Origin of the sequence: Thermobifida alba, from assembly GCF_023208015.1 — a bacterium.
Classification (GTDB): Bacteria; Actinomycetota; Actinomycetes; order Streptosporangiales; family Streptosporangiaceae; genus Thermobifida; species Thermobifida alba.
The window spans coordinates 2,966,784-3,197,469 of the sequence record NZ_CP051627.1 but is presented as its reverse complement, the minus strand read 5'-3'; the positions used below and the strand labels follow the sequence as shown (position 1 = coordinate 3,197,469).

Sequence of the window (230,686 nt, the reverse complement as noted above, 5' to 3'; positions counted from 1 at the left end):
CAGGCGTCGTAGACGGAGCGGTAGTTGGCGTTCTCCTGCCGGTCCCGGACGGCGGTGTGGGGCGGGCTGGTCACCACCACGTGGTAGCTGTCCCGGCCCAGCAGGTCCACCCGCCGGACGTGGTCGTGGACGTCCTCGGTGGTGTAGGTGAACACCCGCCGGTCGGCGGGGGACAGGTCGTCGGTGGCGGTCTGGGCGTCCCGGCCGTGCAGCAGCGAGTCGCCCACCGCGACGTGGACGGGGAAGTCCGGGGCCTGGTCCAGGCGGCGCGCGCCGGTCTCCCGCAGGACGGCGACGAGCAGGCGGAACCGGGCGATACTGGCCGCGAACGGGTTCTTGTCGCAGCCGTGCACCGAGTTCAGGGCCTTGCGGACGAGTTCCCAGCGGTCGGCGTCGGGCCCCGCGCAGGCGCGGTGCCGGGCGAGGAGGCGGGTGAACAACCCGAGGAGGAACTCGCCGCTGCCGCAGGCGGGATCGACGGTCCGCAGTCCCCTGTGGCGCCAGACGACCTCGCCCGAGCCGGTGCGCACCTCCAGGTCGGGCTCCAGACCGAACTCCTCGACCGCCGGCTCCAGGGTGAGGTCGAGCAGGAGGTCCACGACGAAGTCCGGGGTGTGCAGCAGGGCGTAGGCCTTGCGGGCGGGCTCGCTCACCTCCTGGTACAGGTCGGCGAGGAAGCGGGTGTCCAGGTCGGGGTCGGTGAGGTCGTACGCCGGCGCCCCGTCGGGGCCGCGGCGCCAGAACTCCAGCAGGGCCCTGGCCGCCTCGGCGCCGGGGGTGAGCCGCCACAGCGGGTTGTAGGAGCGGTTGAACAGCCCTTCGGTGGTGCGGTGGCACTTGGCGAGGTGGACGAAGGCGGAGACCAGCCAGTCGCGGTCGTCGAGATTGGGCGTGGTGGCGAAGAAGGCCCGCTGCCGGGCCTCCGCCGTCTGCAGCCGGTCTCCGGGACCGGCGATCCAGGGCTGCTCGATCAGCCCGTTGTCCTCGCAGAACCGGACGAACAGCGTGCCCAGCACCCAGGCCGCCGCCGCCTGGGTGACCCGCTCCTCCCGCCAGGTCCGGTAGGCGGCGGCGGTGCGCTGCGCCTCGCGGGCCTCGCGGTACTCCGCCTCCAGGGCGGCTGCGAACTCGTCCTCCTCGCTACGGGCGCGGAGGTCCTCCTCCAGCAGCGTGACCTGTCGACGCAGTCCCGCCAGTAGCTCACCTCGGTCTTTGTGGCCGGCCACCGCGCCTCCTCAATCCGCTCCGGCTCTCCGGGGCTCACGCGTCTCTCATCCTGCCAGGAGCCGACCCGTCATCAGGGCCAGAATGCGAGATCCGGCCCCAGGTGACGCTACTGTCGACCAGAGTGGGGCAGCCGGGGGCGAATCCGGCCGCCGGAAGGCCCGCGGACCCGGGGCGAAGGTGGGCGGTGCGGGGAAAATCGCGAATCGACCCACGCTTCCGTCTCGGCGGAGTAACATTCTGAAGCAAGGCACTCACCGAGCGTTGACTGTGCTGCTCATGGACCTGTGTTCGGGGGCGCGGAGCGTTCGGCGGCGGCGGCCGTCCCCTGCGGCTGCGGCGGTCGTGTGGGTGCCCCCGGACTCGGGTGGGCGGGCGTCCCCGGCACGTCCCGTCCACCCGTTGCAGACGGGCCGCGTCCCGGCGTACCAGGGGGAGATGGAAAAAAGGGGGGCACGTCGGGACGCGGCCTCCACCGGCGCCAGCCGGTGCCCGTCAGGGAGGGGCGGCGGCTGTTTCCACAACGGCGCACCGTTGCGGAAACAGCCGCCGCCCGCCCCGGGAGCCGCTTCAGCCCAGCGGCAGTTCCCGCCCGCTCACCACGATCCCGTCCTCGTCGCTGTACAGCCAGGCGCCCGGGGTGAACACCACCTGGCCGAAGGCGACCGGACCGTCCACCACTCCCGCGCCCGCCTTGGCGGACTTGCGGGGGTTGGAGCCCAGCGCCTTGACCCCCAGCGACAGCGCGGCCAGCTCGGCGACGTCGCGCACCGCGCCGTTGATCACCACGCCCGCCCAGCCGTTGCGTTCCGCGGCCCCGGCGATCATGTCGCCCATCAGCGCCGACCGCAGCGAGCCGCCGCCGTCCACCACCAGGACCCGGCCCTCCCCGGGCTGGTTGAGGACTTCCTTGACCAGGGCGTTGTCCTCGTGGCACTTGACGGTCCGGATCCGGCCGAAGAAGGTCCGGACTCCGCCGAACTGACGGAACTGGGTCTCACAGCTGGCGAGTTCGTCGCCGTGGGCGTCGATCAGGTCGGCGGTGGTGAAGGTCTCGGACATCGCGGTCCCTTCCGTGGTCGTCGGTGTGGGCGGCCGGGCCCCGTGCGGAGGAAGCCCGGGAAGCGCGGACGCGCCCCAAGTTACCCACCGGTTCACCGCGTCCGGCGAACCGGGCGGCGCCATCGGACCGCGGCCCGGGAACAGGAGCGGGCCGACGGCTGACAGACTGAAGGGGTGGCTACTCATCAGACATCGCATGAGCTGTTCGAACGTGCCCGAGCCGTGATCCCCGGCGGGGTGAACTCCCCGGTCCGGGCGTTCCAGGCGGTCGGCGGCACACCTCCGTTCATGGTGTCGGGCAAGGGCGCCTACCTCACCGACGCCGACGGGAACACCTACGTGGACCTCATCTGCTCGTGGGGGCCGCTGATCCTGGGACACGCGCACCCGGCCGTCGTCGAGGCACTGGCCCAGACGGCCTCCCGGGGGACCTCCTACGGTGCGCCGACCGCCGCCGAGGTGGAGCTGGCCGAGGAGATCGTGGCGCGCACCCCGGTGGAGAAGGTGCGGCTGGTCAACTCCGGCACCGAGGCCACCATGTCCGCGATCCGGCTGGCCCGCGGCGCCACCGGCCGCGCCAAGGTGGTCAAGTTCGCGGGCAACTACCACGGTCACGTAGACGCGCTGCTGGCCGCCGCCGGATCGGGGGTGGCCACGTTCGCCCTGCCCAACTCGCCGGGAGTCACCGGGGCCAGCGCCGCCGACACGATCGTGCTGCCCTACAACGACATCGCCGCCGTCGAGGCGGCCTTCGCCGAGTCCGGGGACGAGATCGCCTGCGTCATCGCCGAAGCCTGCCCCGCCAACATGGGCGTGGTACCGCCGCGGGACGGGTTCAACGCCGCGCTGCGCGAGATCACCGCGCGGCACGGCGCGCTGCTCATCCTCGACGAGGTCCTCACCGGTTTCCGGGTGAGCCCGTCGGGCTGGTTCGGTCTGGAGGGCGTCACCCCCGACCTGATGACCTTCGGCAAGGTCATGGGCGGCGGGCTGCCCGCGGCCGCGTTCGGCGGCCGGGCCGACATCATGGACCAGCTCAGCCCCAGCGGCCCCGTCTACCAGGCGGGCACGCTGTCGGGCAACCCGCTGGCCACCGCCGCCGGGCTGGCCACGCTGCGCAACGCCACGCCGGAGGTCTACGCGCACATCGACGCCGCCGCCGCGCGGGTCTCCGCGGCCGTGAGCGAGGCGCTGACCGCCGAGGGGGTGCCGCACCGCATCCAACACGGCGGCAACCTGTTCACGGTCTTCTTCACCGACGCCGAGGTCGTCGACTTCGACGGCGCCCGCGCGCAGAACACCGCGCAGTTCGCGGCGTTCTTCACCGCGATGCTGGAGCAGGGCGTCTACCTGCCGCCCGCGGCGTTCGAGGCGTGGTTCTTCTCGGCCGCGCACGACGACGCCGCGCTGGACCGGGTCGTCTCCGCCCTGCCCGCCGCGGCCAAGGCGGCCGCCCAGGCGGCCTAGACCGCCGGCGACCACGCCGCGGCGGCCCGCAGGGACTCCGCTTCCGGGACCGCCGCGGCGACACGGACGCTCCCGGCCTGCCGGTGCAGAGCCCGTTCGTGACGGAGCGGCGCCCGATCCTGCCCGGGGAGGAGCGCGCCACGCGACCGCCGGGCACGGACCGGTGGGCGCGTGGCGCGCCGGCGCAGGCCGCCGGGGCCGTCGTGCCGCGGTGCCGCCGAGGCGCGGCGGGGGTACCCTTCACCCGGGGGTGGCGGCGGTTCCGGTGCGGCCCCGCCAGGTACGGCGCCTCTCCACCGGGCGGCGCCGCGAGTCGCGCCGCCGTCCCACGGCGCGGGCCGTGGCAGGGGGCCCTGCAGAGGGCGGCCGATACGGTGGGGGCACGCGGACGGTCCACCTCCGCCCCGGTTCCGTCACGGTGCGGACCGGGCCAGGAACGAGCGAGAAGGAAGCGGTCCGGCGCCATGTCCACGACCACCGTCATCCACCTGCTGCGACACGGCGAGGTGCACAACCCCGAGGGCATCCTCTACGGGCGGCTGCCCGACTTCCACCTCAGCGAGCGGGGACGCCGGATGGCCGAACTCGCGGCGGAGTGGTTCTCCGGACGCGACATCGCGGTGCTGTACTCCTCGCCGCTGGAGCGGGCGCAGGAGACCGCGGAACCGGTCGCCGCCGGCTTCGGCCTCCAGATCAACCTGGACGAGCGGCTGGTGGAGGCGGCCAACCACTTCCAGGGCCGGCCCTTCACCTCCCGCTCGATCGCCGACCCGCGCACCTGGAGCAAGCTGTACAACCCGTTCATGCCCTCCTGGGGCGAGCCGTACCGCGCGATCGTGCGGCGCATGAGCGAGGTGATCCGCCACGTGCGCAAGGAGGCGTGGGGGCGGGAGGCCGTGTGCGTCAGCCACCAGCTTCCGATCTGGATCACCCGGCGCGCCGCCGAACGGCAGCGCCTGTGGCACCGGCCGGACCGGCGCCAGTGCAACCTGGCCAGCGTCACCTCGCTGACCTTCGAGGAGGAGCAGCTCGTCGCCGTCTCCTACGCGGAACCGGCCGCCTCCCTGTACCCCGGCAGCTCCTCGGTGCCGGGAGCCTGAACGGTGCGGCGGCACCGCGCGTGACGTCGCCGCGTTCGTTCCGCGGGGGGAGAGGGTACGCTAGCTTTTTGTGCACCGCCTCGGTCGGGGCGGCTCACCCGGTGTCAGGCCGCACGTCACGTGCCGCCGCACCCGCCCGGACGGCGGACCGGTCCCCTGTCCCGCGTCGCGCCGCCCTGTCTTCGCTGTTCCGTGAAACCGAGGTGATCCCGTGGGTTCGGTCGTCAAGAAGCGCCGCAAGCGCATGGCCAAGAAGAAGCACCGCAAACTGCTGAAGAAGACCCGTATCGCACGCCGTAACAAGAAGTAGGCCCGCCTCTCCGCGGACGTCGTGCGCATCCGACCGTCCCGGAAGGGCGTGGTGGGGGTGGGCGATGCGGAGGAGAGTCTCTCCGCCGCCATCCCAGCCCGTCGAAGGAGTGTCGATATGGCCCGCGTCGTGCTTGTCACCGGGGTCTCCGGTTATCTGGGGGCCCGGGTCGCCGCGGCTCTGCAGGACCATCCCGAGGTCGAACGGGTCGTCGGCGTCGATTCGGTGACGCCCGAGCACTCACTGGGGCGGGCCGAGTTCGTCCGGGTCGGACTGCACGACGACAGCGTCGCCGCGGCCGTCCAGGACTCGGGAGCCGACACCGTCCTGCATCTCCGGTTGACCGTCGCGCCGGCGGCGGGCGGCCGGGGGCGGGGCGCGGGGAACAGCGTCCTGGGCACCATGCAGGTGCTGACGGCCTGCCAGCGGTCCGATACCGTGCGCAGGCTCGTCGTGCGTTCCACGACCGCGGTCCGCGACTGCGCCCACGAGGCGGGGCAGGCGGCCCGGGAGGCGGCCGGGGCCCGGGAACGGAAGGCGGCGCGGGCCCACCTGAGGGAGGCCGCCGAGGCCGCCAAGGCGGAGCGCTACGTGCGCGGCCTCGCCCGCCGCCGGCCCGACCTGTCCATCGCCGTGCTGCGCTTCGCCGATCTCGTGGGGCCGTCGGTGGACTCCCCGTTGACCCGGTACCTGGGACGGCGGCTGGTGCCGGTGCTCCGCGGTCACGACCCCCGGATGCAGTTCCTCCACGAGGACGACGGGGTCGAGGTCATCCGGCGGATGGCGCTCGTCGACCGGGACGGCGTCTTCGACGTGGCCGCCCCCGGGGCGGTCCCGCTGTCGCACTGCCTGCGCCGGGCCGGGCGGTCCGTGGTGCTGCCGGTGCCCGCGCCGGGGCTGCGGGTGCTCGGCAGCCTGGTCGGCCGCGGAAGGGCCGGCTACTCCCCGGAACTGCTGCGGCAGTGGGGGGCGTCCCGGCTGCTGGACTGCAACGAGGTGCAGCGGGTGCTCGACTGGGCGCCGACCTACACCTCCCAGGAGGCCTTCGACAGCTACGTGGCCGGATACGCGCCGCGTGCGGTCTCCCGGGCGCGCCGACGGCGTCGCCCCCTGCGCAGCGCCTGAGCGCCGAGTCCCGAGAACGGCGCCGGGACGGGCCGCTGCCGCGGTTCTCCGCTCAGCCGTGCCTGCGGCGCCGGAGCAGCCCCACCAGGGCGCCGCCCGCCACCGCGCCGATCATGGCGGAGGGCAGCCCGACGGTCAGTGCGGTGCGGTGCCTGCGGAAGTCGTGGACCGGCCAGCCGTGCGCGTGGGCGTGCCGTTGCAGGTTGTCGTCGGGGTTGACCGCGTTGGGGTGGCCCACCAGGGACAGCAGCGGCAGGTCGTTGTAGGAGTCGCTGTAGGCGGTGCAGCGGGCGAGGTCGAGCCCCTCCAGTTCGGCGAGTGCGCGGACCGCCTCGGCCTTGGCGGGGCCGTGCAGCAGGTCGCCCACCAGGCGCCCGGTGTACACCCCGTCCACGGATTCGGCGACCGTGCCCAGCGCGCCGGTGAGTCCGAGACGGCGTTTGATGATGTCGGCGAGTTCCACCGGGGTCGCGGTGACCAGCCAGACCCGCTGTCCGGAGTCGAGGTGGCGGTGCACCAGTCGCCGGGCCCCCTCCCAGATCCGGTCGGCCATGGTCTCGTCGTAGATCTCCTCGCACAGGGAGACCAGGTCGGCGACCTTGTGTCCGGCCACGAACGCCAGGGCCGCCTCGCGTGCGGCGTTGATGTGGTGGCGGCGCTCCGAGCCGCTGATCCGGAAGACCAGCTGCCCCCAGCCGAAGCGGAGGAGGTCGCGGGTGGTGAACAGGTTGCGCGCGGCCAGGCCGCGGGCGAAGTGGTAGATCGACGCGCCGCGCATGAGTGTGTTGTCCACGTCGAAGAAGGCGGCGGTGCTGCGGGGGTCGGTGCGCCCGTCGGGGGCGTGCACGTCCAGCGTGCGGGGGGAGAGGCTGGTGGCTGCCGTGGCGGAGGCCGCTCCGGTGGGTGCGGTACGGCCGTGGCCACGGTCTCGGAGACGGCTCCACATGGAACCGAGCCTACGGCCCGGGATGCCGTGTGGGTCACGTGCAGGGAGTACGAAGCCAGGGCTAGTGAGGTAAGTCACACATACCTGTCAAAAATGACCGATATGCCAGAATGACCCCGTTCCTGGGTTGGTTTGTTCCGGGAGCGAATGCGCGTTCCGTCCGGAAAGTGCAGCATCATTGTCGAGATGGTCGAGGTAGGACTTGCATTCGTCTGCGCCCTGGTGGCCTGGAGTGCCACCGCGGCGCTCAGCGTGCGCGCGTACCGGCGCCCGGGCATCGCCGTCACCGCCTGGGTGGTGGCCGCGACAGCGACCGCGATCGCGCTCAGCGCGGCCTTCCCCGCGGCACTGCTGGACTTCTCCAACGCGACCTTCCGGCTGCTCCAGATCGGCATCGGCCTGCTGGGGCCGCTGTTCCTGGGCTGGGGCGCCGTCGAGTACGCGGTGGAGTCGCCGAGAGGGCGCTTCGGAACCCGCCTGGTGGTCACCACGCTGACCATCGTCCCGCTGGTGGTCCTCACCATGGACCGGCTGCGCGGCCGCTACGACACCGGCTATCCGGCCGCCTCCGAGCACTACGACGTCGTCCCGATGGCCGTCCTGGCCCTCGTGCACCTGTTCGTCCTGGCGGCACTGGTCGCCGCAGCGGTCGCGGCGGCGCGGCGCCTGTCTGGGGCCCCGGAACGGGGGCAGCGCGAACTGGGCGTCCTGGGACTGGTGGCGCTGGCGGCGCTGCTGGAGATCCTGGTCAGCAGGTTCGGCCTGGGAATCCTCGGCCAGCTCATGATGCTCGGCGCGGTGGCCGCGCTGTGGGGCGCGGTGCTCCGGGCGGGCGCGCCGCCGCGACGCGGCGGGCGTCGTCGGGGCGGGAACCGCGACGAGGACGACTTCTTCGAGGACGACCTCGACGACCTCGATGATCTCGACGAGCTCGACGAGGAAGAAGAGGAGGAACCGGTGCGGCGCAGGCGACGCAGGGCCGACCACGACGACTTCGACGAGGCTCCGGTGCGGGGCAGACGGCGCAGGGCCGCCCCCGACGACTTCGACGACCCGGAACCCGAACCGCGTCCCAGAGCCTCCCGGCTCCAGGGCGTCATCACCATCTACACGGTCAAGGAGGGCCACGAGGACCTCTTCGACGACTGCGTGGACGAGGCGGTCGACGAGGTCGCCCGGCAGGAGCCCGACACCCTCCTGTACGCCTGCCACACCGTGCCCAGCTCCCCGCAGCAGCGCATCGTCTACGCCATCTACCGCGACCGGCTGGCCTACGAGGAGCACGAACAGCAGCCGCACGTGATCGACTTCGTACGGCGCTCCGCCCGGCACATCGTGGCCACCAACGTCATCGAACTCTCCCTGTCCGGGGCGGCGGCCGCGGACAGCCTGCCCGACATGCTGATGCCGCGGTGAGGCGGCCCGGACGCGGCGTCCAGGCCCCGGTCCTGTGGGGTTCCTCAAAGTTCACTGGGATACTCCACCGCAGACTGAGGCCAATCGGACGATTGCAGTAATCTCCTAGCGATACCCGCGTCCGGTGCGCTCGAAGCGCGGCGCGGCTCGCCGAATCTACGGAGTGTGCTGGAAGCCCGATGAGAAAGTTCCTCGTCCTCCTGATTTTCCTGCTGGTTCTGCTGGCAGCCGCCGACAGGGGGGCGCACTACGCGGCGGAGAGCGAGATCGCCAAGCGGATCTCCCAGCAGTACGAGATGGCAGCCGAACCGGAGGTCACCATCGGGGGCTTTCCGTTCCTCAACCAGGCCATCGGCGGGGAGTACCAGGAGATCCACGTGGTCACCGGCGCGATGACCATCGAGGAGGTGCAGGTCGACCGGGTCGACGTGACGCTGACCGAGGTCAGCGCCCCCTTCGCCGACCTGCTGACGGAGCCCAGCGTGGTGGCCGGGGGAGTCGAGGGCACGGTGCTGCTCCCCTACAGCGAACTGCAGAAGCGGCTGCCCGAGGGCGTGGTGATCGAGGCCGCGAACGGAGCGCCCCGCATCTCCGGAGACCTCGCCTACCAGGGGTTCAGCGTCTCCCTCTCCAGTGACTTCCAGATCGAGGTGAACGGCGACGAGCTCACGGTCATCCCGAGCGGCATCGAACTGAGCGAGGAACTGGTGCCGGTGAGCACGGTGGAGAGCATGCTCACGCTCACCATGAAACTGCCCCGGCTGCCCTTCGACCTGCAGGTGACCGGCGTCGAACTCCTGCCCAACGGCATCCAGGCAACCGCCGTGGGCAGCGACGTGCAGATCGTCGGCTCCCCCGAGGCCTAGCCCGCCGCAGACCGGACCGCACAGGGCCGCTCCGTCCCGACGGAACGGCCCTGTTCTTCCGTCCTGTGAAACAGGACACCCGTGACAATCGGATGCCGAGCACGTAACATCGTCTCCGTGACTCTCCTGACAGATGCGCTCCTGACGAAGCGACGCGCCGTCGACTTCTGCCGTGTCGCCACGGCGCTCTGTCACGCTGCCCGTTAGAGCGAGACCGCTCACGGCCGTGCGGCCGTTCCCCGCCGCTCCCTTCCCCTCTTCGCCACGCACGGAGACGACTGCCCCGACCGGGGCCCCGTCCCGATGCCCGTGCCACGCACCCGCTCCGACACGACGGAAAGCACCTGCCACGAGTGCGCCCCGGACGACGACGTTCCGTCCCGGCAGATTCGCACGCTGTGCCAGAACGGTAGAACACACAACAAGGAGGTTCCCCATGAGCCGCTCCGACGTCCTCGTGGACGCCGACTGGGTGGAGGCTCACCTGGATGACCCTGAGGTCGTGATCGTCGAGGTCGACGAGGACACCTCGGCCTACGACAAGGGACACATCCGCAACGCGATCAAGATCGACTGGAAGAAGGACCTCCAGGACCCGGTCCGGCGCGACTTCGTGGACAAGGCCGGCTTCGAGGCGCTGCTGTCCGAGCGCGGCATCGCCAACGACCACACCGTGGTGCTCTACGGCGGCAACAACAACTGGTTCGCCGCCTACGCCTACTGGTACTTCAAGCTCTACGGCCACGAGAAGGTGCGCCTGCTCGACGGCGGCCGCAAGAAGTGGGAGCTGGACTCCCGCGAGCTGGTCACGGAGGTCCCGCAGCGGCCGCGGACCACCTACACCGCCAAGGAGCAGGACACCTCCATCCGCGCCTTCCGCGACGAGGTCGTCGCGGCGATCGGCAACAAGGCCCTCGTCGACGTCCGCTCCCCCGACGAGTTCACCGGCAAGCTGCTGGCCCCCGCGCACCTGCCGCAGGAGGTCTCCCAGGTCCCCGGCCACATCCCGACCGCGCGCAACATCCCGTGGGCCAAGGTCGCCAACGAGGACGGCACCTTCAAGTCCGACGAGGAGCTGCGCAAGCTGTACGAGGAGGCCGGGGTCGACCTGGACAAGGAGATCATCGCCTACTGCCGGATCGGTGAGCGCTCCTCCATCGCGTGGTTCGCGCTGCACGAGCTCCTCGGCATCCCGAACGTGAAGAACTACGACGGCTCCTGGACCGAGTACGGCTCGCTGATCGGCGTTCCGGTGGAACTGGGGGAGGCCAAGTGAGCACCTGCGGAGCTCCGGTCGGGGGCGTGGCCCTCGCCGACGTCGACGCGGGCAACCAGGCGGTCGTCCAGGGCACGGTGACCCGGGACGGCCAGCCGCTCGCCAGTGCCTACGTGCGTCTGCTCAGCGCCTCCGACGACTTCGTCGGAGAGGTCGTGACCGGTGAGGAGGGCACCTTCCGCTTCTTCGCCGCCGACGGCGAGTGGAAGATCCGGGTGCTGGCCTCCAAGGGCTTCACCGCCGAGTACACGGTGAACGCCGAGACCGGGAAGGTCGTCGACCTCCAGGTCCAGGCCTAGGACGCGTCCGGCCGCCGTACGCGGCCGTCCACCGGTGGCGACGGGAGCACCTCCCGTCGCCACCGGCGTCTTCGGGGACACCGGACCACCGCGGAAGAAATCGTTGTCCCCGACGGGGGCGGCGGCTCCTACCGGTGAGAGCGCGACCACGGCGCACCGGGAAGGAGCCCCGATGACCCCCGACCTCCCCCTCCGGCGGACCTCCCAGGCCGCAGCCGCCCGCAGCACCGGGAGGAAACCGACACCGCGGCGCCGCTGTCCCGATGCACGGGACTATGCCGTCAACGACAGCGGGGCTAGGCTCTTGGCCATGCGTGACGCAGACATCGTGCACGCGATCGCGAAGAACGAGCGGGACGGGCTGAGCGCGGCGTACCGGGCCTACGCCGACCGCCTCTACGACTACAGCCTGAGGATGCTTGACGACGCCGAGGCCGCCGCCGACACGGTGCACGACGTCTTCCTCATCGCGCGTGAGCGGATCACCCAGTTGCGCAACCCCGACGCGTTGCGTCCCTGGCTGTACGCGATCGCGCGCTCCCAGTGCCACCGCGTGCTCCGCAGCCGCCACCGGTACGCCTCCCTCGACGAGGCGGCGGAGCTGAGCGACGAGACCCTCGGCCCTCCCGAGGCCGGTGTCCACCGGGAGGAGACGCGCGTCCTCGTCCACGAGGCCATGAGCGGGCTCAACCCGCGTGAGCGGGAGGTCATCCACCTCACCCTGCGCCACCAGCTCGACGGGCCCGGACTGGCCGCGGTCCTGGGAGTCAGCGTTCGACAGGCCAACGCGGTGGCGGCCACCGCGCGCGCCCAACTCGAACGCTCCATCGGCGCGCTGCTGGTGGCCCGTGCCCGGGGACGGGAGTGCGCGGCGCTGCGCACCCTGCTCCGGGACTGGGACGGCCGGCTCAGCCCGCTGTGGCGCAAACGGATCAACCGGCACCTGGCCACGTGCGAGAACTGCGCGCGGGAACGCGCCGCCCTGGTGGCTCCCGCGTCGCTGCTGAGCCTCCTGCCCGTCGCCGCGGCACCGGCCTTCCTGCACGACCAACTGCTGGCCAACGCCTTCGACCCGGAACTCGTCGCCCACCACGCCGAGTTCGCGGACCGGGCCGGCCCCTACCGCGCCGACGGATTCCCGAAGCGCAGCGACGGCGACGCCGCCGGCTCCCCCGGTTCCCGGCCGCGGCTCTCCACGGCGGTGACGCTGGCCGCCGCACTGCTGGCCCTGGCCGTGGCCGGATGGGCCGCGCTGCCGCTGCTGTCGGAGGTGGTGGCGGGAGGCAACGAGGTCGATGCGGCCCCCGTGGTCTCCCTGGAACCCGTCGCCCCCCGGCCCAGCGGCTCCGCCCCGCAGGGCACGGCCGGAACCGGGACGCCTCCCGCGGACGCCCCCTCCCCCGGCGGGACCGGAACCGCCGCGCCGAGTCCCACGCCCCCCGGCCCTGCCGACACCCCGGAGGCAGAGCAGCCCGACGCGGACGGCAGCGAGCCGTCCACGGCTCCGCTGGCCCTCTCCGCCCACGCACAGGACGTCACCGCCGAGGAGTGTCCCCCCGTCTGGACGCTGGCGGTCACCGCCCGGGTCCAGGGGGAGGCGACCGCGGTGACCCTGGACGTCACCGGGCCCTCCGGCACCCAGCAGACCGCCATGTCCCCCGGCAACACCCCGGGGGAGTGGTACGCCAGCGTCAGCGGTCTTCCCCCGGACACCTCGGTGGCCTGGACGGTCACGGCCGGTGCGGCCGACGGCTCCACCGCGGTCAGCAGCGGAAAGGCCTACCGTGCGGGATGCGGGGAGACGCCGGGCTGACCCCGGCGGCCGAGTCGGCGGGAGGTTTTGAGCAAACTCGTGACACCGGGGCCACGAATTGGCCACAATCGTGTCTATCGCCCGAGGACTGACCGGTCTGTCCCCTCGTGGCCGGTGGGAGGTTTGAGCGGTGCCCGACGACCGATCGGAACGCAAACGGCCGGGCAGGCCCTTTCTCGGCTGGCGTTACGAGACCCTGGTCCCCCCGCCGGGACCGCCGCCGCGCCGTCCCACCCCTGACGAGCGCGTCGACCCCGACGAACAGTGGGAGCAGGCCAAACTCCGGTCGGAGGCGGAGACCAACCGGCCGCTGCTGTTCGGACTGTGCCTGCTCGTCCTCATCGGCACGGTCCTGCTCCTGCTGACCATGCTCGGGGTGATGCCGCTGCTGCTCGCCGTCCTCGGCTGCCTGGCCTGTCTGGTCGTGGCGTTCCCGGTGCTGCTCATCCTCGTGCAGAGCCGCAGCGACATGGGGGAGATGCTGGCCCGGGAACGCACCCGACGGGTCTCGGAGCAGGAGCGGAGGGAGCGGGAGCTCCGGGAGCGGCAGGAGGAGCACGCCGCCCGGTACACCGAGTGGCAGCACCGCAAACGCGTCTACGAGGCCCAGCCCCGGTGGCACGCCGTGGAGATCCCCGAGGACGTCCACCGGGTCACCGTCGTGGGCGGAACCGAGGCGGGCTGGTCCGCGCTGCTCACCACGCTCGGGGCCGCCCTGATCAAGGACGGCGGCGACCTCACCGTCGTGGACCTGTCGGGACGCGCGGCCGCCGGGCAGTTCGTCGCGCTCACCCAGCGCTGCGGGCTCATCCCCCGGGTGTGGGTGCTGCCCGCGGACCTGCCCCGGGTGAAGATCGGCGCCAACCTCAACACCCGGCGCCGCGCCGCGATCCTCGCCGCCACGGCCCAGGCGGTCGAGTCCGGCGGGGACGCCGACGCCGACCGGGCCGTCCTGGAGCGGATCTTCACGGTGCTGGGCGGCGACACCGAGATCGTGCGGGTCGTCGCCGCCCTCGGCCTGGTCGGTCTGCCGGGGGAGGACGACGCCCGGGGCGATCCGGCCCTGCTCCTGCTGACCCGCGGGGAGCGCGAGAAGCTGCGCGAGGTGTTCGCCGACGACCCCGCCGCCGTGGCACGGGCCGCCGCGCTGCGGCGTGCGCTGCTGCCCTTCGAGGGCCTGGGCAGCCGGGCCGAACGGGAACCCTACGCCCAGGTGAAGATCATCGCCACCGACCGCAGCGCCGGGGAGTTCGCCGAACGCGCCTACGGCACCTACACCGTCGAGGCGCTCAGCACCCTGCTGGACCTGCGGGCCGCGCGGAACGGACCGGGGCGGCCGTGGGCGCGCATGATCGTGCTGTGCGGTGCCGACGCGCTGCCGGAGTGGGCGGTGCGCCGCCTGACCGAGGCGGCCGCGCGCCTGGCCACCGGGGTGGTGCTGCTGTACCGGAGGGCGGGGGAGAACGCCCTGGCCCAACTGCGTTGCGAGGGGACCCTCCCCGTCATCATGCGCCAGCCCGACGCCGACTCGGCCGAGGCCGCAGCGGGCTTCCTCGGCGCCGTCCGACCGGGGCGCATGCACCCGCTCACCGAGATCGTCGGTGCGGCGCTGGACGGCACCACCGCCGACAGCTACGCCACCGACACCTCCGAACAGGTCACCGCGGCCGCTCCGGTCCGCTACGCCGCCAAGTCGATCGCGCCGCTCACCCTGGTCCGGCACATCCGTGCGGCCACGGCCTGGGGGAAGGCCACCAGTCAGGCGGCCGAACAGGACACGCTGTCGGCCGACGACCACACGGACCGGCTCAGCACCCAGAAGTTCGACGTCTACGGTCTGCAGCGGCTGCCGCACACCGCCGTGGTCGTCCCCGGGGCGGGGGAGGCGCCGATGGTCGCCGACGCCAATCCCGGCATCCTCGCCCTGCCCACCGCGACCCTGCAGACCGCCGCGGAGGCGGAGCCCCCGGCCGCGGAGGCGGAGTCCCCGGCCGCGGAGGTGGAAGCCAACATCGGCCCGCCCCCCGAGCGACTGGACTGGCGGCGGCCGGTGGGGTGAGCCGGGCGCCGCCGGCGTCCGTGCGCGGCAGCGGTCCGCGGTGGACAGGGACCCGACCACGTGAACAGCGTGATGTCGGGCAAATGGGGACAGAAAGAGTGAATTCTGTATCCGGTCGTTGTGGCGGCGGTGGGGCACAAGCGCGTGTTAACCGGGTGCTCCGGAAATATGAAGAAGGCGAGACCCGAGGCGTCGTGACGGTTTACGCCCCCGGCGGGGCAATAGGCTTGGGTCACCGCCTGCAACGAAGGCGTCGTGCACTCTCTTCCATCGAACGTTGTGGGGATCAATGAGCGAACTTCCCTTGCGTGCCCAGCTCGCTGCCGCGCTGGGTAGGGGCGCGGCCTCGTTGTCCCGGGCCACCGGGCGCGGCGACGGCTCGGTCATCGGGGGGCGAATCGCGCTCAAGGTCGAACCGAACCTGCTCGCCGAACTCGCCCGCGGACGCCGGATCGCCCTGGTCAGCGCCACCAACGGAAAAACCACCACGACCAGACTGATCTCCTCGGCACTGCGTGAGATCGGCGAGATCGCCACCAACGAGCACGGTGCGAACATGCCGACCGGCCACATCACCGCACTGTCCAACAACCCCAGGGCGCGCATCGGCGTCCTGGAGACCGACGAGAAGTACCTGCCGCAGGTGCTCCGTGAGACCAACGCCGTCGTGGTCGTGCTGATGAACCTGAGCCGCGACCAGATGGACCGCGCCTCCGAGATCAACCTGCTGGCCAAGAAGTGGCGGGAGGCCCTGGCCGCCAGCCAGGCGCACGTCGTCGCCAACGCCGACGACCCGCTGGTCGCCTGGGCCGGGCTCGGCGCGCCCCACGCGACCTGGGTGGCGGCCGGTCAGCGGTGGAAGGAGGACTCGTGGTGCTGCCCCGAGTGCGGCGGCCACCTCAAACGGGACCCCGACCCGCACTGGGAGTGCCCCGAATGCGGGCTGAGCCGGCCGCACACCACCTGGTCGCTGGACAACGCCACCGACACGGTCACCGACCCCGAGGGGAAGGAGCACAGGCTCCAGCTGCGGCTGCCGGGGGACGCCAACCGGTCCAACGCAGTGATCGCCCTGGCCACGGCCGCCGCCTACGGGCTCCGTCCCGAGCAGGTGCTGCCCCGCCTGCAGGAGATCGAGTCGGTCGCCGGACGCTACACCTCGATCGTCACCCAGGGGATCGAGGTCAGGCTGCTGCTGGCGAAGAACCCCGCCGGATGGCTGGAGTCGTTCGCGGTCCTGGACCCGCCCCGGGTGCCGGTCATCCTCTCGGTGAACGCGCAGATCCCCGACGGCCGCGACACCTCCTGGCTGTGGGACGTGGACTACACGGTGCTGCGGGGGCGCCGCGTGTTCGTGATGGGGGAGCGCCGCACCGACCTCGCGCTGCGCCTGGAGACCGACGAGGTGGACTTCGAGGTCGCCGACAGCGTCGACCAGGTCCTCACCCGCCTCAAGGCGGAGCGGCCCGACATCACCAAGGTCGACGTGATCTCCAACTACACCGCTTTCCAGCAGATCCGCGCGGCCTACGGACGAGTCCAGTAGAGGGGGACCCCATGAGTGACACCAGCAGCACCCTGCGGATCGTGTGGATCTACCCCGACCTGCTCAGCACCTACGGAGACCGGGGCAACGTGCTGATCCTGCGGCGCCGCGCGGAACTGCGCGGCATCCCCACCGAGGTCGTGCACGTCCACTCCAGCGACCCGGTTCCCGCGGAGGGCGACATCTACCTGCTCGGCGGCGGCGAGGACCGGCCGCAGATCCTCGCGGCGCAGCGGCTGCGCGCCGACGGCGGACTCAAGCAGGCGGCCGAGCGGGGAGCCGCGGTCTTCGCGGTCTGCGCCGGCTACCAGATCATCGGTGAGACCTACGGCGACGACGCGGCCAACCCGCTGCCCGGCGTCGGCATCCTCGACGTGCGCAGCAGCCGGGGCCCGAGCCGGGCGGTCGGGGAGATCGTCGCGGACGTCGACCCGGCGCTGGGCGTGGGACGGATCACCGGCTTCGAGAACCATCAGGGCCGCACCGCGATCGGTCCCTCGGCCAAGCCCCTGTCGACCGCGGTCCGGGGCGTCGGCAACGACGGCGTCACCGAGGGGGCCTACCAGGGGCAGGTGCTCGGCACCTACCTGCACGGTCCGGCCCTGCCGCGCAACCCGGCCCTCGCCGACCTGCTGCTGCGCTGGCGGGTGGGCGACATCCCGCCGCTGCCGCCGTCCTGGGGGGAGCGGCTGCACGAGGAGCGCCTGGCCGCCGTGCTGTGACCGACACGGGGGGGGGCCGTGCCGCCGCGGCCGCGGCGGCACGGCCCCCCCGTCGTGTGGGCTCAGCGGACGTGTCAGGCCGGCGGCACACCCCAGACCAGCGTGCCGCCGAGGAAGGCGGTCACCGCCGGATTGGCGGCCCAGTCGGTGTTGTCGCCACGGCTGTAGTCGTCGCTCTCGTCGAAGTTCGCCCAGGTCGACGCGTGGATGCGGCCCTGGATCTCGGTGGTCGCGCCGGGCGCCAGGCTGCCGGCGAGGGTGAGCGCCAGGTAGGTGTCGGCGCCCGGGGCCGACAGCGAACCGAAGGAGGCGCTGACGTTGGAGCAGTCCACCTGGGCCCAGTCGCAGGCGTACTGCGGGGCGCCGCCGGACTCGTTGCTGAAGTAGTACCGGATCTCCACGTCGGACAGGTCGACGGTGCTGCTTCCGGTGTTGACCAGCCGCAGTCCGGGAGCGATCTGGCTGTCGGTGGCGGAGGCGCTGTTGTTGCGGTAGTGGACCTCGACCTCACCCGCGGGCGGGTCGGCCGGGTCGGTCGGATCCGTGGGCGGGTCGGTGGGGTCCGTGGGCGGGTCGGTGGGGTCGCCGGAGCCGCCGCCGTAGTACTGGTTCAGCGACAGGCCGGTGGTGGAGCCCGCGCCGCCCAGCGGGACCTCGTGGTCCAGGCCGATGAACCGGCCGTTGCCGTCCTGCCACAGCGCGGCCTCAAGGAACGCGTACTTCTCCTCGTCCCAGGTCACCCAGTCGTATCCGAGCAGGCCGCCGGTGTCGCCGGAGTTGGGGTTGAGCGCCCAGAAGGTGTGGTGCAGCCGCTCCTCGATGATGAGGGAGCGCAGCGCCTCCATCCACTTCTCGTTGTCGCCCCCGTCGAGGAAGCCGCCCCACTCGCCGATGAGCAGCGGCGCGGTGCCGTCCTCGTGGATGTAGAGCCAGTTGGGCCGCCAGACGTCCGTGGTCAGGGTCTGCTTGTTCCACTCGCCCTCGAACCAGTCCTGCTGGAACACGGCGGGCCCGTAGTCGTGCGGCGAGTAGACCAGCTGGTCCTGGTGGGCGCCCAGGTCGACGGGGTGGTCGGCGACACCGCGCAGGTTGCCGCCCCACCAGGTGGAGTGGTAGTCCCGGCCGTCGGTGGAGGACCAGTCCTGCCCGTCCTTGGGGTAGATCTCGATGCCCTCGCACAGGATGAGCATGTTCGGGTTGATGGCGAGGATGCGGTTGCCCGCCGTTTCGCAGACGTGCTTGAAGTTGTCGACGTCGGTGGAGTCGTCCCACTTGGCCCGGGGGCTCTCGTCGGCCTTGCCGTGGGGTTCGTTCTTGATGTCGGCGGCGACGATGGTGTCGTTGTTCTTGTAGCGCTCGGTGACCCACTCCCAGGCGGCGTAGAAGTCCTCGGAGGTGATGTCGCCCTTGTACCAGACCGGGTAGAAGTGGCCGGAGTTGTCGGCCTCCGCGCTGTGCACGTCGAGCATGACCTTGAGGCCGTACTCCTCGCACAACTGCAGCCAGTAGTCGAAGACTTCGAGGTTGCTCATCCCCGTCAGTTCGGGGTTGACGTACTCGTTGACTCCGCTCGGCGCCTCCTGGCCGTCCCGCCACTCCAGGAGCAGCTGGGTGCTGATGGGGACGCGCACGATGTTGATGCCGCGCTCGGCCATCGCCCGGGTGACGTCCTCGATGTTGGCGGCCCACAGCCCGTGGAAGACCCGCTCGCTGGTGTTGAAGCCGAACCAGTTGGCTCCGGTGAGCCACACCTCGTTGCCGGCGGCGTCCACGATCCTGTTGCCGTCGGTGTGCAGCCAGTCGCCGCCGGCGGCGAGGGCGGCTGGGGAGGAGGTCAGGGGGATGAGCGCGGTCGCTCCGAGCGCGACCGCGGCCGCGCCGGCGCGCAGCCGGCTCATCAGGGGGGTCAGTCTGCCCACTGCCGGTGTCCTTTCGGGGGAACACGCCCGGACGGGCGTGGTTGGGGACCAGAGGGGCCTGGGAACGCTCCCAAGCAAGGGGCCGGAACGGTGACAGGAGAAGATCGGGATGCTCGTTCATCGGTCGCCACACCTGTGGCGCGGATCACCATAAAACACGGAAAACGCACAAGTCAAAGATCAGTCACCCAGAGTGACCGAAGTGGGGTGGGGCGGCGGAAGCCGCCGAGCGGCTCCCCCGGTGGGACGGAAGCGGTCCGTGCACCGCCGTCCGGTCAGCGGCGCAGCTCGGGGAAAGCGGTGAGCAGCGCCTGTCCCAGGTCGGAGACGCCCACGGTGCTGATGCCCTCCACCTGGACCGGATCGTCGGCGTCGGCGGGCACGATCGCGGTGGTGAACCCCAGCCGCTGCGCTTCCAGGAGCCGCCGCTGCAGGCCGCTGACCACGCGCACGTCGCCGGCCAGCCCCACCTCGCCGATGGCGACCATCCCCCGGGGCAGCGCCAGGTCGGTGTGCGACCCCGCCAGCGCCAGGGCCAGCGCCAGGTCCACCGACGGCTCCACCAGCCGGACCCCGCCGACCGTGGAGGTGTAGACGTCGGCCGCGCCCATCCGCAGGTTGACCCGCTTCTCCAGCACCGCCAGCACCATCGCGACCCGGGCCGAGTCCAGCCCCGAGGTGGCACGGCGCGGCTGCGGCAGCGCGGTCGGCGCCACCAGCGCCTGCACCTCGGCGATCAGGGGACGCCGTCCCTCGACGGTGACCGTGACGCAGGTCCCCGGGACCGGCTCGGTGCGGCGGGTGAGGAACAGGCCGCTCGGATCGGGCAGGCCCACGATGCCGGAGTCGGTGAGCTCGAAGCAGCCGATCTCGTCGGTGGGGCCGTACCGGTTCTTCACCGCGCGCAGCATGCGCAACTGCGAGTGCCGGTCCCCCTCGAACTGCAGTACCACGTCCACCAGGTGCTCCAGCACCCGCGGCCCCGCGATGGAGCCGTCCTTGGTGACGTGTCCGACCAGGACGGTGGCGATGTTGCGCTCCTTGGCCAACCGGATCAGACCGGCGGCGACCTCGCGCACCTGGGTGACTCCCCCCGGGACGCCCGGGACGTCGGGCGCGCTCATGGTCTGCACCGAGTCGACGACCAGCAGCCGGGGCGCCACCTCGTCGACGTGCCCGGCCAGCGCGGCCAGCGAGGTCTCCGCCGCCAGGTAGAGCTTGGGCGCCAGCGCGCCCACCCGCTCGGCCCGCAGCCGCACCTGCCCCGCCGACTCCTCGCCCGTCACGTACAGCACCGGACCCAGCGCGGCGTAGCGCGCGGCCACCTCCAGCAGCAGGGTGGACTTGCCCACCCCGGGCTCGCCGGCGAGCAGCAGGACCCCGCCGGGCACCACCCCGCCGCCCAGCACCCGGTCGAGCTCCGCCAGGCCGGTCGGCGACGCCTGCGCGGCCTCCACGTCGATCTCGGCGATGGGGCGCGCGGGCGTCCCCGACCGGACCGGGGTCACCCCGCCCGCCACCGGTGCCGAGACCTCTTCCACGGTGCCCCACGACTGGCAGTCGCCGCAGCGGCCCACCCACTTCGGAGCGGTCCACCCGCACTCGGTACACCGGAACGTCCGCTTCGCTGCCCTCGCCATACCTGCACGCTAGCGCCTGCCGGGGACAGCCGGGACGGACGGGGCGGGACCGCGGGAGAACAGGGAGCGATTTTCCGGCGGCGGACCGGAACCAGACGGCGGTGTGCGCTGTCGCATAGAGACGAGAACACGATTCGGGAGAGTCCAGCCTCCGCCCCCGGAGGAAACACCGTACCCCCACCGCACCACGAGTCCTGCACACCGGCGCCTACGGGACCCTCACGTTCCTGTGGCGCTCCTGACGGAGGAGGTGGCCGTGCCCCGGTCAGTACCCCCGCCACCAGAGGTTCACCGCGTGGTCGACCTCCGGGCCCCGGTGCCCGTCGACGATCCCCCGGGCCGGGCCCGGGGGGAACTCGATGCGCGCCACGGCCTCGAAGTCCGCGCGGCTCTCGAACCACCGGCCCGTGTCCACCGACCGCCGGGTGAACCCGCGACCGCTCCGGAAGCGCTCGACCGCCGACGGGCCGTGGGACGGCAGCGACCGGCGGAACCAGCCGCCGAAGGCGCTGCGGGCGGCGCCGTTGTCGATGACGAACGCCGCTCCGCCGCGCCGCATCACCCGGTCCGCTTCGACCAGCCCCGGCTCGCAGCCGGGACCGAAGAAGGACGCCCACCGCGCGTGCGTCACGTCCACCGAGGCGTCGGCGGCCGGAAGCCGCTGCGCCACCCCGGTGTGTACGGTGGCGTCGGGCAGCGTCCGCACGCGCGCCCGAGCCGCCTCGGCGAGCCGCTGCGGCTCCACCCCGGTCACCCACCGCGCCTCGACGGCGAAGCGCGGCAGGTGGAAACCGGTACCGCAGCCGGTGTCCAGGACGTGCGCCCCGGTCCGGGGCCGGATCCCGCGCATCGCCTCCTCGATCCGGCCCCCGGGGGCGGCGGCGCGGTTCTCCGCCTCGTAGGTGCACGGAGCGCTCCAGACGTCGGGGCCGGGAATCGCCCCGGTGAGCTTTTTGTTCCCCGGAATGACCCTCACGACGACGCGGGGACGCCCGCCTCGGTCTGGCGAGCACGGCGCGCCGCCCCCCACGGGCCACTCGTGCGGCAGGGAATTTCGTCACGACAGCACGTATGGTGGTTCAAGTGAACGCTATCCAGGTTCCAGACGCCCCCGTCGTCCTCTCGACGGCGTCGGTGTACCCGGAGAAGACCCCGGCGGCCTTCGAGATCGCCGCCAAACTCGGCTACGACGGCATCGAGGTCATGGTCACCTCGGACCCGGTCAGCCAGGACGTCGACATGCTCCGCCGCCTGTCGGACTACCACCAGGTCCCCATCACCGCGATCCACTCCCCGTGCCTGATCTTCACCCAGCGGGTGTGGGGCCGCGATCCCTGGGTCAAGCTCGTCAAGTCCAAGGAGATGGCCGAAGCGCTGGGCGCCACGACCGTCGTGGTGCACCCTGCCTTCAAGTGGCAGCGCGAGTACGCCAAGGACTTCGAGAAGGGCATCCAGCGGATGCAGGACGAGACCGACGTCGTCTTCGCCGTCGAGAACATGTACCAGGTGCGCATGCGGGGCAGGGAGGTCGTCCCCTACGCACCCAGCTGGAACCCGCTGGACCGCGACTACCCCGACGTCACCCTGGACCTCTCGCACACCGCCATGTCGCAGTCGGACGCCATGGACATGGCGCGTCGGCTCGGCGACCGCCTCTCCCACGTGCACCTCGCGGACGGCGTCGGCGGGGGCAACCTCGACGAGCACCTGATCCCCGGCCGGGGCAACCAGCCCTGCGCGGAACTCCTGGAGTACCTCGCCGACCGCGACTACCGGGGCCAGATCGTGCTGGAGGTCAACACCCGCAAGTCCGACCGCGAGGGACGGCTGACCGAACTGGCCGAGGCGCTGGCGTTCACCCGGCTGCACTTCGCGCGGAGCGCGCGGCACACGGCCGAGCCGGAACGCGAGCGGATCGTGGTGCACTCGGCGGCCTCCGCCGCCCCCCGGGTGTTCTCGGTCGGCGGCGACGGCACGGTCAGCGGCACGGACTGACGGACACGGGAACGACAACGGACAGGACGGGACGGGGTGGCTCGGACCGGACGGCGCCCGGGAGCGACGCGCACCCGCGAGGAGATCCTGCGGGCGGCGCGCCTGGACTTCGCCGAGAAGGGGTACGACGGCGCCTCGGTGCGCGGCATCGCCCGGCGCGCCGGGGTGGACCCCGCCCTGGTGCACCACTACTTCGGCACCAAGGACCAGGTGTTCGTCGCGGCGATGGAGATCCCCTACGACCCCGGCGAACTGCTGGAGCGGATCATGCTCGACCCGGAGCACGACCCCGCCGAGGCGGTGGTCCGCACCTTCCTGCGGGTCTGGGACGACGAGCACGGCCGGGCGCCCTTCGTCGCCCTGCTCCGCTCGGCCATGACCAGCGAGCGGGCCGCGGACGTCCTGCGCGGCTTCATGACCGACGTCCTCGCCCGGCAGATCGCGCCCAAGATCGGGGTGGAGCCGCTGCGGGCCGGCCTGATCGCCTCCCAGCTGTTCGGCATGGTCCTGGTGCGCAGCGTGATCCGCGCCGAACCGCTGGCCTCGGCCGACCCGGAGCAGGTCGTGGCCCACTACGCCCCGGCCGTCCGCCTGGTCATGGGAGAACGGCGGTGATCCGGACGGCGGGGTGGGAGCACCGGCCGCGTCCCGCTACCGTCGGGACCGTCGGAGCAGACGTCGGAAGGGTGTGACCGCATGATCGCGATCATCGGGGCGGGCCGGATGGGCGAGGCCCTGCTCGCCGGAATCCTCAACACCGGGCAGGACCCGGCCGGGGTCCTCGTCAGCGAGGCGCGCCGGGAACGCGCGGAGGAGCTGCGCGACCGCTACGGGGTCGCCGCCGTGTCCGCGGTCGAGGCCGCCTCCCGCGCCGAGACGCTGCTCCTCGCGATCAAACCGCAGGACATGGTCGAGGCGCTGAACGAGATCGCCGCGGCGCTGCCGCCCGGACGCCTGGTCGTCTCCGTCGCGGCCGGGATCACCACGGCCGTGCTGGAGAAGCACCTCCCCCCCGAGACCGCCGTGGTGCGGGCCATGCCCAACACCCCCGCCCTGGTCGGCCAGGGGATGACCGCGCTCGCCGCCGGAGCGCGCGCCTCCGAGGAGCACCTGGCGCGCGCCGAGGCCCTGCTCCGCTCGGTCGGCGAGGTGCTGCGCGTCCCGGAGCGGCACCTGGACGCCGTCACCGCGCTGTCCGGCAGCGGACCGGCCTACTTCTACCTCGTCGCCGAGGCGATGATCGAGGCCGGTGTGCTCATGGGGCTGCCGCGGCCGACCGCCGAGCGGCTGGTCGCGCAGACCGCGGCGGGCTCCGCGGCGATGCTGCGCGACTCCGGCGAGCACCCCGTCCTGCTGCGCGAGGCCGTCACCTCGCCCGGCGGGACCACCGCCGCCGCGCTGCGGGAGCTGGAACGCCACGGGGTGCGCAGCGCCCTGACCGACGCGGTCGAGGCCGCGCGCAGACGGAGCGCCGAACTGTCCGAGGGCTGAGCCGGCCCGGGCGGACGGGGCGATCCCCGCGAACCCGGGCGTTTCCCGTCAACTAATGTGGTGTGGAACACCGCCACTGACGGGAGGGCGTATGGCCTGTTCGCTGCGTATCGCATGGGACGACGGGCTGGTCGGCTACAACTTCGGGCCGCAGCACCCGCTCGCGCCCGTCCGGGTCGAGCTGACGATGGACCTCTGCCGCCGGCTCGGGGTCTTCGACGCGCCCGGCGTCTCCTTCGCGCCGGTCGAGCCGGCTGACGAGGCGCTGCTGGAACTCGTCCACGACCGCGACTACATCGCCGCCGTCAAGCGGGCCGGACAGACCCTCCAACCCGACGAGACCTACTCCCTGGGGACCCTCGACAACCCGGTCTTCGCCAACATGCACGAGGCGTCCGCGCTGATCGCGGGCGCCTCCGTGGCGGCGGCGCGCGCGGTGTGGACCGGGGAGGCCGAGCACGGGGCGAACATCGCGGGCGGCCTGCACCACGCCATGCCCAAGAAGGCGTGGGGCTTCTGCGTGTACAACGACGCGGCGGTGGCCATCGCCTGGCTGCTGGAGCAGGGCGCCAAGCGGGTCGCCTACGTCGACGTGGACGTCCACCACGGCGACGGGGTGCAGGAGATGTTCTACAACGACCCCCGGGTGCTGACCATCAGCCTGCACGAGTCCCCGCTGACGCTGTTTCCCGGCACCGGCTACCCGGAGGAGATCGGCGGCCCCGACGCCGAGGGGTACGCGGTCAACGTGGCGCTGCCCGCGGGCACCAACGACGCCATGTGGCTGCGTGCCTTCCACGCCGTCGTGCCGCCGCTGCTGCGCGAGTTCCAGCCGGAGGTGCTGGTCACCCAGCAGGGCTGCGACACCCACACGCTCGACCCGCTGGCCAACCTGACGCTCAGCCTGGACGGGCAGCGCCGCACCTACGAGGCCCTGCACGAACTGGCCAAGGAGACCGCCGCGGGGCGCTGGGTGCTGCTCGGCGGCGGCGGATACGAACTCGTGCAGGTGGTGCCGCGGGCCTGGAGCCACCTGCTGGCGCAGGCGGCGGGCCGTCCGATCGACCCCGACAGCCGCACCCCCGACGAGTGGCACGAGTTCGTCAAGCAGCGCACCGGCGAGGTCGCCCCCCTGCACATGACCGACGGGCGGAAGGCCGACTACACCCCGTTCGAGGCGGGCTTCGACCCGGCGGACGCGGTGGACCGCGCGATTCGGGCCACCCGCACGGCGGTGTTCCCCTGCCACGGCATCGACCCGATGCTGTGACGGGCCCCGCCAGCGGACGTCGGGCCGGGGAAGAGTTCGCCACCGTGTGAACGGGGTACGACATCGCCGGGATGATCCGCAATTGTCGGAATACTGGCATTGGTGAGAAACAAGGGGGTCCTACCCGTGACGCCGCCCTCCCGCGCGGAGCTCATCGACCACCTCGTGCGCACCGGCATCGCCGGTCAGGTCAACACCCCGAGACAGAACAACCTCAAGCACTACCGGCGGCTGGTCCAGGGAGACCCCTACCACCAGTTCGGACTGACCTTCTCCCGGGAGTGGACGTTCTCCGACGTCCTCGCGCTCATGTCCAAACGCTGCGGCGTCGTCGCGGACGAGAGCTACCTGTGGGGGATCGACACCATCGACCCCGACCGCACCGTGGACGCCCTGGAGACGGTGGCCGACCGGCTGGCCAGGGCCGCGCGCGACCGTGAGCGCGTCATGGTCGCCACGGGGCACCCCAAGAACCTGGGCGAGCTCTACCGGACCTGGAAGGACCTGCTCGCCGGGCACGGGTGCGAGGTGGTCACCGCCGCCGCCGGATACTCCTACGACGTCTCCGGGGAGTACCCCCCGACCCGCCGCATCCTGGTCTGGCGCGACGAGGTGGGCATGGTGGTGGACGGCAACGACCCCAGGCACAGCCACCACCCCTTCGCGATGCGCGCGGCACTGGCCCGCCTGACGGAGGAGGGCACACCGTGGCCGCAGTTGGTCATCGCCGACCACGGCTTCGCGGGCGCGGCGGGCGAGGCCGGAGTGGCGACCGTCGGTTTCGCCGACAGTAACGATCCTGCGCTCTTCCTGGGAGAACACGAAGGAAAACTTCACGTCACGGTGCCCCTCGACGACGGATACCAACCTGACGACTACCGTCCGCTTTCGGACTACGTGATTCATCGGGCCGGACTGGTCTGAAAACCGTTTCCGGGTCCCGGCCACCGGTCCGCCGGACGAAAAACGCAGCTCACGACGGGGCCGTCCCGGTGCCTGGGCCTCGTACCCATGTCTCAAACCTCCGCCGCCGCCTGCCGTCCCGCCGCCGGGCGGCGGGCGAAAACCGCTCTTCTCATGACGTGACCCGGGATTTACTCTGAGAACAGACGGATCGGAAGTTGTCGGGTGAGACACGAGCGCGACCGGGCGCGGCGTGGGAGGCCGGTACGCGAGGCAGGCAGGGACGCGGGCGCACGTCCGGGAAAGAGAGCGTCAGGACATGAGCGGGAGCAAGGGTTCGCTGGGAGAGGTGAGGTTCCTGACCGTGGCCGAGGTGGCCGCGATCATGCGGGTCTCCAAGATGACGGTCTACCGAATGGTGCACTCCGGGACGCTGCCGGCCATCCGGGTGGGGCGCTCCTACCGGGTGCCGGAGCGGGCCGTGCACGACTACCTCCGCGAGGCGTTCGTCCAGGCGGGCTGAGCCACGGATGCTCGGGGGCGGTGCGGGGCATCGCCCCTGCGTGCTCCTGCGGACGGTACCCACGGGCCCCCGACGTGGCCTCCCGGGCGTCTACTACACTTCGTCGTTGTTGATGCTTTCTCCACCGCATCCCGCTGACGAGGTTCTTCCGCGATGCCCTTCACCAGTCCAGGCCCCCGAGTGCGCGCTGCCGTGCTGCGCGGTGTCGCCGCCGTGGCGGTTCTGGCCGCCCTGGTCGGCTGCGCCGGAAAGGTCGACACCGGAGCGGCCAGCGAGGACGACCGCTACATCTCGGGAGACGGATCCAGCACCCTGTTCCCCGCCGCGGAACGGGAACCGGCCCCCCGGGTCGAGGGCGAGACACTGGACGGCGATCCGGTCAGCCTCGCCGACTACTCCGGCGACGTCGTGGTGGTGAACTTCTGGGCCAGCTGGTGCGCGCCGTGCCGGGCCGAGACCCCGGTCCTCAACGAGGTCAGCGCCGAGCACGCGGACGAGGGGGTGCGCTTCCTCGGCGTCAACATCAAGGACAACCTCACCTCCGCGCAGGCGTTCGAACGCAACAACGAGGTCGGCTACCCGAGCCTGTACGACCAGCCGGGCGAGATCCCGCAGGCGTTCCGCGACACCGTCCCGCCGCAGGCCATCCCCAGCACGCTGGTCATCGACCGGCAGGGCCGCATCGCCGCCCGGGTCATCGGCGCCACCGACTACCGGGAGCTCACCGACCTGGTCGGCACGGTCGCCGCCGAGGACGCTGATTCCCCGTGATCGCCGAAACCGTCCTCTCCGGCTCCCTCCTCCTCGCCGTCCCGCTGGCCACGGCCGCCGGCCTGGTCTCCTTCCTGTCCCCGTGCGTGCTGCCGCTCGTGCCCGGGTACCTGTCCTACGTGACCGGACTGACCGGGGCCGACATCGCCGCGCACAGCCGCGGCGAGGTCCGCACCGACGCGGGCGACGGCACCGCGAAGGTCACCACGGTCGACGACCTCATGGTCTCCCGGCGGTGGACCATGCTCGTCGGGAGCCTGCTGTTCATCGCGGGCTTCAGCGCGGTCTTCGTGTCCGTCGGGGTGTTCGTCGGCGGCGTCGGCGGACTGCTGCTCGACCACTCCGAGGCCATCACCCGTGTCCTCGGCGCGGTGACCGTCGTGCTGGGGCTGGCGTTCATGGGGCTCGTCCCCGGCTTCAACCGCGAGTTCCGCATCCACCGGCTGCCCGGCGCCGGCCTGGCCGGGGCCCCGCTGCTGGGCGTGCTGTTCGGTCTGGGCTGGACCCCGTGCATCGGGCCGACCCTGGCGGCCGTGCAGTCCCTGGCCTTCATGGAGGGCAGCGTCGCCCGGGGGGCGCTGCTGTCGCTGAGCTACTGCCTGGGCCTGGGACTGCCGTTCGTCCTGGCCTCCCTGCTCTACCGCCGGGCCCTGGGCGCCTTCGACTGGGTCAAGCGCCACTACCGGCTCGTCACCGCCGTGGGCGGCGCGATGCTGGTCGTGGTGGGACTGCTCCTGGTCACCGGTCTGTGGACCGGTGTCACCGCCGTCATGCAGGGCTGGACCGCGAACTTCACAACGGTGATCTAGCAGTGACCTCAAGCCGACCGAGCACGGTGACCGAACCGCCCAGGACCGAGCCCTCCGCGCCCGCGCTCTCCCCTCTGGGGTGGGCGCGCTGGGCCTGGCGCGTGCTGACCTCCATGCGCACCGCGCTCGTCCTGCTGTTCCTGCTCGCCCTGGGGGCGATCCCGGGGTCGCTGCTGCCCCAGCGCGCAGTCAGCGTCGAACAGGTCCAGAACTACTACCTGGAGAACCCCGACCTCGCTCCGGTCCTGGACCGGCTCTTCCTGTTCGACGTCTACGCCTCGCCCTGGTACTCGGCGATCTACCTGCTGCTGTTCATCTCGCTGGCGGGGTGCGTGCTGCCGCGGGCCGCGGCCCACTACCGGCTGATGCGCGCCCGGCCGCCGAGGACGCCGCGCCGTCTCGACCGGATGCCGTACTCGGCGACCCTTGAGGTCGACGCCGCTCCCGAACAGGTGCTGGCCGAGGCCCGGGAGCTGCTCAAGGGGCACCGGATCGCCGACCACGGCGACTCGCTGTCGGCCGAGACCGGCTACCTGCGCGAGACCGGCAACGTCGTCTTCCACCTGTCGCTGCTGGGGCTGCTGGTGTCGCTGGCGTGCGGCTCCTTCTTCGGCTACCGGGGCAACATGCTCCTCGTCGAGGGGGACGCGTTCGCCAACACGCTGACCTCCTACGACGCCTTCCATCCGGGCACCGCGGTGGATCCGGCCGCCATCCAGCCGTTCTGGATGCGGCTCGACGACTTCGAGGCCTCCTTCGTCGAGGACGGCGGCATGACCGGCCAGGCCGAGAGCTACCGCGCCGACGTCACCTACCGGGAGAGCCCCGAGGAGCCGGAGCGGACCCACGTCCTGGCGGTCAACCACCCGCTCCGGGTGGACGGCGCGCAGGTCTACCTGCTGGGCCACGGCTACGCCCCGACCTTCCGGGTCACCGACGCCGACGGGCGGGTGGTCTTCGACCAGGCGGTGCCGTTCCTGGACCGAGGGGACGGCAACTTCACCTCCGACGGAGTGGTGAAGGTGCCCGACATCGCCCCCGAACAGCTCGGCTTCACCGGTGTGTTCCTCCCGTCGGCGGCCACCGACGACAGCGGCGACCTCGTCTCGGACTTCCCGGACGCGCGCAACCCGATGGTGGTGCTCAAGGGCTTCGTCGGCGACCTGGGCCTGGACAGCGGCAACCCCCAGTCGGTGTACCAGCTGCACACCCAGCGGATGGAGGAGGTGGGGGACTCCCCGCCGCTGGCCGTGGGCGACAGCTGGGAGCTGCCCGACGGCGCCACCATCGAGTTCACCGGCTACCGCGACTACATCAGTCTCCAGGTCACCAGTGACCCCGCCCGGCCCTACGCGCTGGCCAGCGCGGTCGCGGCGGTGCTGGGACTGCTGTGCACCCTGTTCGTGCAGCCCCGGCGGACATGGATCCGCGCCCGCCGGGGAGAGGACGGACGGACCGTGGTCGAGGTCGGAGGACTCGTCAAGACCGGGGGGACCGCACCCCTGCGGCGGTTCCACGAGCTGACCACCCAGTTGAACCGGCGACTGCGGCGGTCAGACCGCCAGGCAGACATGGAGAAGGAGTAAGCGGTGCATGTTCTCGCTGCGGACGGCGCGGTCGATCCCGCGCTGTCAGACCTCAGCGACAATCTGGTCCTCTGGATGATCGTGGTCTACGCGGTCGCCCTGTTCCTCTTCGTGTTCGAAGCGGCCTACGGGCGCCGTGAGTCCCTGAAGGGCACCCGTCTGGTCGCGGTCGGCGCGGAGGACGGGGAGAGCGGCGACGGCGTGCGGGTGAACCTGCGCGAGCGGGAGCCCGAGGCCAAGGCGTCCCGGCATTTCCTCGGCAAGGTCGGCATGGCCGTGACGGTCGTGGGCCTGCTGCTCAACCTGGCCCAGATCGTCACCCGCGGCCTGGCGGCGGACCGCTGGCCGTGGGGCAACATGTTCGAGTTCGTCATCGCGATCTGCCTGTGCGGGGTGGCGGCGTTCCTGTTCGCGGCCCTCCGCTACCGGGCCCACTACCTCGGCGCGTTCGTGCTGGTGCCGGTGCTGCTGCTGCTCGGTATCGCGGTCCGCTGGCTGTACTCGGAGAGCGGACCGGTGGTCCCGGCGCTGGACTCCTACTGGATCGCCATCCACGTCTCCGCGCTGATCCTGGCCACCGGCGCGTTCATGGTCTCGGGATCGGCGACCATCACCTACCTGGTGGCCCACCGTACCGAAGCCAGGAAGGCCCTGGGGGAGCAGGTCAGCGCCATCGCCGCCAAGCTGCCCAGCGCCGAACTGCTGGACCGGGTCGCGCACCGCATGATCGTGCTGGCCTTCCCGCTGTGGACCTTCGGTGTCATCGCCGGGGCGATCTGGGCGGACGAGGCGTGGGGCCGCTACTGGGGCTGGGACCCCAAGGAGGTGTGGTCCTTCATCACCTGGGTCGTCTACGCCGCGTACCTGCACGCCCGTGCCACGGCGGGCTGGCAGGGCAAGAAGGCCGCGTGGATCAGCCTGATCGGCTTCGGCTGCCTGCTGTTCAACTTCTTTGGGGTGAACTACCTGTTCAGCGGGCTGCACAGCTACGCCTGACCGGCGCTGCCCCGTTCCCGGCCGGGCCTCCGGACGCGTGCCGGGGCCGACCCGGGCGGATGCTGATCGGCCCGGGACGGGGTCCTGCCGGCACCGGACGGCCCCCTCCGAGGCCGCGTCGACGCCGTCGTCCCCTCCGGGCCCCGGCCCGGGGGACGCAGACACCCGTGCGGGGTGTTCGACCGGGAAGCCCCGGCCCCGAACACCCCGCACGGGCGTGAGACGGGCAGTTGACCTTCTGTGCCGCGACGCCCCCGGAATCCTCCGGCTCGGGGGGCGGGCCTGCGCTGTGCCTGCGTGCTCACTCCTCCGGGTTGATGCGCTTGTCGAGCCGCCGAAGGAACTCGGGGTCGTCGTCCGGACCGAGCGGGCGGCTGCGCCCGGACGGCCGGTGAAAGTCCGAGGGGTCCAGATGGTCGGCGGAGGAGACCGGCACCGAGGAGGAGACCGCCGTGTCGGAACGCGTGTGGGGACGTCCGAGGAAGAGCCACAGCAGCGGGCCGACCACCGCGAACAGCACGATGATGAGCAGCCAGAGCACCTTGGGAAGGGTGCGGACTTCCTCAGCGGGGCAGGTGAGCGCGTCGAAGAACGCGTACACCCAGAGCACGATTGTGAGCAGCGTAATCAGGCCACCGAGCCAAACCATGTCTTCCAGCCTATCCGGGGTGTGACCTGGATGTGCGGGTGTGGAACACCACGGAACGAGACCGGTACCGTCCGGGGAACGCCGCGGATCCGCGCAGCTCAGTGCGAGGGTTCGGGGGTCTCCCCGTGCAGCAGGGCGCGGACTTCAGACTCCCGGAAGCGGCGGTGCCCCCCGGGCGTGCGGATGCTGCTGATCCGTCCGGAGGCGGCCCACCGGGTGACCGTCTTGGGATCGACTCGGAAGAGGGAGGCCACCTCTCCCGGGGTCAGCAAGCGTTCAGTCGTTCTCTCCACCTTCACCATCCCCCTTCACACCCGACCCGGACGTGGTACAGGCGTTTGATCCCCTAGTGTGCATGAGTTGGGCTGTTTCCTCCCTAGTTTTCGGAAAGATGCGGGGCAACGTAGGCGGGCGCGGGCAGATGTGACCGGAACGTGATATCCGTCTCAGAAGACTTCCGGGCACTGTCCCGGAACGGGGCGGCGGCGACCGGTGCGCCTCTCCCGGAGGGGCCGCGCTCGCCCCGTCGAAACCGCCCCTTAGGCTGTGAAGAGGGACGATGCCCTGCCACGGGCCGTGTGCGAGCCCCGGGACCAGGCGGCTGCACGCCATGCCCGGGCCCGGTCCGCGGCATGTGCGCCACCGTCCCGGTCATCGGTCGATCCGCCCGTTGTGAGGCAGTTCCATGCGCAACTTCATCGCTTATACCGCGGCCCGCGTGTTGCTCTTCGCGATCGCTCTCGGCGTGGTGTACCTGCTCGGCGCCCGGGAGGTGCTCGCGGTCCTCCTCGCTCTGGTGATCAGCGGGCTGGTGAGTTTCGTGCTGCTGTCCAGACAGCGCGACGCGCTGTCCGCCTCACTGGTGCGCGGCGCGGGGCGGATGCGCAGCATGGGGCAGCGGCTCGACGCGGGCGCCGCCAAGGAGGACCACCTCCAGCAGGCTCCGGCCGAGGGGCCCGCGTCCGCCGAAGCGGAACGGGGCGCGGCCGAACAGCGCTCGTGACCCGGCTGCGGCCCGGGGACGGGGCGGGGCGGGCGCGGCGCACCCTCTAGGCTGTGCACCATGATCCGTGCCGAACTGGACAAGGACCCCCGGGACGTCGCCGCGATGTTCGACACCATCGCGGGCCGTTACGACCTGCTCAACAGCGTCCTCTCGTTGGGACGGGAGCGCCACTGGCGCCGGGCCGTCGTCAACGCGGTCGACGCCTACAGCGGGGAACTGGTGCTCGACCTCGCGGCCGGAACCGGGACCTCCTCGGAGTCCTTCGCCCGCCGCGGAGCGCGGGTCATCGCCTGCGACTTCTCGCTCGGCATGCTCCGGATCGGCGCCGAACGCCGGGGCGGAGCCTCCCGCAGGGGCGTCACCGTGGTGGCGGGGGACGCGCTGGCCCTGCCGTTCGCGGACGAGACCTTCGACGCCGTCACCATCTCCTTCGGGCTGCGCAACGTCAGCGACGTGGACCGGGCGCTGGCGGAGCTGCGGCGGGTCACCAAGGTCGGCGGGCGCCTGGTCATCTGTGAGTTCAGCCACCTTCCGGTGCGGACGCTGGACCGCATCCTGGGCAAAGGACTGGAGGTCGGCCTGCCGCTCGTGGCGCGCGGCCTCAGCGACAACCCCGACGCCTACGCCTACCTGTCGGAGTCCATCGGCGCCTGGCCCGACCAGCCCGCGCTCGCCCGGCGGATCCAGGCGGCCGGATGGTCCCGGGTGGCCTGGCGCAACCTCACCTTCGGGGTGGTGGCGCTGCACCGCGCCTACCGGGAGGGCTGAACCGGGCGGTGCGGACACGTCCGGCTGCCTCCGCGTCCGCAGGGGCGCGGAGGCAGCCGGGTTGGCGTCCGGGAGCGGGAGGATCGGACCGGCTGCTCTCGGTGAGGAGTTCTGGGGGCGACTGTTCCGGTTTGGGGCTGTTTGGGCGTTTTGTCGGGACCGTGGTCCCATAACAGGCAAAACGGTCAATTCTTCCTTCGTTTCCCTTCACCTGGTTTTTAAACCCCTAGGTCGCGGGGGCCGGCCCCAAACCCCGCCAAGGACGACCTGGGGTCGCTCGCGGGTCGCAGAAGGTCTAGACTTCGACTTGAAGACCTTGTGAAGCACTTCACAAGGGGGCGAGTCATATTTCCTTTTTTGGACAGCCACAACACTCGATCCCCCGTGTGGAACCACGCCGAGCAGTCAGGACCATCCGTGAGCCAGACAGCACCGATCCCAGCCGTAGCCACCACGACCCCGCAGGACGAGGCAGACGTCATCGTCGTCGGAGCGGGTCCGGCGGGGAGCACGGCCGCCTACTACCTGGCCACCGCCGGTCTCGACGTCCTGCTGCTGGAGAAGACCGCCTTCCCGCGCGAGAAGGTCTGCGGAGACGGACTCACCCCGCGTGCCGTCAAGCAGCTCGTCGCCATGGGCGTCCCGGTGGAGGAGGAGGGCTGGATCCGCAACCGCGGCCTGCGGATCATCGGCGGCGGCGTCCGGCTCGAACTGCCCTGGCCCGACCTCGCCGAGTACCCCGACTACGGCCTGGTCCGCACCCGCCGCGACTTCGACCAGACCCTGGCCCGGCACGCGGTCAAGTCCGGTGTCCGGCTGCTGGAGCGCACCAACGTCACCGCGCCCCTCATCGACGAGCGCAGCAACCGCGTCGTCGGGGTCAGCGCCAGGGACGCCGAGGGCCGCACCCGCCACTTCCGCGCCCCCCTCGTCCTGGCGGCCGACGGCAACTCCTCGCGCCTGTCGATCGCGCTGGGGATCCGCAAGCGCGACGACCGCCCGATGGGCGTGGCGGTGCGCACCTACTTCACCAGCCCCCGGCACGACGACGACTACCTGGAGTCCTGGCTGGAGCTCTGGGACAACAGCGACGGCAAGGAGGTGCTGCTCCCCGGCTACGGCTGGATCTTCGGGGTCGGCGACGGCACCAGCAACGTGGGGCTGGGCATCCTCAACTCCACTGCCTCCTTCCAGAAGGTCGACTACCGCAAACTGCTGCGGCGCTGGACCCGGAGCATGCCCGAGGAGTGGGGCTTCACCGAGGAGAACCAGCAGGGCCCGGTCCGCGGCGCCGCCCTGCCCATGGGCTTCAACCGGACCCCGCACTACGCCCGCGGCCTGATGCTGGTCGGCGACGCGGGAGGCATGGTCAACCCCTTCAACGGCGAGGGCATCGCCTACGCGATGGAGGCCGGCCGGATCGCCGCCGACGTGGCCGTCCAGGCGCTGAGCCGCCCGACCCAGCAGGCCCGCGAACGCACCCTGCTGCGCTACCCGGAGATCCTCCGGGACACCTACGGCGGCTACTACACGCTGGGGCGCTACTTCGTGAAGATGATCGGCAACCCCGCGTTCATGAAGTACGCCACCAAGTACGGACTCCCGCGGCCCCTCCTGATGCGCTTCACCCTCAAGATGCTGGCCAACCTCACCGACCCCAGCCACGGCGACGCGATGGACCGGCTGATCAACGGCCTGTCCAGAATCGCGCCGGCCGCGTGAGACAACTCAGGAGACCCATCTCGCGAGAACGGCAGGACATGAACCTCTTTCGCGTACAACCCAGAGGGAGCGGCTAGCCGATGGAGCTGTACACCCCCATCTTCGTACTCGGCGGTATCGGCGCCGCCTTCGTGATCGTCTCGATGGTCGTCGGAGCGATCGCCGGGCCCAAGCGCTACAACCGCACCAAACTCCAGGCCTACGAGTGCGGCATCGACCCCACTCCGCAGCCTGTGGGCGGCGGTCGGTTCACGGTCAAGTACTACCTGACGGCGATGCTGTTCATCGTCTTCGACATCGAGGTCATCTTCCTGGTGCCCTGGGCGGTGCACCTCGACGCGCTCGGGATCTTCGGCCTGGTCGTGATGATCCTGTTCCTCGTCAACGTCTCGATCGCCTACGTCTACGAGTGGCGTCGCGGCGGCCTCGAATGGGACTGATCCGCATGACCGACCCGCATCCGATCCCCAGTCGTCCCACTGAGATCGCAGAACCGGAAAGGGGGTTCGCCTGATGGGTCTCGAAGAGAAGCTGCCCAGTGGAGTCCTGCTCACCACGGTCGAACAGATCGTCGGTTTCGTCCGCAAGACCTCCATGTGGCCCGCGACCTTCGGTCTGGCCTGCTGCGCCATCGAGATGATGGCGGTCGGCGGCCCGCGTTACGACATCGCACGCTTCGGCATGGAGCGCTTCTCGGCCACGCCGCGCCAGGCCGACCTGATGATCGTGGCCGGACGCGTGAGCCAGAAGATGGCTCCGGTCCTGCGCACGATCTACGACCAGATGGCGGAGCCCAAGTGGGTCATCGCCATGGGCGTGTGCGCGTCCAGCGGCGGCATGTTCAACAACTACGCCATCGTCCAGGGCGTCGACCACATCGTTCCGGTGGACATCTACCTCCCCGGTTGTCCGCCGCGCCCCGAGATGCTGCTGGACGCCATCCTCAAGCTGCACGACAAGGTCCAGAACACCAAGCTCGGCGTGCACCGCGACCGTGAGATCGAGGAACTGGAGCAGCGGCGCCTGCGGGCGCTGCCGCTGATCCAGCAGACGGAGGAAGCCGCCCGATGACCTCCAACGAGCACCAAGGTAAGCCTAACCTACCAGAAAAGGACAATCTCCCCGCGGAGCAGGGGCAGCAGCGCCTCAACGCGCCGATCGCCCGCACGGGCATGTTCGGCGCCAGGACCTCGGGAGACACCTCCGGCTACGGAGGGCTGCGCGTCTACCGTCCCGCGCCCACCGCGTCCGAGCGCCCCTACAGCGACCCCGACGACCCGCGCACCGCCTACTTCGACGAGGTCGCCGACGCGCTGGAACGCTCCCTCAAGGAGGTCGGGACGTCCTACGACACCGCGATCAAGCGCGTCGTCGTGGACCGCGGCGAGATCACCTTCCACGTCCAGCGCGAGCACCTGGTCGAGGTGGCCTCCCGGCTGCGCGACGACCCGGCGCTCCGCTTCGAACTGTGCCTGGGGGTCAACGGCGTCCACTACCCCGACGACACCGGCAACGAGCTGCACGCCGTCTACGAGCTGCGCTCCATCACGCACAACCGCGAGATCCGGCTTGAGGTGACCTGCCCCGACGCCGATCCGCACATCCCCTCGATCGTGGGCGTCTACCCCACCAACAACTGGCACGAGCGGGAGGCCTGGGACTTCTTCGGAATCGTCTTCGACGGCCACCCCGCCCTCACCCGTATCCAGATGCCCGACGACTGGCACGGCCACCCCCAGCGCAAGGACTACCCGCTGGGCGGAATTCCGGTCGAGTACCGCGGGGCCACGATCCCCCCGCCGGACCAGCGGAGGTCGTACGCATGACCACTCCAACCGAGACCTACGTCGACGCCTCCGGAGGCGACTGGGACGAGGTGGTCGCCGCGGCCCGGGAGGGCCAGCCCGACCGTCTCGTCGTCAACATGGGCCCCCAGCACCCCTCCACGCACGGGGTGCTCCGGCTCATCCTCACCCTCGACGGCGAGACCGTCACCGAGGCCCGGGTCGGTATCGGCTACCTGCACACCGGCATCGAGAAGAACATGGAGTACCGGACGTGGACGCAGGGCACCACGTTCGTGACCCGCATGGACTACCTCACGCCGCTGTTCAACGAGACCGCCTACTGCCTGGCCGTCGAGAAACTGCTCGGCATCACCGACCGCATCCCCGAGCGCGCCAACGTCATCCGCGTGATGATGATGGAGCTCAACCGGATCTCCTCGCACTTCGTCGCGATGGCCACGTTCGGCATGGAGCTGGGCGCGACGACGGTCATGACCAGCGGGTTCCGGGAACGCGAGATGGTCCTGGACATCTTCGAGATGGTCACCGGCCTGCGCATGAACCACGCCTACGTCCGCCCCGGCGGCGTGGCCCAGGACCTTCCCCCGGGCACCGTCGGGAAGGTACGCGAACTGCTCACCGAGATGCCCAAGCGGCTGACGGACCTGCGCAAGCTCCTCGACGCCAACCCCGTCTACCTGGCGCGCACCCGTGACGTCGCCTACCTCGACGTCACCGGATGCCTGGCGCTGGGCGTCACCGGACCGATCCTGCGCGCCGCCGGCCTGCCCTGGGACCTGCGCAAGGCCAAGCCCTACTGCGGCTACGAGAACTACGAGTTCGACGTCCCGGTCTCCGACGGAGCCGACGTCTACGCCCGCTACCGGGTGCGCATGGCCGAGATCGAGGAGAGCCTCAAGATCATCGAACAGTGCCTGGACAAGCTCAAGCCGGGCCCGGTGATGATCGAGGACGCCAAGATCGGCTGGCCCGCCCAGCTCGCCCTCGGCCCCGACGGCCTGGGCAACGCGCCCTCCCACATCGCCCACATCATGGGCGGCGGCGGTTCCATGGAAGCCCTCATCCACCACTTCAAGCTCGTCACCGAAGGCTTCCGGGTGCCCCCGGGCCAGGCGTACGCGGCGGTGGAGAGCGCCAAGGGCGAACTCGGCTGCCACGCGGTCAGCGACGGCGGCCCCCGCCCCTACCGGGTGCACTTCCGGGACCCCTCGTTCACCAACCTCCAGGCCGTGGCGGCCATGTGCGAGGGCGGCACCGTCGCCGACGTCGTCGCCGCCGTGGCCAGCATCGACCCCGTGATGGGAGGCGTCGACCGATGAGTACGCCCCAGACTCCCGACAACCCCGGCGTCTTCACCGGGGAGAACCGCGCCCGCCTTGAGCTGGACGCCAAGGAGATCATCTCCCGCTACCCCAAGGCGCGCTCGGCGCTGCTGCCGCTGCTGCACCTGGTGCAGTCGGAGGAGGGCTACGTCAGCAACGACGGCATCGCCTTCTGCGCCGACCAGCTCGGCCTCACCGCCGCCGAGGTCACCGCGGTGGCCACGTTCTACACGATGTACAAGCGCCGCCCCGTCGGCGAGTACCACGTGGGCGTGTGCACCAACCCGCTGTGCGCGGTGATGGGCGGCGACGAGATCTTCGCCACGCTCAAGGAGCACCTGGGCGTGGAGAACGACGAGACCACCGAGGACGGCAAGATCTCCCTGGAGCACCTGGAGTGCAACGCCGCCTGCGACTTCGCTCCGGTGGTCATGGTCAACTGGGAGTTCTTCGACAACCAGACCCCCGAGTCGGCCAAGAAGCTCGTCGACGACCTGCGCCTGGGCAAGGACGTCAAGCCGACCCGCGGCCCCGACCGCCTGTGCACCTGGAAGCAGGCCTCCCGGGTGCTGGCCGGATTCGACGACGGCCGCGCCGCCGAGGGCCCGCAGGCCGGAGAAGCCTCCCTGGCCGGACTCCGGCTGGCCCGCGAACGCGGCTGGCAGGCACCCGACCCGGCGGCCTCGGCCGCCCCGGCCGACGAGGAGGGGACCAAGTGACCACGCTGACCCCGGTGCTGTCCCGCAACTGGGACCGCGCCGACTCCTTCACCCTCGCCGCCTACCGGGACGGCGGCGGGTACGAAGCCCTGCGCAAGGCCCTGACCATGCAGCCCGACGCCATCGTCGACCTCGTCAAGGCGTCCGGGCTGCGCGGCCGCGGCGGCGCGGGCTTCCCCACCGGGATGAAGTGGGGCTTCCTGCCCAAGGACAACCCCAAGCCGCGCTACCTCGTCGTCAACGCCGACGAGTCCGAGCCCGGCACCTGCAAGGACATCCCGCTGATGCTGGCCAACCCGCACGTGCTGATCGAGGGCGTCGCGATCGCCTCCTACGCGATCAACAGCAACCAGGCCTTCATCTACGTGCGCGGCGAGGTCCTGCACGTCATCCGGCGGCTGCGGCACGCCGTCGCCGAGGCCTACGAGGCCGGACTGCTCGGCAAGGACATCCTGGGCAGCGGCTTCGACCTCGACGTGGTCGTGCACGCCGGGGCGGGCGCCTACATCTGCGGCGAGGAGACCGCCCTGCTGGACTCCCTGGAGGGCTACCGGGGCCAGCCCCGCCTCAAGCCGCCGTTCCCCGCCGTGGCGGGCCTGTACGCCTCGCCGACCGTGGTCAACAACGTCGAGTCCATCGCCAGTGTGCCCAGCATCGTCGCCAACGGCGCCGACTGGTTCAGCTCCATGGGCACCGAGAAGTCCGCCGGATTCGGCTTCTTCTCCCTGTCCGGCCACGTCGAGAAGCCCGGACAGTACGAGGCCCCGCTCGGGGTGACGCTGCGCGAACTGCTCGACATGGCCGGCGGCATCCGCAACGGACACCGGCTCAAGTTCTGGACCCCCGGGGGCTCCTCCACCCCGATCTTCACCGAGGAGCACCTGGACATCCCGCTGGACTTCGAGTCCGTCGGCTCGGCCGGGTCCATGCTGGGTACCCGGGCCCTGCAGATCTTCGACGAGACCACCTCCGTGGTCCGCGTGGTGCGCGGCTGGATCGAGTTCTACGCGCACGAGTCCTGCGGCAAGTGCACGCCGTGCCGCGAGGGCAACTCCTGGATGGTCCAGGTGCTGCGCCGCATCGAGGCCGGAAAGGGCACCCAGGAGGACGTCGACACGCTGCTCGACATCTGCGACAACCTGCTCGGGCGCTCCTTCTGCGCGCTCGGGGACGGTGCGACCAGCCCGGTGACCTCGGCGATCAAGTACTTCCGGGAGGAGTTCATCGCGGGCACCCACACCCCCGCGTGGGAGCTGTTCCCGTATCAGCGCACCACTCGCTGGGCGAACGAGTCCGTGGAAGAGGACGCCTGATGACAGTCACGACCAACACCTCCGCGGGCGGGTCCCCCGCGGTGCCGCCGGAGGACCTCGTCACCGTCACCATCGACGGATTCGAGATCCAGGTCCCCAAGGGCACCCTGCTGATCCGCGCGGCCGAGCTGCTCGGCATCCAGATCCCGCGGTTCTGCGACCACCCGCTGCTCGACCCGGTCGGCGCCTGCCGCCAGTGCCTGGTGGAGATCCCCGACATGGGCAACGGGCGCGGCATGCCCAAGCCACAGGCCTCCTGCACCATCACCGTCATGGACGGCATGGTCGTCAAGACCCAGCTGACCTCGCCGGTGGCGGAGAAGGCCCAGCGCGGCATCATGGAGTTCCTGCTCGTCAACCACCCGCTGGACTGCCCGGTCTGCGACAAGGGCGGCGAGTGCCCGCTGCAGAACCAGGCGATGTCGCACGGGCAGGGCGAGAGCCGCTTCGTCGACGTCAAGCGGACCTTCCCCAAGCCGATCCCGCTGTCCACGCAGGTGCTGCTGGACCGGGAGCGCTGCATCCAGTGCGCCCGCTGCACCCGCTTCTCCGCGCAGATCGCCGGCGACCCGTTCATCGAACTGATGGAACGCGGTGCCCAGGAGCAGGTGGGCATCGCCGAGGGGCAGCCCTTCCAGTCCTACTTCTCCGGCAACACCGTGCAGATCTGCCCGGTCGGCGCGCTCACCGGAGCCGCCTACCGGTTCCGCTCCCGCCCCTTCGACCTGGTGTCCACGCCCAGCGTCTGCGAACACTGCGCCTCCGGCTGCGCGCAGCGCACCGACCACCGGCGAGGCAAGGTCACCCGGCGGCTGGCCGGCGACGACCCGCAGGTCAACGAGGAGTGGAACTGCGACAAGGGCCGGTGGGCGTTCACCTACGCCACCCAGCCCGACCGGCTCAGGCACCCGCTGGTGCGCGACGAGGACAGCCGCGCCCTGGAGGTCGCCTCCTGGCCCGAGGCGCTGTCCGTCGCGGCCCGCGGCCTGGCCGCCGCCCGCGGCCGGGTGGGCGTGCTCACCGGCGGCCGGCTCACCCTGGAGGACGCCTACGCCTACGCCAAGTTCGCCAGGATCGCGCTGCGCACCAACGACATCGACTTCCGCGCCCGCCCCCACTCCGCGGAGGAGGCCGAGTTCCTCGCCGCCCGGGTCGCCGGACACGGCATCGAGGTCTCCTACAGCGACCTGGAGAAGGCGCCCGCGGTCCTGCTCGCCGGATTCGAACCGGAGGACGAGTCGCCCATCGTCTTCCTGCGGCTGCGCAAGGCCGTCCGCAGGAACGGCACCCGGGTGTTCTCCGTCGCGCCCTACACCAGCCGGGGCCTGGCCAAGACCGACGGGACCCTGATCCCCACCGTCCCCGGCGGTGAGGCGAGCGCCCTGGCCTCGCTGGGCACCGTCGCCCCCGAGGCGCTGGAGGCGCTGCGCGACCCGGGCGCGGTCATCCTGGTCGGGGAACGCCTCGCCGAGGCCCCCGGGGCCCTGTCGGCCGCGGCCCACCTCGCCGACACCACCGGGGCCCGCCTGGCCTGGGTGCCGCGCCGCGCCGGAGACCGGGGCGCCATCGAGGCCGGAGCGCTGCCGAACCTGCTGCCGGTGGGCCGACCGGTCACCGACGCGGTGGCGCGCGCCGAGGTCGCCCGGGCCTGGTCGGTCGCGGACCTGCCCGCCGCCGAGGGCCGCGACACCGCGGGCATCCTCGCCGCGGCCGCGGCCGGACAGCTCGACGCCCTGGTCGTCGCGGGTGTCGACCTGGACGACCTGCCCGACCCACAGGCGGCGCGGGCCGCGCTGGCGAAGGTGCCGTTCATCGTCAGCCTGGAGCTGCGGGCCAGCAACGTCACCGACCGGGCCGACGTGGTGTTCCCGGTAGCCGCCGTCGCCGAGAAGTCCGGCACGTTCGTCGACTGGGAGGGCCGGGGCCGTCCCTTCGGCACCGCGCTGAAGGTGCCCGGGGCCATGTCCGACCTGCGGGTGCTGGCGGCGATCGCCGACGAGATGGACGTCCACCTGGGACTGCCCGACGCGGCCGCCGCCCGCCGCGAACTCGCCGAACTGGGCGCCTGGCGGGGAACCCCGCTGCCCACCCCGGTGGCCCGCCCCGCCGAGGCCCCCGTCCCCGAGGCCGGCCAGGCGGTCCTGGCCACCTGGGACCAGCTGCTCGGCCGGGGACGGATGCAGGACGGCGAACCCCACCTGGCCGGGACCGCCCGCCCCGCCGTCGCCCGCCTCTCGGCCGCCACCGCCGCCGAGATCGGCCTCGCCGACGGCCAGACGCTGCGGGTCGAGGGCCCGGCCGGAGCGGTGCGCGTCCCGGCCGCCGTCACCGAGATGCCGGACCGCGTGGTGTGGCTGCCGACCAACGCGGCGGGCTGCGCCGTCCGACGCGACCTCGGCGCGAGCACGGGGACCGTGGTGTCCCTGGCCGTGGACGACGGCACGCCCGTCGAGACCGCGACGAGTGCTGGGAGTGAGAAGTGACACCGACGACCGTCAGCGCGGCGGCTCTGAACGCCGAACCGGGGCTGGACGCCTTCGGCACCGATCCCTGGTGGATCATCCTGATCAAGGCCCTGGCCGTGTTCGTCTTCCTCATGCTGTGCGTGCTGATGATGATCATGGCCGACCGCAAGGTCATGGGCCGCATGCAGCAGCGCCACGGCCCCAACCGGTTCGGCCCGTGGGGCCTGCTGCAGTCCCTGGCCGACGGCGTGAAGCTGTCGCTCAAGGAAGACCTCATCCCGCGCACCGTCGACAGGGCCGTCTACATCGCGGCGCCGATGATCGCCGCGATCCCGGCCTTCATCGCCTTCTCGGTGATCCCGGTGGGCCCCGAGGTCACCATGTTCGGCGTGCAGACCCGACTGCAGCTCACCGACCTGCCGGTGGCGGTCCTGCTGGTGCTGGCCACCGCCTCCATCGGCGTCTACGGCATCGTGCTCGCCGGGTGGTCCTCGCGCTCGCCGTACCCCCTGCTGGGTGGTCTGCGCGCGTCGGCCCAGGTGATCAGCTACGAGATCGCGATGGGGCTGTCCTTCGTGGCGGTCTTCATCTACGCGGGCACGCTCAGCACCTCGGGGATCGTCGAGGCCCAGCAGAGCGTCTGGTTCGCGGTCATCCTGTTCCCGTCCTTCGTGATCTACCTGATCACGATGATCGGTGAGACCAACCGGCTGCCCTTCGACCTCGCCGAGGGCGAGGGCGAACTCGTCGGCGGGTTCATGACCGAGTACTCCTCGATGAAGTTCACCATGTTCTTCCTCGCCGAGTACGTCAACATGGTCACCGTCGCGGCGATGAGCGTCACGCTGTTCCTCGGCGGCTACCTCGCCCCGCCGCCGATCACCGCCTTCTGGCCGGGCGCCAACGAGGGCTGGTGGCCCGCGCTGTGGTGGCTCATCAAGTTCGTCTGCGTGATGTTCCTGTTCATCTGGGCGCGCGGCTCCCTGCCCCGGGTCCGCTACGACCAGCTCATGCAGCTCGGCTGGAAGATCCTCATCCCCGTGCAGCTGGTCTGGATCACCGCGGTCGCCGTCATCCGGGTGCTCAACAACGAGAACTACCCCGGCTACGTCACCGCGGCCGTCATCGTCACGTTCGGCCTGCTGATCTTCGTCGGACTGTGGGCCTGGGGCCGTGCCGCGGCCCGGGCCAGGGCACAGGAGGCGGCCGAACACGAGGCCGAACTGCGGGCCCGCCGCGAGAACCCGATGTACGGGGGCTTCCCCGTGCCGCCCATGACCGCTCCGCACTACGGCAGCAGCGTGGCCGCGGAGAACCCCCGTTTCCAGCCGACCTCGGCCCCCAAGCGTGAGGAGGTTTCCGGTGCTTGAGTGGCTCAATCCCGTCAAGGGGTTCGGCGTCACCTTCCACACGATGTTCAAGAAGGTGCCGACCGTCGAGTACCCCGAGGTCAAGGCGCCCACCATGCCCCGCTTCCACGGCCGCCACCAGCTCAACCGCTGGCCCGACGGCCTGGAGAAGTGCATCGGCTGCGAGCTGTGCGCCTGGGCCTGCCCCGCCGACGCCATCTACGTCGAAGGCGGCGACAACACCGAGGAGGAGCGCTACTCCCCGGGCGAACGCTACGGGCGCGTCTACCAGATCAACTACCTGCGCTGCATCCTGTGCGGGCTGTGCATCGAGGCGTGCCCCACCCGGGCGCTCACCATGACCAACGAGTACGAGCTCGCCGACGACAACCGCGAGAGCCTCATCTACACCAAGGAGCAGCTGCTCGCCCCGCTGCTGGAGGGGATGGAGGCGCCGCCGCACCCCATGCGGCTCGGTGAGACCGAGGAAGACTACTACCGGCTCGGACGCGACGACACCGCGGCGGCCCGCGCCGACGAGCAGAACAGCGAGGCTGTTCAGTGAACACCGTCCCGCTTCAGACAACGGCCGTCGCCGCCGCCATCGGCGGCGGCGAGGCCGCGACCTTCTACGTCCTGGGCGCCGTCGTGGTACTCGCCGCGCTCGGTGTGGTCTTCAGCCGCAGGGCCGTCTACTCCGCGGTCATGATGGCCGTGGTGATGATCGGCCTCGCCGTCTTCTACGGGATCAACGAGGCGCCGTTCCTGATGGTCGTGCAGATCGTCGTCTACACCGGCGCCGTGCTGATGCTCTTCCTGTTCGTCCTCATGCTGGTGGGCGTCAGCTCCTCCGACTCCCTGGTGGAGACGATCCGGGGACAGCGGCTGCTGACCGCGGTCATCGCGCTGTGCTTCCTGGTTCCGCTGGTCAGCGGGCTGGGCGCCATCGTGGCGGGTGAGCCCGTCGGCCTGGCCGCCGGGGTCGCCGCCGCGGGCGGCAGCATCCCGTGGATCGCCAGCGAGGTCATCTACCGCTACGTCATCGCCTTCGAGGCGACCGGGGCCCTGCTCATCACCGCGGTCCTCGGCGCCCTGGTGCTGGCCCACGCCGCCCGCACCAAGAAGCGGCGCACCCAGCGGCAGATGTCGCAGGACCGCATCCGCGGCGACCACCCGGCGCCGCTGCCCGCTCCCGGCACCTACGCCCGGCACAACGCCATCGACATGCCGGCGCTGCTGCCCGACGGCTCGGTCTCCAAACTCTCGCTCAACCCGGTGCTGGCCGCGCGCAACCCCGAGGAGCAGCGCGGTGTTCCAGAGGACATGAGGTACTCGATCGGCGCGGCGCCCGAACGGGGCGACCGGTCGGACGCACAGGACTCCGACGGTGACGGACAACGGGAGGACGAGGGCTCGTGGACCCGATGAACTACATCGTGCTCGCGGCGATCGTGTTCACCATCGGCGCCGTGGGCGTCCTGGTGCGGCGCAACGCGATCATCGTGTTCATGTGCGTCGAGCTGATGCTCAACGCCTGCAACCTCGCCTTCGTCGCCTTTGCCCGGATGCACGGCGGCATCGAGGGCCAGGTCATCGCCTTCTTCGTGATGGTGGTCGCGGCCGCCGAGGTCGTGGTGGGCCTGGCCATCATCATGCAGATCTTCCGAACCCGCAGGTCCGCGTCGATCGACGACGCCAACCTGCTCAAGAACTAGGGCGGGGGCACGACGACGATGACGTCCACGCTGGCCGCCGACGTGCACGCGGCCACCACCGCGGCCGACGGCGGCGTACTCTCCTACGCCTGGCTCATGATCGCCCTCCCCCTGCTGGGCGCGGCCGTCCTGCTGCTGGGCGGCAGGCGCACCAACGCCTGGGGGCACTGGCTCGCCATCGCGGCAGCGCTGGCCAGCTTCGTCTGGGCGGTGCTGAGCCTGGGACAGCTCCTGGGGCGCGCCCCGGAGGAGCGCAGTGTCACGGTCCAGGTCTACCAGTGGATCCAGGCCGGCGACTTCGACATCGGCCTGAGCCTGCTCGTCGATCCGCTGTCGATCACCTTCGCACTGCTCATCACCGGTGTGGGATCGCTGATCCACATCTACTCGGTGGGCTACATGGCGGACGACGAGAACCGGCGGCGCTTCTTCGCCTACCTCAACCTGTTCGTCGCGGCCATGCTGGTGCTGGTCCTCGCCGACAACTACGCGGTGCTGTTCCTCGGTTGGGAGGGCGTCGGCCTGGCCTCCTACCTGCTGATCGGCTTCTGGCAGCACAAGCCGGCGGCGGCGGTCGCGGCCAAGAAGGCGTTCCTGATCAACCGGGTCGGCGACATCGGCCTGCTGATCTCGATCATGCTGCTGTTCACGACCTTCGGCACGGTCGCCTTCCACCCCGTGTTCGGCGCGGTCGACGGGGCCGGCCAGGGGGTCATGACCGCCGTGGGCCTGCTGTTGCTGCTGGGCGCGTGCGGCAAGTCCGCGCAGCTCCCCCTCCAGGCGTGGCTGCTCGACGCGATGGAGGGCCCCACCCCGGTGTCGGCGCTCATCCACGCCGCCACCATGGTCACCGCGGGTGTCTACCTGATCGTGCGGTCCGGCCCGATCTTCGAGGCCGCGCCCACCGCGCAGCTGGTGGTCACCATCGTCGGCGCGGCCACCCTGCTCGCCGGAGCGATCATCGGGTGCGCCAAGGACGACATCAAGAAGGCGCTGGCCGGCTCCACCATGAGCCAGATCGGCTACATGACGCTGGCCGCGGGCCTGGGCCCGATCGGCTACGCCGCCGCCATCGCCCACCTGGTCACGCACGGCTTCTTCAAGGCCGGGCTGTTCCTGGGGGCCGGATCGGTCATGCACGCCATGAACGACGAGGTGGACATGCGCCGCTACGGCGGACTGCGCACGGCCATGCCGATCACCTTCGCCACCTTCGGGGTGGGCTACCTCGCCATCATCGGGGTGCCGTTCCTGTCCGGCTGGTGGACCAAGGAGGGCATCATCCAGGCGGCCTTCGACTCCGGCGGCCTCACCGGCCAGATCCTGGGCTGGGTCACCGTGCTGGGCGCCGGACTCACCGCCTTCTACATGTCGCGGATCATGTTCCTCACCTTCTTCGGTGAGAAGCGCTGGGCCGACGGCGCCCACCCGCACGAGTCCCCGACCACCATGACGGTCCCGATGATCATCCTGGCCGTCGGGTCGGCGGCGCTGGGCGCGGTCCTGGTGGTCAACTACACCCTCGGCCACTTCCTCGCCCCCGTCGTGGGCGCCCCGTCGCACGAGTTCGACCTGGTCCACATGCTGACCAGCCCGTACTCGCTGGCCGCGCTGGCGCTCATGGTCGTCGGGGTGGCGTACGCGTGGCTGCGCTACGCCCGCGGCGAGGTCCCGGTCACGGCGCCCAAGGGCAACTTCGTCACCGTCGCCGCCCGGGAGGAGCTGTACGGCAACGCCATCAACGAGGGCCTGTTCATGCGGCCCGGCCAGCAGCTCACCAAGGCCGCCGTCGCCTTCGACGACCACGCCGTGGACGGCATCGTCAACGGGGTCGCGCGCTCGGTCCGCGCAGCCTCGGAGAACCTGCGTCTGGTCCAGACCGGGTTCGCCCGCAGCTACGCGCTGACCATGCTCTTCGGCGCGGCCGTCGTCGTGGTCACCACGTTGGGAGTGAGCTTTGCGTAGGCACACCGTCTCCCACCGCCGCACACCGGACCAGCAGGTGAGGATCTGAACCAATGACCATCCCCTGGCTGACACTCGCGATCGCGCTGCCCGCCCTGGGCTCGCTGATCGTGGCACTCATCCCACGCGAGCGGGTGGAACTCGCCAAGCGGGTCACCCTGGCCTGCACGCTGGTCGTGCTCGCCGTCGTCGGCGCGATGGCGCTGAACTTCGACCCGGGCGGCGCCCGCCTGCAGTTCACCGAGGTCCACCCGTGGATCGCACGCTTCGGCGTGCACTACGCGGTGGGCGTGGACGGCATCGCGCTGACCCTGATCGTCCTGTCCGCGCTGCTCGTGCCGCTGGTCGTGCTGGCGGCCTGGAAGGAGCAGGAGGAGACCGCGGACCGCGGCAAGGGCTACTTCGCCCTCATCCTGCTGCTTGAGGCGATGATGATCGGGGTCTTCGCCGCCACCGACGTCTTCCTCTTCTACGTCCTGTTCGAGGCCATGCTGATCCCGGTCTACTTCATGATCGGGCGGTACGGCCGCGGGGAGGACCGCCGCCGCGCCGCGGTGAAGTTCCTGCTCTACAGCCTCCTGGGCGGGCTGCTCATGCTGGTCTCGGTGATCGGCGTGTACGCCTACAGCGCCCAGGCGGGCAACGGCACCTTCCTGTGGAGCGAACTGGTCGGCCCCGAGGGGCTGCTCTCCGGGGTCGACACCACCGCGGCCCGCTGGCTGTTCCTCGGGTTCTTCGTGGCCTTCGCCATCAAGGCCCCGATGTGGCCGGTGCACACCTGGCTGCCCACCGCCGCGGGAAGCTCCCGGCCCGGCACCGCCGTGCTGCTGGTGGGCGTGCTCGACAAGGTCGGCACCTACGGCATGCTGCGGTACTGCCTGGAGCTGTTCCCCGAGGCCGCCAAGTGGTTCGTCTGGCCGGTGGTGGTGCTCAGCCTGGTCAGCATCATCTACGGCGCGGTCGTGGCGATCGGGCAGAGCGACATGCTCCGCCTCATCGCCTACACCTCGGTGTCCCACTTCGGCTTCATCACGCTGGGCATCTTCGCGATGACCTCGCAGGGGCAGTCGGGCGCCGCGCTGTACATGGTCAACCACGGCTTCTCCACCGGGGCGCTCTTCCTCATCGTGGGCTTCCTCATCGCCCGCAACAACGGGTCCGCGCAGATCGCCGACTACGGCGGCCTGCAGAAGACGGCCCCGGTGCTCGCCGGGACCTTCCTGGTGGCCGGACTGTCCAGCCTGGCGCTTCCGGGACTCTCCCCGTTCGTCAGCGAGTTCCTGGTGTTCGTCGGCACCTTCACGGTCCTGCCGGTGCCCGCGGTCATCGCCACCGTCGGCGTGGTCCTGGCCGCCCTCTACATCCTGTGGATGTACCAGCGCACCATGACCGGACCGCTCCGGGAGAAGCTGGCCGGGGTCACGGACCTCTCCGGTCGCGAACTGTGGGCCGTGGGCCCGCTCGTCGCCGTGATCATCCTCTTCGGGGTCTTCCCCCAGCCGCTGCTGGACGTGATCAACCCCGCGGTGGAGCAGACCATGCAGCAGATCGACGTCAGCGACCCCGCTCCGGCGGTGGGTGTTGACCAGGCCGGCGGCCAGGAAGGAGCAGACGAATGATTCCGCTGAGCCTGTCGGAGGCCGAGGCCCCGACAGTCATCACCCGGGCCCCCGACCTCGACTACGGGCTGCTGTCACCGCTGCTGGTGGTCTTCGCGGTCGGCGTCGTCGGTGTGCTCGTCGAGGCGTTCGTGCCCGTGCGGCACCGCCGCCTCACCCAGCTGGTCCTGGCCCTGCTCGGCATCGGCGCGGCCTTCGTGCTGACCGTCCTGCAGGTGGGGATGCTGCCGGCGGACGGCGCCGGCCTCACCCTGGCCTTCGCCACGGTGGTGGTGGACCGGCCCGCCCTGTTCTTCCAGGGCGTCATCCTGGTGCTGGCACTGGCCAGCCTGCTGCTCATCGCCGAGAACCGGGACGGGGAGAGCGCCTTCACCGCGCAGGCCGCCGCGGTTCCCGGCAGCGAGGAGGAGCGCGCGCACATCCTCGCCGGGACCCAGCACACCGAGGTCTACCCGCTGGTGATGTTCGCGGTGCTGGGCATGCAGCTGTTCACCGCCGCCAACGACTTCCTCACCATGTTCATCGCCCTGGAGGTGATGAGCCTCCCGCTGTACCTGCTGTGCGGGCTGGCGCGGCGCCGCCGCCTGTTCTCCCAGGAGGCCGCGCTCAAGTACTTCCTGCTGGGCGCTTTCTCCTCGGCGTTCTTCCTGTTCGGAATCGCCATGGTGTACGGCTACGCGGGCTCGGTGAACTTCGCCGCCGTCAACCAGGCGGGCAGCACGGGAGGACTGATCGACGGCGGCGAGCCGCTGCTGCTCATCGGTATCGCGATGATCGGTGTGGGCCTGCTGTTCAAGGTGGGCACGGTGCCCTTCCACAACTGGAAGCCCGACGTGTACCAGGGGGCTCCCACTCCGATCACCGCGTTGATGGCCTCCGGCACCCTGGTCGCCGCCTTCGGCGCCCTGCTGCGGGTGTTCTACGTCGCCTTCGGCGCGTCGGTGGAGCAGTGGCGGCCGATGCTGTGGGTCGTGGCGATCCTCACCATGGTGCTCGCCGCGGTGATCGCGGTGACCCAGCGCGACATCAAGCGGCTGCTGGCCTACTCCTCGGTGGTGCACGCGGGCTTCATCCTGACCGCGGTCGTGGCGGCCAGCGCCGACGGCCTGGCCGGAGCCATGTTCTACCTGGCCGCCTACGGTTTCACCACGGTGGGCGCGTTCGCGATCGTCACCCTGGTGCGCAACGCCGAGGGCGGTGCCGAGGCGGGCGACCTGACGCAGTGGGCAGGACTGGGGCGCACCTCCCCGTTCCTCGCCGCTTCGCTCGGCCTGTTCCTGCTCGCCTTCGCCGGTATCCCGCTGACCAGTGGGTTCATCGGCAAGTTCGCCGTGTTCGAGGCGGCGGTGGCGGCCGGGGCGACCCCGCTGGTGGTCGTGGGCGTGCTCAGCAGCGCGGTGACCGCGTTCTTCTACGTGCGCATCATCGTGCTGATGTTCTTCGCCGAACCCGCCGAGAGCGCCCCCCGGGTGCTCAAGCCGGGGGCCCTCACCGGAACCGTCGTGGGAGTCGGGGTCGCGGCGACCCTGCTCCTGGGGATCGTCCCCGGCCCGGTGCTGGACCACCTGGTTCCGCAGCCGCCGACGGAGTCGACCGGTGCGGCCGGATCGGAGGGGACCGTCGCCGACGGACTCTTCGTTCGGTGATCAGGGAAAAACCGATACCCGCTTTGGCCGTTGAGACGGTGTCGGATAACTTCTGAATCAGTCTGTGTTCGTTTCGGGAGCGCGCGGTACTTCGCTTCGTGGAGTATCGCGCGCCCTGCTGACAGGTGGAGCTTCAGGTGAGCGGTGCTGTCCCGAGCGGGTTTCTGACGCTGCCGAGTATTGACGAAGCGCTCGCCCGGGAGGTCCAGGCGGAGCTGGAGCAGGTCGAGAAGGTGCTCCGCGACACGGTGGCGGAGAGCGACCCGCTGCTGAACGAGGCCGCCGCGCACCTGCTGTCGGCCGGGGGGAAGCGGTTCCGCGCCACCCTGGTACTGCTCGCCGCGCGTTTCGGCGAGGCGGGCAACCCCGACCTCGTTCCGGCCGCCGCGGTGGTCGAGCTGACCCACGTGGCCACCCTGTACCACGACGACGTGATGGACGAGGCCGAGCTGCGTCGGGGCGGCCCCAGCGCCAACCGGCGCTGGGGGAACACGATCGCGATCCTGACCGGCGACTACGTGTTCGCGCGGGCCTCGGAGATCCTGGCGGACCTGGGCACCGAGGCGGTCCGGCTGCAGGCGCAGACCTTCGGCCGCCTGGTGCGCGGGCAGATCCTGGAGACCGCCGGCCCCCGCGCGGGCGTCGACCCGATGGAGCACTACCTCACTGTCATCGCGGACAAGACGGCGTCGCTGATCGCCTCCTCGGCCCGCTTCGGCGCCCTGTTCGGCAACGCCACTCCCGAGGTGGTCGAGACGGTCACGCGGGCCGGTGACGCGCTGGGCATGGCCTTCCAGCTGTCCGACGACATCCTGGACGTGGCCAGCGAGACCGACCAGTCCGGCAAGACCCCCGGCACCGACCTGCGCGAGGGGGTGCTGACCCTGCCGATGCTGTACGCGCTGCGGGGCACCGAACCCGAGCACGCGCGGCTGCGCTCCCTGCTGGGACGTCCGCTGGACGACGACGAGACCGCGGAGGCGCTGGCCCTGCTGCGCGCCCACCCGGCCATGGAGCAGGCGCGGGCGGACCTGGACTCCTGGGCCGACCGGGCCCGGGCGGAACTGGCCACCCTGCCGGACTGCCCGGCCAGGGACGCCTTCCTCGCGCTCTGCGACTACGTGGTGGGGCGCAGCGGCTGATCCCGGCGGTTCCCCGGCCGGTCATGCCGTGCCCTTTTCTGGTTATATGTCGGGCAATAGTGCGGTCACTCCGGGGTCGTCCGGGTAGCCGACTCCCTGAACTGCCGTGATGCCGGTTCGGCAGCGCGGCGAGCAGTCGCTGAGGCGGCAGAGACCAAGGGAGTTGATTCGCATGGCACCCCGGATCGGAATCCAGGAGCTGATCGGGCACAAGCTGATCGACCAGGACGGCAACAACGTCGGCAAGATCGGACAGGTCTACCGTGACGACCAGACCCACCAGCCGACATGGGTGACGGTCCAGACCGGCCTCTTCGGCAACCAGGAAAGCTTCGTCCCGCTGGCCGGGGCTGAGATCACCGACCAGGACCTGCGTGTTCCCTTCTCCAAGAGCCTGATCAAGGACTCGCCCCGGTTCGAGGCCGGCGGCCACCTCTCCCCCGAGCAGGAAGCCCAGCTCTACCGGCACTACGGGGTGCAGCCGACGATCCCGGGACCGCGCGACGCGGCCGGGGACGTCTCCACCGAGGAGCGCGGCCGCACGGCGGAGCACGAGGCCAGGACGCAGGAACCGGGGACGATGCCCCGCGAGGGGGAAGAAGCGTCCATGACCCGCTCCGAGGAGCAGGCCAGGGTAGGCGTGGAGCGGACCGAGAGCGGACGGGCGCACGTGCGCAAGACCGTGGAGAGCGAGCCGTTCGAACAGGACGTCCCGGTCCGCAAGGAGGAGCTGCGCATCGAGCGCGAGCCAGTGACCGGGGAGGAGCGGAGCGCCGGCACGAGCCGGATCGGGGAGCAGGAGGAGGAGATCACCCTGCACGAGGAGCGTGCGGTGATCGGCAAGGAAGAGGTCCCCGTGGAGAAGGTGCGCATCTCCAAGGAGGAGGTCACCGGAACCGAGCGGGTGAGAGGGGAACTCCGCAAGGAGCGCATCGAGATCGACGAGGAGGACGAGGGCCCGGGGGAGTCCCGCCGCAACCGCTGAGACGCCCGTCGGCACGTGCTGGAGGGCGGCCTGTCCGCGGTGACCGCGGACAGGCCGCCCTCCGCGCGCCTCAGCCGGTCTCGGCCGTGGACCCGGAGACGGGGGCCGACGCCGGACGGGGCGTCCGGCGGGCCTGGCGGAGCATGTCCACGACGAACACGGTGAGCGCCGCCCACACCACGGCGAACCCGATCCACCGACCGGTCGACAGCTCCTCCTCGAAGACCAGCCACGCGATCAGGAAGTGCATCACCGGCACGGTGAACTGCAGCAGCCCGACCAGGGTGAGCGGGATGCGGTGGGCCGCCGCGCCGAACAGCATCAGCGGCACCGCGGTGGCCACCCCGCTGCCGACCAGCAGCAGCGAATGGACGGGGGAGACGGAGAGGAAGGTCCCCGAGCCCGCGGCCTCCGTGACGAGCACGCCGCCCAGCGCGGGCAGGATCATGATCGCGGTCTCGGCGGTCAGGCTCTCCACCCCGTCCAGCCGCACGAACTTCTTCAGCACGCCGTAGGCGGCGAAGGAGAAGGCCATGGCCAGTGCCAGCCAGGGCAGGGAGCCGTAGTCGACGGTCAGCACGGCCACCGCGAGCCCGCCGAGGGCGACCGCCGCCCACTGCGGGGCGCGTAGCCGCTCCCTGAAGACGAGCGTGCCCAGCGCCACGCTCACCAGCGGGTTGACGAAGTAGGCGAGCGCGGACTGCAGGGTGTGCCCGGTGGTCACCGCGACGATGAAGAACCCCCAGTTCGCGGAGATCAGCACGGCCGAGGCGGCGAGCAGCAGCAGACGCCGCGGACTGCGCAGCACCTCGCGCACCCACCGCCAGTTCCGCTGGACCAGCAGCACCGCCAGCGTCACGGCCAATGACCAGATCATCCGATGTAGGAGGACTTCGAAGGCGCTGGCGGGCGGGCTGAAAAGCGGCCAGTAGAGCGGGAGGAAACCCCATAAGAAGTACGCGCTCGCGCCGTAGAGCACGCCTCTGTTGAGATCAGACACAAAGGTCAGACTATGAGAAAAGCCGCCGATCGCGAGGGGTGTGCGGTCCTGCGGTCCCCGGCGGCCGTTGGACGGCGCGGATAGCCTGAAACCATGTTCGGCTTCATGAAGACGACGATGGTCGACCGGGACAGGGCGCTGCCCGGTCGCGACACCCCGATGCCGGTCCCCGAACGCCACGAGGTCCTGCACACCCCGCTGGCCCCGCCCTACCCCGAAGGCGCCCAGATCGCCGAGTTCGGCATGGGCTGCTTCTGGGGCGTGGAACGCACCTTCTGGCGGCTGGGCGCCGAGAACGGCATCATCACCACGGCCGTCGGCTACGCGGGCGGCTACACCCCCAACCCCACCTACGAGGAGGTCTGCAGCGGCCTCACCGGCCACACCGAGGCCGTACGGGTGGTCTTCGACCCCGACCGCATCTCCTACACCGACCTGCTCAAGGTCTTCTGGGAGGGCCACGACCCCACCCAGGGCATGCGCCAGGGCAACGACGTGGGAACCCAGTACCGCTCGATGATCCTCTACCACGACGAGGCGCAGCGCGCCGCCGCCGAGGCCAGCCGCGACGCCTTCCAGCCGGTCCTGACCCGGATGGGGTACGGCCCCATCACCACCGAGATCGCCCCGGCCACCCCGTTCTACTTCGCCGAGCCCTACCACCAGCAGTACCTGTCGGACGCCAAGAACCCCAACGGCTACTGCGGCGTGGGCGGTACCGGCGCGACCTGCCCGATCGGAGTCGCCCGCACCGGGGGATGACCCCGCGGGCCGCGGGAGCCCCGTCCGCCGCTCCATTGCCGTCGGAGGGGCCGGCGGCCGGACGTCCACAGCCGAACCGGGACGCGGGCCGGAGCCTTCCGCCCCGGCCCGCGCGCAGCAGCGGCGTGGACCGGTCCGGGAAACCGGGAGGACCGCTCAGGCGACGCGCACCGGAGTGCGGGTCACCGCCGCCCGGGCGGCGGCCAGGGCGCTGGCGACCGACACCTCACCGAGCAGCCCCGGGGCGGCCACCTGGTCCCCGGCCAGGTAGACGCCGTCGCCCCGGTCGATGGCGGGCCGGTCCCGCCAGGTGTACCCGGGCAGGTCCAGCGCGCCGCTGCGGCCCGCCATCATCTGGTCGCGCCGCCAGGTCAGGCGGTGCCGCCAGTCGGGCAGCACGGTGTCGACCAGCCGCTCCAGCCGGGCGGTGGCCGACTGGCGGGACTCCCCCGGACGCGCGGGCAGCTGCGCCTGGAACAGGGTCTCGCCGGGAGGCGCGGCGGAGGGGTCCACGGCGGAGTTCTGCTCCAGGAAACCCCCCTCGTCCAGGTCGAAGACGAGGAACGGGTCGCCCTCACGGCCGCGCAGGGCCAGGTCCACCAGCAGGGACCTGCCGCTCTCCCAGCGCAGTGAATCGTCCCCCAGCAGCGTGCGGGCCGCGTCCAGGGAGGTGGCCACGATGGTCGGCCCGCCGAAGTCGACCCGGTCGACGCGGGTCCCGGTCACGATGCGCACGCCCAGGCCGCGCGCGTGCTCGGCCATCCGGTCCACCAGCGCCTGCCACCCCCCGACGGGGTAGCCGGCGGCCGGCCGGGGAGCGGTGAGCCGGACGAAGCGTTCCCAGGCGAACGCCGCCGACAGCCGTCCCGGATCGGAGTCGAAGGTGACCACGCCCAGCATCCCGGCCACCGCGCGGACCCCCTCGACACCGAACCGTTCGGCCCCCCACGAGGCGAGGTCGCGGTCCACCGGGGCCGGCAGCCCGCGCCGGAGGACCGCCCGCAGCAGCGGCAGCGGCGGCCGCCGGGTGGACCTCCCGCCCACCCGGAACCTCGTCCGGGACAGCTCCCGCAGCCCGGGCCGGGCCAGCGGCCCGACCAGTCCCCGCTTCGCCAGCCAGGCGAAGGGCGCGCCGTCGCGGTACAGGGCGTGCGGCCCGTCGTTGGCGACGTAGGGTGCGGCGGTGGAACGCGCCCGGCCGCCCAGCGACCGGTGCGCCTCGTACAGGGTGACCTCGGCGCCGCGCTCGGCACCTGCGATGGCGGCGGTGAGCCCGGCGAGCCCGCCGCCGATGACAGTGATGGTGTTCATGTCACCGGGACGGATCGGGCAGCCGCAGATGTGACATCTTCTCCGGGTTGGTGATGAGGTAGACCGTCTGGACGCGCCCGTCCACGACGACGGGGGACACCACGGAGACCGGGCGGCCCGAGACCGTGACCACCACCGCCGGCCCGCCGTTGACCTCCGCCACCGAGACGGCGAGCGCGTCCGGGGCCGCGCCGAACGGCTCCAGCAGCCGGTGCAGGTTCCGCTCGCTGGCGACCCCGAGGAAGAACCGGGCGACCCGGTCCGCTCCGGTGATCACCCGCAGCGGGGCCTTGGCCCGGCCGCCGCTGTCGCTGACCAGGGTGACGTCGCGGGCGAGCAGCCCGGTCAGGCCCTCCAGGTCGCCGTCGAGACAGGCGGCGGCGAACCGCTCGGTGAGCTGCCGCCGCCGCGTCCGGTCCACCTCGAACCGGGGCCTGCGGTCCCGGACGTGGTCGCGGGCCCGTCGCGCCAACTGGCGGACGGCCGCCTCGGAGCGGCCCACGGCCCGCGCGATCTCCGCGTACGGCAGGGCGAACGCCTCCCGCAGCACGAACACCGCGCGTTCCAGCGGTGAGAGCGTCTCCAGCACCACCAGCAGCGCCAACTCCACCGATTCGGCGAGTTCGGCGCGTTCGGCCAGGTCTCCCTCGGTACTGACCGGTTCGGGCAGCCACGGCCCCACGTACGTCTCCCGGCGCGCCGCCGCCTGCCGCAGCCGGTCGATCGCCAGCCGGGAGACCACCCTGATCAGGTAGGCGCGGGGCTCGGCCACGTCCGCGAGCGACACTCCGGACCAGCGCAACCACGCCTCCTGCACGACGTCCTCGGCGTCGGCGGCGCTGCCCAGGATCCGGTAGGCCACCCCGGTGAGGAGGCCGCGGTGTTCTTCGAAGATCTCAGCGTTCACATCTGTCAGGACGTGTGCGGCGGCCGCGGGTGTGACACGCCGGCCCGACACGCGCGCCGCAGCCTCCCCGGCGGTGCCGGAGCCGGGTGGTTCACTCGGGGCATGAGCCGCCCGCTCCTCCCGTCCCGGTCACCGGCCCGAGAAACACCGTGCCCGGAAGGGGGCGCCCGTAACGGGGAGGGAAGCGGATGAGCGCGCTCACGCCGGGCGACCTCCCGTTCCGCCAGCGGGCGGCGGCGTTCGCCCGGGCCGCGCTGGGCGTCCTCGTCGCGGACACGGCGCTGCTGGTCGCCTACGTCGTCGTGCCGGTCGACCCGCAGCGCGGTGTGGCCGCGCCGCTGCTGCGCCTGGGCGGCATGCTCGCGGTCTTCACCGTCGTCGTGGTCTGGCAGGTGTACGCCGTCTCCCGGGCCAGGTACCCCGGGATCCGGGGCATGGCGGCGGCCGGGGTCGTGGTCCCGCTGTTCCTCATCGCCTTCGCGACCGTCTACCACCTGCAGTCCTTCGTGGCTGCCGACGCCTTCTCCGAACCGCTCAGCAGGCTCGACGCGCTGTACTTCGCCGTCACGGTGTTCACCACGGTCGGCTTCGGCGACATCGTCCCGGTGTCCCCGGTGGCCCGTGTCATCGTGACGGTGCAGATGCTGCTCAACCTGGTGGTGCTGGGCGGCGTGCTGCAGCTGCTGTTCGACACCGCCAGGAGCGCCCGGCAGGCCCGGGACGAGCGGGACACCGGGGAGCGGCCCCCGCCCGCCTGACGTGCGGGCGGAGACCGGGTCAGGACGCGGACGCGTCGAGCGCCCGCTGGACGTAGGCGATCATGTCGGGTGTGGGACCGCCGTACTGTGCGGCGATGTCCTCGCTGTGGTCCTGGTACATCCGGTACAGCGAGTCGCGGACCCCCTCGTCGCCGCCGTGGAACATGCCGACCAGCTCCATCCAGCGCCCGGCCAGCGCCCGCACCTTCGGGTCGGCCGGGTCGGTGCCGGCCTCCATCTCGGCCCGCACCTGCGCGATGAGCCGCGGCCACTCGGCCTCGACCGAGGCGATCACCTCCTCGCCGAGCTCCTGGCGGCGCCGCTCCAGGTAGGCGAGCTGCTCCTCGGAGTAGTAGTTGCGGATGGTCTCTTCCACCTTGGTCACCTCTTCCATCAGACCGAGGAGGTCGTCGGGGCGCAGCCCGCGCGCCGTGCGGGCGGTGGCCACCAGGGCGGTGAGCCGGTCCCGCAGCGAGCGGAGCGCGGCCAGCTGCCGGTCCACGTGCGACAGGTGGTCGCGCAGCAGGTCGACCAGGGCGACGTCCCCGGACAGGGCCGTGCCGACCTCTTCCAGGGACAGCCCCAGGTCACGCAGCGCCAGCACCTGGTAGAGCCGTCGCACGTCGGCCTCGTCGTAGAGCCGGTGCCCCGCCGGGCTGCGGGACGCCGGCCGCAGCACCCCCACGTGCTCGTAGTGGTGCAGCGTCCGCACGGTCAACCCGGTCAGCCGGGCCAGTTCGCCGACCTTCCAGAGCCGTCCGCCGTGCTCGCGCATCCGCTCTCCTCCTCGTAGCGCCCCGTTCGGGGGCGACGGGAACGACGCTAGGACCTGACGCGGCGTCAGGTGCAAGTCGCGGTCCACAGCAGGTCCCCTGCCCCGGTCCGCCTCCCGGCACGGGGCTAGGCTGCGGGGAGCAGATCGGTTCCGACACGGAGACGGGAATGCCGGAGAGCTACGCGGCCAACGCCGCCGCCAGGCGGATCGGACTGGGACCGGACCACGTCGAGGTCCGGTACGACAGCCCCGAACTGGTGGTGCTGCGGGAGACCCGCCTGGGCCGCACCAGAGCCGTGCCGCGGCGGCCCCTGCGGCGGCTGCCCGAGGCCGCGGCCGAACTCCTCGCGTCGGGGCCCGGGATCGTCGAGGACCCCTTCGGCACGCTCCCCGCTCCCCGGGTCGCCGGGGCCACCACGGTGCGCCTGCCGGTCATGGCCCGCTCCCCCGGAGCGGTTCCGCCCGCGCCGCGCAAGGCCGACCTGGAGATCACGCGGGTGACGGACCGGGAGGAGCTGGCGGCGGCCGAGGGCGTCATCGTGCACGGCCTCGCCCGCCCCGACCTGTGGTCCTCCGCCCCGGGACGGCTGCTCCCGCCGCACGCCCTCACCGTTCCCGGACTGCGGGTGTGGCTGGCGCGCCGACAGCGCGTCCCGGCCGCGGCCTGCTACACCTACGACGACGGCGCCACGGTGGGCGTCTACGCGGTGACCACCCTGCCCGAGCAGCGGGGGCGGGGGATCGCCGGACTGCTGCTGGCCCGGGCGCTCGCCGACCACGGCGACCGCCGCGCGGTGCTGGCCACCACGGCGGCGGGAGTCCCGGCCTGCCGGACCCTCGGCTTCACCGAGGTGTCCGAGGCCCGCTGGCACCTGTGGCGGTGACGGCTCCGCCCGTCACGCCCCCGGGCCGGTCAGGTCCAACGCCATGAGCACGTCGTCCACGTAACGCCCCTCCAGGTGGAACAGCCCCCGCAGCACGCCCTCCGTCTCGTACCCCGCCGAGCGGTACAGCGCGATCGCCCTCGGGTTGCTGGACAGCACGCGCAGGAGCAGTGTGCGGGCGCCGCGGCGGATGGCCAGGTCACGGGCTCCGTACAGCAGGGCGCGTCCCACCCCGCGCCCCTGGGCGGCCGGGGCCACGGCCAACGCCTTGAGCTCCTGCACGTGTGCGGCGCTGGACAGCGGCAGGTGGGGCGCCACCCGGGCGTAGCCCGCCACGTCGCCGTCGAGTTCGGCGACCAGTACGTCAGCGGGGCTGCACGAGGCGAAGAACGGTCGGTCGGGGGAGAACCGGGGAGCGGGGGTGACCGCGGGCGACCAGGTCTCGGCGTCGATCCGGGCGAGTGCGGGGCCGTCCTCGGCCGCCGCCGGACGCAGGACGGGGGCGGGTCCGGACACGGGGGCTCCTGCGGTCAGGGAAGGGGGCGGACACGGCGGCGTCCGCGCGGCCGGGCCCCGGCGGACTCCGGTGCAGTGGGACAGCCCGCTGCACCGCCCGCGGAGGTCACCACTGCTGCTGGCCGTAGCCGGGGTAGGGCTGCTGGCCGTAGCCCTGCTGGCCGTAGCCGGGGTAGGGCTGCTGGCCGTAGCCGGGGTAGGGCTGCTGGCCGTAGCCCTGCTGCGGGTCGTACTGCTGCCCCTGGGGGTACTGGTAGTTGGCGTACGGGTCCTGCTGCTGGTAGGGCTGCTGTTGGCCGGTGTGCGGCTGCTGCTGTCCGGTGTGCGGCTGTTCCGCCTCGGCCTTGTTCCCCTCGGACTTCTTCTCGGCCGCCTCGTCGGGGGCGGGGCGGAAGATGCACAGCTGGGCGGGTTCGCCGTTGCCGTCCTGGGTGTAGGAGATCTGCTCCAGCCGCCACCCGGCCTCCTCGATGCCCTCAAGGATGCGGGTCAGTCCCGGACGGACGCTGCTGGAGGGTTCGTCATAGGTGTTGACGCGCAGCTGGACCACGAACATGCGCCGTTTCTGCTGCGCCGCCACCTTGGCGTGCTCGACGACGGTGCTGTCCCTCACGACCTGTGTGACGCTCATCTGTAACCGTCCCCATCTGCCCTTGACGAGCGCTGTCGAACGCTGCTGTCATTCGCGCCCGCCGCGGAGAAGACCTGCGGGCCGTCTTCCCATGATGCCCTCTTCGTCCTTTGAGAGCCACCGCGGGGCGGAGGAGTTCGCGCGAAACGGCGTGTGCGTCCCCCGCCCCGCACGCCCTAGGCGCCCACGGCGGCCACCGCGTCGCGGATCGGGGTGTCCCCACCGACCAGTTCCAGGACGTGCCCGACGGTGGCGGGCGCGTCGAGCAGGGCCACGAGCACCGCCGCCACGTCGTCCCGGGGAACCGGCCCCCGCTCCACCCGGTGGGCGAGCCGGACCCTCCCCGTGCCCGGATCGTCGGTCAACCGACCCGGACGCAGGATCGTCCAGTCCAGTTGCTCGCTGCGTCCCCGCAGGTCGTCGTCTGCGGCCTTCTTCGCGTTGACGTAGGCCGCCCACACCGGGTCGGCGTCGGGGGCGGGCCCCTCGTCCACCCCGATCGCCGAGACCATGAGGAAGCGGCGCACCCCGGCCAGGGAGGCCGCGTCGGCCGTCAGGACGGCCGCGGCGCGGTCCACGGTCTCCTTGCGCGCGGCTCCGCTGCCGGGACCGGCTCCGGCGGCGAACACGACGGCGTCCGCACCCATGATCTTCTCGGTCAACTGGGTGACGGTCGTCGACTCCAGGTCGACGACCACCGGTTCGGCGCCGACCGCGCGCAGGTCGTCGGCGTGGTCGGGATTGCGGATGAGACCCACGGGCGTGTCGCCGCGTTCGGCCAGCAGCCGTTCCAGTCGCAGGGCGATCTTGCCGTGTCCTCCGGCGATGACGATACGCATGGTCGAAAGGCTAGTACCCGGCCCCGCCGCGGCGGGGCCGGGACACCCGGTGCGGCGGGGCGGGTCCGGACACGCGCGTGGGCGCGCACCCGGTGCGGTGCGCGCCCACGGCTCTGCCGGCGGTTCCGCCGCTAGTCGATGGTCCAGGTGTCGTTGCCGGCGAGGAGCGCGGCGAGGTCGCCGTCTCCCTGCCGGGCCCGGGCCTGGTCGATCTGCTCGTTCATGGCCGTGTCGTAGGTCGGCGCGTCCACGGCGCGGAACACGCCGATGGGCACGTGCTCGAACGCCGGCTCGTCCAGCCGGGACAGCGCGAACGCGTAGGACGGGTCGGCGCGGTGGGCGTCGTGCACCACCAGGCGGTCCTCGCCCGCCCCGGCGAGGTCGGTGACGGTGAGCTGACCGTAGTCGCCGAAGACCACGCCCCGGTCCTCGCCCACCTTCAGGGGCTGGCCGTGCTCCAGGCGCAGCACCCGCATGTCCCGCTCGCCGGGCTCCTTGACGGGGGCGAAGGCGTCGTCGTTGAAGATCGGGCAGTTCTGGTAGATCTCCACGAAGGAGGAGCCCGGATGGTCGGCGGCCGCCCGCAGCACCTCGGTCAGGTGCTTGCGGTCGGAGTCCACGGTACGCGCCACGAACGTCGCCCCGGCGCCCAGCGCCAGCGACACCGGGTTGAACGGGGTGTCCAGCGAGCCCATCGGCGAGGACTTCGTGATCTTGCCCGCCTCGGAGGTGGGCGAGTACTGGCCCTTGGTCAACCCGTAGATCCGGTTGTTGAACATCAGGATGTTCAGGTTGACGTTGCGGCGCAGCGCGTGGATGAGGTGGTTGCCGCCGATCGACAGCGCGTCGCCGTCCCCGGTGATCACCCACACGCTCAGGTCCGGACGCGAGGCGGCCAGCCCGGTGGCGATGGCCGGGGCGCGCCCGTGGATCGAGTGCATGCCGTAGGTGGACAGGTAGTAGGGGAACCGGGACGAGCAGCCGATACCGGAGATGACCACGATGTTCTCCCGCGGCACTCCCAGCTCGGGCAGGAACCCCTGGAAGGCCGAGAGGATGGCGTAGTCACCGCACCCGGGGCACCAACGCACCTCCTGGTCGGACTTGAAGTCCTTCATCTTGTAGGTGGTGTCGCTGCGCGGCACCAGGCTCAGACCGCGGAACGCGGCCCCGTTGTTCTCACTCGGCACGGTCGATGACCTCCTGCAACACACCCGCCAGCTCTTCGGACTTGAACGGCAGGCCACGCACCTTGGTGTAGCTGACGACGTCGACCAGGAAGCGGCCGCGCAGCAGCAGGGCCAGCTGACCCATGTTGATCTCGGGGACCACCACCCGCTCGTAGCGGCCCAGCACCTCCTCCAGGTTGGCCGGGAACGGGTTGAGGTAGCGCAGGTGGGCGTGGGCCACCTTGGCCCCGGACTGGCGGACCTGGCGCACGGCGGTGGCGATCGACCCGTAGGTGCCGCCCCAGCCCAGCGCCAGCACCCTGGCGTCGCCGGTGGGGTCGTCCACCTCCAGCGGCTCGATGTCGCGCGCGATGCCGTCGACCTTGGCCTGGCGGGTACGCACCATCAGGTCGTGGTTGGCCGGGGAGTAGGAGATCTCACCGGTCCGGTCGCTCTTCTCGATACCGCCGACGCGGTGCTCCAGCCCCGGTGTGCCCGGCACCGCCCAGGGGCGGGACAGCGTCTCGGGGTCGCGCAGGTACGGCAGGAACTTCCCGTCGTCGCCGTTGGGCTCGCGGGCGAAGTCCACCTCCAGGCTCGGCAGGTCCGAGAGGTCGGGGATCCGCCACGGCTCCGAGCCGTTGGCCAGGTAGCCGTCGGACAGCACGATGACGGGCGTCCGGTACTTGGTGGCGATCCGGGCGGCCTCGACCGCGATCATGAAGCAGTCCGAGGGCGAACGCGGCGCCAGCACCGGCAGCGGCGACTCGCCGTTGCGGCCGAACATCGCCATGAGCAGGTCGGCCTGTTCGGTCTTGGTCGGCAGGCCCGTGGACGGCCCGCCCCGCTGCACGTCGATGATCACCAGCGGCAGCTCGGTCATCACCGCCAGGCCGATCGTCTCGGCCTTCAGCGCCATGCCGGGACCCGAGGTGGTGGTCACGCCCAGCGCGCCGCCGAAGGACGCGCCCAGCGCGGCGCCCACGCCGGCGATCTCGTCCTCGGCCTGGAACGTGCGCACGCCGAACTGCTTGTGCTTGGACAGCTCGTGCAGGATGTCGGAGGCCGGGGTGATCGGGTAGGAGCCGAGGAACAGCGGCAGCCCGCTCAGCTTCGAGGCGGCGATCAGCCCGTAGGACAGGGCCAGGTTGCCGGTGATGTTGCGGTACCGGCCGGCGGGCAGCGGGGCCGGTTTGACCTCGTAGGAGACCGCGAAGTCCTCGGTGGTCTCACCGAAGTTCCAGCCCGCCTTGAACGCCGCGATGTTGGCGTTCATGATCTCGGGCTTCTTCGCGAACTTGGTCTGCAGGAACTTCAGGGTGCCCTCGGTGGGACGGTTGTACATCCACGACAGCAGCCCCAGGGCGAACATGTTCTTGGCGCGCTCGGCGTCCTTCTTGGTGATGTCGAAGGACTCCAGCGCCTTGACCGTCAACGAGGTCAGCGGCACCGGGCTGACCTTGTAGTCGGCCAGCGACCCGTCCTCCAACGGGTTGGCCGCGTAGCCGACCTTGGCCAGCGCGCGCTTGGTGAACTCGTCAGTGTTGACGATGATGGTCGCGCCCTTGGGCACGTCCTCCAGGTTCGCCTTCAGCGCGGCCGGGTTCATCGCGACGAGCACGTTGGGCGCGTCGCCGGGGGTCATGATGTCGTGGTCGGCGAAGTGCAGCTGGAAGCTGGACACGCCGGGCAGCGTGCCGGCCGGGGCGCGGATCTCCGCCGGGAAGTTCGGCAGCGTGGACAGGTCGTTGCCGAACGACGCGGTCTCCTGGGTGAACCGGTCGCCGGTCAGCTGCATGCCGTCGCCGGAGTCCCCGGCGAAGCGGATGATGACACGGTCGAGTTGTTGGATCTCTTTGGGCACTGAGATCGCCGACCTCCTAAAGAAGTCGCCACGCTGGAGTGGCGGCTTGGGGTTGCCTCAGTCTCACCGTGGCGAGGGGTGGCTGGTTCGTCACGGCTCAGTCGCTGTTCCGGGGTGGTGTTCACCCTGGTACGGCGGCCGGCGGTCGTGCCGTGGCCGCACTCGCCTCCAGGCTTCGTTGCAGAAGCCTACGCGTAACCCGGAACGGGGACATGTCGAAAAGGGTTGTTTGGGGGGTTGCGGGCCGGGCGGGCGACACCCTCCCGGACCGCGGTTCCGGTGTCAGAAGCGACACAGACCGCCGTTGATCCGGAGCAGGTCCACGTGCCACCGCCGGACCAGGGCGCACCCGCTGCTGGAGCGACGAGTAGTGAAGATCACAGCCAAACTATAGATGATCATAGTTTGCGTGCGCTGGGCGGGGGTGGGACGGAGAGACGTGGACTTCCCCGCCTGTCCCGGGGAACGCCGGAGCCGGGTCCGGACGTTGGTCACGGTGTACCGACCGGGCAGGTGGACAGGGCCATACGGGCATGGAGGGGAGTGGGCGTGCGGCACAACGCGTTCCGCGCGGCGGCGCTCGTGGTCGGTCTCTCCATACTTCTCATCATCCTGGGCTGGGTGTGCGGAGGGATCACCGGGGTCAAGCTGGGGCTGGTCGTCGTCACCGCCGTCAACGGCCTCATCTACCTCTTCGGCGACACCATGACCCTGCGGGCGATGCACGCCCGCCCGGTCAGCGAGATCGAACAGCCCGAGCTGTACCGGATCGTCCGGGAGCTCGCCACCGACGCGCGCCAGCCCATGCCCCGGCTGTACCTGTCGCCGACCCGGGCCCCCAACGCCTTCACCACCGGCTGGAGCCGCCGGCGCGCCGCCCTGTGCTGCACCACCGGGCTGCTCTCCCTCCTCGACGAGCGCGAACTGCGCGGCGTCATCGCGCACGAACTCACCCACCTGCGCAGGGGCGACACCGTCGTGGGCACGGTCGCCGCGATGCTCGCGCTGAGCATCACGTCCCTCACCGCGCTGTCCCTGCTGCTGCCGCTGGCCGACTCCGAGGACGAGGACGGCCAGGGCCTGCTGGAGGGGCTGCTCTTCCTCGCGGTCGGCCCCGTCGCCGCGGCGGTCGTCCGGGCCGCGGTCGGCCGCGTGCGCGAGTTCGAGGCGGACGAGGCCGCCGCCCGCCTCACCGGGGACCCCACCGGCCTGGCCAACGCCCTGCACCGGATCGAGGTCACGGCCCGCACCCACCCGCTGCCCGCCCACCGGGGGCTGCTCACCTCGGGGCACCTGATGATCGCCCATCCCTTCGCCGGCCAGCGGGCGGGCCGGCTCTTCGCCGTCCACCCGCCCACCCCGGAGCGCATCCACCGCCTCCAGGCTTTGGCGAGGCGGTGGAACCACGACTGACCGGGGGCGGGGCGCCCCGGCAGAGAAGAGCCGGAACGCCCCGCAAGCCGGCAACGGCGGGATCCCGTCCGCTCCGCACGGCGGCGCGGGGCGGACGACTAGCGGAAGTTGACGAACTGCAGCGCCACGTCCAGGTCGCTTTTCTTCAGCATGGCGATGACCGCCTGGAGGTCGTCCTTCTTCTTGGAGCTGACCCGCAGCTCGTCGCCCTGGATCTGCGCCTTGACGCCCTTGGGGAACTCGTCCCGGATCATCTTGGAGATCTTCTTGGCGGTCTCGGTGCTGATCCCCTCCTTGAGGGCGATCGGCAGGCGGTACTCCTTGCCCGACGCCTTCGGTGTGTCGGGGGCGTCCAGGACCTTCAGCGAGACACCGCGTTTGACCAGCTTGTCCTTGAACACGTCGAGCGCGGCCTTGGCGCGCTCCTCGGAGGTGGACTTGATCTCCACCGCCTGCTCACCAGCCCAGGAGATGGTCGTGCCGGTCCCCTTGAAGTCGAAACGCTGGGACAGCTCCCGGCCGGCCTGGTTGACCGCGTTGTCCACCTCCTGCCGGTCGAGTTTGGAGACGATGTCGAAGCTGGATTCGGCAGCCACGTCTGCTCGCACCCCCAAGTTCCTGGGCCGGGGACGCTTGTCCGGCCGATGGATGGCGATCGGTCCGCGGCCGGGGTGGTGGCACGCCACGGCCCCGGCCGCGGCAGTGACAGAGCTTAGCCCGCGGCCTCGGGGAACACCGTGGGACGCGGGGAGCCGATATCCGATTTCGTCTCTGGGCCGCCGTCCGCTATTCTCATTCATGCGCGAAGCCGAACGGCGGGCGCAACACCAGGCAGGTTGCCCGAGCGGCCAAAGGGAGCAGACTGTAAATCTGCCGGCTCAGCCTACGTAGGTTCGAACCCTACACCTGCCACATCGCGAGAAGCGGCCTCTCCTTCCCGGGGAGGCCGCTTCGCCGTGTTCGACCGCCGAGCGGTGCGGGGTCCGCACCCGGGACCGCGGCCCGAGGGCCCGCTCCGCCGCCGCGCCCGACCGGATCACGGGCTTCACGAAGAGATGACCCCGGTTTGGGTTACCCCTGGGCACTCCCGGACGCAGGCTGACCAGAGAGGGAACCAACAGGAACCCGACGGGAGGCAGCCGTGACTTTCCAGGAAGAACTCAGCAGCGCCATCGAACACCGCGACGTCGACGCGATCCTCTCCAGGTTCGACGACGAGGCCGACTACGTGTTCGTCGACCAGACCCGGGAGCCGGGCGAACCGTTGGCGGTGCACGGCCGCGACGCCATAGGCCGGTCCCTGCACGACGTCTTCGACCAGGGCATCCGGCACGAGGTCGAGGAGTTCGTCGTCCAGGGCGACCACGCCGCCTACGTCCAGCGGTGCACCTACCCGGACAGCTCCCAGGACCTGATCATGTCCATGCTCGACCTGCACAGCGGCAGGATCGCGCGGCAGTACAGCATCCGGATCCGGGAGGAGGCCGTGCCCGCCGCGCCGACCCGGACCCAGAAGCGCTCCTTCGCCGAGGCGGACGAGGTCCGCACCTTCGAGAAGGGCCGCGTGGAGCTGCTCCGCGTCGACGGCAGCGACGTCTCCCGAGCGGTCTTCGAACCGGGCTGGCGCTGGTCGCAGCACGTCAAGCCGATCGCCGGCACCGACCTGTGCACCTACACCCACTTCTGCTACATCCTCTCCGGCACCCTCCACGTCCGGATGGCGGACGGCAGCGAGTTCGAGGCCGCGAAGGGCGAGACGATCCGCATCGCGCCGAACCACGACGCGTGGGTGGTCGGCGACGAGGCCGTGACCCTCCTCGACTGGGAGGCTTCGGGGAACTACGCCAGGTCCCGGGGCTGACCGGGGAGCGGCGGGGTCCGGCGGCTCACCGGGCGGGCCGCGCCCCCGGAGTCCCGCCCCCGGTGAATCGGTGGATCACAATCAGGATTTCGGACAGGAGCGAGCCAGATCTCAGTGGATTCGGGAGGCAACGGGACCGGGATGTCTCTAGTCTGCTGAGGTGTGGGTGACTCAGTGATCCGGCAGTCGGCGGACCGACGTGCGGAGACGTCGCACGGCCGCGCCGCCGTGCTCAGACTGGCCTCCTGGTTCGAGCAGGCCGACGCCGCCACCGCGCACCGGCTCTACACCGCCGCGTTCGCGCTCCACCCCGCCAGGCACCTCGGCGGAAGCACCGAGGAGACCGTCGCGGCGGCGGCCAGCTGGTGGGACACCCCGGCCGCCGACACCTCGGCGGTGCGGCCCGCGCGCCGCGGTGTGCTCGCCCCGGCCGAGGACCACAGCGCACAGCAGGCACGGCTCCGCGACACTGCCGAGGCCGCGGCCCACTGGCGGCGCTCCGCCGCGGAGGAGGTCCGGTCCCTGCTGACCGACCTGACCCCCCGCACCGGCCGGCTCGCCATGTCCGAGGCCGCGCTGGGCGTGCTCATGGAGCTCCTCACCCGGGCGCTCGGCAGCGGGGACGCCACCGCCGCCCCGGTCAGCGCGGGCGACCTCGAACTCGACATTCGTCTGCACGTGCGCCACGATTCCGGTGCCGCCCTCGTCCTCGGCGAGGACGGCGGCGACCTCACCCTCACCGGACTGCGGCTGCGCGCCACCCCCTACGCCCAGACCGACCCGGACCGGGACGGCTCCGGTCAGGAGGCCGACGCCGTGGCGCCCACCGGCACGCCCCCGGAGGAGACGGCGGCCCCGGCGGCCGGGAACGCCCCGGACGGCGCCGACAGCCCCGAGGCGTAGCGGCCGCCCCGCCCGCCCCGCAAGCACGCCCAACGCACCAGTCAGGAAGGTGACGCCAGACCGTGGCCGCAAAGGAGGACATCGCGCTCACCATCGAGCGTCAGGCCGCGGCCCGCCGACTTCTGGCGGACCCGCTCATCACCGCGCACAGCCACCCCGAGGACTTCGCGCTCGTCCAGGCCCACTCCGACTGGCTCATCCGGCGGTTCCAGCGGGTCCTCGGCTACGAACTGGTCGTCGCCGACGACCACGCCAGACTGGTGAAGACCGGGCTGGTGCGCACCGTCACCACCCCGCTGCTCCGCACCAGCGGAGCGCCGTTCACCCCCCGCGCCTACACCTACCTGACCCTGACCCTGGCGGCCCTCGCCGAGACGGCCCCGCACACCACCGTCGCCGAGCTCGCCGCCGGGGTCCGCGACGCGGCCCGCGACGCCGGACTGGCCCTCGACCCCGAGGCGCGCCTGGGAGAGCGGCGGGCTTTCGTCGCCGGGCTCACCAGGCTCGTCGACTGGGGGGCGCTCACCGAGACCGACGGCAGCCTGGCCGACTACGCCGCGGACGGAACCCACCGGGTCGCCCTGGCCGTCAACCACGGAATCGCGGCGCACGTGCTCGCCCGCGCACCGCACTCCACCACGACCCCGGAGGACTTCGTCGCCCTGGCCCAGCACGACTCCGTGTCCGCCGACGAGCACGCCGTGGAGCTCACCCTGCGCCGTCTCCTCGCCGAGACCGCCGTCGTCTACCGGGCGGAGCTCGGCGACGCCCACCGCGCCCGGCTGGCCGGACACCAGTGGCGCGCCGCGGCGGAGCTCGCCGAGCTGCTCGGCTGCGAGACGGAGGTCCGGGCCGAGGGCGTGGCCCTGATCATGCCGGGCGAGACGGCGGCCGACGCCCGGGGCGTGGCCCAGCCCGCCACCTTCCCCGGCACCGGTCCGGTCGGCCAGGCCGCCCTCACCCTGCTGTCCCGTCTGGCCACCATGCTCGCCCCGTCGCAGTCCAGCCACACGGTCCCGATCCCGGCCGACCTTCTCGACGCCGAACTCGCCGCCGTCGTCGACGACGCCCGGCAGTGGTCGCGCACCGCCCTCAGCCACGTGCCCGACCCCGACGACCTCGCCGAACGCGTCCTGTTCCGGCTCCGCGACAGCCGCCTGCTGGACCGGACCGCCGCGGATGCCGCAGAGCGGCTGACCGAGGGGTGGCGGCTGCTCGCGGCCGCCGCGCGCTACCGCGACTCCGCCTTCGCCCGGAGCGGCGCCGAATGAGCGGAACGGATGAGAGCCTCCCGGACATCTCTCCCGTCCGGGACAATGGCACCACCCCGGGCACACCGACCGTCCGGCGCGGCGGGCACCAGGACGAGCGGTACGGAGCGGAGGACGGCCGATGAGACAGGACACCACCCTCCCCAAGCGCTACCGGCTCGAACGCGCCGGAATCCACAACGTCTGGCAGTACGACGACCACGTCTTCGAGTTCGCCGACGGACGCCTGCTGCTGCGCGGACGCAACGGGGCGGGCAAGTCCAAGGCGCTGGAGATGCTGCTGCCCTTCCTCCTCGACGGGGACGCCCGCCGCCTCGACACCACCGGCACCAGCCGCACCAGCCTGCGCTGGCTGATGCTGGAGGGGCGCACCACCACCGAGACCGGCGGCGCCGCCACCGCTGAGGCCGACACCTCCCTGGGCTACCTGTGGGTCGAGTTCGTCCGCCGCGGCGAGGAGGGCCGGCCGTGCCGGCGCACCCTCGGCGCCGCCGTCATCGCCGTCCCCGACCAGCCCGAGGCGCGCGCGGTGTTCTTCGTCACCGACCGCCGCGTCGGCGACGACCTCGTCCTCGTCGACGGCGGCCGTCCGCTGTCCGTGGAGCGCCTGCGCGCCGCCGTCGGCCCCGACAACTGCTACGACACCGCGCTCGGCTACCGCACCAGGGTCATGCGCGACCTGTTCGGCCTCGACGACCCCGTGCGGTACCGCAACCTCATCCACCTGCTCTACCGGCTGCGCCGTCCCACCGTCGGCGACCGCCTCGAAGCGGGGGAACTCGCCTCCGTGCTCTCCGAGGCGCTGCCGCCCATGGACGACACCGTCCTCGACGAGGTCGCCCGCAACATCACCGACCTGGAGAGCGCCCGCGCCCGCCTGGCCGCGCTGCGCACCGCACACGAGCACGCCACCGAGTTCCTCGGCCACTACCGCGGCTACCTGCACGGAGCCCTGCGCCAGCAGGCCGGGGCCGTGCGCGCCCAGATCACCGCCTTCGAGGAGCGCGACGCCGAACTCGCCCGGCTGGAGTCCGAACTCGACTCCCTGGTCTCCGCGGAGAGCAGCATCCAGGAGGAACGCGACCGCCTGCGCCGCAGCCGCGACACCGCGAAGTCCGACGCCGCGACCCTGAGCGCCAGCGCCGCGCACCCGGGGAACGGGCCCACCGAGGGGGAACGCGAGGCCCGCTACGCCGCCGTGGCGGCCTACATCCGCGCCGCCGAGGCCGCCTGGGTCGCCGGCGAGTACGCCCGCTCCGCGGAGTCCCAGGCCCACCACCGGATCGACCGCGACAGCGCGGCCATCGAACGCGGCATCGGCGGCCTGCGCCGGCTCCACCTCGGCCTGCGCGACACCGCGCGCGCCTCCGGGATCGACCCCGCCGTCCTCGGCGAGGTCCCGCAGCCGGTCCGGGTCACCCTCGCCGCGCGGGAGAACACCACCCAGGTCAACCTCGAAGGGCTGGAGCAGGCCGTCGAACGCCCGCCCGTGCTCGGCATCGAGGTCGCCGCGCTGCGCCGGCGGCTCGCCGAACTCCACGACCGCCTCGGACGCGCCGACGCGGTCGCGGCCGAACGCGAGGCCGTCGCCGAGGACCTGTACCGGCGCGCCCTGGAACTGGAGTCGGCCGAGCGCCGTGAGGCCGACCTCACCAGTGAGGCCGAGTGGGCCGACAGCCACGTCGAACGCGCCCGCGAACGCGAGCGCGCCGCCATCGAGAAGGTCCGCGAGGCCAGCGCCGACTACGCCGCCGACGTGCGCGATTGGTGCAACGCCCTGCGGGCCGCGGTGCCCGACGCCGACCTCGACGCGGCGCTGGACGCCCTGGAGCAGAGCGTGGAGCCCCCGCTCGACGACGACTTCCGCGTCCTCCCCGCGCACCTGCCCGGGACCGTGGCGCGCGACGCCCACGCCGTCGTCGAACCGCTGCTGGAACGGGTGCGCGCGGCCCGGGACGCGGCCCTGGGCGAGGAACGCGACCTCGCAGCCGAACTCGACGAACTCGCCGAACGCCGCGCGGACGAGACCGCGCCCGTCACCGCGCCCCGCCCGGCCTGGGCCACCGCGCAGCGCGACCCCGACGCCGGGGTCCCCCTCTACCTGGCGGTCGACTTCGCCGACCACCTCTCCGCGGAGGAGCGCGCCGGACTCGAAGCGGCCCTGGAGGCGTCCGGCCTCCTGTCCGGACTCATCACCCCCGAGGGCACGGTCGTCGACCACAGCACCCACGACCTGCTGCTCAGCCCGGTCGAACCGCTGAGCGGGCGCACCCTCAACGACGTCCTGGTCCCGGTCGAGACCGCCAGCTCCGCGAAGGTCGACCGGGACGCCGTCGTGGCCCTCCTCGCCTCCGTCCGCCTGCACGACGGCGAGGAGCCCCAGACGCAGTCCGAACCCTCCTGGTTCCACAGCGCCTCCGACCCCCGCGGCGGCTCGGAGAACCACGTCTCCCTCGACGGGCGCTGGCGGCTCGGCGTCGCCCAGGGCTGCCACCGCAAGGCCGCCGCCGAGTACATCGGCGAGGAGGCCCGCACCCAGGCCCTGGAACGCCACCGGGCCAAGGCGGAGCGGCGCATCGAGATGGCCGAGGCGCTGCTCGCCGAAGCCCAGGAACGCCGGGCCGGAATCGACAACCGCCACGAGAGCCTGCTGCGGATCAACCGGTCGGTGCCCTCGGGCGCCGGCCTCACCGCGGCCTGGGCCGTCCTGGACGACGCCCGCGCCTGGCTGGCCGCGGCCGTGCGCGACCACGCCGCGGCCCGCAGCGCCGCCGACGCCGCGCGCACCACCGCGCTCGCCCACCGCGCCGCCCTCGCCGAGCTGGCCCTGGAGCACCGTCTGCCCGCCCACGACAAGGAGCTCGCCCGGATCCGCGGCTCCCTGGGGGCGCTGCGCGTCCAGATCGCCGCGGCCCACCGGGACCTGGAGATCCTCGCCGGGCGCCTGGAGGACTACCGCAGGCACGTCGCCGACTGGAAGCGCGCCCGCGAGGCCCGGGTCGTGGCCGAGGACGCGGCCGGAGCCGCCATCAACGACATGATCACGGTCCGGCGCGAGACCGAGTTGACCGACCGCGCCGGCGCCGCCGACCCGGCCCAGATCGAGAGCGCCATCGAGCAGGTGCGCGGCCGTGCCCACGCGGCCGACGAGGCGCTGCCCGCCCTCGAACGGGAGGCCCAGCGCGCCCGTGACGAACGGGTCGCCGTGGAGACCCGGCACGGCGCCGCCACCGTCGAGCGGGCCGAACAGGCCCGCCGCGCACTGGCCGCCGGAGCCCGGCTGCGGGCCATGCTCGCCACCCCGGCCGGGGAGGTCGACCGGGGGCTGCTGGCCGCGGCGGGGCTCACCGACCTCGCCGCCGCGGACGGACCGGTCGCCGCCTACGACGCGGCGGAGTCCGACCCCGAGCGCAGCGACGACCTCACCAAGCGCATCCAGGTCCTCGACGCCCTGGTCACCGCGGTCGAGTCCGGGCTCGACGAGGCCGCGGCGGACGTCGACGACAGCGGGATCCTGCGCGGCCACGAGGAACTGCACCGCGGTCTGGCCGCGGCCCCCGCCGTCGGAGCCCGCACCGAACTCACCGAGCCCGCGGGGGTGAAGCGGGTCACCGTCCACGACGACCACGGCGGGCACGACATCGTCGACTACGTCGAGCGGCTGCGGGAGGAGATCGCCGCGGCAGAGGAGACCGCGGCGGTGCGGGAGGAGGAGGCCTACGAGCGGCACCTCCTCGGCGAACTCGCCGGCCACCTGTCCCGCCAGATCACCGAGGCCCGGGAGCTCATCGACGCGATGAACAGCGTCCTGGGCGAGGTCACCACCTCCCAGGGGCTGGGGGTCCGGCTGGAGTGGCGGCTCGCCCCCGACGCCGACGAGGACATCCACGCGGTGGTGCGGCTGCTGAACCGCCCCGCCGAGAAGCGCACCCGGGTCGAGACCACCCGGCTGCGCGACGCCCTGCGCCGCTGCATCGAGGCGATCCGCCGCCTCGACCCCACGGTCACCGGCGGGGCGCAGTTGCGCGCCGCGCTGGACTACCGGTCCTGGTTCGCCTTCACCGTCTACGTCACCGACGCCGCCCACCCCGAGCGTGAGCGCCGCCTCACCCACCGCACCGCCCTCAGCCAGGGGGAGCAGCGGGTCATCGCCTATCTGGTGCTGTTCGCCGCGGCGGCGGCCCAGTTCAGCGCGCTGGCGCTGGACGCGCCGCAGACTCCCCGGCTCATCCTGCTCGACGATGCCTTCGCCAAGGTCGACGAGCCCACCCACGGCCGCCTCCTCGGCATGCTCGTGGAACTGGACCTCGACTTCGTCCTCACCTCCGAGCGCGTCTGGGGATGCTTCCCGAGCGTTCCCCGGCTCAACATCTACGAATGCCTGCGCGATCCGGCCGAACCCGGGATCGCCACCCTGCACTTCACCTGGGACGGCAACCGGCGTCGTCTCAATGGAGTGTGACAAAGGCCACTTCTTCCGCAGGGCGGGGTGGCGGAGACGGGTCGAGCCGGTGCGGGGCGGACACCTTCCGCCCCCTCCGGCCGGCGCGGTCGGACTCACGGGACCGGTGTGCAATTCGCCCCATCTGTCCTAATCTGCAAAGGCGAGGCCACGAACGGAGCAGTGTTGTGACGACGGTGACGACCTCCCAGGCCGGATTCCCCGCAGAACCCTCCAAGCAGCGGTCGGGCTCCTCCCCGGCCGGAGCCCTGGGGGAGCGGTTGGCCCGGTCGCCGCTGGGGCCCGCGGCGCGCCAGTGGGTGCTCGCGGCCGTCCACAGCGAGGACGCACTGGCCGCCTGCGCCCGCGGGGAACAGGTCGACCTGCGACTCCCGGACACCGAACCGGTCCCGCCCGCGCGGCACCCCCGGCGCTGCTACCTCAGCCGGGTCCGCGTCCAGGGCTTCCGCGGCATCGGCCGCGCCGCCACCCTCGAATTCCCGCCCGGCCCCGGCCTGACCGTGATCGTCGGCCGCAACGGTTCCGGGAAGTCCAGTTTCGCCGAGGCGGTCGAGGCCGCGCTGACCGGACGCAACCTCCGCTGGGACGGAATGCCCGCGGCCTGGCGCGACGGATGGCGCAACCTCCACTTCGACGATGTGACCGAGATCACCGTAGAACTTCGGCGGACGGGGGAGGAGGGGGCCACCCGGGTCACCCGGCTCTGGACCGGCGACAGCGTCCGCTCCGCCCGGGGGGAGGTCGTCCTGCCCACGGGCGAGGTCGGCAGCCTGGCCAGCCTCGGCTGGGGCGAGGACCTCGCCCGGTACCGGCCCTTCCTCTCCTACGACGAGCTGGGACGCACGGTCACCGGGCGCTCGGCCGAGCTGTACGACACACTGACCACCCTGCTGGGCCTGAGCGAGCTCACCGAGATCGAACGCCGCCTGGCCAAGGCGTGCGACCGGCTCGCCAAGACCGCCCAACGCCCCGCCCGCGACCTGCCCTACCTGCTGGACCAGCTGCGCGCCAGCGCCGATCCGCGGGCCAGGACCGCCGTCGAACTGCTCACCGCGCCCTCCCTCGACCTCGACCGGCTCGCCGCCGTCGCCGCGGACAACGGGCCCGCCGACCCCGCCCAGCAGGTCGTGCTGCGCCGACTGCGCCGCATGGCGGTGCCCGAGCGGTCCCTCATCACCGACGTGGTCAGCGAGCTGCGCGGAGCCGCGATGGAGATCGCGATGACCGCGGGCACCAAGGGGGACCGGGCGCGCGGCGTGATCGAACTGCTGCGCCAGGCCCTCGACCACCACGAACGGCATCCCGCCGAGACCGACTGCCCCGCCTGCGGCGCCCACAACGCGCTGGGACCGGCCTGGGCGAGCCGAGCCCGCGCCGAGATCACCCGGCTGGAGCCCGTCGCCGCGAGCACCGCGGCCGCCCACCAGCGCGCCGAGGCGGCCCGTGACCAGGCGCGGTTCCTGATGGCGCCGCCCCCCTCGTGGCTGCCGCCGGACAGCGAGCTGGGGCGGATCTGGGCCGACTGGGCGGCCGGTGCGGAGATCACCGATCTGACGGAGCTGGCCGAGCACATCGAGACCGTCGGCCGGCGGCTGCGCTCGGCCGCGATCGCCGCGCGCCGGGCCGCCACCGAGCGCCTCGCCGACCCCACCGACGGCTGGGCCGGACTCGCCGAGCAGCTGGGGGCCTGGCTGGAGGACGCCCGCGAGGCGCTCACCGCGCACCGGCGGCTGGAACCGGCCCGCCAGGCTCTCGACTGGCTCTCCTCGGTGGCCCGCGAGATGCGGGCCGAACGGCTGGACCCGCTGGCCGCCCAGGCGGAGCAGGTGTGGGCCCGGCTGCGCCAGGAACGGCACATCGACCTGGCGGCGCTGCGCCTGGTCGGCAGGGGGGCGCAGCGCCGGGTCGCGGTCGACGTCAGCGTGGAGGGCGCCGACGGGCCGGACAGCGCGCCCGGGCTGCTCAGCCAGGGCGAGTTCCAGGCCCTCGCGCTCTCCATCTGCCTGCCGCGCACCCTGGTGCCCGGCAACCCGTTCGGTTTCCTGCTGCTGGACGACCCCGTCCAGGCGATGGACACCGAGACCGTGGAGGGGCTGGCCGCGGTGCTGGCCGAGGTGGGGCGCCACCGCCAGCTCGTCGTCTTCACCCACGACACCCGCCTGCCGGACGCGCTGCACCGGCTCGGCCTTCCGGCGGCCATCCGGACCATCCAGCGCGACGCCATGTCCAACGTCTGGGTGGCGGACTGAGCGGACCGGGGCCGCCCGGAGGTTTCGAGTTGGCAGAGCACCCCGGAAGGGATGTATATTCGAGTCAACGCGAAGGGCGGAACCCCGAGAGGGGGGAAGCCGGAGGAGCGTGCCCCTTTAGCTCAGTCGGCAGAGCGTCTCCATGGTAAGGAGAAGGTCTACGGTTCGATTCCGTAAAGGGGCTCCACCACTTGATTGAGATCCGATCCACTCAGGTGGTCGGTCGGCGGCAAGGTCAGCCGTCGGTCCACTCGGGTTCCGGTATCATCGCAGATGGACCGGTTTCCCGGTTCCAGGCGGAGTAGCTCAGTCGGTAGAGCAAGCGGCTCATAATCGCTGTGTCGTCGGTTCAAGTCCGGCCTCCGCTACTACCTGCGAGACTCCCTGGTACACCGGGGTTTCCGCGGGTTTTTTCAGTGTCCGTTGTTGCTCAGTGAGAAAGGCACTCCAACGTGGCTGCCACCGACGTGAGGCCGAAGATCACCCTGGCCTGCCAGGAGTGCAAGCACCGTAACTACATCACGCGCAAGAACCGTCGGAACACCCCCGACCGCCTTGAGCTGAAGAAGTACTGCCCGAACTGCCGCACGCATCGGGAGCACAAGGAAACCCGCTAGGCCGACACTCCGCAGACCGCCGGTCCCAGAGACGAGCGGAGCGGCCCGCCAGCGGTCGTGGTGGATTTCCCAGATTCCGACCGGACACGGTCTGGACTTCCCGGTAGCCCAGTGAGCACTTCCGCTCACTGGGCTACCGGTGTGTTGGGCCTGTTACGGCCGTCGCGCACGACCCGGCATGATGAGACCCACACGGTGTGGAAAGGACGTCGATGGCGATCAACCGCGACTATCTGGGACGGGTGTACGAACTTCCCGAGCCCTACGAGGTGACCCGCGTCAAGATCCGCGAGTTCGCGGACGCGATCTCGGACCCCAACCCGCTCTACCGCGATCCGGCCCGGGCCAAGGAGGCCGGATACGCCGACGTCATCGCACCCCCCACCTTCCCCATCATCCTGGGCATGGAGGGCGCGGGACAGGCCATCGCCGACCCCGAACTGGGACTGGACTTCTCCCGGGTCGTCCACGGGGACCAGCGGTTCCGCTACAGCCGCCCCCTCCAGGCCGGAGACCTGGTGACCTGCCGGACCACGATCACCGACATCAAGGCGCTGGGCGGGAACGAGCTGCTGACCCTGGACAGCGAGATCGCCACCACGGCCGGGGAGCACGTCGTCACCTCGGTCAACATGCTCGTCGTCCGCGGTACCGCACTGGCCGAGAAGTGAGTGAGGAGCAGCCCAGATGACCACTGTCCGGTACGCCGACGTCGAGGTGGGCACCGAACTGCCCGAGCAGACCTACCCGGTACGCCGCGCCGACCTGGTCCGCTACGCCGGGGCCTCCGGCGACTTCAACCCGATCCACTGGAGTGACCGGGTCGCCCGCGAAGTCGGGCTGCCCGGCGTGATCGCGCACGGCATGTTCACCATGGCCCAGGCCGGCCGGCTGATCACCGACTGGGTCGGCGATCCCGGCGCGGTCGTGGAGTACGGGGTCCGCTTCTCCGCGCCCGTGGTCGTCCCCGACGACGAGCAGGGGACCGAGATCGTGGTCGGCGGGACCGTCACCAAGAAGCTCGACGACAACCAGGTCGTCGTCGCCATCACGGCCCGCTCCGCCGGCACCAGGGTCCTGGCGCGCTCCACCGCAGTGGTGCGACTGGCCTGACCGTCCGGCTTCCCGCGCCGCCCCGCCGCCGCGGCGCGGGAGATTCCGCTCCCACACCACCGAAAGGCGCCACCGTGTCCACCGCTTTCGCCCGCAACGTGCCGCTCGCCGAGTACACCACCCTCGGGCTCGGCGGTCCCGCCACGCTCTTTCGGACCGCGACCAGCACCGAGGAACTGGTCGAGGCCGTCCGCGAGGTCGACCGCGCCGGCGGCCCGCTGCTGGTGCTGGGCGGCGGCAGCAACCTGGTCGTGGCCGACGAGGGGTTCGCGGGCACGGTCGTCTACGTGGACTCCTCCGACCTCTCCTGCGCCGACGCCGACGGCGACACCGTGCGCGTGCGGGCGGACGCCGGGGTCGAGTGGGACCCGTTCGTCGCGCGCTGCGTGGACGAGGGACTGTCCGGGATCGAGTGCCTCTCCGGCATCCCCGGCAGGGTCGGCTCCACCCCCATCCAGAACGTCGGGGCCTACGGCCAGGACGTCAGCCAGACCATCGTCGAGGTCACGGTCTACGACCGCGAGTCGGGCCGCACCAGGGTCCTGCCCGCCGCCGAGTGCGGCTTCGCCTACCGCGACAGCGTCTTCAAGGGCCGTGACCGCTACGTGGTGTGCGAGGTGGTCTTCGAACTGACCCGGTCCAAACTGAGCCGCCCGATCCGCTACGCCGAACTGGCCCGCACCCTGGGCGTGCGGCAGGGCGACTGCGTGCCGCTGGCCGACGCCCGCGAGGCCGTGCTGGCGCTGCGCCGCGGCAAGGGCATGGTCGTCGACCCGGAGGACCCGGACAGCCGCAGCGCCGGCTCCTTCTTCACCAACCCGATCCTGTCCGCCGAGGAGTTCGCCGAGTTCACCCGGCGGGCCGAGGCCCTCCTCGGCCCCGGCACGGCCCCGCCCGCCTACCCCGACGCGGACGGCCGGGTGAAGACCTCGGCGGCCTGGCTGATCGAGCACGCGGGCTTCCCCAAGGGGTACGGCAGCGGTCCGGCGCGCATCTCCACCAAGCACACCCTCGCCCTGACCAACCGGGGCGGCGCCACCACCGCCGACCTGCTGGCCCTGGCCCGTGAGGTGCGCGCGGGCGTGGCCCGGGCCTTCGGGATCACCCTGGTCAACGAACCCGTCATGGTGGGCGTCGCCCTCTGACCACGCTGCGGCCACCGGTACGCGCCGGCCGCGCCGGGGACACGGGCCCGCGCCCCCGCGGTGGGGCGCCCCGCCTCCCGGGCCGGACCGCCCGAATCCCGGCGGTCCCGGGGAGCCCGGCGCCCGCAACAAAAAAATGAGGCGCAGCGAACTTGTTTATTTGCTTCGGGGTCGCGCAGAAATAGCCATTCCAATGAATTGCCACCCCGTATTTCCTTCACTACGGTGGAAGCCGTCGAGGGGGAGTAGTCCTCAATCCGTGTGATCGACACGCTGGCCCGTGTCCAGAACGGGCCCGGTCGCACGAGCCACCGTTCACCAGGCGGACGAGACCTTCGACCCGGTGGAATTCTTCGGGTCGAAGAGCGGCGTCCGTCTTTCTTCTGCCCGAAAAAAGGAACGAAGGGCGGAAATTCGATGACCTTTCTCGGTGCTCTCGGGGTGAGTACCGGAGCCGTTTTCGTCGCCGAAATGGGAGACAAGACCCAGTTGGTGGCGATGTCGTTGGCCAGCCGCTACCGGGTGGGGACCGTCCTGCTCGGCATCGCCGTGGCCACCGTGGCCGTCCACGGCCTCAGCGTCCTGCTGGCCGAGATCCTGGGCGCGGCGCTGCCCGGGGACTGGATCTCGCTCGTCGCCGGACTGGCCTTCCTCGGATTCGGGGCCTGGACGCTGCGCGGCGACGAACTCACCGAGGCCGACGAGCGGCGCGCCGCGGTCCGCCGCGCGGGGCCGGTGTTCCTGACCGTGGCCACGGTCTTCTTCCTCGCCGAACTCGGCGACAAGACCATGCTCGCCACCGTCGCCGTCGGCGCGGACCACGCCGGGACCCCCCTGTCCTGGCTGGCGGTGTGGATCGGCTCCACCGCGGGCATGGTCGCGGCCGACGCCCTGGGGATCGCCCTGGGCATGCTGCTGGGGAAGAAGCTGCCCGAACGCGTCATCCGGATCGGTGCGGCCGCCCTGTTCTTCGTGGCCGGTCTCGTCATGGTCTGGCAGGGGCTCGGCGAACTGCTGGGGTGAGAAGCCTCCCGCGCCCGCGGACGGGCCCGTCGGCACCAGGGGTCAGACCACCGGTTCCGGGGCCGCCAGCCAGGCGTCCACCCCCGCCAGCAGCTCCTTCTTCCGGGTCTCGGGAGCCCCCGAGGCGCGGATGGACATCCGGGCCAGTTCGGCCAGTTCCGGATCGGAGAAGCCGAACACCTCGCGGGCGATCCGGTACTGCTCGGCCAGGCGGGGACCGAACAGCAGCGGGTCGTCGGCGCCCAGCGCGATCGGCACCCCCGCGTCGAACAGCCGGCGCAGCGGCACCTCGTGGAGGTCGTCGACCACCCCCAGGCCCACGTTGGAGGTCGGACACACCTCCAGGGTCACCCCCTGCGCGGCCAGCCGGTCCACCAGGGCGGGGTCCTCGACCGCGCGCACGCCGTGCCCGACGCGGTCGGCCGCCAGCAGGTCCAGGCACTCCCGGACGCTGCGCGGCCCGCTCAGCTCCCCGCCGTGCGGGGCGGACAGCAGGTCGGCGCGGCGCGCGATCCGGAACGCGCCCTCGAAGTCCAGGGCCCGCCCCCGCCGCTCGTCGTTGTTCAACCCGAACGACACGACGCCGCGCCCCGCGTACTGCACGGCCAGACGGGCCAGTGTCTTGGCGTCCAGCGGGTGCCTGGTCCGGTTGGCGGCCACCATCACGCCGATGCCCACCCCGGTGGCGGTCTCCGCCACCCGGGCGGCGTCCAGGATCAGTTCCAGCGTCGCGGTCAGACCACCGAAGCGCGACGCGTAGCCGCTGGGGTCCACCTGGATCTCCAGCCACCCCGTGCCGGCGTCACGCTCGTCCTCGGCGGTCTCCAGCAGCAGCCGGTACAGGTCCTCGGGGGTCTGCAGCACCGAACGGGCGATGTCGTAGAGCCGCTGGAACCGGAACCACCCCCGCTCGTCGGTGGCCCGCAGCCTCGGCGGCCACTCCTCGACCAGCGCGTGCGGCAGGTGCACCCCCCGCGCGGCGGCCAGCTCCACGAGCGTGGCGTGCCGCATCGAACCGGTGAAGTGCAGGTGCAGATGAGCTTTGGGAAGTCGGTCGATCGGACGTCTCATGACACAAGGGTGCCGCAAAGTGCTCCCCGACGCCGCCCGTTGGCCGGAAAGCCGTCCGGCGGGCGGCACGGGCGGTGCGGCCGGGCGCTCCGCGGTCTCCGGCCCCCGCGGAGCGCCCGGCGGAGGTCAGTTGGCCTCGCTCAGCAGCTTGGCGATGCGCCCCACGCCCTCGGCCAGGTCCGCGTCGCCCAGCGCGTAGGACAGCCGCAGGTAGCCCGGGGTGCCGAACGCCTCGCCCGGGACCACCGCCACCTCGGCGTGCTCCAGGATCAGCGCGGCCAGTTCCCCGGAGCTCTGCGGGCGCTGGCCGCGGATCTCCCTGCCGAGGAGCTCCTTGACCGACGGGTAGGCGTAGAACGCGCCCTGCGGCTCGGGGCACAGCACGCCCGGGATCTCGTTGAGCATCCGCACGATGGTCTGCCGGCGGCGGTCGAAGGCCCGCTTCATCTCCTCCACCGCCGACAGGTCGCCGGAGACGGCGGCCAGCGCCGCGGCCTGCGAGACGTTGGCCACGTTGGAGGTGGCGTGCGACTGGAGGTTGGCCGCGGCCTTGACCACGTCCGCGGGGCCGATGATCCAGCCGACCCGCCAGCCGGTCATGGCGTAGGTCTTGGCCACGCCGTTGACCACCACGGTGCGGTCGGCCAGTTCGGGGACTTCCACGGGCATCGAGGAGAACCGGGCGTCGCCGTAGACCAGGTGCTCGTAGATCTCGTCGGTGAGCACCCACAGGTCGTGCTCGGCGGCCCAGCGTCCGATCTCGCGGACCTGCTCGGGCGGGTACACCGCGCCGGTGGGGTTGGACGGCGAGACGAACACCAGCAGCTTGGTGCGCTCGGTGCGGGCCGCCTCCAACTGCTCGACGGTGGCCAGGTAGCCGGTGGACTCGTCGGTGACCACGTAGACCGGGACCCCGCCGGCGAGCTTGATCGACTCGGGGTAGGTGGTCCAGTACGGCGCGATCACGATGACCTCGTCGCCCGGGTCGAGCAGGGCGGCGAACGCCTCGTAGATCGCCTGCTTGCCGCCGTTGGTGACCAGGACCTGGTTCGGCTCCACCCGGTAGCCGGAGTCGCGCAGCGTCTTGGCCGCGATCGCCTCCTTGAGCTCGGGCAGTCCTCCGGCCGGGGTGTAGCGGTGGAAGCGGGGTTCGCGGCAGGCGGCCACCGCGGCCTCCACGATGTAGTCGGGTGTGGGGAAGTCGGGCTCCCCGGCCCCGAACCCGATGACGGGACGTCCGGCGGCCTTCATGGCCTTGGCCTTGGCGTCCACCGCCAGGGTCGCGGACTCGGAGATACCGCCGATGCGTGCGGAGATACGAGGTCGCTCAGTCATGGGTCCATCGTTCCATGAGCCCTGCGGGGGTTCCATGCGTCGGTCGACCGGTCGGAGGGGACGAAGGTCGCGGAGCGTGGCCCGCCGATACTCCGTGTTCACCAGTGACGATGCGATCCGGGTTGGATCCGGCCGCGGATTGGCATAGACTCTGGCAACCGATGGCCGGTTCGCAACGGATGACCGCGTACCGTCGTGGTCGTGCGGTTCGATCACCGGCTATCGTGTAACCAGGCACGGCCAAGGGCAGTGGCTCAATTGGTAGAGCACCGGTCTCCAAAACCGGCGGTTGGGGGTTCGAGTCCCTCCTGCCCTGCAAGCGAGACTCTGACAGCAGAGTGTCCCGATCCCTAAGGACCCGAGGTGACACAGACTGACACGGACGCCAAGCCCGAGGAGCGGAAGCGTCGTACCGGTCCGGTGACCTTCACCAAGCAGGTCGTCGCCGAACTCCGCAAGGTCCGTTGGCCAACCCAGCGCGAACTCGTCACCTACACCATCGTGGTCATCGTGTTCGTCCTGGTCATGATCGGCTACGTCTCCCTCGTGAACTTCGGCTTCGGTGAAGGCGTCACCTGGCTCTACGGCCTGGTGGGTCCCGCAGCCTGATTCGGCACACCCGAGGTCGGCACGGTCAGAAAGGTCTCATCGCCTCCGATGAGACCATAAGCTGACAGTGCTGGCCTCTTGTGTTTTCAGAAGCCAGCAGTGAGCGCTTATCCGACGAGAGAAAGAGCAGCCGTGTCCGAGTCCCCACTGACCTCTGACGACCTCCCCAACGAGGAGCGGGATCAGTCGTCGGCGGAAGAGACCGGTCCGCGTGCCGAGCAGGCGGAAGCTGCTGAGGCTGCCGACGAGGTCGAGGGCCAGGAGAGCGACGCCTCCGAGGACCAGGCTCCCGAGCTCGACCCGGTCGAGGAATTCAAAGCCGAACTCCGGTTGCTGCCCGGCGAGTGGTACGTCGTCCACACCTATGCGGGCTACGAGAACCGGGTGAAGGCCAACCTTGAGAGCCGCACGCAGTCCCTCAACATGGAGGAGTACATCTTCCAGGTCGAGGTGCCCACGCAGGAGGTCACGGAGGTCAAGAGCGGCAAGCGGCAGCAGGTCACCGAGAAGGTGCTGCCCGGCTATGTCCTGGTTCGCATGGACCTCACCGACGAGTCCTGGGCGGCCGTCCGCCACACGCCCGGCGTCACCGGCTTCGTGGGCCTGTCCAACCGCCCCGCCCCGCTGAGCCTCCAGGAGGTCGCGGAGCTGTTGGCGCCCGAGCCCGAGGTCGAGGAGGAGCAGGCCGGGAAGAAGGAGGCCGAGCCCCGCGGCGACGTCGAGTACGAGATCGGCGAGTCCGTCACCGTCATGGACGGCCCCTTCGCCACGCTGCCCGCCACGGTCAGCGAGATCAACCCCGACACCCAGAAGCTCAAGGTGCTGGTGTCGATCTTCGGCCGGGAGACCCCGGTGGAACTGGCGTTCAACCAGGTCTCCAAGATCTGAACGGCCTGACGGTCGCTTAGACTTGACGGGTCCGCCGTCGCGGACCCGTCCCGCCCCGTCCCACGGGGCCGGCGCGCGGCCGGCACGGTCCCGACGGTCGCGCACGCCCCCGCCGGCACGGGGGCGCTGCACCATCCCGGCTGTCCCCGTCACCGGGGCGGCCGTGTGCCCCGCCACACACGCGGGGCGCGGGGCCACGATCAATCGCGATTGAAGACAAGGACCCGAAATGCCTCCGAAGAAGAAGCTCGCGGCTCTGGTGAAGGTCCAGCTTCCCGCTGGCCAGGCCACCCCGGCGCCGCCCGTCGGTACCGCACTCGGTCCGCACGGCGTCAACATCATGGACTTCTGCAAGCAGTACAACGCTGCCACGGAGTCCCAGCGCGGCAACGTCATCCCCGTAGAGATCTCCATCTACGAGGACCGCACCTTCAGCTTCGTCACCAAGACGCCTCCGGCGCCCACGCTGATCCTCAAGGCCGCCGGCCTGGAGAAGGGCGCCTCCGACCCGAGCCGCAGCGTCGCCGGCTCCATCACCCGCGACCAGGTCCGCGAGATCGCGCAGACCAAGCTTCCCGACCTGAACACCGACAGCCTGGAAGCCGCCGAGAAGATCGTCGCCGGCACCGCCCGCTCCATGGGCATCGAGGTCAAGTAGTCGGGCACCGCCGTCCGGCGTTCCCTTCCCTTTTCCTTCCGTGGCAGGGTCAGGCGCTGGCCCACACCACAAACCTTTCACCAGGAGTACTCGTGAAGCGCAGCAAGGGCTACCGCAAGGCAGCCGAGCAGATCGACCGCACCCGGCTCTACACGCCGGCCGAGGCCATGAGGCTGGCCAAGGAGACCAGCAGCACCAAGTTCGACGCGACCGTCGAGGTCGCCATGCGTCTGGGCGTCGACCCGCGCAAGGCCGACCAGATGGTGCGCGGCACCGTCAACCTGCCGCACGGCACCGGTAAGACCGCCCGGGTCCTGGTCTTCGCCACCGGTGAGCGTGCCGAGCAGGCCCGGGCCGCGGGCGCCGACTACGTGGGCGACGACGACCTGGTCGAGCAGATCCAGCAGGGCTTCCTCGACTTCGACGCGGTCGTGGCCACCCCCGACCTGATGGGCAAGATCGGTCGGCTGGGCCGGGTGCTCGGTCCGCGCGGTCTCATGCCCAACCCGAAGACCGGCACGGTCACCATGGACGTGGCCAAGGCCGTCTCCGACATCAAGGGCGGCAAGATCGAGTTCCGCGTCGACCGTCACGGCAACCTCCACTTCATCGTCGGCAAGGTCTCCTTCGACGAGGACAAGCTGGTGGAGAACTACACCGCCGCCCTGGACGAGGTGCTGCGGCTCAAGCCGTCCGCCGCGAAGGGCCGCTACATCAAGAAGATCACCCTGACCACCACGATGGGCCCCGGCATCCCGGTGGACCCGAACGTCGTGCGCGCGGCCGCTCCCGCCGCCTGACGTCCAGACGCAGCACGCGCTCACGGGCGCTCCCCGGTCCCCCGGGGAGCGCCCGCCTGTTTCCGGAGGCGGTTCCCGTGCCCGGAACGGAGCCAGGAACGCTCGGAAAACGTCACTAGGGTGGGACAGAATCCTCCGAAATCGGCCGAAGAGCTGAGAACGACTGGAAAGACAGCAGATGTTGCGTGAGTTTGGCGTTGCCCTCGCCGCTGGAGCGGTGGCTTTGACGTTGACGGCCTGCGGCGGAGCGGAGGAGGCGCCGGAACCGGACACCCAGGAGGCCTCGACGGACTCCGCCGGTTCCGAGAGCATCTTCGACCGGATCCGGAACCTGGTGGAGGACACCCAGCAGGTGGACAGCTACCGGGCCAGGGTCACCGGGACCTCGGAGGGTGAGCCGCTGGACATGGAGATCGCCTACGTGTCCTCTCCCGAGCCCACCATGGAGATGGTGATGGACACCCCCGAGGGGGCGATGACCATCCTGGTCCGCGGCAGCGAGATGCTGATGGGCAGCGCAGAGGAGGGCTGGCTGCGCCTGGACGCGGGCGAGGAGGTCATTCCGCAGGGGAGCATGCAGGACCCCTTCGAGGAACTGGACCACCTGCTCGCCAGCGACGACGTCCAGGAGGAGGGGACCGAGGAGATCAACGGTGTCCCCACCACCAGGTACACCGGAACCTACAGTGTCGAGGAGGCCGGCCTCAGGGAGGTGCCCTTCACCCTGTGGGTGCGTGAGGACGGGCTGCCGCAGCGCTACCGGTTCACGGGCTTCGAGGGCGCGGAGATGACGATGGACTTCCTGGAGTTCAACTCCGAGGTCTCCGTCGAGTTCCCCTCCGATGACCAGATCCTGGACCTGTCGGACCTCGAAGCGCTCCAGGGCCTCGGAGAGCTAGCGGGCGCGGGGGCCTGACCCGGTGGCCGGGCCGGGCGGACGGTTCTCGTTCGACTCGGCCCCGGTTATCGCCTAGCATTGGCAACTGCCGAAGACCGCTGGTCGTCACCCGTCGGGTGACCTAAGGTCCCGTACATGTCGGGCGGCCCGCGCAGGTTGCTGTGAGCTTCTGGACCCGTGCCGTGTTCTGCCAGGCCCGAGGTCCTGGGCCCCGTGCGCTTGCGCCGGGGCTTTTTCTGTCGCAACCGCGCTGCCCGCCGCACGGGGACCTCGACCGGTGTTCACCGTTGGAAGGAGTCCCATGCCGAGGCCGGATAAGGCAGCGGCGGTCGCCGAACTCAAGGAGGAATTCCAGAGTTCGAGCGGTGCCGTGCTGACCGAATACCGCGGGCTCACTGTCGCGCAGCTCACCCAGCTGCGCCGCAGCCTCGGCCAGAACGCGCGTTTCCGCGTGGCGAAGAACACGCTGACCAAGATCGCGGCCAGGGAGGCCGGCGTGACGGACAGCGAGATCCTCGACCTGCTCAAGGGCCCCTCCGCCATCGCCTTCGTCAAGGGCGACGTGGTGGAGGCCGCCAAGGGGCTGCGTGACTTCGCCAAGGAGAACGCGCAGCTGGTGATCAAGGGCGGTGTCATCGACGGCAAGCCGATGACGCCCGAGGAGATCACCAAGCTGGCCGACCTTGAGTCCCGTGAGGTGCTCCTCTCGAAGCTCGCCGGTGCTTTCAAGGCCAAGCAGAGCCAGGCTGCCGCCGTGTTCCAGGCGCTGCCGTCCAAGGCTGTGCGCCTCGCCCAGGCGCTGGCGGACAAGCGAGCGGAGTCCCAGTAGAACCGCGGCCTTCCCGGAGACGGCGAAGGCCCCGCACAACCCGTCCGTGGTCGGCGCGGTACGCGTCGGCGTTGCAGGCTCGGTGTCGCGTCACAGGGCGCGGACGCCGGTAGAGAAAGAGAGATCGCAACCATGGCGAAGCTCAGCAACGAGGAGCTGCTCAGCGCGTTCGAGGAGATGACCCTCCTGGAGCTCTCCGAGTTCGTCAAGCTGTTCGAGGAGAAGTTCGACGTCACCGCCGCCGCCCCGGCCGCGGTCGTCGCCGCCGCTCCCGGCGGTGGCGGTGGCGAGGCCGCCGCCGAGGAGGAGAAGGACGAGTTCGACGTCATCCTCGAAGCCGCCGGCGACAAGAAGATCCAGGTCATCAAGGAGGTCCGGGGCCTCACCAGCCTGGGCCTGAAGGACGCCAAGGACCTGGTCGACGGCGCCCCCAAGCCGGTGCTGGAGGGCGTCAACAAGGAGACCGCGGAGAAGGCCAAGGCCGCCCTGGAGGGTGCCGGCGCCACCGTGACCCTGAAGTAGTCCGTCCGGACTGCACGAGGGCGGCTGTCCCCCGGGGGCGGCCGCCCTCCGCTTTCCCCGCCCCGGTGGAGCGGCGGGAGGCGGGAACGGGGCGCACAGGGGCGTCCGGTGCCGGGCTCGGCGGGGAAAGTGACCCGGAATTGAAAATTCCTTGGCAGAGGCGTGAACTTTTCTTCCTTCCCCGATGTTGGTTAGCTCACACCTGCCAGGCCCTGTGTATCCTCTCACTCTGCCGGAACTGGCCGGAATGCCCTCTCTGGGCTTGACGAATCGGCCTTCAGCAGCGATGCTGCGAGATGTCTTGGGCAATCTTGGGGCACACTGTTGGACAGCGGTGTAGTGTTCGGCTACACTGCCCTTTTGCGCTGCCCTTTGACGTTTCCTTGTGGAGAGTCCGTGTACACGGGCTGATCCTCGCCGACCAGCCCGGTCCGCACGGCCCTCGCAAACCGTAGACCCACCCCTGTCCGGTGGTTCTTCGGCTTTTGGAGCGTCCGGCGTGCGCGCGCATCAACCGCCACAAGCCTTCGGAAGGACCCCTGTTGGCAGCCTCGCGCATCGCCTCCGCTAACGCCCTTGGTCCGAACCGCGTTTCCTTCGCTCGCATCAAGGAACCACTTGAGGTCCCGAACCTCCTCGCCCTGCAGACCGAGTCCTTCGACTGGCTGCTCGGCAACGAGAAGTGGCGTGCCCGAGTCGAAGCGGCCCGTAACGCCGGCCGTAAGGACATTCCGGAGCAGTCCGGCCTGGAAGAGATCTTTGAGGAGATCAGTCCGATCGAGGACTTCTCGGGCACGATGTCGCTGTCGTTCCGCGACCATCGGTTCGAGCCGCCCAAGTACTCCGAAGAGGAGTGCAAGGACAAGGACATGACCTACTCCGCCCCGATGTTCGTCACGGCGGAGTTCATCAACAACGACACCGGTGAGATCAAGAGCCAGACGGTGTTCATGGGCGACTTCCCGCTCATGACCGCCAAGGGCACGTTCATCATCAACGGCACCGAGCGTGTCGTCGTCTCCCAGCTTGTCCGCTCTCCCGGCGTGTACTTCGACAGCCAGATCGACAAGTCCTCCGACAAGGACCTCTACGGGTGCAAGATCATCCCGTCGCGGGGCGCCTGGCTGGAGTTCGAGATCGACAAGCGCGACTTCGTCGGTGTCCGCATCGACCGCAAGCGCAAGCAGGGTGTCACCGTCCTGCTCAAGGCGCTGGGCTGGACCACCGACCAGATCCTGGAGCGCTTCGGCCAGTACGAGTCCATCCGCAACACGCTGGAGAAGGACCCCACCGCCGGGACCGACGACGCGCTGCTGGACATCTACCGCAAACTCCGTCCGGGTGAGCCGCCCACGAAGGAGTCCGCGCAGACCCTGCTGGAGAACCTCTACTTCAACCCCAAGCGCTACGACCTCGCCAAGGTCGGCCGCTACAAGATCAACAAGAAGCTGGGGCTGGAGACCGACATCACCCAGGGGACGCTCACCGAAGAGGACATCGTCGCCACGGTCGACTACCTCGTCCGGCTGCACGCCGGCGAGAAGGAGCTGGAGCGCCCCCACGGCACGTTCCCGATCGAGGTCGACGACATCGACCACTTCGGCAACCGCCGCCTGCGCACCGTCGGCGAGCTCATCCAGAACCAGGTCCGCCTGGGACTGGCCCGTATGGAGCGCGTCGTGCGCGAGCGCATGACCACCCAGGACGTCGAGGCGATCACGCCGCAGACCCTGATCAACATCCGGCCGGTCGTCGCCTCCATCCGGGAGTTCTTCGGCACCAGCCAGCTCTCCCAGTTCATGGACCAGACCAACCCGCTGGCCGGACTCACCCACAAGCGCCGCCTCTCGGCGCTGGGCCCGGGCGGTCTGTCCCGTGAGCGGGCCGGCTTCGAGGTCCGCGACGTGCACCCGTCGCACTACGGCCGCATGTGCCCGATCGAGACGCCCGAAGGCCCGAACATCGGTCTGATCGGTTCGCTCGCGGCCTACGGCCGGATCAACTCCTTCGGCTTCGTCGAGACCCCCTACCGCAAGGTGGTCGACGGTCGGATCACCGACGAGGTCGTCTACCTCACCGCCGACGAGGAGGACCGGTACGTCATCGCCCAGGCGAACACCCCGGTCAACGCCGACGGCACCTTCACCGAGTCCCGGGTGCTGGCGCGCCGCAAGGGCGGGGAGTTCGAGTCCGTCGCCGCCGACGAGGTCCACTACATGGACATCTCGCCGCGGCAGATGGTGTCGGTCGCCACCGCCATGATCCCGTTCCTGGAGCACGACGACGCCAACCGCGCGCTCATGGGCTCCAACATGCAGCGGCAGGCGGTTCCGCTGCTGCGCGCCGAGGCCCCGCTCGTGGGCACCGGCATGGAGTACCGCGCGGCCACCGACGCCGGCGACGTGATCCTGGCCGAGAAGTCCGGTGTCGTCGAGGACGTCACCGCCGACTACATCACCGTCCTGGCCGACGACGGCACCCGCAAGACCTACCGGGTGCACAAGTTCAAGCGCACCAACCAGGGCACCTGCTTCAACCAGCGGCCCATCGTCGACGAGGGCCAGCGGGTCGAGGAGGGCCAGGTGCTGGCCGACGGCCCGTCCACCGAGCACGGTGAGATGGCGCTGGGCAAGAACCTCCTCGTGGCGTACATGTCGTGGGAGGGCCACAACTACGAGGACGCCATCGTGCTGTCCCAGCGTGTGGTCCAGGACGACGTGCTGTCCTCGATCCACATCGAGGAGCACGAGGTCGACGCCCGCGACACCAAGCTGGGCCCCGAGGAGATCACCCGCGAGATCCCCAACGTCAGCGAGGAGGTCCTCGCCGACCTGGACGAGCGCGGCATCATCCGCATCGGCGCCGAGGTCGTCGACGGCGACATCCTGGTCGGCAAGGTCACCCCCAAGGGTGAGACCGAGCTGACCCCGGAGGAGCGTCTGCTGCGCGCGATCTTCGGTGAGAAGGCGCGTGAGGTCCGCGACACCTCCCTCAAGGTGCCCCACGGCGAGTCCGGCAAGGTCATCGGCGTGCGCGTGTTCAGCCGCGAGGACGGCGACGAGCTTCCTCCCGGCGTGAACGAACTGGTCCGCGTATACGTCGCCCAGAAGCGCAAGATCACCGACGGCGACAAGCTCGCCGGCCGGCACGGCAACAAGGGCGTCATCGCCAAGATCCTGCCCCAGGAGGACATGCCGTTCCTGGAGGACGGCACCCCGGTCGACATCATCCTCAACCCGCTGGGCGTGCCCGGCCGCATGAACGTCGGCCAGATCCTGGAGATACACCTGGGATGGCTCGCCCGGCACGGATGGAAGATCGAGGGGGACGACGCCGACTGGAAGCGCAGGCTCCGCGAGATCGGAGCGCACGAGGCCCCGCCGAACACCAAGGTCGCCACTCCCGTCTTCGACGGTGTGCGCGAGGACGAGATCGGTGGTCTGCTGTCCTCCGTGCTGCCCGACCAGGACGGCGACGTCCTGGTCAACGAGTTCGGCAAGGCCAAGCTGTTCGACGGGCGCACCGGTGAGCCGTTCAAGGAGCCGGTCGCGGTCGGCTACACCTACTTCCTGAAGCTGCACCACCTGGTGGACGACAAGATCCACGCCCGTTCCACGGGCCCGTACTCGATGATCACCCAGCAGCCGCTGGGTGGTAAGGCGCAGTTCGGCGGTCAGCGCTTCGGTGAGATGGAGGTGTGGGCGCTTGAGGCCTACGGCGCCGCCTACGCCCTGCAGGAACTGCTCACCATCAAGTCCGACGACGTCACCGGCCGCGTCAAGGTCTACGAGGCCATCGTCAAGGGCGAGAACATTCCCGAGCCCGGCATCCCCGAGTCCTTCAAGGTGCTCATCAAGGAGATGCAGTCGCTCTGCCTCAACGTGGAGGTGCTCTCCAGCGACGGTATGTCGATCGAGATGCGCGACAGCGACGAGGACGTTTTCCGTGCGGCGGAAGAACTGGGTATCGACCTTGGTCGGCGCGAGCCGAGCAGTGTCGAAGAGGTCTGATTCCGCAATCCAAGAGCAGGGGACGAATTAAGTGCTCGACGCCAACTTCTTCGACGAGCTCCGGATTGGCCTCGCCACCGCTGACGACATCCGCCAGTGGTCGCACGGCGAGGTCAAGAAGCCGGAAACCATCAACTACCGGACCCTCAAGCCGGAGAAGGACGGGCTCTTCTGCGAGAAGATCTTCGGTCCGACCCGGGACTGGGAGTGCTACTGCGGTAAGTACAAGCGCGTCCGCTTCAAGGGCATCATCTGCGAGCGCTGCGGTGTCGAGGTCACCCGGGCCAAGGTCCGGCGCGAGCGGATGGGCCACATCGAGCTGGCCGCGCCCGTGACCCACATCTGGTACTTCAAGGGCGTGCCCAGCCGGCTGGGATACCTGCTCGACCTGGCCCCGAAGGACCTGGAGAAGGTCATCTACTTCGCGGCCTACATGGTCACCTGGGTGGACACCGAGGCCCGCGAGCGCGACCTGCCGTCCCTGGAAGCCCGGATCTCCGTCGAACGGCAGCACCTGGAGCAGCGTCGCGACTCTGCGGTGGAGGAACGCCACCGCAAGCTCGAAGCCGACCTGGCCGAGCTGGAGGAGCAGGGCGCCAAGGGCGACGCGCGCCGCAAGGTGCGCGAGGCCGCCGAGCGGGAGATGCGGCAGATCCGCGACCGCGCCCAGCGGGAGATCGACCGCCTCGAAGAGGTCTGGAACCGCTTCAAGACCCTCAAGGTCCAGGACCTCGAAGGCGACGAGCTGCTCTACCGCGAGATGCGGGACCGCTTCGGCAAGTACTTCCGCGGCGGCATGGGCGCCCAGGCGATCAAGGAGCGGCTGGCCAACTTCGACCTGGAGGCCGAGGCGGAGAAGCTCCGCGAGACCATCCGCACCGGCAAGGGCCAGAAGAAGGCCCGCGCCCTCAAGCGGCTCAAGGTCGTCTCGGCGTTCCTCAACACCCGCAACAGCCCGATGGGCATGGTGCTGGACTGCGTTCCGGTGATCCCGCCGGACCTGCGTCCGATGGTGCAGCTCGACGGTGGCCGCTTCGCCACCTCCGACCTGAACGACCTGTACCGCCGGGTGATCAACCGCAACAACCGGCTCAAGCGGCTTCTCGACCTCGGTGCGCCCGAGATCATCGTCAACAACGAGAAGCGCATGCTCCAGGAGGCCGTCGACGCGCTGTTCGACAACGGCCGCCGCGGCCGTCCGGTCACCGGCCCGGGCAACCGCCCGCTCAAGTCGCTGTCCGACATGCTCAAGGGCAAGCAGGGGCGGTTCCGCCAGAACTTGCTGGGCAAGCGCGTCGACTACTCCGGCCGTTCGGTCATCGTGGTCGGCCCGCAGCTCAAGCTGCACCAGTGCGGCCTGCCCAAGCAGATGGCGCTGGAGCTGTTCAAGCCGTTCGTGATGAAGCGCCTGGTCGACCTGAACCACGCGCAGAACATCAAGAGCGCCAAGCGCATGGTCGAGCGCTCCCGCCCGGTGGTGTGGGACGTGCTCGAAGAGGTCATCGCCGAGCACCCGGTGCTGCTCAACCGTGCGCCGACCCTGCACCGCCTGGGCATCCAGGCCTTCGAGCCGCAGTTGGTCGAAGGCAAGGCCATCCAGATCCACCCGCTCGTGTGCACCGCGTTCAACGCGGACTTCGACGGCGACCAGATGGCGGTCCACCTGCCGCTGTCGGCGGAGGCCCAGGCCGAGGCGCGCATCCTGATGCTCGCCACGAACAACATCCTGAAGCCCTCCGACGGCAAGCCGGTCACCATGCCCACCCAGGACATGGTCATCGGCCTGTACTACCTGACCTCCCTCAAGGAGGGAGCGAAGGGAGAGGGTCGGGCGTTCAGCAGCCCCGGCGAGGCCATCATGGCCTACGACCTGGGTGAACTCGACCTGCAGGCGAGGATCAAGCTGCGTGTCGAGGGCGACACCGTGCCGCCGGAGGACTGGGAGGCCCCCGAGGGCTACCAGCCGGGCCAGCCGTACGTGCTGGAGACCACCCTCGGCCGGTACCTGTTCAACGAGACCACGCCCGAGGACTACCCGTTCGTCAACCAGCAGATGGGCAAGAAGCAGCTGTCCGCTCTGGTGACCGAACTGGCCGAGCGGTACCCCAAGATCCAGGTGGCCACCACGCTGGACGCCCTCAAGGACGCCGGGTACCACTGGGCCACCCGCTCGGGTCTGACCATCAGCATCAGCGACGTGGTCCCGCCGCCGAACAAGCACAAGATCCTCGACGCCTACGAGAAGGAAGCCGAGAAGATCCAGCGCCAGTACGAGCGCGGTCTGATCAGCGACGAGGAGCGCCGCCAGGACCTGACCGACATCTGGACCAAGGCCACCAACGAGGTCGCCCGGGACATGGAGGAGAACTCTCCCGCCGACAACACGGTGTGGATGATGGTCAACTCCGGTGCCCGCGGTAACCCCATGCAGGTCCGCCAGATCGCCGGTATCCGCGGACTGGTGTCCAACACCAAGGGCGAGACGATCCCGCGTCCGATCAAGTCTTCCTACCGCGAGGGCCTGTCGGTGCTGGAGTACTTCATCTCCACCCACGGTCAGCGCAAGGGTCTGGCGGACACGGCGCTGCGCACCGCCGACTCCGGGTACCTCACCCGGCGTCTGGTGGACGTCGCCCAGGACGTCATCGTCCGCGAGGTCGACTGCGGCACCGACCGCTCCCTGTGGCAGGAGATCGGCGAGCGGCGCCCCGACGGGACCGTCGTGCGCAAGCACAACGTCGAGAACACCGGTTTCGGCCGGACGCTCGCGGAGGACGTCGTCGTCGACGGCGAGGTCATCGCGACCAAGCTGAGCGACACGACCGAGGCCCTGATCGACAAGCTGGTCGCGGCGGGCGTCACCCGGGTGCGGGTGCGCAGTTCGCTGGTGTGCGAGGCCAAGGTGGGCGTGTGCAGCACCTGCTACGGCCGCTCCCTGGCCACCGGCAAGCCGGTCGACGTCGGCGAAGCCATCGGCATCATCGCCGCGCAGTCCATCGGTGAGCCCGGTACCCAGCTGACCATGCGGACCTTCCACATGGGCGGTTCGGCGGGTCAGGACATCACCCACGGTCTGCCGCGTGTCCAGGAGCTGTTCGAGGCCCGCATCCCCAAGGGTGTGGCCCCGATCAGCGAGGTGGAGGGCCGCATCCGGATCGAGGAGACCGAGAAGAGCCGTAAAATCATCCTCATCCCGGATGACGGCTCGGACGAGATCGCCTACCCGGTCCCCATGCGGGCTCCGCTGCTGGTCCAGGAGGGGCAGCACGTCGACGTCGGCCAGAAGCTCATCCAGGGCGCCGTCAACCCGCACGAGGTCCTGCGGATCCTCGGTCCGCGCGCGGTGCAGCAGCACCTCGTCTCCGAGGTCCAGGAGGTCTACAAGTCGCAGGGTGTCTCGATCCACGACAAGCACATCGAGATCATCGTGCGGCAGATGCTCAAGCGGGTGAACGTCCTGGAGTCCGGCGACACCAAGCTGCTTCCGGGCGAGATGGTCGAGCGTCCCAAGTTCGAGGCGATCAACCGTCAGGTCGTGGCCGAAGGCGGCCAGCCCGCCTCGGCCCGTCCCGTCCTCCTCGGGATCACCAAGGCGTCTCTGGCGACGGAGTCGTGGCTGTCCGCGGCCTCCTTCCAGGAGACCACCCGGGTGCTCACCGAGAACGCGATCCACGGCAAGAGCGACCCGCTGCTCGGTCTCAAGGAGAACGTCATCATCGGTAAGCTCATCCCGGCCGGTACCGGTATGCCGCAGTACCGCAACATCCGGGTCGAGCCCACCGAGGAGGCCAAGGCCTCGATGTACTCGGTGTCCTCCTACGAGGAGCCCAGCGAGTACACGTTCGGCCAGGGATCGGGGGAGGCCGTCCCGCTGGAGGACTACGATTTCGGGCCCTACAACAGGTGACCCGGAAGCGATCGGTGACGTCTGGCTGAACTGAGCGACGGCGGTAGTGCATCTCGAAACGGGCAGCACTACCGCCGTCCGTCGTTACCGGTTGACATACTCACTCTGGGAGAATCTGTTGAGCGCGCAAATGCGGTCGGGAGATCAAGGACAGTGACCGAACACGGGGGAGCGCCGGACCGACCAGGCGGCGGACAGGAGCAGTCGCAGCAGCAGACGAGTTCCTGGTTCCAGCCCAGCAGCGAGCGGTACCGGACTCAGGCGGAGTACCGAGATCCCTACGAGGAGCAGCAGAAGGACCAGGACGACCCCGCGGGCACGGGGTTGTCGGACCACCGCGAGGCGCTGTCGAGCCCGCGCTACCCGAACAGTGGTGGCTACCCGGGGCTCGGGGGATACGGCGGCGGTGTTCCGGGAATGGCCGAACCGTATCCTTCGGCGTTGAGCGGTTCCGGACCGTCCGGAGGCGCGGGGACGCCGTCACCGGCCAACGACTACCCCTTCGACCTGCCACCGCGCGACCTCGCACGCTCCCACCGAGAGGGCGGGGAGAGCAGAACCGGGTACGCCGCTTCGGACGGCGACGACGACCCCGGTCCGGGACCCGCCTACGACCTCTCCTCCCGTTCCTACCGCCCCGAAGAGCTGTACCCCTCCGAACCCCCCGGCACCGCCCGTCCGACCTCGCCCGCGGGAGCCGAGACGGCCGTGCCGTCCACACAGGGCGCCACCTACCGGTTGGACGAGCCGCTGCCGGAGGAATCGTCGGCGTCGGCGGGGGCGTCGGGGTACGACTTCGGGCTGTCGTCGTCCTCCGGTGCGCGCACGACCGACGAATCCCCGGCGGCGGGGACGTGGAATATCGACACGGGAAGCGAACGGGGCGCCACCTACCGGTTGGACGAGCCGCTGCCGGAGGAGCCGGCGGCGTCGGCGGGGGCGTCGGGGTACGACTTCGGGCTGTCGTCGTCCTCCGGTGCGCGCACGGCCGACGAATCCCCGGCGACAGGGGCACTGCCGGAGTGGGCCGCCGAGGGGTGGTCCCCGAGCAGCCCGGACAGCGCCTCCACCGGCTACTCCGGCGGCACCGGGGCGTCCCGCACGGCTGCCCCGGCCGACACCGACGACACGGCGACCGAGCAGAGCTTCGAGGCTGCGGGCGGTCGAACCCACCAACCGCCCGACCCCACCAGCGTCTACCGCATTCCCACCGGGGACAGTCCGCAGTCGCCGCTCGATCCGAGCCGGCTGGTGCCGCCCTACCGGCAGCAGTCCGGCCCCGACCACCCCGAGCGGAGTGACCGGGACGTGGAGTCGGCCGGTTCCGGCGGCGACGGCTCTTCCGCTGCTTCCGGATTCGCGACCCCGGATCGGGGGGAGTCGTGGGAGCCGCGCACGCCGGTGGACTCCTCGCTGCTCGGCGGTGAGGCCGGGTGGGGAGGCTCCTCGGCTGCGGGGGCCGACTCCGGTCAGGAGGGCGCTGCTGCCTCGGTCGACCACGGGTTCTCGGATCGGGGGGAGTCGTGGGAGCCGCGCACGCCGGTGGACTCCTCAGCGGGCGACTCGCTGGGGACCGGAAGCGGGAACACCTGGGTGTTCAGCCAGGACGACCCGCGGCTGCCGGAGAGCGTGCGGGAGGGCGCTGCTTCCTCGGTCGACCACGGGTTCTCGGATCGGGGGGAGTCGTGGGAGCCGCGCACGCCGGTGGACTCCTCAGCGGGCGACTCGCTGGGGACCGGAAGCGGGAACACCTGGGTGTTCAGCCAGGACGACCCGCGGCTGCCGGAGAGCGTGCGGGAGAGCACGGAACGGACCGCCGCTTGGTCGACCGACACCACCTCCTCCCCGACGGCCCAGTCCGATCCGGAGTCGACCTCGACCTGGGATGCGTTGCGGACGACGGACTTCGCTTCCCGGGAGGCCGAGGACGACGACCGGTGGAGTGGGCGCGGCGGGGATCCGCTTGGCGAGTCTGCTGATCCGGAGTCGACCTCGACCTGGGATGCGTTGCGGACGACGGACTTCGCTTCCCGGGAGGCCGAGGACGACGACCGGTGGAGTGGGCGCGGCGGGGATCCGCTCGGCGAGCCGACCGAGACGGTCCAGCCCGCACCGCCCAACGAGGGAGGGACCCCGGAGACACCGGCGTCGGCGTCCGCGGACCCGCTGCTGGCGATCGCCAACGAACAGAGTCGCGCCCGTGCCAGGGAACTGGCCTCCCAGAGCGAGCTCGACAACTGGAACCTGGCGGAAGGAATCGTCAAGGAGAACACCGGAGCGGTTCCCCTGCCGCCCGACCTCAGCGAGGAGGCCCTGGGGAGCGACCACCGCGCCGGCGATGCCCCCCGCTACGACGAACTGGGGTACGACGGACGCCGGGACTCCGGATACGACGACCACGCTGACGACGGTTACGGGGACGACGGGCGTTTCGACCGGGACGCCGACGACCGGACGCCGCTCGGGGACGAGTCGGACGCCGACGCCTACGACAGCGGCTGGCGCGGGGCGGACCACAGCCCCCACGACGAGGACCGGGGAGACGCTCCGGACGACGACGAGTACTATGACGACGTCGACGACCGGTACCGTCCCGAACCGGTCCGCGGCGGAGCCCCCCGGGCCTCGCGGAGGAAGGACAAGATCGCCCAGGAGTTCCCCGGCTTCACCGAGCCCCTCGGGGGAACGTCCGCCGACTACCCCGGGTACGACAACATCGACGTGTGGCCCGAGACCGAGGGGCTGGCCACCGCGACGCTGTGGCTCGGCATCTTCTCCCTGCTGCCGGGGATCGGTCTGCTCCCCGCGGTCATCGCGTTGGTCCTCGGCCCCAAGGCCAGGAGGAACATCCGCACCTCCCGCGGCCAGCTTGAGGGGGAGCAGCTGGTCAAGGCGGGCACGGTGCTCGCCGTGATCGGGATCGTGGTGAGCGTGCTCACAGTGGTCGGATACCTGCTGCTGTTCTGAGTCCTCTGCGGACCCGGACCCCGGCGTCGGTGGAGGGGAGGGTTTGCCAAGAATTCGCCGACGCCGGGGGAAAGCGTGCCCGGATGGGCTGGAAAATCAACGCGACCACTCTTGACACGCCGTACACTATGAGAAGACCTACGGCAGCATGAGGCTGCGAAGTGCGGACGCCGGACGAGGTCACCCTGATTTTGACCGGGTGATCTCGGTTCGGTAGTCTCCAACTTCGTGCCCGTGAGTCTACGGGTCACACGTGTGCGCTTTTTGTGTCTGTCCCTGTTCATGCGGGCGACGGGGAGAGCGGCGCGTGACACCTCCTCCCATGACAATCGACCACTGGTCGGGCGTATTCGCTCCACTGTGCTTGGAAACCGGGGCGACACGCCCGAGCGCGTGGGTCGGGGGGAACGGGAAATCCAGCAGGTCATAGCGCATCCATCGGCTATGGAACCGGCGTAGGTCAAGAGGGAAGACGGAGACGCGGTGCCCACGATTCAGCAGCTGGTCCGTAAGGGCCGCAAGACCAAGGTTTCGAAGAACAAGACCCCGGCGCTCAAGGGGAGCCCTCAGCGTCGCGGCGTGTGCACACGGGTCTACACGACCACGCCGAAGAAGCCGAACTCTGCGCTGCGGAAGGTGGCTCGTGTCCGGCTGAGCAGCCAGATCGAGGTCACCGCCTACATCCCCGGTGTCGGCCACAACCTCCAGGAGCACTCCATCGTGCTCGTCCGCGGTGGCCGTGTGAAGGACCTGCCGGGCGTGCGCTACCGCATCGTCCGCGGTGCGCTCGACACGCAGGGCGTTCGCAACCGCAAGCAGGCTCGTAGCCGCTACGGCGCCAAGAAGGAGAAGTAAATGCCGCGCAAGGGTCCGGCGCCGAAGCGCCAGCTGATCACCGACCCGGTCTACGGATCGCCGCTGGTCACCGCACTCATCAACAAGGTGCTGCTGGACGGCAAGCGTTCCCTGGCCCAGTCGATCGTCTACAACGCCCTTGAGGGCGCCAGGGAGAAGACCGGGCAGGACCCGCTGGTGATCCTCAAGCGGGCCCTCGACAACGTCAAGCCCACCCTTGAGGTGCGCAGCCGCCGCGTCGGCGGTGCCACCTACCAGGTGCCGGTCGAGGTTCGCGCGTCGCGCAGCACCACGCTGGCGCTGCGCTGGCTGGTGCAGTACGCCCGCCAGCGCCGCGAGAAGAGCATGACCGAGCGCCTCATGAACGAGCTGGTCGACGCCAGCAACGGTCTTGGCGCCGCTGTCAAGCGACGTGAGGACACCCACAAGATGGCGGAGTCCAACAAGGCCTTCGCTCACTACCGCTGGTAACCCCCGCGGGTTTGCCACACGAGAGACCGAGAGAAGACGAGCCACATGGCTACCACTGCTCTTGACCTTGCCAAGGTCCGCAACATCGGGATCATGGCGCACATCGACGCGGGCAAGACCACGACGACCGAGCGAATCCTCTTCTACACCGGTGTCAACTACAAGCTCGGCGAGACCCACGAGGGCTCGGCGACGATGGACTGGATGAAAGAGGAGCAGGAGCGCGGCATCACGATCACGTCCGCCGCGACCACCTGTCGCTGGAACGACACCACGATCAACATCATCGACACGCCCGGCCACGTCGACTTCACCATCGAGGTCGAGCGGTCGCTGCGTGTTCTTGACGGTGCGGTCACCGTGTTCGACGGCAAGGAGGGCGTCGAGCCCCAGTCGGAGCAGGTGTGGCGCCAAGCCGACCGGTACAACGTGCCGCGGATCTGCTTTGTCAACAAGATGGACAAGATCGGCGCGGAGTTCCAGCGCTGCGTCGACATGATCCGTGACCGTCTCGGCGCCAACCCGCTGCCCATCCAGCTGCCGATCGGCGCCGAGTCCGACTTCAAGGGCGTCATCGACCTCGTCCGCATGAAGGCCTACGTCTGGAGCGACGAGGCCGCCAAGGGCGAGATGTACGAGACCGTCGAGATCCCCGACACGCACGCCGACGCCGCGCGCGAGGGTCACGAGCGGCTCGTCGAGATCCTGGCCGAGGCCGACGACGAGATCATGGAGCTGTACCTGGAGGGCCAGGAGCCCACCGTGGAGCAGCTCGTCCCGGCCATCCGCCGCGCCACGATCGCCGGCACCGCTGTCCCGGTCCTGTGCGGCACGGCTTTCAAGAACAAGGGCGTACAGCCCCTCCTGGACGCGATCGTCGCCTACCTGCCGTCGCCACTGGACGTCGAGGCGATCGAGGGCCACGACCCCAAGGACCAGTCCGAGGAGGCCACGCTCCAGCGCAAGCCCAGCGAAGAGGAGCCGCTGGCCGCCCTGGCGTTCAAGATCATGAGCGACCCGCACCTGGGCAAGCTGACCTACCTGCGCGTCTACTCCGGGGTGCTGGAGAGCGGCACGCAGGTCCTCAACAGCCTCAAGGGCCGCAAGGAGCGGATCGGCAAGATCTACCGGATGCACGCCAACAAGCGTGAGGAGATCTCGCGGGTGGGCGCCGGTGACATCGTCGCGGTGATGGGTCTGAAGGACACCACCACGGGCGAGACGCTGTGCGACCCCGCGAACCCGATCGTCCTGGAGTCGATGACCTTCCCGGCGCCCGTCATCGAGGTCGCCATCGAGCCCAAGACCAAGAGCGACCAGGAGAAGCTCAGCACCGCGATCCAGCGCCTCGCGGAGGAGGACCCCTCCTTCCGGGTGGCCACCGACGAGGAGACCGGGCAGACCGTCATCTCCGGCATGGGCGAGCTGCACCTTGAGGTGCTCGTCAACCGCATGCGCGAAGAGTTCAAGGTCGAGGCCAACATCGGCAAGCCCCAGGTGGCCTACCGCGAGACCATCCGCCGCAAGGTCGAGAAGGTCGAGTACACCCACAAGAAGCAGACGGGTGGCTCCGGCCAGTACGGCCGTGTGATCATCGACCTCGAACCGCTCGCGATCGACGGTGACGGTGACGGAGCGGGCTACGAGTTCGTCAACAACATCACCGGTGGCCGTATCCCGCGGGAGTACATCCCGTCGGTCGACGCCGGTTGCCAGGAGGCCGCCCAGTTCGGTGTCCTCGCCGGATACCCGCTGGTCGGGATCAAGGTGACCCTCCAGGACGGCGCCTACCACGAAGTCGACTCCTCCGAGCTCGCCTTCAAGGTCGCCGGTTCCATGGCCTTCAAGGAGGCGGCCAGCAAGGCCAAGCCGGTTCTCCTGGAGCCGGTCATGTCGGTCGAGGTCACCACGCCCGAGGAGTACATGGGCGATGTGATCGGTGACCTGAACAGCCGGCGCGGTCAGATCCAGTCCATGGAGGAGCGTGCCGGGGCTCGTGTCGTCAAGGCACTCGTTCCGCTGTCGGAGATGTTCGGCTACGTGGGCGACCTGCGCGGCCGTACCCAGGGTCGGGCCAACTACACGATGGTGTTCCACTCCTACGCGGAGGTCCCCTCCAACGTCTCGCAGGAGATCGTTGCGAAGGCCCGCGGCGAATAGCCACGACACCTCACCTGTCCAGCTAAGCAACCTGTACGTCTAGGAGAAATCCAGTGGCGAAGGCCAAGTTCGAGCGGACCAAGCCGCACGTCAACATCGGCACCATCGGTCACATCGACCACGGTAAGACCACGCTGACCGCGGCGATCACCAAGGTCCTGCACGACCGGTACCCGGACCTCAACCCGTTCACGCCCTTCGAGAACATCGACAAGGCTCCCGAGGAGCGCGAGCGCGGTATCACCATCTCCATCTCGCACGTGGAGTACCAGACCGAGAGCCGCCACTACGCGCACGTGGACTGCCCCGGTCACGCGGACTACGTGAAGAACATGATCACCGGTGCCGCCCAGATGGACGGCGCGATCCTGGTGGTCGCCGCCACCGACGGCCCGATGCCGCAGACCAAGGAGCACGTGCTCCTGGCCCGCCAGGTCGGCGTCCCCTACATCGTCGTGGCTCTGAACAAGTCCGACATGGTGGACGACGAGGAGATCTTCGAGCTGGTCGAGCTCGAGGTCCGCGACCTGCTCAACGAGTACGAGTTCCCGGGCGACGAGGTCCCCGTGGTCCGCGTCTCCGCGCTGAAGGCCCTGGAGGGCGACGCCGAGTGGGGCCAGAAGATCCTGGAGCTCATGCAGGCCGTCGACGAGACCATCCCCGAGCCGCAGCGTGACGTCGACAAGCCGTTCCTGATGCCGATCGAGGACGTCTTCTCGATCACCGGTCGCGGCACCGTCGTGACCGGCCGCATCGAGCGCGGTGTCATCAACGTCAACGACACCGTCGACATCGTCGGCATCAAGGACGAGAAGGTCACCACCACCGTCACCGGTGTGGAGATGTTCCGCAAGCTGCTCGACCAGGGCCAGGCCGGTGACAACGTCGGTCTGCTGCTGCGCGGCATCAAGCGCGAGGAGGTGGAGCGCGGCCAGGTCGTCATCAAGCCCGGCACCACCACCCCGCACACCGAGTTCGAGGCGCAGGTCGTCATCCTCTCCAAGGACGAGGGTGGCCGCCACACGCCCTTCTTCAACAACTACCGCCCGCAGTTCTACTTCCGCACCACGGACGTCACCGGCGTCGTCACGCTGCCCGAGGGCACCGAGATGGTCATGCCCGGTGACAACACCGCGATGACCGTCCAGCTCATCCAGCCGGTCGCGATGGAAGAGGGTCTGAAGTTCGCCATCCGCGAGGGTGGTCGGACCGTGGGCGCGGGCCGCGTCACCAAGATCATCAAGTAGCACGACCGTTGTCGGGCGGTCGGGTCCGTCAGTGACTCGGCCGCCCGACACCATGAAGGACGTCATCCGGCTCTTACGGTGATGCCACCTCATCAGGGGACAGCCCTGCAGCAGTTTCTCAGGTGAATAGAGCCTCAACCGGGAGTTCCTCCGGAGCGCACTGGCCCTTCACGGCGCCGCGCCTCTAGGACACTGAAGCGAAGGACGAAAAGGCCACCATGGCGGGACAGAAGATCCGCATTCGGCTCAAGGCCTATGACCACGAGGTCATCGACAGTTCGGCACGCAGCATCGTCGAGACTGTGACGAGGACCGGCGCGCAGGTCGCGGGCCCGGTGCCGTTGCCGACGGAGAAGAACGTTTACTGCGTCATCCGGTCGCCGCACAAGTACAAGGACTCGCGTGAGCACTTCGAGATGCGCACGCACAAGCGGCTGATCGACATCATCGACCCGACGCCGAAGACCGTCGACTCGCTCATGCGGCTCGACCTTCCGGCCGGCGTCGACATCGAGATCAAGCTCTGAAGGACGCTGAAGACATGACGACCAAGCAGATCAAGGGAGTTCTGGGCGAAAAGCTCGGCATGACCCAGGTCTTCGACGAGTCCGGCAAAGTCGTGCCGGTGACGGTTCTGAAGGCCGGTCCGGCTGTCGTGACTCGCGTCCGCACCCCGGAGACCGACGGATACTCGGCGATCCAGCTCGGCTACGGCCAGATCAACCCGCGCAAGGTGAACAAGCCGCTCGGCGACTACCTGCGCAAGCACAACCTCACCCCGCGCCGCCACTACGTCGAGGTGCGCACCGCCGACGCCAGCGAGTACACGCTGGGCCAGGAGATCACCGCCGACGTGTTCGAGGCCGGCCAGAAGGTCGACGTCACCGGCAAGACCAAGGGCAAGGGGTACTCCGGTGTCATGAAGCGCCACGGCTTCGGCGGCCTCAGCGCCTCTCACGGCACCCAGCGCAAGCACCGTTCGCCCGGTTCCATCGGTGGCTGTGCCACCCCGGGCCGTGTCTTCAAGGGCCTGCGGATGGCCGGCCGTATGGGTAACGCGCGCCGGACCGTGCAGAACCTCACCGTGCACTCGGTCGACGCCGAGAAGGGCCTCCTCCTGGTCAAGGGTGCGGTTCCCGGCCCCAACGGCGGCCTGGTTCTCGTCCGCACCGCCGTGAAGGGGGTCAAGTAAGCCATGGCGACCATCGAGGTCAAGGACCGCGAGGGCGCGGCCAAGGGAAGCGTCGAGCTCCCCGACGAGATCTTCGCCCAGAAGGTCAACATTCCGCTGATGCACCAGGTCGTGGTCGCCCAGGAGGCCGCGGGCCGCCAGGGCACGCACTCCACCAAGACCCGGGGCGAGGTCCGCGGCGGAGGCAAGAAGCCGTACCGCCAGAAGGGCACCGGCCGGGCCCGCCAGGGCTCCATCCGCGCGCCGCAGTTCACCGGCGGCGGCACGGTGCACGGCCCCAAGCCGCGCGACTACAGCCAGCGGACGCCCAAGAAGATGAAGGCCGCCGCCCTGCGCGGAGCCCTCAGCAACCGGGCGCAGAACGGACGTATCCACGTCATCAGCGAATTCATCGCCGAGGACGTCACCACCAAGCGCACCCAGACCGCGCTGAAGGCGCTGCGCGCGATCACCGACTCCGACAAGGTGCTGGTGGTCCTCGCGCGCGACGACGAGCACAACCGGCTCGCGCTGCGGAACCTGCCCGAGGTGCACATCCTCGACGCCGACCAGGTCAACACCTACGACGTGCTCTACGCCGACGACATCGTGTTCACCGAAGCCGGTTACCAGGAGTTCCTGGCCCACGCCAAGGGCGACAGGACCGCGGTGTCTCAGGAGGACGACCAGTGAGGATCCCCGACCCTCGGGACATCATCATCAAGCCGGTGATTTCCGAGAAGAGCTACGGACTGCTGGACCAGAACAAGTACACCTTCCTGGTCCGTCCGGAGGCCAACAAGACCCAGATCAAGATGGCGGTGGAGCAGATCTTCGACGTGAAGGTCACCTCCGTCAACACGATCAACCGGAAGGGCAAGCGCAAGCGCACCCGGTTCGGCTACGGCAAGCGGCCCGACACCAAGCGCGCGATCGTGAGCCTGAAGGACGGCGACCGGATCGACATCTTCGGCGTCTGATCCCGCCGCCGTGCCGTTTCATCTCCAGTAACCACGTAAGGAATGCACGAAAAAGATGGGCATTCGAAAGCACAAGCCGACGAGCCCGGGACGCCGCGGGTCGAGCGTGAGCGACTTCGCCGAGATCACGCGTTCGACCCCGGAGAAGTCCCTGGTCCGTCCGCTGCACTCCAAAGGCGGGCGTAACGGCCACGGTCGCATCACTGCCCGCCACCAGGGCGGCGGTCACAAGCGCGCCTACCGGGTGATCGACTTCCGCCGCCACGACAAGGACGGCATTCCGGCGAAGGTCGCCCACATCGAGTACGACCCGAACCGCACCGCGCGGATCGCGCTGCTCCACTACGTGGACGGCGAGAAGCGGTACATCCTGGCGCCCGCCGGCCTCAAGCAGGGCGACCGGGTCGAGAACGGCCCCGGGGCCGACATCAAGCCGGGCAACTGCCTGCCGCTGCGCAACATCCCCACGGGTACGTTCGTGCACGCAGTGGAGCTCAAGCCGGGCGGTGGCGCCAAGCTGGGACGCTCGGCCGGGACCTCGATCCAGCTGCTCGCCAAGGAAGGCGCCTACGCGACGCTGCGCATGCCCTCGGGCGAGATGCGCCAGGTCGAGGTCGCCTGCCGGGCCACCGTGGGACAGGTCGGCAACGCCGAGCAGTCCAACATCAGCTGGGGCAAGGCCGGCCGCATGCGGTGGAAGGGCAAGCGCCCGAGCGTCCGCGGTGTGGCGATGAACCCGATCGACCACCCGCACGGTGGTGGTGAGGGCAAGTCCTCCGGCGGCCGCCACCCGGTCAGCCCGTGGGGCAAGTCCGAGGGCCGCACCCGTACGAAGGGCAAGGCCAGCGACCGGCTCATCGTGCGTCGGCGCAGCAGGAAGAAGCGGTAAGGAGCGCGACTGATGCCACGTAGCCTGAAGAAGGGCCCCTTCGTCGACGACCACCTCATGAAAAAGGTGGAGGAGCAGAACGAGAAGGGCACCAAGAACGTCATCAAGACGTGGTCCCGTCGTTCCATGGTCGTCCCCGAGATGATCGGGCACACCATCGCCGTGCACGACGGCCGCAAGCACGTGCCCGTGTTCATCTCCGAAGCGATGATCGGTCACAAGCTCGGCGAGTTCGCTCCCACGCGCACTTTCCGCAGCCACGTCAAGGAGGACCGCCGCAGCCGCCGCTAGCGGGTGTCCGGTCAGTTAAGAAGCACAGGGCCCCACGGTGGTGGGGGTGATTTCCGTGAGCGAGGGAAAAGCGATGGGAACGAGGGCACAAGCGCGGTTCGTCCGCGTCACGCCCCGAAAGGCCCGCCGTGTGGTGGACCTTATTCGCGGGCTGCCCGCTGACGAGGCTCAGGCGGTGCTCCGGTTCGCACCCCAGGCGGCAAGTGAACCGGTGGGCAAGGTGCTCGCGAGCGCCATCGCCAATGCCGAGCACAACGACAAGTTGGACCGTGAAACGCTGGTCGTCAGCCGCGCCTGGGTGGACGAAGGACCGACTCTGAAGCGCATCCGGCCGCGGGGCTTCGGTCGCGCCTTCCGAGTCACCAAGCGGACGAGCCACATCACCGTGGTGGTCGAGCCGCGTGACACCGTGGGCGCCTCGTCGGCCAAGACGAAGGAAAGGACCCGATAGTGGGACAGAAGGTCAACCCGCACGGGTTCCGCCTCGGAGTGACCACCGACTTCAAGAGCCGGTGGTTCGCAGACAAGCTGTACAAGGACTACGTCAAGGAAGACGTGGCCATCCGCCGGATGCTGACCCGCGGCATGGAGCGCGCCGGGATCTCCAAGGTCGAGATCGAGCGCACCCGTGAGCGTGTCCGCGTCGACGTCCACACCGCCCGGCCCGGCATCGTCATCGGCCGTCGCGGTGCGGAGGCCGACCGCATCCGCGCCAACCTCGAAAAGCTGACCAAGAAGCAGGTTCAGCTGAACATCCTCGAGGTCAAGAACCCCGAGATCGACGCCCAGCTCGTCGCCCAGGGGGTCGCGGAGCAGCTGTCGAGCCGAGTCGCGTTCCGCCGTGCCATGCGCAAGGCCATCCAGAGCGCGATGAAGAGCGGGGCCAAGGGCATCCGCATCCAGTGCGGCGGCCGTCTCGGCGGCGCCGAGATGTCGCGCTCGGAGTTCTACCGCGAAGGCCGGGTGCCGCTGCACACGCTGCGCGCCGACATCGACTACGGCTTCTTCGAAGCGCGTACCACCTTCGGCCGCATCGGTGTGAAGGTCTGGATCTACAAGGGCGAGGCGCCCGTCACCCGCGCCGAGCGCGAGGCCGCCCAGGCCGCGCAGCGCGCGGCCGGCGGTCAGCGTCGCGAGCGTCCGGGACGCCGTCGCCGTGGCGGCGGTGGCGGTGGCGGCGGCCAGCAGCAGCAGGCCGAGAAGGCGACCGCCCAGGCGACTGAGGCCCCCAAGGCCGAGAAGTCCGGGAACGAGGAGAGCTGACGATGCTCATTCCCCGCAAGGTCAAGCACCGCAAGCAGCACCACCCCAGCCTCCGGGGACGTGCCAAGGGCGGTACCAGCGTCCACTTCGGTGAGTACGGCATCCAGGCTCTTGAGGCCGCCTATGTCACCAACCGGCAGATCGAGGCGGCGCGTATCGCGATGACCCGCCACATCCGCCGTGGTGGCAAGGTCTGGATCAACATCTTCCCGGACCGTCCGCTGACCAAGAAGCCCGCCGAGACCCGCATGGGTTCCGGTAAGGGATCCCCGGAGTGGTGGGTCGCTCCGGTCAAGCCCGGACGGGTGATGTTCGAGCTGGCGGGTGTGCCCGAGCCCGTGGCGAAGGAAGCTCTTCGCCGGGCGATGCACAAACTGCCGATGAAGTGCAAGTTCGTGAAGCGAGAGGCGGGGGAGTAATGGCCAAGTCCCTCACCGCCGCCGAGCTGCGCGGCTACTCCGTCGAGGAGTTGACCGGCAAGCTCAAGGAGGCGAAGGAAGAGCTGTTCAACCTCCGTTTTCAGGCCGCCACCGGGCAGCTGGACAACAACAGCCGGTTGCGCACTGTGAAGCGTGAGATCGCGCGGATCTACACGGTGCTGCGCGAGCACGAGCTGGGCATCATGCCGCTGGCTGCCGAGGAGTCGGCTGACAAGGCGAAGGAAGCAGCCGAATGAGTGAGAAGACCACGGCGCAGGAGCGTAACTACCGCAAGACGCGCGAGGGTTACGTCGTCAGCGACAAGATGAACAAGACTGTCGTCGTCGAGGTGGAGGACCGCGTCAAGCACCCGCTGTACGGCAAGGTCATCCGCCGGACCACGAAGTACAAGGCCCACGACGAGGCGAACATCGCCGGTGTCGGCGACCGGGTCCGCCTGATGGAGACCCGACCGCTGTCCGCGACCAAGCGCTGGCGCGTCGTGGAGATCCTGGAGAAGGCCAAGTAAGGGATCGCCGCGGTGATCCCTGACCCGCCGCGGCGACCGGTTGGTGGAGACCGGTCGCCGCGGCGGGGCGGACCAGCTAGCCAGCGCGGGTGGTGAACCCGCGCGCACATATCAGGAGCAGACGTGATTCAGCAGGAGTCGCGACTCAAGGTCGCCGACAACACGGGTGCGAAGGAGATCCTGACCATCCGTGTCCTCGGCGGCTCGGGCAGGCGCTACGCGGGCATCGGGGACACGATCGTGGCGACCGTCAAGGACGCCCTGCCCGGCGCGGGTGTCAAGAAGGGCGATGTCGTCAAGGCCGTTGTCGTGCGCACCACCAAGGAGCGCCGTCGGCCCGACGGCTCCTACATCCGCTTCGATGAGAACGCCGCCGTGCTCATCAAGGACGGTGGGGATCCGCGGGGGACCCGTATCTTCGGCCCGGTCGGCCGCGAGCTGCGGGACAAGAAGTTCATGCGCATCATTTCGCTGGCGCCGGAGGTGCTCTAGGCGATGAAGATCAAGAAGGACGACGAGGTCATCGTCATCGCCGGCAAGGACAAGGGTGCCACTGGGAAGGTCAAGAAGGCCCTTCCCAGGGAGCAGCGCGTCATCGTCGAGGGCGTCAACCTCATCAAGAAGCACAAGAAGGCGAACCAGGCGGGTGGCCAGCAGGGTGAGGTCGTCACCCTGGAAGCGCCGATCCACGTGAGCAACGTCGCGCTCCTTGAGGACGGCAAGCCCACCCGGGTCGGCTACCGCTTCAAGGAAGACGGAACCAAGGTTCGGATCTCCCGCCGTACCGGTAAGGAAATCTGATGACGGTCACGAACGAGATCGCCGCCCCGCCGATTCCGCGGCTCAAGCAGAAGTACCGGGAGGAGATCGTCCCGGCCCTGCGTGAAGAGTTCGGCATCAAGAACATCATGCAGGTGCCCGGACTGACCAAGATCGTGGTCAACATGGGTGTCGGGGACGCCGCCCGGGACGCCAAGCTCATCCAGGGCGCGATCGCCGACCTGGCCGCGATCACCGGACAGAAGCCCAAGATCAACCGGGCCAAGAAGTCCATCGCGCAGTTCAAGCTGCGCGAGGGGCAGCCCATCGGCGCCAGCGTGACGCTGCGCGGCGACCGGATGTGGGAGTTCCTGGACCGACTGCTCTCCCTGGCGCTTCCGCGCATCCGCGACTTCCGTGGGCTCTCGCCCAAGCAGTTCGACGGTAACGGGAACTACACCTTCGGTCTGACCGAGCAGGTCATGTTCCACGAGATCGACCCGGACAAGATCGACCGGCAGCGCGGCATGGACATCACGGTCGTCACCTCGGCGACCAACGATGAGGAGGGGCGCAGCCTGCTCAGGTTGCTCGGGTTCCCCTTCAAGGAAGCGTAGGGGAGTGTAGGGATGGCCAAGAAGGCGCTGATCGCCAAGGCGAACCGGAAGCCCAAGTTCCAGGTTCGCGCGTATACTCGATGCTCGCGGTGCGGCCGCCCGCGTGCTGTCTTCCGGAAGTTCGGCCTGTGCCGCATCTGCTTCCGCGAGATGGCGCACCGCGGCGAACTGCCGGGCATCACCAAGTCCAGCTGGTAACGAGCGAGCTCGTCGGGTCGGCCTTCTGGCCGGCCCCCGGCAGGCAGGCGGAGGGTGCACACCCGCTGCCGGACACGTGTTCCCAACCGACCAGGGCATCAAGCGGGATGTCAGCCCGCCCGATGCCCATGACCACGCGGCAGGTCCCCGGTCAGCCCGCACAGCGGGGAGCGGACTCGAAGGGGAGAGTTCCGCCCTCGGGGAAACCGCAGCGAGGAAGGGCCAATCGGCCATGACGATGACCGACCCGATCGCAGACATGCTCACACGTCTGCGCAACGCGAACGCGGCATACCACGACACCGTGAGCATGCCGTATTCGAAGATCAAGGCGCACATCGCCGAGATCCTCCAGAAGGAGGGCTACGTCCAGAGCTGGCGTACCGAAGACGCCCCGGTGGGCAAGAACCTGGTGGTGACCCTCAAGTACGGGCCCACCCGTGAGCGCTCCATCGCCGGCATCCGCCGAGTGTCCAAGCCCGGTCTCCGGGTCTACGCGAAGAAGGACAACCTTCCGCGGGTCCTGGGCGGACTTGGTGTGGCCATCATTTCGACGTCCAGCGGCCTGATGACGGACAAGCAGGCCAAGAAGAACGGCGTGGGCGGCGAAGTCCTCGCCTACGTCTGGTAAAGGGAGAGATTTCAGCATGTCGCGTATTGGCCGACTGCCGATCTCGGTCCCCAAGGGCGTCGAAGTCACCATCGACGGGCAAGACGTCAAAGTCAAGGGGCCGAAGGGCGAACTGAAGCACACCGTGGCCCAGTCGATCACGGTCACCCTGGAAGACGGTCAGGTCAAGGTGTCGCGTGCGGACGACAAGCCCGAGACGCGCTCCCTGCACGGTCTCACCCGTTCGCTGATCGCCAACCTGATCGAGGGCACCTCCAAGGGGTACTCCAAGACCCTGGAGATCTCGGGTGTGGGCTACCGCGTCCAGGCCAAGGGATCGAACCTGGAGTTCTCCCTGGGCTACAGCCACCCCGTCATCGTGGAGCCGCCGGAGGGCATCACGTTCCGGGTGGAGAAGCCGACCCTGCTGCACGTCGAGGGGATCGACAAGCAGAAGGTGGGACAGGTGGCCGCGGACATCCGCAACCTGCGCAAGCCTGACCCCTACAAGGCGAAGGGCATCCGCTACCAGGGCGAGAGAATCCGCCGCAAGGCCGGAAAGGCTGGTAAGTAAGCATGACGAAGAGGTCGTCGCTTACCCGCAAGGGCACTTCCGCGCGCGCGGCCGCCCGGGCGCGCCGCCACCTGCGGGTCCGCAAGAAGGTTCGGGGTACGCCGGAGCGTCCGCGCCTGGTCGTCACCCGCTCCCTCAAGCACATCGTCGCGCAGATCGTGGACGACACCAAGGGTGTGACCCTGGCGTCCGCCTCCACGCTGGATGCCTCCATCCGCGGCGAAGAGGGCAAGAAGACCGAGAAGTCGCACCTGACGGGCAAGCTGCTCGCCGAGCGTGCGAAGGCCGCCGGGATCACCGCTGTGGTCTTCGACCGGAGCGGCTACCGCTACCACGGCCGTGTCGCGGCGCTGGCTGACGGCGCACGCGAGGGCGGCCTGGAGTTCTAGTGATGACTCCTGACAACCGCAGTTCCAACGACGGGAAGAGGAACCACTGATGGCTGCAGCTCCGCGGCGCGGCGCCGGTGGCGAGCGGCGTTCCGGCCGTGATGATCGCCGCGGCGGTTCCGCTGACAAGGGCGTCTCCTACATCGAGCGGGTCGTGAAGATCAACCGGGTCGCCAAGGTCGTCAAGGGCGGCCGGCGGTTCAGCTTCACCGCTCTGGTCGTCGTCGGCGACGGCAACGGCATGGTCGGCGTCGGATACGGCAAGGCCAAGGAAGTGCCCGCGGCGATCGCCAAGGGTGTCGAGGAAGCCAAGAAGAACTTCTTCAAGGTCCCCCGGATCCAGGGCACCATCGTGCACCAGGTCCAGGGCGAGGACGCTGCCGGCGTCGTCCTGCTCCGCCCGGCCGCTCCCGGTACCGGTGTGATCGCCGGTGGTCCGGTGCGTGCCGTGCTGGAGTGCGCCGGCATCCACGACGTCCTCACCAAGTCGCTCGGGTCGTCCAACCCGATCAACATCGTGCACGCGACGGTGACCGCTCTGAAGAGCCTCAACCGTCCCGAGGAGATCGCCGCCCGGCGCGGCCTGCCGCTGGAAGACGTCGTTCCGGCGCCCATGCTGCGCGCCCGCGCGGAAGCCAAGGCGGGGGTGTAGGCCATGGCGAAGCTGAAGATCACGCAGGTCCGGTCCACGATCGGCGGCAAGCGTAAGCAGCGCGCCACGCTCGACTCCCTCGGCCTGGGGCGGATCGGCAAGTCGGTCGTCCGTGAGGACCGTCCCGAGGTCCGCGGACAGATCAGCGTTGTCGCGCACCTCGTCACTGTCGAGGAGGTCAGCTGATGAGCGAGAGCCACTCCCCGAGCGAGTTGCTCAAGATCCACCACCTGCGTCCGGCCCCGGGCGCGAACAAGGCCAAGACCCGCAAGGGCCGTGGCGAGGCGTCCAAGGGCAAGACCGCCGGTCGCGGTACCAAGGGCACCAAGGCGCGCAGCACGGTCCCGGTCGGCTTCGAGGGCGGCCAGATGCCGCTCATCCGCCGGGTCCCCAAGCTGAAGGGCTTCAGCAACTCCCGGTTCAAGACCGTCTACCAGGTCGTGAACCTGGACCGGCTGAGCGAGCTGTACCCCGAGGGCGGCGAGGTCACCGTCGAGAGCCTGGTCGCCAAGGGCGCGGTGCGCAAGAACCAGCCCGTCAAGGTGCTGGGCACCGGCGAGATCTCGGTTCCGGTGCAGGTGAGCGCGAACGCGTTCTCCAGCTCCGCCAAGGAGAAGATCCTTGCGGCTGGCGGTAGCGTCACCGAGATTTAGGGGGCATCCCCGGGTGCTGTGGGGGCGTTCATCGGTCATGCCCATTAGATTGGGGAGACCGGTGGACGCCCCTGTCCGTTTTGGGGGGGTTCCTTGGTACGGTGTGCCACCGAGTGTGTTCTTATTGTGAACTTGGTGGTCCACACCAATTGTTGAATGGCTGCTAATGTGCCATCTGCTTGACCCGACTGGGCTCGGGCTGCTCTGGCCGGAGCCAACGATTACGACGATCCAGGATCGGCCGCGATGTCTCGAATCGGCTGCGCCGTCGACGCCTGGCAGGAGGAGACGTGCTAGGTGCGTTCGTCCGTGCGTTCCGCACGCCTGAACTACGTAACAAACTGCTGTTCACGCTGTTCATTCTGACGATCTTCCGGCTCGGCGCCGTCATCCCCGCACCGGGGATCGACAGCGTCGCCATCCAGAAGTGTGTCCAGCAGACAGCCGAGACCGGTGCCTCGAACGTCTATTCGCTGATCAACCTGTTCAGCGGTGGAGCGCTGCTGCAACTGGCCGTCTTCGCGCTGGGCATCATGCCGTACATCACCGCGAGCATCATCCTCAACCTGCTCACCGTGGTGGTGCCGCGGCTGGAGGCGCTGAAGAAGGAGGGGCAGGCCGGACAGGGCAAGATCACACAGTACACCCGTTACCTGACCATCGCCCTGGCGGTCCTGCAGTCCACCAGCATCATCGCGATGGCCCGGACCGGGCAGCTGTTCCAGGGCACCAACTGCTACCCCGAGCAGTACATGCCCTTCCTCGGCACCTCCCACGAGCTGCCCGTCCTGATCATGATCGTGTTCGTGATGACCGCGGGCACCTGCGTCATCATGTGGTTCGGCGAGCTGATCACCGAGCGGGGCGTCGGCAACGGCATGTCGCTGCTGATCTTCACCCAGATCATCGCGGAGTTCCCCGCCGGCATGATGCGGATCTGGAGCGAGCAGCCGGCCTGGGTCTTCGCGCTGATCTGCGTGGCGGGCCTGGTGCTCATCGCCGGTGTGGTCTTCATCGAGCAGGCCCAGCGGCGCATCCCCGTGCAGTACGCCAAGCGCATGGTGGGCCGCCGGATGTACGGGGGCAGCTCCACCTACATTCCGCTGAAGGTGAACCAGGCCGGTGTCATCCCGGTCATCTTCGCCTCCTCCCTGCTGTACCTGCCGACCCTGGTCGTCGGGCTGATGGGAGCGGAGTCGGACAACAAGGTGGTGGACTTCCTCAACACCTACTTCAACCCGATGGGCAACCACCCGGTCTACCTGGCCACCTTCTTCCTCCTGATCGTCGGCTTCGCGTTCTTCTACGTGGCCATTACCTTCAACCCCGCTGAAGTGGCCGACAACATGAAGAAGTACGGTGGGTTCATCCCGAGTATTCGTCCGGGACGTCCGACCGCCGAGTACCTGGACTACGTCCTCACCCGGCTGACGACGCCCGGTGCGCTGTACCTGGGTGTGATCGCGCTGCTGCCGATGGTGGCCCTGGGGACCTCCGGGGCTGCGGCGAACTTCCCGTTCGGCGGCGTCAGCATCCTGATCATGGTCGGTGTCGGGCTGGACACGGTGAAGCAGATCGAGAGTCACCTCCAGCAGAGAAACTACGAAGGTTTTCTGCGATAGATGCGCGTTGTACTGGTGGGACCTCCTGGGGCCGGAAAAGGCACCCAGGCCCAGATCTTGGCGTCCGAGTTGTCGATTCCGAAGGTGTCCACCGGGGACATCTTCCGTGCCAACGTCAGCGGTGGCACAGAGTTGGGTAAACAGGCCCAGGCCTACATGGACCGCGGCGACCTCGTCCCCGACGAGATCACCAACGCCATGGTGAAGGACCGGCTGGCGGAGGAGGACGCCCGCGAGGGCTTCCTCCTGGACGGCTTCCCGCGCAACCTCGCGCAGGCGGAGACGTTGGACGTCATGCTCGGTGAGCTGGGCGTCAAACTCGACGTCGTCCTGGAACTCGTCGTCGACGAGGAGGAGGTGGTCCGGCGGCTCGCCGAGCGCGCCCGGATCGACAACCGCAGTGACGACAACGAGGAGACGATCCGGCACCGGCTGGTCGTCTACCGGGAGCAGACCGCTCCGCTGGTCTCCTTCTACGAGCAGCGGGGCCTGCTGGTGAAGGTGGACGCGGTCGGCCCCATCGAGGAGGTCACCCAGCGGGCCATGACAGCGCTGAAGAGCAGAGCCTGATGTTGCGCAAGGGGCGGAACAAGATCCAGCTGAAGTCTCCGGCCGAGATCGAGAAGATGCGGGCCGCGGGTCGGGTCGTGGCCCGCACTCTCGACCTGCTGCGTGCGTCGGTGCGTCCGGGGATCAGCACCCTGGAACTGGACGCCATCGCCGAACGCAGCATCCGGGAGGCGGGGGCCGTGCCGTCCTTCAAGGGCTACCACGGCTTCACCGGCTCCATCTGCGCCTCCGTCAACGAGGAGGTGGTGCACGGGATTCCGCGGGCGGACAAGGTGCTCGCGGACGGGGACATCATCTCCATCGACTGCGGTGCCATCCTCGACGGCTGGCACGGCGACTCCGCCATCACCGTCGCGGTGGGATCGGTCGCCGAGGAGGACCGTACCGTGATGGAGGTGTGCGAGGAGGCGATGTGGCAGGGCATCGCCCAGATGCGTCCGGGCAACCGGCTCGGCGACATCGGGCAGGCCATCGAGGCCTACATCGTCTCCCGGGGCCGGTACGGCAACGTCCGCGAGTACGGCGGCCACGGCATCGGCACCGAGATGCACATGGAGCCGCACGTGCTCAACTACGCGCAGACCAGTCGGGGCATGCGCCTGGTCGAGGGCATGTGCCTGGCGATCGAACCCATGGTCAACCTCGGTACCCGCCACGTCCACGTGCTGGAGGACGGCTGGACCGTGGTCACCCGGGACGGCCGCCGGTCGGCGCACTTCGAGCACTCGGTGGCGGTCACGGCCGACGGTCCGCTGGTGCTCACCGCCCGTGAGGAGAACCGGGAGAAGATCGCCTCGCTCGGGTTCCCCGACCCCGGCTTCTGACCCCGTTCTCCACGATTCCGTGCGGGCCGCCCGACCACCGGGCGGCCCGCGGAATTTTCCGCCCCCGTCCTTTGGCCTTCTCCTCCGCGGGACCGTACCGTGGAAGCGGTGGACCGGTGACCGGAGAAGGAGGTGCGGTGTCGGAGTCCAGTCCGCACGTCAGGGCTTCCGACGCGGATCGGGAGCGCGTCGCCGAGCGGTTGCGGGAGCACTTCACGCAGGGGCGGCTGGACGACGACGAACTCGCCGAGCGGATGGAGGCGGCCTACCGCGCCCGGACCCGGGGCGAGCTGGCCGTGCTCACCGAGGACCTGCCCGGCCGTGATCTGGCGGACCTGCCCGGTCTGGTGGCCGGCGCCCTGCCGCGCACCCGCGAGTCGGCGCTGCCCGCGGTGCTCGGCCCCTGGCTGCTCGGAGGCGGGGTGAACACGCTCCTCCTGGCCGTCGCGACGACCTTCCTCGTCGCCCTCGGCGCGGACGCCGTGTGGTACGCCGCGGCGGTCGCCCTGTGGGGCGCGGTCATGGGCCTCGTCGCACTGTGGGTTCGACGGACGCGTCAGGGGTAGGGGCACAGTCGAGTACACCGCGGCCCGGGGACGGCAGGACGAAGACAACCACGGGAGCGGGTAGACTGGTGGTGCCCACACTCGGGTTGTTGGGTCAGGCTGCCTCCATTAGCGTCTGCGGTCCAAGTGACGTAGAATAGTGCAGTTGACCTGATTTTCAGTGATCAATTCTCATGACCGGGGCGCCGGATCACACCACACTCGGAGAGATCCGCACCCGTAGTCCCCGTGTCCACGGGGCCGATTTCCAGAAGCGTGGAGGATATGGCTAAGAAAGACGGCGCCATCGAGATTGAGGGCTCCGTTATCGAGTCCCTACCCAACGCTATGTTCCGAGTGGAGCTCGACAACGGGCACAAGGTGCTGGCTCACATCAGCGGCAAGATGCGGATGCACTACATCCGTATTCTTCCCGACGACCGAGTTGTTGTGGAGCTGAGCCCGTACGACCTCACGCGCGGGCGCATCGTTTACCGCTACAAGTAGCCTCTCCGCCCGCGTCCACCGTTTTGCGGTCGGCGCAGGTGGACCCAGGACCCGGAGCGACCATGAAGGTTAAGCCGAGCGTCAAGAAGATCTGCGCGAAGTGCCGAGTGATCCGCCGTCACGGCAAGATCATGGTGATCTGCGAGGACCCGCGGCACAAGCAGCGTCAGGGCTAGTCCCGCTTCTCGACGCCGAGAACCCCGCCGGTCACGGCCCACGCGCCGTACCGGCGGAGCACTGTCAAGAAATCCCGTTCCCATCCCGGGGGCCCGCCGTGCCCCGGGACCACCCCCGGTCGGAGGCCGGGGCCTCGTCGTTGGGCGGCGAGAGGGCACGGGCACGGGAAAGACCTCCGCGAAACAGAAGGAGTACGCCCCGATGGCGCGCATCGCCGGCGTCGACCTCCCCCGCGAGAAGCGGGTGGAGGTCGCTCTCACATACGTCTACGGCATCGGCCGTACCCGCGCGGCCGAGACCCTGGCCAACACCGGGGTCAACCCCGACACCCGCGTCCACCAGCTGACCGAGGAAGAGCTGGTCAAGCTGCGCGAGTGGATCGACGCCAACTACAAGGTCGAGGGCGACCTGCGCCGCGAGGTCGCGGCCGACATCCGTCGCAAGATCGAGATCGGCAGCTACCAGGGCATCCGGCACCGCCGCGGTCTGCCGGTCCGTGGCCAGCGCACGCAGACCAACGCGCGGACCCGCAAGGGCAAGAAGAAGACCGTGGCCGGCAAGAAGAAGGCCGGTAAGAAGTAGTCCGTCCGGGCCCCGTCGTTCGGGCCCGTACCAGCAACGGATCGATGATCTTGGGAGTAGGGAATGCCGCCTAAGAGCCGTCAGGGCGCCGCGCGCAAGGTGCGCCGCAAAGAGAAGAAGAACGTTGTCCACGGACACGCGCACATCAAGAGCACCTTCAACAACACGATCGTGAGCATCACCGACCCGACCGGCGCGGTGATCTCGTGGGCCAGCTCCGGCCAGGTCGGGTTCAAGGGGTCGCGCAAGTCCACCCCGTTCGCCGCGCAGATGGCGGCGGAGGCCGCCGCGCGCCGCGCCCAGGAGCACGGGGTGCGCAAGGTCGACGTCTTCGTCAAGGGTCCGGGCTCGGGCCGGGAGACCGCGATCCGCTCGCTGCAGGCGACCGGGCTTGAGGTCGGCTCGATCCAGGACGTCACGCCGGTCCCGCACAACGGCTGCCGTCCGCCGAAGCGGCGCCGGGTCTGACCCGCGTCTCACACACTGCCGGCGCCGCCTCTGCCGCCTGACAGCGGGCGGAGGGGCGGACCGGGCAGTCGCACAGTTGTGGCCCCGCAGGCCGCGGGGCCGTCCAGTGGCCGTCATATAGCGGGCGGCCGTGGGAAAGGAAGAAACGGACCATGCTGATCGCTCAGCGTCCCACCCTGACCGAGGAGTCGATCTCCGAGTTCCGCTCCAAGTTCGTCATCGAACCCCTGGAGCCGGGATTCGGCTACACCATCGGGAACTCGCTGCGCCGTACCCTGCTGTCGTCCATCCCCGGTGCCGCTGTCACCAGCATCCGCATCGAGGGCGTCGAGCACGAGTTCACCACCGTGCCCGGCATCAAGGAGGACGTCACCGAGATGATCCTGAACCTCAAGGGTCTCGTGGTGAGCTCCGAGCACGACGAGCCGGTGCTGATGTACCTGCGCAAGCAGGGCCCGGGAGTGGTCACCGCCGCTGACATCGCTCCGCCCGCCGGGGTCGAGGTGCACAATCCCGACCTGCACATCGCGACCCTGAACGGCAAGGGCAAGCTGGAGATGGAGATGACGGTCGAGCGCGGCCGCGGCTACGTCTCCGCCGCCCAGAACAAGCAGCCCGGTCAGGAGATCGGCCGGATCCCGATCGACTCGATCTACTCCCCGGTCATGCGGGTCACCTACAAGGTCGAGGCGACCCGAGTCGAGCAGCGCACCGACTTCGACCGCCTCATCCTGGACGTCTGGACCAAGCCGGCCATCCGGCCCCGGGACGCGGTGGCGAGCGCGGGCAAGACCCTGGTGGAGCTGTTCGGGCTGGCCCGGGAGCTCAACGTCGACGCCGAGGGCATCGACATGGGCCCCTCTCCCACGGACGCCGCGCTGGCCGCGGACCTGGCACTGCCCATCGAGGACCTCAACCTCACGGTCCGCTCCTACAACTGCCTCAAGCGCGAAGGCATCCACACCGTCGGCGAACTCGTCGCCCGCTCCGAGCAGGACCTCCTGGACATTCGCAACTTCGGTGCGAAGTCAATAGAGGAAGTCAAGCAGAAGCTGACCGACATGGGGCTCTCCCTGAAGGACTCCCCGCCCGGATTCGACCCGGGGAGCGCGGCCGACTCCTACGGTTCCGACGACGACCAGTCCTACGTCGAGACCGAGCAGTACTAAGCCCACAGACCTTGGTCGACCCGGTCGCCACGGGGCCGGGTCGGCCGCACACGAGGAGAACGACACATGCCCACGCCAACCAAGGGGCCTCGGCTGGGCGCCGGCCCGGCGCACGAGCGGCTCATGCTGGCGAATCTGGCGACCTCGCTGTTCCGGCACGGTCGCATCAAGACCACGGAGGCCAAGGCCAAGCGCCTGCGCCCCTACGCCGAGAAGCTGATCACCCTCGGCAAGCGCGGTGACCTGCACGCCCGCCGCCAGGTGCTGACCAAGATCACGGACAAGTCCATCGTGCACGAGCTGTTCACCGAGATCGGCCCGCGCTACGAGAACCGCAACGGCGGTTACACCCGGATCACCAAGATCGGTCCGCGCAAGGGCGACAACGCGCCGATGGCCGTGATCGAGCTGGTCGAGGCGCTGAGCGCGCCCGCCGCGGCGAGCAGCAAGAGCGCCCAGGCCGAAGAGGCGAAGGCCGAGCAGCCCGCGGCCGAGGCCGGAGACCAGCCCGCCGAGGGCGCCACCTCCGCGCAGACCGCCGAGGCCGCCGACACCTCCCAGGCCGAGGGATCGGCGGAGGACAAGTAGCGCCGAGCCCGCCACGCGTGTGGTCGTGAGTGCCCGGTCCCGACCAGGGACCGGGCACTCGTCGTCATTGGAGACAGCAGAAGTGACGGAAGAGAACCTGACCCGGCTGAGGTTGGACCTCTCCTACGACGGAACCGACTTCTCCGGCTGGGCCGAACAGCCGGACAGGCGCACCGTCCAGGGGGAGCTCCAGGCCGCGCTGGCCCGGGTGCTGCGGCTGCCCGCTCCGCAGCTGACGGTGGCGGGCCGCACCGACGCGGGGGTCCACGCCCGGGGCCAGGTGGCCCACCTGGACGTGCCGACGGCGGTGTGGGAGGCCGAGGGGGAGCGGCTGCTGCGTCGCCTGGCGGGGGTGCTGCCCCCCGACGTCCGGGTGAACGCGGTGGCTGTGGCCCCCGCGGGCTTCGACGCGCGTTTCTCCCCGCTGTTCCGCCGCTACGTCTACCGGGTGAGCGACGCGCCCGGCGGAGTGGACCCGCTGCGCCGCCGCGACGTCCTGTGGCACCGCCGCCCCCTCGACGTGGCCCGGATGAACGAGGCGGCGGCCGCGCTCCTGGGCGAGCACGACTTCGCCGCCTACTGCCGCAGGCGGGAGGGGGCCTCCACGGTCCGGGAACTGCAACGGGTGGAGTGGGTCCGGGAGGGCGAGTACCTCTGCGCCGGCACGGTGCAGGCCGACGCGTTCTGCCACAACATGGTGCGTGCCCTGGTGGGCGCGCTGCTGGCGGTCGGGGACGGCCGCCGCGCCCCGGACTGGCCCGCCCGGGTGCTGCACGCCGGGGTGCGGGACTCCGCCGTGCACGTGGTGCCCCCGCACGGCCTCACCCTGGAGGAGGTGCGCTACCCCCCGGAGGAGGAGCTGGCCGCACGCGCCGCGGCGACCCGCAGGTTCCGTGTCCTGGAACGCGCGGAGGAGTGAGAACGGTGCGGAACGCGAAACCGCGGCGCCCCACCCGGGTCTCCCGGGGGCGCCGCGGTTTCGCGTTCCGCGCGGCTCAGTGCGCGGCCCGCTCCCCCAGGGGGGACAGGGCGACGTCGACGAAGTACTCGCTGATTTCCGCCAGTTCCGACTCCTCGCCCTGCGGGGTGCGGCCGTCGGCGTTGGCGGCGAGGGAGAAGACCACGTAGCGGCCCCAGACGGCACTGGAGGCGTGACCGCCCGCGATGTCCATCCGCTCGGCTCCGCTGCCCTCCTGGCCGGCGAGCCCGGCGAACCACAGCGTGCCCGCGGGGTCCTGCGCCTCGGCCGCGGCCCGCGCACCGTCGGAGTCGGCCATCGCCGCCACGCCGACGGTGACGGCGCGGGTGCCGTCCTCGTTCGCGTAGGTGGCCCGCACCACCTGGCGGCACTCGTTGTCGTCGAGCACCGTGGCGTAGTCGCCGTGCGCGGTGGTCTCGCACTTGTCGGTGTCGTCGGTCAGCAGGAGGGTGAAGGTCTCGCCGTTCACCTCGACGGTCTCCTCGGCGAAGAGTTCCCCGGCCTTGAGCGGTTCGGGGTCGGTGGACTCGTCGGCGACCAGGGAGACGTCGTAGCCCCCGGGCGGGGCGGGCTCCGCGGAGTCGCCCCCGGAGGCGAGCAGGAACGCGCCGCCGCCGGCGACCAGCAGCAGGGCGACGAAGCCCGCGCCGACGAGCAGGGTCCGGGAGCTGACGGGGAGGGACCGTGCGGAGCCGCGGCGCCGCCGGTCGCCCGCGTAGTCCTCGTACTCGGACAGGTCCATCTCCGCGGTGCTGGCCGAGGAGTCCTGGGCGGGCACCTCGTCGCGGAACATCGGCAGGCCGCCGAACATGTCGTCGGCCGGAGCCGCCTGGCGGGACGCGGCGTCAGCCGGGGGCATCGCCTGGGTGGCCGCCGCGTCCACCGGAGGCACGACCTGGGTCGCGTCGTCGGCGACGGGCGGCACCACCTGGGTGGCGTCCTCCACACCGGGAACCGCACTCCCCGGGGGGACCACCCGTCCCTGGAGCGGCTGCTCCGAGGCGTGCGGCGCCGGGGGGAACGGGGCGCCGGGCGGAGGCGTGGGCGGCTGGCCCGGGGCGGGCTGGGGTCCCGAGGGGGCGGCGCCGGGCGGCGGGGGCAGTGGCGGACGTGCGTCCTGGCCGGTCTGTGTGGGGTTGTGCAGGGGCGGTTGGGCGCCGCTGGGGGTGTTCCAGGCGCCGGGGCCCTGTTGGGGGCCGGAGGGGGCGGCGCCGGGCGGCAGCGGGGCGGGCGCGGGCGGTCGCGGCCCGGTGGGCGCGGACTGCTGGTGGGGGCCGGGGCCCGGCGGCATGCCCTGGTGCGGTGCGGGGCCGGGCGGAGGCATGGGCGGCTGGCCCGGGGCGGGCTGGGGTCCCGAGGGGGCGGCGCCGGGCGGCGGGGGCAGTGGCGGACGTGCGTCCTGGCCGGTCTGTGTGGGGTTGTGCAGGGGCGGTTGGGCGCCGCTGGGGGTGTTCCAGGCGCCGGGGCCCTGTTGGGGGCCGGAGGGGGCGGCGCCGGGCGGCAGCGGGGCGGGCGCGGGCGGTCGCGGCCCGGTGGGCGCGGACTGCTGGTGGGGGCCGGGGCCCGGCGGCATGCCCTGGTGCGGTGCGGGGCCGGGCGGAGGCATGGGCGGCTGGCCCGGGGCGGGCTGGGGTCCCGGTGCAGACAGCGGCGGATGCGCGGCGGGCGGCATCGGCCCCGGCTGGGACGGGGGACCCGGCGGGGTGGGGGGAGCGGACCGCGGAGCCTGCGCGGTCTCGTCCGCGCCCTGGTTCGGGGGCACGGGGGGAACCGGTGGCCCGAAGGGGGCGGGGCCGTCGGTGGGCTCGTTCGGATGCGGTGCGATGGGAGACTCCGGATGCTGTCCTGGGGCGGGGAGCGGAGCCGCGAACGACCCGTCCCCGCCGCGTGCTTCGTCACGAATTCCGTGTTCTCGCCTGCTCAGAATCGGTCGCGAAGCCGCGAGCCGGACCAGGGGGGCGAAACAGTCCTGTCGGAGCGTCGCACGTTCGGGCGGACACACCGCCAGGGGGCGAAGAAACGGGAGAGCGGTGACGGGTCTTCCCCGGCCACGCGCTATCCTCGTTTGGTAAGGCGGTGGCGACACTGCCGGCACCATCCTAGTCAGTGCTTTGCGCAGTGGACCGTTCCACCGTCCGGTTCCCCTGTGGTAGAGCCACTGACCTCGAAAGACGCGCGGTGGTGTGATCGACCCGGCGGGTCGGGACCGGTGGCAGTGCAAAAGCACTCGGCGGTCAAGGCATAATGAGAGTGGAGTAATCGCGCATCGCGCATGGGTGCTGGTCGCCCCATGACACGAACACAGTGGTCATGGGCGCTTTGACCGGTGGCCTGTGCGCGGGTTACGATTCTCTGTCGTTGTGCGTTGAGTTGCCGTGGGTACCCACCAGACCTCGTTGGGCGCCGATCACGCATCACTGTCTGCGCACTCAAACCTACCGAAGGGACTCCCGGGGGACCGGGTGCTTTTCGGGCCAGTAATACGAGTTCCCCGTCTCCGCAGGCGGAGACGGACACCGCCGACTGAGAAGGCAATACGATCGTGCGCACATTCAGCCCCAAGCCCAGCGATGTCCAGCGTCAGTGGCACGTCATCGACGCCTCCGATGTCGTGCTCGGGAGGCTGGCCAGCCACGTCGCCGTGCTGCTTCGCGGTAAGCACAAGCCTTACTACGCGCCTCACATCGACACCGGTGACTACGTGATCGTCGTGAACGCCGACAAGGTGGCGCTGACCGGCAAGAAGCTGGAGCAGAAGCGGGCCTACCGTCACTCCGGCTACCCCGGTGGCCTGCGTTCCGTCCCCTACAGCGACCTGATGGCCAAGCAGCCGGCCCGCGCTGTGGAGAAGGCGATCAAGGGCATGCTGCCGAAGAACTCTCTCGGCCGCCAGATGGCCAAGAAGCTCAAGGTGTACGCCGGGCCGGAGCACCCGCACCAGGCCCAGCAGCCGGTGCCGTTCGAGATCACCAAGATCGAGCAGCCCGCGTAGGCCTTCGCGAGACTAAGGAAGTACGAGGAGAACCGTGGTCGAGCCCACCGGCATCGAAGACGTTCAGGAATACGACGAGAACTCCGAGGAGTTCCCGGCCGAGTACACCACCGAGAGCCCCGAGGTGGTCGGCGAGGCGTACGTTCCGACCGCTTCCGGCCCCGCTCTGGGAACCGGGCGGCGCAAGACCGCTGTCGCGCGCGTCCGTGTCGTCCCCGGCAGCGGTGAGTGGAAGATCAACGGCAAGGCGCTCGAAGCCTACTTCCCGGACAAGGTGCACCAGCAGCTGGTCAAGGAGCCCCTGGTTGCGCTGGGATTCGAGGGCGCCTACGACGTCTTCGCCCGCCTGAACGGCGGTGGCACCAGCGGCCAGGCCGGTGCGCTCCGTCACGGCCTCGCCCGCGCGCTCGCCGCCATGGACCCCGAGCACAACCGCCCGGTGCTGAAGAAGGCCGGATACCTCACCCGGGACGCCCGTGAGGTCGAGCGGAAGAAGGCCGGTCTCAAGAAGGCCCGCAAGGCGCCGCAGTACTCCAAGCGGTAACCCGCTTCGGTGGCCGTGTCGTACGACGCGGCCGCGACTGGACGTGTCCCTGGAGGACAGGTCCCAGGCCCGCCCGGCACTCGTCAGGAGGACGAGTGGCCAGAGCGGGCCACAGTCGTTTTTGTCGACGCTCTGCGCGCTCGGCCGCCGCATACTGGTTCTCATGGCGACTACCAGCGCCATCACTGGGACGAAACGGAGCGATTGGTTCGTGACACGGCTGTTTGGCACTGACGGAGTCCGCGGGCTCGCGGGACGCGACCTCACCGCTGGACTGGCACTGGAGCTCGCGATCGCGGCGGCGGAGGTCCTACCGGAGCGGGGCTCCACCGACGGAAGACCCCTCGCGGTGGTCGGCCGCGATCCGCGCGCCTCCGGCGAGTTCCTGGAGGCGGCCGTGGTCGCGGGACTGGCCAGTGCGGGAGTGGACGTGGTCCGGCTCGGTGTGCTGCCCACCCCGGCCGTGGCGTTCCTCACGGGCGAACTGGGCGCGGACTTCGGCGTCATGCTCTCGGCCAGCCACAACCCGGCCCCGGACAACGGCATCAAGTTCTTCGCGCGCGGCGGCCACAAACTGTCCGACGAGGTCGAGGACGAGATCGAGCGGCGGCTGGGCCGTCCGGCCGCCGGAGCGACCGGCACGGACGTGGGCCGGGTGACCGACGCCTCCGACGGCGCCGAACGCTACATCGACCACCTGGTGGGCTCCCTGCCCCACCGGTTGGACGGTCTGAAGGTGGTCGTGGACTGCGCCAACGGCGCCGCGGTGGGGATCGCCCCGGAGGCGCTGCGCCGTGCGGGAGCCGAGGTCGTCGCGATCGGCAACAGCCCCGACGGGTTCAACATCAACGAGGGCTGCGGGTCGACCCACCTGGACGCGTTGCGCGCGGCGGTGCTGGAGCACGGCGCCGACGCGGGCATCGCGCACGACGGGGACGCCGACCGCTGCCTGGCGGTGGCCGCCGACGGCTCCGTCATCGACGGCGACCAGATCATGGCGATCCTGGCGTTGGAGCTGCACGAGGCGGACGCGCTGAACGAGGACACCCTCGTGGTCACCGTCATGTCCAACCTGGGGCTCAAACTCGCCATGAAGGAGGCCGGCATCACCCTGGTCGAGACCCCGGTCGGGGACCGCTACGTCCTGGAGGCGATGCGGGCCGGCTCGTACTCGCTGGGCGGGGAGCAGTCCGGCCACGTCATCCTGCTGAGCCACGCCACCACCGGCGACGGTCTGCTGACCGGGATGCACCTGCTCGCCGCGGTCAACCGCAGGGGAGTGGCGCTGGCGGAGCTGGCCAAGGTCATGAACCGGCTGCCGCAGGTACTGGTGAACGTGCGCGGCGTGGACAAGACCAGGGTCGCCACCTCGGAGCGGATCGCCACCGAGGTGGCCGAGGCCGAGGCGGAACTCGGCGACAGCGGCCGGGTGCTGCTGCGTCCCAGCGGCACCGAGCCGATGGTGCGGGTGATGGTGGAGGCCCCGTCCCACGACCGCGCCCAGAGCGTCGCAGACCGGTTGGCCGAGGTCGTCCGGGCCGAGTTGGGCTAGTCGCCGGCGGCGAGCGGGACGGCGGCGCGGAGGCGGCGTCGAGGAGGCCGCCACGGCGGGCCGGACCGGTGCCGCCTTCGACGGACCGGTTCCCGAACCGGGCGGAGCGGTGGCGTGCACTGGTCGACGCCCCGCGGAGCGGGAGCACCGGCCGCCTCCACGGTGCGGCGGACGGACACTCGCGGCCCTGGGCCGAGCAGGTGCGGCGGGGGGGGGTATCCCGGCCGGGATACCCCTCCCCGCCGCACCAGGACGGTGCTCAGGGGCGGGACCGGGACGCCGCTCGCCTCGACCGTGCGTCCGAGCGGGGCCTGTGCGGGGTCCGTCCGTGGTCCCGTCCGCCCCGAGGACACCGGTCCGGGACGGGCGGCTTCTTCCATGTTCCGGGGGGCGTCCCGGACACCGGGAACGCGTCCGCCTCCTCCGCTTCCGGAAGCCTCGTCCGCGCCCTGCGGTGTGCACATTCCAGGGAAAAGGTCGTACCAATCACCCGGGCGGCGTCCGCGTCGCAGAAGAATTCCGGGGAGGGCGACCGGAGGTGGAATTCTTCGGCCCGTGCCGTGTGATTGCGGAAAAGGACGGACGCCGTGTTCCCCGCGGTCCGGCAGGAGGCCGCGCGGACTGCTCCGCCGGCAGTGCGGACGCTCTTGGGCCTGTACCCGGAGGTCGGAGCACCGCGTCCGGAGCGGCCGCGGTGCCGAGAAAAACCCCCAGCCGTTTTTCCTCCGCTCCGTGACCGGAGTTTCCCCAGCACATTCGCGGATGGTCGGGCAGCCCCGGGAATCCCACTCTGGACAGGCGGGCGGACGCGGTGGTAAAGGTATTCGAAAACGTCGTGAAAAACACGGGAAAAATGCTCGGAGAATCCCGGAGTTCTGTCCGGGCCGGGTGAACGACCACCCAGGAAGCGAGGGACCGTCCATGACCGGACCCGCGGGACCCCCCTCCCGCCCCGAACCTCCCTCCGCTCCCCGGCGCGGCCCGACCCCGAGGACCGACTGGGCCGGGCTCAGAGCCGACCTGCGGGACGCCGTCCCCGACGCCACCGCGGCACTGGTCATCACAGCCGTGATCTTCGTGGTGCTCTACGCCCGCATCGACGCGGGAAGCTCGCCGACTCTCCAGGTGATGCCGTTCCTCGCCGACGCGGACCGGTACTGGATGTACTGGCTGTGCCAGGCGTTCGGCTGGTCGGCGCTGCTGTGGGCCTGGGTGACGGTCATGCTCGGACTCCTCCGCTCCAGCGCCCGGCCGCGCTGGATGCCGGTCGGCCACGCCCGTGTCGAACGCTGGCACCGCACGACCAGCCTCACCACGATCGCGCTGATGTTCGCCCACGCGTTCATGTTCTTCGCCGAACTGGTCCGCGAGAACGAGGACGGACTGGGCTGGGGTGCGCTGCTGCTCTCCGCGTTCGTCGACGTGTTCGTGCCGGGCGGGTACTCCAGCGGCACCGGACGGGTGGCGATCCTGATCGGGTTGATCGCGCTGTACCTGTCGATTCCGCTCGGACTCGCCTACTACTTCCGGTTCCGGAGCGGATCGCGGCTGTGGCGGGCGCTGCACCGGTTCATCATCGTGGTCTACGCGCTGAGCGTGTGGCACACCCTGCTCTACGGCACCAACGTCTGGTTCGACGGGTGGTTCCGCACCGTCGTGTGGCTGCTCCAACTGCCCGTCGCGGCGCTGTTCCTCATCCGCCTGCTGACTCCCGCGCGGCCGAGCGAACGGCTGCGGCTGCGCGACCCGGAGGCGCGCCCCCGGCCGCTCGTCGCCGCGGCCCGACTGGGCGGGCGGATCGCCGTCGCGGTCTGCACCGTGGTCCTGCTGGGCGTCGTGATCACCGGACACGACGGGGGGCGGACCCCCGGAGCGGAGACCGGCGAGCTGCTCGTGGGGCCGCGCGAGGTCTGGATGGGGCTCGCGCTGCTGCTCACGGTCATCGCGGTCGTGGTCGGTGTGGTCCGCCGTGACGGGCGGGCCGCGCCGGCCGCGACCGACGGGTGAACGGCGCACACCGGAGCGGCCGCGGACAGAGGTGAGGGGCCGGCTTCCCGCGGAAGCGGCCCCCCGAACACGTCCGGCGACGCTACTCCACCGTCACGCTCTTGGCCAGGTTGCGTGGCTGGTCCACGTCGTTTCCCTTGGCCAGGGCCAGTTCGCAGGCGAACACCTGCAGCGGGACGGTCGCCACGATCGGCTGGAGCAGGGTGGGCACCGCGGGGATCTCGATCAGCGTGTCGGAGTAGGGGCGCACACTGTCGTCGCCCTCCTCCGCGATCACGATGGTCCGCGCGCCCCGCGCCCGGATCTCCTGGATGTTGGAGACGATCTTGTCGTGCAGCACGCTGCGCCCCTCCCGGGAGGGGACCACGACCACCACCGGCAGGCCGTCCTCGATGAGCGCGATGGGGCCGTGCTTCAGCTCGCCCGCCGCGAACGCCTCGGCGTGCATGTAGGCCAGCTCCTTGAGCTTGAGGGCGCCCTCCATGGCCACCGGGTAGCCCACGTGCCGGCCCAGGAACAGCACGGTCTTGGCGTCGGCGAGGGAACGGGCCAGCTCACGGACCGGTTCCACGGTCTGCAGGACCTTGTCGACCTGCTCGGGCATGCGGGCCAGCTGTCCGATGATCGTGTTGATCTCGTCGCCGAACTTCAGTCCGCGCACCTGGGCGAGGTAGAGGCCGACCAGGTAGCAGGCGACCAGCTGGGTCAGGAAGGTCTTGGTGGCGGCCACGCCGACCTCGGGGCCCGCGTGCGTGTACAGCACGCCGTCGGACTCCCGGGGGATCGTGGAGCCGTTCACGTTGCAGATGGCCAGCACCCGGGACTGCTGCTCCCGGGCGTAGCGCAGCGCCATCAGGGTGTCCATGCTCTCCCCGGACTGGGAGATGGCGATGACCAGGGTCTGGCGGTCCAGGATCGGGTCGCGGTAGCGGAACTCGCTGGCGACCTCGACCTCGCACGGGATGCGGCACCAGTGCTCGATCGCGTACTTGGCGATCAGACCCGCGTGGTAGGAGGTGCCGCAGGCGATGATGACGATCTTGGAGATCTCGCGCAGCTCGTGGGGAGCCAGCCGCATCTCGTCCAGGGTGAGGGTGCCGTCCACGGCGACACGGCCCAGGAGGGTGTCGGCGACCGCGCGCGGCTGCTCGACGATCTCCTTGAGCATGAAGTACTCGTAACCGCCCTTCTCGGCGGCGGAGGCGTCCCAGTCCACGTGGTACTCGCGTACCGGGGCGGGGGCGCCGTCGTAGTCGGTGACCGTGATCGAGTCGGCGCGCAGCTCGACCACCTGGTCCTGGCCCAGTTCGATGGCGTCCCGGGTGTGGGCGATGAACGCGGCCACGTCGCTGGCGAGGAAGTTCTCCCCGTCGCCGCGGCCGACCACCAGCGGGGAGTTGCGGCGCGCGGCCACCACCAGGTCGGGGGCGTCCTCCGAGATCGCGACCAGGGTGAAGGCGCCCTCCAGACGGCGGCAGACCGAACGCATCGCCGCGCCCAGGTCGTTGTCGCCGCGCTCCGCGAGCTCCTCGCTGAGCAGGTGGGCGACGACCTCGGTGTCGGTCTCGGACCGGAACTTGCAGCCGCGCTCCTCCAGCTCCACCCGCAACTGCGCGAAGTTCTCGATGATGCCGTTGTGGATGACCGCCACGCGGTTCGCGTTGTCGACGTGGGGGTGGGCGTTGCTGTCGGTGGGCGCACCGTGTGTGGCCCAGCGGGTGTGGCCGATGCCGATCCCGTCGGCGGAGCGCGGGTTCTCCTCCAGCGCGGCCCGCAGGTTCGCCAGCTTGCCGGCCCGCTTCTCCGTCTGGAGTTTGCCGTCACTGAGAACTGCGACTCCGGCGGAGTCGTATCCCCGGTACTCAAGCCTGGCCAGACCCTCGACGACGACTTCCAGCGCCGGTTTCGGCCCGACGTAGCCAACGATTCCACACATGAGCGTCAGAGTAACCAAAAAAGGGGTCGGAGGAGAGGCGCCACGGTCTGGTCCAATCCCGATTTTCGCAGGTAACGGTATAGACCAGTGGTCCGGACGCACTATTTGACGCAGGTGGGGACCCTACGGTTCACTCCGGGACGCTCCGGGGAAAAGTCTGGCTTCTCACACAGGAATTCCTCCGGCCGAGCCGTCTCCCGTCGACTACCGCAACCAGGGAAGACGGCGCACCAGCGGAGTCCTCCGCCACGCCCGGCCGAGCCCCCACACCTCGTCCGAACCGTCCACGGCCAGTCCGAAGCCCAGCAGGACCAGGATCAGGTGGAGGTTGACGAACAGCATCGGCAGATCGGGCAGCCGGGCCAGCGCGGACAGGACCAGCACCAGCGCGTTGCCGACCGCGGCGGCGCGCAGCGCGGCGCCCAGGGTGAAGGCCGCGGCCAGCAGGAGGACGAAGAGCATCAGGGACAGGTCGAGCAGGGGGTGGCCGGCCACGGGCTGGACGAGGTCCGCGGCGGGGGAGTCCAGGTTGATCAGGGACCACCGGAGCGGGCTGTTGCCGGTCAACCAGGCGCGGTCGGGCGGGGCGTACCAGCCCAGGCCGAAGGTCAGGTCCAGGAAGATCCACAGATAGCCCAGTCCCAGGTTGATGCGGAGCAGCGCCCACACGACCGGGCCGGCGCTCCTGTGTGGGCGCGGGGTGCGGACCGGGGCCTGCCGGGAGTTGACACGGGCGACGGACATGAGTGTTTCCACTCCTCCGGAACGGACGCGGCGGACGGTGGGGGCGGATGTCATCTGAGAACAACCGTTCCGTACCGTCGGATAGTTCGCCGCTGCGGTCTTTTGGGGTGCTCTGGAGGAGGGTTTTGGGGTAGCCCCGGGAGAGTTGCGAGCTCGGCCGGGTGCCCGGGAGGAGCGAAGGGGGCAGGGCGCCCGCTGGATCCGAATCCCGTTCGTCTAGGGTGGGCAGACGTGTCTCATGCGACGAAGAACGGCTTCCAGACGCCGTACGTGGAACTCGACCGCCAGGCGTGGGCCGAGTTGCGGGCCGCGACCCCGCTGTCGCTGACCGAAGCGGAACTGGAGAAACTGCGGGGGACCGCGGACCCCACCTCACTGGACGAGGTCCGGGACGTGTACCTGCCGCTGTCCCGGCTGCTCAACCTGTACGTCAAGGCGACCAGGCAGCGTCACGCGGCGGTGCGCGGCTTCCTCGGGGAGAGCGACCGCCCCACCCCCTTCATCATCGGAGTGGCCGGAAGCGTGGCCGTCGGCAAGTCCACCACGGCCAGGCTGCTGCGGACACTGCTGGCCCAGTGGCCCGACCACCCCAACGTCGAACTGGTCAGCACCGACAACTTCCTGTACCCCAACGCGGTGCTGCAGGAGCGCGGGATCATGAACCGCAAGGGGTTCCCCGAGAGCTACGACCGGCGCGCGCTGCTCCGGTTCGTCTCGGAGATGAAGGCCGGCGCCGACGCGATGGAGATCCCCGTCTACTCGCACCTGGCCTACGACATCCTGCCCGGGCGGACGCAGGTCGTGCGCCGGCCCGACATCCTCATCGTCGAGGGCATCAACGTGCTCCAGCCGCCTCCCGCGGGGCGGCTGGCGCTGGTCGACTTCTTCGACTTCTCCCTCTACGTGGACGCCCGGGTGGAGCACATCCGGTCCTGGTACCTGGACCGGTTCCTGGAACTGCGCCGCACCGCGTTCGAGGACCCGCGTTCCTACTTCCACGCGATGGCCACCTCCGTGTCCGAGGAGGAGGCCAAGGAGTTCGCGATGACCACGTGGCGCACCATCAACGAGGTCAACCTGGTGGAGAACATCATCCCCACCCGGCCGCGCGCGACCCTGGTCCTCTACAAGGGGGAGGACCACCGGGTCCGCAGGGTCCGCCTGCGCAAGACCTGAGTTCAGGAGCCCCTGGCGTGGTGTCCGGTGGGGCCCAGGCAGTCGACGAAGGGGCCGTCGGGCGCGAACAGCCGCTCCAGGGCGGGGTCCAGGTGGTCGCGGTGCCAGAGCCCCGGTCCGGACGGCCCGGACAGCGCGGTGTCGGTGAGCTCCAGGTAGGCCAGCCGCACCGCGTGCAGCCTCCCCACCGCCTCGTGGTGCTCCCACCAGGTGGGGCACCAGCGGGTCACCGGACCCGCGTAGACCGGGATCAGGAAGTCGTTCACCCAGGAGACGAGAGCGGCGAGCTCCCCCCGGTACTCCTCCCGGGACAGGTTGAAGATGAACTGCGACGAGGGCTGCCGCTCCTGCGGCCGCGGCGGCGCGGCGGTCGCGATCTCGCTGAGTTGGGTCTGCAGCCGGATGACGTCCGCGCCGAGCTTGTGCATGGCGTTCTGCAGGAGGGAGACGCGGTCGGTCAAGCCGGAATCGGTGGTGACACGGTCGTCGGTGTAGGTCATGGGAGCGTTCCGTGCTGCTTTTCGATGGATGACGACTGATCTTTCGCGCTGGGAGAAGTAAACCAGGACAGGTGGACGGCACCGGCAGGCGGATGGGTGGCCGTGTGGGGGCCGTCACAGCGCGCCGTCCGGTGGTCTTCGCCACCATGATCGCACCGGACCCCGGGTACACCGTGCGCGCACTCGGAAGCCGACCGACAGGGGGACCTATGCGCACCGCACACACCGTGGAGACCGTCCGGACGGCCGAGCACGCGCTGATGGCGCGGCTCCCCGACGGCACGCTGATGCGCCGGGCGGCCTTCGGGCTGGCCGCGGTCTGCGTGCGGATCCTGCCCCGGGTGTCGGGGGCGCGGGTGGTGCTGCTGGTCGGCAGCGGCGACAACGGCGGCGACGCGCTCTTCGCAGGGGCCGAGCTGGCGCGGCGCGGCGCGGCGGTGACGGCGGTCGCCGCGGGACGCTCCCCGCATCCGCGGGGGCTGGCCGCGCTGCGCGCCGCCGGAGGCCGCACCGCGGCGGTGGCGGAGGCCGCGGCCCTCGTCGCCGCCGCGGACCTGGTCGTGGACGGGCTCGTGGGGATCGGCGTGCGCGGGGCGCTGCGCGAACCGCACGCCGGCCTGGCCGCGCTGACCGAGTCCACGGACGCCGCCGTGGTCGCCGTGGACCTGCCCAGCGGGGTCGACGCCGACACCGGCGCGGTTCCCGGGGCCAGCGTGCGGGCCGACGTCACCGTCACCTTCGGCACCCACAAGCCGGGGCTGTTCGTCGACCCGGGGGCGGGGCGCGCCGGGGTGGTGGAGTTCGTGGACATCGGACTGGCCCCGGAGCTGCCCGCCCCGGACGTGGTCGCCCCGCAGGCCGACGACGTCGCCGCGCTGCTGCCGCGCCCGGCGGCCGAGACCGACAAGTACCGGCGGGGCGTGCTGGCCCTGGCCGCGGGCAGCGACCGCTACCGGGGGGCCGCGGTGCTCGCGGCGGGGGGAGCGCTGCGCACCGGCGTGGGCATGCTGCGCTACGCGGGCCAGCCGGAGGTGGCGCGCGAGGTGGTCGCCCGCTGGCCGGAGACGGTCGCCTCGGTCCTGGATCCGACGGACCCGGTAGCGAGCCTGCCGAAACGGGTGGCGGCGTGGGTGGTCGGGCCGGGACGCGGACTGCACCCCACGGCCGCGGCGGAGCTGGAGGCGGTGCTGGCCACCGGGGAGCCGGTGCTGGTGGACGCCGACGCCCTCACCCTGCTGGCGCGCGCCCCGGAACTGGTGCGCGAGCGCGACGCGCCCACCCTGCTGACCCCGCACGCGGGGGAGCTGGCCCGGCTGCTGCCGGGGACCGAGCGCGCCGACATCGAGGCCAACCGGTTGGTGCACGTGCGGCGGGCCGCCGCCGAGTACGGCTGCACCGTGCTGCTGAAGGGCTCCACGACGCTGGTCGCCGAACCGGACGGGCCGGTGGCGGCCAACCCGACCGGCACGCCGCTGCTGGCCGCCGCCGGCAGCGGGGACGTGCTGGCGGGGATGGTCGGGGCGCTGCTGGCGACCGGTCTGGCGCCGTGGGAGGCCGCGGTGTGCGGCGCCTACCTGCACGGCCTGGCCGCCCGCCTGGCCCACGACGGCGCGCCGATCAGCGCCTCCGACCTGTTCGACGCCGTCCCGCGGGCGATCGCGGCGGTCACCACCCGTGCCGGGACGTGAAGGCGCTGACGATCATGTCCCCGGTGCCATCGGCATGGCCGATCCTGGCCCTGAGGACGTGGTCGCCGGGTTCTCGGGGGAACCGGGCGCGCCCCGGGCGCATCCCACCTTCCGGGCCGCCCGTGCGGCACCGACCGGACACGACGGAAGGAGAGACCGTGGGGCGCAGTACCGGAACCACCTCCCCGCCGGCCCAGGCGGAAGCATCCCCGGAGGGCGGCGCGGCCCGCCGCCGGTGGCGGCTGCCGAGCGTGCTCGCGTGGCTGCTGCTGACCCCCTGGGCACTGTGGGCGCTGCTGCGCGGCTTCGGCCTGGACGGGGGATTCCCGCTGGCCGCGGCCGTGACCCTCACCCCCTACACGGCGGTCACGGTGGTCCTGCCCCTGGTCGCCGCCCTGCTGACCCGGCGCTGGCGGCCGGTGGCCGCCGCCGTGGCCCTCACCGCCGTCTTCGCCGCCTTCCTGGTGCCGCGCGCCCTGGCCGACGCCCCGCCCGACCCCGTCCCCGCCGGGCCGCGGCTGCGGGTGCTCACCCTCAACCTGGGCCTGGGCGGAGCGGACGCGCACACCGTCGTGGAACTGGTCCGCACCACCGGAACGGACCTGCTCAGCCTCCAGGAGCTCACCCCCGACGCGGCCGCCGCCCTCACCGCCGAGGGACTCGACGAACTGCTGCCGCACGCCGTGGCCGACCCCGGTCCCGGCGGCACCGGCGGCGGCCTGTACTCCCGCCACCCGCTCACCGAACGGCCCGGACCCGCCGGTCACCTGCCCGCGATGCCGTGGGCGGACGTCGAGGTCGCCGGCGCGCCCGCCGTGGAGGCCGTCTCCGTCCACCCGTTCCCGCCGACGGGGACGCCCAGGACCCGGAACTGGACCGCCTACCTGGAGGACCTGCCGCCGGCCGACCCCGACGGCGCGGTCCGCATCCTGGCCGGGGACTTCAACGCCACCCACGACCACTCCGTCTTCCGGGAGCTGCTCGACTCCGGCTACACCGACGCGGCGGACGCCGTCGGCAACGGACTGGCCCCCACCTGGTCGCCCCGGGACGGAGTACCGGGCCTGACCCTCGACCACGTCCTGGTGGACACACGCGTCCGGATCACGCGGACCAGCCTCCACCGCGTCCCCGGCAGCGACCACCGCGCCCTGCTGGCCGAACTGGTCCTACCAGCGGCCTGAATCCGGCGGACCCCGTCCGGCCCGCGGTACCGCGCGACGGCGCGCCCCGTTCACCCCCGGCGCGGCACCGCGTTCCCGAGCGCCTTGAAAAGGGGTGGATTCGTCGCGATAACGTAAGCATTTCGCCGGATCGCTCCGGCATGACGGGTTGTGCCAGCACACCGGACACGGGAAAACGAGGCCATGGACCAGCAGGCCATGCTCACGCGCGATCTGGTACTGCGGATCTGCGCCACCGCCACCGAGTTCGACTCCGACTGGATCGGACTCGACCGCAAGGTCGTGGCGCCGTTCACCGCACCGCGCGACACCTCCCTGATCGAGCGGATCACCGCCGCCGCGGCGGCGATGGGCGTGGAGCACGTGCTGATCTGCCGCACCCGGCCCGAGCACGCCTACGAACCCGTCACCCAGGTGCGGGCGGCCACCCCGTCCCTGATCGGGGTCATCCGCGGCTGGGGCGACGAACCCACGGACTTCCTGGTCTGCCTGGAGGACTTCTCCGCCGCGGTCCTGGTCACCGCGGACGAACTGACCGTGGCCGCCGGACCCGCCGACTACGTGGCCGCCCTCGTCGGAGCCGACATCGGCCGGGCCCGCGCCGAGTTCGCCGGGACCGCGCGCGACCGCAGGGACCCCGAACTGCTGGAGGCCGCCGCCCACTACGGCTGCCTGGACCGCGACGACCGGTCCGGCCAGCCTTCCCGCCCCCGCCGCGACCTGGCCGAACGCCTCACCGACCGGGCCGGGGCGGTCCGCGACCGCACCCCCCGGCTCGCCGCCGGGACGCGGGCGCTGCGGGGGGCGTGGGGCTGGGCGATGGTCCTCGTCCTCGTCCCCGCGTCGCTGTTCGTCCCCGGCCTCCCCGGGACGCTGGCCGTCGCCGCGCTGACGGTGTGGCTGCTCGCCCAACTCGCCTGGCTGGCCCGCTCGCGCACGCTCAGCTTCGCCGCGCTGCTGCGGCTGACCGCCCTCGGCGCGCTGACCACCTGGCCCGTCGCACTCGCGGAACTGGGCGTGGCCGCGGCGCTGCGCCTCGACCCGACCGACCCGCTCGCCTACGCCTACCTCGCGGTCCCGGTCGAGGAGATCGCCAAGTTCACCCCGCTCCTGCTGCTCTGGCTGGCGGCACGGCACCGCGTGCGGCGTTTCACGGCCGTGGACCACCTGCTGGCCGCGGCGGCCTGCGGCGCGGGCTTCCAGCTCGTGGAGGCCGTCACCCCCCTCCTGGTGTTCGGTGAGATGCCCGCCCACCTGCTGCCGCAGGGCGGACCGTTCACGCTGCTGCCCGGCTGGCTGGAGATCCCCGGCTCGGGGATCCGCTTCTCCGGCCACGCCGTCACCACCGGCCTGGTCGGCGCCGCGGTCGGACTGGCCGTGGTGGGCCGGGGCCTGTACGGGGCCAAGCTGTGGCTGCTGCCGCCGCTCGCGCTCGGCGCGGCCGCGCTGGAGCACCTCAACCACAACGCGCTGCTGGCGGGTCTGGAACCCACCGCGCTCACCACGGTGGTCTTCACGCTCTACGGCAACGGCACGGCGACCCGCTGGCTGCTGCTGGCCCTGCTGGTCTGCGCGGTCCTGCTGGACCACCGGATGTTCCGGTTCGCCGCGCAGAGCACACCGCCCCCGCCGGGAACCGCCCCGCTGCGCGGGCTCGTCGCCCGCGCCCACGGCCGCGCGGTGTGGCGCCGCTGCCACCTGCCCGGGGACATCGCCCCCCTGTTCCGCGGCGTCGCCCTGGCCTGGGCGCGGTTCCCGGTGACCCTCACCCAGGCGGCGTCGGCGATCCTGCACGAGTTCGCGGTGCAGCTCGCGGCGGCCAGCCGGGGACCGGCGACGCTCTGCGCGGCCTGGCGTTTCCTGCGCCGCCGCCGGGAGCACGCCGCGGGCGCGGCTCGCGCCGCACAGCGGCCGCGGCGGCGCGGGCCCGACCGTGCGGCACTCGCCGCGGAGGCGCACGACCTGGCCGGACGGCTCGGCCTGGCCGCCGCGGCGACCCTGGCCGCGGCGGCCGCCGCAGGCGTGGCGACCGCCCCGTTCGGCGCCGTCGAGGGCGAGCCGGGCGGAGCCTACGCGGCCGTCACCGTCACCGTCCTGACCGACTGGTTCACCGCGCTTCCCGCCACCGCCGCCGCCTGGACGCTGGTCGGCACGCTGGCCCTGGCCTCGCTGCTGGTGAGCGGCTGGGCCGTGCCCCGCGACCAGCCGAGCCCGCGCCACTTCCTCCGCACGCCCAGCGCCGCCCTCGGCGCGGTCCTGGGCACGGCCGCCCCCGGACAGCTCCCTTACCTGGCGGTGGGACTGCTCGGCCTGCTGCTGCCGAAGAGCACCGACCGGCTCCTCACCCGCTCCGGTTGAGCGCCCCGCCGCGGTTTTGGGCCCCGGCCCCTCCACAGGAGGTCGCAGGTGACGACGGTGAACACCCGATTTCGTGCCAGACTTGCAGACATGTCTTCTTTCGCCGAGGCCAGGATCGACCTGGACGCCATCAGCGGCAACATCGCCCTGCTCGCCGAACGGGCGGCGGGCGCGCTGGTCATGGGCGTGGTCAAAGCGGACGGTTACGGACACGGCATGATCCCCGCCGCACGGGCCGCACTCGCCGGAGGGGCGACCTGGCTGGGCACCGCGTTCATCGCCGAGGCGCTGCGCCTGCGCGCCGCCGGGATCGACGCGCCCGTCCTGGCCTGGCTGGTGCCGCCCGGCGAACCCCTCACCGAGGCGATCGACGCCGGGATCGACATCGGCATCGGCTCCGTGTGGGTCGTCGAGGAGGTCATCGACGCGGCCCGGCGCGCCCGCCGCGCCGCCCGCGTGCAGCTCAAAGCCGACACCGGCCTGAACCGCGGCGGCATCGGCCCCGCCGACTGGCCGGACGCGGTCGCCGCCCTGGCCCGCGCCGAAGCCGCCGGACTGGTCACGGTCACCGGCGTGTTCTCCCACCTCGCCTGCGCCGACACCCCCGGACACCCCGCCACCGACGCGCAACTGGAGGCCTTCCACCGGGCGCTGGCCGTCGCCGACAAGGCCGGGCTGCGCCCCGAGGTCCGGCACATCGCCAACTCCGCGGCCGTGCTCACCCGCCCCGACGCCCGATTCGACCTGGTGCGCCCCGGGATCGCCTCCTACGGGCTCTCTCCCATCCCCGACCTGGCCGTGCCGGGACTGCGCCCCGCCATGACGCTGAGCGCCGCCCTCGTCGGCTGCAAGCGCACCGTCGCCGGAAGCGGCGTCTCCTACGGGTACCGCTACGTCACCGACCGCGAGACCAACCTGGCGCTGGTCCCCCTCGGCTACGGCGACGGCGTACCGCGCGCCGCCACCAACCGCGGCCCCGTGTTCGTGGCGGGCCGCCGCCGCACCATCGCGGGAACCGTGTGCATGGACCAGTTCGTCGTGGACATCGGCGAGGACACGGTCGCCCCCGGCGACCGCGCGATCCTGTTCGGCCCCGGCGACCACGGCGAACCCACCGCCCAGGACTGGGCGGACGCCCTGGACACCATCTCCTACGAGATCGTCACCCGCATCGGGCAGCGCGTGCCGCGCACCTACACCGGCGCCGTGCGCTGAGCGCGCCGCGCGGGCGTCCGGCGCGCTCCCCGCAGTGCCTACCCTGGTGCTTGTACGGCGGATGCCCGCCGCCTCCCTCCGAGCCGCGAGCCGAACGGACATGACCGACACCGCATCGACCGACACCACCACCGTCACCGTCGCCACCGACACCGCGATGCGCGCCCTGGGCGGCGCGGTCGCGGCCGAGACGCGCGCCGGGGACCTGGTCCTGCTGTCCGGGCCGCTGGGCGCGGGCAAGACCACCTTCACCCAGGGCCTCGCCCGGGGGCTGCGCGTCCGCGGCCCCGTCACCTCGCCCACCTTCGCGATCGCCCGCACCCACCCCAGCCTCGTCGGCGGCCCCGACCTGGTGCACGTCGACGCCTACCGGCTCGGCGGCCCCGACGAACTCGACGACCTCGACCTGGAGGCGGGGATGGCGGAGGCGGTCACCGTCATCGAGTGGGGCACGGGCGTGGCGGAGTGGCTCAACGACGACCGCCTGGAGATCAGCATCGACCGGCACGCCGACGACACCCGGACGGTGCGGATCCGCCGGGTGGGGGACCGCTGGCGCGGCACGCTGGCCGCACTCACCGCAGACGAACTCGAATAGGCTGGTCGACCGTGCTGCTTCTGGCTTTTGACACCGCCACCCCCGCCGTCACCACGGCGCTGTGCGAGCCCGGCTCCGACGGCGTGCGGGTGCGCGCCGCCTGCTCCTCCGTGGACGCCCGGCGCCACGGCGAACTGCTCACCCCCCAGATCCGCTCCGTCGTCGCCGAGGCCGGCGCCGCGCTCGCCGACGTCACCCACGTCGCCGTGGGGATCGGCCCGGGCCCCTACACGGGGCTACGGGTGGGGCTGGCCACCGCGCACGCCCTCGCCGAGGCCTTGGGCGTGCCGTGCGTGGGCGTGGCCACCCTGGACGCCCTGGCGTGGACGTCGGGACGCACCACCCCGTTCGTCGCCGCCACCGACGCCCGCCGCAGGGAGGTGTTCTGGGCGCGCTACGCCGACCGCGCCACCCGGATCGGGGACATCGCCGTGGACCGGCCCGCCGACGTCGACACCGGGGGACTGCCGGTCCTCGGCCACGGGGCCCGGCTGTACGCCGACGTCTTCGGCCAGGACCCCGGGGCGGCCGAACCGCTGTACCCGTCGGCCGCCGCGCTCGGGGAGCTCGCCGTGCGCGCCCTGCTGGACGGCGCCGAACTGCCCGAGCCGCGCCCGCTGTACCTGCGCCGCCCCGACGCCCAGGTGCCCGGGGCGCCCAAGAAGGTGCGCCAGCCCACCGCGGCCGAGCTGGAGCGGACCCGATGAGCCCCGTGCTGCGCCCGATGACCGTCGGCGACGTCGACGAGGTCATGAAGCTGGAGCGGGAGCTGTTTCCCGCCGACGCCTGGACCGAGGGGATGCTGCGCGACGAACTCGCCCAGCCCGACCGCCACTACCTGGTCGCCCAGGACGCCGACGGGTCGCTCGTCGGATACGCGGGGCTGCGCGCGGTGCCGCCGGAGGGCGACGTGCAGACGATGGCCGTGGCCCCCGACCGGTGGGGGCAGGGGATCGGCCGCGCCCTGCTCACGGCGCTGCTGGAGGAGGCGCGCCGCCGCGGCGTCAGCGCCGTGTTCCTGGAGGTGCGGTCGGACAACCCGCGCGCCCAGGAGCTGTACCGACGGTTCGGGTTCGAGGAGATCGGGATGCGCCCCGACTACTACGCCGGCGCGGACGCCGTCGTCATGCGCCGCCTGGAACCCCTTGAGGAAGAGCGATGACCACTGCCGGCCAGCCCCCCCTGATCATGGGGATCGAGAGTTCCTGCGACGAGACCGGGGTCGCCTTCGTGCGCGGCTGCGAGCTGCTCGCCGACGAGGTCGCCTCCAGCGTCGACCAGCACGCCCGGTTCGGCGGTGTGGTGCCCGAGGTCGCCAGCCGCGCGCACCTGGAGGCGATGACGCCCACCGTGCGCCGGGCCGCCGAACGCGCCGGCGTCCGGCTGTCCGACGTGGACGCGATCGCGGTCACCGCCGGCCCCGGACTGGCGGGGGCGCTGCTGGTGGGCCTGTCGGCGGCCAAGGCCTACGCGCTGGCCCTGGACAAACCGCTGTACGGGGTGAACCACCTGGTCGGCCACGTCGCCGTGGACCAGTTGGAGCACGGCCCGCTGCCCAAACCGGTGGTGGCGCTGCTGGTGTCCGGCGGGCACACGTCGCTGCTGCTGGTGCGGGACCTGGCCACGGACGTCCGCCTGCTCGGCGAGACCGTGGACGACGCCGCGGGCGAGGCCTACGACAAGGTGGCGCGCCTGCTCGGCCTGCCCTACCCGGGAGGGCCGCAGATCGACCGGGCGGCCCGCGACGGCGACGGCCGCGCGATCCACTTCCCGCGCGGCAAGTGGGGCGACGGCACCTACAACTTCTCCTTCTCCGGGTTGAAGACGGCGGTGGCCCGCTGGGTGGAGGACGCCGAACGGCAGGGGCACGCGGTCGGCGTGCCGGACGTGGCCGCGGCCTTCCAGGAGGCGGTCGCCGACGTGCTGACCCGCAAGGCCGTGGACGCGTGCCGGGAGCACGGCGTGCGGCACCTGGTGATCAGCGGCGGGGTGGCCGCCAACTCGCGGCTGCGCGCGCTGGCCGAGAAGCGGTGCGCCTCGGCGGGCATCCAGGTGCGGGTGCCCCGGCCCCGGCTGTGCACCGACAACGGCGCGATGATCGCGGCCCTGGGCGCGGAGGTCGTGGCCGCGGGACTGCCGCCGTCCCCGCTGGACCTGGCCGTCGACACCTCGCTGCCGGTGAGCAGCGTGCTGGCGGGCTGAGGAGAACACCGGTTTCGCTGCGAGCCCCCTTCTCTGTGTGTTGCAATTTTCCTATCATTGCAACACGCGGAGAGGTAGAAGTGTGCTCTTCGACTCCATCGAATGGGACGAGGACAATCTCGACCATGCGACACGTCGGCTGACACGTGAGGAGATCGAGCAGGTCTTGTTCAACTCGGATCGGTGGAAACGTCATCCCGAGATCCTTGGTCGTTTCATCGTCGTCTCCTTCACCGACGGAGGGAGAAAAGCGGTGGTGGTGGTCCACTACGACCGGGGACGGGACCGTGTCCGTCCGATCACGGCTTGGGAGGTGTGATGACTGTGGACAACGACCCGACCGAGGGCATGAGCGAGGCCCAACTCGCGGAGTACTACGACACCCACCGTGACCTCGCTGACTTCGAGGGCGGTGAGGAGGTCGCCGTCACCCGCAAACCCGAGCGGACAGGCCGGTGCATCACGCTGTCGATCCGGCTGTCGGACTCGGAGATGCGGATGCTGGAGGAAGCCGCGAAACGGGCGGGGATGAAGGTCACCGCCTTTGTACGGCAGGCGGCTCTGGTCGCCGCGGACGACTCGGGCACGGTGCTCAACCGGGACCAGCTTCTCCGTGCCATCCGGAGCCTGGAACGGGACCTGGACGCCGTGCGCAGGGTCGCGGCAGCCTGATGCCGCTGCGGCGGGGCAACCGGCTGACGATCCGGTGAGAAGACGGCGAGGGGCCGGTCCGTACGGACCGGCCCCTCGTGCTGTTCCCCGGTGCCGGGGCTACTCGTCGTCCTCGTCGTCGAAGCCGCCGGAGCGCCGCTTCTTGCCGTCGCGGCCGGGCCGCAGCAGGGCCTCGGCCAGGGCGAGCATGGTCTCCTCCAGGGCGGCCAGGCGCTTGGTGATGTCGTCGTGCGACGTCTCCACGGCCTCGCTGATGGTCTCCTCGAACTCGTGCCGGTCGGGGCGGGCGCGCAGCTCGCTCAGCAGCGGGTCGAAGCCCTCGTCGAGCTTGCGGTCCAGCGAGTCGAGGCGGTCGCCGTGGTCGATGACCGGACGCTCCACCAGTTCGGTCAGGCGCCGGTGCACCTCGCTGACCTCCAGGGAGGCGGGCAGCTGGGACAGGCGCTGGTTGACCGCCTCCAGCCGGTCGTCGATCGCCTCCAGGCGGCCGTCGACCCCCTCGAAGTGGCCGTTGACGCCCTCGAACTTGCCCTCCACGCCGGTGACCCGGCCGTCGAGGCCGTCCAGGCGGCCGTTGAGCCCGTCGATCTTGCCGTCGATGCCCTCGAAGCTGCCGTCGAAGCGGCCCTCGAAGGTGTCGAAGCGGCTGCCGAGGCTGCCCAGACCGTGCTCGAACCTGCCGGTCAGCGACTCGTGCTGGGTCTCCAACCGGGTGGTGACGGCGGTCAGGTGGGCGTCGACCCGCTCCGCCAGCTCACGCTCGTGCTGGTCGAGACGCTCGTCCACGGCGGTGCGGTGCTCCGTGAACTGCTCGGCCAGGGCGGTGCCGCGTTCCTCGACGGTCGTGCCGAGCGCGCGGACGTCCTCCGCCACGGCCGACCGCAGCTCCTCGACGCGGGCGGTGAGCCGCTCCGCCAGGGCGGCGGAGTCCCCCTTGGCCTCGGTGCGGGCCTCGGTGATCGCGGCGGCCAGTTCCGCGGCGGCCGTCGCGGCCGCGGAACGGCTCTCGTCAAGGGCGGAGCGCAGGGCCTCGGCGGTCTCGCCGAGCCGGGCCAGCAGCGCCTCGTGCAGCTCGTCGTCGCGCTCCCGCAGCTCCGCGTGCTGGGCGGCGAACTGCTCGGACAGCTCCACGCGGTTCCTGCGCAGCTGCTCGCGCATCTCGCCGAGCTGCTCGCCGGTGGTGCCGCCCAGCGCCACGACCGCGCTGTTGACGTCGGCGATCGCGGCGGTGGCCTCGGCGTGGTTCTCGTCGGCCTGCGTGGTCAGGAACTCCACGCTCTGCGAGAGGGTGCCGCTCAGGGTCTCGCGCTGCTCGTTCAGGGCGGTGGTGAGGCTGGTGTGGTGCTCGGCGCTCTCCTGGCTCAGGGAGGCGGCGGTGTCGGTGATGCGCTGTTCGAGCTGGGTGCGGGTCTCGTCCAGGGTCTCGCGCTGTTCGTCCAGGCGTGCGGTGAGGGTCTCGCGCTGCTCGTTCAGGGCGGTGGTGAGGCTGGTGTGGTGCTCGGCGCTCTCCTGGCTCAGGGAGGCGGCGGTGTCGGTGATGCGCTGTTCGAGCTGGGTGCGGGTCTCGTCCAGGGTCTCGCGCTGTTCGTCCAGGCGTGCGGTGAGGGTCTCGCGCTGCTCGTTCAGGGCGGTGGTGAGGCTGGTGTGGTGCTCGGCGCTCTCCTGGCTCAGGGAGGCGGCGGTGTCGGTGATGCGCTGTTCGAGCTGGGTGCGGGTCTCGTCCAGGGTCTCGCGCTGTTCGTCCAGGCGTGCGGTGAGGGTCTCGCGCTGCTCGTTCAGGGCGGTGGTGAGGCTGGTGTGGTGCTCGGCGCTCTCCTGGCTCAGGGAGGCGGCGGTGTCGGTGATGCGCTGTTCGAGCTGGGTGCGGGTCTCGTCCAGGGTCTCGCGCTGTTCGTCCAGGCGTGCGGTGAGGGTCTCGCGCTGCTCGTTCAGGGCGGTGGTGAGGCTGGTGTGGTGCTCGGCGGCCTTCTGGCTCAGGGAGGCGGCGGTGTCGGTGATGCGCTGTTCGAGCTGGGTGCGGGTCTCGTCCAGGGTCTCGCGCTGTTCGTCCAGGCGTGCGGTGAGGGTCTCGCGCTGCTCGTTCAGGGCGGTGGTGAGGCTGGTGTGGTGCTCGGCGGCCTTCTGGCTCAGGGAGGCGGCGGTGTCGGTGATGCGCTGTTCGAGCTGGGTGCGGGTCTCGCTCAGGGCGTCGCGCTGCTCCTCCAGGGTGGAGGCGAGACGCTGCTCCAGGCGCTCACCGACCGACTCCACCGCGTTCTCCAGGGTCGCGGCCCGGGTGCTCAGCGACTCGATGGCCTCGTCGATACGGGACAGGCGCAGGTCGACGGCGCTGGCCAGGCCCTCCAGCCGCTCGTGGAGCACGGCGGTCTGCTCCGCGGTGCGCGCGGCGGTGTCGGCGAGTTCGGCCAACCGGTTCAGCGCGTTCTCCAGGCCGTCCGTGAGTCCGGTGACGTCCGAACGCAGCGGAGCCATCTCGGACAGCGGCCTGACCCGCACCCCCACCTGTTCGATGTGTTCGGCGAGTGTCTCGGCCCACTCGGGGGGACGGGTGGACAGTTCCTCGACGCGGCCCTGGACCGCGGTGACGCTCTCGGACAGGGCGGCCAGTTCCCGTTCCCGGAACTCACGCAGCAGCCACTCCATGCCCTCCAGCCGCTGGCGCATCTCCTCGGTGATCGCACCCTGCGATTTCTGCTCCGAGAGATGCTCCTGGGCGGCTCGGGAGAGCAGCTCCCGCATGCGATCAGAGATCCCGGCCTGACCTCCCCCGTTGAGGAAGTTGTGGTTGGTCTGTTCCACCGAGGTGCTCCTTTGGATATGGCGCTTCCCCGTCGTCGGCTACTTCCGGACGGGGAGTCCCGCGAGGTCCGGCGGCGCCGCGAGGACCCACCGAGGCGGCCAACCGGAATCGGACGCCTACGCTGCGTAGGGGGTGTCGTTGAGGAAGGCCCGCACGGGCGGGCCGAAACCGGCCGCCGTACCAGTCGCGAGTTGAGGGGGAAACATTCAGCGCGGTCAGTCTAACGACACGGGAGCCGTTGTCCCATGAGACCGCGGAAGAACCGTACGTACCGTTATGTACGGCGGCGGGAGAGCAGGCGTCACCGGCACGGGCGGCCCCGGGCGCGGCTCACTTCCGGCCGCCGCCGGAGTCCGGGGTGACCTCGGCGCACAGCAGGCAGTACGGCCGCGAGCCGAAGCGGGTCAGCACCACCACCGCCGACTCCGGGCCGCTCAGCCGCAGGTCGCGGCGGAGCCGTTCCACGTCGACCGCGGAGCCCCGCTTCTTGATCGTCACGGTTCCCACGCCCCGTTCCCGCAGTGCGGCCCGCAGCCGCTTCAGGGAGAAGGGCATGACCTCGCGCACCTCGTAGACCTGGCACAGCGGGGTGCGCACCAGGGAGTCGGAGGTGAGGTAGGCGATCGCCGGGTCGAGGAGGGCGCCGTCCACGGCCGCCGCGGCCTCGGCGACCAGGTGCGAGCGGACCACCGCGCCGTCGGGTTCGTACAGGTAGCGCAGGGGCCGCGACACCGGGGGCGCGGCCAGGCCGCGGCCGGTCAGCGTGGTGACCTCCACCTCGCCGGTGTCGGGCCGGGTCCGCAGCAGGGTGGCCCGTCGGGGCGCGACGCCCTCGGCGAGCGTCCCGAACCACAGCGCGGTCTCCTTGACCTCCCGGTCCACCGAGATCCACTCGGCCGCCGCCCCCTCGGGGATCGACTCGTGCGGCAGTCCCGGGGCGGCCTTGACGCATCCGGCGGGGGCGCCGCGGGCCAGTTCCACGACCGTGTCCCAGGCGGGGGAGTAGGCGCGCGGGTCGAAGACCCGTCCGTGCCGGCCGCGCCGCGCCGGGTCGCAGAACACCGCGGCGTACTCCGCGGTGCGGACCTCGGTGGCGTCGCCGAGGCGCACCCGGGCCCGCCCGGCCAGGCCCGCGGCCGCGATGTTGGCCTCGGCCACGGCGACGGTGAGCGGATCCTGGTCGACGCCCTCCACCGGCAGTCCCGCTCCGGCCAGGGCGAGCAGGTCGGCGCCGATCCCGCAGCACAGGTCGGCCACCGGCGCGGCGTCGCGGTCGACCCGTTCGGCGACGCGGCGCGCCCGGTGGGCCGCCAGGGGGGCCCGGGTGGCCTGTTCCAGGCCGTCGGGGGTGTAGAAGAGGCGTTCGGCGAGCGGACCGAACTTCTCCCGGGCGCGGGCGCGCAGCCGGACCTGGGTCAGGACCGCGTTGACCAGATCGGCGGCCGCGTCGCGGGGGGTCCCGGTCAGCGCCGGGTGGCGGCGCAGCCGGTCGGCGGCCCGCAGCGGGTCGGCCGCCGACTCGCCCGGGGAGACCTCGTCGAGCAGACGGCGTCCCACCGGGGTGAGCAGCGCCCGAAACCCTGCCAACTGCCTGTTCGTCACTTCCGCGTTCCCCCGTGACCTGTTGTTTGACGACCCGGATGCGCCCTACTACTGTTTCGTATTGGCACTCTCAAGGGTAGAGTGCTAACCACGACGAGGTTGGTCTGGCACCCGCGACGGCAGGCCGCCGTGGTCGTCCCTTTTGTCTGCATGCCATTCATCGTTCAGAAATTCTGAAGGGGGAGGTCACACCGTGTCGACCGCCACCAAGATCGTGCTCAAGCCGCTTGAGGACCGCGTCGTCGTCCAGCCTCTGGAGGCCGAGCAGACCACCGCGTCCGGTCTGGTCATCCCGGACACCGCCAAGGAGAAGCCCCAGGAGGGCAAGGTCCTGGCCGTGGGCCCGGGCCGCTGGGACGACGAGGGCGACAAGCGCATCCCGCTGGACGTCAAGGAGGGCGACATCGTCCTCTACAGCAAGTACGGCGGCACCGAGGTCAAGTACGACGGTGAGGAGTACCTGGTGCTCTCCGCTCGCGACCTGCTCGCGATCGTCGAGAAGTAAGCCCCGGAACATCCTTCCGAGCAAGGTGTGACAGCGCGCGGGCGGGACCACCCGCCCGCGCGCTTTCCGTGTCGTCGCGCCGTGCCGTCCGGCACGGCGCGCCAGCCGCAGTCGATCTCTGCACAACCCGAGGAAGTCCAATGCCCAAGATCCTGGAATTCGAGGAGTCCGCGCGGCACGCGCTGGAGCGCGGTGTCAACCACCTCGCCGACGCGGTCAAGGTGACGCTCGGCCCCAAGGGCCGCAACGTGGTCATCGACAAGAAGTTCGGCGCCCCGACCATCACCAACGACGGCGTCACCGTCGCGCGTGAGGTGGAGCTGGAGGACCCCTACGAGAACCTGGGCGCCCAGCTCGTCAAGGAGGTCGCCACCAAGACCAACGACGCCGCCGGCGACGGCACCACCACCGCCACCGTGCTCGCCCAGGCCCTGGTCCGCGAGGGCCTGCGCAGCGTCGCCGCGGGCGCCTCGCCCGTCCTGCTGAAGAGGGGCATCGACGCCGCCGCGCGCGCCGTCTCCGAGACTCTGCTGTCCCAGGCCCGCGAGATCGGGGAGCGCGCCGACATCGCCTACGTGGCCACCAACTCTGCCCAGGACCAGCAGATCGGCGAACTGATCGCCGAGGCCTTCGACAAGGTCGGCAAGGACGGCGTCATCACCGTCGAGGAGTCCCAGACCTTCGGCATGGACCTGGAGTTCACCGAGGGCCTCCAGTTCGACAAGGGCTACATCTCGCCCTACTTCGTCACCGACGGCGACCGCCAGGAGGCGGTGCTGGAGGACGCGCTGGTCCTCATCCACCAGGGCAAGATCAGCAACCTCAACGAGCTGCTGCCGCTGCTGGAGAAGGTCGTCCAGACCAAGAAGCCGCTGCTCATCATCGCCGAGGACGTCGAGGGCGACGCGCTGGGCGCGCTCGTGCTCAACAAGATCCGCGGCGCCCTGGCCGTCGCCGCGGTCAAGGCCCCCGGCTTCGGCGAGCGCCGCAAGGCCATGCTCCAGGACATCGCGATCCTCACCGGCGGCCAGGTCATCGCCGAGGAGGTCGGCCTCACCCTGGAGAACGCCGAGACCGACGTGCTCGGCCGGGCCCGCCGGATCACCGTCACCAAGGACACCACCACCATCGTGGACGGCGCCGGCGAGCAGGCCGAGGTCAACGACCGCATCGCCCAGATCCGCAAGGAGATCGAGGCCAGCGACTCCGACTGGGACCGGGAGAAGCTCCAGGAGCGGCTGGCCAAGCTCGCGGGCGGCGTGTGCGTGCTGCGGGTGGGCGCGGCCACCGAGGTCGAGCTCAAGGAGCGGAAGCACCGCCTGGAGGACGCCATCTCCGCGACCCGCGCGGCCGTGGAGGAGGGCATCATCGCCGGCGGCGGCTCCTCCCTGGTGCACGCCGCCAAGTCCCTGGACGGCGACCTGGACCTCACCGGTGACGAGGCCGTCGGCGTGGCGATCGTGCGCCGCGCGCTGAGCGAGCCCGCGCGCTGGATCGCGATCAACGCCGGCGCCGAGGGCTCCGTGGTCGCCGCCAAGATCGCCGAGATGGAGCCCGGCCAGGGCTACAACGCGGCGACCGGCGAGTACGGCGACCTGGCCGCGCAGGGCATCATCGACCCGGTCAAGGTCACCCGCTCCGCGGTGCAGAACGCCGCGTCCATCGCCGGGATGCTGCTGACCACCGAGGCGCTGGTCGTGGACAAGCCCGAGGAGGAAGAGGAGGCCGCGGGCGGCCACGGCCACGCCCACTGACCCCGTTCCGCCGACCGCGGACGGAGGCGGGCTCCTACCACGCGTGTCCCGGGTCCACGCCCGGGACACGCGTGGCGTCTCGCGAGAATAGTCCTGAATGTAACCATTCTGTTGCCCTGAATCGGGACGAGTGAGTCTCCGCCAGTGGGCATCATTCGATATGTGAGGGATCTACGCGTCGCGGGGGGCACGCCACTGGTTCGCAGGTACGCCGCCCGCTCGCGGGCGGACGACGCAGAGCTCAACCACCTCACCTCGCTGGCGGTCCAAGGCGACGACGGCGCGGTGGACTCGCTGATCCGCGAGGTACGACCCATGGTGGTGCGCTACTGCCGTGCCCGGCTGTCCCGCGTCTCCGGTTACACCCACGACTTCGACGACGTGGCCCAGGAGGTCTGCATCGCCCTGCTGTCCGCGCTGCCGCGCTACCGGGACATGGGGCGTCCGTTCGCCTCCTTCGTCTTCGGGATCGCGGCGCACAAGGTCGCCGACGCCCTGCGCGGCTGCACCCGCGCGGACGTGCCCACCGACTCGGTGCCCGACCACCCCGACGAGTCGCCCGGGCCCGAGGAGTCCGCGGTGCGCATCGTCGAGGCCGAACAGGCCCGGGAACTGCTCAGCGAACTGCCCGAGCAGCAGCGCCGCCTGCTGTCCCTGCGGGTGATCGCGGGGCTGTCCGCGGACGAGACCGGGCACGCCCTGGGCATGTCGCCCGGCGCGGTCCGGGTCGCCCAGCACCGGGCCCTGGCCCGGCTGCGGCGCGCCGCCACGGCCAACCGGCTGCGCTGACCGCCTCCCCGGGAGGCTGTGAGCGGCCCGACGCCCTCCACCGGCCACGGCGAGTGGCCGACGCGCCCTAGGATGAAACAGGGAAGCTGTCGCTCGGTTGGAAGGTGTCATGTCGCTCAAGCCAACAGGAGGCCAGGAGGAGTTCGAGAAGGTGCTCCCTCCCGGGCTCACCTACGACGATGTCCTGCTGGTGCCCGCCTACTCCGATCTCCAGCCCGGCGAGACGGACACCACCACCCGGCTCACCCGCACCATCACCCTGCGCATCCCGCTGGTCTCCGCGGCGATGGACACCGTGACCGAGGCGCGGATGGCCGTGGCGATCGCCCGGCAGGGCGGGGTCGGGGTCCTGCACCGCAATCTCTCCATCGAGGACCAGGCCGCCCAGGTCGACCTGGTCAAGCGCTCCGAAGCCGGGATGATCACCCACCCGGTGACCTGCCGCCCCGAGGACACCCTCGCCGACGTCGAGCGGCTCAGCGCGCACTACCGGATCTCCGGGGCCCCGGTCGTCGACTCCGACGGACGCCTCGTCGGCATCGTCACCAACCGGGACATGCGGTTCGAGGAGGACCGCACCCGCCTGGTCCGCGACGTCATGACCCCCATGCCGCTGGTGACCGCGCCGGTGGGCGTCTCCCGCGAGGAGGCGTTCGCGCTGCTGCGGGAGAACAAGATCGAGAAGCTTCCGCTCGTCGACGGGCAGGGACGGCTGCGCGGCCTGATCACCGTCAAGGACTTCACCAAGAGCGAGCAGTTCCCCGACGCCACCAAGGACGCCGAGGGCCGGCTCGTCGTGGGCGCCGCGGTCGGCGTCGGCCCCGAGGCCGAGCGGCGTGCCCGGGCCCTGGTCGAGGCCGGGGTGGACTTCCTCGTGGTGGACACCGCGCACGGGCACTCCGCCGGTGTGCTGGAGATGGTCGCCAAGCTCAAGGCCAACACCCGGGTGGACGTCGTCGGGGGCAACATCGCCACCCGCGCGGCGGCCCAGGCCCTCGTCGACGCCGGGGCCGACGCGGTCAAGGTGGGCGTGGGACCGGGGTCCATCTGCACCACCCGGGTGGTCGCGGGCGTGGGCGCGCCCCAGGTCACCGCGATCCTGGAGGCAGCCAAGGCGGCCGTGCCCGCGGGGGTGCCGGTCATCGCCGACGGCGGGCTCCAGTACTCCGGGGACATCGCCAAGGCCGTCGTCGCGGGCGCCAGCACCGTGATGGTCGGCAGCCTGCTGGCCGGTGTCGAGGAGAGCCCCGGGGAACTCGTCTTCATCAACGGCAAGCAGTACAAGACCTACCGGGGCATGGGCTCGCTCGGCGCGATGCGCGGCCGCTCCTACTCCAAGGACCGCTACTCCCAGGCCGACGTGGCCACCGAGGACAAGCTCATCCCCGAGGGCATCGAGGGCCGCGTCCCCTACCGGGGGCCGCTGGCCACGGTGGCGCACCAGCTCGTCGGAGGACTGCGCCAGTCCATGTGGTACGCGGGCGTGCGCACCCTGGACGAACTGCGGGAACGCGGCCAGCTGATGCAGATCACCACCGCCGGTCTCAAGGAGAGCCACCCGCACGACGTCCAGATGATGGTCGAGGCGCCCAACTACCAGGCGCGCAGCTGACCCGCCCGCGTGCCGCGCGCGCGGGCGCGCGGACGGCGCGGCGGTAGACTCGCCGCCGGTGGTCATCGCCGGTCGACCGCGTCGGCACTCGACGGCCCCGACCGAAGACCCCGCCGTCGGGCGGGACGGCTCCACGGACTGCAGAGGAGAGCACAGCGTTGGCTCAGGTTGAGATCGGGCTGGGCAAGGCCGGACGGCGGGCGTACGAGCTCGACGAGATCGGGATCGTGCCCGCACGACGCACCCGGGACCCCGAGGAGGTCTCCATCGCGTGGCAGATCGACGCCTACCGCTTCGACACGCCGCTGATGGTGAGCCCCATGGATAGCGTGGTCTCGCCGAAGACCGCCGTGGCCATCGGTGAGCTGGGCGGTCTGGGGGTGCTCGACCTGGAGGGGCTGTGGACCCGCTACGAGGACCCCGAGCCGCTGCTCGCCGAGATCCGCGAGCTCGACGACGCCACGGCCACCCGCAGGCTCCAGGAGATCTACGCCGAGCCGATCAAGGAGGAGCTGATCGGCCGCCGCATCGAGGAGGTCCGCCAGGCCGGGGTGGTCACCGCGGCCCGCCTCTCCCCGCAGCGCACCGCCCAGTACCACAAGGCCGTGATCGACGCGGGTGTGGACATCTTCGTGATCCGCGGCACCACGGTCTCCGCCGAGCACGTCTCCGGCCGCGCCGAGCCGCTCAACCTCAAGCAGTTCATCTACGACCTCGACGTCCCCGTGGTGGTCGGGGGCTGCGCCACCTACACCGCGGCCCTGCACCTGATGCGCACCGGAGCGGCGGGCGTGCTCGTCGGCTTCGGCGGCGGCTCGGGCCACACCACCCGCAGCGTGCTGGGGGTCGCGGTGCCCATGGCCAGCGCGATCGGTGACGTCGCGGCGGCCCGGCGCGACTACCTCGACGAATCCGGCGGCCGTTACGTGCACGTCATCGCCGACGGCGGCATGACCCGCAGCGGCGACATCGCCAAGGCGCTGGCGTGCGGCGCGGACGCGGTCATGGTCGGCTCCCCGCTGGCGCGCGCCACCGAGGCCCCCGGAGGCGGCTACCACTGGGGCAGCGAGGCGCACCACCACGCGCTGCCGCGCGGCGAGCGGGTGGACGTCGGCACGATCGGCACCCTGGAGGCGATCCTGCACGGCCCGGCCTCCACCAGCGACGGGTCGATGAACCTCATGGGCGCGCTGCGCCGCACCATGGCGACCGCCGGGTACACCGACCTGAAGGAGTTCCAGCGGGTCGAGGTCGTGGTGGCGCCGAACTGAGCGCCCCCGGCCGCACGCCCTCTCCCGACAGGAATCCACAACGCCCCCGCTCCGCGAGACGGGGGCGTTGTCGTGTCCGGAACCTCCCAGGAGTGGCTTGACGTGACGGACTATCGTGATTTTTCCGGCAAACCCGCTGTTCGGGAGAGAGAAGGCCGAGTACGTTTCTCCCTTGGCCTTCCGTGTGTCTGACAGACAGAGAGTGGGGGTTCTGGTGGCCGAGACGCTCTCCAACGTCCCGACAGAGTCGGTCCCCGGCGCGGTCCCCGCGTCCGGGCCCGCGGTCGGCCGGCGTTCCCTGGCCGCGGCGGGCGCCGCGATGGTCGCGGCGGTGGGAGTCACCGGCGGAGTCCTCGGCGTGGTGGCGCTCACCGCACAGTCCGCCGCACCGCCGGCGCTGCCCCCGGGCCCCAACGAGCTGGGCGGGAGCGTGTCCACCGTCACCGGAGCGGACGCCGGAGCGCCCGCGGGGGCCGAGGAGTTCCCGGACGCCAGGCCGCTGCCCGCCGAGAGCCCCGCGGCGGTCCCGGAGATCGACCCCGGATGGCTGGACCGGGTCTCGGACGGCACCGGGATCCCCCGCCGCGCGCTCCAGGCGTACGCGGCCGCGCAGCTGCGGCTCCTGGAGGAGCAACCGGAGTGCCAGGTCTCCTGGCCGACCCTGGCCGCGATCGGAGAGGTGGAGTCCAGGCACGGCACGTACGCGGGCGGCGAACTCGCCCGCGACGGGACCACCACCGTCCGGGTGATCGGCATCCCCCTCGACGGCACCCGCGGGACCGCCGCGATCCGCGACACCGACGGGGGACGGCTCGACGGCGACCCCGAGTGGGACCGGGCCGTCGGCCCCATGCAGTTCATCCCCACCACGTGGGAGATCTGGGGGACCTCCGCCGACGGCGGCGAACCCGACCCCCACGACATCGACGACGCCGCCCTCAGCGCCGCCCGCTACCTGTGCGCGGACAACCGGGTGCTGACCACCTCGCAGGGCTGGTGGGCGGCGGTCCTCGCGTACAACCGGTCGGAGGAGTACGGACAGCGGGTCCTCGCCATCGCCGCCGACTACGTCGACGCCATAAGCTGACCGTCCCCGCGTGGGGTACAGACCGTGGCGAATCACCCGTTATAGCCTGAGCGCAGGACAGACCTCACACGGAGAGCCACCCGCTCCACGCGCCGCGCGCCGCGCGGCTTCCCGCGAGAGGAGGGAAGCGGGGTCCGCCGCGTCCGCCCGCGACCCGGGGGACGGGACACCGCGAACCAGATGACGGCAGCACGGCTGGGACCGGAAGAACGGGGCGCCGCCCTCGACCACATGGCCGACAACGAACTCGACGTGCTGGTCGTGGGCGGAGGCATCGTCGGCGCGGGCGTCGCCCTGGACGCGGTGTCGCGCGGCCTGTCGGTCGGCCTCGTCGAGGCCCGCGACTTCGCCTCGGGGACCTCCAGCAGGTCCAGCAAACTCATCCACGGCGGCCTGCGCTACCTGGAGCAGTTGGACTTCGCCCTGGTGCGCGAGGCGCTGACCGAGCGGGGGCTGCTGCTCGGCCGCATCGCCCCCCACCTGGTGCGCCCCGTCCCGTTCCTGTTCCCGCTGCGCCACCACTGGGAGCGGCCCTACGTCGGCGCGGGCGTGGCCCTCTACGACACGCTCGCCCTGGCCTCCACGCACACCCGGGGCCTGCCCGGCCACCGCCACCTCACCCGCGGCGGGGCGCTGCGGATCTTCCCCGCGCTGCGCCGGGACGCCCTGGTGGGCGCCGTACGGTACTGGGACGCCCAGGTCGACGACGCCCGCTACGTGGTGACGGTGCTGCGCACGGCCGCCACCTACGGCGCGCACATCGCCTCGCGGACGCAGGCCGTGGGCTTCCTGCGGGAGGGCGAGCACGTCACCGGCGCCCGCGTGGTCGACCTGGAGAGCGGCAGGGAGTTCCCGGTCCGCGCCAAACAGGTCGTCAACGCCGCCGGGGTGTGGACCGACGACATCCAGCAGATGGTGGGCGGGCGCGGCCAGATCCACGTGCGCGCCTCCAAGGGCGTGCACCTGGTGGTGCCCCGGGACCGCATCCAGGCGTCCTCGGGGCTGATCCTGCGCACCGAGAAGAGCGTGCTGTTCGTCATCCCCTGGGGACGGCACTGGATCATCGGGACCACCGACACCGCGTGGGACCTGGACAAGGCGCACCCCGCGGCCAGCCGCACCGACATCGACTACGTGCTCGACCACGTCAACTCGGTCCTGAAGACCCCGCTGACCAGGGACGACGTCGAGGGGGTGTATGCCGGGCTGCGGCCGCTGCTGTCCGGGGAGTCCGACGAGACCTCCAAACTCTCCCGCGAGCACACCGTGGCGCACCCGGTGCCCGGCCTGGTGCTCATCGCGGGCGGCAAGTACACCACCTACCGTGTCATGGCCAAGGACGCCGTGGACGCCGTCGCGCACGGCCTCGGCGGGGGAGTGCCCGCATCGGTGACCGACCGGCTGCCGTTGGTGGGCGCCGACGGGTACGCCGCCCTGTGGAACCAGCGCCGGACCCTGGCCCGCCGGACCGGGCTGCACGTCTCCCGGATCCAGCACCTGCTGCGCCGCTACGGCTCCCTCGTCCACGAGGTGCTGGACCTGGTCGCCGAGCAGCCGGAGCTGGGACGGCCGCTCACCGGGGCCGACGACTACCTGCGCGCCGAGGTCGTGCATGCGGTCCGCTGCGAGGGCGCCCGCCACCTCGACGACGTGCTGAGCCGGCGCACCCACGTCTCCATCGAGACCTGGGACCGCGGCCTGGCCGCCGCCGAGGAGGCCGCCGGCCTGATGGCCGGGCCGCTCGGCTGGGACGACGAACAGCTCGCCCGCGAGGTGGAGTACTACCGCAAGCGCATCGAAGCCGAACGCGCCGCGCAGGAACAGGACAGCGACCACGAGGCCGACGCGGTGCAGCACGGCGCCCCCGACATCGTGCCGCAGGCGGCCGCGGCACGGGTCTGAGGTCCCGCCCCGCCGGCGAGAGAGGATGAGGACGGTGACGCGGGTCCTCGACGTTTCCGCGGCGGGCCTGGTGCTGCTCGTGGGCGTCTCGGGGGCGGGCAAGTCCACCTTCGCCGCCCGCCGCTTCCGCCCCACCCAGGTGGTCAGCTCCGACCACTGCCGGGCGCTGGTCAGCGACGACGAGAACGACCAGTCCGCCACCGACGACGCCTTCCACCTGCTCCACACCATCGTCGACCGGCGGCTGCGGCGCGGCCTGCTCACCGTGGTCGACGCCACCAACCTGCACCCGCACCCCCGCCAGGAGCTGCGGCGCATCGCCCGGGACCACGACCTGCCGTGCGTCGCGATCGTCCTGGACACCCCGCCCGACCTGATCCGGGAACGCACCCGCAACCGGGCCGACCGCGTCCTCGACGACGACGTCACCACCCGCCAGCTGCGCGACCTGCGGCGTACCCTGCGCCGCCTGGACCGGGAGGGGTTCCGCGCCGTCCACGTGCTGCGCGGCCCCGAGGAGGCCGACACCGCGGTCGTGCGGCCGGTGCCCCTCCGCTGCGACCGCCGTGAGCTGCGCGGCCCCTTCGACGTCATCGGCGACGTGCACGGCTGCCGCGCCGAACTGGAGGCGCTGCTCCACCGGCTCGGCTACCGGCTGCGGCGCGACGAGCGGGGGCGTGCGACCGGGGCGCACTACCCCGGCCGCACCGCGGTGTTCGTCGGCGACCTGGTGGACCGGGGACCCGACTCGCCGGGGGTGCTGCGCCTGGTCATGGGCATGGTCGCCGACGGCGACGCGCTGTGCGTGGCGGGCAACCACGAGAACCGGCTGGTGCGGGCACTGCGGGGCAGGGGGACGCGGCTGGCGCATGGACTGCGGGAGACCCTGGAGCAGCTCGCCGCCGAACCCGCCGAGTTCCGGGACCGGGTCCTCGCCTTCTGCGCGGACCTGGTCGACCACTACGTGCTGGACGGAGGGAACCTCGTGGTGGCGCACGCCGGCCTGAAGGAGGAGTACCACGGCCGGGACTCCGGACGGGTGCGCGCCTTCGCGCTGTACGGCGAGACCACGGGCGAGGTCGACCGCTACGGCCGGCCCGTGCGCCTGCCCTGGGCCAGGAACTACCGGGGGCGGGCGGCCGTCGTCCACGGCCACGTGCCCACCACCCGCGTGGAGTGGGTCAACAACACGCTCTGCGTGGACACCGGCTGCGTGTTCGGCGGACGGCTCACGGCGCTGCGCTACCCGGAGCGGGAGGTCGTCGACGTGCCGGCGGAGCGGGTCTGGTACGAGCCGGCCGGACCGCTCGGCACCGGGTAGTGCGGCACGTACCCCGCGGGGAGTGGAGACACCACCCCGGGTCTGCCAGGTAGCGCGATTGAGTGTCCCGACCCCCGAGGGGAGGATCGATACCGCAAGCCGGTCGGGCGACAGGACGGGGACAGCGGTGCAGCAGCGGACGAGGTGGGTGGGAGCGGGGGCGGCCACGGTCGCGGCCCTGGCGCTCACCGGATGCGACATGGACGTGGACTTCGAGGGCAATGTCACCGAGGAGACCCGCACCGACTCCTACGCACGGGCGGAGGTGCTCGAACTGACCAACCAGGACGGCGCCACCACCGTCGTGGGCGGCGACGTCTCCGAGATCAAGGTGGAACGCTTCCTGCGCTACACCGGCGACACGCCGCCGGAGGAGACGGTCACCGAACAGGACGGGACCCTGGCGATCACCGCCGGGGACTGCGGGAGCCGGATCGCCCTGGGGATCGCGTGGTGTGACATCGACTACGTCGTCACCGTTCCCGAGGGGACCGCGGTCTCGGTGGGCAGCGCGGACGGAGCCATCACCGTCGACGACACCGGAGGCGAGGTGACGGTCGTCACCACCGACGGAGAGGTCGTCGTCACCGGGACGGTGGAGAAGCTGGACGCCACCACCCGGGACGGGGTGCTGACCCTCGACCAGGTGGAGGCGGACACGGTCACCGCCGAGACCGTCGACGGCAGGATCGAGGCCACCGGCGGAGCAGCGGAAACCGTCGCGCTCGCCAACCGCGACGGCCGGGTCAGGGTCGACGGGACGGAGTTCGGCGAGCTGGACGTCGACAGCGGCGACGGGACGGTCGAGATCACCGCGGCCACCGCGTTCGACCGCGTCGACGTGAAGGCCCGGGACGGCGGTGTCACGGTGCTCACCCCGCCGGGCGCAGGCCCCTACGCGGTCACCACCTCCACCGGCGACGGTGCCGTCGACGTCTCGGTTCCGCAGGACACCGACGCCGGGCCGGTGATCAGGGTCACGACCGTCGACGGAGCCATCACCGTCGGGGAGGCCTGAGGGGCGCGCCACGGCGCTCCCCCCGCCTGCGGCCCGCCTATGCTGGTGAGGCCGCACCGTCACTGCGGTCTGCCACGTGAATCCGGGTGTGACCATGAACGTACTGCTCACCGGCGGAGCCGGGTACATCGGAACGCACGTCGCCGTCGAGCTGCTGGAGAGCGGCCACGGGGTGGTCGTCGTCGACAACCTGAGCAACAGCCGCGCGGAGGCGGTCCGCCGGGTGGAACGCATCACCGGCCGTTCCGTTGCCTGCTACATCGGCGACTGCGCCGACCGGGCGCTGCTGGAGCGGGTCTTCGCCGAGCACCGGATCGACGCGGCCGTGCACTGCGCCGGGTTGAAGGCGGTGGGCGAGTCCACGGAGCGGCCGCTGCTGTACTACCGCAACAACCTCGACGCGCTGCTGACCCTGTGCGAGACCATGAGCGCCCACGGGGTGCGCTCCCTGGTGTTCAGCTCTTCGGCGACCGTCTACGGCGACCCCGAGCGGGTGCCCATCCCGGAGGACGCGCCGCTGAGCGCCACCAACCCCTACGGGGCCACCAAGCTGTTCGCCGAGCGCGTCCTCGCCGACCTGGCCGCGGCCGCTCCCGACTGGCGGATCATCGCGCTGCGCTACTTCAACCCGGTGGGAGCCCACCCCAGCGGGCTGATCGGGGAGGACCCCAACGGGGTGCCGAACAACCTCTTCCCCTACATCGCGCAGGTCGCGGCCGGACGCCGGGAGAAAGTGCTGGTCTACGGCGACGACTACGACACGCCCGACGGCACCGGCGTGCGCGACTACCTGCACGTGGTGGACCTGGCGCGGGGGCACGTGGCCGCCCTGGAACGGCTGGGCGACGCCTACGGCATGCGCGCCTACAACCTCGGCAGCGGCCACGGCGTGTCGGTGCTGGAGGCCATCGCCGCCTTCGAACGGGCCAGCGGCAGGCCGATCCCGCGCCAGGTGGTGGCCCGCCGTCCCGGCGACATCGCGGTCTGCTACGCCGACCCGTCGGCCGCCCACCGGGACCTGGGCTGGAAGACCACCCTCACCCTCGACGAGGCCTGCGCCGACACGTGGCGCTGGCAGTCGGCCAACCCGAACGGATTCGCGGGCTGAACTCCCGGTCCGCACCGGCGCCCCTGCTCCCGCCGCCGTGAGGGCGCCGGGACACGGACCCGGGCCGGGGGAGCCCGACCCGGGAACGGAGGGGAGCCCCGTGCTCTCTCCGTGCTCACCCGGTCGGGCTGTGCGCCGGCGGACGGCCGGCCGGGTGCGCCGCTGTGCGGACGGTGTCCGGGGCCGCGGCGGGGTCGGACCCGCCCAGGAGCAGCAACTCCACGGTGATGGTCCGCAGCGCGGCGTCGGTGCCGACCGTGGGGTCGGTGAAGCCGGTGGTGCACCGCTCCAGCTTCAGCAGCGGCTCCAGCACCCCGCTCGCCGTGGGCGCGGACGTCGTCCGGACGGCTGCCGGGGGCGTGCGCAGCCGGAACCGGGGCAGAGCTGGGCGGCGTCTCCGACAGCGCTCATGACTCCTTCTCCTCCGGTCCGGGCGGGCACACCCTCGTGACGCGGCGCAGAGGCTGTTTCCGGCCGTCCGGATTCGACGGAGCGGGGTGCACCCGGCGCCGATGCTTTCCCCACGGACACCTGATCGTGGCACAGGCGGGCGGATCCCCGGTGCGCCAACCCGTTCGGTGGATCTCGTTGCGCGTCTCCCCACTCTTTTCCCGGAGTACCTCCTCCGGTGGCCCGCACCCTTCCCCCGCTGTCCGGGAACCCTCATGGTCCGGTTGCTGTCGGGGCGCACACTGCGGCAGCGACGGAGGCGGTTCTTCCCGGTCGGCCGCCCGGGGACGGGCGGGGCCGGTCACCGGCGTTCCGGCGTGCGGACGTGTTCGGGGCGCAGGCCGTACATCATGGTCCGGCCGAGTGTGGCGCCCAGCACCCGGCCCGCCACTCTGCTCCAGGCGCCGTCGGAGAGCAGGCGGGCGGCCGCGGGAGGCAGGGCGACCCGGCCGTCCAACGCCCGTTCGATCAGCTGGCGCTGGATGACGCGCTGCACGAGCTGGGTGCCCCGGGTGGGCAGCTCCCGGCGGCGCTGCACCCGTTCCACCAGGGCGGGGTTGAACGTCCGGGTGAAGCGCTCGGGGTCGGCCTGCGCCCGGTACAGCGGGTCGGCCAGCAGGTTGGCGGCGGCCACCGCGTCCTGGACCGCCAGGTTGATGCCCACCCCGCCGATCGGGCTCATGGTGTGCGCGGCGTCGCCGACGCACAGCAGCCCCGGCACCGACCAGCGGGGCAGCCGGTCCAGGCCGACCTCCAGGAACGCCACCTGGTCCCAGGAGTCCAGTGCGGCGGCCCGGTCGGCCAGGAACGGCAGCAGTTCCGCGAGGCCCTCGCGGAGCGGCGCCAGGCCGCGGCGGCGCAGCTCCGTGTGGCCGCCCTTGCGCACGAGGTAGGCGACCTGCCAGTAGTCGCCGCGGTCGATCCCCACGGACATGCCCCGCTCCCCGATCCGTCCGACGAGCCCGTGGGGGTCGCCCGCGACGCGGGGCAGGCGCAGCCACAGCACGTCCATCGGTGCGCCCAGGTCGATCGGGACCAGGCCGGCGGCCTCGCGCAGGACCGAGCGGCGGCCGTCGGCGGCCACGGTGAGCACGGCCCGCAGTTCGTGCTCGCCGTCGGCGTCGCGGTAGCGCACGCCGCGCACCGCCCCGTTCTCCCGGACGAGGCCGTACGCGGGGGACCGCAGCAGCAGGCGGAAGGTCGGATAGCGCGCGGCGTGCTCGGCGAGCAGGTTCAGGAAGTCCCACTGGGGGACCAGCGCGACGCGCTTGTGCGGGCCGGGGATGTCGGCCAGGCGCACGCCCACGAGCCGCTGCCCGGACACCTCGATCCCGATCTGCTCCACGTCGCGGTGCGGCAGGGCGTCGAACTCCCGGAGCAGGCCGAGCTCGTCGAGCAGGGTCAGGGTGGAGGGGTGCACGGTGTCGCCGCGGAAGTCGCGCAGGAAGTCGCCGTGCTTCTCCAGCACGGTGACGTGGACTCCGGCGCGGGCGAGCAGCAGGCCGAGCATGATCCCGGCGGGCCCGCCGCCGACGATCGCGCAGGTGGTGGTGGAGGAGGTCGGCGGTCGCGTCATGGCGGACTCCCGAGTCCGAGGAAATTCATCGCATAATGAATTTAACGCCCCGGGGTACCGGCCGTCCAGGTGCTGCGCGCCGCGGGCGTGTTCTTTGCCATTACTGGTGAGTAGCAGAGCGGTGCCGGGTCGCCTAAGCTGCCGGTTATGGAGACTGTGACGACCACCACAGCAGTGCGTTCCGCTCCACCGGGCGACGAGCTGGTCCGACGACTGACCCGACACGTGGTGAGCACATCCGGCAGGACCGCCGTCACCACCGCCCCCTTCACCGGAGAACCCCTCGCCGAACTCCCCCAGTCCTCGGCCCGGGACGTCGCCGAGGCGTTCCGCCGCGCCCGCGCCGCCCAGCACAGGTGGGCCCAGCAGCCGCCGCGCCAGCGGGTCGCCCCCTTCCTGCGCTTCCACGACCTGCTCCTGGACCGGCAGAAAGAGATCCTGGACATCCTGCAGTGGGAGACCGGCAAGGCCCGCCGCCACGCCTTCGAGGAGGTCTGCGACGCCGCCCTGGGCACCCTCCACTACGCGCGCCACGCCCCCCGCCTGCTGCGCAGCCGACGGGTCGGCGGCGCGATCCCGCTGGCCACCCGGACCGTGGTGAACCACCAGCCCAAAGGCGTCGTCAGCGTCATCACCCCGTGGAACTACCCGCTGACCCTGCCCGTCGCCGACGCCGTACCCGCCCTCCTGGCCGGCAACGCCGTCGTCGCCAAACCCGACACCCAGACCGCGCTCAGCGCCCTGTGGGCCATCGACCTGCTGGTCGAGGCGGGACTGCCGCAGGACCTGTGGCTGGTCGTCCTGGGCGAGCCCGCCGAGATCGGCGACCCGCTGGTCGACGAGGCCGACTACGTGGCCTTCACCGGCTCCTCCGACACCGGGGCCCGCATCGCCCAGCGCGCCGCGTCCCGACTCGTCGGCTGCTCCGCGGAACTCGGCGGCAAGAACCCGATGATCGTGTGCGCCGACGCCGACCTGGACCGGACCGTCCGCGGCGCGCTGACCGCCTGCTTCAGCAACTCCGGCCAGCTGTGCATCTCCGCGGAACGCCTCTACGTGCACGACTCCGTCCACGACGAGTTCGTCGAGAGGTTCGCGGAGGCGACGCGGAACATGCGGCTGGGCGCGGACCTGGACTACTCCGCGGACATGGGGTCGCTCACCTACCGGCGCCAGCTCGACCGGGTCGTCGAGCACGTGGAGGAGGCCCGCGCCAAGGGCGCCACCGTACTGGCCGGAGGCCGCCCCCGTCCCGACCTCGGCCCGCTGTTCTACGAGCCCACCGTGCTCACCGGCGTCGAGGAGTCCATGACGGTGTGCACCGAGGAGACCTTCGGACCGGTCGTCTCCGTCTACCGGTTCGCGACCGAGGACGAGGCGGTCGAACGCGCCAACGACACCCCCTACGGCCTCAACGCCAGCGTGTGGACGCGGGACGTGGCCCGCGGACGCCGCATCGCCGAACAGCTCAGGGCCGGAACGGTCAACATCAACGAGGGCTACGGCGCCGCGTTCGCCAGCTACGGAGCCCCCATGGGCGGCATGAAGCGCTCCGGCCTGGGACGGCGGCATGGCGAAGAGGGCCTGCTGCGCTACACCGAGGCGCAGACCGTCGCCAGCCAGCACCTCGTCGGCCTCAGCGGTCCCCCCGGCATGTCCGCCGAGACCCTGGCCCGGGTGATGACCGCCGGAGCCCGGCTGATGCGGACGCTGCGCATCCGCTGACCGGTGACCTTCCGCACACCGCGGTCGGCCGTCCGGCCGCGGAGGGGCGGAGACCGGGCGGACCGCCGACTCCCCCCGCCCGGTCCCCGCCCCTCCGGCGCGGTTTCGGGGCCCGCGTTCCCACTAGACTGGCGGTCATCCCGTCTCCTGTCTGCTGGAAGGCCGTTACGTGTCCGTTGCCGGTGCTCCCGACAGCACGTTCGACACCGTCCTCGTCGTGGACTTCGGCGCGCAGTACGCGCAGTTGATCGCGCGCCGGGTGCGCGAATGCCACGTCTACAGCGAGATCGTGCCCTCGACCATGCCGGTCGAGGAGATGCTCGCCAAGAACCCCAAGGCCGTCATCCTGTCCGGCGGCCCCTCCTCGGTGTACGCCGACGGAGCCCCGAAGGCGCCCGAGGGCCTGTTCGAGACGGGGGTGCCCACCCTCGGCATCTGCTACGGCTTCCAGGTCATGGCGCAGACCCTCGGCGGCACCGTCGAGCGGACGGGCAGGTCGGAGTACGGACGCACCGAGATCGAACTGTCCGTCGACAGCCTCCTGTTCCACACCCTGCCGCAGCAGCAGACGGTGTGGATGTCGCACGGCGACGCCGTGTCCCGGGCCCCCGACGGGTTCCGGGTCACCGGCCGGACCCCGGGGGCCCCGGTGGCCGCGATGGAGAACCCCGAACGCGGACTCTTCGGCGTCCAGTTCCACCCCGAGGTGCTGCACACCGAGCACGGCCAGGCCGTCCTGCGGCACTTCCTGTACGAGGCCGCGGGCTGCCGTCCCACCTGGACGATGGTCAACATCGTCGAGGAGCAGGTCGAACGCATCCGCGCCCAGATCGGCAGCAAGCGGGTCATCTGCGGGCTGAGTGGCGGCGTCGACTCCGCGGTGGCCGGAGCGCTCGTGCAAAGAGCCGTCGGCGACCAGCTGACCTGCGTCTTCGTCGACCACGGACTGCTGCGCAAGGGCGAGGCCGAGCAGGTGGAGAAGGACTTCGTCGCCGCCACCGGCGCCACCCTGAAGGTCGTGGACGCCCAGGAGCGCTTCCTCAACGCGCTGGCCGGGGTCACCGACCCCGAGACCAAGCGCAAGATCATCGGCCGCGAGTTCATCCGCGTCTTCGAACAGGCGGCCCGCGAGGTCGTCGCCGCGGCCGGAGACGGCGACGAGGCCGTCGAGTTCCTGGTCCAGGGCACCCTCTACCCCGACGTGGTGGAGTCCGGCGGCGGCCCCGGCACCGCCAACATCAAGTCGCACCACAACGTCGGCGGCCTCCCCGACGACCTGCGCTTCACCCTGGTGGAGCCGCTGCGGGAACTGTTCAAGGACGAGGTCCGCAAGGTCGGTGAGGAGTTGGGCCTGCCCGCCGAGATGGTGTGGCGGCAGCCGTTCCCCGGCCCCGGCCTGGCCATCCGCATCGTCGGCGAGGTCACCGCCGAGCGGCTGGCGATCCTGCGCGAGGCCGACGCCATCGCCCGCGAGGAGCTGACCCGGGCCGGCCTCGACCGCGACATCTGGCAGTGCCCCGTGGTGCTGCTCGCGGACGTGCGCTCGGTGGGCGTGCAGGGCGATGGCCGCACCTACGGACACCCGGTGGTGCTGCGCCCGGTCACCAGCGAGGACGCCATGACCGCCGACTGGGCGCGGGTCCCCTACGACGTGCTCGCCACCATCTCCAACCGCATCACCAACGAGGTGCGCGAGATCAACCGCGTCACCCTCGACGTCACCAGCAAGCCGCCGGGCACCATCGAGTGGGAGTGACCTCCCGGAACGGGTGGGGGCCGTCCCGGTCGGGACGGCCCCCACCCGTTCCGCGGCCCCGCGGGGGCCGGGTCAGGGACCGCCGTTCGCGGCCAGGTCCTCGGAGGAGGGGGTCTCGATGGTCACCGGATCCCCGAAGGACTCGAACCGCAGGACGTGCTCGGCCAGGTCCGTGGTGTACTCCAGCCGCAGGGGGTAGCCGTCCGCGTCGAGGACCAGTTCGAAGACGGTGCCCGCGGTGATGTCCTCACCGCTGCGGCTCACGAAGCCGTCCTCGGCGAAGGTGCCCGAGTACAGGGTGCCCGGCACCCCGTCCTCCCGGACCTCGCCCTCCACCGCCAGGTCGGGCGCCTCGGCGGCGGCGCGCAGCGGCTGGACGAACGCCTCGACGGTGTAGCGGTCGGGGTCGTGGGGGTCGGGGCGGTCCGGATCCTGCGCGGGGTCCGGAGGCGGGTTCCGGGTCCACACGTCGTCGACGAAGTCGTGGACGTACAGGTCGCCGCCGATGTTCTGGTAGGTCGGCGCCCCGCCGTCGGCGGACGTGGCCTGCTGGAAGACCGGTTCGGGCTCGGCGGTGTAGGTGTAGGCGAAGACGGCCGAGCCCAGTGCGGCGTGCATCTCCACCTGCTCGTCGGTGGCGTCCGGATACCACTGGCGGATCGCCTCCTCCGTCGGCCGGTACTCCTGGACCGCCTGGAACGACTCCGCCGCCGCCACCAGGTCGGCGGCCCGCGACACCGGGGCCGACGGCGCGTCGGGTGAGGCCGAGGCCGCCGGGGAGCTCTCCGGGGAGGCCGTCCCGCCGGGGCCGCCGAGGGCGTCCACGGCGAGGTAGCCGCCGGTGACGGCGGCGGCCGTGCCGATCACCGCGGCGGCGGCGAACACCGCGACCTTCCCGGCTCCGGCCGCGGCGGCAGCGGTACCGGCACCCGCACCCGCCATCCCGGCTCCGCCCGCGAGCGCGCTCCCGGCCCCGGCCAGCCCGGTCCCGGCCGCGCCCGCCGCACCGACTCCGGCGGCCCCCGGGCCCGCCGCGATCCCGGCGCCCGCGATCCCCGCGCCGACCGCGCCCGTTCCCGCGGCCATGCTGGAGGTGGCCAGCCCGGTGGCGGAGAGCGCCGCGACCCACAGCGCGGGACGGTGCCAACTCGCGTCGATGCCGCGCCACCGCTCCCCGAGACGCAGCCGCAGCCGGGCGGCGAGGGACGGCGCCGACTCCAGGGCGATCTCCTCCTCGGCGTCGCCCATGAGCGCCATGACCTCGCGGAACGCCGCTTCGGCGGTGGGGCGGACAGCGGGATCCTTGGCCAGGGCGCGCTCCAGGAGCGGCAGCAGCACCTCGGGGACGCCGTCCAGGTCGGCGGGCGCGTTCCGGGTGCGTTCGGCGAGTTCGGCGGGGGTCCCCGAACCGAACGGGTGCCGGCCGGTGGCGGCGAACGCTACCATCTCGGCCCAGGAGAACATGTCGGAGGCGGGCGTGGGCGGCTGCCGGTCGTAGCGTTCCGGGCTCACCCAGCCCGGCGAACCGTACACCGTTCCGTCGAAGGCCTCGGTGACGTGCCGGGCGATACCGAAGTCCAGCACCTTGGGCCCCTCGGGGGCGAGGATGACGTTGCCGGGCTTGAGGTCGCAGTGCACGACCCCGGCGTCGTGGATGGCGGCCAGCGACTCCGCGGTTCCGGCCGCGAACGCCAGCAGCATCTCCTCGGACAGCGGACCGTGCTGCCGGACGTGCCGGTGCAGGGTCGGTCCGGGCACGAAGTCGGTGGCCACCCAGGGCTGGGGGGCGGTGGCGTCGGCGGCGTGGACCGCGGCCGTGCACACGCCGCCGACCTGGCGCATCAGCGCGACCTCGCGCGCGAACCGGGCCCGGAAGTCGGGGTCGTCGGCGAAGCGGGCGTGCACCACCTTGACCGCTGTGCACCGGTCCTGCGCGTCGAGGGCGCCGAAGACCGTGCCCATGCCGCCCTGGCCGAGACGCCCCACCACCCGGTAGGGGCCGATCAGCGCGGGGTCGCCCGGTTGCAGCGGGCGCAGTTCCGGGGGCAGCGGGGGAGCGGGAGGGGGAGGGGCAGCGGTCATCCTGGGCTCGCAACGTTCGACGACAGGGCCGGAGAGTGTTGTGCCGGATCACCCTAGCCCGCTGCGGAGACGGCCCACGGCACGAGGGAGGGGGAAAGGGCGCCGGGGACCCCGGCCGGCGGGCGGCACCGGAAAGGCGCTCCGGCGCGCAGCGGCCACCGCCGCACCTCGGGCGGTTCCGCCTTCCGACACGGGCCCCCGCCCCACCGTCCCGGGGAGGGCGCGGACTCAGTCCGCCGCGTCCGCGTAGTCCGCGCGACTGTACATCTCGTACTCCCCCTCCTCCCCGACCATGCACGTCACGTCGATGAAGTCGTCGCGCTTCCCGATCAGCGCGACGGTGACGTAGTCGGGTTCGGGGGCGGTGACCGGGGAGAGCAGGTAGGTCATCGACGACTCGGCGCCGTGCTTCTCCGGGATGTGGTTGCGGATCTGGACGGGTTCGGCGGGGAACTCGCTCCAGTCGACCTGCCGGCACGTGCGTTCCATCAGCACCCGGCTGTTCGGACTGACCAGCGCCTCCGCGGGGGAGTCGCAGTAGTCCAACTGCGTCGAGCAGTCGCCCGCCCGGTTCAGGGTGGCGTTCCGACCGTTGGTCTTCTCGGCGGTCAGGCTGCCGGGGCGCGCCCCGAAGTTCTCCCGCAGCTCCCTGGTGCTCAGCACCTGCACGAACGGATCGTCGCTGTTGTTGGACAGCGCCACGGCCACCTGGTCGTACGAGCCGGGCACGTTCTCCCAGACGAGCCGGGACACCGCGACGGAGGTCTTCCGCAGCCTGCCGGCGCCGTGGACGTCGTAGAGGTGCAGCGAGACGTAGACGGTGTGCTCGCCGTCGAACTCACCGACCCCCAGGAACGGTTCCTGCTCGTAGCGCGACTCGATGGCCCGGTGCACGGCCGCCAGGTCGCTGATCCGGGTGGGGCGCGACTCCAGGACGAGAACCAGCGTCACCGCGACCACCACCAGCGCGACACCGCCCGCGACCAGTCCGACGATCAGCCCGGTGCGGCGGCGCGGCGGGGGCGTCCCGAACCCCGCGGGGGCGTACGGCGGCGGAGCGCCCGGGAACGGCCCGCCCGTCCACGGGGGCCGGCCGGGTGGGGACCCTCCTGAGGGAGGAGTGTGCTGCGGACCACCCCCGTAGGGGTTGTGCTGCGGCTCCACGGCGACTCCAAACAGAAGCGGGGACAGGCTGTACCAGCCTAGAAGACGGCCTCATCGGGGATGGTTCCCCAGTGGCGGGGAGAAGAGCGGAGGTGCGGCCGGATCCACACCGAACCGAGGCGGGACGGTGACCCGCGCGCCGTTCCGGGGCGGCAACCGCGGCACCCGACGCTCCATCCCTCCCGGACGTCCCGCCCGTATCCGCGGGAAGGTCACACCTCCGCGGCGGCGATCAGCGCCCGACCGGCCAGCACCCGGGCCAGGCCGCGCTGCCGGTCCTGGTCGCCGACGGCGTCGGGCGGCACGACGTCCGCGTCGACGGCCCGCGCCGCCGCACGCACCGGAGCGGCCCGGGCGGGAAGCCCCGCGCACGCGGCCTCCACCGCCGAGGCCCGCAGCGGGGTCGGCCCCAGGTTGCCCAGCACCACCCGGGCCGCGGCGATGTGCCCGTCCACCAGCCGCACCCCCGCGGCGGCCCCCGCGACCGCCCACGACCTCCCGTCCGAGGGGAACCTCTCGTAGTGGAACGACCAGCCGGGCCACCGGGGCACACGCAGACCGGTCACCACCTCGTTCGGACCGATCGCGGCGGCTCCCGCGCCCACGAAGAAGCGCGCCGCCGGGACACCGCGTTCCCCCTCGGGGCCCGCGACACGGCACTCCGCGCCCAGGGCCACCGCCACCGCGGGCAGGTCGAAGACCGGATCGGCGTGCGCCAGCGCCCCGCCCACGGTTCCGCGGCGCCGCACCGCGGGGTCGGCGACCGCCGCCGCGGCCTGTGCCAGCAGCGGAGCGTGCGCGCGTACCAGCGGGTCGCACGCCACCTCGTGGTGGGTGGACAGCGCGCCGATCCACAGCGCGTCGCCCTCGTCGCGCACCCCGTGCAGCTCCGCCACCCCGCCCAGATCCACCAGCACGTCCGGGAGGACCCGGCGCGACCGCAGCAGCGGCAGCAGGCTCTGGCCGCCCGCCAGCACCCGCCCCTCCGCGCTGTCGTCCAGCACCCGGACCGCCTCGGCGACGTCGCGTGCCCGCACGTACTCGAACTCCGGCGGCAGCACGCCGCTGTCCCCCCTCATCCGACCTCCCGGACACCGGTCTGCCGAGTCCCCCAGACCCCCAGGGAGTCCGCGGCCGCACGCACCGCGCGCACGACGTCGGCGTCGTCCCCGCAGCGGCACCGGACGCCCGCCAGCCCCTCATGGATCTCCTGTTCGGAGGGGTCGGGACGGTTCCGCAGCAGGTCCGTCGCCGCCACGACCAGCCCCGGCAGGCACCGCGCGCACCGCTGGGCGTGCCGCCGCAACGCACGGGCGAGGGGCCGCGCCACGAGGTCGTCCGCCAGCCCCTCGACGGTGGTGACCGCGCACCCGTCGGCCTGGACCGCCAGCATCAGGCAGCTCTTGACGGCCGCCCCGTCCACCAGCACGGTGCACCCACCGCACTCCGCCGTCTCGCACTCCGGGGGCACGACGCCGCCACCGCCCACCCGTTCCCGCAGGTACCGGGCGAGCGGCAGCCACGCCTCCACCTCGTCGTCGTGGCGCACGCCGTCGACGGTGACACCGATGTCGGGCAACGGACCCCCTCCCACTCCGCGGCGGCGAATCCGCGTCCACCTGCGGTTTCGCGCGCACGTCGGCATGATCGTCACAGTGCGCACGACCCTAGACGAACCAGTTGCGGCGACGGCGGGGAGCGGAGCGGACGCACGATGTCTTTCCCCCGGCACAGCAGAAACTTTGCGCCGCCCCGCGGCGGTTCAGGAGGAGCGCCGGTCCGGCCGGTCGCGCGACCGCACCAGGGCGCGGACCACCCCGACCAGCCCCAGACCGATGGCGAGGACCGGCAGCACCCACAGCACGTTGACCTCCCACGCGGTGGTGCCGCTGACCACGAACGCCAGTCCCAGCAGCACGAACAGCAACCCCGCGACCAGCGAGGCCCAGTCGGCGCTACGCCGCGACATGCCACACCTCCAGATCTCCCGCGTAGGAATCCAGGACGAGGTTCAGCGTCGGCGCCTCCGACACCGCCTCTTCCGCTGCCCCGTCCCCACCGGAACCCGACACCGGCTCCAGGGTGTCGTGCAGGGCCAGCCCGACCCCCAACTGCGACACCCTGTCGGCGAGGGCGACCCGGCCGAACCCGGCCCGGCCGTGGACCACGGCGCGCGTCGAGTCGGGAACGAGGACGTCCAGCGACCCGAAGCCGACCCGTACGCGCACCGTCACCTCCTGCCCCGGTTCCAGGGGCAGTGCGGTCAGGTCCAGGCGGGCCTGGCCGACCCCCAACTCGAACGGTTCCCGCACCTCGGAGACCGCCGCCGGACGCCACCTCGCGTCACCGAACCGCAACTGCGTCAGGTCCGTCGTCGTCGCGGCCACGGCCAGCACCGTCACCAGCGCGGCGACCGGAGCCACCCCGCGCGGGTTCCCCGCCCACGTGCCGACGACGAGCACCACACCGCACACCGTGATGACCCCGCCCAGGTAGAGCGGAGCGGCCTGCGGCGACAGCAGGGCGCCCACCGACACCCCGCCGGCGTGCACGAACACCACCGCGGTCAGCGCCGCCACGATCCAGGCCGAGACGCCGAGCAGGCTCACCCCCCGCCGCGGGGAGGGCCGCGCCGCGGCGTCGTCCCGGTCCTTCGGCCGCGGCGGCCGCTCCCGGTCCTCGCCGGAGTCCTCGTCCTCCTCGTCGTCGGGGTCCGGGGCCTCCCGTGCGGCGCTCTGCCGAGCCACCACCGCCAGGTCGATCGGCCCGCTCGGGGCCGCGGCCCAGGGCTGCGCCGGGTTGTAGTAGGCGGGGTCCGGCTCGGAACCGGGAGCGTTCGGCGGCGGTTCCCGCTTCGTCAACCACTCCGGCAACTGCCGGGCGACCCGGGACAGGTCCACCCCCCGGTTGTGCGCGATCAGTCCCCCCAGGACCAGCGGGACCGCCAGTACCAGCGTCGTCCACCCGAACCCGCCGATCAGGTTGAACGCCGTCCCCAGGGCCAGTCCGCCGCCGAGCAGCGCCAGCACGGCCTCGCCGCTCAGCCGCCGGTTCAGCAGCTGTTCGAGCAGGGCGGGGCCGCCGCGTGCGTCACGCATCAGCAGCCACGCGAAGGCGTACAGCCACAGTCCGGTCCCCCCGCCCAACGCGGTCACCGCGAACGCGGTACGCCACACCACCGGGTCGATCCCGGTGTGCCGTCCCAGTCCCGCGGCCACGCCGGTGATCACGCCGGCGGCGTCGTCCCGACGCAGCTCGCGTTCCGCGGCCCCGGCCGCCGGGGACGTGTCCGCCGCGGCGGACTCCGGCGCCCTCGCCTCATCCCTCGGCTCGCCATCCACCATGGGTCCATGGTCGCCCGTCCGCTTCTCCGCTTCCCATCGGGGAGTTCCCTGACCCCACCCTGAACTCCCGCACCACGGGACCGGGGCACTCCCCGATGCGGACCCCTCCCGATGCCGGGCATGCTGGAAGGAGCCACACGAATGCGAGGAGACGGTGACCGCGACGACAGAAGAGACACCGCGGCTGTACCGGGGGAGGGACGACCGGCTGCTGGGCGGGGTCTGCTCCGGGCTGGCCCGCCACCTCGGCATCGACCCGGTCGTGGCGAGGCTGGCGCTGCTCGCGCTGTCCGTGGGCGGCGTCGGGATCGCCGTCTACCTCACCCTGCTGCTGGTCGTCCCGGTCGAACCCGAGACCGAGGAGGAGCCCTCCCCCGACGGGGCGGAGCGCACCCGCCGCAGGGGCCGCGACATCAGCCAGATGCTGGCCTACATCGCGCTGGCCACCGGCCTGGGGCTGCTCTTCCTGCTCTTCGGCGGCGTCCTCGACCCGCTGCTGTGGTTCCTGGTCTTCGGCGCGCTCGGCGGCACCATCCTGTGGCAGCAGGCCAACCCCGCCGAACGCGACGAATGGGTCGCCTCCACGGCCCTGCGCGGCAAGGGCTGGGTCCGCACCGGGGCGGGCGTCCTGCTCGTCATCGTCGGCGTCATCGGCTTCCTCGCCTTCCAGCAGCAGCTCCACGAGGCACGCGCGGGCCTCACCTTCGCACTCACCCTGCTGGCCGGGATCGCGCTGATCGTCGCCCCCTGGATCATCGGCCTGGTGCGGGAACGGGACCGGGAGCGCCGGGAGCGCATCCGCAGCCAGGAACGCGCCGAACTGGCCGCGCACATCCACGACTCCGTGCTGCACACGCTCACCCTCATCCAGCGCCGCGCCGACGACCCGCGCGAGGTCCAGCGGCTGGCCCGGGTCCAGGAACGGGCGCTGCGCAGCTGGCTCTACCAGCGCCGTACCGACGACGAGACCACCGTCTCGCCGGCCCTGGAGCGGGTGGCCGCCGAGGTGGAGGAGGCCCACGGCGTGCCCATCGAAGTGGTCTGCGTGGGCGACTGCCCGCTCGACGACGAGCTGCGCGCCACCCTGCAGGCGGCCCGGGAAGCCATGGTGAACGCCGCCAAGTACGCGGGAGCGGACACGATCTCGGTGTTCTGCGAGGTCGAACCGGAGGAGGTGCTCGTCTTCGTCCGCGACCGCGGTACCGGGTTCGACCTGGACGCCGTGCCGGCCGACCGGATGGGCGTGCGCGGCTCGATCATCGGCCGCATGGAACGCCACGGCGGACACGCCCGCGTCCGCACCGCGCCGGGCGAGGGGACGGAGGTCCAGCTGCGCATGCCCCGCGGCCCCCAGACCCGTTAGCTCCCGGGCCGCTCGGTGACGGCCGGTGAACGGACGGAAAACGGCCCCGTCCGATGGCGGACGCCGGGTTCCCCGCCGGGGAGGAGGCGGGTAGAGTCCACGACGTGGGAGAAGAGAACACCTTCGCCAGTGGCCGTATCCCGCGGGTCGTGATCGTCGACGACCACCGGCTGTTCCGCAGCGGTGTACGCGGCGAGCTCGGTGACGCCGTCGAGGTCGTCGGGGAGGCCGGTGACGTCGACGGAGCGGTGCACGTCATCAGTGAACAGCGTCCCGACCTGGTCCTGCTCGACGTCCACCTGCCCGGCGGGGGAGGCGTCGAGGTGCTCCGCCGGGTCCTGCCGAAACACCCCGAGATCCGCTTCCTCGCCCTGTCGGTCTCCGACGCCGCCGAGGACGTCATCGGCGTGGTGCGCGGCGGCGCCCGCGGCTACGTCACCAAGACCATCTCCGGCAAGGAGCTCGCCGACGCGATCGTGCGCGTGGCCGACGGCGACGCCGTGTTCTCCCCCCGGCTGGCCGGCTTCGTCCTCGACGCCTTCGCGGCCACCGACGCGCCCCCCGTGGACCCCGAACTCGACCGCCTCACCCAGCGGGAACGCGAGGTGCTGCGGCTGATCGCGCGCGGCTACGCCTACAAGGAAGTCGCCCGGGAGCTGTTCATCTCGGTCAAGACCGTGGAGACCCACGTGTCCTCGGTGCTGCGCAAGCTCCAGCTGTCCAACCGGCACGAGCTGAGCCGCTGGGCCACCGCCCGCAAGCTCGTCTGAGGCGGCTCAGGCCAACGCCCGCAGCATGCGGGCGAGGAACTCGGGGACGTCCACCGCGGTGGGCAGCACGACCGGGGCACGGGACCTGGACTCCGGCCTCGTCCGCAGGTCCGCGACGGTCATGCCGCGGGTGTGGGTGCCGGTCAGCTCCACCTGCACCGGGAGGGTCACCGACTCCGTCACCAGCGCGGGGTCGAGCAGCACCGCCGCGGCCAGGGGGTCGTGCATCGCACACGCGCGCTGCCCCAGGAACGACGTGTACCAGTCCACGTAGTAGGTGAGGAACCGGTGCGCGTACCGGGCGCGTTCGCCCTCCATCCCCGCCAGTTCCTCCAGCCACGACTCCGTCGCCAGGGCGCGCATGGTGACGTCCAGGGCCACCAGGGTCAGGTCGAAGCCCGCGCCCAGCACGGCTTCGGCCGCCTCGGGGTCGTTGTTGACGTTGGCCTCGGCCCACGGTGTGACATTGCCCGGGACCCGCACCGCGCCGCCCATCACCACGACGCGGTCCACCAGTTGCGGCAGCTGCGGCTCCAGGGCCAGGGCCAGGGCCAGGTTGGTGAGCGGACCGAGTGCCAGGACGCTGATCTGCCCGGGAGCGGAGCGGGCCAGGCGCACCAGCGCCTCGGCCGCGGACTCGGAGACGTCGATCCGCTCGGCGGCGGGCACCTCGATGCCGCCGAGCCCGTTGGCGCCGTGGACGTGCGCGGCCAGCCGGGGCTGCTGCACCAGGGGACGGGCCGCTCCCGCCGAGACCGGGACGTCCGGCCTGCCGAACAGCCGCAGCAGGCGCACCGCGTTGTCCGTGGTGGTCTCCACGGCCGCGTTGCCGTAGACCGTCCCCACGCCCACGATCTCGACACTGCTGTCCGCCGCCAGGTAGGCCAGCGCCAACGCGTCGTCGATCCCGGGGTCGCAGTCGATGAACACCCGCACCGAAATCCTCCACAGCCGTCGCTTCCGCAGGTTCCGGCCCAGACTAGCCGCGGGAGGCCCGCACCCCCGCCCACCCGCGTCTACCCTTGGTGGGGTGTCCTCCCAAGAGCAGCTTCTCGAAGGTCTCAACGAGCCCCAGCGCGCCGCCGTGCTCCACCAGGGCGGTCCGCTGCTGATCGTCGCCGGGGCGGGGTCGGGCAAGACCCGCGTCCTCACCCACCGCATCGCGTACCTGCTGGCCGAACGGGGGGTCCGCCCCGGCGAGGTGCTCGCGATCACCTTCACCAACAAGGCCGCGGCGGAGATGAGGGAGCGCATCGAACGGCTGCTCGGCGAGCGCACGGCCAACGCGATGTGGGTGATGACCTTCCACTCGGCGTGCGTGCGCATCCTGCGCCGCGAGGCCGGACGCCTGGGGTACCCGAGCAGTTTCACCATCTACGACTCCGCCGACTCCCGGAGGCTGATGCAGCTGGTCTGCCGGGAACTCGACCTGGACCCCAAGCGCTTCCCGCCCAAGTCGTTCTCCGCACAGGTGTCGAACCTCAAGAACGAACTGGTGGACTACGACACCTTCGCCGACCGGGCCGCCAACGAGCAGGAGCGCGTCCTCGCCGAGGCGTACAAGCTCTACCAGCAGCGCCTGTACGAGGCGGGCGCGATGGACTTCGACGACCTGATCATGGTCACCGTCCACCTGCTGCAGATATTCCCGGAGGTCACCGAGCACTACCGGCGGCGGTTCCGGCACCTGCTGGTGGACGAGTACCAGGACACCAACCACGCCCAGTACGCGCTGGTGCGGGAACTCGTGGGGGAGGCCGACCCCGCGACGCCCGGGCCGGAGCTGTGCGTGGTGGGCGACGCCGACCAGTCCATCTACGCCTTCCGCGGGGCCACGATCCGCAACATCCTGGAGTTCGAGCGCGACTATCCGCAGGCCACGACCATCCTGCTGGAGCAGAACTACCGCTCCACCCAGAACATCCTCAACGCGGCCAACGCCGTCATCGAACGCAACGCGGAGCGCCGCCCCAAGAACCTGTGGTCGGCGCGGGGGGAGGGGCCGCCCATCGTCGGCTACGTCGCCGACAACGAGCACGACGAGGCGGCGTTCGTCGTCCGGGAGATCGACTCCCTCACCGACGCGGGCGCCTGCGCCCCCGGCGACGTCGCGGTGTTCTACCGGACCAACGCCCAGTCCCGGGTGCTGGAGGAGGTGTTCGTCCGCACCGGGCTGCCGTACCGGATCGTCGGCGGGGTGCGGTTCTACGAGCGCAAGGAGATCCGCGACATCCTCGCCTACCTGCGGGTGCTGGCCAACCCCGAGGACACGGTGAGCCTGCGCCGGATTCTGAACGTGCCCAAGCGGGGCATCGGCGACCGGGCCGAGGCGGTGATCGAGATGTTCGCCGCCCGGGAGCGGATCACCTTCGCCCAGGCCCTGCGCCGCGCGGACGAGGCGCCGGGGATCGCGACCCGCTCCCTCAAGGCGATCAAGGAGTTCGTCGCCCTCCTGGAGGAACTGGAGGCGCTGGTCGCCACGAGCAGTCCGGCCGAGATGGTCGAGGCGGTGCTGGAACGCACCGGCTACCTGAACGAACTCGTCAACTCCAAGGACATCCAGGATGAGAGCCGGGTGGAGAACCTGGAGGAGTTCGTCGGGGTCGCCCGCGAGTTCGAGGCGTCCTTCGACGCCGTGGCCGTCGACGACGACACCGCGGAGGCGGGGGACGGCGCCGCCGAGCCCACCCTGGTGGACTTCCTGGAGCAGATCTCCCTCATCGCCGACGCCGACCAGGTCCCCGACGCCGACGAACAGGGCGGGGCGGTCACCCTCATGACCCTGCACTCGGCCAAGGGCCTGGAGTTTCCCGTGGTCTTCCTGACCGGCCTGGAGGACGGGGTCTTCCCGCACCTGCGGACGCTCGGCGACCGGTCGGCGCTGGAGGAGGAGCGGCGGCTGGCCTACGTGGGCATCACCCGGGCACAGGAGCGGCTCTACCTGAGCCGGGCCGCGGTGCGCAGCTCCTGGGGGGCGCCGGCCTACAACCCCGCGTCACGGTTCCTGGACGAGATCCCCGCGGAGCTGGTGACCTGGCGTCGCGAGGAGTCCTCGATGGAGTCGCTGAGGCGGTCCGCCTCCCCCGCCCGTGGCGCGGCGGCCCGCAGGCCGGAGCGCCGGGTGCCGTCGCTGCGCCCCGGGGACAAGGTCAACCACGACTCGTTCGGGCTGGGCACGGTGCTCCTGGTCGACGGGACCGGGGACCGCACCAAGATCCGTGTCGACTTCGGCGCGGACGTCGGGGAGAAGGACCTCATGGTCAGGTTCGCGCCGATCGAGAAGCTCTGAGCTGGTCCGGACCGGGGACGGCGGCGCCTCGCGGCCCCCGTCCCGCGTCGATTCGCCAAGCGGGCGGAGGTCGGCTAAAGTCTTGCGACGTCGCCGGGATCCGGAGGTCTTCCGGAGCGAGGCGGCCGGATCCAGAGGATGTGCGAAGCGGTCTGCGGAGCGGGTATTCTGGATCTTGGACCGAGCGAGACGGACACGGCGGAAGCCGCGGCCGGGCCGGTCCTCCCACTCCGAGCCGGATGGTCCGAGCACTTCGGACAGGCGCTAGAGTGGAAACACCCCAGAGCGAACCGGCAGGTGCCGGTGGGACTCTGGGAACCAAGCGGAGATGCCGTGGCTGGGGAAGAGCTCCCGGGTGGGGGTTTGTAGACGGTCGGCGGTTGTTTCTTGAGAACTCAACAGCGCGTGTTTGTTTCTTTACAGCCGAGTTTGTGTTGTTTTGGCTCCTTCCATCCCTCGTGTGGGGGGTGGGGGTTCCTTTGATCGGCACCCTTGGGGTGTCGGGCTTGGGTTGAGCCTCTCTTGATAGGTGTGCCGCTTCCGCACCCCCGGTGGGGTGTGGGGGTTGGTGTTTAGGCCTTTGATGGAGAGTTTGATCCTGGCTCAGGACGAACGCTGGCGGCGTGCTTAACACATGCAAGTCGAGCGGTAAGGCCCCTTCGGGGGTACACGAGCGGCGAACGGGTGAGTAACACGTGAGTAACCTGCCCCTGACTCTGGGATAAGCCCGGGAAACCGGGTCTAATACCGGATACGACTTCTCACTGCATGGTGGGGGGTGGAAAGGTTTGTTCCGGTTGGGGATGGGCTCGCGGCCTATCAGCTTGTTGGTGGGGTGATGGCCTACCAAGGCGATGACGGGTAGCCGGCCTGAGAGGGCGACCGGCCACACTGGGACTGAGACACGGCCCAGACTCCTGCGGGAGGCAGCAGTGGGGAATATTGCGCAATGGGCGGAAGCCTGACGCAGCGACGCCGCGTGGGGGATGACGGCCTTCGGGTTGTAAACCTCTTTTACCACTCACGAAGGCTCCCAGTGTTCTGGGGGTTGACGGTAGGTGGTGAATAAGGACCGGCTAACTACGTGCCAGCAGCCGCGGTAATACGTAGGGTCCGAGCGTTGTCCGGAATTATTGGGCGTAAAGAGCTCGTAGGCGGCCTGTCGCGTCTGCTGTGAAAGTCCGGGGCTTAACTTCGGGTGTGCAGTGGATACGGGCAGGCTTGAGGTAGGTAGGGGAGACTGGAATTCCTGGTGTAGCGGTGAAATGCGCAGATATCAGGAGGAACACCGGTGGCGAAGGCGGGTCTCTGGGCCTTACCTGACGCTGAGGAGCGAAAGCGTGGGGAGCGAACAGGATTAGATACCCTGGTAGTCCACGCCGTAAACGTTGGGCGCTAGGTGTGGGGACTTTCCACGGTTTCCGTGCCGTAGCTAACGCATTAAGCGCCCCGCCTGGGGAGTACGGCCGCAAGGCTAAAACTCAAAGGAATTGACGGGGGCCCGCACAAGCGGCGGAGCATGTTGCTTAATTCGACGCAACGCGAAGAACCTTACCAAGGTTTGACATCACCGGTAATCCTCCAGAGATGGGGGGTCCTTCGGGGATCGGTGACAGGTGGTGCATGGCTGTCGTCAGCTCGTGTCGTGAGATGTTGGGTTAAGTCCCGCAACGAGCGCAACCCCTGTTCCATGTTGCCAGCACGTGATGGTGGGGACTCATGGGAGACTGCCGGGGTCAACTCGGAGGAAGGTGGGGACGACGTCAAGTCATCATGCCCCTTATGTCTTGGGCTGCAAACATGCTACAATGGCCGGTACAGAGGGCGTGCGATGTCGTGAGGCGGAGCGAATCTCTTAAAGCCGGTCTCAGTTCGGATTGGGGTCTGCAACTCGACCCCATGAAGGTGGAGTCGCTAGTAATCGCGGATCAGCAACGCCGCGGTGAATACGTTCCCGGGCCTTGTACACACCGCCCGTCACGTCACGAAAGTCGGCAACACCCGAAACGCGTGGCCTAACCCCTCGGGGAGGGAGCGTGTGAAGGTGGGGCTGGTGATTGGGACGAAGTCGTAACAAGGTAGCCGTACCGGAAGGTGCGGCTGGATCACCTCCTTTCTAAGGAGCTTGTGGTGCCGACCGGATTGTCGTGGGTCGGCGAGCTCGACAGTGGAACCCGCTTCCGTGCCTCGTCTGGGGTGTGGGGGTGTGGTACTCGGCGTGTGGAGGAACAGACTTGCCTCGTTGGTCGGCCTTCTTGTGGGGGTTGGGTGGCGGGGGCGCGCTGTTGGGTGTCTGAGGGAGCAACCGTTCCTCTGCGCCGGTGTCCTGTGGTGGGGTGTTGCCTCGTGTGTGGGGTGGGGCCTTGCTGGTGGGGCTGGGTGTGGGGGGTGGGTGTTTCCGCGGGTGCCATCCCGGCGAACTCCGGGCCTGCTGGTCCTCCTGCTGTTGTGGGAGGGGGTGGGTTGGGTGGTGGTCGGGTGTGTGGCTGGTTGTTTGATTTGTGGATAGTGTGCGCGAGCATCTTGTTTCTGTGGTGGCCAAGCGAGTGTGGCATACGGTGGATGCCTTGGCACCAGGCGCCGATGAAGGACGTGGGAGGCCGCGATAGTCCACGGGGAGTTGTCAACCGAGCGGTGATCCGTGGGTGTCCGAATGGGGAAACCTGGCGTGCGTGATGGCACGTCGCCGCTGTCTGAATGTATAGGGCAGTTGGTGGTGACGCGGGGAAGTGAAACATCTCAGTACCCGTAGGAAGAGAAAACAATAGTGATTCCCTGAGTAGTGGTGAGCGAAAGGGGAGGATGGCTAAACCGCGTGCGTGGTAAAGACGGCAGTCGTTGCGTGTGTGGGGTTGTGGGGCGTGTCCGGTTCCATCTGCCGGTGGGACGCGGTGATGGCTCGGCTAGTCGAAACCGGTGGGAAACGGTACCGTAGTGGGTGAGAGTCCCGTAGGCGAAGGCTGGGTCTAGTCGTGGGGCGCGTGCCCGAGTAGCGCGGAGCTCGAGGAATTCCGTGTGAATCTGGCAGGACCACCTGCTAAGCCTGAATACGTCCTGGTGACCGATAGTGGACGAGTACCGTGAGGGAAAGGTGAAAAGTGCCCCGGTGAGGGGTTGTGAAAGAGTACCTGAAACCGTGTGCTGTCAAGCCGTCAGAGCCTGTCTTTTGGGGTGGGTGATGGCGTGCCTTTTGCAGAATGAGCCTGCGAGTCATGGTGTGTGGCGAGGTTAACCCGGGTGGGGGAGCCGTAGCGAAAGCGAGTCTGAAGAGGGCGTTGAGTCGCATGCTGTGGACCCGAAGCGGGGTGATCTACCCATGTCCAGGGTGAAGCGGGGGTAAGACCTCGTGGAGGCCCGAACCCACCAGGGTTGAAAACCTGGGGGATGAGGTGTGGGTAGGGGTGAAAGGCCAATCAAACTCCGTGATAGCTGGTTCTCCCCGAAATGCATTTAGGTGCAGCGTCGCGTGTGCTTGCCGGAGGTAGAGCGACTGGTTGGCTGATGGGCCCGACAAGGTTACTGAGGTCAGCTAAACTCCGAATGCCGGTGAAGTTGAGCGCGGCAGTGAGACTACGGGGGATAAGCTTCGTGGTCGAGAGGGAAACAGCCCAGATCATCGGCTAAGGCCCCTAAGCGTGTGCTAAGTGGAAAAGGTTGTGGAGTTGCTGTGACAGCCAGGAGGTTGGCTTAGAAGCAGCCATCCTTGAAAGAGTGCGTAATAGCTCACTGGTCGAGTGATTGTGCGCCGATAATGTAGCGGGGCTTAAGCACACCGCCGAAGCCGTGGATGCCGGTGCCTCTGTGGGGGTGTCGGTGTGGTAGGGGAGCGTCCTGCGTGGGGTGAAGCTGCGGAGTGATCCTGTGGTGGACTGCGTGGGAGTGAGAATGCAGGCATGAGTAGCGTTACCGGTGTGAGAAACACCGGCGCCGATTGACTAAGGGTTCCTGGGGCAGGTTAATCCGCCCAGGGTGAGTCGGGGCCTAAGGCGAGGCCGACAGGCGTAGTCGATGGATAACGGGTTGATATTCCCGTACCCGTCCGCATGCGCCCAGTACCGAGGCTTCTGATGCTAACCACCACCGGCTGGTGCAGTGCCTTCGGGTGTTGTGGCTGGTCGGCGTGGGATCCGAGGGGGTAGTAGGTAAGTGATGGGGTGACGCAGGGGGGTAGCTCTACCGGGCGGTGGTTGTCCCGGGTCAAGCGTGTAGCCTGGAGCATAGGTAAATCCGTGTTCCGTGACGGGTGAGGCGTGATGTCGAGGCGTTGAGCCGAAGTGAGTGATCCCGTGCTGCCGAGAAAAGCCTCTAGCGAGTGTGTGGACGGCCCGTACCCGAAACCGACGCAGGTGGTCTGGTAGAGAATACCGAGGCGTTCGGGTGAACCATGGTTAAGGAACTCGGCAAATTGTCCCCGTAACTTTGGGAGAAGGGGAGCCCTGTCTGGTGATGGACTTCGCGTCCGGAGCTGGGTGGGGTCGCAGAGGCCAGGGGGAAGCGACTGTTTACTAAAAACACAGGTCCGTGCGAAGTCGTAAGACGCGGTATACGGACTGACGCCTGCCCGGTGCCGGAACGTTAAGAGGACTGGTTAGGTGGGTTTCGGCCTGCCGACGCTGGGAATCTAAGCGCCGGTAAACGGCGGTGGTAACTATAACCATCCTAAGGTAGCGAAATTCCTTGTCGGGTAAGTTCCGACCTGCACGAATGGCGTAACGACTTCCCCGCTGTCTCAACCGTGGGCCCGGTGAAATTGCACTACGAGTAAAGATGCTCGTTTCGCGCAGCAGGACGGAAAGACCCCGGGACCTTCACTATAGCTTGACATTGGTGTTTGGGATGGCTTGTGTAGGATAGGTGGGAGCCGGTGAAGCTCGGACGCCAGTTCGGGTGGAGGCGTTGGTGAAATACCACTCTGGCTGTTTCGGGCATCTAACCTGGGACCGTGATCCGGTTCGGGGACAGTGTCTGGTGGGTAGTTTAACTGGGGCGGTTGCCTCCTAAAGGGTAACGGAGGCGCCCAAAGGTTCCCTCAGCCTGGTTGGCAATCAGGTGGTGAGTGTAAGTGCACAAGGGAGCTTGACTGTGAGACGGACGTGTCGAGCAGGTGCGAAAGCAGGGACTAGTGATCCGGCGTCGGCGTGTGGAAGCGGCGTCGCTCAACGGCTAAAAGGTACCCCGGGGATAACAGGCTGATCTTCCCCAAGAGTCCGTATCGACGGGATGGTTTGGCACCTCGATGTCGGCTCGTCGCATCCTGGGGCTGGAGTTGGTCCCAAGGGTTGGGCTGTTCGCCCATTAAAGCGGCACGCGAGCTGGGTTTAGAACGTCGTGAGACAGTTCGGTCCCTATCCGCTGCGCGCGTTGGAGACTTGAGAAGGGCTGTCCCTAGTACGAGAGGACCGGGATGGACGAACCTCTGGTGTGCCAGTTGTTCCGCCAGGAGCATGGCTGGTTGGCTACGTTCGGGAGAGATAACCGCTGAAAGCATCTAAGCGGGAAGCTTGCTTCGAGATGAGGTCTCCTGCCACCGTGAGTGGGTAAGGCTCCCCAGAGATGATGGGGTTGATAGGCCGGATGTGGAAGCCTTGTGAGGGGTGGAGCTGACCGGTACTAATCGGCCGAGGGCTTGTCCACCGCAGATACAAGGTGTTCGCGCACACGAATCCATGAGTAGGTTTCCCTGCTCGTCCCCCGTGTGGGGGGTGGGTGTGGGGTGAGGGTTACGGCGGTCATAGCGGGCGGGGTCCACCCGGTCCCTTTCCGAACCCGGTCGTTAAGCCGTCCAGCGCCGATGGTACTGCCCTGTGGTGGGGTGGGAGAGTAGGTCGCCGCCGTACACACACATTGAAAAGGGAGAGGATGTCCGAGAGGCATTCTCTCCCTTTTGCTTTTCCGAAGAAATGGGGCCACCCGGTCGGGTGGCCCCATTTCTGTTGGAGAGAGAAATGACACACTCCCTGGCCGGGGGCTCCGACGAGAATCAGGGAGCGCTGTGCCTGCGCAGGTAGTCCAGGTAGAGCGGACGCAACGCCTCGCGGAGCTGCTGGTCCCCCTCGCGTTCCGCGACCAGTTGGCTGAACAGCACCGACAGCTTGGTCGCTCCAGTCCTGCCCGCCTCCGGACGGCCCGCGACCGCCTCGGCACCCGGAATGTGCTCCACCAACCGCCACAGATAGCCGACGTCCCAGCGCCTCCGGGCCAGCGCCACCGCCCTCTCCCGCAGTTCCTCGGTCGCCAACCGCTCGAAGTCCTCGCTCATGCCGCCCCACTACCCGACCGGAGCCGGCCCGTGCCCCCGCGGGGAAAGCGCCCGGACCGTGGCGAGCAGGACGGAACGGAGCAACCGGTGCGCAAGGGGATAGGCTCTTGCTCCTGTGACCACAGGTACCCCTTACCGGGACGCCTCGCGGAGGCGCCCCGCTCAGCCGGACCGGTAGCGCATGGACGTCGAGATCGTCGCGTTGCTCATGGCTGCGGCAGTCGCCGCCGGATGGATCGACGCCGTCGTGGGCGGCGGCGGACTGCTCATGCTTCCCGCCCTGCTCGTGGCCTTCCCGACCACGCCGGTGGCCGCGGTGCTCGGCACCAACAAGCTGACCGCGATCTTCGGCACCTGCTCGGCGGCCATCACCTACGCCCGCGGGGTCAAGTCCGAGGCCCGGGTGGTGTGGCCGGCGGCCGGACTGGCCCTCCTCGGTGCGGGCTGCGGAGCAGCGCTCGCCGGAGCGGTGTCCTCCGCGGCGCTGCGCCCCATCATCATGGTGGTGCTGTTGGCCGTCGCGCTCTTCGTGGTCCTGCGCCCCGCGGTGGGGCGGTTCGCCGAACCGAGGCTGCGCACCCCCGCCCGCATGGCCGTCGCGGTACTGGTGGCGGGCCTGGGAATCGGCTGCTACGACGGCCTCATCGGACCGGGCACAGGAACCTTCCTGATCATCGCGCTGACCTCGATCATCGGCCTGGACTTCGTCACCGCCTCGGCGTCCGCCAAGATCATCAACACGGCCACCAACCTCGGCGCCGTCATCGTCTTCGCCGCCAACGGCGACGTGATGTGGCTGATCGGACTGGGGCTGGCGGTGTGCAACATCGTCGGAGCGCAGGTGGGGGCGCGCATGGCGCTGCGCCGCGGAACGGGGTTCGTGCGCGGTGTGCTGCTGGTGGTCGTGGTGCTCCTGGTAGTCCGGCTCGGCATCGACCAGTTCGCCTGAACACCGGACCCGTTCGGAGCCAGAGTGAAGAAGCTCACAGCGCAGCAGAGCCGACCTGTGAATCTTGTGTAACCCGTCACACGGGTTATCGGCGCAGAGTGGGGAATAACGGACGAACGGCCGGTTCTGGGAGGTCACGCCACTGGTCATCGGCAACCCGGTGTCGGTTGCCGGGAGGCGGGCTGGATAAGCTTCCGCATGGTGCGGATGGCTTGTACGAGCATATTTCCAACGCGGCGCACCCCGGAGAGGTTCCCGCGTTGAGGAACGACCTCCGCAGAACACCCAGCCAGCGAGTCACAAGGACGGACCCTCGTGGACCTGTTCGAATACCAGGCGAAGGCACTCTTCGCGGAATATGGGGTCCCGGTACCCCAGGGGAAGGTGGCGAGCACGCCCGAGGAGGTGCGTGCCATCGCCGAAGAGTTCGCGGCCGCGGGCAAGTCCCGTGTCGTGGTCAAGGCCCAGGTCAAGACCGGAGGCCGGGGCAAGGCGGGCGGTGTCAAGGTGGCCGACGGCCCCGAGGACGCGGTCGCCAAGGCCGAGCAGATCCTCGGTATGGACATCAAGGGCCACACCGTCCACCGGGTCCTCGTCGAAGAGGCCAGCGACATCGCCGAGGAGTACTACTTCTCCTTCCTGCTGGACCGCGCGAACCGCTCCTTCCTCTCCATCTGCTCCGCCGAGGGCGGCATGGAGATCGAAGAGGTCGCGGCGACCAACCCCGAGGCTGTTGCGAAGGTCTCCATCGACCCCCTCAAGGGCGCCCCCGCCGACGTCGCCGCCGACATCGTCGCCCAGGGCAAGCTCCCCGAGGCCGCCGCCCAGGGCGCCGTCGAGGTGATCACCAAGCTGTGGGACGTCTTCGTCGGCAAGGACGCGACCCTCGTCGAGGTCAACCCGCTCATCCTCACCAAGGACGGCCGTGTGGTCGCCCTCGACGGCAAGGTGACGCTGGACGACAACGCCGAGTTCCGGCAGGACCTGGCGTCGCTGGCCTCCGCCGCCGAAGGCGACCCGCTGGAGGTCAAGGCCAAGGAGAAGGGCCTCAACTACGTCAAGCTCGACGGTGAGGTCGGCATCATCGGCAACGGCGCCGGACTCGTCATGTCCACCCTGGACGTCGTCGCCTACGCCGGCGAGCAGTACGGCGGCGTCAAGCCCGCCAACTTCCTCGACATCGGCGGCGGCGCGTCCGCCGAGGTCATGGCCAACGGCCTGGAGATCATCCTCGGCGACCCCGCGGTCAAGAGCGTCTTCGTCAACGTCTTCGGCGGCATCACCGCCTGCGACGCGGTCGCCAACGGCATCGTGCAGGCGCTCGAACTGCTGGAGTCCAGGGGCGAGGACGTGACCAAGCCGCTGGTGGTGCGCCTGGACGGCAACAACGCCGAGCTCGGCCGCTCGATCCTCAACGACCGTAACCACCCGGCGGTCCGCCAGGTGGACACCATGGACGGCGCCGCCGCACAGGCCGCCGAACTGGCCGCGAAGTAAGCGCGGGGGGACTGAACGACATGGCTATCTTCCTGACCAAGGACAGCAAGGTCCTCGTCCAGGGCATGACCGGCTCCGAGGGCACCAAGCACACCCGCCGCATGCTCGCGGCGGGTACCAACATCGTCGGTGGCGTCAACCCGCGCAAGGCCGGCCAGAGCGTCGACTTCGACGGCACCCAGGTCCCCGTGTTCGGTTCGGTGGCCGAGGGCATCAAGGCCACCGGCGCCGACGTCACCGTGATCTTCGTGCCGCCGAAGTTCGCCAAGGACGCCGTCATCGAGGCGATCGACGCCGAGATCGGCCTGGCGGTCGTCATCACCGAAGGCATCCCGGTGCACGACACCGCCACCTTCTGGGCGCACGCGTGCAGCAAGGGCAACAAGACCCGCATCATCGGCCCGAACTGCCCCGGCCTCATCTCGCCCGGACAGTCCAACGCCGGCATCATCCCGGCCGACATCACGAAGCCGGGCCGCATCGGACTGGTGTCCAAGTCCGGCACGCTCACCTACCAGATGATGTACGAGCTGCGGGACATCGGCTTCTCCACCTGCGTGGGCATCGGCGGCGACCCGATCATCGGCACCACGCACATCGACGCGCTCGCCGCGTTCGAGGCCGACCCCGACACCGACGCGATCGTGATGATCGGTGAGATCGGCGGTGACGCCGAGGAGCGGGCCGCCGAGTACATCAAGCAGCACGTGACCAAGCCCGTCGTGGGCTACGTCGCGGGCTTCACCGCCCCCGAGGGCAAGACGATGGGCCACGCCGGCGCCATCGTCTCCGGTTCCTCCGGAACCGCCGCCGCCAAGAAGGAAGCCCTTGAGGCCGTCGGCGTCAAGGTGGGCAAGACGCCCAGCGAGACCGCGAAGCTGGCGCGCGCCCTGTTCTGACGGACCCGACCGGCCCCCGGAACCAGAGGGAGGCCCTGCCGCGGTACGGCGACCGCGGCAGGGCCTCCGCCGTTCCACGCCGGCCTCCCCGCGGGGACACGCCCTACCACACGGGGCCTTTCCGGCGAGTTCCGACACGCCAGCCGGAAATAGGTCCCCCCGGGGCGCGCGCCTGGGAGCATGGAGGGGTGAGCGCGCCTCCAGGACCGTCCAAGCGCCGGAACCCGCCCGGCGGTGGCAGACCCCGCAGACCCCGCAGACCCGACCGCCCCGGCGGCCGCCCGGCGACCGCCCCCGGACCGGTCGGCCACGGCGGACAGACCCGTCCGCTGTACGCGTCGGGCGGAATCGGAGCGGCGTCGGCCGCCTCGATCGGCCTGGCCACGCTCACCACCCTCACCCTCGCCGGCTGGATCGCCGCTCCCCCCGCCACGTTCAGCGACGACATCGTCGACGTGTTCCGGATGGCGGTCCGCATGTGGCTGGTCGGACACCACGTCGAACTCGCCACCTCCCACGGCCGGCTGGGACTGTTCCCCATCGGCCTGCTCGTGCTGCCGGGCCTGCTGCTGTACCACTCCGGACGGCGCCTGGCCCGCGTCTGCGTGCTGCCCCGCCTCAGGCACGCCTTCCAGGCGGCGCTCGCCCTGGCCGGCCCCTACGCGGCCATCGCCGGCACCCTGGCGCTGGCCGGGCGGGACGACACGGTCCAGCCCAGCATGTCCCAGGCGCTGGTCACCGCTTTCCTGCTCGCGTTCACCGCCGGCGGGCTGGGCGCGCTGCGGCAGCTGCTCAAAGACCGCCGGATTCCGTGGCGCGGGCTCCTGCGACTCATGCCCCTGCGGCTGCGCGTGCTCCTGGCGGGCCTCTTCAGCGCGTCGGCGGTCCTCGTGCTGACGGGCGCGCTGCTGTTCCTCGCCGGACTGATCGCCGGCCTCGGGGACGCGGTCGCCACCACCCGGCAGCTCGCGCCCGGTGCGGTCGGCGGTGTCCTGCTGCTCGTCATCCAACTGCTGTACCTGCCCAACGCGATCGTCTTCGGCGTCTCCTACGCGGTGGGAACGGGCTTCGCCTTCGGCGCGGACACGGTCGTGGCGCCCACCGGGGTGGCGCTGGGGCCGCTGCCGGAGCTCCCGATGCTGGCCGCGCTGCCCGACAACGGGCCCGCGCCGGTGCTGTCCCTGGCGGCGCTGGCCGCGCCGTTCCTCGCCGGGGCCGTCGGCGGCTGGCGCACCCTGCGCGACGCGCCGGTACCGGTCAACGAGGCCGCTCCGCTGTGGGGTTTCGCGTGCGGGGTGGGCACGGGAGCGCTGTGGGCCGGGCTCGCGGCCCTGGCCGGAGGCCCTCTGGGCGCGAACCGGCTGGCCGAGGTCGGCCCCTCCCCCTGGCAGGTGGGGGTGGTCGCGGCCCTGGAGGTGGGGGTGAGCGCCGCGGTCGCCGCGTGGGTCGTCAACTGGCGGCACCTCCGGGACGCGGCCGCGGGCGACGGCGCCGGCCGGGAGGGCGTACGGCAGCGGAGGGACGACGAGGCGCCGCGGCCCGGTCCGCGGCGCCCGGTCCGGCGGCCGCGTCTGTCGGGCTCCCGGTGGGGCGGGCTCCGGAGAGGGGGCGGGGAGGACGACTCCGAGGATTTGTACGGCGTCACCTACGAGGCTGACGCGGATCCTCCGGACCGTTCGGACCCGGCGCGGGACTAGGGGTTGGCCCGGCCGTTCTCCAGCAGGTCACGCACCCACGGCTGGTCGGGGAAACGGTCGCCGACCGCGTCGAAGTAGGCGTCGTCGCACTTCTCCTGGGCGCTGACCGTGTGGGCGCGGGCGGTGCACTCGCCGTAGGCCCTGAGTTCGTCGGAGAACACCGCCAGGGCCGCGGTCAACAGCAGCGCCCACAGGATTCCGATGACGCCGACGACGATGCTGGCGACCGAACCGGGCGCCTGTGTTCCCTGGGCACGGGCCTTCCTGCGGGCGCGGGCTCCCTGGACGATGCCGAGCACGGAGAGGGCGGCGCTGTAGGGGAGGAGCAGCAGGCCGGCGAAAGAGAACATGAGCCCCCACAGGCCGCCGCGTTCGACCGTCACTTCGTGTCTTCCGGGCTGCGGCGCCGATGGCTCACCGTTCACAGGGGCTCCTCAACTCGACCGTGGGGTGGTGGAACTAGCGTCTCCCTAGACGCTACAGGGTTGCTGGGACCGAGGGCCGCCCACGCTCTCCCTCGCCATCGGGCCCCGGCTTCTCCGACGGTGCCGCATGGCGGGATAGGCTGACCCCAGCACGGGTTGTTCACCCTGCGGCGCCCTGTCGGTCACAGGGCGGACCCATACCCTGGACGGCGTGTGGTCGCGTCGTGCCCGGGGCCGGGGGCCCGCGGTCCCCGCGTCGTCCGCACACAGGGAGGAAGCACACTGTCGGTGCGAGTAGTCGTCCTCATCTCGGGCACGGGAAGCAACATGGCGGCCCTGCTCGACGCGGCGGCGGACCCGGCCTACGGCGCCACGGTCGTCGCGGTCGGAGCCGACCGCGCGGCCGCCGGTCTGGCCCGCGCCGAACAGGCGGGAGTGCCCACTTTCGTGGTTCCCTTCTCGGAGTACCCGGACCGGGACGAGTGGAACCGCGCGCTCGCCGCGCGCATCGCGGAGTTCGCCCCGGACCTGGTGGTCTCCGCCGGGTTCATGCGCATTCTCGGCCGTGAGGTGCTTCGGGAGAACACGGTCGTCAACATTCATCCGGCGCTGCTGCCCGCGTTCCCCGGAGCGCACGCGGTACGCGACGCGCTGGACTACGGGGTCAGGGTCACCGGCGCGACCGCGCACTTCGTGGACGAGGGCGTGGACACCGGGCCGGTGATCGAACAGGTCGTGGTGCGGGTCGAGGACGGTGACGACGTCGCCACGCTGCACGAGCGCATCAAGACGGTGGAACGCCGCATGCTCGTGGACGTCGTGGGCAGGCTCGCCCGCCACGGCTGGGCCCTGAACGGTCGACAGGTGAAGCTGGGCGGTGCGCCCGGTACGGACGTGACAGAGGAGAACCGGTGACACAGCAGGCCATCCGGCGTGCGCTGATCAGTGTTTACGACAAGACCGGGGTGGAGGAGCTGGGCCTCGGGCTCGCCGAGGCGGGGGTGGAGATCGTCTCCACCGGTTCCACGGCCTCCCGGCTGGCCGAGGCCGGGGTCGAGGTCACCCCGGTCGAGGACGTCACCGGCTTCCCCGAGTGCTTCGAGGGCCGGGTCAAGACCCTGCACCCGAAGGTGCACGCGGGGCTGCTGGCCGACCGCACCAAGGCCGACCACCGCGCCCAGCTCGACGAACTCGGTATCGCCCCGTTCGACCTGGTCGTCGTCAACCTCTACCCGTTCGCCGACACGGTGGCGTCGGGCGCCTCCCCCCAGGAGTGCATCGAGAAGATCGACATCGGCGGTCCCGCGATGGTGCGTGCCGCGGCGAAGAACCACGCGAGCGTCGCGGTGGTCGTGGACCCGGCCCGCTACGACGAGGTGCTGGAGGCGGTGCGGGACGGCGGTTTCACGCTGGAGCAGCGCAAGCGGCTGGCCGCGGCGGCCTATGCCCACACCGCGAGCTACGACGCCGCGGTGGCCGGCTGGTTCGCGTCGACCTACGCTCCCGACGAGGTGGCGGAGCAGGCGGGCTGGCCCGAGTTCACCGCGGTCACCTACACGCGGCAGACGACGCTGCGCTACGGCGAGAACCCGCACCAGGGCGCGGCGCTGTACCGGTCCGCGGACCCGGCGGACCGGGGGCTGGCCGGGGCGCGGCAGCTGCACGGCAAGGAGATGTCGTACAACAACTACGTGGACGGCGACGCCGCGCTGCGCGCCGCCTACGACTTCGCCGACCCGTGCGTGGCGATCATCAAGCACGCCAACCCGTGCGGGATCGCGGTGGGTGCGAGCATCGCCGAGGCGCACCGCAAGGCGCACGCCTGCGACCCGGTGTCGGCCTTCGGCGGGGTGATCGCCGCCAACCGTGTCGTGGACGAGGCCATGGCCGCTCAGGTCGCCGAGGTGTTCACCGAGGTCGTGGCGGCTCCCGGGTTCACTCCCGAGGCCGTGGAGATCCTCACCCGCAAGAAGAACATCCGCCTGCTGGAGGTGGCTGAGCCGGACCGCGCGGCACGCCCGGAGCTGCGGCAGATCAGCGGAGGGCTGCTGATGCAGGCGGCCGACCTGGTCGACGCGCCCGGCGACGACCCCGCCGCCTGGCAGCTGCGGGCCGGCCGGGCCGCCGACGAGGCGACGCTGGCGGACCTGGCGTTCGCCTGGCGCGCGGTGCGGGCGGTGAAGTCCAACGCGATCCTGCTGGCCGCCGACCGCGCCACGGTGGGCGTGGGTATGGGCCAGGTCAACCGGGTGGACTCGGCCCGGCTGGCGGTCACCCGCGCCGGGGACCGGGCCAAGGGCTCGGTGGCCGCGAGCGACGCCTTCTTCCCGTTCCCGGACGGGCTGGAGGTGCTGATCGAGGCGGGTGTGCGGGCCGTCGTGCAGCCGGGCGGCTCGGTGCGGGACGAGGAGGTCATCGCCGCGGCCGAGCGCGCCGGGGTGACCCTGTACTTCACCGGGACCCGGCATTTCTTCCACTGATCCGGCTCAGCGTTGACCGCGAGGCCCGCTCGGCCTCGCCGAGGAGAGAGGCACCACGGTGACAGCACAGGTGTTGGACGGAAAGGCGACCGCCGCGGCGATCCGGGCGGAACTGAAGGAGCGGGTGGCGGCGCTGCGGGCCCGCGGGGTCGTGCCGGGGCTCGGCACGGTCCTGGTGGGCGACGACCCGGGCAGCCACTCCTACGTGCGCGGGAAGCACCGCGACTGCGCCGAGGTGGGGATCGCCAGCATCCGCAAGGACCTGCCCGCGGACGCCACGCAGGCCGACGTGGAGGCCGCGGTGGCCGAACTCAACGCCGACCCCGCGTGCACCGGTTACATCGTGCAGCTTCCCCTGCCCAAGGGGCTGGACGAGAACCGGGTGCTGGGGCTGATCGACCCGGACAAGGACGCCGACGGGCTCCAGCCGTCCAACCTGGGCAAGCTGGTGCTCATGGAGGAGGCGCCGCTGCCGTGCACGCCGCGCGGCATCGTGGAGCTGCTGAACCGCTACGGTGTGCCGCTCAGGGGCGCCGAGGTGGTCGTGGTCGGACGCGGGGTGACCGTGGGCCGGCCGCTGGGGCTGCTGCTGACCCGCCGGGCGGAGAACGCGACGGTGACGCTGTGCCACACCGGGACCCGCGACCTGGCCGAGCACACGCGTCGCGCCGACATCGTGGTGGCCGCGGCCGGTGTTCCCGGACTCATCACCGCGGACATGGTGCGTCCCGGGGCGACCGTGCTCGACGTGGGGGTCTCCCGGACCGAGCAGGGCCTGGTCGGCGACGTCGCCCCGGACGTGGCGGAGGTGGCCGGGTACGTGTCCCCCAACCCGGGCGGGGTGGGACCGATGACCCGCGCGATGCTGCTGGTGAACGTGGTCGAGGCGGCCGAGCGGTCGCTGTCCTGAGCCGGTTCCGGCGAGAGGCCGCGGGCGGCGGCCTCTCGCCGGACGGTCAGCTCGCCCGGCGCTGCCGTTCGGAGGGCGGCACGGGGCGCACCAGTCCCAGGGCCACGACCTCGTTGGCCAGGCGGGTGCGGCGGTTGACCCCCTCGGCGATGCGGAACTTCTGGTAGAGGCGGAGCAGGTGCTGTTTGACCGCCGCTTCGGTGACCACGAGGTCCTCCGCGATCTGCCGTGCGGTCGCGGGAGCGACGAACGCGTCGTCGGACAGGGCGGGACGGCACAGTGAGGTCAGGACGTCGACCTCGCGGCGGGTGAGCTCGGGGGCGCCGCCCCGGCGCAGTTCCACCTCGGGACGGAGGTCCTCCTGCGGCAGGCCGCCGACCGTGCAGCGGGCGGCTCCGAAACTGATGACGTCGCCTTCGTTGAGGACCCGGCGGGCGATGGGGCGGCCGTTGACCCGGGTGCCGTTGCGGGACAGGCCCATGTCGACGACGTAGACGTACGGGCCGCGGCGGACGAGCTCGGCGTGCAGCTGCGAGACGCTCGGATCGGAGAGGACGATGTCGGTGCCCCTGCCGCGTCCGACCGTGGTCACCTCGGCGGTCAGGGGGTGGACCTCGCCGCTCTCCTCGACCCGTATGTGGGGGCCGTCCACGGTGGTTCCTCCTGTGGTGGAGCGCGACCGGTGCGGATGGTGGCGACGGGGGAAGGCGGGGGGTGTCGCGCCGGTTCCGGCACGGCTGGATGCCGTCGATTGAGTGGGATTCATAGGGGTTGTCCTCGCTCGCCCGTGGCACTCATCTCATGTCTGGTTACCCGCGAGGTAGGACTTCTATGCCCTTACCAATCAGTAGGGCAGAACTTTGGGGAGATTGACGACATTTCGGCGAGAATGGGACGGTAGGCCGAAGAGTTTTCGGCAGACCGATTCGACCGCCGCTCGTCGGGGACGGTCAATAGAATGAAGGCCACGTGTGGCCAACGGCGGGACAGAGCCGCCGGGACGGCGACGCGGGGCGCTCCCGCGGAGCGCTTCCGGCCGCGCGCACGTGCGGCCGGAGCCCGTCGTGCCGCGGCGGGCCTCGTTGCCCCGGCCGGTCTCCGGGGCGGGTATGCGCGAGCGTGAGGTGTGCGGTGAGCCAGGAAACGGTGGAGGCGGCGGGGCGGTCGGACACGCCACAGCCCACGGGCGAGAACGAGCCGGTCGGGAAAGAGGGCGCGGACCCGGCCGCCGAGGAGGGTCCGGGCTGGCTGGACCAGGTTCCCTACCTGCTGGTGCTCGCCACGATGGGCGCGGGCATCGTGGTGGTCGCCGCGGCCTACTTCAAGCGGGGTCCGGCCATCATCGCCGGCTCCCTGCTGCTGGGCGCGGTCCTGCGGGCGGTCCTGCCCACCGAGCGGGTGGGCATGCTGGCGGTCCGCCGCAGGTGGGTGGACGTGGCCACACTCGTCACGCTCGCGGTGCTCCTCATCGTGCTGGCCTGGGTGGCCCCGCAGCTGTGACCGTTTTCCGCGACTAATAAGCTTGATATCGAGATACCGCAGAGTCATAACAGACCGGAGTGCCCCCAGACAGGCGCGACGTCCCGGAACCGTCCGGGAGCGGGCCGAACGGGGCGCTCCCGCGGCGATCAATGAGCCGCGGGCAGGGACGCCGTGACACGGCGCCGTGTCCGCGGTCCGGCCACACGCCACACGAAGGGACAGCCACGAGCCATGGCCAAGATCAAGGTTGAGAACCCCGTAGTGGAGCTCGACGGCGACGAGATGACCAGGATCATCTGGTCCTTCATCAAGGAACGGCTGATCCTGCCGTACCTCGACATCGACCTCAAGTACTACGACCTGGGCATCGAGGAGCGCGACCGCACCGACGACCAGGTGACGATCGACGCGGCCCACGCCATCAAGAAGTACGGCGTCGGCGTCAAGTGCGCGACCATCACCCCCGACGAGGCCCGGGTCGAGGAGTTCGGTCTCAAGAAGATGTGGCGGTCGCCCAACGGCACCATCCGCAACATCCTCGGCGGCGTGGTCTTCCGCGAGCCGATCATCTGCTCCAACGTGCCGCGGCTGGTCCCCGGCTGGACCAAGCCGATCATCATCGGCCGCCACGCCCACGGCGACCAGTACAAGGCCTCCGACTTCAAGGTCCCCGGCCCCGGCACGGTCACCATCACCTACACCCCGGAGGACGGCGGCGAGCCCATCGAGATGGAGGTCGCCAAGTTCCCCGAGGGCGGCGGCGTCGCCCTCGGCATGTACAACTACCGCAAGTCCATCGAGGACTTCGCGCGGGCCAGCTTCAACTACGGCCTCGACCGCAACTACCCGGTGTACATGTCTACCAAGAACACCATCCTCAAGGCCTACGACGGCATGTTCAAGGACGTGTTCGCCGAGATCTACGAGAACGAGTTCAAGGAGAAGTTCGAGAAGGCCGGACTGACCTACGAGCACCGGCTGATCGACGACATGGTCGCCGCCGCGCTCAAGTGGGAGGGCGGCTACGTCTGGGCCTGCAAGAACTACGACGGCGACGTGCAGTCCGACACGGTCGCGCAGGGCTTCGGCTCGCTGGGCCTGATGACCTCGGTGCTGCGCACCGCCGACGGCCGGACCGTGGAGGCCGAGGCCGCGCACGGCACGGTCACCCGCCACTACCGCCAGCACCAGCAGGGCAAGCCCACCTCCACCAACCCGATCGCGTCCATCTTCGCGTGGACCCGCGGTCTGGAGCACCGGGGCAAGCTCGACAACACCCCGGCGGTCATCGAGTTCGCCACCACCCTGGAGGACGTCGTCATCAAGACCGTCGAGGGCGGCCAGATGACCAAGGACCTGGCGATCCTGATCAGCCCCGACCAGGAGTGGCTGACCACCGAGCAGTTCCTCGCCGCGCTCGACGAGAACCTGCAGAAGCGCCTGGCCTGACGCCGTCGGCGGACCCGGGGCCGCAGTCGGCCCGCACGGGAGGGAGGCCCGGCCCCGGAGTCCGCCCGTTCGTCCCGGTCTGCCGGGCCGGGGTTTGCCCACTCTTGACAAGAGTCCGCCGGTGCTCTTTACCCGGCGGCCCCTAGTGTTGAAGACACGCAGGGAACAACAGACTTTTCTCCGAAGACGACGTGGCCCGTCGTGCAGCCGCTGGGGGGTAGGCGCACGACGCGGAGCGTCACCAGGGAGGCCCCGCAGCCGTCACGGCGCGGGGCCTCTTTCTGGTCGTGGTCCGCCGGGGCGGATCAGTCCTGCATCGCCGATTCCGGGATCGGCTCGCCCTCGCGCATGGCCGAGAACATCTCCTCCGCCCGGGCCTCGTCCCACAGCACCACCGAGCCGACCTCCAGGGTCGGGGTGGAGCCGACGGGGACCGCCGTCGTGGCCGGGGAGTCCCGCATGGCCATCGCCATCCACGCCAGATCCGCCAGGCTGTCGCCCTCGTCCACGGTGAACGTCTCGGTGCCGTTGAGCACCAGGGGGACCGAACGGAACGGGTTGAGCAGGGTGCCGGGAGCGGTGGCCTGCCCGACCAGGGCGCTGAAGAACTCGCGCTGCCGCTGGATGCGGTCCAGGTCGGCGCGCGGCGTCGCCCGGGTGCGCACGTAGCCCAGGGCGGTCGGACCGTCCATCACCTGGCAGCCCGCCTCGATGTCCAGTCCGGCCTTGGGGTCCTCCATCGCCTCCTCGGGGCACAGCTCCACACCGCCCACGGCGTCCACGATGTCGACGAAGCCGGCGAACCCGATCTCCACGTAGTGGTCGATGCGCACCCCGCTGGCCTGCTCGAAGGTCTGCACCAGGGTGGCGGGCCCGCCGCCCAGCGCCTCGGCGTAGGCCGCGTTGATCTTGTTGGCCCCGATGCCGGGGATGTCCACGTAGGAGTCGCGGGGCACGCTGACGACGGCGGGCCTGCCGTCGTCGGGCACGTACAGGACCATGATCGTGTCGGTGCGCTTGCCCTCGGCCCTGCCGGTGCGCAACTCGTCCATGTCCTCTTCGCTGAGGCCCTCGCGGCTGTCGGAGCCGACGATCAGGTAGGTGGTGCCCGGCTGCTTCTCGGGACGGCCCTCGTAGTCGACCAGCGCCTCCACGCGCCGCAGTCGGGAGTTGGCCCAGAAGTAGCCGACCGTCGGGAGCAGGACCAGCAGCACCAGGAGGATGACCGCGACGTTCCGGCGGCGTCGGGCGCGGCGTTCGCGTTCCCGGCGCTCCCGCCCGGTCCCGTCACGGCCCCGGTCCCGGGAGGGGCGGTGCGGCGGGGCGCCGTCGCCGGCCCGCGGCATCCGGCGGGTCGCGGACCCCTCCGACGCGGAGCGTGCGGACGGTTCCGGCCGGTAGAGGCTGTCGATCCGGTCGGGGATGCCGCCGTCGGGGTTGCGTCGGAACACCCCGGTCCGGTCCTGACCCCCCGACGGTCCGCCGGGGGCGCGGTCGTTCGTGTTCGGTCTGTCAGCCATCGTGTCGATCGCCTCTTCGTTCGCGGCGGTCCGCCTGGTTCACGTCCTTTTGGACGTGCCACATGCTAGGAGGGTTCAGGGTCGGGACGCCGTTTCCCGCCGCCGGTTCAGCGCAGCCTGCGGGCGCCCTGCGCGGGCTCGGCGACGCCCAGGAGCGGCGGGGGCCAGCGGCGCGCGGTGAAGGCCGCGCGGATTCCCGCGCCCACCGGATCCACCCGTTCGGCGGGGACCAGGGCGACGGCACGGCGGCCGGAACCGGCCATCCGGGCGCCCCGGGCGCCCCGGCGCACGGCCGTGTCCGCGGCGGTGTCGAGGCGCGGGCAGGCCGTTGCGAAGGCGTCCCGCAGTGACAGGTGCGCGGTGCTGAGCGCCGGTCCCATCTCCTCGGCCGCCCCCGCGTGCAGCAGGCCGACCACCGCGTTGACCCGGTGCGTCTCGGTGACGGCGTGCCGTACCCGTTGGCGCAGCACCGCGTCGTCCAACGCGGCCAGCGCCTCCGCCAGGTCGGTCACCTCCCGCAGGGAGGACACGCCCAGGGCGGCGGCGGCGCGGGCGTATTCGGCCCGCCGGTCGGCGGCGAGCCGTTCCGGCAGCGTGGTCGCGGCGTCCACGACCAGCAGACGCAGGCCCGCCGCGCCCAGCGGCAGCGGCAGTGAACGGCCCCGACCGGTCCCTCCGTCCAGCAGGAACGCGTGGTCGGCCGCGGCGCGCAGCGCGGTGTCGGGGACGGCGTCGGCGGTGTCGGGGGCGATGCGGTCGGCCAGGAGGTCCCGGGCGGTGCGGGCCAGGGCGGTCCGGTCCGCGGCGGCGTCCGCGCCCCGGTGGAGTTCGGTGGCGGCCAGCAGCACCGCGCAGGCGGCGGTGAGGGCCGGGGCGGCGTCGAAGGGGCCGAGGTCGAGCATGACCCGCAGTCCGTTTCCGGCGTGCTCCGGCGCGGACAGCACCGCGGGCACGGCCGCCGCCCAGTCGGGGACGCGGCGGGGCGGGCGGCGTGCGGTGAACCGGACGGCGCGGGCGGGGGAGCGGGTGGTGCGGACCTCCACGGCCGCCCCGTCGGCGGGGGCGAGCGCGGCCGCCGCCCCCCAGGGCAGGGCGACCGACAGCACCCGCGCGTCGGCACCGCCGAAGTGGTCGCCGAGCAGGGGAACGGTGGCCGGGGACCACCACACCCCGGCCGGGGCCGTGCCGTAGGCGGAGCGGAAGGCCGCCTCCGCCCGGTCCGCGGCCCGCGACGCCGCGACGGCGCTCTCGTCCACCGGGGTTTCCCTGCGGGCGGACCCGAACAGCCTCACGATGCCCTTCCTCTCGGGGAGTCGACGCGGCGACACACGCGGCGCGGGGCGGACACGCAGGTCACGGGGGACCGCGGACGGCGTGGGCGCCGGCTCCCACTGTAGGGGGCGGGCGGAACCGTCTGCTGCGGGGGGACAGGCGCCTCCACTGGGTAGAGAAACCGAATGACGCGCGTGGCGGAACTCTCCGCCGGAGTGTGACGGAGGCATTACGTGTTGGTCACTTCGGGGCCGTTTCCGTGTTCCTTCGGTAGCGTGGTGAATGGCGACGTGTTGCGGCGCTCGGTACCAGCCGGCCGCACCCGACGACTGTCACCGCGGGCCGTGTCCCGACCGGATCGGTCCCGGGACGGCAGCCCGGGGCAACGGGGCGGCACGGCCCAGAAGCACACTCCGTCGCTTTTCCGCGAGTCCGGTGAGATCTCCGCGTTTTCCGACCGGAGGGGACGGCCCCCCGCCGGTCCCGCGACCCGGTGTCTCGCGGTCCGCCACGTGCGTCGGCGATCAGCAGGGAGCGGAACGGCTATGCGGTGCATGCGGGGCATCCAAGGCGGTGTCCGGTGTGCCGCGCGGCCGGAGCGGTCCTGGTCCGGACGGCGCGGAGGGTGGACATGACCATCGAATTCAACTCCTCGAAGCGAGCCACCCTCGGGGTGGAATGGGAACTGCAACTGGTGGACCGGGACAGCGGTCACCTGCGCCAGGAGGCCCAGGAGGTCCTCGGGGAGCTGCCCGACCTGAGCGGGGGCGAGAACAACCCCCCGCTGCGGCACGAACTCATGCAGAGCACGATCGAGGTGGTCACGGGCATCTGCGAGACCGTCGAGGAGGCGCGGGAGGACCTCTCCGCCACCGTCGAACGGCTCACCCGGGCCACGGACCGCCGCGGGGTCGACCTGGCCTGCGCGGGCACCCACCCGATGGACGACTGGCGCGACCAGACGTTCGCCCCGGGGCAGCGCTACGGCGAGCTGGTCGAGCAGATGCAGTGGCTGGCGCGCCGCATCCTCACCTTCGGCGTCCACGTGCACGTCGGGGTGACCGACCAGGACAAGGTCGTCCCGATCGTCAACGCGCTCTCCAACTACCTGCCGCACTTCCTCGCGCTGACCGCCTCCAGCCCTTTCTGGAGCGGGCACGACACCGGTCTGGCATCCAGCCGTTCCATCGTCTTCGGCGCGCTGCCCACGGCGGGGCCGCCGCCGCGGCTGGCGCACTGGGGCGCTTTCGAGGAGTACATGGACACCCTGCTGCGCGCGGGCACCATCTCCAGCATCAAGGAGGTGTGGTGGGACATCCGGCCGCACCCGGAGTTCGGCACGGTCGAGATCCGGATGTTCGACGGGATTCCCACCGTGCGCGAGGTCGGGATGGCGGCGGCGCTGTCGCAGAGCCTGGTGCAGCTGTTCGAGCAGCAGCTCGACCGGGGATACCGGTTGCCCAGTCCGTCGAGTTGGGTGGTCAACGACAACAAGTGGCGGGCCACCCGGTACGGGTTGGACGCCCGCATCATCACCGACGAGCGCGGGAGCACCGTTCCCCTCCGCGACGACCTGTACGAACTGCTGCGCGAGCTGCGGCCGGTGGCCGAGCGCCTGGGGTGTGCCGAGGACCTCGACGTCGTCGCCGACATCCTGGAGCACGGCGCCTCCTACGAGCGGCAGCGGGCCATCGTCCGGCAGGGAGGCACGCTCAACGACGTGGTCGACGCGTTGACCGGGGAGTTTCGGGCCGGAGCGCCCGCGGTCGGGTCGGGTCGTGGTCGAACAGATCCGTCGAGAAATGGGGGTCCCTCGCATGCAGGGGCGTGACCTGCGGGAGCAGTTGGCCGTATTCCTGGCGCGCCGGGAACGGGAGTTCGTCGAGTTCCGCCGTGATCTCCACCGGCATCCCGAACTCGCCTTCGCCGAGCACCGGACGACGCAGCGGATCGAGGAGCGGCTCACCGAAGCCGGGCTCAAACCGCTGCGTCTTCCCCAGGGGACCGGGTTGATCTGCGACATCGGCGCGGGCGGCGGTCCCCTGGTGGCCTTGCGCGCCGACATCGACGCGCTGCCGCTCAACGACGAGAAGGACGTTTCCTACTGCTCCACGGTGCCGGGTGCCGCGCACGCCTGCGGGCACGACGTGCACACCACGGTCGTGCTGGCCGCCGGCCTGTTCCTGGCGCAGCAGGAGCGGGCCGGCGCGCTGCCCGGCCGGGTCCGGCTGCTCTTCCAACCCGCCGAGGAGCTTCCGGGAGGCGCCCGCGAGGTCATCAACGCGGGCGGACTGGAGGGCGTGGACCGGATCTTCGCGCTGCACTGCGATCCGCGGCTGCCCGTGGGACAGGTGGGGCTGCGCTCCGGGCCGATCACCGCGGCCTGCGACCAGCTGCTGGTCCGCCTGTCGGGGCCCGGGGGGCACACCGCTCGGCCGCACCTGACCGCGGACCTGGTCTACGCCCTGGGCAGGATCGTCACCGAACTGCCCGCCGCGCTGTCGCGGCGGGTGGACCCGCGGGCCGGACTCAGCCTGGTGTGGGGCCGGATCAGCGCGGGCTCGGCGCCCAACGCCATCCCCGACGACGGGGTCGTCGAGGGCACGGTGCGCTGCCTGGACGACGAGGCCTGGCACTCGGCCCCCGACCTGGTCAAGGAGCTGCTGGAGTCGGTGGCCGCCGCCTACGGGGTGCGGGCCGAGCTGGACTACCGCAGGGGGGTGCCGCCCACCGTGAACGAGTCGGGCAGCGTGGAGATCCTGCGCGACGCCTGCGTCCAGGTGCTGGGGCCGCAGGCGGTGGCGGCCACCCCGCAGAGCCTGGGGGGCGAGGACTTCGCCTGGTACCTGGAGAGCACCCCGGGCGCGTACGCGCGGCTGGGGACGCACTGGGCCGACCCCGACCGTCCCATGCTCGACCTGCACCGCGGCACCTTCGACGTGGACGAGGCCGCCATCGGCGTGGGGGTGCAGCTCATGGCCGCGACCGCGCTGACCGCGTTGCGGGCGGAGCAGCGGGGCGACCTCGACGGCGAGACGGAGGTGGCCTGACCCGCGGCCGGACGCGCCGGCGGCCGCGGCGCCGGTTGCCGGGGGTGGGACCCGTTCCGGTGGCATGCTGGCCCCATGACGAGCCACAGGCCGACCCTGGAGCAGATCCGCCGCGCCCCCAAGGTGCTGCTGCACGACCATCTCGACGGCGGGCTGCGGCCGCGCACGGTCGTCGAGCTCGCCGACGCCGTCGGCTACCCGGACCTGCCCGCGGACGATCCGGAGGAGCTCGGCGCCTGGTTCACCGCGGCGGCCGCCTCCGGTCCGCTCGAACGCTACCTGGAGACCTTCCGGCACACGGTCGCGGTGATGCAGACCCGGGAGGCGCTGGAGCGGGTCGCCGCCGAGTGCGCCGAGGACCTGGCCGCCGACGGGGTCGTCTACGCCGAGGTGCGCTACGCCCCCGAACAGCACCTGGTGGCGGGGCTGCGGTTGGAGGAGGTCGTCGAGGCGGTCCAGGCGGGCTTCGCGGAGGGCTGCCGCAGGGCCGCCGCGCGCGGCGCGGAGATCCGGGTGGGCACGCTGCTGACCGCGATGCGGCACGCGGCGCGGTCCCGGGAGATCGCCGAGCTCGCCGTGCGCTACCGGGACGACGGGGTGGTCGGGTTCGACATCGCCGGAGCCGAGGCGGGGCATCCGCCCACCAGGCACCTGGACGCGTTCGAGTACCTGCGGCGGGAGAACGCGCACTTCACGATCCACGCGGGGGAGGCGTTCGGACTGCCGTCGATCTGGGAGGCGCTGCAGTGGTGCGGCGCCGACCGGCTGGGGCACGGGGTGCGCATCGTCGACGACATCGAGGCGGACGACGGCGCCCGCGGCGGGGCGCGGCTGGGACGGCTCGCCGCCTACGTGCGGGACAAGCGCATTCCGCTGGAGATGTGTCCGAGTTCGAACGTGCAGACCGGGGCGGCCTCCTCCATCGCGGCCCACCCGATCGGGCTGCTGCGCCGGCTGCGTTTCCGGGTCACGGTCAACACCGACAACCGGCTGCTGGGGGGGATTACGCTGTCTGACGAGTTCGCCGCGCTGGTGGACGCGTTCGACTACGACTGGGACGATCTGGAGTGGTTCACGGTGAACGCGATGAAATCGGCCTTCGCGCCGTTCGACGAGCGCCTGGCGCTCATCAACGGCCGGATCAAGCCGGGGTTCGCCCAGCTCAAGTGGGAAGTACGGTGACCACCTTCCGGCAGCCCGTCTCGCACGTCCTGGGATGGGCCTGGGTGGTGCTCTCGGTGTTCCTGCTCGTCGACCTGGTGGTGCGGGGGAGCGATGTCCGCGCGGTGGTCTCCGGTGCGGTGCTGCTGGTCACCGTGGGGGCCGCCTACGTGCTGGGGGTGCGCCCCAAGGTCGTGACGACCGAGGAGGGGGTGCGCCTGGTCAACCCGCTGCGCGAGGTCTTCGTGCCCTGGTCCGCCTTCACCTGGGCCGACGTCACCGACGTGCTGCGGGTGCACGCCGGCGACCGGGTGTTCCGCTCCTGGTCGATGCGGGAGAGCAAACGCGCCGAGGTGCGGCAGAACCTGCGCCGGCTCAACGGTTTCGGGCAGGAGCGCGACGATCCGCGGCAGATGCGCCCCGCGGAGCGGGTGGCGTGGGCGCTGCGGTCGGAGGCGGAGCGGCGCAGGGCCCGTTCCGGGAGCGGGGACGCCTCGTCGGTGCCGACGGTGGTGTGGTCGCCCGACGCGGTGGCGGCGCTGGCCGTCCCGGTGGCGCTGTGTCTGGGATCGCTGGTGGTGATGTGACCGGACCCGCACTTGACCAGACCGACAGTGTAAGTTAGGTTAGGCATGCCTAAAGAGGTCGGGGGGTTGTGGTGCGCGGACCGCAGCCGACCCGGTGCCCTCGGGTGGAACGCGGGTCACCCGAGAGCGGTGAGCATGCCCCGGCGCGGGTCGCGTGGACCAGCGCCGGGGATGCGCAGCGTCACGAACCGTCGGCCACGGCACCGGCGCGGACCATCTCGACCCCGGGATGCTGCTCGCCACGCCGCGTCCGGTGCCGGTCGGCGGGTTCGGAACCCACCTCCTCGGGAGGGGGCGGGCGTGTGCCGCGCACCGTGCGGACGCGGCTCCTCCGTCCCGGGAATCCTCCGCCGTCAGCCCGGCTCGCACGGCCGGGAACGCAGGTCGAGCACGTAGTCGGCGGGTGCCCCGGCCTTCTCCGCCGCGGTGGCGAGCAGATCCAGGTACCGGGCGGTGGGCAGCCCGCCCTCGTAGTCGTTGAGGACGTGGGTCCACGCGGTGACCTCCCCGTCCAGCAGGGTGGTGACCCGCACCTTGATGCGCGAGTAGACGCCGAGGTCGCCGCCCTCCCAGCCGTCCAGCTCCTGCAGATCCCATTCGGCGATGTCGTAGAGCGCCACGAACACGCTGGAACCGGCGTCCTCCACCACGGTGGCCAGCGCACCCTCCCCCTGGGAGCGGCCGCCGCCGAAGGTCAGTCTCCAGCCCTGCAGCCAACCGGTGTTCCACAGCGGCGAGTGCGGCGCGCGTTCGGCCATCCGGTCCGGATCGAGATTGGTGGCGTATGCGGCGTATAGGGGCACGCGGGCCATGCTACGGCTTTCGGGGCCGCCGCGCTTTCCGAATCGCCGCCTTCGGCATGCGCGACAATGGAGACACCGACCAGTAGGCGACACCGGCGCCCGTGGCCCACCCGGCCGGGGCGTGTCCACCACGAGGACCTCGCGGCCGAAGGATGTTGAAGGAGTGGATGGAACGTGACGAAGGTCGTCATCATCGGAGGCGGACCCGGAGGCTACGAGGCGGCCCTCGTCGCTGCACAACTGGGGGCGGACGTCACGGTCATCGAACGCGACGGCATCGGCGGCGCCTCCGTGCTCACCGACTGCGTGCCCTCCAAGACGCTGATCGCCACCTCGGTCCGCACCTCCTACGTCAAGGAGGCCGCGACGCTGGGCATCATCGTCGGCAACGAGCCCGAGGACAAGGACCTGGTCCGGGTGGAGCTCAAAACCGTCAACGCCCGGGTCAAACGGCTGGCGCAGGCCCAGTCCGTCGACACCGCGACCCGGTTGCGCACCGAGGGCGTGGAGATCATCACCGGTGAGGCCAGGCTGGTCGACCCGCACATCGTCGCCGTCGGCGACCAGCGCATCCGCGCCGACGTGGTGCTCATCGCCACCGGGGCGCACCCGCGCGAGCTGCCCACCGCCCGCCCCGACGGCGAACGCATCCTCACCTGGCGGCAGCTGTACGACCTCAACGAACTCCCGGAGAAGCTCATCGTGGTCGGCTCCGGTGTGACCGGTGCCGAGTTCGCCAACGCCTACCAGGCGCTCGGCTCCGACGTGACCCTCGTCTCCTCCCGCGACCGCGTCATGCCCACCCAGGACGCCGACGCCGCCCGCGTGCTGGAGGACGTCTTCGCCCGCCGGGGCATGACGGTGCTCGGCAACTCCCGGGCCGAGTCGGTGACCCGCACCGACGACGGCGTGCTCGTGCGGCTCGCCGACGGCCGCGCGGTCGAGGGCAGCCACTGCCTCATGACGGTCGGCATGATCCCCAACACCGCCAACCTCGGCCTGGAGGAGGCCGGGGTGCGGCTGGACGAGCGGGGCTTCGTCCAGGTGGACCGGGTGTCGCGGACCTCCACTCCGGGGGTGTACGCGGCCGGGGACTGCACGGGCGTCAACATGCTCGCCTCGGTGGCGGCCATGCAGGGCCGTATCGCGATGTGGCACGCCCTCGGCGAGGCGGTGGCCCCGCTGAAGCTGTCCACCGTCGCCTCCACCGTGTTCACCCACCCCGAGCTGGCGGCGGTCGGCGTCACCGAGGACGACGTGGTGTCCGGCCGCGTCGACGGCCGCATCGTGAAACTGCCGCTGGACACCAACCCGCGCGCCAAGATGCACGGCACCAAGGACGGTTTCGTCAAGCTGATCTGCCGCCAGCACACCGGCATCGTGCTGGGCGGGGTCATCGTCGGTCCGCGGGCCAGCGAACTGATCCTCGGCGTTTCCCTGGCGGTGCAGCAGCGGCTCACCGTCGACGACGTCGCGCACACCTTCGCGGTCTACCCGTCGCTGTCGGGCAGCGTCACCGAGGCCGCCCGCTCCCTCATGCAGGGCTCGCCCGAGTAGGCGGCCGGCCGCCCGCGCCGGTGGCCGCCACGACACGGGAGGGGGTCCCGGCCGCTCGGGCCGGGACCCCCTCGTGCTGTCCTGTTGCGCCTGGGAACCGTCGGTCAGAAGTCGCCGAAACCGCCGAAGTCGCCTCCGTCGAACCCGCCGCCGCCGAAGTCGCCGAAACCGCCTCCGTCGCCGCCGAAGTCGCCGAAGCCGCCCCCGTCGCCGCCGTAGTCGCCCATCCCGGCGCCCAGCATGCCGGCTCCCATCATCGAGCCCATCATGTTGCCGAGCATCATTCCGGTGAACATGCCCATCATCATGTCCATGCCGAAGTAGCCGCCCGCGTAGGGGGCGTAGGCCGGACCGGCGTCGTAGTAGGGCACCCGGCGCCCGCCGGCCTCGACCATGCGCACGTCGGGGTGCGCGCCGGACAGGACGTCGTTGGCGCACGCGCGGCAGACCGGGACCGACCGGGGGGTGCCGCCGGGAGGAGCCCAGTCGACGTCCCGCACGGACGGGCCGTGCTGCGGGTTGAAGAAGCAGGGGGCGCGGCGCTCCGGCACCGGGTCGCCCGCCAGGCGCGCCCGGGTGGCGGTCATGTAGTAGCGGCCGTCCTCCAGGGCGTTGGTGACCCGCTGGATCTCGTCGGCCCGCCGGATGGTCTCCAGTTCGGCCTTGGCCCGGTCGTAGGAGTTCATCGCGTTGGTGTAGTCGGTCCGGGTGGCCTCGTCGGCCGCGCCGAGGTCGAGGTCGAGGCGCGCGATGTCCTCGCCGAGCCGCACGACGTCCTCGGTGACCGTCTTCTTGACCTCCTCCAGCTCGCGGGCCTCCCGGGCCTCGCGGTTCTTCTTCGAGCGGTAGAGGAAGAACCCGGTGCCGGCGATCGCGAGGACGAACAGGCCCAGCAGGACCATGCCGAACACCCCGGAGGCCGCTGCGGCGTCGGCCTGGGACTCGGCCTCGTTGGCGAAGGCCACGGCGGCGTCGGGCACGGTGCTCATCCGCTGGGCGGCACTCTCGGCCGCGGCCACGTCGGAGGGGCTGAGCACGGTGGAGTCGGCCGCGGTGGTGTCGCCGACGAAGACCAGGTAGGAGCCGTCGCCGACGTCCTGCTGCACGTCGGCCATGAAGGAGCCGAGCTCGGCCTGAGAGGTGAACTCGCCCTCGGGGACCACCACGAAGTAGACGGGGGTGTCGACGTTCTCCGCGGCCTGGCTCATCAGGTCGGCGTCACTGGCGGAGACGTCGGTGACATCGGGGTCGACGTAGACATGGGAGCTGTTCAGCGCGTCGGCGACCTCGCCCGCGCTGGGTTCCGCGCTCGCGGGCGCGGCTGCCACGACAAGGGCGGCCGCCGTGGCGAGCGTTGTGATTGCCAGTCGGCGCAACATGATCTGTTCCTCTCGCCTCTCTCACCTGTGTAGACGAACGGGACGGGGGCATCGGTTCCCGTCCGTGCGGGGCCGTGTCCGGCCCCGGGCCGCCGGGGTGTCGTGGAGGGATCCGTACCCGGCGGCGGCCCGCACACCCCGTTCCGGCGGAAGGTTGTCATGGGAATTCGGGTGTCCGCCGTCGGACGGGCACCGGGCGGTGCCGTACGGCAGCGGGGACGGCGCGGTGCGCCCGCGCTCCGGGAGGGCCGGGAGGTGCGGGGGTGGTGTCCCGACCGTTCCCCGGCCGGATGGGACGTGAGCGCGGCCGGGCCGTGGCCAGAAATGGCCGGAACCGGCTTTGTCGGGTCTATTCACAGTGCTGTCGGAGCGTCACTAATATGAGTCTGCTCCTCCGACGGTGTCGGGAGGTGGAATGTTCTTTCCGGGCGGCCCCGGAGAGTGTCGGGAACGGGTTTCCGCACAAACGCCGGGGGTCGGATCTGGAGTGCTGCCCGGGGCCCGTGCTCGGACGGGAAAAGCGAAAGGTGAAACGGTGGGCGTTCCATTCACACTGGGCGGAGGTGCACGGCACCACCGGTGTCCTGCGGCCGCCGAGTACGGGGCGTTTTCCGGTTCGGGAGGTGTCGGTGACGACTCGGGTCGGTGAGGCGGAGCCCTTCGGGAGCACGCCCGCGTCGGCGGGGAGCCGGCGCGCTTCTCCCCGGCCGCTCCCCGGAGAGGCGTCCGGTCTGCTCTCCGTCGACGGACGACTCGGGGCACGGGGTGGTCCCGCGCGTCGGCGGACTTCGGTACCGAACAGCCGGAAGGACTGAGGATGCCCCCCATCGGACCTCTGCTCAACGCCCTGGGCCTCTCCGGAAGCGTGGTCGCCACGGGAGTCGTCGTCGTGGTCGCTCTGGCGGTGGCTTCAGCGGGCTGGAAGCTCCGCCTCAAGCAGCGGGACAAGATGCTCAGGACGTTCTACGAGACGGGAGAGGTGCCTCAGAAGAGGGGGCTGCTGCGTTTCTGGAGGAAGACTCCCAGGACCTCGCTCCCCGGGGTGCAGGGACCGCTTCCCGTCCCCCTCACCATCGACGATCTGCGGACCGGGAAGGCCTTCGAACCGAACACGTTCGTTCCGACGAGGGTGGAGGAGGAGTTCAACAGACTGGTCGCCCAGCAGAAGGCGGCGCTTGAGGGGACGAACATCCTCCTCCAGAAGAGCAAGGCCGAGAAGGCGGATCTGTCCCGCCGGAAGGACGCGCTCGACCGGGAGAGCGGACCGTTCGAGGAGAACACGGAGAGGGCCGCGAACCTCTCCAAGGAGGCATCCGCCAACGAGGCGCGGTTGCGGAGTCTCGAAACCGAGTTGAGGGGGCTGCAGACGGCTCTCGCTGCGATCATCAAGGATGATCCGAGGGCGCAGGAGTTCACGGAAGCGTGGAAGAAGGACATCCGCGAGGAACTGCAGGGGGACGAAACGAAGTTCTCGGTCACCGAGGCCCTGAAGCGCGCCCGGCAGCGGCAGCAGGGCGGGACCAGAAGGCCCAGGAGGTCCCAGCAGAAGCAGGACCCGAAGCAGGGCCGGGGGCGGTGACTGTGACAGGAGGTGGAGCCGTGGCGGCGTCCGGAATCTTCTTCGGTCTGGGGTGGTCGAAATCTACTGGGTAGCTCTCCTGGCCTCCGGGGTCTTCCTCGTGCACCTCGTGCTCCATTTTCTCCTCTTCAGGTCGGGGATCTACTGGGATCCGGACTCGACGACCAACTCACCGTCCGCAGTGTCGAGGATTGCCGCGGACGTCGAGCTGAACGCGCTCCGGGCCCGAATGAAAATCGAAGGAAGGGAGTCGGAGCTCCGGGCGGGACGAGCCATGCACGGAGACGCTCGGGAAAGAGCCTCCCTGCTGGCGGACGCGCGGACCGCGCTCTCCCGCGTCGCCCCCGGGGAACGCAGGGTCCGCGCCGAGGGAGGCGAAAGGAGAGCGGAGAGCATGAGGATGCTCTCCCGTTTCAGATCGGACCTGCTGATCCTCGTGTGCCTCGGTATCGGACTCGCACTGCTGGCCGCCGGTGCCGAGTGAAACGGTTCACGGCTTGCGTTGAGGGGACCCCTTGGACGCTCTACTGAATCTTCTGCTCTCCTACCTCTCCGGTTTCACGGGGGTGGGTGGGGCGGCCTTCGCCGTCTCGTCCGGCCTCGCGGGACTCCTGACCTGGTTCAACATCAGGAAGGCGAACCAGGAGGCGGCCGAGACGGCGGAGAAGAGGAGGCAGGAGACGGAGAAGAGAACGAGTTCCGTTCTCACCAACCTGAAGGACGCGGGCAGGTTCCTGACGGGGGAGCCTAGTTCCCAGGAAAAGGAGATCGACAACCAGCTCCTGAATCTGGAGGCGGAAAAGGACTCCCTGCAACACGAGATCGACAGCTTCAACTCCACTCTCCAGCTGAAGCACATCGAAGGGGTCAGCCCCCACTACTTCCAGACGAGGGCGTCGATCAGCAACGCGCAGTCGCTCCTGAGCATCATCAAGACCCATCTCCTCGCCATCCGGGAGAGTCAGGAGGTCCTCTCCTACGTCGGCAGGCTCGACGAGAACGGGAGGCTCGTCGACAAGGACGAGCTCGACCCGATCGCGGCGGAGAGGCTGGAACACGTCCTCAGCAGGGTCGAGGAGGTGACTTCCAGCTCGTTCATGGTGAACGAGAGCAGGATCCTCCAGGAACTGGAGGAACGTCTTGAGAGGATCAGGAACGAGACGGAGAGGCTGAAAGGGATCGTCAACAGCGGGTCGGCGGGGCCCGGTCAGACGGGGACACCGTCAACGAGGGCGCTGCCGACAGCGGGGAGCACCCCGGATGTCCCCGGCCAGCTCCGACTCCCCCTCGGGGGCCGGAGCACCTCTCAGCAACCCGTGAGACCGGCGCAGCAGACGCGGTCGCAGCAGCCGCAGCGGAGGAGACGCGGCAGGACATGACGGGCGACTGGACACCACCATCGTCCTCGACGACAGGGGAGAAACCGGCATGTGGTTGATCGTCTTCGCCGTGGTCCTGACCGGAGCGGCGTGGACCGCCGTCCGTGTCTACGGCGGGTTGCTGCAGGTGACCACGGTCAGCACCAAATGGGTCGCGCGCAACCGCGTCGAACTGCGCGGATCGCGCGCGCTCCTCGACCTCCTGGAGAGGAAGGAGGCGCTGCTCGCGGAAGGGGCCGCCGCCGTGGAGCGCGGAGACGAGGCCGCGCGTGCCCGGGTCCTGGCGGAAATGGACGGGGTGAACCGGGAGATCGACCGACTGGAGTCGGAGCAGCCGGCGCTCCTGGCCACGGAGGAGGCCAGGGAGGAGAGGTTGATGCTGCTGCTGCACGTGGTCGAACTGGGCTTCGGGGCCCTCAGCCTGGCCGGGGTCGGCTACGCCCTGTGGTTCGTCGTCGCCCAGGCTTCCTGATGCTCCCCGCCCCCGCCGGTCACCGCGCCGCGCCGGAGTCCCCGCGCAGCACCCGGGCCACCAAGTCGTCGTGGAGGGTGCCGTACCCGGTGGCGGCCCACACACTGCGTTCCGGCGGAAGGTCGTAGTAGGGAACCCGACGCCCGTCGTCGAGGACGGCGGGCAGCGCCTCCGGCTGCCGGTGCTTGCGGAGCGCGGTGGCGCAGTCGCCGCAGGCCCACACGGTGACCCTGCGGCGGGTGCCGAGCCCGCGCCACGGCGTGGTGGAGGTGCGGGTGCCGTGCAGCGGGTCGAAGAAGCAGTGCCGTACCGGGCGGGGCGTCGACCGCGCGGCGACCGCCTGGTCGACGTGGGCGTCGCACAGGTCGAGCAGGACCAGGGCCCCGGCCAGGTCGGGCAGGTCGGCGGCGGCGTCCAGGACCTTGCCCGCGGCCAGGTGCGCGTCCAGGGCCTGCTGGAGGGCGGCCCGCGCCGCGTCGGAGTCGGGCACGGTGAGCGCGGCCAGCCGCTTTCCGGTCGCGGTGAGCCGCGCACCGAGATCCCGGCGCATCCGCTCCTGCCCCGCGGCGTCGATGGAGTCGAAGACGGTGTGCGCGAGCGGCCGCGGGTGGGCGCGGCGGGACCGCGCGGCCACGAGGGAGAGCACGACCACGGCGGCGAGCACAGCGGTTCCGGCGATCCAGGGCCACGCCGACGGCGCGGCGCCCCAGGCGGAGGGCGGCGGGGGCTCGCGCTCGGCGCTGATCCGCTCGTACTCCTCCACGGCGCGGCCGCCGGCGATCAGGTCGACGGCGTGGTCGAGCCGCCGGGCCAGGGAGGCCCCCTGCGACTCCGGTGCGATGTTGACCGTCAGCGCCGCGTAGAAGGCGTCGTCGCCCGCCGACGGTCCCTCGCCGTGCAGCCACAGGTCGTTGTCCTCCAGGACCAGGTAGGAGGCCGAACCGCCCAGGCGGTCGCTGACCGCGCCCACGAGCTGGGCGGGGTCGCCGTCCCACGCGTCGCCCCGGACCAGGGGAACGACGACGACGTAGATCTCCTCGCCGGTCGCGGCGATGCGTTCCGCCAGTGCGGCCTGCGCGTCCTCGTCCAGCAGCGAGCGCAGTGACGGGTCCACGTAGACCGGCTGCTCCCGCAGCGCGGCGGCGATCGTCTCGGCGGGGCTCGGCCCGGCGGGGTCGGTCTGGGCGTGTGCGGCGCCCCCCGGCCACAGCAGCCAGAGCAGGAGGGCGGTGACCAGCGCGGCCGCGCGGCGTTCAGTCGACATCGATCTCCTTGAGCACGGTCCGGGCCAGTTCGGGGACGGTGCGTCCGTAGCCGGTCCGGGTCCACAGGTTGGCGTGGGCGGTGTGGGGTTCGCCCGCCAGACGCAGCGGGGGAGGCGGCACGGTCCGGCCCGCGCAGCGGGCGCAGCGGCCGTCGGCGCTCCGGCCGGCGGATCCGCGGAGCGGGGCGCTGCCGGGCAGGGGGGCTCCGTGCAGCGGGTTGACGGAGCAGGCGCCGGGGGAGCGGGACAGGCCGTCGGCGGCGAGGGCCGCGCGGCCCTCCCGGGCCAGCACGATCGCGCCCACCAGGTCGTGGTCGGTGGCGGCCGGATCCGCGGCGAGCAGTCCGGCGGCGTCGAAGGCCCGCGCGGCGCGGTCCCGGCCGGGCTGCGCGGCGGCCGCCGCCTCCAGCTCCGCGGTGAGGCGGTCCAGTTCGCGGCGGAGGATCCGGTGCAGTCGGGCACGGCTGGGCCGGGAGGGGGCGCGCCGCGCCCGCAGCGGCGCCGGCAGGGAACGCCGCTCGGTGTCGCGGTGGGCGCGGCGGGTGCGCCGTCCGGAGGCCGCGGCGCGCCCGGCCCGCCCCAGCCCCAGGGCCAGGGGGAACAGCAGCAGGCCGAGGAGGGGGCCGACGACGAGCAGGCCGGGCCAGAAGTCCCCGGAGAAGCGGTCGGCGACGGTCGGTTGGTACTCCGTCCGGTGGTCCCGGAACTCCACCGCGGAGGGGGTGGGGCTGGCCGGGGCGCCGGGAGGGGCGGTGCGCACCGCCGCCAGGAGGTCCAGGAGTTCGTCCGCCCCCTCGGCGAAGACGGGGGAGCGGGGCAGGTCCCCGTCGTCGACGGGCACGTCGACGACGATGTGGGAGAAGCGGTAGGAGCCGCTGTGCAGCCACGACGAGTTCAGGTGCACGTACACCCCGCCTTCGCCGAGGACGTGGTGGACCGCGTGCAGCAGGACCTCCTCGTCGCCCGCGGACTCGTCCGTGGGGAGCGAGGGCACGACGACGACGTAGACGGGCACGGGCTGGTCGGCCAGCGCCTCGCGGACCGCCTCGGCCTCCTCCCGCGGCAGCAGGGAGACGGCGCTGGGGTCGACGAAGAGCGGGTCCTCGCGCAGCCCGGCGACGATCCGCTCCACGCGGGTGGTGTCGGCCACGTACGGCGGTTCCGGGAGGAGTTCGGCCGCGGCCGCGGGGGGCGCGCCCAGCAGGAGGACGGCTGCGAGCAGGGCGCGGCGGAGTGTGCGCAGGACCCTCACCGCCGCCGCCCTCCCCTCGGGCGGGCGGGCCGTCGCCGCAGGCGGTGCCAGACGGTCAGGACGACCAGGGTGGCCGTCGCGCCCAGGGTCGTGCCGAGGGCGAACGCCTGGTTGCGGACTCCGTAGGAGGTGTCCGGGGACAGGGCTTCGCGGAGCCGCTCGATCGGGCTGGGGCCGCCGAACGGGGACCACTGCCCGGCGTCCCACCGGTCCCGGCTCTCCGCCAGGCGCTGGGCGGCCTCCCCCGAGGCGAGGTTGTCCACGAACCGGTCGACCACGACCGTGAGGGGGGTGTCGTGCTCCAGGGAGAGGAGCACCTCCAGGGCGGCCTCGGAGGCGGGGACGTCGACCCCGTAGGCGACCGCGCTGATGTCGGAGCCCCGGTACTCCGCGAGCAGGTACACCCCGTCCTCGCCGAGGCGGTCGTGGACGGCGGCGAGGAAGCCCTCGTCGAGGACGTCGCCGCCCACCACGGTGGGCAGCACCACCACGTAGACGGGGTGGTCGAGGCGGGAGACCGCGTCGTGCAGGTGGGCGCGGGTCTGCGCCAGGTCCAGGGCTCCCGCGTAGTGGTCGCTGACGTAGACCGGGTCCTCGGCGAGCTGCGCGGCCACGTGGGACGGATAGCTGGCGGGCCACTCCGCCGCGGAGGCGGAGGGAGGGGAGAGGGCCGCGAGGAGGGTCGCCCCCACGGCCAGGCAGCGCCAGAAGAGCATGGGGACAGCCTAGAGGTGCTGGTCGGGGAGAATTCTCCCGGGGCGCGGCTGCTCGTCCCGGGGGACGGTCGTCCGGGAACGCGGCGGGGCGGACCGCCCCGAGTGGACGGTCCGCCCCGCCGGTGCGTCGCGCCGTTGTCGGCGCCGCGCCCTAGGCGTCCTTGATCTCGCAGATCACCGCGCCGTTGCCGACGGTCTCGCCCGCGCTCACCGCCAGGCCGGTGACGGTGCCCGCCTTGTGCGCGGTGAGCGGCTGCTCCATCTTCATGGCCTCGATGACGACGACGGTGTCGCCCTCGGCGACCTCCTGGCCGTCGGAGGCCACGACCTTGACGACGGTGCCCTGCATCGGGCTGACCAGGGCGTCGCCGCTGACCGCCGCCGCGGACTTCTTCCGGGAGCCGCGCTTGCCGGACTTCTTCGTGCTCGGGGCCGCGGCCAGGTCGGCGCCCAGGCCGGCGGGCAGCACGACCTCGACCCGCTTGCCGCCGACCTCGACGGTGACCCGCTCCCGCTCCGCGGCCTCGGCCTGCTCCACCTCGCCCTGGAACGGTTCGATGACTCCGTCGAACTCGGTCTCGATCCAGCGGGTGTGCACGCTGAACGGCTGGGTGTCGTCGGCCGGGGCGAACGCCGGGTGGGAGACCACCGCCTGGTGGAACGGGATGACGGTGGGCATGCCGCCGACCTCGAACTCGGCGAGGGCGCGGCGGGACCGCTCCAGGGCCTCGGTGCGGGTGCGGCCGGTCACGATGAGCTTGGCCACCATCGAGTCGAACGCCTGCGGCACGGTGAAGCCGGGCTCGCAGCCGGTGTCGACGCGCACGCCGGGGCCTCCGGGCAGCCGCATCGAGGTGATGGTGCCGGGGGCGGGCATGAAGTTGCGCCCGGCGTCCTCGGCGTTGATGCGGAACTCGAAGGAGTGGCCGCGCAGCACCGGGTCGTCGTAGCCCAGCTCCTCGCCGTCGGCGATGCGGAACATCTCCCGCACCAGGTCGATCCCGGCGACCTCCTCGGTGACCGGGTGCTCCACCTGCAGGCGGGTGTTGACCTCCAGGAAGGAGATGGTGCCGTCGGCGCCGACCAGGAACTCGCAGGTGCCCGCGCCCACGTAGCCGGCCTCGCGCAGGATCGCCTTGGAGGAGGAGTACAGCAGTTCCACCTGCTCGTCGGTGAGGAACGGCGCGGGGGCCTCCTCCACCAGCTTCTGGTGGCGGCGCTGCAGCGAGCAGTCGCGGGTGGAGACCACCACGACATTGCCGTGCGTGTCGGCCAGGCACTGGGTCTCCACGTGCCGGGGCCGGTCCAGGTAGCGTTCCACGAAGCACTCGCCGCGGCCGAACGCGGTGACGGCCTCGCGCACCGCCGACTCGTAGAGGTCGGGGATCTCCTCCATGGTGCGGGCGACCTTCAGGCCGCGTCCGCCGCCGCCGAAGGCGGCCTTGATCGCGATGGGCAGGCCGTGCTCGGAGGCGAAGGCCAGCACCTCGTCGACGCCCGACACGGGGTCGGGGGTGCCCGCCACCAGGGGCGCGCCGACCTTCTGCGCGATGTGGCGGGCCTGGACCTTGTCGCCCAGGGCGGTGATCGCGGCGGGCGGCGGGCCGATCCAGGTCAGCCCGGCGTCGATGACGGCCTGGGCGAAGTCGGCGTTCTCAGCGAGGAAGCCGTAGCCGGGGTGGACCGCGTCCGCGCCGGACTCGGCCGCGATGGCCAGGATCTTGTCGACGTTGAGGTAGCTGTCGGCGGGGGTCTGCCCGCCCAGGGCGTAGGCCTCGTCGGCGACCTTGACGTGCAGCGCGTCGACGTCGGGTTCGGCGTAGATCGCGACGCTGCCGAGGCCCGCGTCGCGGCAGGCGCGTGCCACCCGGACGGCGATCTCGCCCCGGTTGGCGATGAGAACTTTACGCACGGTCGAACATTCCTCCTGGAGGGGCATCGGCCGTTCGGCGCCGATGCCGTGGGCGGGTCTGAGGGCGGCGGGCCCGCTGCGGCTCGGGAGGCGGACCCGGGGCCGGGCGGATCATCCCGGGTGGAAACTGCGGCGCCAGGAGTGCGGTCCCGGGCGCGGCGGGACTCCCAGCAGCCGGGCGCGGTCGCGCCAGCCCGAAGGGGCGGCGGGGGCCGCGGCCCGGGCGCGCGCGGCCTGGACGGCCCGCGCGCGGGCCGTCAGGACCGCGACGAGCGCCGCGATCTCCTCGTGGCTGAGTTCGCCCCGCACGACCTGCAGGAAGGGGGCGGGGCCGGGGTGGGTTCGGTCGCTGGCCATCAGAGTGGGATATTCCCGTGCTTCTTGGGCGGGAGCTGCTTGCGCTTGCCGCGCAGCGCGCGCAGCGCCTTGATGACGGAGGTGCGGGTCTCCGAGGGCATGATGACGCCGTCGACGTAGCCGCGCTCGGCGGCGCTGTACGGGTTGAGCAGCGTGTCCTCGTACTCGGTGATGAGCTGTGCGCGGGTGGCCTCGACGTCCTCGGCGGCGGCCAGGGTGCGCCGGTGCAGGATGTTGACCGCGCCCTGGGCTCCCATCACCGCGATCTGCGCGGTCGGCCAGGCCAGGTTGATGTCGGCGCCCAGGTGCTTGGAGCCCATGACGTCGTAGGCGCCGCCGAACGCCTTGCGGGTGATAACGGTCACCAGCGGGACGGTCGCCTCGGCGTAGGCGTAGAGCAGTTTAGCGCCGCGCCGGATGATGCCGTTGAACTCCTGGTCGGTTCCGGGCAGGAAGCCGGGGACGTCCACCAGGGTGAGCACGGGGACGTTGAAGGCGTCGCAGGTGCGGACGAACCGCGCGGCCTTCTCGGAGGCGTCGATGTCCAGGCAGCCCGCGAAGTTCATCGGCTGGTTGGCGACGATGCCCACCGGGTGGCCCTCCACCCGCCCGTAGCCCACGATGATGTTCGGCGCGAACAGCTCGTGGACCTCCAGGAACTCGCCGTCGTCGACGATGTGCTCGATGACCTGGTGCATGTCGTAGGGCTGGTTCGCCGAGTCCGGGATGAAGGTGTCCAGCTCCAGGTCGCTCTCGGTGACCTCCAGGTCCACCGGGGTCGGCTCGACCGGGGGGTCCTCCAGGTTGTTGGAGGGCAGGTAGGACAGCAGTGTCCGGACGTACTCCAGGGCGTCGTTCTCGTCCGCGGCCATGTAGTGGGCCACACCCGACTTGGTGTTGTGGGTGCGCGCGCCGCCCAGTTCCTCCATGGTGACGTCCTCGCCGGTGACCGTCTTGATGACGTCGGGGCCGGTGATGAACATCTGGGAGGTCTGGTCGACCATCACGATGAAGTCGGTGAGCGCGGGCGAGTAGACGTGGCCGCCCGCCGCCGCTCCCATGACCAGCGAGATCTGCGGGATGACGCCGGAGGCGTGGGTGTTGCGCTTGAAGATCTCGGCGTAGAGGCCCAGCGCCACCACGCCCTCCTGGATGCGGGCGCCGCCGCCCTCGTTGATGCCGATCACCGGGCAGCCGGTCTTGAGGGCGTGGTCGAGGACCTTGACGATCTTCTCGCCGTAGACCTCGCCGAGAGAGCCGCCGAAGACGGTGACGTCCTGGCTGAACACCGCGACGGGGCGGCCGTCGATGGTGCCGTAGCCGGTCACGACGCCGTCGCTGTAGGGGCGGTTCTTCTCCAAGCCGAAGTTGGTGGACCGGTGGCGCGCGAAGGCGTCGAACTCCACGAAGGAGCCCGGGTCGAGGAGGGCGTCGATGCGCTCGCGAGCGGTCATCTTGCCCTTGGCGTGCTGTTTCTCTACGGCTCGTTCGGATCCCGCGTGGACCGCCTCGTAGCGGCGGCGCTGCAGGTCCGCGAGTTTGCCCGCGGTGGTGCGGATGTCGATCTGTTCCGCGGGCAGCGGTTCAGGGGCTTGGGTCGCCATAAGGCCTCAGAGTATTAGTACGGGTTCTCGTTCAGACGGGCGGAGATGGGTTACCCGACGGTAAAAACCGCGGTCGGGTCACTGACCAGGCACGTTCTGTCCACAGTGGACGATTTTGATGATAACAGTTCTCATGTTTGGCGTTCGAGTCGCCCACGCTGGGCAACCGAAGGGATACCCCTTCTTTCAAGTGGAGTAGACCAATCTGGGTATCGTCTGTGCCATGACACGCGACAGCGCCCGCCAGGAGATGCCCGACCAGCTTCGCGGCGACGTCCGCCTGCTCGGCGAGATGCTCGGTACCGTGCTCGCCGAGAGCGGCGGCCGAGACCTGCTCGACGACGTGGAACGGCTCCGCCGAGCCGTCATCGGAGCCCGCGAGGGGACGGTCGAGGGCAAGGAGATCACCGAGCTCGTCGCCTCGTGGCCACTGGAGCGCGCCAAACAGGTGGCGCGCGCCTTCACCGTCTACTTCCACCTGGTCAACCTGGCCGAGGAGCACCACCGCATCCGTTCCCTGCGGGAACGCGACGACGCCGCCAACCCGCAGCGCGAGTCGCTGGCCGCCGCGGTGCGCTCCATCCGCGAGGACGCGGGCGAGGAACGGCTGCGGGAACTCGTCGCGGGAATGGAGTTCCACCCGGTCCTGACCGCCCACCCCACCGAAGCGCGCCGCCGCGCCGTCTCCACCGCCATCCAGCGCATCAGCGTCCAGCTCGAACAGCTGCGCGCGGCCCACCGGGGCAGCGGGGCCGAGGCCGAGGCGCGCCGCAGGCTGCTGGAGCAGATCGACCTGCTATGGCGAACCTCACAGCTCCGCTACACGAAGATGGACCCGCTCGACGAGGTGCGCACCGCCATGGCCGCCTTCGACGAGACCATCTTCCGGGTCGTCCCCGAGGTCTACCGCAGCCTCGACCGGGCCCTCGACCCCGAGGGCAGCGGACGGCGCCCCTCCCCGGCCAAGCCGTTCGTCCGCTACGGCAGCTGGATCGGCGGCGACCGCGACGGCAACCCCTTCGTCACCCACGAGGTGACCCGCGAGGCCATCGCCATCCAGTCCGAGCACGTGCTGCGCGCCCTGGAGAACGCCTGCGAGCGCATCGGCCGCACCCACACCGAGTACACCGGACTCACCCCGCCCAGCGCCGACCTGCGCGCCGCCCTGACCAATGCCCAGGCGGCCCACCCGCGCCTGATGCAGGAGATCGTCAAGCGCTCGCCCAACGAACCCCACCGCCAACTGCTGCTGCTGGCCGCCGAACGGCTGCGCGCCACCCGGCGCCGCGACGCCGACCTCGGCTACCGGGGACCCGAGGAGTTCCTCGCCGACCTGCGCACGGTCCAGGAGTCGCTGGCCGCCGCGGGCGCGGTCCGCCAGGCCTACGGCGAACTCCAGAACCTCATCTGGCAGGCCGAGACCTTCGGCTTCCACCTGGCCGAACTGGAGATCCGCCAGCACAGCGCCGTGCACGCGGCCGCGCTCGCGGAGGTGCGCGCGGGCGGCGCGCTCTCCGAACGCACCGAGGAGGTCCTGGCCACCCTGCGGGTCGTCGCCTGGATCCAGGAGCGGTTCGGGGTCGAGGCGTGCCGCCGCTACATCGTCAGCTTCACCCAGTCCGCCGACGACATCGCCGCCGTCCACGAACTCGCCGAGCACGCCCTGCCCGCGGGCAGGGCGCCCGTCCTCGACGTGATCCCGCTGTTCGAGACCGGAGCCGACCTGGACGCCTCCCCGCACGTCCTGGACGGCATGCTCGAACTGCCCGCCGTCCAGCGCCGCCTGGAGCAGACCGGCCGCCGCCTGGAGGTCATGCTCGGCTACAGCGACTCCGCCAAGGACGTCGGCCCGGTCAGCGCCACCCTGCGGCTCTACGACGCCCAGGCCCGGCTGGCCGAGTGGGCCCGCGCCCACGACATCAAGCTCACCCTGTTCCACGGCCGCGGCGGCGCGCTGGGCCGCGGCGGCGGCCCCGCCAACCGGGCCGTGCTCGCCCAGGCCCCGGGATCGGTGGACGGCCGGTTCAAGGTCACCGAGCAGGGCGAGGTCATCTTCGCCCGCTACGGCCAGCAGGCGATCGCCCACCGGCACATCGAGCAGGTCGGCCACGCGGTGCTGATGGCCTCCACCGAGAGCGTGCAGCACAGGGCCACCGAGGCGGCCGCCCGGTTCCGCGGGCTGGCCGACCGGATCGCCGAGGCCGCGCACGCCGCCTACCGGGCCCTGGTCGACACTGAGGGCTTCGCCGAGTGGTTCTCCCGGGTCAGCCCGCTGGAGGAACTGGGCGAACTGCGGCTGGGCTCGCGCCCGGCCCGCCGTTCGGCCGCCCGGGGGCTGGACGACCTGCGCGCGATCCCCTGGGTGTTCGCCTGGACCCAGACCCGCGTCAACCTGCCCGGCTGGTACGGGCTGGGCAGCGGCCTGGCCGCGGTCGCCGACCCCGACACACTGCACACCGCCTACCGGGAGTGGCCGCTGTTCGCCTCGCTGCTGGACAACGCCGAGATGAGCCTGGCCAAGACCGACCGGGTGATCGCCGAACGCTACCTGGCCCTGGGCGGGCGCCCGGAACTCACCGAGCAGGTGCTCGCCGAGTACGACCGCACCCGGGAACTGGTCCTCAAGGTCACCCGGCACACCCGCCTGCTGGAGAACCGCCGGGTGCTCTCCCGGGCGGTGGACCTGCGCAACCCGTACGTCGACGCGCTGTCGCACCTGCAGCTGCGCGCCCTGGAGGCGCTGCGCACCGGTGAGTCGGCCCGCCTCTCCGAGGAGGACCGCGACCACCTGGAGCGGCTGCTGCTGCTGTCGGTCAACGGCGTGGCCGCCGGCCTGCAGAACACCGGCTGACCCCCGCGGCCGTGCGACCACCCCCGCTCCGGCGGGGGTGGGGCCCTCCCCGGGGCGCGGGGAGGGCCGGAGCGTTGTTGAATGGTGCCATGCCTTCCTCGCTCTACTCGGACCTGAGCAGGCCGCCCCTGGACCAGCGGGCGCTGCAACGGGCGCTGGTGCGCCCCGGGGCGCTGTGGACCGGCGTCGACGTCGTGCCGTCGCTGGGGTCCACCAACACCGAGCTGGTCGCGCGGGCGAACGACGGCGCCCCCGGGGGAACGGTGCTGGTCACCGAGCACCAGACCGCCGGACGCGGACGGCTGGGCCGGTCCTTCTCGACGCCGGCGCGGGCGGCGCTGACCTTCTCGGTGCTGCTGCGCCCCACCGTGCCGCCCCACGGCTACGGGTGGCTGCCGCTGCTCATGGGGGTGGCGGCGGTGCACGGTGTGCGGCGGATCGCCGCGGTCCGAGCGGAGCTCAAGTGGCCCAACGACGTCCTCGTGGGCGGCCGCAAACTCGCCGGGATCCTCTCCGAGGCCGCCTTCGGCCCCGCGGGGCCCGCGGTGGTCATCGGCATCGGACTCAATGTCTCGCAGTCCCGGGAGGAGCTCCCGGTGGACACCGCCACCTCGCTCGCCCTGTCCGGCGCCGCGTGCACCGACCGCGACCCCCTGCTGCGCGCGGTCCTGCGCGCCTTCGCCGAGCACTACACCCGCTGGGTCGAGCACGACGGCGACGCCGAACGCAGTGGACTGGCCGAGGAGTACCGGTCCTGCTGCGCCACCCTCGGCCAGCGGGTGCGGGTGCACCTGCCCGAGGACGGCCTGCTGGAGGGCACGGCCACCGGGATCGACGCGGGCGGGCAGTTGCGGGTGCGCGCCGAGGACGGCCGGGAGCACGCCCTCAGCGCGGGCGACGTCGTCCACGTCCGGCCCGCCGCCCCGTGAGTTCCCCCTGCTCCGACCGGACCGGCCCCCAGCGCTCCGGACGGATGTTTCTTGACGGGGGCGCCCCCGAGGGGCTAAACCGACAGTCACGCGCGCCTCACCACTGCGGAGGGGTGCCGACCGACCCGTGCCCGGCGGGCGCCACCCCCACCGCCCCGACCTCGAATACGAGAGAACCCATGTCGTCTCGTCCTGATCCCAAGGAGACCGAAGCCGTCCTGATGGGAGGCGAGGCGCGGTATACCCGTGATGAGGTGGTGCGTCTCACGGGGACCTCGCCCGAGATCGTCGCCAGGGTCTGGCGGGCCCTGGGGTTCGCCACCCGCGGCGACGACGCCCCCGCCTACACCGACAGCGACGTCGAGGCCATGCGGGTCACCGCCCGGCTGATCCGCGAGGGCACCCTCACCGAGGAGGCCGCGGTCCGGCTCGCCCGGGCCATGGGCCAGACCATGATCCGCCTCGCCGAGTGGCAGACCAGCATCTTCACCACCCTGTCCTACAAGCCCGAGGTCGACACCGACGAGCACCTGGGGCCGCTGGTGGGACTGGCCAAGGAGCTGCTGCCCGACATGGAGACGCTGCTGCTGCACGTGTGGCGGCGCCAGTTGGCGGCGGCGGTCTCACGCAGCCTGGCGGTCCAGGAGCAGCAGAGCGAGGACGCCTCCCCCCACTACTTCCCGCTCGTCGTCGGCTTCGCGGACCTGGTCTCCTTCACCACGCTCAGCCGAGAACTGGACGAGGTGGGCCTGGCCGACGTGGTGGAGGGGTTCGAGGCGACCTCGGCCGACATCGTGGCCTCCGGCGGCGGCCGGATCGTCAAGACACTGGGCGACGAGATCCTCTACGTCGCCGACGACGCGCGGCAGGCCGCCGACATCGCCCTGCAGCTCGCGGCCGGGGTCAAGACCCACGTCGAGGTGCCCGACGTGCGGGTCGGCGTGGCCTACGGGCCGGTGCTGGCACTGCTCGGCGACGTGTTCGGCACCACCGTCAACCGGGCCAGCCGCCTGACCTCCTTCGCCCGTCCGGGCACCGTCCTCATCGACGACGCCCTGGCGGCCCAGCTCAAGGACGAGGAGGACTTCCAGGTGGTGGCGGTGCGGGCCCGCCACGCCCACGGCCTCGGCCAGCTCCAGCCCTACGCGCTGCGCCGCAGCTTCGGCGCGGGCGTGGCGCCGCGCGGGTGAACGCGCCGCGTTAACTCCCCCGCGGGACGGGAAGACCCCTGGGGAGAAACCGCGTGCGCGCGGTGCCGCGAAAAGACGGAAAGCGGTGGTCCGCCCCATGACCGACAGCACCGGTACGGCCCCCGTCACGGTCAGCAGGGTTGTCACCTCGGGCCTGCTCCTCCTCGACGGGCAGGAGCAGGAGGTCGGCGCCAACGTGTGGATCGTCGGGGACGACCGCGGCGCGATCGTGGTCGACCCGGCCCACGACGCCACCGCCATCTCCCGCGGTCTGGGCGACCGCGAGCTGATGGCGATCGTGTGCACCCACGCGCACGAGAGCCACGTCAACGCGGCGGAGACCCTGGCCGACCTCGCCGACGCGCCGATCCTGCTGCACCCGGCCGACGGGCGGCTGTGGAACCTGCACCATCCCCACCGGGAACCCGACGCGCCCCTGCTGCACGGTGAAGTCCTCCAGGTCGGAGGGGTCGAACTCCAGGTGCGGCACACGCCCGGACACACACCGGGCTCGGTCTGCCTGTACGCGCCCGCCCTGGCGACGGTGTTCACCGGCGACACCCTGCTCGCGCGCGGCGTCCACGGCAACGGGGACGCGCACGCCGACCCGGCGGCGCTGCGCGCGTCGATCGGCGAGCACCTGTTCACCCTGCCGCCCGAGACCACGGTCCGGCCCGGCCACGGCGGGACCACCACGATCGCCGCCCGGGCGGCGCCTCCGGGCTGACCCCGGCGGCAGCCGCTCAGGCCGGTCCGGTGGTCCGCGGCGAGCCGGCCCGGCCCGGCGGCAGGAAGAGGGCGAAGGTGGTCGGTCTGGAGTGGACGAACTCCACCCGGGCCCCCTCGGACTCGGCGATGTGCCGCGCCAGGGCCAACCCCAGTCCGGTGCCGTTGCCGCTGGTCACCTCGCGTTCGAAGATGCGCGGGGCGAGTTCCTCGGGGATGCCCTCGCCCTCGTCGCTGACCTCCACGCGCACCGACTGGCCGGTCTCCACGCGGCGGACGGTCACCGTGCCGGCGCCGTGCTTGAAGGCGTTCTCCACCAGGGTCGCCAGGATCTGGGCCAGGTCGGTGGGCACCGTCATGGCGGTCAGGCCCGGCTGGCCGACCAGTTGGATCTTCCGCCCGGCCTGGGTGAAGACCGGCCGCCACTCCTCCATGAACTGTTCGATCACGTCGTCGATGGCGACCGGTTCCAGCTTGGGGTTCTGGGTGCGGCGCGCCCGCCCCAGCAGGCTCTCCACGATGTCCACGAGCCGTTCGGTCTGGGCGAGCGCGGCCTCGCCCTCCTCCCGCACCACGTCGGGCTTGTCCGCCTCGGCGATGATCTCCTCCAGGCGCATCGACAGCGCGGTCAGCGGGGTGCGCAACTGGTGGGACGCGTCGGTGGCGAAGTGCCGCTCGGTGGAGATCAGGCTGGCGATGCGCTCGGCGCTGCGGTCCAGCACCTCGGCCACGGCGTCGGCCTCGGGAATGCCGTAGCGGTGCCCCCACGGGCTGATCACCCCCGACCCGAGCCGCTCGGCCGTCGCGGCGAGGTCGACCAGGGGCAGAGTGAGCCGTCTGGCCTGCAGGATGGCCAGCCCGACCGCCACGCCGATGGCCAGCAGGGACAGTGAGGCGATGCCCAGCCAGGCGCTGATGATCTCCTCCCGCACGGCCCGGGTGTCGCGCCACACGACGATCGAGGCGCCGCTGGCGGAGACCGCCGTCGCGCTGAGCGCCGCGGGCGCGTCCGGGTCGCGCGGGTCGTACTCCCAGCCGCCGGTGACCACGGTGGACGAGCCGCCGGGAGTGATCTCGATGTACCGCTGGGGATAGACCTTGGCGAAGTAGGCGGTGTCGACCCGGCCCTCGCGCAGCAGCTGCGTGTCCACCTCGGTGCCGATGATCTCGGCCTCGCGCTGCAGTTGGGCGACGTTCGCGTTGTTCACCTGCTGGTAGGTGAGGGCCCCCAGGGGCAGTCCCAGCAGCAGGACCGCGATGATGGCCACCACGAGGGTGGAGAACAGCATTCTCCTGCGCATAGTGCCTCGTCAACGCCGCAGGTGCATCAGTCCTTCTCGAACCGGAAGCCGACCCCCCGCACGGTGGTGATGTAGGAGGGCTGGTTGGCGTCGTCTCCGAGTTTGCGGCGCAGCCAGGAGATGTGCATGTCCAGTGTCTTGGTCGACCCCCACCAGTTGGTGTCCCACACCTCCCGCATGATCTGCTCCCGGGTGACCACCTTGCCCGCGTCGCGGACGAGGACCCGCAGCAGGTCGAACTCCTTGGTGGTGAGTTGCAGCTCCCGGTCGCCCAGCCAGGCGCGGCGCGAGTCGTTGTCGATACGGACTCCGTGGACGACGGGGACCTCGCCGCCGCCGCGGCGCAGCAGCGCCCGGACCCGGGCCAGGAGTTCGGCCAGCCGGAAGGGCTTGGTGACGTAGTCGTCGGCCCCCGCGTCCAGTCCCACGACGGTGTCGACCTCGTCGGCGCGGGCGGTGAGGATCAGGATGGGAGTTCCGTGACCCTCCGAACGCAGCCGCCTGGCCACTTCGAGGCCGTCCATCTCGGGCAGTCCCAGGTCCAGGACCAGCAGGTCGATGTCGCCGGTGCGGGCGCGGTCGAGTGTCTCCATGCCGTCGACGGTGACGTCGACCGAGTACCCTTCCCGGCGGAGCGCGCGGGCCAGCGGTTCAGAGATCGAAGCATCGTCTTCGGCCAGCAAAACGCAGGTCATAGCACTGATCGTAAGACTCTCGCCGAGATTTTCGGATTACGCGCGCCGATGGACCAGTGGTTGCCCAAAAATACGCAAGCCCTTTTCCTGACATACCTCTCCTACCTCGCATAACGCCCTGTCTGCGGGGAGGGTCTCCGGGGGGCGGTGGAGGCGGGTGGAAGTCCTGCTGAGCAAATAGTTCTTTTTGTGACTGGTGTTGCTGAAAGTAAGTAAAGACCTTTTTACGGAGAGAGCGGGGGCGCCGGGTCAGCCCCGCTCCGCCTCGGAGGCGGCCTGCCGGGGCGCGCGGAACACCCACCTGCGGTAGCTCCAGAACCGGAACAGCGTGCCCAGGCCCACCCCGACCACGTTGCCCGCGAGGTTGCGCGCCAGCGGACCGTCCAGGCCCAGCACCGTGACGGTGAACCACAGGCAGGCGAGCTGGATCAGCAGGCCCACCCCGTTCAACCCGAAGAACAGCGCGTACGACAGCAGCAGCCGGCCGTGGGAGCGGTGCCGGAACGTCCAGAACCGGTTGCCGAGGAAGGCCACCACGGTGGCGCAGACCGTGCCCAGCGCCTGCCCGGCCAGCTCCGGCAGGCCCAGGCCGTACCAGAACAGGTTGGTCGCCGCCACCTGCGTCACGTAGGCCACCGCGCCCACCGTCCCGAACTTGGCCAGCTCGTGGATGAGGTGGGCGAAGCGCCGGTACAACGTCGAGATCAACTGCACGAGCCGTTCCGATCCGGACCAGGAGGGCCAATAGACTTCTTCGGGTTCCCGCGCCGTCCGCGGGGCCACACCCCAACGTCGTGAGCCGAGAGGTGAGGCAACCGTGAGCGAGACTAACCGGACCGTCCCCGTGGTCGGAATGGTCGGCGGCGGCCAGCTCGCCCGGATGACCCACCAGGCGGGGATCGCGCTGGGCGTGGACTTCCGGGTGCTGGCGGCCACCCCCGCCGACAGCGCGGCGCGCGTCGTCGGCGACGTGCACCTCGGCGACGACCGGGGCCGCGCCGACCTGCTCGCCTTCGCCAAGGGCAGCGACGTGCTGACCTTCGACCACGAACACGTGCCCCAGCCGGTCCTGCGCGAACTTGAGGAGGCCGGGGCGGTGCTGCGGCCCGGCCCGGACGCGCTGCGCCACGCCCAGGACAAGCTGGTGATGCGCAGGCGGCTGACCGAACTGGGCGCCCCCTGCCCGCGCTGGCGCGAGGTCGCCGAACTCGGGCACGTCACCGACTTCGCCGCCCGGACCGGCTGGCCGGTCGTGCTCAAGGCGGCCCGCGGCGGCTACGACGGCAAGGGCGTGTGGGTGGTCGGCGACGCGGCCGAGGCCGAGGCCGTGGTGGAGCGCGCCGCGCGGGAGGGGGTGCCGCTGCTGGTCGAGGAGAAGGTCGCGTTCCACCGGGAACTGGCGGTGCAGGTCGCCCGCTCCCCCTACGGGCAGGTCGCGGCCTACCCGGTGGTGGAGACGGTGCAGCGCGACGGGATCTGCCACGAGGTCATCGCCCCCGCGCCCGGCCTGTCCGAGGAGCGGGCCGTGGCCGCCCAGGAGCTCGCGATCGACCTGGCCACCGCCCTGGACGTGGTGGGCCTGCTCGCCGTGGAGCTGTTCGAGACCGACACCGGTGTCGTGGTCAACGAGTTGGCGATGCGGCCGCACAACTCCGGCCACTGGACCATCGACGGCGCGTGCACCTCGCAGTTCGAGCAGCACCTGCGCGCGGTGCTGGACCTGCCGCTGGGGTCGCCGCGGACCGTGGCCCCCCACACGGTGATGGCCAACCTGCTCGGCGGGCACGATCCCGACGTGTTCAGCCGCTACATTCATGTCATGGCCAGGGACCCCGAGCTGAAGGTGCACTTCTACGGCAAGGAAGTCCGTCCCGGCCGCAAGATCGGACACGTCACCGTGGTCGGAGACGACCCCGCTGACCTGTTGGAACGAGCCAGAAGCGCCGCAGCTTACCTCAAGGGAGACCCGCAGTGAGCCAGACCCCGCCCACCGTCGGCATCGTGATGGGAAGCGACTCCGACTGGCCGTTCATGCAGGAGGCGGCGGAGGCGCTGGACGAGTTCGGCGTCTCCTACGAGGCCGACGTGGTCTCGGCGCACCGGATGCCGCACGAGATGATCGCCTACGGCGCGCAGGCGGCCGAACGGGGCCTGAAGGTCGTCATCGCCGGCGCGGGCGGCGCGGCACACCTGCCGGGCATGCTCGCCTCGGTCACCCCGCTGCCGGTCATCGGGGTCCCGGTGCCGTTGAAGTACCTCGACGGGCTCGACTCGCTGCTGTCCATCGTGCAGATGCCGGCGGGAGTCCCGGTGGCCACGGTCGCGGTGGGCGCGGCCCGCAACGCGGGGCTGCTGGCGGTGCGCATGCTCGCCGTCCACGACGACGGACTGCGCGCGAAGATGGCCGACTTCCAGGCCGACCTGAAGCAGCAGGCCCAGGCCAAGGGGGAGCGGCTGCGCCGCAAGCTCGCGGAGGGCTCGTCGTTCGGTTTCGGAGCCCGCTGACCCGCGGACCGGGACGGGGGCGTCGTGCGGACGGGCGCCCCGGCGCCGGGGTCAGTCGCGCGGCACCCGGAAACCGGCGGTCTCCAGATCGAAGCCGAACGGTTCGGGCAGCGCGACGGGTTCGCCCCAGTCCACCCGGTGGCTGTCGGCGTGGTCCCCGCCCTTGGGAGTGGCGAACAGGGTGACGCCGGCCCCGCGCGGGTCGTACCCGTCGACCAGGAGGTACAGCGGGATCCGGCCCCCGGCGCACTCCTCGCGCCTGGTGACGCGGTCGTCGGTGGCGCTGTCCCGGGAGACGACCTCCACAGCCAGCAGCACCTCCTCGGAGGGAATCGGGACCTCCCGCTCTTCGGGAACCGCCTCCGAGGGCACGACCAACAGGTCGGGCGCCCGTCGCCGGGCCGGCGAGACGATGGCCACTCCCGTCCCCTGGCGGATCTCCCAGCCGTCGGGGATTCTCCGGTCGATCGGCCGCTGGATCACGAACGCGGTCGTTCCGTGCGCAGCAGACGGCGGGGGTCGCGACGATGCCTTCCCCACGTATTTCCGCCCGCCATCCCTCGGGCATGTCGACCTCCTGCCGGGCGCGCAGCAGGTACGCCCACCGAGCGTCGACGTGAGTTTCGGCCATCGGATGCTCCAAGGCGGCGGCTCCCATCGCGACGCCGCCTCCTGCGGTCCGGAGGTGACGGCCGCGCGGTCTCGGGATACAGGCCATGCGGCCGCACTCGGCCCCAAAAGCGGTTCCGCCCCCGAGGCCAGGCGGAACGTGGTGTTTCGAGGGAAACGGCGGGCATTCGGGTTCCCCCGGATGCCCGGGATCATCCCAGCAGCCGCGGCCACTCGATCGCCGGGCAGCGGTCCATCACCATGACGCGGCCCGCCGCCAGCACCCGTTCGGCCGCGGCGGCGTCCACCACGCCCAACTGGAACCACACCCCCTTGACCTCGGGGCGCCGCAGTGCCTCGTCGGCCACCGCGCCCGCCGCGTCGGCGCGGCGGAACACGTCCACCACGTCCACGTCGAAGGGGATGTCGGCGAGCGACGCGTAGCCCCGTTCGCCGTGCACCGTCGCCGCACGGGGGTGCACCGGCACGATCCGCTTGCCGCGCTCCTGGAGGAAGCGCGCCACCCCGTGGGCGGGCCGCTGCGGGTTGTCGCCCAACCCGACCACCGCCCACACCTCGGACTCCGCCAGCAGCCGGCGGATCGCCTCGGGATCGTTGAGCCGTGCCATGCCGTTTCGCCCCCTCGTGCGTGAGAACCGGTCCGTCTCAGGGCCTTCCCAGCGCCCGGTAGGTCCAGCCGCGGGAGCGCCAGTGGTCGGGGTCCAGCGCGTTGCGGCCGTCCACGATCCGCTTCTCGGCCACCACCTTGCCCAGTTCGTCGGGGTCGGCGTCGCGGAACTCCGCCCACTCGGTGAGCAGCAGCACCACCTCGGCGTCGCGCACCGCCTCCACCATGGTGTGCGCGAAGTTCAGCTGCGGGTAGGCGCGTTTGGCGTTCTCCAGCGCCTCGGGGTCGTAGACGGTGACCCGCGCCCCCAGCGAGCCGATGGTGGCCGCCACGTCCAGGGCCGGGGAGTCGCGGATGTCGTCGGAGTTGGGCTTGAAGGCCGCCCCCAGCACGCCGACGGTGCGTCCGGCGAAACTGCCGCCGATGAGGCCGCGCGCGATGTCTATGGTGCGCGCCCGGCGGCGCTGGTTGATGGCGTCCACCTCGCGCAGGAACGACAGTGCGGGCTCCACGCCCAGCTCGTCGGCCCGCGCCATGAACGCGCGGATGTCCTTGGGCAGGCAGCCGCCCCCGAAACCCAGGCCGGGGCCGAGGAACTTGCCGCCGATCCGGTCGTCGTGGGAGAGCGCCTCGGCCAGCTGGATCACGTCCGCGCCCACGGCCTCGCACACCTCGGCCATCGCGTTGATGAAGGAGATCTTGGTGGCGAGGAAGGCGTTGGCGGAGACCTTGACCAGTTCGGCGGTCTGCAGGTCGGTGACGAGGAAGGGGATGCCCCGCTCGATCTGGCTGGCGGAGATCTCCCGCATCACCTGCTCCACCCGGGGCGAGTCGGTGCCCACCACGATCCGGTTCGGGTTGAGCGTGTCCTCCACGCCGTGGCTCTCCCGCAGGAACTCCGGGCTCCAGCCGACCTCCACGGCCTCGCCCGCCGGGGAGAGGGCGTGGAACTGGGCGGCGATGCGGGCGGCGGTGCCCACCGGCACGGTGGACTTGCCGATGACGACCGCGGGCCGGGTCAGCAGCGGCGCCAACGACTCCACCGCGGCGTCCACGTACCGCAGGTCGGCGGCGTTGGACGTGGCCTGCTGCGGGGTGCCCACGCAGATGAAGTGCACGTCGGCGAAGGCGGCGGCCTCGGCGTAGTCGGTGGTGAAGCGCAGCCGGCCGGCGGCGAGGTTGCGGGTGAGGACCTCCTCCAGGCCCGGCTCGTAGAAGGGGACCCGTCCGGAGGAGAGAGAGTCGATCTTGCTCTTGTCGGTGTCGAGCCCGAGGACCTCGAACCCCAGTTCCGCCATGCAGGCGGCGTGGGTCGCTCCGAGGTACCCGGTACCGAGCACCGCGATTCTGAGGCGCTGTTTCTCCGCCAATGGATCAGTCCTTCCTCACGACCGGCCTAGGAATGCTATCCGCGGGCCGAGCCACAGCCACAGGGCCGTCCGGCCGTGGACGCCGCGGCGTTCCTTCCCATCCTGTGGCAGCAGCGGTTGACCACATCACCGTAGTCGGCTGAGATCCCGTCGAACCCCCGTACAACACACCGGATCGTCAGATGTCGGACAGCGGTCCCGGGGCGGGCCGTGGGTCAACGGCCGTCGCCGAAGACCCGGGTGCGGCCGTCGTCCTCCCCGCC

211 protein-coding genes, 4 tRNA genes, 3 rRNA genes and 1 pseudogene (2 of these 219 only partly in view) are annotated in these 230,686 nt (G+C 71.1%); 163 read left to right on the top strand and 56 right to left on the bottom strand.

The window, feature by feature from the left end; translation table 11 throughout:
- Positions 1-1,226: the 5' portion of a BREX-2 system adenine-specific DNA-methyltransferase PglX gene (gene pglX, locus FOF52_RS14145; RefSeq protein WP_248590422.1), read on the bottom strand. The gene continues 2,371 nt to the left of window position 1, outside the view; only the first 1,226 of its 3,597 coding nucleotides appear in the window; it begins with the start codon at positions 1,224-1,226; the stop codon falls past the left edge of the window.
- A gap of 568 nt (positions 1,227-1,794) precedes the next feature.
- Positions 1,795-2,286 (bottom strand): ribonuclease E activity regulator RraA, encoded by a 492-nt coding sequence (gene rraA, locus FOF52_RS14140; RefSeq protein WP_248590421.1) that lies wholly within the window; start codon positions 2,284-2,286, stop codon positions 1,795-1,797.
- Between the two features lie 174 nt (positions 2,287-2,460).
- Here rraA and hemL point away from each other — a divergent pair, with 174 nt between their 5' ends.
- The 4 genes from hemL to FOF52_RS14120 all read left to right on the top strand — a co-directional run bounded on the left by hemL (position 2,461) and on the right by FOF52_RS14120 (position 6,288).
- Complete coding sequence (gene hemL, locus FOF52_RS14135) at positions 2,461-3,753, top strand: glutamate-1-semialdehyde 2,1-aminomutase (RefSeq protein WP_248590420.1); 1,293 nt, start codon at positions 2,461-2,463, stop codon at positions 3,751-3,753.
- Positions 3,754-4,217: 464 nt separating this feature from the next.
- The gene (locus tag FOF52_RS14130) at positions 4,218-4,853 is read left to right on the top strand and encodes a histidine phosphatase family protein (RefSeq protein ID WP_248590419.1); all 636 of its coding nucleotides are present in this window, start codon (positions 4,218-4,220) and stop codon (positions 4,851-4,853) included.
- Between the two features lie 211 nt (positions 4,854-5,064).
- Entirely contained in the window at positions 5,065-5,163 is a 99-nt protein-coding gene (locus tag FOF52_RS14125) for a 30S ribosomal protein bS22 (protein ID WP_011293147.1), read from the top strand.
- Positions 5,164-5,280: 117 nt separating this feature from the next.
- Positions 5,281-6,288 (top strand): NAD-dependent epimerase/dehydratase family protein, encoded by a 1,008-nt coding sequence (locus FOF52_RS14120; RefSeq protein ID WP_248590418.1) that lies wholly within the window; start codon positions 5,281-5,283, stop codon positions 6,286-6,288.
- A gap of 52 nt (positions 6,289-6,340) precedes the next feature.
- On the opposite strand, the gene FOF52_RS14115 is transcribed toward FOF52_RS14120, so the two are convergent.
- Positions 6,341-7,234 carry an HAD family hydrolase gene (locus tag FOF52_RS14115; RefSeq protein ID WP_282573486.1) on the bottom strand — a complete coding sequence of 298 codons (894 nt, stop codon included), beginning with the start codon at positions 7,232-7,234 and terminating at the stop codon, positions 6,341-6,343.
- Between the two features lie 186 nt (positions 7,235-7,420).
- Here FOF52_RS14115 and FOF52_RS14110 point away from each other — a divergent pair, with 186 nt between their 5' ends.
- From FOF52_RS14110 to FOF52_RS14075, 9 genes are all read left to right on the top strand, one after another.
- Positions 7,421-8,650 carry a putative quinol monooxygenase gene (locus FOF52_RS14110; protein WP_248590417.1) on the top strand — a complete coding sequence of 410 codons (1,230 nt, stop codon included), beginning with the start codon at positions 7,421-7,423 and terminating at the stop codon, positions 8,648-8,650.
- A gap of 179 nt (positions 8,651-8,829) precedes the next feature.
- Positions 8,830-9,516 (top strand): LmeA family phospholipid-binding protein, encoded by a 687-nt coding sequence (locus FOF52_RS14105; RefSeq protein WP_248590416.1) that lies wholly within the window; start codon positions 8,830-8,832, stop codon positions 9,514-9,516.
- A gap of 81 nt (positions 9,517-9,597) precedes the next feature.
- Positions 9,598-9,723, top strand: a complete 126-nt coding sequence (locus FOF52_RS22175) for a putative leader peptide (RefSeq protein WP_425265492.1) — start codon at positions 9,598-9,600, stop codon at positions 9,721-9,723.
- A 229-nt stretch (positions 9,724-9,952) separates the two neighbouring features.
- Positions 9,953-10,792 carry a sulfurtransferase gene (locus FOF52_RS14100; RefSeq protein ID WP_248590415.1) on the top strand — a complete coding sequence of 280 codons (840 nt, stop codon included), beginning with the start codon at positions 9,953-9,955 and terminating at the stop codon, positions 10,790-10,792.
- Complete coding sequence (locus FOF52_RS14095) at positions 10,789-11,091, top strand: DUF1416 domain-containing protein (RefSeq protein ID WP_248590414.1); 303 nt, start codon at positions 10,789-10,791, stop codon at positions 11,089-11,091. The genes FOF52_RS14100 and FOF52_RS14095 overlap by 4 nt, the downstream gene beginning before the upstream one ends.
- Before the next feature lie 310 nt (positions 11,092-11,401).
- Positions 11,402-12,904 (top strand): sigma-70 family RNA polymerase sigma factor, encoded by a 1,503-nt coding sequence (locus FOF52_RS14090; protein WP_248590413.1) that lies wholly within the window; start codon positions 11,402-11,404, stop codon positions 12,902-12,904.
- 130 nt (positions 12,905-13,034) lie between these two features.
- Positions 13,035-14,963 carry a hypothetical protein gene (locus FOF52_RS14085; protein WP_248590412.1) on the top strand — a complete coding sequence of 643 codons (1,929 nt, stop codon included), beginning with the start codon at positions 13,035-13,037 and terminating at the stop codon, positions 14,961-14,963.
- Between the two features lie 289 nt (positions 14,964-15,252).
- A complete protein-coding gene (locus FOF52_RS14080) occupies positions 15,253-16,509 on the top strand; it encodes a MurT ligase domain-containing protein (RefSeq protein ID WP_248590411.1) in 1,257 nt (418 codons plus the stop codon).
- An 11-nt stretch (positions 16,510-16,520) separates the two neighbouring features.
- Positions 16,521-17,231 carry a type 1 glutamine amidotransferase gene (locus tag FOF52_RS14075; protein ID WP_248590410.1) on the top strand — a complete coding sequence of 237 codons (711 nt, stop codon included), beginning with the start codon at positions 16,521-16,523 and terminating at the stop codon, positions 17,229-17,231.
- A 74-nt stretch (positions 17,232-17,305) separates the two neighbouring features.
- Here FOF52_RS14075 and FOF52_RS14070 read toward each other — a convergent pair whose 3' ends face one another.
- The 3 genes from FOF52_RS14070 to FOF52_RS14060 form a co-directional block, all read right to left on the bottom strand.
- Complete coding sequence (locus FOF52_RS14070; RefSeq protein WP_248590409.1) at positions 17,306-19,150, bottom strand: cellulase family glycosylhydrolase; 1,845 nt, start codon at positions 19,148-19,150, stop codon at positions 17,306-17,308.
- Positions 19,151-19,425: 275 nt separating this feature from the next.
- A complete protein-coding gene (gene radA, locus FOF52_RS14065) occupies positions 19,426-20,790 on the bottom strand; it encodes a DNA repair protein RadA (protein ID WP_248590408.1) in 1,365 nt (454 codons plus the stop codon).
- A 265-nt stretch (positions 20,791-21,055) separates the two neighbouring features.
- Complete coding sequence (locus FOF52_RS14060; protein WP_248593871.1) at positions 21,056-21,640, bottom strand: class I SAM-dependent methyltransferase; 585 nt, start codon at positions 21,638-21,640, stop codon at positions 21,056-21,058.
- A gap of 233 nt (positions 21,641-21,873) precedes the next feature.
- On the opposite strand from FOF52_RS14060, the gene FOF52_RS14055 reads away from it, so the two are divergent.
- From FOF52_RS14055 to ccsB, 10 genes are all read left to right on the top strand, one after another.
- Entirely contained in the window at positions 21,874-22,785 is a 912-nt protein-coding gene (locus tag FOF52_RS14055) for a sugar phosphate isomerase/epimerase family protein (protein WP_248590407.1), read from the top strand.
- A 36-nt stretch (positions 22,786-22,821) separates the two neighbouring features.
- Positions 22,822-23,400, top strand: a complete 579-nt coding sequence (locus tag FOF52_RS14050; protein WP_248590406.1) for a TetR/AcrR family transcriptional regulator — start codon at positions 22,822-22,824, stop codon at positions 23,398-23,400.
- 81 nt (positions 23,401-23,481) lie between these two features.
- Positions 23,482-24,276, top strand: a complete 795-nt coding sequence (gene proC / locus FOF52_RS14045; RefSeq protein WP_248590405.1) for a pyrroline-5-carboxylate reductase — start codon at positions 23,482-23,484, stop codon at positions 24,274-24,276.
- A gap of 91 nt (positions 24,277-24,367) precedes the next feature.
- Positions 24,368-25,546, top strand: a complete 1,179-nt coding sequence (locus FOF52_RS14040) for an acetoin utilization protein AcuC (protein ID WP_248590404.1) — start codon at positions 24,368-24,370, stop codon at positions 25,544-25,546.
- Between the two features lie 126 nt (positions 25,547-25,672).
- Positions 25,673-26,470, top strand: a complete 798-nt coding sequence (locus FOF52_RS14035; RefSeq protein ID WP_248590403.1) for a phosphatase — start codon at positions 25,673-25,675, stop codon at positions 26,468-26,470.
- A gap of 298 nt (positions 26,471-26,768) precedes the next feature.
- The gene (locus tag FOF52_RS14030; protein WP_248590402.1) at positions 26,769-26,972 is read left to right on the top strand and encodes a helix-turn-helix domain-containing protein; all 204 of its coding nucleotides are present in this window, start codon (positions 26,769-26,771) and stop codon (positions 26,970-26,972) included.
- 180 nt (positions 26,973-27,152) lie between these two features.
- The gene (locus FOF52_RS14025) at positions 27,153-27,743 is read left to right on the top strand and encodes a TlpA family protein disulfide reductase (RefSeq protein WP_482258117.1); all 591 of its coding nucleotides are present in this window, start codon (positions 27,153-27,155) and stop codon (positions 27,741-27,743) included.
- A complete protein-coding gene (locus FOF52_RS14020) occupies positions 27,740-28,552 on the top strand; it encodes a cytochrome c biogenesis CcdA family protein (protein ID WP_248590400.1) in 813 nt (270 codons plus the stop codon). The genes FOF52_RS14025 and FOF52_RS14020 overlap by 4 nt, the downstream gene beginning before the upstream one ends.
- A gap of 26 nt (positions 28,553-28,578) precedes the next feature.
- A complete protein-coding gene (gene resB / locus FOF52_RS14015) occupies positions 28,579-30,138 on the top strand; it encodes a cytochrome c biogenesis protein ResB (RefSeq protein ID WP_248590399.1) in 1,560 nt (519 codons plus the stop codon).
- Between the two features lie 3 nt (positions 30,139-30,141).
- Positions 30,142-31,134: a c-type cytochrome biogenesis protein CcsB gene (gene ccsB / locus FOF52_RS14010; protein ID WP_248590398.1), complete on the top strand. Its 993-nt coding sequence runs from the start codon at positions 30,142-30,144 to the stop codon at positions 31,132-31,134.
- Positions 31,135-31,435: 301 nt separating this feature from the next.
- Here ccsB and FOF52_RS14005 read toward each other — a convergent pair whose 3' ends face one another.
- Complete coding sequence (locus tag FOF52_RS14005) at positions 31,436-31,783, bottom strand: PLD nuclease N-terminal domain-containing protein (RefSeq protein WP_248590397.1); 348 nt, start codon at positions 31,781-31,783, stop codon at positions 31,436-31,438.
- A 98-nt stretch (positions 31,784-31,881) separates the two neighbouring features.
- On the bottom strand, positions 31,882-32,085 hold the full coding sequence (locus FOF52_RS14000; RefSeq protein ID WP_248590396.1) for a BldC family transcriptional regulator: 204 nt from the start codon (positions 32,083-32,085) through the stop codon (positions 31,882-31,884).
- 383 nt (positions 32,086-32,468) lie between these two features.
- On the opposite strand from FOF52_RS14000, the gene FOF52_RS13995 reads away from it, so the two are divergent.
- The 19 genes from FOF52_RS13995 to FOF52_RS13905 all read left to right on the top strand — a co-directional run bounded on the left by FOF52_RS13995 (position 32,469) and on the right by FOF52_RS13905 (position 53,327).
- A complete protein-coding gene (locus tag FOF52_RS13995; RefSeq protein ID WP_248590395.1) occupies positions 32,469-32,786 on the top strand; it encodes a DUF4229 domain-containing protein in 318 nt (105 codons plus the stop codon).
- A 60-nt stretch (positions 32,787-32,846) separates the two neighbouring features.
- Complete coding sequence (locus FOF52_RS13990; protein WP_248590394.1) at positions 32,847-33,557, top strand: demethylmenaquinone methyltransferase; 711 nt, start codon at positions 32,847-32,849, stop codon at positions 33,555-33,557.
- Between the two features lie 417 nt (positions 33,558-33,974).
- Positions 33,975-35,279 carry a geranylgeranyl reductase family protein gene (locus FOF52_RS13985; protein ID WP_248590393.1) on the top strand — a complete coding sequence of 435 codons (1,305 nt, stop codon included), beginning with the start codon at positions 33,975-33,977 and terminating at the stop codon, positions 35,277-35,279.
- Positions 35,280-35,359: 80 nt separating this feature from the next.
- A complete protein-coding gene (locus tag FOF52_RS13980) occupies positions 35,360-35,719 on the top strand; it encodes an NADH-quinone oxidoreductase subunit A (RefSeq protein WP_248590392.1) in 360 nt (119 codons plus the stop codon).
- A 73-nt stretch (positions 35,720-35,792) separates the two neighbouring features.
- Complete coding sequence (locus FOF52_RS13975) at positions 35,793-36,350, top strand: NuoB/complex I 20 kDa subunit family protein (RefSeq protein WP_248590391.1); 558 nt, start codon at positions 35,793-35,795, stop codon at positions 36,348-36,350.
- Positions 36,347-37,105 carry an NADH-quinone oxidoreductase subunit C gene (locus FOF52_RS13970; RefSeq protein WP_248590390.1) on the top strand — a complete coding sequence of 253 codons (759 nt, stop codon included), beginning with the start codon at positions 36,347-36,349 and terminating at the stop codon, positions 37,103-37,105. Before FOF52_RS13975 ends, FOF52_RS13970 begins: the two co-directional genes overlap by 4 nt.
- Complete coding sequence (locus FOF52_RS13965; RefSeq protein WP_248590389.1) at positions 37,102-38,406, top strand: NADH-quinone oxidoreductase subunit D; 1,305 nt, start codon at positions 37,102-37,104, stop codon at positions 38,404-38,406. Before FOF52_RS13970 ends, FOF52_RS13965 begins: the two co-directional genes overlap by 4 nt.
- A complete protein-coding gene (gene nuoE / locus FOF52_RS13960; protein WP_248590388.1) occupies positions 38,403-39,128 on the top strand; it encodes an NADH-quinone oxidoreductase subunit NuoE in 726 nt (241 codons plus the stop codon). The genes FOF52_RS13965 and nuoE overlap by 4 nt, the downstream gene beginning before the upstream one ends.
- A complete protein-coding gene (nuoF, locus tag FOF52_RS13955) occupies positions 39,125-40,441 on the top strand; it encodes an NADH-quinone oxidoreductase subunit NuoF (protein ID WP_248590387.1) in 1,317 nt (438 codons plus the stop codon). Before nuoE ends, nuoF begins: the two co-directional genes overlap by 4 nt.
- Positions 40,441-42,924: an NADH-quinone oxidoreductase subunit G gene (locus tag FOF52_RS13950; RefSeq protein ID WP_248590386.1), complete on the top strand. Its 2,484-nt coding sequence runs from the start codon at positions 40,441-40,443 to the stop codon at positions 42,922-42,924. Before nuoF ends, FOF52_RS13950 begins: the two co-directional genes overlap by 1 nt.
- A complete protein-coding gene (gene nuoH, locus FOF52_RS13945) occupies positions 42,921-44,276 on the top strand; it encodes an NADH-quinone oxidoreductase subunit NuoH (RefSeq protein ID WP_248590385.1) in 1,356 nt (451 codons plus the stop codon). Before FOF52_RS13950 ends, nuoH begins: the two co-directional genes overlap by 4 nt.
- Positions 44,269-44,820, top strand: a complete 552-nt coding sequence (nuoI, locus tag FOF52_RS13940) for an NADH-quinone oxidoreductase subunit NuoI (protein ID WP_248590384.1) — start codon at positions 44,269-44,271, stop codon at positions 44,818-44,820. Before nuoH ends, nuoI begins: the two co-directional genes overlap by 8 nt.
- Complete coding sequence (locus FOF52_RS13935; RefSeq protein WP_248590383.1) at positions 44,817-45,683, top strand: NADH-quinone oxidoreductase subunit J; 867 nt, start codon at positions 44,817-44,819, stop codon at positions 45,681-45,683. Before nuoI ends, FOF52_RS13935 begins: the two co-directional genes overlap by 4 nt.
- Positions 45,671-45,970, top strand: a complete 300-nt coding sequence (gene nuoK / locus FOF52_RS13930) for an NADH-quinone oxidoreductase subunit NuoK (protein ID WP_016189259.1) — start codon at positions 45,671-45,673, stop codon at positions 45,968-45,970. Before FOF52_RS13935 ends, nuoK begins: the two co-directional genes overlap by 13 nt.
- Before the next feature lie 18 nt (positions 45,971-45,988).
- Positions 45,989-47,935, top strand: coding sequence for an NADH-quinone oxidoreductase subunit L (gene nuoL / locus FOF52_RS13925; protein WP_248590382.1), 1,947 nt, complete (start codon positions 45,989-45,991; stop codon positions 47,933-47,935).
- 53 nt (positions 47,936-47,988) lie between these two features.
- A complete protein-coding gene (locus FOF52_RS13920; RefSeq protein ID WP_248590381.1) occupies positions 47,989-49,554 on the top strand; it encodes an NADH-quinone oxidoreductase subunit M in 1,566 nt (521 codons plus the stop codon).
- Positions 49,551-51,200: an NADH-quinone oxidoreductase subunit NuoN gene (gene nuoN / locus FOF52_RS13915; protein WP_248590380.1), complete on the top strand. Its 1,650-nt coding sequence runs from the start codon at positions 49,551-49,553 to the stop codon at positions 51,198-51,200. The genes FOF52_RS13920 and nuoN overlap by 4 nt, the downstream gene beginning before the upstream one ends.
- A 137-nt stretch (positions 51,201-51,337) precedes the next feature.
- Positions 51,338-52,342: a polyprenyl synthetase family protein gene (locus FOF52_RS13910; protein WP_248590379.1), complete on the top strand. Its 1,005-nt coding sequence runs from the start codon at positions 51,338-51,340 to the stop codon at positions 52,340-52,342.
- Between the two features lie 172 nt (positions 52,343-52,514).
- Complete coding sequence (locus FOF52_RS13905; RefSeq protein WP_248590378.1) at positions 52,515-53,327, top strand: PRC and DUF2382 domain-containing protein; 813 nt, start codon at positions 52,515-52,517, stop codon at positions 53,325-53,327.
- Between the two features lie 70 nt (positions 53,328-53,397).
- Here FOF52_RS13905 and rarD read toward each other — a convergent pair whose 3' ends face one another.
- On the bottom strand, positions 53,398-54,327 hold the full coding sequence (rarD, locus tag FOF52_RS13900) for an EamA family transporter RarD (protein WP_425265491.1): 930 nt from the start codon (positions 54,325-54,327) through the stop codon (positions 53,398-53,400).
- Positions 54,328-54,420: 93 nt separating this feature from the next.
- On the opposite strand from rarD, the gene msrA reads away from it, so the two are divergent.
- Positions 54,421-55,089: a peptide-methionine (S)-S-oxide reductase MsrA gene (gene msrA, locus FOF52_RS13895; RefSeq protein ID WP_248590377.1), complete on the top strand. Its 669-nt coding sequence runs from the start codon at positions 54,421-54,423 to the stop codon at positions 55,087-55,089.
- Between the two features lie 156 nt (positions 55,090-55,245).
- Here the strand turns inward: msrA and FOF52_RS13890 are convergent, their stop codons facing one another.
- Complete coding sequence (locus FOF52_RS13890; protein ID WP_248590376.1) at positions 55,246-56,400, bottom strand: phytoene desaturase family protein; 1,155 nt, start codon at positions 56,398-56,400, stop codon at positions 55,246-55,248.
- Between the two features lies 1 nt (position 56,401).
- Positions 56,402-57,307, bottom strand: coding sequence for an RNA polymerase sigma factor SigJ (gene sigJ / locus FOF52_RS13885; protein WP_248590375.1), 906 nt, complete (start codon positions 57,305-57,307; stop codon positions 56,402-56,404).
- Between the two features lie 188 nt (positions 57,308-57,495).
- Between sigJ and FOF52_RS13880 the strand changes: the two genes are divergently transcribed.
- On the top strand, positions 57,496-58,065 hold the full coding sequence (locus tag FOF52_RS13880) for a potassium channel family protein (RefSeq protein WP_248590374.1): 570 nt from the start codon (positions 57,496-57,498) through the stop codon (positions 58,063-58,065).
- A 19-nt stretch (positions 58,066-58,084) separates the two neighbouring features.
- Here the strand turns inward: FOF52_RS13880 and FOF52_RS13875 are convergent, their stop codons facing one another.
- Positions 58,085-58,840, bottom strand: a complete 756-nt coding sequence (locus FOF52_RS13875; protein ID WP_248590373.1) for a MerR family transcriptional regulator — start codon at positions 58,838-58,840, stop codon at positions 58,085-58,087.
- Positions 58,841-59,007: 167 nt separating this feature from the next.
- Between FOF52_RS13875 and FOF52_RS13870 the strand changes: the two genes are divergently transcribed.
- Positions 59,008-59,724 carry a hypothetical protein gene (locus FOF52_RS13870; protein ID WP_248590372.1) on the top strand — a complete coding sequence of 239 codons (717 nt, stop codon included), beginning with the start codon at positions 59,008-59,010 and terminating at the stop codon, positions 59,722-59,724.
- A 12-nt stretch (positions 59,725-59,736) separates the two neighbouring features.
- On the opposite strand, the gene FOF52_RS13865 is transcribed toward FOF52_RS13870, so the two are convergent.
- The 5 genes from FOF52_RS13865 to FOF52_RS13845 form a co-directional block, all read right to left on the bottom strand.
- The gene (locus tag FOF52_RS13865) at positions 59,737-60,240 is read right to left on the bottom strand and encodes a GNAT family N-acetyltransferase (protein ID WP_248590371.1); all 504 of its coding nucleotides are present in this window, start codon (positions 60,238-60,240) and stop codon (positions 59,737-59,739) included.
- Between the two features lie 106 nt (positions 60,241-60,346).
- Positions 60,347-60,871, bottom strand: coding sequence for a hypothetical protein (locus FOF52_RS13860; protein ID WP_248590370.1), 525 nt, complete (start codon positions 60,869-60,871; stop codon positions 60,347-60,349).
- Between the two features lie 176 nt (positions 60,872-61,047).
- The gene (locus tag FOF52_RS13855; RefSeq protein WP_248590369.1) at positions 61,048-61,710 is read right to left on the bottom strand and encodes an SDR family oxidoreductase; all 663 of its coding nucleotides are present in this window, start codon (positions 61,708-61,710) and stop codon (positions 61,048-61,050) included.
- A 131-nt stretch (positions 61,711-61,841) separates the two neighbouring features.
- Positions 61,842-62,900 carry a 2-oxoacid:ferredoxin oxidoreductase subunit beta gene (locus FOF52_RS13850; RefSeq protein WP_248590368.1) on the bottom strand — a complete coding sequence of 353 codons (1,059 nt, stop codon included), beginning with the start codon at positions 62,898-62,900 and terminating at the stop codon, positions 61,842-61,844.
- Positions 62,890-64,743, bottom strand: coding sequence for a 2-oxoacid:acceptor oxidoreductase subunit alpha (locus FOF52_RS13845; RefSeq protein ID WP_248590367.1), 1,854 nt, complete (start codon positions 64,741-64,743; stop codon positions 62,890-62,892). Before FOF52_RS13845 ends, FOF52_RS13850 begins: the two co-directional genes overlap by 11 nt.
- Before the next feature lie 549 nt (positions 64,744-65,292).
- Here FOF52_RS13845 and FOF52_RS13840 point away from each other — a divergent pair.
- Positions 65,293-66,156, top strand: coding sequence for a M48 family metalloprotease (locus FOF52_RS13840; protein WP_248590366.1), 864 nt, complete (start codon positions 65,293-65,295; stop codon positions 66,154-66,156).
- A gap of 98 nt (positions 66,157-66,254) precedes the next feature.
- Here FOF52_RS13840 and FOF52_RS13835 read toward each other — a convergent pair whose 3' ends face one another.
- Positions 66,255-66,752, bottom strand: a complete 498-nt coding sequence (locus FOF52_RS13835; RefSeq protein ID WP_248590365.1) for a YajQ family cyclic di-GMP-binding protein — start codon at positions 66,750-66,752, stop codon at positions 66,255-66,257.
- A 234-nt stretch (positions 66,753-66,986) separates the two neighbouring features.
- Between FOF52_RS13835 and FOF52_RS13830 the strand changes: the two genes are divergently transcribed.
- The 13 genes from FOF52_RS13830 (at position 66,987) to FOF52_RS13770 (ending at position 80,800) form a co-directional block, all read left to right on the top strand.
- Positions 66,987-67,068, top strand: a tRNA-Tyr gene (locus FOF52_RS13830).
- 229 nt (positions 67,069-67,297) lie between these two features.
- Entirely contained in the window at positions 67,298-68,017 is a 720-nt protein-coding gene (locus tag FOF52_RS13825) for a nuclear transport factor 2 family protein (RefSeq protein WP_248590364.1), read from the top strand.
- Positions 68,018-68,179: 162 nt separating this feature from the next.
- Positions 68,180-68,920 (top strand): DUF2397 family protein, encoded by a 741-nt coding sequence (locus tag FOF52_RS13820; protein WP_248590363.1) that lies wholly within the window; start codon positions 68,180-68,182, stop codon positions 68,918-68,920.
- Between the two features lie 62 nt (positions 68,921-68,982).
- On the top strand, positions 68,983-70,191 hold the full coding sequence (locus FOF52_RS13815; RefSeq protein ID WP_248590362.1) for a TIGR02678 family protein: 1,209 nt from the start codon (positions 68,983-68,985) through the stop codon (positions 70,189-70,191).
- A 121-nt stretch (positions 70,192-70,312) separates the two neighbouring features.
- Positions 70,313-74,653, top strand: a complete 4,341-nt coding sequence (locus tag FOF52_RS13810; protein WP_248590361.1) for a TIGR02680 family protein — start codon at positions 70,313-70,315, stop codon at positions 74,651-74,653.
- Positions 74,654-74,829: 176 nt separating this feature from the next.
- A complete protein-coding gene (locus FOF52_RS13805) occupies positions 74,830-76,902 on the top strand; it encodes an ATP-binding protein (RefSeq protein ID WP_425265551.1) in 2,073 nt (690 codons plus the stop codon).
- A gap of 111 nt (positions 76,903-77,013) precedes the next feature.
- Positions 77,014-77,089 (top strand) — tRNA-Thr (locus FOF52_RS13800).
- Positions 77,090-77,197: 108 nt separating this feature from the next.
- Positions 77,198-77,270, top strand: a tRNA-Met gene (locus FOF52_RS13795).
- 84 nt (positions 77,271-77,354) lie between these two features.
- Entirely contained in the window at positions 77,355-77,519 is a 165-nt protein-coding gene (gene rpmG, locus FOF52_RS13790) for a 50S ribosomal protein L33 (protein ID WP_248590360.1), read from the top strand.
- A gap of 212 nt (positions 77,520-77,731) precedes the next feature.
- Positions 77,732-78,190, top strand: a complete 459-nt coding sequence (locus FOF52_RS13785) for a MaoC family dehydratase N-terminal domain-containing protein (protein ID WP_248590359.1) — start codon at positions 77,732-77,734, stop codon at positions 78,188-78,190.
- Between the two features lie 16 nt (positions 78,191-78,206).
- The gene (locus FOF52_RS13780) at positions 78,207-78,632 is read left to right on the top strand and encodes a MaoC family dehydratase (RefSeq protein ID WP_248590358.1); all 426 of its coding nucleotides are present in this window, start codon (positions 78,207-78,209) and stop codon (positions 78,630-78,632) included.
- Positions 78,633-78,706: 74 nt separating this feature from the next.
- Positions 78,707-79,777 carry a UDP-N-acetylmuramate dehydrogenase gene (locus FOF52_RS13775; RefSeq protein WP_248590357.1) on the top strand — a complete coding sequence of 357 codons (1,071 nt, stop codon included), beginning with the start codon at positions 78,707-78,709 and terminating at the stop codon, positions 79,775-79,777.
- A gap of 417 nt (positions 79,778-80,194) precedes the next feature.
- A complete protein-coding gene (locus FOF52_RS13770; RefSeq protein WP_248590356.1) occupies positions 80,195-80,800 on the top strand; it encodes a TMEM165/GDT1 family protein in 606 nt (201 codons plus the stop codon).
- A 42-nt stretch (positions 80,801-80,842) separates the two neighbouring features.
- Here the strand turns inward: FOF52_RS13770 and FOF52_RS13765 are convergent, their stop codons facing one another.
- Together FOF52_RS13765 and FOF52_RS13760 are read right to left on the bottom strand one after the other, a co-directional pair.
- Positions 80,843-81,871 (bottom strand): adenosine deaminase, encoded by a 1,029-nt coding sequence (locus FOF52_RS13765; RefSeq protein WP_248590355.1) that lies wholly within the window; start codon positions 81,869-81,871, stop codon positions 80,843-80,845.
- 126 nt (positions 81,872-81,997) lie between these two features.
- Complete coding sequence (locus FOF52_RS13760) at positions 81,998-83,206, bottom strand: pyridoxal phosphate-dependent aminotransferase (RefSeq protein ID WP_248590354.1); 1,209 nt, start codon at positions 83,204-83,206, stop codon at positions 81,998-82,000.
- A gap of 243 nt (positions 83,207-83,449) precedes the next feature.
- Here FOF52_RS13760 and FOF52_RS13755 point away from each other — a divergent pair.
- The 47 genes from FOF52_RS13755 to truA all read left to right on the top strand — a co-directional run bounded on the left by FOF52_RS13755 (position 83,450) and on the right by truA (position 121,992).
- A tRNA-Trp gene (locus FOF52_RS13755) sits at positions 83,450-83,522 on the top strand.
- A gap of 47 nt (positions 83,523-83,569) precedes the next feature.
- Positions 83,570-83,815: a preprotein translocase subunit SecE gene (secE, locus tag FOF52_RS13750; protein WP_248590353.1), complete on the top strand. Its 246-nt coding sequence runs from the start codon at positions 83,570-83,572 to the stop codon at positions 83,813-83,815.
- A 132-nt stretch (positions 83,816-83,947) separates the two neighbouring features.
- The gene (gene nusG / locus FOF52_RS13745) at positions 83,948-84,703 is read left to right on the top strand and encodes a transcription termination/antitermination protein NusG (protein ID WP_248590352.1); all 756 of its coding nucleotides are present in this window, start codon (positions 83,948-83,950) and stop codon (positions 84,701-84,703) included.
- A gap of 229 nt (positions 84,704-84,932) precedes the next feature.
- Entirely contained in the window at positions 84,933-85,361 is a 429-nt protein-coding gene (gene rplK, locus FOF52_RS13740) for a 50S ribosomal protein L11 (RefSeq protein WP_248590351.1), read from the top strand.
- A 92-nt stretch (positions 85,362-85,453) separates the two neighbouring features.
- Entirely contained in the window at positions 85,454-86,161 is a 708-nt protein-coding gene (gene rplA, locus FOF52_RS13735) for a 50S ribosomal protein L1 (protein ID WP_248590350.1), read from the top strand.
- 178 nt (positions 86,162-86,339) lie between these two features.
- Positions 86,340-87,077, top strand: coding sequence for an SCO4651 family lipoprotein (locus FOF52_RS13730; protein WP_482258116.1), 738 nt, complete (start codon positions 86,340-86,342; stop codon positions 87,075-87,077).
- A 283-nt stretch (positions 87,078-87,360) separates the two neighbouring features.
- Entirely contained in the window at positions 87,361-87,888 is a 528-nt protein-coding gene (gene rplJ, locus FOF52_RS13725) for a 50S ribosomal protein L10 (RefSeq protein ID WP_248590348.1), read from the top strand.
- 132 nt (positions 87,889-88,020) lie between these two features.
- The gene (gene rplL / locus FOF52_RS13720; RefSeq protein WP_248590347.1) at positions 88,021-88,410 is read left to right on the top strand and encodes a 50S ribosomal protein L7/L12; all 390 of its coding nucleotides are present in this window, start codon (positions 88,021-88,023) and stop codon (positions 88,408-88,410) included.
- A 542-nt stretch (positions 88,411-88,952) separates the two neighbouring features.
- Positions 88,953-92,420: a DNA-directed RNA polymerase subunit beta gene (gene rpoB, locus FOF52_RS13715; RefSeq protein ID WP_248590346.1), complete on the top strand. Its 3,468-nt coding sequence runs from the start codon at positions 88,953-88,955 to the stop codon at positions 92,418-92,420.
- Between the two features lie 31 nt (positions 92,421-92,451).
- Positions 92,452-96,327: a DNA-directed RNA polymerase subunit beta' gene (locus tag FOF52_RS13710; RefSeq protein ID WP_248590345.1), complete on the top strand. Its 3,876-nt coding sequence runs from the start codon at positions 92,452-92,454 to the stop codon at positions 96,325-96,327.
- Positions 96,328-96,480: 153 nt separating this feature from the next.
- Complete coding sequence (locus FOF52_RS13705; RefSeq protein WP_248590344.1) at positions 96,481-99,294, top strand: hypothetical protein; 2,814 nt, start codon at positions 96,481-96,483, stop codon at positions 99,292-99,294.
- A gap of 483 nt (positions 99,295-99,777) precedes the next feature.
- Positions 99,778-100,149: a 30S ribosomal protein S12 gene (gene rpsL / locus FOF52_RS13700; protein ID WP_011293074.1), complete on the top strand. Its 372-nt coding sequence runs from the start codon at positions 99,778-99,780 to the stop codon at positions 100,147-100,149.
- Entirely contained in the window at positions 100,150-100,620 is a 471-nt protein-coding gene (rpsG, locus tag FOF52_RS13695; RefSeq protein WP_248590343.1) for a 30S ribosomal protein S7, read from the top strand.
- A gap of 45 nt (positions 100,621-100,665) precedes the next feature.
- On the top strand, positions 100,666-102,780 hold the full coding sequence (gene fusA, locus FOF52_RS13690; RefSeq protein ID WP_248590342.1) for an elongation factor G: 2,115 nt from the start codon (positions 100,666-100,668) through the stop codon (positions 102,778-102,780).
- A gap of 53 nt (positions 102,781-102,833) precedes the next feature.
- Entirely contained in the window at positions 102,834-104,027 is a 1,194-nt protein-coding gene (gene tuf / locus FOF52_RS13685) for an elongation factor Tu (RefSeq protein WP_248590341.1), read from the top strand.
- 218 nt (positions 104,028-104,245) lie between these two features.
- Entirely contained in the window at positions 104,246-104,554 is a 309-nt protein-coding gene (gene rpsJ / locus FOF52_RS13680; RefSeq protein ID WP_068688279.1) for a 30S ribosomal protein S10, read from the top strand.
- A gap of 14 nt (positions 104,555-104,568) precedes the next feature.
- Positions 104,569-105,219 carry a 50S ribosomal protein L3 gene (gene rplC, locus FOF52_RS13675; protein ID WP_248590340.1) on the top strand — a complete coding sequence of 217 codons (651 nt, stop codon included), beginning with the start codon at positions 104,569-104,571 and terminating at the stop codon, positions 105,217-105,219.
- 3 nt (positions 105,220-105,222) lie between these two features.
- Positions 105,223-105,891, top strand: coding sequence for a 50S ribosomal protein L4 (gene rplD, locus FOF52_RS13670; protein ID WP_248590339.1), 669 nt, complete (start codon positions 105,223-105,225; stop codon positions 105,889-105,891).
- Positions 105,888-106,178: a 50S ribosomal protein L23 gene (rplW, locus tag FOF52_RS13665; RefSeq protein WP_068756725.1), complete on the top strand. Its 291-nt coding sequence runs from the start codon at positions 105,888-105,890 to the stop codon at positions 106,176-106,178. The genes rplD and rplW overlap by 4 nt, the downstream gene beginning before the upstream one ends.
- A 55-nt stretch (positions 106,179-106,233) precedes the next feature.
- A complete protein-coding gene (rplB, locus tag FOF52_RS13660; protein WP_248590338.1) occupies positions 106,234-107,067 on the top strand; it encodes a 50S ribosomal protein L2 in 834 nt (277 codons plus the stop codon).
- 12 nt (positions 107,068-107,079) lie between these two features.
- Positions 107,080-107,358, top strand: coding sequence for a 30S ribosomal protein S19 (gene rpsS, locus FOF52_RS13655; RefSeq protein WP_248590337.1), 279 nt, complete (start codon positions 107,080-107,082; stop codon positions 107,356-107,358).
- 73 nt (positions 107,359-107,431) lie between these two features.
- Positions 107,432-107,809, top strand: a complete 378-nt coding sequence (rplV, locus tag FOF52_RS13650) for a 50S ribosomal protein L22 (RefSeq protein ID WP_248593868.1) — start codon at positions 107,432-107,434, stop codon at positions 107,807-107,809.
- The gene (rpsC, locus tag FOF52_RS13645; protein ID WP_248590336.1) at positions 107,809-108,621 is read left to right on the top strand and encodes a 30S ribosomal protein S3; all 813 of its coding nucleotides are present in this window, start codon (positions 107,809-107,811) and stop codon (positions 108,619-108,621) included. The genes rplV and rpsC overlap by 1 nt, the downstream gene beginning before the upstream one ends.
- Positions 108,622-108,623: 2 nt before the next feature.
- The gene (gene rplP, locus FOF52_RS13640) at positions 108,624-109,040 is read left to right on the top strand and encodes a 50S ribosomal protein L16 (RefSeq protein WP_068756736.1); all 417 of its coding nucleotides are present in this window, start codon (positions 108,624-108,626) and stop codon (positions 109,038-109,040) included.
- Positions 109,040-109,297: a 50S ribosomal protein L29 gene (gene rpmC / locus FOF52_RS13635; protein WP_248590335.1), complete on the top strand. Its 258-nt coding sequence runs from the start codon at positions 109,040-109,042 to the stop codon at positions 109,295-109,297. Before rplP ends, rpmC begins: the two co-directional genes overlap by 1 nt.
- On the top strand, positions 109,294-109,569 hold the full coding sequence (gene rpsQ, locus FOF52_RS13630; protein WP_248590334.1) for a 30S ribosomal protein S17: 276 nt from the start codon (positions 109,294-109,296) through the stop codon (positions 109,567-109,569). Before rpmC ends, rpsQ begins: the two co-directional genes overlap by 4 nt.
- A 123-nt stretch (positions 109,570-109,692) precedes the next feature.
- Positions 109,693-110,061, top strand: coding sequence for a 50S ribosomal protein L14 (gene rplN, locus FOF52_RS13625; RefSeq protein ID WP_017593360.1), 369 nt, complete (start codon positions 109,693-109,695; stop codon positions 110,059-110,061).
- 3 nt (positions 110,062-110,064) lie between these two features.
- Positions 110,065-110,370 (top strand): 50S ribosomal protein L24, encoded by a 306-nt coding sequence (gene rplX, locus FOF52_RS13620; protein WP_248590333.1) that lies wholly within the window; start codon positions 110,065-110,067, stop codon positions 110,368-110,370.
- The gene (gene rplE / locus FOF52_RS13615) at positions 110,370-110,945 is read left to right on the top strand and encodes a 50S ribosomal protein L5 (protein WP_248590332.1); all 576 of its coding nucleotides are present in this window, start codon (positions 110,370-110,372) and stop codon (positions 110,943-110,945) included. Before rplX ends, rplE begins: the two co-directional genes overlap by 1 nt.
- A 12-nt stretch (positions 110,946-110,957) precedes the next feature.
- Positions 110,958-111,143, top strand: coding sequence for a type Z 30S ribosomal protein S14 (locus FOF52_RS13610; RefSeq protein WP_068688307.1), 186 nt, complete (start codon positions 110,958-110,960; stop codon positions 111,141-111,143).
- 232 nt (positions 111,144-111,375) lie between these two features.
- The gene (gene rpsH / locus FOF52_RS13605; protein ID WP_248590331.1) at positions 111,376-111,774 is read left to right on the top strand and encodes a 30S ribosomal protein S8; all 399 of its coding nucleotides are present in this window, start codon (positions 111,376-111,378) and stop codon (positions 111,772-111,774) included.
- 16 nt (positions 111,775-111,790) lie between these two features.
- A complete protein-coding gene (gene rplF / locus FOF52_RS13600; protein ID WP_248590330.1) occupies positions 111,791-112,327 on the top strand; it encodes a 50S ribosomal protein L6 in 537 nt (178 codons plus the stop codon).
- Positions 112,328-112,329: 2 nt separating this feature from the next.
- Positions 112,330-112,716, top strand: coding sequence for a 50S ribosomal protein L18 (gene rplR / locus FOF52_RS13595; RefSeq protein WP_248590329.1), 387 nt, complete (start codon positions 112,330-112,332; stop codon positions 112,714-112,716).
- 49 nt (positions 112,717-112,765) lie between these two features.
- Positions 112,766-113,368 carry a 30S ribosomal protein S5 gene (gene rpsE, locus FOF52_RS13590; RefSeq protein WP_248590328.1) on the top strand — a complete coding sequence of 201 codons (603 nt, stop codon included), beginning with the start codon at positions 112,766-112,768 and terminating at the stop codon, positions 113,366-113,368.
- 3 nt (positions 113,369-113,371) lie between these two features.
- Complete coding sequence (gene rpmD / locus FOF52_RS13585) at positions 113,372-113,554, top strand: 50S ribosomal protein L30 (RefSeq protein WP_248590327.1); 183 nt, start codon at positions 113,372-113,374, stop codon at positions 113,552-113,554.
- On the top strand, positions 113,554-114,021 hold the full coding sequence (gene rplO / locus FOF52_RS13580) for a 50S ribosomal protein L15 (protein ID WP_248590326.1): 468 nt from the start codon (positions 113,554-113,556) through the stop codon (positions 114,019-114,021). Before rpmD ends, rplO begins: the two co-directional genes overlap by 1 nt.
- A gap of 290 nt (positions 114,022-114,311) precedes the next feature.
- The gene (secY, locus tag FOF52_RS13575; protein ID WP_248590325.1) at positions 114,312-115,643 is read left to right on the top strand and encodes a preprotein translocase subunit SecY; all 1,332 of its coding nucleotides are present in this window, start codon (positions 114,312-114,314) and stop codon (positions 115,641-115,643) included.
- Positions 115,644-116,213 (top strand): adenylate kinase, encoded by a 570-nt coding sequence (locus tag FOF52_RS13570; RefSeq protein WP_248590324.1) that lies wholly within the window; start codon positions 115,644-115,646, stop codon positions 116,211-116,213.
- Positions 116,213-117,037, top strand: a complete 825-nt coding sequence (gene map / locus FOF52_RS13565; RefSeq protein ID WP_248590323.1) for a type I methionyl aminopeptidase — start codon at positions 116,213-116,215, stop codon at positions 117,035-117,037. The genes FOF52_RS13570 and map overlap by 1 nt, the downstream gene beginning before the upstream one ends.
- 137 nt (positions 117,038-117,174) lie before the next feature.
- Positions 117,175-117,603: a DUF1707 SHOCT-like domain-containing protein gene (locus FOF52_RS13560; protein WP_248590322.1), complete on the top strand. Its 429-nt coding sequence runs from the start codon at positions 117,175-117,177 to the stop codon at positions 117,601-117,603.
- A gap of 264 nt (positions 117,604-117,867) precedes the next feature.
- A complete protein-coding gene (infA, locus tag FOF52_RS13555; RefSeq protein WP_017593374.1) occupies positions 117,868-118,089 on the top strand; it encodes a translation initiation factor IF-1 in 222 nt (73 codons plus the stop codon).
- A 62-nt stretch (positions 118,090-118,151) separates the two neighbouring features.
- Entirely contained in the window at positions 118,152-118,265 is a 114-nt protein-coding gene (gene rpmJ / locus FOF52_RS13550) for a 50S ribosomal protein L36 (RefSeq protein WP_068756766.1), read from the top strand.
- A 202-nt stretch (positions 118,266-118,467) separates the two neighbouring features.
- Positions 118,468-118,848 (top strand): 30S ribosomal protein S13, encoded by a 381-nt coding sequence (gene rpsM / locus FOF52_RS13545; protein WP_248590321.1) that lies wholly within the window; start codon positions 118,468-118,470, stop codon positions 118,846-118,848.
- A gap of 63 nt (positions 118,849-118,911) precedes the next feature.
- The gene (rpsK, locus tag FOF52_RS13540; RefSeq protein ID WP_248590320.1) at positions 118,912-119,316 is read left to right on the top strand and encodes a 30S ribosomal protein S11; all 405 of its coding nucleotides are present in this window, start codon (positions 118,912-118,914) and stop codon (positions 119,314-119,316) included.
- A gap of 152 nt (positions 119,317-119,468) precedes the next feature.
- Positions 119,469-120,485, top strand: a complete 1,017-nt coding sequence (locus FOF52_RS13535; protein WP_248590319.1) for a DNA-directed RNA polymerase subunit alpha — start codon at positions 119,469-119,471, stop codon at positions 120,483-120,485.
- 66 nt (positions 120,486-120,551) lie between these two features.
- Positions 120,552-121,073, top strand: coding sequence for a 50S ribosomal protein L17 (gene rplQ, locus FOF52_RS13530; RefSeq protein WP_248590318.1), 522 nt, complete (start codon positions 120,552-120,554; stop codon positions 121,071-121,073).
- Positions 121,074-121,170: 97 nt separating this feature from the next.
- Positions 121,171-121,992: a tRNA pseudouridine(38-40) synthase TruA gene (gene truA / locus FOF52_RS13525; protein ID WP_248593867.1), complete on the top strand. Its 822-nt coding sequence runs from the start codon at positions 121,171-121,173 to the stop codon at positions 121,990-121,992.
- A 76-nt stretch (positions 121,993-122,068) separates the two neighbouring features.
- Here the strand turns inward: truA and FOF52_RS13520 are convergent, their stop codons facing one another.
- Complete coding sequence (locus FOF52_RS13520) at positions 122,069-123,658, bottom strand: hypothetical protein (RefSeq protein ID WP_248593977.1); 1,590 nt, start codon at positions 123,656-123,658, stop codon at positions 122,069-122,071.
- A 936-nt stretch (positions 123,659-124,594) separates the two neighbouring features.
- On the opposite strand from FOF52_RS13520, the gene rplM reads away from it, so the two are divergent.
- The 4 genes from rplM (at position 124,595) to FOF52_RS13500 (ending at position 129,147) form a co-directional block, all read left to right on the top strand.
- Positions 124,595-125,044, top strand: a complete 450-nt coding sequence (gene rplM, locus FOF52_RS13515; protein WP_248590317.1) for a 50S ribosomal protein L13 — start codon at positions 124,595-124,597, stop codon at positions 125,042-125,044.
- Between the two features lie 34 nt (positions 125,045-125,078).
- Positions 125,079-125,588, top strand: coding sequence for a 30S ribosomal protein S9 (gene rpsI, locus FOF52_RS13510; RefSeq protein WP_248590316.1), 510 nt, complete (start codon positions 125,079-125,081; stop codon positions 125,586-125,588).
- A 211-nt stretch (positions 125,589-125,799) separates the two neighbouring features.
- Positions 125,800-127,140, top strand: a complete 1,341-nt coding sequence (gene glmM / locus FOF52_RS13505; RefSeq protein ID WP_248590315.1) for a phosphoglucosamine mutase — start codon at positions 125,800-125,802, stop codon at positions 127,138-127,140.
- A gap of 921 nt (positions 127,141-128,061) precedes the next feature.
- On the top strand, positions 128,062-129,147 hold the full coding sequence (locus tag FOF52_RS13500) for a ferric reductase-like transmembrane domain-containing protein (RefSeq protein ID WP_248590314.1): 1,086 nt from the start codon (positions 128,062-128,064) through the stop codon (positions 129,145-129,147).
- Between the two features lie 82 nt (positions 129,148-129,229).
- Here FOF52_RS13500 and glmS read toward each other — a convergent pair whose 3' ends face one another.
- Both glmS and FOF52_RS13490 read right to left on the bottom strand, forming a co-directional pair.
- Complete coding sequence (gene glmS / locus FOF52_RS13495; RefSeq protein ID WP_248590313.1) at positions 129,230-131,083, bottom strand: glutamine--fructose-6-phosphate transaminase (isomerizing); 1,854 nt, start codon at positions 131,081-131,083, stop codon at positions 129,230-129,232.
- A 204-nt stretch (positions 131,084-131,287) separates the two neighbouring features.
- Complete coding sequence (locus tag FOF52_RS13490) at positions 131,288-131,827, bottom strand: hypothetical protein (protein ID WP_248590312.1); 540 nt, start codon at positions 131,825-131,827, stop codon at positions 131,288-131,290.
- Between the two features lie 270 nt (positions 131,828-132,097).
- On the opposite strand from FOF52_RS13490, the gene coaA reads away from it, so the two are divergent.
- On the top strand, positions 132,098-133,003 hold the full coding sequence (coaA, locus tag FOF52_RS13485; RefSeq protein ID WP_248593866.1) for a type I pantothenate kinase: 906 nt from the start codon (positions 132,098-132,100) through the stop codon (positions 133,001-133,003).
- A gap of 2 nt (positions 133,004-133,005) precedes the next feature.
- Here the strand turns inward: coaA and FOF52_RS13480 are convergent, their stop codons facing one another.
- On the bottom strand, positions 133,006-133,503 hold the full coding sequence (locus FOF52_RS13480; protein ID WP_248590311.1) for a DUF4913 domain-containing protein: 498 nt from the start codon (positions 133,501-133,503) through the stop codon (positions 133,006-133,008).
- Between the two features lie 209 nt (positions 133,504-133,712).
- Between FOF52_RS13480 and FOF52_RS13475 the strand changes: the two genes are divergently transcribed.
- From FOF52_RS13475 to FOF52_RS13430, 10 genes are all read left to right on the top strand, one after another.
- Positions 133,713-135,191 (top strand): NAD(P)H-hydrate dehydratase, encoded by a 1,479-nt coding sequence (locus tag FOF52_RS13475; protein ID WP_248590310.1) that lies wholly within the window; start codon positions 133,713-133,715, stop codon positions 135,189-135,191.
- Between the two features lie 158 nt (positions 135,192-135,349).
- A complete protein-coding gene (locus tag FOF52_RS21935) occupies positions 135,350-136,375 on the top strand; it encodes an endonuclease/exonuclease/phosphatase family protein (protein ID WP_282573463.1) in 1,026 nt (341 codons plus the stop codon).
- A gap of 183 nt (positions 136,376-136,558) precedes the next feature.
- Positions 136,559-138,733, top strand: a complete 2,175-nt coding sequence (locus FOF52_RS13465) for a PrsW family intramembrane metalloprotease (RefSeq protein WP_248590309.1) — start codon at positions 136,559-136,561, stop codon at positions 138,731-138,733.
- A gap of 90 nt (positions 138,734-138,823) precedes the next feature.
- Positions 138,824-139,948, top strand: coding sequence for an alanine racemase (alr, locus tag FOF52_RS13460; protein ID WP_248590308.1), 1,125 nt, complete (start codon positions 138,824-138,826; stop codon positions 139,946-139,948).
- 100 nt (positions 139,949-140,048) lie between these two features.
- Positions 140,049-140,546, top strand: coding sequence for a tRNA (adenosine(37)-N6)-threonylcarbamoyltransferase complex ATPase subunit type 1 TsaE (gene tsaE, locus FOF52_RS13455; RefSeq protein ID WP_248590307.1), 498 nt, complete (start codon positions 140,049-140,051; stop codon positions 140,544-140,546).
- Between the two features lie 11 nt (positions 140,547-140,557).
- Complete coding sequence (tsaB, locus tag FOF52_RS13450; protein WP_248590306.1) at positions 140,558-141,253, top strand: tRNA (adenosine(37)-N6)-threonylcarbamoyltransferase complex dimerization subunit type 1 TsaB; 696 nt, start codon at positions 140,558-140,560, stop codon at positions 141,251-141,253.
- A complete protein-coding gene (gene rimI, locus FOF52_RS13445; RefSeq protein WP_248590305.1) occupies positions 141,250-141,708 on the top strand; it encodes a ribosomal protein S18-alanine N-acetyltransferase in 459 nt (152 codons plus the stop codon). The genes tsaB and rimI overlap by 4 nt, the downstream gene beginning before the upstream one ends.
- Positions 141,705-142,748 (top strand): tRNA (adenosine(37)-N6)-threonylcarbamoyltransferase complex transferase subunit TsaD, encoded by a 1,044-nt coding sequence (gene tsaD / locus FOF52_RS13440; protein WP_248590304.1) that lies wholly within the window; start codon positions 141,705-141,707, stop codon positions 142,746-142,748. Before rimI ends, tsaD begins: the two co-directional genes overlap by 4 nt.
- 82 nt (positions 142,749-142,830) lie before the next feature.
- Positions 142,831-143,067 (top strand): BrnT family toxin, encoded by a 237-nt coding sequence (locus FOF52_RS13435; protein WP_248590303.1) that lies wholly within the window; start codon positions 142,831-142,833, stop codon positions 143,065-143,067.
- Entirely contained in the window at positions 143,067-143,420 is a 354-nt protein-coding gene (locus FOF52_RS13430; protein ID WP_248590302.1) for a plasmid mobilization protein, read from the top strand. Before FOF52_RS13435 ends, FOF52_RS13430 begins: the two co-directional genes overlap by 1 nt.
- A gap of 99 nt (positions 143,421-143,519) precedes the next feature.
- On the opposite strand, the gene FOF52_RS13425 is transcribed toward FOF52_RS13430, so the two are convergent.
- Both FOF52_RS13425 and FOF52_RS13420 read right to left on the bottom strand, forming a co-directional pair.
- Positions 143,520-146,219 carry an apolipoprotein A-IV repeat region-like domain-containing protein gene (locus tag FOF52_RS13425; protein ID WP_248590301.1) on the bottom strand — a complete coding sequence of 900 codons (2,700 nt, stop codon included), beginning with the start codon at positions 146,217-146,219 and terminating at the stop codon, positions 143,520-143,522.
- Between the two features lie 331 nt (positions 146,220-146,550).
- Positions 146,551-147,822, bottom strand: a complete 1,272-nt coding sequence (locus tag FOF52_RS13420) for a THUMP-like domain-containing protein (RefSeq protein WP_248590300.1) — start codon at positions 147,820-147,822, stop codon at positions 146,551-146,553.
- A gap of 193 nt (positions 147,823-148,015) precedes the next feature.
- Between FOF52_RS13420 and groES the strand changes: the two genes are divergently transcribed.
- The 10 genes and pseudogenes from groES (at position 148,016) to galE (ending at position 160,189) form a co-directional block, all read left to right on the top strand.
- Positions 148,016-148,327, top strand: a complete 312-nt coding sequence (gene groES / locus FOF52_RS13415; RefSeq protein ID WP_248590299.1) for a co-chaperone GroES — start codon at positions 148,016-148,018, stop codon at positions 148,325-148,327.
- Between the two features lie 140 nt (positions 148,328-148,467).
- On the top strand, positions 148,468-150,081 hold the full coding sequence (groL, locus tag FOF52_RS13410; RefSeq protein WP_248590298.1) for a chaperonin GroEL: 1,614 nt from the start codon (positions 148,468-148,470) through the stop codon (positions 150,079-150,081).
- A gap of 162 nt (positions 150,082-150,243) precedes the next feature.
- A complete protein-coding gene (locus FOF52_RS13405) occupies positions 150,244-150,870 on the top strand; it encodes a sigma-70 family RNA polymerase sigma factor (protein WP_425265490.1) in 627 nt (208 codons plus the stop codon).
- Positions 150,871-150,979: 109 nt separating this feature from the next.
- Positions 150,980-152,482 carry an IMP dehydrogenase gene (gene guaB / locus FOF52_RS13400; protein ID WP_248590297.1) on the top strand — a complete coding sequence of 501 codons (1,503 nt, stop codon included), beginning with the start codon at positions 150,980-150,982 and terminating at the stop codon, positions 152,480-152,482.
- A gap of 158 nt (positions 152,483-152,640) precedes the next feature.
- Entirely contained in the window at positions 152,641-153,753 is a 1,113-nt protein-coding gene (locus FOF52_RS13395; RefSeq protein ID WP_248590296.1) for a GuaB3 family IMP dehydrogenase-related protein, read from the top strand.
- 211 nt (positions 153,754-153,964) lie between these two features.
- Positions 153,965-154,840, top strand: coding sequence for a lytic transglycosylase domain-containing protein (locus tag FOF52_RS13390; RefSeq protein WP_248593864.1), 876 nt, complete (start codon positions 153,965-153,967; stop codon positions 154,838-154,840).
- A 180-nt stretch (positions 154,841-155,020) separates the two neighbouring features.
- Positions 155,021-156,742, top strand: a complete 1,722-nt coding sequence (locus FOF52_RS13385; protein WP_248590295.1) for a glycerol-3-phosphate dehydrogenase/oxidase — start codon at positions 155,021-155,023, stop codon at positions 156,740-156,742.
- A 25-nt stretch (positions 156,743-156,767) separates the two neighbouring features.
- Positions 156,768-158,051, top strand: a pseudogene (locus tag FOF52_RS13380) (AAA family ATPase); the annotation flags it as partial.
- 139 nt (positions 158,052-158,190) lie between these two features.
- Positions 158,191-159,081, top strand: a complete 891-nt coding sequence (locus FOF52_RS13375) for a DUF4097 family beta strand repeat-containing protein (RefSeq protein ID WP_248590294.1) — start codon at positions 158,191-158,193, stop codon at positions 159,079-159,081.
- A gap of 94 nt (positions 159,082-159,175) precedes the next feature.
- Positions 159,176-160,189 (top strand): UDP-glucose 4-epimerase GalE, encoded by a 1,014-nt coding sequence (gene galE / locus FOF52_RS13370; RefSeq protein ID WP_248590293.1) that lies wholly within the window; start codon positions 159,176-159,178, stop codon positions 160,187-160,189.
- 115 nt (positions 160,190-160,304) lie between these two features.
- Here the strand turns inward: galE and FOF52_RS13365 are convergent, their stop codons facing one another.
- Both FOF52_RS13365 and FOF52_RS13360 read right to left on the bottom strand, forming a co-directional pair.
- The gene (locus tag FOF52_RS13365; protein ID WP_248590292.1) at positions 160,305-160,502 is read right to left on the bottom strand and encodes a hypothetical protein; all 198 of its coding nucleotides are present in this window, start codon (positions 160,500-160,502) and stop codon (positions 160,305-160,307) included.
- Between the two features lie 438 nt (positions 160,503-160,940).
- Positions 160,941-162,215, bottom strand: coding sequence for an FAD-dependent oxidoreductase (locus FOF52_RS13360; protein ID WP_248590291.1), 1,275 nt, complete (start codon positions 162,213-162,215; stop codon positions 160,941-160,943).
- 147 nt (positions 162,216-162,362) lie between these two features.
- Between FOF52_RS13360 and FOF52_RS13355 the strand changes: the two genes are divergently transcribed.
- The gene (locus FOF52_RS13355; protein WP_248590290.1) at positions 162,363-163,940 is read left to right on the top strand and encodes a succinic semialdehyde dehydrogenase; all 1,578 of its coding nucleotides are present in this window, start codon (positions 162,363-162,365) and stop codon (positions 163,938-163,940) included.
- A 169-nt stretch (positions 163,941-164,109) separates the two neighbouring features.
- On the top strand, positions 164,110-165,696 hold the full coding sequence (gene guaA, locus FOF52_RS13350) for a glutamine-hydrolyzing GMP synthase (protein ID WP_248590289.1): 1,587 nt from the start codon (positions 164,110-164,112) through the stop codon (positions 165,694-165,696).
- A 72-nt stretch (positions 165,697-165,768) separates the two neighbouring features.
- Here the strand turns inward: guaA and FOF52_RS13345 are convergent, their stop codons facing one another.
- From FOF52_RS13345 to FOF52_RS13320, 6 genes are all read right to left on the bottom strand, one after another.
- Positions 165,769-167,778, bottom strand: coding sequence for a serine/threonine-protein kinase (locus tag FOF52_RS13345; RefSeq protein ID WP_248590288.1), 2,010 nt, complete (start codon positions 167,776-167,778; stop codon positions 165,769-165,771).
- Positions 167,779-168,006: 228 nt separating this feature from the next.
- Positions 168,007-168,942: a hypothetical protein gene (locus tag FOF52_RS13340; RefSeq protein WP_248590287.1), complete on the bottom strand. Its 936-nt coding sequence runs from the start codon at positions 168,940-168,942 to the stop codon at positions 168,007-168,009.
- A 212-nt stretch (positions 168,943-169,154) separates the two neighbouring features.
- Positions 169,155-170,021, bottom strand: a complete 867-nt coding sequence (locus FOF52_RS13335) for an FAD binding domain-containing protein (RefSeq protein WP_248590286.1) — start codon at positions 170,019-170,021, stop codon at positions 169,155-169,157.
- On the bottom strand, positions 170,018-170,521 hold the full coding sequence (locus tag FOF52_RS13330) for a (2Fe-2S)-binding protein (RefSeq protein ID WP_248590285.1): 504 nt from the start codon (positions 170,519-170,521) through the stop codon (positions 170,018-170,020). Before FOF52_RS13330 ends, FOF52_RS13335 begins: the two co-directional genes overlap by 4 nt.
- Positions 170,522-170,704: 183 nt before the next feature.
- On the bottom strand, positions 170,705-170,911 hold the full coding sequence (locus FOF52_RS13325) for a hypothetical protein (RefSeq protein WP_248590284.1): 207 nt from the start codon (positions 170,909-170,911) through the stop codon (positions 170,705-170,707).
- The gene (locus FOF52_RS13320; RefSeq protein WP_248590283.1) at positions 170,898-172,286 is read right to left on the bottom strand and encodes a PspC domain-containing protein; all 1,389 of its coding nucleotides are present in this window, start codon (positions 172,284-172,286) and stop codon (positions 170,898-170,900) included. The genes FOF52_RS13325 and FOF52_RS13320 overlap by 14 nt, the downstream gene beginning before the upstream one ends.
- Positions 172,287-172,440: 154 nt before the next feature.
- On the opposite strand from FOF52_RS13320, the gene FOF52_RS13315 reads away from it, so the two are divergent.
- Together FOF52_RS13315 and FOF52_RS13310 are read left to right on the top strand one after the other, a co-directional pair.
- Entirely contained in the window at positions 172,441-173,649 is a 1,209-nt protein-coding gene (locus tag FOF52_RS13315) for an ATP-binding protein (RefSeq protein ID WP_248590282.1), read from the top strand.
- A gap of 104 nt (positions 173,650-173,753) precedes the next feature.
- On the top strand, positions 173,754-174,419 hold the full coding sequence (locus tag FOF52_RS13310) for a response regulator (protein WP_282573461.1): 666 nt from the start codon (positions 173,754-173,756) through the stop codon (positions 174,417-174,419).
- 6 nt (positions 174,420-174,425) lie between these two features.
- Here the strand turns inward: FOF52_RS13310 and FOF52_RS13305 are convergent, their stop codons facing one another.
- On the bottom strand, positions 174,426-175,355 hold the full coding sequence (locus FOF52_RS13305) for a nucleoside hydrolase (RefSeq protein ID WP_248590281.1): 930 nt from the start codon (positions 175,353-175,355) through the stop codon (positions 174,426-174,428).
- 94 nt (positions 175,356-175,449) lie between these two features.
- Here FOF52_RS13305 and pcrA point away from each other — a divergent pair, with 94 nt between their 5' ends.
- The 4 genes from pcrA to rrf all read left to right on the top strand — a co-directional run bounded on the left by pcrA (position 175,450) and on the right by rrf (position 183,545).
- Positions 175,450-177,708 carry a DNA helicase PcrA gene (gene pcrA, locus FOF52_RS13300; RefSeq protein ID WP_248590280.1) on the top strand — a complete coding sequence of 753 codons (2,259 nt, stop codon included), beginning with the start codon at positions 175,450-175,452 and terminating at the stop codon, positions 177,706-177,708.
- Between the two features lie 580 nt (positions 177,709-178,288).
- A 16S ribosomal RNA gene (locus FOF52_RS13295) occupies positions 178,289-179,824 on the top strand.
- A 420-nt stretch (positions 179,825-180,244) separates the two neighbouring features.
- A 23S ribosomal RNA gene (locus tag FOF52_RS13290) occupies positions 180,245-183,342 on the top strand.
- 87 nt (positions 183,343-183,429) lie between these two features.
- Positions 183,430-183,545 (top strand): 5S ribosomal RNA (rrf, locus tag FOF52_RS13285).
- Together the 16S, 23S and 5S rRNA genes form the textbook arrangement of a ribosomal RNA operon.
- Positions 183,546-183,688: 143 nt before the next feature.
- On the opposite strand, the gene FOF52_RS13280 is transcribed toward rrf, so the two are convergent.
- Positions 183,689-183,967, bottom strand: coding sequence for a hypothetical protein (locus FOF52_RS13280; RefSeq protein ID WP_248590279.1), 279 nt, complete (start codon positions 183,965-183,967; stop codon positions 183,689-183,691).
- A 181-nt stretch (positions 183,968-184,148) separates the two neighbouring features.
- On the opposite strand from FOF52_RS13280, the gene FOF52_RS13275 reads away from it, so the two are divergent.
- From FOF52_RS13275 to FOF52_RS13260, 4 genes are all read left to right on the top strand, one after another.
- The gene (locus FOF52_RS13275; protein ID WP_248590278.1) at positions 184,149-184,916 is read left to right on the top strand and encodes a TSUP family transporter; all 768 of its coding nucleotides are present in this window, start codon (positions 184,149-184,151) and stop codon (positions 184,914-184,916) included.
- Positions 184,917-185,231: 315 nt separating this feature from the next.
- A complete protein-coding gene (gene sucC, locus FOF52_RS13270; protein WP_248590277.1) occupies positions 185,232-186,413 on the top strand; it encodes an ADP-forming succinate--CoA ligase subunit beta in 1,182 nt (393 codons plus the stop codon).
- Positions 186,414-186,433: 20 nt separating this feature from the next.
- On the top strand, positions 186,434-187,312 hold the full coding sequence (gene sucD, locus FOF52_RS13265; protein WP_248590276.1) for a succinate--CoA ligase subunit alpha: 879 nt from the start codon (positions 186,434-186,436) through the stop codon (positions 187,310-187,312).
- 188 nt (positions 187,313-187,500) lie between these two features.
- Positions 187,501-189,009: a cell division protein PerM gene (locus FOF52_RS13260; protein WP_425265489.1), complete on the top strand. Its 1,509-nt coding sequence runs from the start codon at positions 187,501-187,503 to the stop codon at positions 189,007-189,009.
- On the opposite strand, the gene FOF52_RS13255 is transcribed toward FOF52_RS13260, so the two are convergent.
- Positions 189,006-189,434, bottom strand: a complete 429-nt coding sequence (locus FOF52_RS13255) for a DUF4190 domain-containing protein (protein ID WP_248590275.1) — start codon at positions 189,432-189,434, stop codon at positions 189,006-189,008. The genes FOF52_RS13260 and FOF52_RS13255 overlap by 4 nt on opposite strands.
- 282 nt (positions 189,435-189,716) lie before the next feature.
- Here FOF52_RS13255 and purN point away from each other — a divergent pair, with 282 nt between their 5' ends.
- The 3 genes from purN to FOF52_RS13240 are packed head-to-tail and all read left to right on the top strand — an operon-like array spanning position 189,717 to position 192,824.
- Positions 189,717-190,349, top strand: coding sequence for a phosphoribosylglycinamide formyltransferase (gene purN / locus FOF52_RS13250; protein ID WP_282574072.1), 633 nt, complete (start codon positions 189,717-189,719; stop codon positions 190,347-190,349).
- Positions 190,346-191,914, top strand: a complete 1,569-nt coding sequence (gene purH, locus FOF52_RS13245) for a bifunctional phosphoribosylaminoimidazolecarboxamide formyltransferase/IMP cyclohydrolase (protein WP_248590274.1) — start codon at positions 190,346-190,348, stop codon at positions 191,912-191,914. Before purN ends, purH begins: the two co-directional genes overlap by 4 nt.
- Before the next feature lie 58 nt (positions 191,915-191,972).
- Complete coding sequence (locus tag FOF52_RS13240; RefSeq protein ID WP_248590273.1) at positions 191,973-192,824, top strand: bifunctional methylenetetrahydrofolate dehydrogenase/methenyltetrahydrofolate cyclohydrolase; 852 nt, start codon at positions 191,973-191,975, stop codon at positions 192,822-192,824.
- A 46-nt stretch (positions 192,825-192,870) separates the two neighbouring features.
- Here the strand turns inward: FOF52_RS13240 and FOF52_RS13235 are convergent, their stop codons facing one another.
- Complete coding sequence (locus FOF52_RS13235; RefSeq protein WP_248590272.1) at positions 192,871-193,476, bottom strand: FHA domain-containing protein; 606 nt, start codon at positions 193,474-193,476, stop codon at positions 192,871-192,873.
- Between the two features lie 479 nt (positions 193,477-193,955).
- Here FOF52_RS13235 and FOF52_RS13230 point away from each other — a divergent pair, with 479 nt between their 5' ends.
- Complete coding sequence (locus tag FOF52_RS13230; protein WP_248590271.1) at positions 193,956-194,324, top strand: DUF3017 domain-containing protein; 369 nt, start codon at positions 193,956-193,958, stop codon at positions 194,322-194,324.
- A gap of 213 nt (positions 194,325-194,537) precedes the next feature.
- Positions 194,538-195,755 carry an NADP-dependent isocitrate dehydrogenase gene (locus FOF52_RS13225; RefSeq protein ID WP_248590270.1) on the top strand — a complete coding sequence of 406 codons (1,218 nt, stop codon included), beginning with the start codon at positions 194,538-194,540 and terminating at the stop codon, positions 195,753-195,755.
- A 305-nt stretch (positions 195,756-196,060) separates the two neighbouring features.
- Here FOF52_RS13225 and FOF52_RS13220 read toward each other — a convergent pair whose 3' ends face one another.
- The gene (locus FOF52_RS13220; protein ID WP_248590269.1) at positions 196,061-197,275 is read right to left on the bottom strand and encodes an LCP family protein; all 1,215 of its coding nucleotides are present in this window, start codon (positions 197,273-197,275) and stop codon (positions 196,061-196,063) included.
- Between the two features lie 107 nt (positions 197,276-197,382).
- Positions 197,383-198,567: a galactokinase family protein gene (locus FOF52_RS13215; RefSeq protein WP_248590268.1), complete on the bottom strand. Its 1,185-nt coding sequence runs from the start codon at positions 198,565-198,567 to the stop codon at positions 197,383-197,385.
- A 611-nt stretch (positions 198,568-199,178) separates the two neighbouring features.
- On the opposite strand from FOF52_RS13215, the gene FOF52_RS13210 reads away from it, so the two are divergent.
- The 4 genes from FOF52_RS13210 to FOF52_RS13195 all read left to right on the top strand — a co-directional run bounded on the left by FOF52_RS13210 (position 199,179) and on the right by FOF52_RS13195 (position 203,345).
- Complete coding sequence (locus FOF52_RS13210) at positions 199,179-200,378, top strand: glutamate--cysteine ligase (RefSeq protein WP_248590267.1); 1,200 nt, start codon at positions 199,179-199,181, stop codon at positions 200,376-200,378.
- Positions 200,365-201,597, top strand: a complete 1,233-nt coding sequence (locus tag FOF52_RS13205; RefSeq protein ID WP_248590266.1) for a M20 family metallopeptidase — start codon at positions 200,365-200,367, stop codon at positions 201,595-201,597. Before FOF52_RS13210 ends, FOF52_RS13205 begins: the two co-directional genes overlap by 14 nt.
- 75 nt (positions 201,598-201,672) lie before the next feature.
- Positions 201,673-202,779, top strand: coding sequence for an adenosine deaminase (locus tag FOF52_RS13200; RefSeq protein WP_248590265.1), 1,107 nt, complete (start codon positions 201,673-201,675; stop codon positions 202,777-202,779).
- Entirely contained in the window at positions 202,776-203,345 is a 570-nt protein-coding gene (locus tag FOF52_RS13195) for a PH domain-containing protein (protein WP_248590264.1), read from the top strand. The genes FOF52_RS13200 and FOF52_RS13195 overlap by 4 nt, the downstream gene beginning before the upstream one ends.
- 181 nt (positions 203,346-203,526) lie before the next feature.
- Here the strand turns inward: FOF52_RS13195 and FOF52_RS21930 are convergent, their stop codons facing one another.
- Together FOF52_RS21930 and FOF52_RS13190 are read right to left on the bottom strand one after the other, a co-directional pair.
- The gene (locus FOF52_RS21930) at positions 203,527-203,658 is read right to left on the bottom strand and encodes a hypothetical protein (RefSeq protein WP_282573460.1); all 132 of its coding nucleotides are present in this window, start codon (positions 203,656-203,658) and stop codon (positions 203,527-203,529) included.
- 40 nt (positions 203,659-203,698) lie between these two features.
- On the bottom strand, positions 203,699-204,148 hold the full coding sequence (locus tag FOF52_RS13190) for a gamma-glutamylcyclotransferase family protein (protein WP_248590263.1): 450 nt from the start codon (positions 204,146-204,148) through the stop codon (positions 203,699-203,701).
- Between the two features lie 174 nt (positions 204,149-204,322).
- On the opposite strand from FOF52_RS13190, the gene FOF52_RS13185 reads away from it, so the two are divergent.
- Positions 204,323-205,705: an NAD(P)H-quinone dehydrogenase gene (locus tag FOF52_RS13185; RefSeq protein ID WP_248590262.1), complete on the top strand. Its 1,383-nt coding sequence runs from the start codon at positions 204,323-204,325 to the stop codon at positions 205,703-205,705.
- A gap of 104 nt (positions 205,706-205,809) precedes the next feature.
- On the opposite strand, the gene FOF52_RS13180 is transcribed toward FOF52_RS13185, so the two are convergent.
- Positions 205,810-207,084: a chemotaxis protein CheA gene (locus FOF52_RS13180; protein WP_248590261.1), complete on the bottom strand. Its 1,275-nt coding sequence runs from the start codon at positions 207,082-207,084 to the stop codon at positions 205,810-205,812.
- A gap of 817 nt (positions 207,085-207,901) precedes the next feature.
- On the opposite strand from FOF52_RS13180, the gene FOF52_RS13175 reads away from it, so the two are divergent.
- The 4 genes from FOF52_RS13175 to FOF52_RS13160 are packed head-to-tail and all read left to right on the top strand — an operon-like array spanning position 207,902 to position 210,514.
- Positions 207,902-208,663: a hypothetical protein gene (locus FOF52_RS13175; protein ID WP_248590260.1), complete on the top strand. Its 762-nt coding sequence runs from the start codon at positions 207,902-207,904 to the stop codon at positions 208,661-208,663.
- A 52-nt stretch (positions 208,664-208,715) separates the two neighbouring features.
- A complete protein-coding gene (locus FOF52_RS13170) occupies positions 208,716-209,147 on the top strand; it encodes a hypothetical protein (protein ID WP_248590259.1) in 432 nt (143 codons plus the stop codon).
- A 31-nt stretch (positions 209,148-209,178) separates the two neighbouring features.
- Complete coding sequence (locus tag FOF52_RS13165) at positions 209,179-210,042, top strand: hypothetical protein (RefSeq protein ID WP_248590258.1); 864 nt, start codon at positions 209,179-209,181, stop codon at positions 210,040-210,042.
- Between the two features lie 49 nt (positions 210,043-210,091).
- Positions 210,092-210,514, top strand: coding sequence for a hypothetical protein (locus tag FOF52_RS13160; protein WP_248590257.1), 423 nt, complete (start codon positions 210,092-210,094; stop codon positions 210,512-210,514).
- Between the two features lie 19 nt (positions 210,515-210,533).
- Here the strand turns inward: FOF52_RS13160 and FOF52_RS13155 are convergent, their stop codons facing one another.
- The 6 genes from FOF52_RS13155 to FOF52_RS13130 form a co-directional block, all read right to left on the bottom strand.
- Positions 210,534-211,778 (bottom strand): hypothetical protein, encoded by a 1,245-nt coding sequence (locus FOF52_RS13155; RefSeq protein WP_248590256.1) that lies wholly within the window; start codon positions 211,776-211,778, stop codon positions 210,534-210,536.
- Positions 211,768-213,030: a hypothetical protein gene (locus FOF52_RS13150; protein ID WP_248593976.1), complete on the bottom strand. Its 1,263-nt coding sequence runs from the start codon at positions 213,028-213,030 to the stop codon at positions 211,768-211,770. Before FOF52_RS13150 ends, FOF52_RS13155 begins: the two co-directional genes overlap by 11 nt.
- Positions 213,027-213,746 carry a hypothetical protein gene (locus FOF52_RS13145; protein WP_248593975.1) on the bottom strand — a complete coding sequence of 240 codons (720 nt, stop codon included), beginning with the start codon at positions 213,744-213,746 and terminating at the stop codon, positions 213,027-213,029. Before FOF52_RS13145 ends, FOF52_RS13150 begins: the two co-directional genes overlap by 4 nt.
- A gap of 151 nt (positions 213,747-213,897) precedes the next feature.
- Positions 213,898-215,658: an acetyl/propionyl/methylcrotonyl-CoA carboxylase subunit alpha gene (locus FOF52_RS13140; protein ID WP_248590255.1), complete on the bottom strand. Its 1,761-nt coding sequence runs from the start codon at positions 215,656-215,658 to the stop codon at positions 213,898-213,900.
- Between the two features lie 111 nt (positions 215,659-215,769).
- On the bottom strand, positions 215,770-216,015 hold the full coding sequence (locus FOF52_RS13135) for an acyl-CoA carboxylase subunit epsilon (RefSeq protein ID WP_248590254.1): 246 nt from the start codon (positions 216,013-216,015) through the stop codon (positions 215,770-215,772).
- Positions 216,015-217,619 (bottom strand): acyl-CoA carboxylase subunit beta, encoded by a 1,605-nt coding sequence (locus tag FOF52_RS13130; protein WP_248590253.1) that lies wholly within the window; start codon positions 217,617-217,619, stop codon positions 216,015-216,017. Before FOF52_RS13130 ends, FOF52_RS13135 begins: the two co-directional genes overlap by 1 nt.
- 250 nt (positions 217,620-217,869) lie before the next feature.
- Between FOF52_RS13130 and FOF52_RS13125 the strand changes: the two genes are divergently transcribed.
- The 4 genes from FOF52_RS13125 (at position 217,870) to FOF52_RS13110 (ending at position 223,316) form a co-directional block, all read left to right on the top strand.
- Positions 217,870-220,470, top strand: a complete 2,601-nt coding sequence (locus FOF52_RS13125; RefSeq protein ID WP_282574071.1) for a phosphoenolpyruvate carboxylase — start codon at positions 217,870-217,872, stop codon at positions 220,468-220,470.
- 89 nt (positions 220,471-220,559) lie between these two features.
- On the top strand, positions 220,560-221,399 hold the full coding sequence (locus tag FOF52_RS13120; RefSeq protein ID WP_248590252.1) for a biotin--[acetyl-CoA-carboxylase] ligase: 840 nt from the start codon (positions 220,560-220,562) through the stop codon (positions 221,397-221,399).
- Between the two features lie 179 nt (positions 221,400-221,578).
- Positions 221,579-222,589: an adenylate/guanylate cyclase domain-containing protein gene (locus FOF52_RS13115; RefSeq protein ID WP_248590251.1), complete on the top strand. Its 1,011-nt coding sequence runs from the start codon at positions 221,579-221,581 to the stop codon at positions 222,587-222,589.
- A 97-nt stretch (positions 222,590-222,686) separates the two neighbouring features.
- Positions 222,687-223,316 (top strand): MBL fold metallo-hydrolase, encoded by a 630-nt coding sequence (locus FOF52_RS13110; RefSeq protein ID WP_248590250.1) that lies wholly within the window; start codon positions 222,687-222,689, stop codon positions 223,314-223,316.
- Between the two features lie 16 nt (positions 223,317-223,332).
- On the opposite strand, the gene FOF52_RS13105 is transcribed toward FOF52_RS13110, so the two are convergent.
- From FOF52_RS13105 to FOF52_RS13095, 3 genes are all read right to left on the bottom strand, one after another.
- Positions 223,333-224,616, bottom strand: a complete 1,284-nt coding sequence (locus tag FOF52_RS13105) for a sensor histidine kinase (protein WP_248590249.1) — start codon at positions 224,614-224,616, stop codon at positions 223,333-223,335.
- A gap of 26 nt (positions 224,617-224,642) precedes the next feature.
- Entirely contained in the window at positions 224,643-225,311 is a 669-nt protein-coding gene (locus FOF52_RS13100) for a response regulator transcription factor (RefSeq protein ID WP_068758702.1), read from the bottom strand.
- A 249-nt stretch (positions 225,312-225,560) separates the two neighbouring features.
- A complete protein-coding gene (locus FOF52_RS13095; RefSeq protein ID WP_248590248.1) occupies positions 225,561-226,025 on the bottom strand; it encodes a GtrA family protein in 465 nt (154 codons plus the stop codon).
- Between the two features lie 103 nt (positions 226,026-226,128).
- Between FOF52_RS13095 and FOF52_RS13090 the strand changes: the two genes are divergently transcribed.
- The gene (locus FOF52_RS13090) at positions 226,129-227,286 is read left to right on the top strand and encodes a 5-(carboxyamino)imidazole ribonucleotide synthase (protein ID WP_282573459.1); all 1,158 of its coding nucleotides are present in this window, start codon (positions 226,129-226,131) and stop codon (positions 227,284-227,286) included.
- Complete coding sequence (gene purE / locus FOF52_RS13085) at positions 227,283-227,816, top strand: 5-(carboxyamino)imidazole ribonucleotide mutase (protein ID WP_248590247.1); 534 nt, start codon at positions 227,283-227,285, stop codon at positions 227,814-227,816. The genes FOF52_RS13090 and purE overlap by 4 nt, the downstream gene beginning before the upstream one ends.
- A gap of 51 nt (positions 227,817-227,867) precedes the next feature.
- On the opposite strand, the gene FOF52_RS13080 is transcribed toward purE, so the two are convergent.
- The 4 genes from FOF52_RS13080 to FOF52_RS13065 form a co-directional block, all read right to left on the bottom strand.
- The gene (locus FOF52_RS13080) at positions 227,868-228,299 is read right to left on the bottom strand and encodes a Uma2 family endonuclease (protein WP_248590246.1); all 432 of its coding nucleotides are present in this window, start codon (positions 228,297-228,299) and stop codon (positions 227,868-227,870) included.
- A 338-nt stretch (positions 228,300-228,637) separates the two neighbouring features.
- Entirely contained in the window at positions 228,638-229,054 is a 417-nt protein-coding gene (locus tag FOF52_RS13075) for a CoA-binding protein (protein ID WP_248590245.1), read from the bottom strand.
- Positions 229,055-229,091: 37 nt separating this feature from the next.
- The gene (locus FOF52_RS13070; RefSeq protein WP_248590244.1) at positions 229,092-230,423 is read right to left on the bottom strand and encodes a UDP-glucose dehydrogenase family protein; all 1,332 of its coding nucleotides are present in this window, start codon (positions 230,421-230,423) and stop codon (positions 229,092-229,094) included.
- Positions 230,424-230,638: 215 nt separating this feature from the next.
- Positions 230,639-230,686: the 3' portion of a hypothetical protein gene (locus FOF52_RS13065; RefSeq protein WP_248590243.1), read on the bottom strand. Its footprint extends 576 nt past the window's final position; the window shows 48 of its 624 coding nt (coding positions 577-624); the start codon falls outside the window, past its right edge — the gene reads right to left on this strand; the stop codon is at positions 230,639-230,641.

Coding starts and splice junctions, on each gene's coding strand:
- rimI (WP_248590305.1), top strand. CDS start 141,250: ATGAGCCCCGTGCTGCGCCCGATGACCGTCGGCGACGTCGACGAGGTC.
- msrA (WP_248590377.1), top strand. CDS start 54,421: ATGTTCGGCTTCATGAAGACGACGATGGTCGACCGGGACAGGGCGCTG.
- FOF52_RS14005 (WP_248590397.1), bottom strand. CDS start 31,783: ATGGTTTGGCTCGGTGGCCTGATTACGCTGCTCACAATCGTGCTCTGG.
- rplE (WP_248590332.1), top strand. CDS start 110,370: ATGACGGTCACGAACGAGATCGCCGCCCCGCCGATTCCGCGGCTCAAG.
- FOF52_RS13075 (WP_248590245.1), bottom strand. CDS start 229,054: ATGGCACGGCTCAACGATCCCGAGGCGATCCGCCGGCTGCTGGCGGAG.
- alr (WP_248590308.1), top strand. CDS start 138,824: ATGTCTTCTTTCGCCGAGGCCAGGATCGACCTGGACGCCATCAGCGGC.
- FOF52_RS13950 (WP_248590386.1), top strand. CDS start 40,441: ATGACAGTCACGACCAACACCTCCGCGGGCGGGTCCCCCGCGGTGCCG.
- infA (WP_017593374.1), top strand. CDS start 117,868: ATGGCTAAGAAAGACGGCGCCATCGAGATTGAGGGCTCCGTTATCGAG.
- FOF52_RS13970 (WP_248590390.1), top strand. CDS start 36,347: ATGACCTCCAACGAGCACCAAGGTAAGCCTAACCTACCAGAAAAGGAC.
- fusA (WP_248590342.1), top strand. CDS start 100,666: ATGGCTACCACTGCTCTTGACCTTGCCAAGGTCCGCAACATCGGGATC.
- FOF52_RS14120 (WP_248590418.1), top strand. CDS start 5,281: ATGGCCCGCGTCGTGCTTGTCACCGGGGTCTCCGGTTATCTGGGGGCC.
- FOF52_RS13125 (WP_282574071.1), top strand. CDS start 217,870: ATGCCCGACCAGCTTCGCGGCGACGTCCGCCTGCTCGGCGAGATGCTC.
- FOF52_RS13430 (WP_248590302.1), top strand. CDS start 143,067: ATGACTGTGGACAACGACCCGACCGAGGGCATGAGCGAGGCCCAACTC.
- groL (WP_248590298.1), top strand. CDS start 148,468: ATGCCCAAGATCCTGGAATTCGAGGAGTCCGCGCGGCACGCGCTGGAG.
- FOF52_RS13785 (WP_248590359.1), top strand. CDS start 77,732: ATGGCGATCAACCGCGACTATCTGGGACGGGTGTACGAACTTCCCGAG.
- rplK (WP_248590351.1), top strand. CDS start 84,933: ATGCCTCCGAAGAAGAAGCTCGCGGCTCTGGTGAAGGTCCAGCTTCCC.
- FOF52_RS13610 (WP_068688307.1), top strand. CDS start 110,958: ATGGCCAAGAAGGCGCTGATCGCCAAGGCGAACCGGAAGCCCAAGTTC.
- FOF52_RS13210 (WP_248590267.1), top strand. CDS start 199,179: ATGACCATCGAATTCAACTCCTCGAAGCGAGCCACCCTCGGGGTGGAA.
- FOF52_RS13855 (WP_248590369.1), bottom strand. CDS start 61,710: ATGCGTATCGTCATCGCCGGAGGACACGGCAAGATCGCCCTGCGACTG.
- tsaD (WP_248590304.1), top strand. CDS start 141,705: ATGACCACTGCCGGCCAGCCCCCCCTGATCATGGGGATCGAGAGTTCC.
- rplX (WP_248590333.1), top strand. CDS start 110,065: ATGAAGATCAAGAAGGACGACGAGGTCATCGTCATCGCCGGCAAGGAC.
- FOF52_RS14075 (WP_248590410.1), top strand. CDS start 16,521: ATGAGTGACACCAGCAGCACCCTGCGGATCGTGTGGATCTACCCCGAC.
- FOF52_RS13320 (WP_248590283.1), bottom strand. CDS start 172,286: ATGGTGGATGGCGAGCCGAGGGATGAGGCGAGGGCGCCGGAGTCCGCC.
- rplD (WP_248590339.1), top strand. CDS start 105,223: ATGGCGACCATCGAGGTCAAGGACCGCGAGGGCGCGGCCAAGGGAAGC.
- FOF52_RS13100 (WP_068758702.1), bottom strand. CDS start 225,311: ATGACCTGCGTTTTGCTGGCCGAAGACGATGCTTCGATCTCTGAACCG.
- FOF52_RS13870 (WP_248590372.1), top strand. CDS start 59,008: ATGCCGGAGAGCTACGCGGCCAACGCCGCCGCCAGGCGGATCGGACTG.
- FOF52_RS13225 (WP_248590270.1), top strand. CDS start 194,538: ATGGCCAAGATCAAGGTTGAGAACCCCGTAGTGGAGCTCGACGGCGAC.
- FOF52_RS13345 (WP_248590288.1), bottom strand. CDS start 167,778: ATGACCGCTGCCCCTCCCCCTCCCGCTCCCCCGCTGCCCCCGGAACTG.
- rplF (WP_248590330.1), top strand. CDS start 111,791: ATGTCGCGTATTGGCCGACTGCCGATCTCGGTCCCCAAGGGCGTCGAA.
- FOF52_RS13570 (WP_248590324.1), top strand. CDS start 115,644: ATGCGCGTTGTACTGGTGGGACCTCCTGGGGCCGGAAAAGGCACCCAG.
- FOF52_RS14130 (WP_248590419.1), top strand. CDS start 4,218: ATGTCCACGACCACCGTCATCCACCTGCTGCGACACGGCGAGGTGCAC.
- FOF52_RS13130 (WP_248590253.1), bottom strand. CDS start 217,619: ATGGCGACCCAAGCCCCTGAACCGCTGCCCGCGGAACAGATCGACATC.
- FOF52_RS13280 (WP_248590279.1), bottom strand. CDS start 183,967: ATGAGCGAGGACTTCGAGCGGTTGGCGACCGAGGAACTGCGGGAGAGG.
- FOF52_RS13175 (WP_248590260.1), top strand. CDS start 207,902: ATGCCCCCCATCGGACCTCTGCTCAACGCCCTGGGCCTCTCCGGAAGC.
- nuoL (WP_248590382.1), top strand. CDS start 45,989: ATGACGTCCACGCTGGCCGCCGACGTGCACGCGGCCACCACCGCGGCC.
- rplV (WP_248593868.1), top strand. CDS start 107,432: ATGGGAACGAGGGCACAAGCGCGGTTCGTCCGCGTCACGCCCCGAAAG.
- rpsK (WP_248590320.1), top strand. CDS start 118,912: ATGCCGCCTAAGAGCCGTCAGGGCGCCGCGCGCAAGGTGCGCCGCAAA.
- FOF52_RS13135 (WP_248590254.1), bottom strand. CDS start 216,015: ATGGCCAGCGACCGAACCCACCCCGGCCCCGCCCCCTTCCTGCAGGTC.
- FOF52_RS13810 (WP_248590361.1), top strand. CDS start 70,313: ATGAGACAGGACACCACCCTCCCCAAGCGCTACCGGCTCGAACGCGCC.
- glmS (WP_248590313.1), bottom strand. CDS start 131,083: ATGTGTGGAATCGTTGGCTACGTCGGGCCGAAACCGGCGCTGGAAGTC.
- FOF52_RS13160 (WP_248590257.1), top strand. CDS start 210,092: ATGTGGTTGATCGTCTTCGCCGTGGTCCTGACCGGAGCGGCGTGGACC.
- guaB (WP_248590297.1), top strand. CDS start 150,980: ATGTCGCTCAAGCCAACAGGAGGCCAGGAGGAGTTCGAGAAGGTGCTC.
- FOF52_RS13325 (WP_248590284.1), bottom strand. CDS start 170,911: ATGTCGCGGCGTAGCGCCGACTGGGCCTCGCTGGTCGCGGGGTTGCTG.
- rpmC (WP_248590335.1), top strand. CDS start 109,040: ATGGCCAAGTCCCTCACCGCCGCCGAGCTGCGCGGCTACTCCGTCGAG.
- sucD (WP_248590276.1), top strand. CDS start 186,434: ATGGCTATCTTCCTGACCAAGGACAGCAAGGTCCTCGTCCAGGGCATG.
- FOF52_RS13355 (WP_248590290.1), top strand. CDS start 162,363: ATGGAGACTGTGACGACCACCACAGCAGTGCGTTCCGCTCCACCGGGC.
- FOF52_RS14080 (WP_248590411.1), top strand. CDS start 15,253: ATGAGCGAACTTCCCTTGCGTGCCCAGCTCGCTGCCGCGCTGGGTAGG.
- FOF52_RS13890 (WP_248590376.1), bottom strand. CDS start 56,400: ATGAACACCATCACTGTCATCGGCGGCGGGCTCGCCGGGCTCACCGCC.
- FOF52_RS13765 (WP_248590355.1), bottom strand. CDS start 81,871: ATGAGACGTCCGATCGACCGACTTCCCAAAGCTCATCTGCACCTGCAC.
- rpmD (WP_248590327.1), top strand. CDS start 113,372: ATGGCGAAGCTGAAGATCACGCAGGTCCGGTCCACGATCGGCGGCAAG.
- tsaE (WP_248590307.1), top strand. CDS start 140,049: ATGACCGACACCGCATCGACCGACACCACCACCGTCACCGTCGCCACC.
- rplR (WP_248590329.1), top strand. CDS start 112,330: ATGACGAAGAGGTCGTCGCTTACCCGCAAGGGCACTTCCGCGCGCGCG.
- FOF52_RS13155 (WP_248590256.1), bottom strand. CDS start 211,778: ATGTCGACTGAACGCCGCGCGGCCGCGCTGGTCACCGCCCTCCTGCTC.
- FOF52_RS13980 (WP_248590392.1), top strand. CDS start 35,360: ATGGAGCTGTACACCCCCATCTTCGTACTCGGCGGTATCGGCGCCGCC.
- rplJ (WP_248590348.1), top strand. CDS start 87,361: ATGCCGAGGCCGGATAAGGCAGCGGCGGTCGCCGAACTCAAGGAGGAA.
- FOF52_RS13180 (WP_248590261.1), bottom strand. CDS start 207,084: ATGTTGCGCCGACTGGCAATCACAACGCTCGCCACGGCGGCCGCCCTT.
- FOF52_RS13880 (WP_248590374.1), top strand. CDS start 57,496: ATGAGCGCGCTCACGCCGGGCGACCTCCCGTTCCGCCAGCGGGCGGCG.
- rpsH (WP_248590331.1), top strand. CDS start 111,376: ATGACGATGACCGACCCGATCGCAGACATGCTCACACGTCTGCGCAAC.
- FOF52_RS13120 (WP_248590252.1), top strand. CDS start 220,560: ATGCCTTCCTCGCTCTACTCGGACCTGAGCAGGCCGCCCCTGGACCAG.
- FOF52_RS13490 (WP_248590312.1), bottom strand. CDS start 131,827: ATGTCCGTCGCCCGTGTCAACTCCCGGCAGGCCCCGGTCCGCACCCCG.
- FOF52_RS13770 (WP_248590356.1), top strand. CDS start 80,195: ATGACCTTTCTCGGTGCTCTCGGGGTGAGTACCGGAGCCGTTTTCGTC.
- FOF52_RS13975 (WP_248590391.1), top strand. CDS start 35,793: ATGGGTCTCGAAGAGAAGCTGCCCAGTGGAGTCCTGCTCACCACGGTC.
- FOF52_RS13860 (WP_248590370.1), bottom strand. CDS start 60,871: ATGAGCGTCACACAGGTCGTGAGGGACAGCACCGTCGTCGAGCACGCC.
- FOF52_RS13205 (WP_248590266.1), top strand. CDS start 200,365: ATGCAGGGGCGTGACCTGCGGGAGCAGTTGGCCGTATTCCTGGCGCGC.
- rpsM (WP_248590321.1), top strand. CDS start 118,468: ATGGCGCGCATCGCCGGCGTCGACCTCCCCCGCGAGAAGCGGGTGGAG.
- rpsE (WP_248590328.1), top strand. CDS start 112,766: ATGGCTGCAGCTCCGCGGCGCGGCGCCGGTGGCGAGCGGCGTTCCGGC.
- FOF52_RS13360 (WP_248590291.1), bottom strand. CDS start 162,215: ATGACGCGACCGCCGACCTCCTCCACCACCACCTGCGCGATCGTCGGC.
- FOF52_RS13220 (WP_248590269.1), bottom strand. CDS start 197,275: ATGGCTGACAGACCGAACACGAACGACCGCGCCCCCGGCGGACCGTCG.
- rpsG (WP_248590343.1), top strand. CDS start 100,150: ATGCCGCGCAAGGGTCCGGCGCCGAAGCGCCAGCTGATCACCGACCCG.
- rpsS (WP_248590337.1), top strand. CDS start 107,080: ATGCCACGTAGCCTGAAGAAGGGCCCCTTCGTCGACGACCACCTCATG.
- nuoE (WP_248590388.1), top strand. CDS start 38,403: ATGAGTACGCCCCAGACTCCCGACAACCCCGGCGTCTTCACCGGGGAG.
- FOF52_RS14100 (WP_248590415.1), top strand. CDS start 9,953: ATGAGCCGCTCCGACGTCCTCGTGGACGCCGACTGGGTGGAGGCTCAC.
- FOF52_RS13990 (WP_248590394.1), top strand. CDS start 32,847: ATGATCCGTGCCGAACTGGACAAGGACCCCCGGGACGTCGCCGCGATG.
- FOF52_RS14000 (WP_248590396.1), bottom strand. CDS start 32,085: ATGGTGAAGGTGGAGAGAACGACTGAACGCTTGCTGACCCCGGGAGAG.
- FOF52_RS13760 (WP_248590354.1), bottom strand. CDS start 83,206: ATGACTGAGCGACCTCGTATCTCCGCACGCATCGGCGGTATCTCCGAG.
- FOF52_RS13905 (WP_248590378.1), top strand. CDS start 52,515: ATGGCACCCCGGATCGGAATCCAGGAGCTGATCGGGCACAAGCTGATC.
- FOF52_RS13335 (WP_248590286.1), bottom strand. CDS start 170,021: ATGAGGGGGGACAGCGGCGTGCTGCCGCCGGAGTTCGAGTACGTGCGG.
- FOF52_RS14060 (WP_248593871.1), bottom strand. CDS start 21,640: ATGCGCGGGATCCGGCCCCGGACCGGGGCGCACGTCCTGGACACCGGC.
- FOF52_RS14115 (WP_282573486.1), bottom strand. CDS start 7,234: ATGTGGAGCCGTCTCCGAGACCGTGGCCACGGCCGTACCGCACCCACC.
- rplO (WP_248590326.1), top strand. CDS start 113,554: ATGAGCGAGAGCCACTCCCCGAGCGAGTTGCTCAAGATCCACCACCTG.
- FOF52_RS13520 (WP_248593977.1), bottom strand. CDS start 123,658: ATGCCTCCGCCCGGCCCCGCACCGCACCAGGGCATGCCGCCGGGCCCC.
- FOF52_RS13105 (WP_248590249.1), bottom strand. CDS start 224,616: ATGCGCAGGAGAATGCTGTTCTCCACCCTCGTGGTGGCCATCATCGCG.
- FOF52_RS13920 (WP_248590381.1), top strand. CDS start 47,989: ATGACCATCCCCTGGCTGACACTCGCGATCGCGCTGCCCGCCCTGGGC.
- rplL (WP_248590347.1), top strand. CDS start 88,021: ATGGCGAAGCTCAGCAACGAGGAGCTGCTCAGCGCGTTCGAGGAGATG.
- rraA (WP_248590421.1), bottom strand. CDS start 2,286: ATGTCCGAGACCTTCACCACCGCCGACCTGATCGACGCCCACGGCGAC.
- map (WP_248590323.1), top strand. CDS start 116,213: ATGTTGCGCAAGGGGCGGAACAAGATCCAGCTGAAGTCTCCGGCCGAG.
- FOF52_RS13475 (WP_248590310.1), top strand. CDS start 133,713: ATGCGCACCGCACACACCGTGGAGACCGTCCGGACGGCCGAGCACGCG.
- rplB (WP_248590338.1), top strand. CDS start 106,234: ATGGGCATTCGAAAGCACAAGCCGACGAGCCCGGGACGCCGCGGGTCG.
- rplC (WP_248590340.1), top strand. CDS start 104,569: ATGACGACCAAGCAGATCAAGGGAGTTCTGGGCGAAAAGCTCGGCATG.
- galE (WP_248590293.1), top strand. CDS start 159,176: ATGAACGTACTGCTCACCGGCGGAGCCGGGTACATCGGAACGCACGTC.
- rpsJ (WP_068688279.1), top strand. CDS start 104,246: ATGGCGGGACAGAAGATCCGCATTCGGCTCAAGGCCTATGACCACGAG.
- FOF52_RS13995 (WP_248590395.1), top strand. CDS start 32,469: ATGCGCAACTTCATCGCTTATACCGCGGCCCGCGTGTTGCTCTTCGCG.
- rpsQ (WP_248590334.1), top strand. CDS start 109,294: ATGAGTGAGAAGACCACGGCGCAGGAGCGTAACTACCGCAAGACGCGC.
- FOF52_RS13730 (WP_482258116.1), top strand. CDS start 86,340: ATGTTGCGTGAGTTTGGCGTTGCCCTCGCCGCTGGAGCGGTGGCTTTG.
- rpmJ (WP_068756766.1), top strand. CDS start 118,152: ATGAAGGTTAAGCCGAGCGTCAAGAAGATCTGCGCGAAGTGCCGAGTG.
- proC (WP_248590405.1), top strand. CDS start 23,482: ATGATCGCGATCATCGGGGCGGGCCGGATGGGCGAGGCCCTGCTCGCC.
- FOF52_RS14040 (WP_248590404.1), top strand. CDS start 24,368: ATGGCCTGTTCGCTGCGTATCGCATGGGACGACGGGCTGGTCGGCTAC.
- nuoN (WP_248590380.1), top strand. CDS start 49,551: ATGATTCCGCTGAGCCTGTCGGAGGCCGAGGCCCCGACAGTCATCACC.
- FOF52_RS13385 (WP_248590295.1), top strand. CDS start 155,021: ATGACGGCAGCACGGCTGGGACCGGAAGAACGGGGCGCCGCCCTCGAC.
- FOF52_RS13480 (WP_248590311.1), bottom strand. CDS start 133,503: ATGACCTACACCGACGACCGTGTCACCACCGATTCCGGCTTGACCGAC.
- rplP (WP_068756736.1), top strand. CDS start 108,624: ATGCTCATTCCCCGCAAGGTCAAGCACCGCAAGCAGCACCACCCCAGC.
- FOF52_RS13780 (WP_248590358.1), top strand. CDS start 78,207: ATGACCACTGTCCGGTACGCCGACGTCGAGGTGGGCACCGAACTGCCC.
- FOF52_RS13115 (WP_248590251.1), top strand. CDS start 221,579: ATGTCGTCTCGTCCTGATCCCAAGGAGACCGAAGCCGTCCTGATGGGA.
- FOF52_RS13200 (WP_248590265.1), top strand. CDS start 201,673: ATGACGAGCCACAGGCCGACCCTGGAGCAGATCCGCCGCGCCCCCAAG.
- FOF52_RS14110 (WP_248590417.1), top strand. CDS start 7,421: ATGGTCGAGGTAGGACTTGCATTCGTCTGCGCCCTGGTGGCCTGGAGT.
- rplQ (WP_248590318.1), top strand. CDS start 120,552: ATGCCCACGCCAACCAAGGGGCCTCGGCTGGGCGCCGGCCCGGCGCAC.
- FOF52_RS13465 (WP_248590309.1), top strand. CDS start 136,559: ATGGACCAGCAGGCCATGCTCACGCGCGATCTGGTACTGCGGATCTGC.
- FOF52_RS14105 (WP_248590416.1), top strand. CDS start 8,830: ATGAGAAAGTTCCTCGTCCTCCTGATTTTCCTGCTGGTTCTGCTGGCA.
- FOF52_RS14030 (WP_248590402.1), top strand. CDS start 26,769: ATGAGCGGGAGCAAGGGTTCGCTGGGAGAGGTGAGGTTCCTGACCGTG.
- FOF52_RS13145 (WP_248593975.1), bottom strand. CDS start 213,746: ATGCTCTTCTGGCGCTGCCTGGCCGTGGGGGCGACCCTCCTCGCGGCC.
- FOF52_RS14090 (WP_248590413.1), top strand. CDS start 11,402: ATGCGTGACGCAGACATCGTGCACGCGATCGCGAAGAACGAGCGGGAC.
- FOF52_RS13535 (WP_248590319.1), top strand. CDS start 119,469: ATGCTGATCGCTCAGCGTCCCACCCTGACCGAGGAGTCGATCTCCGAG.
- FOF52_RS13875 (WP_248590373.1), bottom strand. CDS start 58,840: ATGCGCGAGCACGGCGGACGGCTCTGGAAGGTCGGCGAACTGGCCCGG.
- FOF52_RS13275 (WP_248590278.1), top strand. CDS start 184,149: ATGGACGTCGAGATCGTCGCGTTGCTCATGGCTGCGGCAGTCGCCGCC.
- radA (WP_248590408.1), bottom strand. CDS start 20,790: ATGGCGAGGGCAGCGAAGCGGACGTTCCGGTGTACCGAGTGCGGGTGG.
- FOF52_RS13500 (WP_248590314.1), top strand. CDS start 128,062: ATGACCGGACCCGCGGGACCCCCCTCCCGCCCCGAACCTCCCTCCGCT.
- FOF52_RS13965 (WP_248590389.1), top strand. CDS start 37,102: ATGACCACTCCAACCGAGACCTACGTCGACGCCTCCGGAGGCGACTGG.
- FOF52_RS13110 (WP_248590250.1), top strand. CDS start 222,687: ATGACCGACAGCACCGGTACGGCCCCCGTCACGGTCAGCAGGGTTGTC.